The sequence below is a fragment of the Bacillus sp. 5RYD7K genome, assembly GCF_059831465.1.
In genome coordinates this window covers 2,197,873-2,428,558 of the sequence record NZ_CP191200.1, presented here as the reverse complement: position 1 = coordinate 2,428,558, position 230,686 = coordinate 2,197,873, and the positions used below count along the sequence as shown (strand labels likewise).

The 230,686-nt window shown below is 46.2% G+C and carries 231 protein-coding genes, 1 tRNA gene, 6 pseudogenes, 1 riboswitch and 1 other annotated feature (2 of these 240 running past the window's edge); of the genes and pseudogenes, 55 read left to right on the top strand and 183 right to left on the bottom strand.

What is annotated here, in order from left to right; genetic code table 11:
• The 8 genes in view from ACQE26_RS12235 to fabD are tightly spaced (at most 40 nt apart) and all read right to left on the bottom strand, a layout consistent with a single transcriptional unit that may run on beyond the window.
• Nucleotides 1–5,725, bottom strand: partial view of a type I polyketide synthase gene (locus ACQE26_RS12235; protein ID WP_500469558.1) — the 5' portion only. 5 nt of this gene lie to the left of the window's left edge; the window shows 5,725 of its 5,730 coding nt (coding positions 1–5,725); the start codon lies at nt 5,723–5,725; the stop codon falls past the left edge of the window.
• A gap of 39 nt (nt 5,726–5,764) precedes the next feature.
• Nucleotides 5,765–12,061 (bottom strand): type I polyketide synthase, encoded by a 6,297-nt coding sequence (locus ACQE26_RS12230; RefSeq protein ID WP_500469556.1) that lies wholly within the window; start codon nt 12,059–12,061, stop codon nt 5,765–5,767.
• Nucleotides 12,062–12,079: 18 nt separating this feature from the next.
• Nucleotides 12,080–24,673 (bottom strand): type I polyketide synthase, encoded by a 12,594-nt coding sequence (locus tag ACQE26_RS12225; protein ID WP_500469554.1) that lies wholly within the window; start codon nt 24,671–24,673, stop codon nt 12,080–12,082.
• Nucleotides 24,674–24,712: 39 nt separating this feature from the next.
• Nucleotides 24,713–25,450 (bottom strand): SDR family oxidoreductase, encoded by a 738-nt coding sequence (locus tag ACQE26_RS12220; protein ID WP_500469552.1) that lies wholly within the window; start codon nt 25,448–25,450, stop codon nt 24,713–24,715.
• 14 nt (nt 25,451–25,464) lie between these two features.
• Nucleotides 25,465–26,829, bottom strand: a complete 1,365-nt coding sequence (locus tag ACQE26_RS12215) for an ANL family adenylate-forming protein (RefSeq protein WP_500469551.1) — start codon at nt 26,827–26,829, stop codon at nt 25,465–25,467.
• Nucleotides 26,826–27,098, bottom strand: a complete 273-nt coding sequence (locus ACQE26_RS12210; protein ID WP_003153264.1) for an acyl carrier protein — start codon at nt 27,096–27,098, stop codon at nt 26,826–26,828. The genes ACQE26_RS12215 and ACQE26_RS12210 overlap by 4 nt, the downstream gene beginning before the upstream one ends.
• A 24-nt stretch (nt 27,099–27,122) precedes the next feature.
• Entirely contained in the window at nt 27,123–28,103 is a 981-nt protein-coding gene (locus ACQE26_RS12205; protein WP_060964823.1) for an LnmK family bifunctional acyltransferase/decarboxylase, read from the bottom strand.
• Nucleotides 28,104–28,143: 40 nt separating this feature from the next.
• The gene (fabD, locus tag ACQE26_RS12200) at nt 28,144–30,402 is read right to left on the bottom strand and encodes an ACP S-malonyltransferase (RefSeq protein ID WP_500469549.1); all 2,259 of its coding nucleotides are present in this window, start codon (nt 30,400–30,402) and stop codon (nt 28,144–28,146) included.
• Between the two features lie 712 nt (nt 30,403–31,114).
• Here fabD and loaP point away from each other — a divergent pair.
• The 3 genes from loaP to ACQE26_RS12185 all read left to right on the top strand — a co-directional run bounded on the left by loaP (nt 31,115) and on the right by ACQE26_RS12185 (nt 33,918).
• Nucleotides 31,115–31,645, top strand: a complete 531-nt coding sequence (loaP, locus tag ACQE26_RS12195) for an antiterminator LoaP (protein WP_003153257.1) — start codon at nt 31,115–31,117, stop codon at nt 31,643–31,645.
• 363 nt (nt 31,646–32,008) lie between these two features.
• Complete coding sequence (gene namA, locus ACQE26_RS12190; RefSeq protein ID WP_500469547.1) at nt 32,009–33,025, top strand: NADPH dehydrogenase NamA; 1,017 nt, start codon at nt 32,009–32,011, stop codon at nt 33,023–33,025.
• A gap of 116 nt (nt 33,026–33,141) precedes the next feature.
• A complete protein-coding gene (locus ACQE26_RS12185; RefSeq protein WP_500469545.1) occupies nt 33,142–33,918 on the top strand; it encodes an alpha/beta fold hydrolase in 777 nt (258 codons plus the stop codon).
• Nucleotides 33,919–33,963: 45 nt separating this feature from the next.
• Here ACQE26_RS12185 and rpmG (ACQE26_RS12180) read toward each other — a convergent pair whose 3' ends face one another.
• Together rpmG (ACQE26_RS12180) and rnz are read right to left on the bottom strand one after the other, a co-directional pair.
• Nucleotides 33,964–34,113, bottom strand: coding sequence for a 50S ribosomal protein L33 (gene rpmG, locus ACQE26_RS12180; RefSeq protein ID WP_003153246.1), 150 nt, complete (start codon nt 34,111–34,113; stop codon nt 33,964–33,966).
• Between the two features lie 78 nt (nt 34,114–34,191).
• Nucleotides 34,192–35,118, bottom strand: coding sequence for a ribonuclease Z (gene rnz, locus ACQE26_RS12175; protein WP_198697840.1), 927 nt, complete (start codon nt 35,116–35,118; stop codon nt 34,192–34,194).
• 208 nt (nt 35,119–35,326) lie between these two features.
• Between rnz and zwf the strand changes: the two genes are divergently transcribed.
• On the top strand, nt 35,327–36,796 hold the full coding sequence (zwf, locus tag ACQE26_RS12170; protein WP_500469542.1) for a glucose-6-phosphate dehydrogenase: 1,470 nt from the start codon (nt 35,327–35,329) through the stop codon (nt 36,794–36,796).
• 90 nt (nt 36,797–36,886) lie between these two features.
• Here the strand turns inward: zwf and gnd are convergent, their stop codons facing one another.
• Entirely contained in the window at nt 36,887–38,296 is a 1,410-nt protein-coding gene (gene gnd, locus ACQE26_RS12165) for an NADP-dependent phosphogluconate dehydrogenase (protein ID WP_007408395.1), read from the bottom strand.
• Between the two features lie 108 nt (nt 38,297–38,404).
• Nucleotides 38,405–39,649: a DNA polymerase IV gene (locus tag ACQE26_RS12160; protein WP_500469541.1), complete on the bottom strand. Its 1,245-nt coding sequence runs from the start codon at nt 39,647–39,649 to the stop codon at nt 38,405–38,407.
• A 75-nt stretch (nt 39,650–39,724) separates the two neighbouring features.
• Between ACQE26_RS12160 and ACQE26_RS12155 the strand changes: the two genes are divergently transcribed.
• Entirely contained in the window at nt 39,725–40,006 is a 282-nt protein-coding gene (locus tag ACQE26_RS12155) for a hypothetical protein (RefSeq protein ID WP_003153239.1), read from the top strand.
• 32 nt (nt 40,007–40,038) lie between these two features.
• Nucleotides 40,039–40,875 carry a membrane protein insertase YidC gene (locus ACQE26_RS12150; RefSeq protein WP_049626980.1) on the top strand — a complete coding sequence of 279 codons (837 nt, stop codon included), beginning with the start codon at nt 40,039–40,041 and terminating at the stop codon, nt 40,873–40,875.
• 85 nt (nt 40,876–40,960) lie between these two features.
• Here the strand turns inward: ACQE26_RS12150 and ACQE26_RS12145 are convergent, their stop codons facing one another.
• The 3 genes from ACQE26_RS12145 to mce are packed head-to-tail and all read right to left on the bottom strand — an operon-like array spanning nt 40,961 to nt 44,030.
• Entirely contained in the window at nt 40,961–42,076 is a 1,116-nt protein-coding gene (locus ACQE26_RS12145; RefSeq protein ID WP_060964816.1) for a M20/M25/M40 family metallo-hydrolase, read from the bottom strand.
• 15 nt (nt 42,077–42,091) lie between these two features.
• A complete protein-coding gene (locus tag ACQE26_RS12140) occupies nt 42,092–43,609 on the bottom strand; it encodes an acyl-CoA carboxylase subunit beta (protein ID WP_500471489.1) in 1,518 nt (505 codons plus the stop codon).
• Nucleotides 43,602–44,030, bottom strand: a complete 429-nt coding sequence (gene mce / locus ACQE26_RS12135; RefSeq protein WP_500469538.1) for a methylmalonyl-CoA epimerase — start codon at nt 44,028–44,030, stop codon at nt 43,602–43,604. Before mce ends, ACQE26_RS12140 begins: the two co-directional genes overlap by 8 nt.
• 93 nt (nt 44,031–44,123) lie before the next feature.
• Between mce and prli42 the strand changes: the two genes are divergently transcribed.
• On the top strand, nt 44,124–44,219 hold the full coding sequence (gene prli42 / locus ACQE26_RS12130) for a stressosome-associated protein Prli42 (RefSeq protein WP_016939040.1): 96 nt from the start codon (nt 44,124–44,126) through the stop codon (nt 44,217–44,219).
• 13 nt (nt 44,220–44,232) lie between these two features.
• On the opposite strand, the gene ACQE26_RS12125 is transcribed toward prli42, so the two are convergent.
• The 6 genes from ACQE26_RS12125 to brxB all read right to left on the bottom strand — a co-directional run bounded on the left by ACQE26_RS12125 (nt 44,233) and on the right by brxB (nt 48,751).
• On the bottom strand, nt 44,233–44,763 hold the full coding sequence (locus tag ACQE26_RS12125) for a L,D-transpeptidase (RefSeq protein ID WP_500469536.1): 531 nt from the start codon (nt 44,761–44,763) through the stop codon (nt 44,233–44,235).
• Between the two features lie 70 nt (nt 44,764–44,833).
• Nucleotides 44,834–45,787 (bottom strand): aromatic acid exporter family protein, encoded by a 954-nt coding sequence (locus ACQE26_RS12120; RefSeq protein ID WP_016939038.1) that lies wholly within the window; start codon nt 45,785–45,787, stop codon nt 44,834–44,836.
• 76 nt (nt 45,788–45,863) lie between these two features.
• Complete coding sequence (gene artM, locus ACQE26_RS12115) at nt 45,864–46,586, bottom strand: arginine ABC transporter ATP-binding protein ArtM (RefSeq protein ID WP_500469534.1); 723 nt, start codon at nt 46,584–46,586, stop codon at nt 45,864–45,866.
• Nucleotides 46,579–47,238: an arginine ABC transporter permease ArtQ gene (gene artQ, locus ACQE26_RS12110; RefSeq protein WP_438420190.1), complete on the bottom strand. Its 660-nt coding sequence runs from the start codon at nt 47,236–47,238 to the stop codon at nt 46,579–46,581. The genes artM and artQ overlap by 8 nt, the downstream gene beginning before the upstream one ends.
• Nucleotides 47,239–47,299: 61 nt before the next feature.
• A complete protein-coding gene (gene artP / locus ACQE26_RS12105; protein ID WP_016939035.1) occupies nt 47,300–48,067 on the bottom strand; it encodes an arginine ABC transporter substrate-binding protein ArtP in 768 nt (255 codons plus the stop codon).
• Between the two features lie 246 nt (nt 48,068–48,313).
• Entirely contained in the window at nt 48,314–48,751 is a 438-nt protein-coding gene (gene brxB / locus ACQE26_RS12100; RefSeq protein ID WP_003153223.1) for a bacilliredoxin BrxB, read from the bottom strand.
• Nucleotides 48,752–48,930: 179 nt separating this feature from the next.
• On the opposite strand from brxB, the gene ACQE26_RS12095 reads away from it, so the two are divergent.
• Complete coding sequence (locus tag ACQE26_RS12095) at nt 48,931–49,827, top strand: YegS/Rv2252/BmrU family lipid kinase (RefSeq protein ID WP_060964812.1); 897 nt, start codon at nt 48,931–48,933, stop codon at nt 49,825–49,827.
• 44 nt (nt 49,828–49,871) lie between these two features.
• Here ACQE26_RS12095 and ACQE26_RS12090 read toward each other — a convergent pair whose 3' ends face one another.
• The 8 genes from ACQE26_RS12090 to ACQE26_RS12055 form a co-directional block, all read right to left on the bottom strand.
• Nucleotides 49,872–51,134 (bottom strand): dihydrolipoamide acetyltransferase family protein, encoded by a 1,263-nt coding sequence (locus ACQE26_RS12090; protein ID WP_500469531.1) that lies wholly within the window; start codon nt 51,132–51,134, stop codon nt 49,872–49,874.
• 21 nt (nt 51,135–51,155) lie between these two features.
• Complete coding sequence (gene bfmBAB / locus ACQE26_RS12085; RefSeq protein ID WP_045927155.1) at nt 51,156–52,139, bottom strand: 3-methyl-2-oxobutanoate dehydrogenase subunit beta; 984 nt, start codon at nt 52,137–52,139, stop codon at nt 51,156–51,158.
• 12 nt (nt 52,140–52,151) lie between these two features.
• Complete coding sequence (locus tag ACQE26_RS12080) at nt 52,152–53,144, bottom strand: thiamine pyrophosphate-dependent dehydrogenase E1 component subunit alpha (protein ID WP_500469529.1); 993 nt, start codon at nt 53,142–53,144, stop codon at nt 52,152–52,154.
• Nucleotides 53,145–53,166: 22 nt separating this feature from the next.
• Nucleotides 53,167–54,588: a dihydrolipoyl dehydrogenase gene (lpdA, locus tag ACQE26_RS12075; protein WP_500469527.1), complete on the bottom strand. Its 1,422-nt coding sequence runs from the start codon at nt 54,586–54,588 to the stop codon at nt 53,167–53,169.
• The gene (gene buk / locus ACQE26_RS12070; protein ID WP_500469525.1) at nt 54,578–55,693 is read right to left on the bottom strand and encodes a butyrate kinase; all 1,116 of its coding nucleotides are present in this window, start codon (nt 55,691–55,693) and stop codon (nt 54,578–54,580) included. The genes lpdA and buk overlap by 11 nt, the downstream gene beginning before the upstream one ends.
• Nucleotides 55,694–55,710: 17 nt before the next feature.
• Nucleotides 55,711–56,805: a branched-chain amino acid dehydrogenase gene (bcd, locus tag ACQE26_RS12065; RefSeq protein ID WP_060964806.1), complete on the bottom strand. Its 1,095-nt coding sequence runs from the start codon at nt 56,803–56,805 to the stop codon at nt 55,711–55,713.
• 13 nt (nt 56,806–56,818) lie between these two features.
• Nucleotides 56,819–57,712 (bottom strand): phosphate butyryltransferase, encoded by an 894-nt coding sequence (yqiS, locus tag ACQE26_RS12060; RefSeq protein ID WP_060964805.1) that lies wholly within the window; start codon nt 57,710–57,712, stop codon nt 56,819–56,821.
• A gap of 122 nt (nt 57,713–57,834) precedes the next feature.
• Nucleotides 57,835–59,904: a sigma 54-interacting transcriptional regulator gene (locus ACQE26_RS12055; protein WP_500469522.1), complete on the bottom strand. Its 2,070-nt coding sequence runs from the start codon at nt 59,902–59,904 to the stop codon at nt 57,835–57,837.
• Between the two features lie 153 nt (nt 59,905–60,057).
• Between ACQE26_RS12055 and ACQE26_RS12050 the strand changes: the two genes are divergently transcribed.
• Entirely contained in the window at nt 60,058–60,300 is a 243-nt protein-coding gene (locus ACQE26_RS12050) for a DUF2627 domain-containing protein (RefSeq protein WP_016939026.1), read from the top strand.
• 27 nt (nt 60,301–60,327) lie between these two features.
• Here ACQE26_RS12050 and prpB read toward each other — a convergent pair whose 3' ends face one another.
• The 10 genes from prpB to ytaF all read right to left on the bottom strand — a co-directional run bounded on the left by prpB (nt 60,328) and on the right by ytaF (nt 69,907).
• Entirely contained in the window at nt 60,328–61,233 is a 906-nt protein-coding gene (gene prpB, locus ACQE26_RS12045) for a methylisocitrate lyase (protein ID WP_438420195.1), read from the bottom strand.
• Nucleotides 61,234–61,251: 18 nt separating this feature from the next.
• Nucleotides 61,252–62,679: a bifunctional 2-methylcitrate dehydratase/aconitate hydratase gene (locus tag ACQE26_RS12040; protein ID WP_500469520.1), complete on the bottom strand. Its 1,428-nt coding sequence runs from the start codon at nt 62,677–62,679 to the stop codon at nt 61,252–61,254.
• 25 nt (nt 62,680–62,704) lie between these two features.
• Nucleotides 62,705–63,802: a citrate synthase gene (gene mmgD / locus ACQE26_RS12035; protein ID WP_500469519.1), complete on the bottom strand. Its 1,098-nt coding sequence runs from the start codon at nt 63,800–63,802 to the stop codon at nt 62,705–62,707.
• Between the two features lie 24 nt (nt 63,803–63,826).
• Nucleotides 63,827–64,960, bottom strand: a complete 1,134-nt coding sequence (locus tag ACQE26_RS12030) for an acyl-CoA dehydrogenase (protein ID WP_500469517.1) — start codon at nt 64,958–64,960, stop codon at nt 63,827–63,829.
• Nucleotides 64,961–64,989: 29 nt separating this feature from the next.
• Nucleotides 64,990–65,841: a 3-hydroxybutyryl-CoA dehydrogenase gene (locus ACQE26_RS12025; RefSeq protein WP_500469515.1), complete on the bottom strand. Its 852-nt coding sequence runs from the start codon at nt 65,839–65,841 to the stop codon at nt 64,990–64,992.
• Nucleotides 65,842–65,861: 20 nt separating this feature from the next.
• The gene (locus ACQE26_RS12020; protein WP_500469513.1) at nt 65,862–67,043 is read right to left on the bottom strand and encodes an acetyl-CoA C-acetyltransferase; all 1,182 of its coding nucleotides are present in this window, start codon (nt 67,041–67,043) and stop codon (nt 65,862–65,864) included.
• Nucleotides 67,044–67,178: 135 nt separating this feature from the next.
• A complete protein-coding gene (locus ACQE26_RS12015; RefSeq protein WP_500469512.1) occupies nt 67,179–67,916 on the bottom strand; it encodes a glycerophosphodiester phosphodiesterase in 738 nt (245 codons plus the stop codon).
• 87 nt (nt 67,917–68,003) lie between these two features.
• On the bottom strand, nt 68,004–68,630 hold the full coding sequence (locus ACQE26_RS12010; protein WP_500469510.1) for an N-acetylmuramoyl-L-alanine amidase family protein: 627 nt from the start codon (nt 68,628–68,630) through the stop codon (nt 68,004–68,006).
• Nucleotides 68,631–68,649: 19 nt separating this feature from the next.
• A complete protein-coding gene (yqiH, locus tag ACQE26_RS12005; protein WP_500469508.1) occupies nt 68,650–68,943 on the bottom strand; it encodes a lipoprotein YqiH in 294 nt (97 codons plus the stop codon).
• Nucleotides 68,944–69,274: 331 nt separating this feature from the next.
• Nucleotides 69,275–69,907 carry a sporulation membrane protein YtaF gene (gene ytaF / locus ACQE26_RS12000; protein WP_438420203.1) on the bottom strand — a complete coding sequence of 211 codons (633 nt, stop codon included), beginning with the start codon at nt 69,905–69,907 and terminating at the stop codon, nt 69,275–69,277.
• 147 nt (nt 69,908–70,054) lie between these two features.
• On the opposite strand from ytaF, the gene ACQE26_RS11995 reads away from it, so the two are divergent.
• From ACQE26_RS11995 to alr, 6 genes are all read left to right on the top strand, one after another.
• Nucleotides 70,055–70,687, top strand: a complete 633-nt coding sequence (locus ACQE26_RS11995) for a helix-turn-helix domain-containing protein (protein WP_016939014.1) — start codon at nt 70,055–70,057, stop codon at nt 70,685–70,687.
• A gap of 292 nt (nt 70,688–70,979) precedes the next feature.
• On the top strand, nt 70,980–71,117 hold the full coding sequence (locus ACQE26_RS11990; protein WP_500469505.1) for a hypothetical protein: 138 nt from the start codon (nt 70,980–70,982) through the stop codon (nt 71,115–71,117).
• Nucleotides 71,118–71,211: 94 nt separating this feature from the next.
• On the top strand, nt 71,212–72,330 hold the full coding sequence (locus tag ACQE26_RS11985; RefSeq protein ID WP_500469504.1) for an NADH-dependent flavin oxidoreductase: 1,119 nt from the start codon (nt 71,212–71,214) through the stop codon (nt 72,328–72,330).
• A gap of 124 nt (nt 72,331–72,454) precedes the next feature.
• Nucleotides 72,455–72,667: a spore germination protein gene (locus ACQE26_RS11980; RefSeq protein ID WP_500469502.1), complete on the top strand. Its 213-nt coding sequence runs from the start codon at nt 72,455–72,457 to the stop codon at nt 72,665–72,667.
• A 125-nt stretch (nt 72,668–72,792) separates the two neighbouring features.
• The gene (locus ACQE26_RS11975) at nt 72,793–73,005 is read left to right on the top strand and encodes a spore germination protein (RefSeq protein WP_003153181.1); all 213 of its coding nucleotides are present in this window, start codon (nt 72,793–72,795) and stop codon (nt 73,003–73,005) included.
• A 185-nt stretch (nt 73,006–73,190) separates the two neighbouring features.
• Nucleotides 73,191–74,372, top strand: a complete 1,182-nt coding sequence (gene alr, locus ACQE26_RS11970; protein ID WP_500469500.1) for an alanine racemase — start codon at nt 73,191–73,193, stop codon at nt 74,370–74,372.
• A 142-nt stretch (nt 74,373–74,514) separates the two neighbouring features.
• Here alr and spo0A read toward each other — a convergent pair whose 3' ends face one another.
• The 26 genes from spo0A to ACQE26_RS11840 all read right to left on the bottom strand — a co-directional run bounded on the left by spo0A (nt 74,515) and on the right by ACQE26_RS11840 (nt 96,872).
• Nucleotides 74,515–75,315 carry a sporulation transcription factor Spo0A gene (gene spo0A / locus ACQE26_RS11965; RefSeq protein ID WP_003153177.1) on the bottom strand — a complete coding sequence of 267 codons (801 nt, stop codon included), beginning with the start codon at nt 75,313–75,315 and terminating at the stop codon, nt 74,515–74,517.
• Between the two features lie 279 nt (nt 75,316–75,594).
• Nucleotides 75,595–76,878: a SpoIVB peptidase gene (spoIVB, locus tag ACQE26_RS11960; RefSeq protein WP_500469498.1), complete on the bottom strand. Its 1,284-nt coding sequence runs from the start codon at nt 76,876–76,878 to the stop codon at nt 75,595–75,597.
• Between the two features lie 159 nt (nt 76,879–77,037).
• Complete coding sequence (gene recN, locus ACQE26_RS11955) at nt 77,038–78,768, bottom strand: DNA repair protein RecN (protein WP_045926698.1); 1,731 nt, start codon at nt 78,766–78,768, stop codon at nt 77,038–77,040.
• Between the two features lie 31 nt (nt 78,769–78,799).
• Complete coding sequence (gene ahrC / locus ACQE26_RS11950; RefSeq protein ID WP_003153173.1) at nt 78,800–79,249, bottom strand: transcriptional regulator AhrC/ArgR; 450 nt, start codon at nt 79,247–79,249, stop codon at nt 78,800–78,802.
• 96 nt (nt 79,250–79,345) lie between these two features.
• Nucleotides 79,346–80,191, bottom strand: a complete 846-nt coding sequence (locus ACQE26_RS11945; RefSeq protein WP_016939006.1) for a TlyA family RNA methyltransferase — start codon at nt 80,189–80,191, stop codon at nt 79,346–79,348.
• The gene (gene dxs, locus ACQE26_RS11940) at nt 80,188–82,089 is read right to left on the bottom strand and encodes a 1-deoxy-D-xylulose-5-phosphate synthase (protein ID WP_016939005.1); all 1,902 of its coding nucleotides are present in this window, start codon (nt 82,087–82,089) and stop codon (nt 80,188–80,190) included. The genes ACQE26_RS11945 and dxs overlap by 4 nt, the downstream gene beginning before the upstream one ends.
• Nucleotides 82,090–82,231: 142 nt before the next feature.
• A complete protein-coding gene (locus tag ACQE26_RS11935; protein ID WP_500469495.1) occupies nt 82,232–83,122 on the bottom strand; it encodes a polyprenyl synthetase family protein in 891 nt (296 codons plus the stop codon).
• Complete coding sequence (locus tag ACQE26_RS11930; RefSeq protein WP_007408352.1) at nt 83,112–83,366, bottom strand: exodeoxyribonuclease VII small subunit; 255 nt, start codon at nt 83,364–83,366, stop codon at nt 83,112–83,114. The genes ACQE26_RS11935 and ACQE26_RS11930 overlap by 11 nt, the downstream gene beginning before the upstream one ends.
• Nucleotides 83,366–84,709, bottom strand: a complete 1,344-nt coding sequence (gene xseA / locus ACQE26_RS11925) for an exodeoxyribonuclease VII large subunit (protein WP_049627001.1) — start codon at nt 84,707–84,709, stop codon at nt 83,366–83,368. Before xseA ends, ACQE26_RS11930 begins: the two co-directional genes overlap by 1 nt.
• A 123-nt stretch (nt 84,710–84,832) precedes the next feature.
• Nucleotides 84,833–85,684, bottom strand: a complete 852-nt coding sequence (gene folD, locus ACQE26_RS11920; protein ID WP_016939002.1) for a bifunctional methylenetetrahydrofolate dehydrogenase/methenyltetrahydrofolate cyclohydrolase FolD — start codon at nt 85,682–85,684, stop codon at nt 84,833–84,835.
• A gap of 11 nt (nt 85,685–85,695) precedes the next feature.
• Complete coding sequence (gene nusB / locus ACQE26_RS11915; protein ID WP_016939001.1) at nt 85,696–86,088, bottom strand: transcription antitermination factor NusB; 393 nt, start codon at nt 86,086–86,088, stop codon at nt 85,696–85,698.
• A 264-nt stretch (nt 86,089–86,352) separates the two neighbouring features.
• On the bottom strand, nt 86,353–86,760 hold the full coding sequence (locus ACQE26_RS11910; protein ID WP_016938999.1) for an Asp23/Gls24 family envelope stress response protein: 408 nt from the start codon (nt 86,758–86,760) through the stop codon (nt 86,353–86,355).
• Between the two features lie 21 nt (nt 86,761–86,781).
• A complete protein-coding gene (gene accC, locus ACQE26_RS11905; RefSeq protein ID WP_045926702.1) occupies nt 86,782–88,134 on the bottom strand; it encodes an acetyl-CoA carboxylase biotin carboxylase subunit in 1,353 nt (450 codons plus the stop codon).
• Between the two features lie 14 nt (nt 88,135–88,148).
• Nucleotides 88,149–88,628 carry an acetyl-CoA carboxylase biotin carboxyl carrier protein gene (gene accB, locus ACQE26_RS11900; RefSeq protein WP_016938997.1) on the bottom strand — a complete coding sequence of 160 codons (480 nt, stop codon included), beginning with the start codon at nt 88,626–88,628 and terminating at the stop codon, nt 88,149–88,151.
• A gap of 151 nt (nt 88,629–88,779) precedes the next feature.
• Complete coding sequence (locus tag ACQE26_RS11895; RefSeq protein WP_500469491.1) at nt 88,780–89,430, bottom strand: SpoIIIAH-like family protein; 651 nt, start codon at nt 89,428–89,430, stop codon at nt 88,780–88,782.
• Between the two features lie 3 nt (nt 89,431–89,433).
• Nucleotides 89,434–90,126 carry a stage III sporulation protein AG gene (gene spoIIIAG / locus ACQE26_RS11890; protein ID WP_045926703.1) on the bottom strand — a complete coding sequence of 231 codons (693 nt, stop codon included), beginning with the start codon at nt 90,124–90,126 and terminating at the stop codon, nt 89,434–89,436.
• Nucleotides 90,119–90,739 carry a stage III sporulation protein AF gene (gene spoIIIAF, locus ACQE26_RS11885; protein WP_500469489.1) on the bottom strand — a complete coding sequence of 207 codons (621 nt, stop codon included), beginning with the start codon at nt 90,737–90,739 and terminating at the stop codon, nt 90,119–90,121. The genes spoIIIAG and spoIIIAF overlap by 8 nt, the downstream gene beginning before the upstream one ends.
• A gap of 16 nt (nt 90,740–90,755) precedes the next feature.
• A complete protein-coding gene (gene spoIIIAE, locus ACQE26_RS11880) occupies nt 90,756–91,967 on the bottom strand; it encodes a stage III sporulation protein AE (protein ID WP_064777768.1) in 1,212 nt (403 codons plus the stop codon).
• Nucleotides 91,968–91,993: 26 nt separating this feature from the next.
• On the bottom strand, nt 91,994–92,383 hold the full coding sequence (gene spoIIIAD, locus ACQE26_RS11875; RefSeq protein ID WP_076982559.1) for a stage III sporulation protein AD: 390 nt from the start codon (nt 92,381–92,383) through the stop codon (nt 91,994–91,996).
• A gap of 12 nt (nt 92,384–92,395) precedes the next feature.
• Nucleotides 92,396–92,602, bottom strand: a complete 207-nt coding sequence (spoIIIAC, locus tag ACQE26_RS11870) for a stage III sporulation protein AC (RefSeq protein ID WP_003153142.1) — start codon at nt 92,600–92,602, stop codon at nt 92,396–92,398.
• Nucleotides 92,603–92,624: 22 nt separating this feature from the next.
• A complete protein-coding gene (gene spoIIIAB, locus ACQE26_RS11865; protein WP_016938992.1) occupies nt 92,625–93,140 on the bottom strand; it encodes a stage III sporulation protein SpoIIIAB in 516 nt (171 codons plus the stop codon).
• A complete protein-coding gene (gene spoIIIAA / locus ACQE26_RS11860) occupies nt 93,134–94,057 on the bottom strand; it encodes a stage III sporulation protein AA (RefSeq protein ID WP_060964782.1) in 924 nt (307 codons plus the stop codon). Before spoIIIAA ends, spoIIIAB begins: the two co-directional genes overlap by 7 nt.
• Before the next feature lie 76 nt (nt 94,058–94,133).
• Complete coding sequence (locus ACQE26_RS11855; protein WP_016938990.1) at nt 94,134–94,415, bottom strand: YqhV family protein; 282 nt, start codon at nt 94,413–94,415, stop codon at nt 94,134–94,136.
• 151 nt (nt 94,416–94,566) lie between these two features.
• Nucleotides 94,567–95,124, bottom strand: coding sequence for an elongation factor P (gene efp, locus ACQE26_RS11850; RefSeq protein ID WP_003153123.1), 558 nt, complete (start codon nt 95,122–95,124; stop codon nt 94,567–94,569).
• Between the two features lie 24 nt (nt 95,125–95,148).
• Nucleotides 95,149–96,210 carry a M24 family metallopeptidase gene (locus tag ACQE26_RS11845; protein WP_060964780.1) on the bottom strand — a complete coding sequence of 354 codons (1,062 nt, stop codon included), beginning with the start codon at nt 96,208–96,210 and terminating at the stop codon, nt 95,149–95,151.
• Between the two features lie 131 nt (nt 96,211–96,341).
• Nucleotides 96,342–96,872 (bottom strand): YqhR family membrane protein, encoded by a 531-nt coding sequence (locus ACQE26_RS11840; protein WP_060964779.1) that lies wholly within the window; start codon nt 96,870–96,872, stop codon nt 96,342–96,344.
• A 221-nt stretch (nt 96,873–97,093) separates the two neighbouring features.
• Between ACQE26_RS11840 and ACQE26_RS11835 the strand changes: the two genes are divergently transcribed.
• Nucleotides 97,094–98,050 (top strand): DUF1385 domain-containing protein, encoded by a 957-nt coding sequence (locus tag ACQE26_RS11835; protein ID WP_047475637.1) that lies wholly within the window; start codon nt 97,094–97,096, stop codon nt 98,048–98,050.
• Between the two features lie 36 nt (nt 98,051–98,086).
• On the top strand, nt 98,087–98,482 hold the full coding sequence (locus ACQE26_RS11830) for an SA1362 family protein (RefSeq protein WP_438420216.1): 396 nt from the start codon (nt 98,087–98,089) through the stop codon (nt 98,480–98,482).
• Here the strand turns inward: ACQE26_RS11830 and ACQE26_RS11825 are convergent.
• The 3 genes from ACQE26_RS11825 to ACQE26_RS11815 all read right to left on the bottom strand — a co-directional run bounded on the left by ACQE26_RS11825 (nt 98,479) and on the right by ACQE26_RS11815 (nt 100,832).
• On the bottom strand, nt 98,479–99,354 hold the full coding sequence (locus ACQE26_RS11825) for a patatin-like phospholipase family protein (protein WP_060964776.1): 876 nt from the start codon (nt 99,352–99,354) through the stop codon (nt 98,479–98,481). The genes ACQE26_RS11830 and ACQE26_RS11825 overlap by 4 nt on opposite strands.
• A 113-nt stretch (nt 99,355–99,467) precedes the next feature.
• On the bottom strand, nt 99,468–99,896 hold the full coding sequence (gene mntR, locus ACQE26_RS11820) for a transcriptional regulator MntR (RefSeq protein ID WP_013352852.1): 429 nt from the start codon (nt 99,894–99,896) through the stop codon (nt 99,468–99,470).
• A gap of 99 nt (nt 99,897–99,995) precedes the next feature.
• Nucleotides 99,996–100,832, bottom strand: a complete 837-nt coding sequence (locus ACQE26_RS11815; protein WP_500469484.1) for a lipoate--protein ligase family protein — start codon at nt 100,830–100,832, stop codon at nt 99,996–99,998.
• A gap of 192 nt (nt 100,833–101,024) precedes the next feature.
• On the opposite strand from ACQE26_RS11815, the gene ACQE26_RS11810 reads away from it, so the two are divergent.
• Complete coding sequence (locus ACQE26_RS11810; protein WP_013352854.1) at nt 101,025–101,408, top strand: rhodanese-like domain-containing protein; 384 nt, start codon at nt 101,025–101,027, stop codon at nt 101,406–101,408.
• A 48-nt stretch (nt 101,409–101,456) separates the two neighbouring features.
• On the opposite strand, the gene gcvPB is transcribed toward ACQE26_RS11810, so the two are convergent.
• From gcvPB to gcvT, 3 genes are read right to left on the bottom strand one after another with little or no spacing between them, the layout of a single operon-like run.
• A complete protein-coding gene (gcvPB, locus tag ACQE26_RS11805) occupies nt 101,457–102,932 on the bottom strand; it encodes an aminomethyl-transferring glycine dehydrogenase subunit GcvPB (RefSeq protein WP_269774821.1) in 1,476 nt (491 codons plus the stop codon).
• Nucleotides 102,925–104,271 carry an aminomethyl-transferring glycine dehydrogenase subunit GcvPA gene (gene gcvPA / locus ACQE26_RS11800; protein WP_500469482.1) on the bottom strand — a complete coding sequence of 449 codons (1,347 nt, stop codon included), beginning with the start codon at nt 104,269–104,271 and terminating at the stop codon, nt 102,925–102,927. The genes gcvPB and gcvPA overlap by 8 nt, the downstream gene beginning before the upstream one ends.
• Before the next feature lie 14 nt (nt 104,272–104,285).
• Nucleotides 104,286–105,386 (bottom strand): glycine cleavage system aminomethyltransferase GcvT, encoded by a 1,101-nt coding sequence (gcvT, locus tag ACQE26_RS11795; protein ID WP_500469481.1) that lies wholly within the window; start codon nt 105,384–105,386, stop codon nt 104,286–104,288.
• A gap of 178 nt (nt 105,387–105,564) precedes the next feature.
• Nucleotides 105,565–105,665, bottom strand: a riboswitch (glycine riboswitch).
• Nucleotides 105,666–105,810: 145 nt separating this feature from the next.
• On the opposite strand from gcvT, the gene ACQE26_RS11790 reads away from it, so the two are divergent.
• From ACQE26_RS11790 to sinR, 4 genes are all read left to right on the top strand, one after another.
• The gene (locus ACQE26_RS11790; RefSeq protein ID WP_060964772.1) at nt 105,811–107,481 is read left to right on the top strand and encodes a DEAD/DEAH box helicase; all 1,671 of its coding nucleotides are present in this window, start codon (nt 105,811–105,813) and stop codon (nt 107,479–107,481) included.
• Nucleotides 107,482–107,502: 21 nt separating this feature from the next.
• Nucleotides 107,503–108,297 carry a YqhG family protein gene (locus tag ACQE26_RS11785; RefSeq protein ID WP_438420222.1) on the top strand — a complete coding sequence of 265 codons (795 nt, stop codon included), beginning with the start codon at nt 107,503–107,505 and terminating at the stop codon, nt 108,295–108,297.
• Between the two features lie 176 nt (nt 108,298–108,473).
• Nucleotides 108,474–108,647, top strand: coding sequence for an anti-repressor SinI (gene sinI / locus ACQE26_RS11780; RefSeq protein WP_016938977.1), 174 nt, complete (start codon nt 108,474–108,476; stop codon nt 108,645–108,647).
• A 33-nt stretch (nt 108,648–108,680) separates the two neighbouring features.
• On the top strand, nt 108,681–109,016 hold the full coding sequence (sinR, locus tag ACQE26_RS11775) for a transcriptional regulator SinR (RefSeq protein ID WP_003226345.1): 336 nt from the start codon (nt 108,681–108,683) through the stop codon (nt 109,014–109,016).
• A 47-nt stretch (nt 109,017–109,063) separates the two neighbouring features.
• On the opposite strand, the gene tasA is transcribed toward sinR, so the two are convergent.
• From tasA to tapA, 3 genes are all read right to left on the bottom strand, one after another.
• Entirely contained in the window at nt 109,064–109,849 is a 786-nt protein-coding gene (tasA, locus tag ACQE26_RS11770; protein WP_500469479.1) for a biofilm matrix protein TasA, read from the bottom strand.
• Between the two features lie 63 nt (nt 109,850–109,912).
• Nucleotides 109,913–110,497: a signal peptidase I SipW gene (gene sipW / locus ACQE26_RS11765; RefSeq protein WP_049627012.1), complete on the bottom strand. Its 585-nt coding sequence runs from the start codon at nt 110,495–110,497 to the stop codon at nt 109,913–109,915.
• Nucleotides 110,469–111,140, bottom strand: coding sequence for an amyloid fiber anchoring/assembly protein TapA (gene tapA / locus ACQE26_RS11760; protein ID WP_500469477.1), 672 nt, complete (start codon nt 111,138–111,140; stop codon nt 110,469–110,471). Before tapA ends, sipW begins: the two co-directional genes overlap by 29 nt.
• A gap of 258 nt (nt 111,141–111,398) precedes the next feature.
• Here tapA and ACQE26_RS11755 point away from each other — a divergent pair, with 258 nt between their 5' ends.
• Nucleotides 111,399–111,728 carry a DUF3889 domain-containing protein gene (locus ACQE26_RS11755; protein WP_438420224.1) on the top strand — a complete coding sequence of 110 codons (330 nt, stop codon included), beginning with the start codon at nt 111,399–111,401 and terminating at the stop codon, nt 111,726–111,728.
• A 40-nt stretch (nt 111,729–111,768) separates the two neighbouring features.
• On the opposite strand, the gene ACQE26_RS11750 is transcribed toward ACQE26_RS11755, so the two are convergent.
• The 9 genes from ACQE26_RS11750 to ACQE26_RS11710 form a co-directional block, all read right to left on the bottom strand.
• The gene (locus ACQE26_RS11750) at nt 111,769–111,948 is read right to left on the bottom strand and encodes a YqzE family protein (RefSeq protein ID WP_022552966.1); all 180 of its coding nucleotides are present in this window, start codon (nt 111,946–111,948) and stop codon (nt 111,769–111,771) included.
• Between the two features lie 56 nt (nt 111,949–112,004).
• The gene (comGG, locus tag ACQE26_RS11745) at nt 112,005–112,382 is read right to left on the bottom strand and encodes a competence type IV pilus minor pilin ComGG (RefSeq protein WP_060964768.1); all 378 of its coding nucleotides are present in this window, start codon (nt 112,380–112,382) and stop codon (nt 112,005–112,007) included.
• Nucleotides 112,383–112,880 carry a competence type IV pilus minor pilin ComGF gene (gene comGF / locus ACQE26_RS11740; RefSeq protein WP_500469474.1) on the bottom strand — a complete coding sequence of 166 codons (498 nt, stop codon included), beginning with the start codon at nt 112,878–112,880 and terminating at the stop codon, nt 112,383–112,385.
• Nucleotides 112,792–113,106 carry a competence type IV pilus minor pilin ComGE gene (comGE, locus tag ACQE26_RS11735; RefSeq protein WP_500469472.1) on the bottom strand — a complete coding sequence of 105 codons (315 nt, stop codon included), beginning with the start codon at nt 113,104–113,106 and terminating at the stop codon, nt 112,792–112,794. The genes comGF and comGE overlap by 89 nt, the downstream gene beginning before the upstream one ends.
• Nucleotides 113,090–113,527: a competence type IV pilus minor pilin ComGD gene (gene comGD, locus ACQE26_RS11730; RefSeq protein ID WP_045926719.1), complete on the bottom strand. Its 438-nt coding sequence runs from the start codon at nt 113,525–113,527 to the stop codon at nt 113,090–113,092. The genes comGE and comGD overlap by 17 nt, the downstream gene beginning before the upstream one ends.
• Nucleotides 113,517–113,825: a competence type IV pilus major pilin ComGC gene (comGC, locus tag ACQE26_RS11725; RefSeq protein WP_016938966.1), complete on the bottom strand. Its 309-nt coding sequence runs from the start codon at nt 113,823–113,825 to the stop codon at nt 113,517–113,519. Before comGC ends, comGD begins: the two co-directional genes overlap by 11 nt.
• 4 nt (nt 113,826–113,829) lie before the next feature.
• Entirely contained in the window at nt 113,830–114,867 is a 1,038-nt protein-coding gene (gene comGB, locus ACQE26_RS11720) for a competence type IV pilus assembly protein ComGB (protein ID WP_500469471.1), read from the bottom strand.
• Nucleotides 114,854–115,924, bottom strand: coding sequence for a competence type IV pilus ATPase ComGA (comGA, locus tag ACQE26_RS11715; protein WP_045926720.1), 1,071 nt, complete (start codon nt 115,922–115,924; stop codon nt 114,854–114,856). The genes comGB and comGA overlap by 14 nt, the downstream gene beginning before the upstream one ends.
• Nucleotides 115,925–116,116: 192 nt before the next feature.
• The gene (locus ACQE26_RS11710; protein ID WP_500469469.1) at nt 116,117–117,067 is read right to left on the bottom strand and encodes a magnesium transporter CorA family protein; all 951 of its coding nucleotides are present in this window, start codon (nt 117,065–117,067) and stop codon (nt 116,117–116,119) included.
• A 146-nt stretch (nt 117,068–117,213) separates the two neighbouring features.
• Between ACQE26_RS11710 and ACQE26_RS11705 the strand changes: the two genes are divergently transcribed.
• Nucleotides 117,214–118,515 (top strand): hemolysin family protein, encoded by a 1,302-nt coding sequence (locus ACQE26_RS11705; RefSeq protein WP_500469467.1) that lies wholly within the window; start codon nt 117,214–117,216, stop codon nt 118,513–118,515.
• 37 nt (nt 118,516–118,552) lie between these two features.
• Here ACQE26_RS11705 and rsbRD read toward each other — a convergent pair whose 3' ends face one another.
• Nucleotides 118,553–119,383, bottom strand: coding sequence for an RsbT co-antagonist protein RsbRD (gene rsbRD, locus ACQE26_RS11700; protein ID WP_438420231.1), 831 nt, complete (start codon nt 119,381–119,383; stop codon nt 118,553–118,555).
• A 73-nt stretch (nt 119,384–119,456) separates the two neighbouring features.
• On the opposite strand from rsbRD, the gene ACQE26_RS11695 reads away from it, so the two are divergent.
• Nucleotides 119,457–119,527 (top strand) — tRNA-Gln (locus ACQE26_RS11695).
• 64 nt (nt 119,528–119,591) lie between these two features.
• Here ACQE26_RS11695 and mgsR read toward each other — a convergent pair.
• Nucleotides 119,592–119,972: a transcriptional regulator MgsR gene (gene mgsR / locus ACQE26_RS11690; RefSeq protein WP_060964760.1), complete on the bottom strand. Its 381-nt coding sequence runs from the start codon at nt 119,970–119,972 to the stop codon at nt 119,592–119,594.
• A 236-nt stretch (nt 119,973–120,208) separates the two neighbouring features.
• Between mgsR and ACQE26_RS11685 the strand changes: the two genes are divergently transcribed.
• Nucleotides 120,209–120,454: a DUF2626 domain-containing protein gene (locus ACQE26_RS11685; protein WP_003153078.1), complete on the top strand. Its 246-nt coding sequence runs from the start codon at nt 120,209–120,211 to the stop codon at nt 120,452–120,454.
• Between the two features lie 39 nt (nt 120,455–120,493).
• Here ACQE26_RS11685 and ACQE26_RS11680 read toward each other — a convergent pair whose 3' ends face one another.
• A complete protein-coding gene (locus ACQE26_RS11680) occupies nt 120,494–121,132 on the bottom strand; it encodes an MBL fold metallo-hydrolase (RefSeq protein WP_016938959.1) in 639 nt (212 codons plus the stop codon).
• Nucleotides 121,133–121,286: 154 nt separating this feature from the next.
• On the opposite strand from ACQE26_RS11680, the gene ACQE26_RS11675 reads away from it, so the two are divergent.
• The gene (locus ACQE26_RS11675) at nt 121,287–121,460 is read left to right on the top strand and encodes a DUF2759 domain-containing protein (protein ID WP_003153076.1); all 174 of its coding nucleotides are present in this window, start codon (nt 121,287–121,289) and stop codon (nt 121,458–121,460) included.
• A 33-nt stretch (nt 121,461–121,493) separates the two neighbouring features.
• Here the strand turns inward: ACQE26_RS11675 and ACQE26_RS11670 are convergent, their stop codons facing one another.
• The 5 genes from ACQE26_RS11670 to ACQE26_RS11650 all read right to left on the bottom strand — a co-directional run bounded on the left by ACQE26_RS11670 (nt 121,494) and on the right by ACQE26_RS11650 (nt 125,323).
• Nucleotides 121,494–121,808, bottom strand: coding sequence for an MTH1187 family thiamine-binding protein (locus ACQE26_RS11670; RefSeq protein ID WP_045926724.1), 315 nt, complete (start codon nt 121,806–121,808; stop codon nt 121,494–121,496).
• A 5-nt stretch (nt 121,809–121,813) separates the two neighbouring features.
• A complete protein-coding gene (locus ACQE26_RS11665; protein WP_489202151.1) occupies nt 121,814–122,851 on the bottom strand; it encodes a YqgU-like beta propeller domain-containing protein in 1,038 nt (345 codons plus the stop codon).
• 72 nt (nt 122,852–122,923) lie between these two features.
• On the bottom strand, nt 122,924–124,048 hold the full coding sequence (locus ACQE26_RS11660; RefSeq protein ID WP_500469463.1) for a M14 family metallopeptidase: 1,125 nt from the start codon (nt 124,046–124,048) through the stop codon (nt 122,924–122,926).
• 81 nt (nt 124,049–124,129) lie between these two features.
• Nucleotides 124,130–125,092, bottom strand: a complete 963-nt coding sequence (glcK, locus tag ACQE26_RS11655) for a glucose kinase GlcK (protein WP_016938955.1) — start codon at nt 125,090–125,092, stop codon at nt 124,130–124,132.
• An 18-nt stretch (nt 125,093–125,110) separates the two neighbouring features.
• Complete coding sequence (locus tag ACQE26_RS11650; RefSeq protein WP_235588381.1) at nt 125,111–125,323, bottom strand: YqgQ family protein; 213 nt, start codon at nt 125,321–125,323, stop codon at nt 125,111–125,113.
• A gap of 209 nt (nt 125,324–125,532) precedes the next feature.
• Here ACQE26_RS11650 and nhaC point away from each other — a divergent pair, with 209 nt between their 5' ends.
• Nucleotides 125,533–126,897 carry a Na+/H+ antiporter NhaC gene (gene nhaC, locus ACQE26_RS11645; RefSeq protein ID WP_188154563.1) on the top strand — a complete coding sequence of 455 codons (1,365 nt, stop codon included), beginning with the start codon at nt 125,533–125,535 and terminating at the stop codon, nt 126,895–126,897.
• Nucleotides 126,898–126,973: 76 nt separating this feature from the next.
• On the opposite strand, the gene yqgO is transcribed toward nhaC, so the two are convergent.
• From yqgO to rpmG (ACQE26_RS11630), 3 genes are all read right to left on the bottom strand, one after another.
• Nucleotides 126,974–127,147, bottom strand: a complete 174-nt coding sequence (yqgO, locus tag ACQE26_RS11640) for a protein YqgO (protein ID WP_101605444.1) — start codon at nt 127,145–127,147, stop codon at nt 126,974–126,976.
• A 62-nt stretch (nt 127,148–127,209) separates the two neighbouring features.
• A complete protein-coding gene (locus ACQE26_RS11635) occupies nt 127,210–127,764 on the bottom strand; it encodes a 5-formyltetrahydrofolate cyclo-ligase (RefSeq protein WP_438420235.1) in 555 nt (184 codons plus the stop codon).
• 78 nt (nt 127,765–127,842) lie between these two features.
• Entirely contained in the window at nt 127,843–127,992 is a 150-nt protein-coding gene (gene rpmG, locus ACQE26_RS11630; RefSeq protein ID WP_003153056.1) for a 50S ribosomal protein L33, read from the bottom strand.
• A gap of 347 nt (nt 127,993–128,339) precedes the next feature.
• Between rpmG (ACQE26_RS11630) and ACQE26_RS11625 the strand changes: the two genes are divergently transcribed.
• Nucleotides 128,340–128,693 (top strand): hypothetical protein, encoded by a 354-nt coding sequence (locus ACQE26_RS11625; RefSeq protein WP_016938950.1) that lies wholly within the window; start codon nt 128,340–128,342, stop codon nt 128,691–128,693.
• Nucleotides 128,690–129,154, top strand: coding sequence for an endolytic transglycosylase MltG (locus ACQE26_RS11620; protein ID WP_060964754.1), 465 nt, complete (start codon nt 128,690–128,692; stop codon nt 129,152–129,154). The genes ACQE26_RS11625 and ACQE26_RS11620 overlap by 4 nt, the downstream gene beginning before the upstream one ends.
• A gap of 96 nt (nt 129,155–129,250) precedes the next feature.
• Here the strand turns inward: ACQE26_RS11620 and pstB (ACQE26_RS11615) are convergent, their stop codons facing one another.
• The 9 genes from pstB (ACQE26_RS11615) to ACQE26_RS11575 form a co-directional block, all read right to left on the bottom strand.
• Nucleotides 129,251–130,033 (bottom strand): phosphate ABC transporter ATP-binding protein PstB, encoded by a 783-nt coding sequence (pstB, locus tag ACQE26_RS11615; protein ID WP_500469458.1) that lies wholly within the window; start codon nt 130,031–130,033, stop codon nt 129,251–129,253.
• Nucleotides 130,034–130,044: 11 nt separating this feature from the next.
• Nucleotides 130,045–130,851: a phosphate ABC transporter ATP-binding protein PstB gene (gene pstB, locus ACQE26_RS11610; RefSeq protein ID WP_500469457.1), complete on the bottom strand. Its 807-nt coding sequence runs from the start codon at nt 130,849–130,851 to the stop codon at nt 130,045–130,047.
• 18 nt (nt 130,852–130,869) lie between these two features.
• Complete coding sequence (gene pstA / locus ACQE26_RS11605; protein ID WP_016938946.1) at nt 130,870–131,754, bottom strand: phosphate ABC transporter permease PstA; 885 nt, start codon at nt 131,752–131,754, stop codon at nt 130,870–130,872.
• Complete coding sequence (pstC, locus tag ACQE26_RS11600; RefSeq protein ID WP_013352890.1) at nt 131,754–132,683, bottom strand: phosphate ABC transporter permease subunit PstC; 930 nt, start codon at nt 132,681–132,683, stop codon at nt 131,754–131,756. Before pstC ends, pstA begins: the two co-directional genes overlap by 1 nt.
• A 47-nt stretch (nt 132,684–132,730) precedes the next feature.
• Entirely contained in the window at nt 132,731–133,633 is a 903-nt protein-coding gene (locus tag ACQE26_RS11595) for a phosphate ABC transporter substrate-binding protein (protein WP_500469455.1), read from the bottom strand.
• A 156-nt stretch (nt 133,634–133,789) separates the two neighbouring features.
• Complete coding sequence (pbpA, locus tag ACQE26_RS11590; RefSeq protein ID WP_500469454.1) at nt 133,790–135,937, bottom strand: penicillin-binding protein 2A; 2,148 nt, start codon at nt 135,935–135,937, stop codon at nt 133,790–133,792.
• 101 nt (nt 135,938–136,038) lie between these two features.
• On the bottom strand, nt 136,039–137,328 hold the full coding sequence (locus ACQE26_RS11585; protein ID WP_047475615.1) for an MFS transporter: 1,290 nt from the start codon (nt 137,326–137,328) through the stop codon (nt 136,039–136,041).
• A 119-nt stretch (nt 137,329–137,447) separates the two neighbouring features.
• On the bottom strand, nt 137,448–138,053 hold the full coding sequence (gene sodA / locus ACQE26_RS11580; RefSeq protein WP_060964747.1) for a superoxide dismutase SodA: 606 nt from the start codon (nt 138,051–138,053) through the stop codon (nt 137,448–137,450).
• Nucleotides 138,054–138,218: 165 nt separating this feature from the next.
• The gene (locus tag ACQE26_RS11575) at nt 138,219–138,701 is read right to left on the bottom strand and encodes a DUF456 domain-containing protein (protein WP_060964746.1); all 483 of its coding nucleotides are present in this window, start codon (nt 138,699–138,701) and stop codon (nt 138,219–138,221) included.
• Between the two features lie 157 nt (nt 138,702–138,858).
• Here ACQE26_RS11575 and ACQE26_RS11570 point away from each other — a divergent pair, with 157 nt between their 5' ends.
• The 3 genes from ACQE26_RS11570 to ispG all read left to right on the top strand — a co-directional run bounded on the left by ACQE26_RS11570 (nt 138,859) and on the right by ispG (nt 141,269).
• A complete protein-coding gene (locus ACQE26_RS11570) occupies nt 138,859–139,623 on the top strand; it encodes a DUF1189 domain-containing protein (RefSeq protein WP_438420239.1) in 765 nt (254 codons plus the stop codon).
• Nucleotides 139,624–139,715: 92 nt separating this feature from the next.
• Nucleotides 139,716–140,018: a protein YqfZ gene (gene yqfZ / locus ACQE26_RS11565; protein WP_500469453.1), complete on the top strand. Its 303-nt coding sequence runs from the start codon at nt 139,716–139,718 to the stop codon at nt 140,016–140,018.
• A 132-nt stretch (nt 140,019–140,150) separates the two neighbouring features.
• Nucleotides 140,151–141,269, top strand: coding sequence for a flavodoxin-dependent (E)-4-hydroxy-3-methylbut-2-enyl-diphosphate synthase (gene ispG / locus ACQE26_RS11560; RefSeq protein WP_198698973.1), 1,119 nt, complete (start codon nt 140,151–140,153; stop codon nt 141,267–141,269).
• A 30-nt stretch (nt 141,270–141,299) separates the two neighbouring features.
• On the opposite strand, the gene ACQE26_RS11555 is transcribed toward ispG, so the two are convergent.
• Nucleotides 141,300–141,677, bottom strand: a complete 378-nt coding sequence (locus tag ACQE26_RS11555; protein WP_101605443.1) for a DUF308 domain-containing protein — start codon at nt 141,675–141,677, stop codon at nt 141,300–141,302.
• 133 nt (nt 141,678–141,810) lie between these two features.
• On the opposite strand from ACQE26_RS11555, the gene ACQE26_RS11550 reads away from it, so the two are divergent.
• A complete protein-coding gene (locus ACQE26_RS11550; protein WP_060964742.1) occupies nt 141,811–142,392 on the top strand; it encodes a 5' nucleotidase, NT5C type in 582 nt (193 codons plus the stop codon).
• A gap of 29 nt (nt 142,393–142,421) precedes the next feature.
• On the opposite strand, the gene zur is transcribed toward ACQE26_RS11550, so the two are convergent.
• Together zur and ACQE26_RS11540 are read right to left on the bottom strand one after the other, a co-directional pair.
• On the bottom strand, nt 142,422–142,832 hold the full coding sequence (zur, locus tag ACQE26_RS11545; RefSeq protein ID WP_438420241.1) for a zinc uptake transcriptional repressor Zur: 411 nt from the start codon (nt 142,830–142,832) through the stop codon (nt 142,422–142,424).
• A gap of 123 nt (nt 142,833–142,955) precedes the next feature.
• Nucleotides 142,956–143,837, bottom strand: coding sequence for a YitT family protein (locus ACQE26_RS11540; RefSeq protein ID WP_016938935.1), 882 nt, complete (start codon nt 143,835–143,837; stop codon nt 142,956–142,958).
• A gap of 118 nt (nt 143,838–143,955) precedes the next feature.
• Between ACQE26_RS11540 and ACQE26_RS11535 the strand changes: the two genes are divergently transcribed.
• The gene (locus tag ACQE26_RS11535; protein ID WP_047475611.1) at nt 143,956–144,210 is read left to right on the top strand and encodes a DUF2624 domain-containing protein; all 255 of its coding nucleotides are present in this window, start codon (nt 143,956–143,958) and stop codon (nt 144,208–144,210) included.
• 30 nt (nt 144,211–144,240) lie between these two features.
• Here ACQE26_RS11535 and ACQE26_RS11530 read toward each other — a convergent pair whose 3' ends face one another.
• Together ACQE26_RS11530 and ACQE26_RS11525 are read right to left on the bottom strand one after the other, a co-directional pair.
• The gene (locus ACQE26_RS11530; RefSeq protein WP_016938933.1) at nt 144,241–145,134 is read right to left on the bottom strand and encodes a deoxyribonuclease IV; all 894 of its coding nucleotides are present in this window, start codon (nt 145,132–145,134) and stop codon (nt 144,241–144,243) included.
• 12 nt (nt 145,135–145,146) lie between these two features.
• Nucleotides 145,147–146,463: a DEAD/DEAH box helicase gene (locus ACQE26_RS11525; RefSeq protein WP_438420242.1), complete on the bottom strand. Its 1,317-nt coding sequence runs from the start codon at nt 146,461–146,463 to the stop codon at nt 145,147–145,149.
• 165 nt (nt 146,464–146,628) lie between these two features.
• On the opposite strand from ACQE26_RS11525, the gene vrrA reads away from it, so the two are divergent.
• Together vrrA and ACQE26_RS11515 are read left to right on the top strand one after the other, a co-directional pair.
• Nucleotides 146,629–147,336 carry a VrrA/YqfQ family protein gene (vrrA, locus tag ACQE26_RS11520; RefSeq protein WP_049627032.1) on the top strand — a complete coding sequence of 236 codons (708 nt, stop codon included), beginning with the start codon at nt 146,629–146,631 and terminating at the stop codon, nt 147,334–147,336.
• Between the two features lie 122 nt (nt 147,337–147,458).
• Nucleotides 147,459–148,403 carry a 4-hydroxy-3-methylbut-2-enyl diphosphate reductase gene (locus ACQE26_RS11515; RefSeq protein WP_060964738.1) on the top strand — a complete coding sequence of 315 codons (945 nt, stop codon included), beginning with the start codon at nt 147,459–147,461 and terminating at the stop codon, nt 148,401–148,403.
• A 20-nt stretch (nt 148,404–148,423) separates the two neighbouring features.
• Here ACQE26_RS11515 and ACQE26_RS11510 read toward each other — a convergent pair whose 3' ends face one another.
• The 25 genes and pseudogenes from ACQE26_RS11510 to rpsU form a co-directional block, all read right to left on the bottom strand.
• Nucleotides 148,424–149,545, bottom strand: coding sequence for a Nif3-like dinuclear metal center hexameric protein (locus tag ACQE26_RS11510; protein ID WP_500469449.1), 1,122 nt, complete (start codon nt 149,543–149,545; stop codon nt 148,424–148,426).
• Nucleotides 149,538–150,185, bottom strand: a complete 648-nt coding sequence (locus ACQE26_RS11505) for a tRNA (adenine(22)-N(1))-methyltransferase (protein ID WP_500471488.1) — start codon at nt 150,183–150,185, stop codon at nt 149,538–149,540. Before ACQE26_RS11505 ends, ACQE26_RS11510 begins: the two co-directional genes overlap by 8 nt.
• Nucleotides 150,186–150,367: 182 nt before the next feature.
• Nucleotides 150,368–150,730: a cytochrome c550 gene (cccA, locus tag ACQE26_RS11500; protein WP_016938927.1), complete on the bottom strand. Its 363-nt coding sequence runs from the start codon at nt 150,728–150,730 to the stop codon at nt 150,368–150,370.
• A gap of 348 nt (nt 150,731–151,078) precedes the next feature.
• A complete protein-coding gene (gene rpoD / locus ACQE26_RS11495; RefSeq protein ID WP_016938926.1) occupies nt 151,079–152,200 on the bottom strand; it encodes an RNA polymerase sigma factor RpoD in 1,122 nt (373 codons plus the stop codon).
• 192 nt (nt 152,201–152,392) lie between these two features.
• On the bottom strand, nt 152,393–154,204 hold the full coding sequence (gene dnaG, locus ACQE26_RS11490; RefSeq protein ID WP_500469447.1) for a DNA primase: 1,812 nt from the start codon (nt 154,202–154,204) through the stop codon (nt 152,393–152,395).
• A gap of 21 nt (nt 154,205–154,225) precedes the next feature.
• The gene (locus tag ACQE26_RS11485) at nt 154,226–154,732 is read right to left on the bottom strand and encodes a YaiI/YqxD family protein (protein WP_045926739.1); all 507 of its coding nucleotides are present in this window, start codon (nt 154,730–154,732) and stop codon (nt 154,226–154,228) included.
• 256 nt (nt 154,733–154,988) lie between these two features.
• The gene (locus ACQE26_RS11480) at nt 154,989–155,801 is read right to left on the bottom strand and encodes a pyruvate, water dikinase regulatory protein (RefSeq protein ID WP_016938923.1); all 813 of its coding nucleotides are present in this window, start codon (nt 155,799–155,801) and stop codon (nt 154,989–154,991) included.
• A gap of 25 nt (nt 155,802–155,826) precedes the next feature.
• Nucleotides 155,827–156,465 (bottom strand): transcriptional regulator CcpN, encoded by a 639-nt coding sequence (gene ccpN / locus ACQE26_RS11475; protein ID WP_500469444.1) that lies wholly within the window; start codon nt 156,463–156,465, stop codon nt 155,827–155,829.
• A gap of 101 nt (nt 156,466–156,566) precedes the next feature.
• On the bottom strand, nt 156,567–158,606 hold the full coding sequence (gene glyS, locus ACQE26_RS11470; RefSeq protein ID WP_500469442.1) for a glycine--tRNA ligase subunit beta: 2,040 nt from the start codon (nt 158,604–158,606) through the stop codon (nt 156,567–156,569).
• Nucleotides 158,599–159,486 carry a glycine--tRNA ligase subunit alpha gene (glyQ, locus tag ACQE26_RS11465; protein WP_060964731.1) on the bottom strand — a complete coding sequence of 296 codons (888 nt, stop codon included), beginning with the start codon at nt 159,484–159,486 and terminating at the stop codon, nt 158,599–158,601. Before glyQ ends, glyS begins: the two co-directional genes overlap by 8 nt.
• A 301-nt stretch (nt 159,487–159,787) precedes the next feature.
• Nucleotides 159,788–160,555 carry a DNA repair protein RecO gene (gene recO, locus ACQE26_RS11460; protein WP_500469441.1) on the bottom strand — a complete coding sequence of 256 codons (768 nt, stop codon included), beginning with the start codon at nt 160,553–160,555 and terminating at the stop codon, nt 159,788–159,790.
• Between the two features lie 36 nt (nt 160,556–160,591).
• The gene (locus tag ACQE26_RS11455; protein ID WP_007408286.1) at nt 160,592–160,735 is read right to left on the bottom strand and encodes a YqzL family protein; all 144 of its coding nucleotides are present in this window, start codon (nt 160,733–160,735) and stop codon (nt 160,592–160,594) included.
• A 155-nt stretch (nt 160,736–160,890) separates the two neighbouring features.
• On the bottom strand, nt 160,891–161,796 hold the full coding sequence (gene era / locus ACQE26_RS11450) for a GTPase Era (RefSeq protein WP_016938919.1): 906 nt from the start codon (nt 161,794–161,796) through the stop codon (nt 160,891–160,893).
• Nucleotides 161,777–162,187, bottom strand: coding sequence for a cytidine deaminase (locus ACQE26_RS11445; RefSeq protein ID WP_016938918.1), 411 nt, complete (start codon nt 162,185–162,187; stop codon nt 161,777–161,779). Before ACQE26_RS11445 ends, era begins: the two co-directional genes overlap by 20 nt.
• Before the next feature lie 121 nt (nt 162,188–162,308).
• Nucleotides 162,309–162,683, bottom strand: coding sequence for a diacylglycerol kinase family protein (locus tag ACQE26_RS11440; RefSeq protein WP_060964729.1), 375 nt, complete (start codon nt 162,681–162,683; stop codon nt 162,309–162,311).
• Nucleotides 162,664–163,137 (bottom strand): rRNA maturation RNase YbeY, encoded by a 474-nt coding sequence (gene ybeY, locus ACQE26_RS11435; protein ID WP_003152973.1) that lies wholly within the window; start codon nt 163,135–163,137, stop codon nt 162,664–162,666. The genes ACQE26_RS11440 and ybeY overlap by 20 nt, the downstream gene beginning before the upstream one ends.
• Nucleotides 163,138–165,270, bottom strand: coding sequence for an HD family phosphohydrolase (locus tag ACQE26_RS11430; RefSeq protein WP_060964728.1), 2,133 nt, complete (start codon nt 165,268–165,270; stop codon nt 163,138–163,140).
• An 80-nt stretch (nt 165,271–165,350) separates the two neighbouring features.
• Complete coding sequence (locus tag ACQE26_RS11425; RefSeq protein WP_045926742.1) at nt 165,351–166,310, bottom strand: PhoH family protein; 960 nt, start codon at nt 166,308–166,310, stop codon at nt 165,351–165,353.
• Nucleotides 166,274–167,498, bottom strand: a pseudogene (gene yqfD / locus ACQE26_RS11420) (sporulation protein YqfD). The gene ACQE26_RS11425 and the pseudogene yqfD overlap by 37 nt, the downstream one beginning before the upstream one ends.
• Nucleotides 167,499–167,515: 17 nt before the next feature.
• A complete protein-coding gene (gene yqfC / locus ACQE26_RS11415; RefSeq protein ID WP_003152966.1) occupies nt 167,516–167,797 on the bottom strand; it encodes a sporulation protein YqfC in 282 nt (93 codons plus the stop codon).
• A 56-nt stretch (nt 167,798–167,853) separates the two neighbouring features.
• On the bottom strand, nt 167,854–168,288 hold the full coding sequence (locus ACQE26_RS11410) for a YqfB family membrane protein (RefSeq protein WP_500469436.1): 435 nt from the start codon (nt 168,286–168,288) through the stop codon (nt 167,854–167,856).
• 27 nt (nt 168,289–168,315) lie between these two features.
• Nucleotides 168,316–169,308, bottom strand: a complete 993-nt coding sequence (floA, locus tag ACQE26_RS11405; protein WP_016938912.1) for a flotillin-like protein FloA — start codon at nt 169,306–169,308, stop codon at nt 168,316–168,318.
• A 24-nt stretch (nt 169,309–169,332) separates the two neighbouring features.
• Nucleotides 169,333–170,649 carry an NfeD family protein gene (locus ACQE26_RS11400; protein ID WP_500469434.1) on the bottom strand — a complete coding sequence of 439 codons (1,317 nt, stop codon included), beginning with the start codon at nt 170,647–170,649 and terminating at the stop codon, nt 169,333–169,335.
• A 122-nt stretch (nt 170,650–170,771) separates the two neighbouring features.
• Nucleotides 170,772–171,218, bottom strand: a complete 447-nt coding sequence (locus tag ACQE26_RS11395) for a GatB/YqeY domain-containing protein (protein WP_007408278.1) — start codon at nt 171,216–171,218, stop codon at nt 170,772–170,774.
• A 14-nt stretch (nt 171,219–171,232) separates the two neighbouring features.
• Nucleotides 171,233–171,406, bottom strand: coding sequence for a 30S ribosomal protein S21 (gene rpsU / locus ACQE26_RS11390; protein WP_003152957.1), 174 nt, complete (start codon nt 171,404–171,406; stop codon nt 171,233–171,235).
• Between the two features lie 171 nt (nt 171,407–171,577).
• Between rpsU and ACQE26_RS11385 the strand changes: the two genes are divergently transcribed.
• Complete coding sequence (locus ACQE26_RS11385; protein WP_500469431.1) at nt 171,578–172,504, top strand: Na/Pi symporter; 927 nt, start codon at nt 171,578–171,580, stop codon at nt 172,502–172,504.
• Between the two features lie 35 nt (nt 172,505–172,539).
• Here ACQE26_RS11385 and mtaB read toward each other — a convergent pair whose 3' ends face one another.
• The 12 genes from mtaB to gpr form a co-directional block, all read right to left on the bottom strand.
• On the bottom strand, nt 172,540–173,895 hold the full coding sequence (gene mtaB / locus ACQE26_RS11380; protein ID WP_013352930.1) for a tRNA (N(6)-L-threonylcarbamoyladenosine(37)-C(2))-methylthiotransferase MtaB: 1,356 nt from the start codon (nt 173,893–173,895) through the stop codon (nt 172,540–172,542).
• Nucleotides 173,895–174,665 carry a 16S rRNA (uracil(1498)-N(3))-methyltransferase gene (locus ACQE26_RS11375; protein WP_500469429.1) on the bottom strand — a complete coding sequence of 257 codons (771 nt, stop codon included), beginning with the start codon at nt 174,663–174,665 and terminating at the stop codon, nt 173,895–173,897. Before ACQE26_RS11375 ends, mtaB begins: the two co-directional genes overlap by 1 nt.
• A gap of 22 nt (nt 174,666–174,687) precedes the next feature.
• Nucleotides 174,688–175,623, bottom strand: coding sequence for a 50S ribosomal protein L11 methyltransferase (gene prmA / locus ACQE26_RS11370; RefSeq protein ID WP_045926748.1), 936 nt, complete (start codon nt 175,621–175,623; stop codon nt 174,688–174,690).
• Nucleotides 175,624–175,646: 23 nt separating this feature from the next.
• The gene (dnaJ, locus tag ACQE26_RS11365) at nt 175,647–176,774 is read right to left on the bottom strand and encodes a molecular chaperone DnaJ (RefSeq protein WP_060964720.1); all 1,128 of its coding nucleotides are present in this window, start codon (nt 176,772–176,774) and stop codon (nt 175,647–175,649) included.
• A 179-nt stretch (nt 176,775–176,953) separates the two neighbouring features.
• Nucleotides 176,954–178,792 (bottom strand): molecular chaperone DnaK, encoded by a 1,839-nt coding sequence (gene dnaK / locus ACQE26_RS11360; protein WP_060964719.1) that lies wholly within the window; start codon nt 178,790–178,792, stop codon nt 176,954–176,956.
• 24 nt (nt 178,793–178,816) lie between these two features.
• Nucleotides 178,817–179,392, bottom strand: coding sequence for a nucleotide exchange factor GrpE (gene grpE / locus ACQE26_RS11355; protein ID WP_016938904.1), 576 nt, complete (start codon nt 179,390–179,392; stop codon nt 178,817–178,819).
• Between the two features lie 59 nt (nt 179,393–179,451).
• Nucleotides 179,452–180,483: a heat-inducible transcriptional repressor HrcA gene (gene hrcA / locus ACQE26_RS11350; protein ID WP_016938903.1), complete on the bottom strand. Its 1,032-nt coding sequence runs from the start codon at nt 180,481–180,483 to the stop codon at nt 179,452–179,454.
• An 80-nt stretch (nt 180,484–180,563) separates the two neighbouring features.
• Entirely contained in the window at nt 180,564–181,703 is a 1,140-nt protein-coding gene (hemW, locus tag ACQE26_RS11345) for a radical SAM family heme chaperone HemW (RefSeq protein ID WP_500469425.1), read from the bottom strand.
• A 58-nt stretch (nt 181,704–181,761) separates the two neighbouring features.
• Nucleotides 181,762–183,597 (bottom strand): translation elongation factor 4, encoded by a 1,836-nt coding sequence (lepA, locus tag ACQE26_RS11340; protein ID WP_438420256.1) that lies wholly within the window; start codon nt 183,595–183,597, stop codon nt 181,762–181,764.
• Nucleotides 183,598–183,728: 131 nt separating this feature from the next.
• Complete coding sequence (locus ACQE26_RS11335) at nt 183,729–184,067, bottom strand: YqxA family protein (RefSeq protein ID WP_016938900.1); 339 nt, start codon at nt 184,065–184,067, stop codon at nt 183,729–183,731.
• A gap of 16 nt (nt 184,068–184,083) precedes the next feature.
• Nucleotides 184,084–185,277 carry a stage II sporulation protein P gene (gene spoIIP / locus ACQE26_RS11330; protein WP_500469423.1) on the bottom strand — a complete coding sequence of 398 codons (1,194 nt, stop codon included), beginning with the start codon at nt 185,275–185,277 and terminating at the stop codon, nt 184,084–184,086.
• 67 nt (nt 185,278–185,344) lie between these two features.
• Nucleotides 185,345–186,451, bottom strand: a complete 1,107-nt coding sequence (gpr, locus tag ACQE26_RS11325) for a GPR endopeptidase (RefSeq protein ID WP_500469421.1) — start codon at nt 186,449–186,451, stop codon at nt 185,345–185,347.
• Between the two features lie 202 nt (nt 186,452–186,653).
• On the opposite strand from gpr, the gene rpsT reads away from it, so the two are divergent.
• Nucleotides 186,654–186,920: a 30S ribosomal protein S20 gene (gene rpsT, locus ACQE26_RS11320; protein WP_003152876.1), complete on the top strand. Its 267-nt coding sequence runs from the start codon at nt 186,654–186,656 to the stop codon at nt 186,918–186,920.
• Between the two features lie 17 nt (nt 186,921–186,937).
• Here the strand turns inward: rpsT and holA are convergent.
• Nucleotides 186,938–187,979 (bottom strand): annotated as a pseudogene (gene holA / locus ACQE26_RS11315) (DNA polymerase III subunit delta); the annotation flags it as partial.
• A gap of 39 nt (nt 187,980–188,018) precedes the next feature.
• A pseudogene (locus ACQE26_RS11310) lies at nt 188,019–188,173 on the bottom strand (hypothetical protein).
• 40 nt (nt 188,174–188,213) lie between these two features.
• On the opposite strand from ACQE26_RS11310, the gene ACQE26_RS11305 reads away from it, so the two are divergent.
• Complete coding sequence (locus ACQE26_RS11305; protein ID WP_003152870.1) at nt 188,214–188,348, top strand: YqzM family protein; 135 nt, start codon at nt 188,214–188,216, stop codon at nt 188,346–188,348.
• Nucleotides 188,349–188,366: 18 nt separating this feature from the next.
• Here ACQE26_RS11305 and ACQE26_RS11300 read toward each other — a convergent pair whose 3' ends face one another.
• The 3 genes from ACQE26_RS11300 to ACQE26_RS11290 form a co-directional block, all read right to left on the bottom strand.
• Nucleotides 188,367–190,718, bottom strand: a complete 2,352-nt coding sequence (locus ACQE26_RS11300; protein ID WP_500469419.1) for a DNA internalization-related competence protein ComEC/Rec2 — start codon at nt 190,716–190,718, stop codon at nt 188,367–188,369.
• Nucleotides 190,719–191,288 carry a ComE operon protein 2 gene (locus ACQE26_RS11295; protein WP_016938895.1) on the bottom strand — a complete coding sequence of 190 codons (570 nt, stop codon included), beginning with the start codon at nt 191,286–191,288 and terminating at the stop codon, nt 190,719–190,721.
• Between the two features lie 65 nt (nt 191,289–191,353).
• Nucleotides 191,354–191,968, bottom strand: coding sequence for a helix-hairpin-helix domain-containing protein (locus ACQE26_RS11290; protein ID WP_500469417.1), 615 nt, complete (start codon nt 191,966–191,968; stop codon nt 191,354–191,356).
• Nucleotides 191,969–192,026: 58 nt separating this feature from the next.
• Here ACQE26_RS11290 and comER point away from each other — a divergent pair, with 58 nt between their 5' ends.
• Nucleotides 192,027–192,848, top strand: a complete 822-nt coding sequence (gene comER, locus ACQE26_RS11285; RefSeq protein ID WP_500469415.1) for a late competence protein ComER — start codon at nt 192,027–192,029, stop codon at nt 192,846–192,848.
• A gap of 68 nt (nt 192,849–192,916) precedes the next feature.
• On the opposite strand, the gene ACQE26_RS11280 is transcribed toward comER, so the two are convergent.
• From ACQE26_RS11280 to ACQE26_RS11245, 8 genes are read right to left on the bottom strand one after another with little or no spacing between them, the layout of a single operon-like run.
• Nucleotides 192,917–193,654 (bottom strand): class I SAM-dependent DNA methyltransferase, encoded by a 738-nt coding sequence (locus ACQE26_RS11280; protein ID WP_438420262.1) that lies wholly within the window; start codon nt 193,652–193,654, stop codon nt 192,917–192,919.
• Nucleotides 193,651–194,007 (bottom strand): ribosome silencing factor, encoded by a 357-nt coding sequence (gene rsfS / locus ACQE26_RS11275; RefSeq protein WP_016938891.1) that lies wholly within the window; start codon nt 194,005–194,007, stop codon nt 193,651–193,653. Before rsfS ends, ACQE26_RS11280 begins: the two co-directional genes overlap by 4 nt.
• Before the next feature lie 16 nt (nt 194,008–194,023).
• Nucleotides 194,024–194,584 (bottom strand): bis(5'-nucleosyl)-tetraphosphatase (symmetrical) YqeK, encoded by a 561-nt coding sequence (gene yqeK / locus ACQE26_RS11270; protein WP_047475592.1) that lies wholly within the window; start codon nt 194,582–194,584, stop codon nt 194,024–194,026.
• Entirely contained in the window at nt 194,574–195,143 is a 570-nt protein-coding gene (locus ACQE26_RS11265; protein WP_500469413.1) for a nicotinate-nucleotide adenylyltransferase, read from the bottom strand. Before ACQE26_RS11265 ends, yqeK begins: the two co-directional genes overlap by 11 nt.
• A gap of 10 nt (nt 195,144–195,153) precedes the next feature.
• Entirely contained in the window at nt 195,154–195,444 is a 291-nt protein-coding gene (yhbY, locus tag ACQE26_RS11260) for a ribosome assembly RNA-binding protein YhbY (RefSeq protein ID WP_003152858.1), read from the bottom strand.
• Nucleotides 195,438–196,280, bottom strand: a complete 843-nt coding sequence (gene aroE / locus ACQE26_RS11255; protein WP_500469411.1) for a shikimate dehydrogenase — start codon at nt 196,278–196,280, stop codon at nt 195,438–195,440. The genes yhbY and aroE overlap by 7 nt, the downstream gene beginning before the upstream one ends.
• 19 nt (nt 196,281–196,299) lie before the next feature.
• Nucleotides 196,300–197,400 carry a ribosome biogenesis GTPase YqeH gene (gene yqeH / locus ACQE26_RS11250; protein ID WP_500469409.1) on the bottom strand — a complete coding sequence of 367 codons (1,101 nt, stop codon included), beginning with the start codon at nt 197,398–197,400 and terminating at the stop codon, nt 196,300–196,302.
• Between the two features lie 2 nt (nt 197,401–197,402).
• A complete protein-coding gene (locus ACQE26_RS11245; protein WP_014470710.1) occupies nt 197,403–197,921 on the bottom strand; it encodes a YqeG family HAD IIIA-type phosphatase in 519 nt (172 codons plus the stop codon).
• A gap of 361 nt (nt 197,922–198,282) precedes the next feature.
• Between ACQE26_RS11245 and ACQE26_RS11240 the strand changes: the two genes are divergently transcribed.
• On the top strand, nt 198,283–198,423 hold the full coding sequence (locus tag ACQE26_RS11240; protein ID WP_003152850.1) for a sporulation histidine kinase inhibitor Sda: 141 nt from the start codon (nt 198,283–198,285) through the stop codon (nt 198,421–198,423).
• A 339-nt stretch (nt 198,424–198,762) separates the two neighbouring features.
• Here the strand turns inward: ACQE26_RS11240 and ACQE26_RS11235 are convergent, their stop codons facing one another.
• The 5 genes and pseudogenes from ACQE26_RS11235 to ACQE26_RS11215 form a co-directional block, all read right to left on the bottom strand.
• A complete protein-coding gene (locus ACQE26_RS11235; RefSeq protein WP_438420265.1) occupies nt 198,763–199,494 on the bottom strand; it encodes an SGNH/GDSL hydrolase family protein in 732 nt (243 codons plus the stop codon).
• A 71-nt stretch (nt 199,495–199,565) separates the two neighbouring features.
• The gene (locus ACQE26_RS11230; RefSeq protein WP_438420266.1) at nt 199,566–200,300 is read right to left on the bottom strand and encodes a polysaccharide deacetylase family protein; all 735 of its coding nucleotides are present in this window, start codon (nt 200,298–200,300) and stop codon (nt 199,566–199,568) included.
• 113 nt (nt 200,301–200,413) lie between these two features.
• Nucleotides 200,414–200,584: pseudogene (locus tag ACQE26_RS11225) on the bottom strand (peptidoglycan-binding domain-containing protein); the annotation flags it as partial.
• A gap of 179 nt (nt 200,585–200,763) precedes the next feature.
• Entirely contained in the window at nt 200,764–200,910 is a 147-nt protein-coding gene (locus tag ACQE26_RS11220; RefSeq protein ID WP_500469408.1) for an N-acetylmuramoyl-L-alanine amidase, read from the bottom strand.
• Nucleotides 200,897–201,034, bottom strand: coding sequence for a hypothetical protein (locus ACQE26_RS11215; RefSeq protein ID WP_500469407.1), 138 nt, complete (start codon nt 201,032–201,034; stop codon nt 200,897–200,899). Before ACQE26_RS11215 ends, ACQE26_RS11220 begins: the two co-directional genes overlap by 14 nt.
• A gap of 108 nt (nt 201,035–201,142) precedes the next feature.
• On the opposite strand from ACQE26_RS11215, the gene ACQE26_RS11210 reads away from it, so the two are divergent.
• Nucleotides 201,143–201,769: a TVP38/TMEM64 family protein gene (locus tag ACQE26_RS11210; protein ID WP_060964705.1), complete on the top strand. Its 627-nt coding sequence runs from the start codon at nt 201,143–201,145 to the stop codon at nt 201,767–201,769.
• A gap of 15 nt (nt 201,770–201,784) precedes the next feature.
• Here ACQE26_RS11210 and ACQE26_RS11205 read toward each other — a convergent pair whose 3' ends face one another.
• Nucleotides 201,785–202,255, bottom strand: coding sequence for a GNAT family N-acetyltransferase (locus ACQE26_RS11205; RefSeq protein ID WP_500469405.1), 471 nt, complete (start codon nt 202,253–202,255; stop codon nt 201,785–201,787).
• Complete coding sequence (locus ACQE26_RS11200; RefSeq protein WP_500469403.1) at nt 202,221–203,477, bottom strand: MFS transporter; 1,257 nt, start codon at nt 203,475–203,477, stop codon at nt 202,221–202,223. The genes ACQE26_RS11205 and ACQE26_RS11200 overlap by 35 nt, the downstream gene beginning before the upstream one ends.
• A 47-nt stretch (nt 203,478–203,524) precedes the next feature.
• Nucleotides 203,525–203,754 (bottom strand) — a binding site (T-box leader).
• A 179-nt stretch (nt 203,755–203,933) separates the two neighbouring features.
• Between ACQE26_RS11200 and sigK the strand changes: the two genes are divergently transcribed.
• From sigK to gdh, 5 genes are all read left to right on the top strand, one after another.
• A complete protein-coding gene (sigK, locus tag ACQE26_RS11195) occupies nt 203,934–204,662 on the top strand; it encodes an RNA polymerase sporulation sigma factor SigK (RefSeq protein WP_438420269.1) in 729 nt (242 codons plus the stop codon).
• A gap of 518 nt (nt 204,663–205,180) precedes the next feature.
• Nucleotides 205,181–205,498 carry a winged helix-turn-helix transcriptional regulator gene (locus tag ACQE26_RS11190; RefSeq protein ID WP_016938879.1) on the top strand — a complete coding sequence of 106 codons (318 nt, stop codon included), beginning with the start codon at nt 205,181–205,183 and terminating at the stop codon, nt 205,496–205,498.
• Nucleotides 205,499–205,569: 71 nt separating this feature from the next.
• Complete coding sequence (locus ACQE26_RS11185) at nt 205,570–206,205, top strand: FMN-dependent NADH-azoreductase (protein ID WP_500469400.1); 636 nt, start codon at nt 205,570–205,572, stop codon at nt 206,203–206,205.
• 537 nt (nt 206,206–206,742) lie between these two features.
• Nucleotides 206,743–207,594 carry a RhaT/GlcU family sugar-proton symporter gene (locus ACQE26_RS11180; RefSeq protein WP_045926768.1) on the top strand — a complete coding sequence of 284 codons (852 nt, stop codon included), beginning with the start codon at nt 206,743–206,745 and terminating at the stop codon, nt 207,592–207,594.
• 67 nt (nt 207,595–207,661) lie between these two features.
• The gene (gene gdh / locus ACQE26_RS11175) at nt 207,662–208,447 is read left to right on the top strand and encodes a glucose 1-dehydrogenase (protein WP_060964700.1); all 786 of its coding nucleotides are present in this window, start codon (nt 207,662–207,664) and stop codon (nt 208,445–208,447) included.
• A 440-nt stretch (nt 208,448–208,887) separates the two neighbouring features.
• Here gdh and ACQE26_RS11170 read toward each other — a convergent pair whose 3' ends face one another.
• A complete protein-coding gene (locus ACQE26_RS11170; protein WP_500469398.1) occupies nt 208,888–209,739 on the bottom strand; it encodes an aldo/keto reductase in 852 nt (283 codons plus the stop codon).
• A gap of 169 nt (nt 209,740–209,908) precedes the next feature.
• On the opposite strand from ACQE26_RS11170, the gene ACQE26_RS11165 reads away from it, so the two are divergent.
• A complete protein-coding gene (locus tag ACQE26_RS11165; RefSeq protein ID WP_500469396.1) occupies nt 209,909–210,358 on the top strand; it encodes a MerR family transcriptional regulator in 450 nt (149 codons plus the stop codon).
• A gap of 191 nt (nt 210,359–210,549) precedes the next feature.
• On the opposite strand, the pseudogene ACQE26_RS11160 reads toward ACQE26_RS11165, so the two are convergent.
• A pseudogene (locus ACQE26_RS11160) lies at nt 210,550–210,798 on the bottom strand (phage major capsid protein); the annotation flags it as partial.
• Between the two features lie 58 nt (nt 210,799–210,856).
• Nucleotides 210,857–211,222 (bottom strand): annotated as a pseudogene (locus tag ACQE26_RS11155) (recombinase RecT); the annotation flags it as partial.
• 111 nt (nt 211,223–211,333) lie between these two features.
• Here ACQE26_RS11155 and ACQE26_RS11150 point away from each other — a divergent pair.
• The 3 genes from ACQE26_RS11150 to ACQE26_RS11140 all read left to right on the top strand — a co-directional run bounded on the left by ACQE26_RS11150 (nt 211,334) and on the right by ACQE26_RS11140 (nt 214,129).
• Entirely contained in the window at nt 211,334–212,176 is an 843-nt protein-coding gene (locus tag ACQE26_RS11150; protein WP_438420274.1) for a sialate O-acetylesterase, read from the top strand.
• Nucleotides 212,173–212,700 (top strand): PadR family transcriptional regulator, encoded by a 528-nt coding sequence (locus ACQE26_RS11145; RefSeq protein WP_500471486.1) that lies wholly within the window; start codon nt 212,173–212,175, stop codon nt 212,698–212,700. Before ACQE26_RS11150 ends, ACQE26_RS11145 begins: the two co-directional genes overlap by 4 nt.
• Before the next feature lie 556 nt (nt 212,701–213,256).
• Nucleotides 213,257–214,129 (top strand): AraC family transcriptional regulator, encoded by an 873-nt coding sequence (locus ACQE26_RS11140; RefSeq protein ID WP_500469395.1) that lies wholly within the window; start codon nt 213,257–213,259, stop codon nt 214,127–214,129.
• 303 nt (nt 214,130–214,432) lie between these two features.
• On the opposite strand, the gene ACQE26_RS11135 is transcribed toward ACQE26_RS11140, so the two are convergent.
• The 6 genes from ACQE26_RS11135 to ACQE26_RS11110 form a co-directional block, all read right to left on the bottom strand.
• On the bottom strand, nt 214,433–214,969 hold the full coding sequence (locus ACQE26_RS11135; RefSeq protein ID WP_060964691.1) for an ATP-binding protein: 537 nt from the start codon (nt 214,967–214,969) through the stop codon (nt 214,433–214,435).
• A gap of 163 nt (nt 214,970–215,132) precedes the next feature.
• Nucleotides 215,133–215,351, bottom strand: coding sequence for a hypothetical protein (locus tag ACQE26_RS11130; protein WP_500469393.1), 219 nt, complete (start codon nt 215,349–215,351; stop codon nt 215,133–215,135).
• Nucleotides 215,352–215,521: 170 nt separating this feature from the next.
• The gene (locus tag ACQE26_RS11125; RefSeq protein ID WP_500469391.1) at nt 215,522–216,025 is read right to left on the bottom strand and encodes a DinB family protein; all 504 of its coding nucleotides are present in this window, start codon (nt 216,023–216,025) and stop codon (nt 215,522–215,524) included.
• A 196-nt stretch (nt 216,026–216,221) separates the two neighbouring features.
• Nucleotides 216,222–216,473, bottom strand: coding sequence for a DUF2651 family protein (locus ACQE26_RS11120; protein WP_060965133.1), 252 nt, complete (start codon nt 216,471–216,473; stop codon nt 216,222–216,224).
• 300 nt (nt 216,474–216,773) lie between these two features.
• Nucleotides 216,774–217,598 (bottom strand): HAD-IIB family hydrolase, encoded by an 825-nt coding sequence (locus ACQE26_RS11115; protein ID WP_500469389.1) that lies wholly within the window; start codon nt 217,596–217,598, stop codon nt 216,774–216,776.
• Nucleotides 217,599–217,630: 32 nt separating this feature from the next.
• The gene (locus tag ACQE26_RS11110) at nt 217,631–218,443 is read right to left on the bottom strand and encodes a Cof-type HAD-IIB family hydrolase (protein ID WP_500469387.1); all 813 of its coding nucleotides are present in this window, start codon (nt 218,441–218,443) and stop codon (nt 217,631–217,633) included.
• Nucleotides 218,444–218,663: 220 nt separating this feature from the next.
• On the opposite strand from ACQE26_RS11110, the gene ACQE26_RS11105 reads away from it, so the two are divergent.
• Nucleotides 218,664–219,389 carry a MurR/RpiR family transcriptional regulator gene (locus ACQE26_RS11105; RefSeq protein ID WP_500469385.1) on the top strand — a complete coding sequence of 242 codons (726 nt, stop codon included), beginning with the start codon at nt 218,664–218,666 and terminating at the stop codon, nt 219,387–219,389.
• A gap of 136 nt (nt 219,390–219,525) precedes the next feature.
• Here the strand turns inward: ACQE26_RS11105 and ACQE26_RS11100 are convergent, their stop codons facing one another.
• Both ACQE26_RS11100 and ybaK read right to left on the bottom strand, forming a co-directional pair.
• Nucleotides 219,526–220,443, bottom strand: a complete 918-nt coding sequence (locus ACQE26_RS11100; RefSeq protein ID WP_500469383.1) for an MBL fold metallo-hydrolase — start codon at nt 220,441–220,443, stop codon at nt 219,526–219,528.
• Nucleotides 220,444–220,489: 46 nt separating this feature from the next.
• The gene (ybaK, locus tag ACQE26_RS11095) at nt 220,490–220,972 is read right to left on the bottom strand and encodes a Cys-tRNA(Pro) deacylase (RefSeq protein ID WP_438420284.1); all 483 of its coding nucleotides are present in this window, start codon (nt 220,970–220,972) and stop codon (nt 220,490–220,492) included.
• Nucleotides 220,973–221,187: 215 nt separating this feature from the next.
• Here ybaK and ACQE26_RS11090 point away from each other — a divergent pair, with 215 nt between their 5' ends.
• Nucleotides 221,188–222,396, top strand: a complete 1,209-nt coding sequence (locus ACQE26_RS11090) for an MFS transporter (protein ID WP_500469382.1) — start codon at nt 221,188–221,190, stop codon at nt 222,394–222,396.
• 149 nt (nt 222,397–222,545) lie between these two features.
• On the opposite strand, the gene ACQE26_RS11085 is transcribed toward ACQE26_RS11090, so the two are convergent.
• The 7 genes from ACQE26_RS11085 to ACQE26_RS11055 form a co-directional block, all read right to left on the bottom strand.
• On the bottom strand, nt 222,546–225,707 hold the full coding sequence (locus ACQE26_RS11085; RefSeq protein WP_500469380.1) for a bifunctional cytochrome P450/NADPH--P450 reductase: 3,162 nt from the start codon (nt 225,705–225,707) through the stop codon (nt 222,546–222,548).
• Between the two features lie 27 nt (nt 225,708–225,734).
• A complete protein-coding gene (locus ACQE26_RS11080; RefSeq protein WP_016938851.1) occupies nt 225,735–226,301 on the bottom strand; it encodes a TetR/AcrR family transcriptional regulator in 567 nt (188 codons plus the stop codon).
• A gap of 208 nt (nt 226,302–226,509) precedes the next feature.
• Nucleotides 226,510–227,049, bottom strand: a complete 540-nt coding sequence (locus tag ACQE26_RS11075; RefSeq protein WP_045926782.1) for a class I SAM-dependent methyltransferase — start codon at nt 227,047–227,049, stop codon at nt 226,510–226,512.
• A gap of 172 nt (nt 227,050–227,221) precedes the next feature.
• Nucleotides 227,222–227,377 carry a hypothetical protein gene (locus ACQE26_RS11070; RefSeq protein WP_201025252.1) on the bottom strand — a complete coding sequence of 52 codons (156 nt, stop codon included), beginning with the start codon at nt 227,375–227,377 and terminating at the stop codon, nt 227,222–227,224.
• A 173-nt stretch (nt 227,378–227,550) separates the two neighbouring features.
• The gene (locus tag ACQE26_RS11065) at nt 227,551–227,691 is read right to left on the bottom strand and encodes a YrzI family small protein (RefSeq protein ID WP_016938849.1); all 141 of its coding nucleotides are present in this window, start codon (nt 227,689–227,691) and stop codon (nt 227,551–227,553) included.
• Nucleotides 227,692–228,080: 389 nt separating this feature from the next.
• A complete protein-coding gene (locus tag ACQE26_RS11060; protein WP_500469377.1) occupies nt 228,081–228,881 on the bottom strand; it encodes a formate/nitrite transporter family protein in 801 nt (266 codons plus the stop codon).
• Nucleotides 228,882–229,146: 265 nt separating this feature from the next.
• Nucleotides 229,147–229,515 carry a Na-translocating system protein MpsC family protein gene (locus ACQE26_RS11055; RefSeq protein ID WP_016938847.1) on the bottom strand — a complete coding sequence of 123 codons (369 nt, stop codon included), beginning with the start codon at nt 229,513–229,515 and terminating at the stop codon, nt 229,147–229,149.
• A 304-nt stretch (nt 229,516–229,819) separates the two neighbouring features.
• Here ACQE26_RS11055 and fdhF point away from each other — a divergent pair, with 304 nt between their 5' ends.
• A protein-coding gene (fdhF, locus tag ACQE26_RS11050) for a formate dehydrogenase subunit alpha (protein ID WP_500469375.1) crosses the window boundary here: on the top strand, nt 229,820–230,686 show its 5' end (the start). 2,076 nt of this gene lie beyond the right edge of the window; 867 of the gene's 2,943 nt are visible here — the first part of the coding sequence; the start codon lies at nt 229,820–229,822; its stop codon lies off the right edge, out of view.

Below are 230,686 nucleotides of genomic sequence, written 5' to 3'. Positions count from 1 at the left end.
TAGTCACAAATTCATGAGGGTTCATTCCCTCGATCGGAATCGGCTTGGTCAGCTTCATCAGCCCCATACGGGAGATCGGCTGCGTCAGCAAAGTTTCCAGCGCCTGCATCCCTTCCGCCCGGCTGATCAGCCCTAGACCGATTTGGCTCAGTCTGTCAAACTCTTCAGAAATGTGATTGTCAGCCCGCTCCCAATAACCCCAGTTCATCACTTTGACCCGGCATGACAGCCGTCCGGAAAGCTCATGGGCAAATGCGTCTTTAAATGCGCACCCCGCCGCATAATGACTTTGATTCGGATTCTTAATATATGAAATAACCGAAGAGAAAAAGAGAATAAAGTCCAAAGACTCTTTCGCAAATACTTCGGCAATGTTGACGGAAATATCCACTTTCGCCTTAAGGCCGGCGTGAAACTGTGATTCTTCCATATCTTTTACGCTTTCATTCGCAAATACCATCGCTGAATGAACGACGCCGCTGATGGTGCCGTATTTGTTTTTAATCTGTTCATAGGCGCGCTGAAGCGATGGAAGATCAGAAGCATCTGCGGCTATATATTCGGGAGCCGGGCCTGATGGCCGGTACCGGTCTATTTTTTGGCGTATCCGGCTGTCCAGCGGCCGCCTCCCGATCCAGACGATTCGGGCTTTATACGTCGTCACCATATAATCTGTCCAAACCTCGCCGATGCCTCCCGCACCGCCGATGATGACATATACGCCTCCATAGCGGTAAGGAACACTTTCAGACGGCTCGCTTTGGACCGGAAGCAATTGAGGCCGGTACCATTCCTGATGTCTGCGCACCCATGCTTTACCCGTACGGTCGCGGGGCAGGCTGAATATGTCTTCTGCGGGGAAATCCCCCCCGTCTTCAAGATCGACCAGACGGATGTGCCAGCTCGGATGTTCTTTAGCGAGAGACCCGACAAAACCGTGCACACTGGAATGAGCGGGACGCGCCTCATCATATTGGGTGATAGGCTGTGCTTGGTGCGTAATCACCGTAATCCCGAGCTGCTCTTTTCCATACCCGAGACCGATAAGAGCTTTGGCCGCTCTGAAAATTTGCAGCACCCCGCTTTTTTGTTCATGGATGTAAGAATCAGCTGGCTGAGGGGCAAACCAGATCATATGCTGAATCTCACCGAGACGGCGGAGCCGATCAGATATCACTTCAACGGAAGCACTTTGGCTGCTGTCAAATCGCACAGCTTTAGGAAACAATCGTAAAACCGCGTCGGCCTGCCCGTCTGTACCGCCTATAATGAGAGCTTTTGCTTCAGAAATGGAGAAGCCGGTTTGGTTGTCTATCGGTTCCGCGTCCCATACCTGCATCAGTTTGACGGCTCCGGTAAGGTCACCCGGCAGATCGTATTGCTTATTATCGGTTACGGGCGGCGCACTTTCGGCCATCCGGGCAGAAAACCCTTTTATCCTTACACACACATTGCCGCGTTCATCACATATATCAATGTCCATTCTTCGCACGGCCGGTGTTTCATGCGTCACAAACACGGCCGCCCACATGTTTGGACTGCACGGATGAAAAACGGTCAGTTCATGCAATTCAAAAGGCATTAACGGCTGCTCCGGATAATCCGCTTGATCTTCATTCATAACGCCGATGGCCGCCTGAAAAGCGGAATCAATCAGACTAGGATGGAGCACAAACTGTTCGGCCTCATCAGAAACGGAAGCAGGGAGCACCAATTTAGCCAAGGCTGCTTTTTCCCCGCGATAAATGTGATCAATTCCTTGATGTGAAGGTCCGTATACAATTTCCGCCTTTGCAAACGCCGCATAGCAGTCTTCTTTTGACAGCACTTTTTTGCGGCATCGCGCTTTCAGCTGTTCAATATGCAAGACCGGCGCCTCAGACAGCGGCTCAATCACAGCACTGCCTTCACAATAAATGTCTGAATCGTTTTCATTGCTGTACACTTGAAATGAAACATTGCCGTTATCCTCCAAGGAAAGCCCTGTCGTCATTCGCAGCGGCTCTTTTTTATGAACGGCCTGGCGTATCCAGCTGATATACCGCAGCGAAATGCCGGTTTTAGCCGTGTATTCAGCAGCTAACGGCGCGGCAGCCAGTTCAGCCGCGGCTCTCGCCATTTCAAGATAAGCCGCCCCGGGAAGAACACGCTTGTTTCGGACGATATGATCGGCTAAGAAGAATTCATCTCCGTTCAGTACCGTGCTGAATTTTTGTTCTAACAAATCTGATGTATTGCGGTGAAGCAGCGGGTGAAGCCTGCTTTCTGTATTTACGGAAGTAACGGGATGATCGGGCTCCGGTATCCAATATTGTTCCTTTGCAAACGGATACGTCGGCAGACTCATCCTGCGCGGTTTCTCCTCCTGATACAGCCGTGTCCAGTCTATCTCAAATCCTTTTGACCACAGCTCTGCAAGTTTTTTGTAAGTGCCGCTGTCCATCCATTTTCGGATCAGCTCCTCCGTATCCTGATCATCATTCAGGAAACCCCTGATTTCCGTTCCGCTACCAGACCGCCCTTGAAAGCAGCCGTCAATCTGCCGTTTTCGTTCTGTAAATTCGGTTAATTTCCTGATCAGGTCCGCTTGATCGTTCACTAAAAAAACAAGCCGTTCTTCCATTGCCAGCCGTCCCGTTTGCAGCGTATACGCCAGTGACCGCAGGGAAAAAGAAGGTTCATCAGGCTGCTTATCTAAGCCGGACTGACCGAAAAGACCGGAAAGAATATTCTTATGTTTCTCATCTTTTGTAAGACATTCTGCTAAAGTCCGGACGGAAGTATGCTGTATGAGATCAGTCATGTCTATTTCCAGCCCGTATTGATCCGTCATCAGCTCAGAAAACTGAGTCAGCTGCATGACATCCAAGCCGAATTCCTTCCAATCGTGTTCACCATCTACCGAGCCGGCCGCTACATGCAGAACTTCCGCCAGAACACCCCGCAACGCATTTTCCAGCTGATTTTGCATTGTATCTATTTTGTTATGAAGCGGACCGCTTCCTTCAAGCGCTTTATCTTTGAGAAATATCAGCAGGCGGGCAGCGTATTCCTTCAGCCGCTCCGGATTTTTCGCTGATAGAGGCACGATATACGGTCTCTCTTGATTCTCCGTAATGCCGGGGTTTTTGGGCCTATACTCTTCTAAAATGAGATGAACGTTTGAACCCGTCGCCCCGAATGAACTGATGCCTGCGCGTCTCGGACAGGAATGTTCACTGCCGTTCTCTGTATACGCCGGCTTTTTCCATGACTCGGTTTTTTGCTGCACGTAAAATGGCGAGTCCTCTAAACGAAGATACGGATTAATCGTCTCTGAGTGCAAAGAAGGGACAAGCGTTTTGTGAAACAGCTGCAAAACCGTTTTATGAAGCCCGCTGATCCCGGCGGCTGATTCCGCATGTCCGATATTCGATTTTACGGAACCGATTGCACAAAATTGCCGATCCTCTGTAAACGTGCGGTAAGCTTTAACAAGACCTTGTATTTCAATCGGATCTCCTAAAGAAGTTCCGGTTCCATGCGCTTCCACATAAGAAATCGTCCGGGGATCGATCCCCGTTTTTTCAAAGCATTCAGCTATCATATCCCCCTGCGCCACGGGGCTCGGCACGGTAATCCCGCTGACGGTTCCCACGTGATTGACGGCGCTGCCTTTTATCACCGCATAAATATGATCCTTATCTTCTTCGGCTTTGTGAAGCGGCTTCAGCAGCACGGCCCCGATGCCGTCAGCTGAGACATAGCCTGTGCCGCCTTCGCCGAACGTGCGGCACAGCCCGTCACTCGAATGCATATCCATCAAGCCGTATGTGATATATTTTGTCGGGTGCAATGATAAATTGACGCCCCCGGCAAGAGCTGCTTCACATTCACCGCGTCTCAGACTTTCCGCCGCCATATGGACGGCCGTCAGAGATGACGAACACACTGTGTCAACCGCCACGCTCGGCCCGTGAAAATTGCAAAAATATGAAACCCGGTTTGCGATCGGCGCATAGTTCAAGGGATAAGGAAAGACCAGCCCTTTGGCTGCAGCTTCAGCGCCGACGAGAGAATAATCCAAATGCATCACCCCGGCAAACACACCGACGTTCATTCTCTTATTCGGCCCTTTCGGCTGAACGATTGTTTCCGGGGTGTAGCCCGCATCCTCAATCGTTTCCCAGCATGTTTCTAAAAACAATCGTTCTTGCGGATCTTTAGCTTCTGCCTCCCGCGGAGAAATCCGGAAAAATTTCGCATCAAAACAATCCGGATCGTCTATAAAACCGCCCCATTTGGAAATCGGCTTGCCGGACGGCGATCGCAAATGCTCATATTTCCTCGTATCCCAGCGGGAACGAGGCACTTCCGTTACGCTGTTTTCTCCATTTTTTAAATTTGCCCAGAATTCACGAAGATTTTTGGCGCCGGGGTACCGTCCCGCCATCCCGACGATGGCAATATCTCCATTCTGCGTTCCGGCTGACGCCGATTTTTTCACGCGGATTTGGGTCGTCCTCTTTTTTTCCCGGTGCAAAGGTTCAGCATTTGAATGTCCGCTTTGAGCATGGCCGAAACCGGCTCCGTAATGTTCGCACAAATACCCTGCCAATTCCGTGATTGTCGTGTATTCAAATAACAGCGTCGGCAGAAGCTGCGTTCCGATTTTCCGTTCAATTTCCTTTACCATGTCCAACAGCCCCGGAGAATCCAGCCCCATTTCATAGTAGCCGATAGCCGGGTCAATCTCTTTCACAGGTTTGTTCAATCGGGCGGCAAGCAATTCTTTTAAATAAACGATGCACTGTTCAGTAAGGCCGGCGGAAGCCTCCGCAGAGCGGGGCTCGGAAGGCGCCGGTTCCGCTTGCGGAGCCGGGACGGCATTCCGCCCGTCAGGTTCTTTCTTTTGCCGTTTCTGATTGATCAGTTCCGGGTCCCTCACCAGTTTATTGGCGAAGTTTTTCAGTTCGCCGACTTTTCTGCCTTCCTCATTGAAAAACTCCATTGTTACGTAAACGAGATCTTTCTTACGGGTGACGGATTCTTTTTTTATCTTGGTGATACATGTCGTCTGCAGCAATTCGGCGCAATAAAACGATTCATAAAACAGCGGCAGAAATAATTGCCCCTCCTCTCTCGTCAAAGGAGCGAGATATACATTGGAGCCGATGCTGCTCGCATCTATCAATGCGGGATGAAACATCGCCTCTTCTGCATGTTCCAGCTGATCCTTTTGCACCGACAGATCAATATAAATCTCTTTTTCAGTTTGGTAGACGCTTCCGCAGCCTTTCATCATTCCTGAATGAACCAGTTCTTGATCCCTGCATTCCGCGTAAATGTCCTCAAGCGGTATTTCTGCCGCCGTTTGTTTTACGGCATCCATCCGGACGCTCTCTTGGAAGCCGGCGGGCTTGACGGAATGCATGTGCGCCGCGGCATATACCTTTGTCCCTGCTGCTTCGTCACCTTGTTTTTGCCCTTTCACCTCCACCTTCCACTGCCCTTCGCCGCTCACTGTACAATCAACGGAAAGCAGGATTGATTCTCCCTGTTCAGGAGCTAAAGGGTGAAAAATCGATAAGTGCCTGAGTTCAAGGCCGGCATGAAATAAACCGTTTTCTCTGAAAGTCTGATAGATCAGGTCAATATAAGCCAGACCCGGCAGCAGTTCCTTTCCATAGGCTTTATGATGTTTCAGAACGGGATGCTGATTGTTAATAAGAAGCTGCTCTTGCATATGAACTTCCTCCATATCGACGTTCAATTTTCAGCGCAATCAGTAAGTCTTCATTTGTTTCCAAAACGTATTCGGGCGGGACTTATGTGCGTTTTCATGCAGGCTTTCGGCTTTGTCCGGACGAATGGGCCGGCGTTTTAATTCCTGTCTCGGCAAAGGCTTTCTAACCGGGGTATACGCCTTTTGTTCCCAAGCTTCCACTATGACATGGGCATTCGTCCCGCCGTCAGCGAAGCTGCTGACAGCGGCAATCCGCGGTGAATCCGTCCATTCACGCAGAGCGTGCGAAAAATAAAACGGCGAGGCGGACAAATCGTAATGCGTCATCGGCTCTTTGCCCGAAAGGAAAGGCACACGCATTCGGCGCGAGAGCATAAGCACTGTTTTAATGAATCCGGCAATCCCTTCAGCGCATAACGGGTGTCCGATATTCGGCTTCATCGACCCCAATTCGCAAGGCGCGCTGTTTTGCATACGGTACACCGCTTCAATCGCCCTCAGTTCCAAAAGGTCTGTTACTTCAGAGCCTGAACCGTTTGCTTCAATGTAGCTGATATCCTTTGCTTTTCTGCCGCTTTTGGCAAGCGCCTTGGCCATCACTTCTTTTTGCGCCTGTATATTCGGTGTGGCAGGCCCCGCGGTTCTGCCGTCATTGTTTACGGAAATGCCTTTAATGACCGCATGAATCCGGTCCCCGTCTTTTACAGCTTGGGCCGCTGTTTTTAAATACACCATTCCGACGCCTTCTCCCAATACGATGCCGCCGGTGCGGCGGTCAAAAATATGAAACGCAGGCTCTTCGCTTAACAGATTGCGAAGTTCGAACATCCGGTGGGTTTGACCGGATTCCAGCAGACTGACTCCCCCGACCACCGCTGAGTCGATTTCACCGCAAGAAAGCGCCTGTATCGCCATATTCATACCGACAAGCGCTGAAGAACAGGCCGTATCCAAAACGAGACTCGGCCCCTTCAAATCAAAGAATTGAGAAAGATTGGCCGCTAAGTAATTCGGGCCGGCGGCGACTATCGGATTTTTTGCATGCTTCAGACGGTTTTCGTCAGGCATACTGCCGCCGCGTCCTCCTAAATAGACACCGGCTGACCTGCCTTTCATTTCTTGTAAAGAGTAACCGCTGTCTCTGAACAGATGGAGCGCCTCTTCTAATATAAGAAAGGACTGGATATCCATTGCCTTGATGTCTTCTTCGGGAATAAGGAAAAACTCCGGGTCAAAATGCGTTACATTTTTTAAAAGACCCGCATAATCCGCCTTCTCCGTTTTCCAGCGTTCTTTCGGCACCCTTTGAATGGCCGACGTTCCTTCAGACAGCAGCTTCCAATAAGCTTCAATTGATTCAGCTCCCGGAAAACGGCAGGACATTCCGACAACAGCGATGTCTTGCGCCGCTGCAGCACCAGAAGGCTGAATGACAGCGGCTGCTGTTTGTTTGGGAACGTACGGGATTACAGGCTGCACCGGTTTTGAAACGGCAGCTTTGATTTCCGGATATGCTGTTTCAAGCCATCCCGCCAGCGCAGCAACCGTAGGGTATTCATACAGCACCGCCGGGTCAAGGTCAGCTTTGATCCTCTTTCCGATCGCTCTGGACACTTGGGCAAGCATGATGGAATCGGCTCCGTAATCTTGAAAAGGTGTATCAGATTCAAATCTTGACGGCTCCAGTCTTAATTCCCGGCAGCAAATGCCCGTCAGCCATTCCTCAACGCTTTCTGTATCGGCCTGTTCCTGCTGCTTTGTTTCGGTAAGGCCGGATGAAAGCAGCAGACGGTCAGGCTCCCATTTTTCCGGGTGAATGACGGCCGGCATAATAACAGATCCGCAATCGCCTGCCATAATGGCATCAAACAGGCTCAGTCCTTCTCTGTCAGTGATGCTCTTTAAACCGCTTTTCTGATAGACCCGGCTTTTTGATTCGCCCATACCCGTTTCTTTCCAGCTCGGCCATTGAATGCTTAGCACCGGAAAACCTTTTGCGGCCGCAAAATAATCCATATAGGCGTTAGCCATGGCATAATCGCTTTGTCCCGCTCCTAATTCCGGCATCACGCCGGACACTGAAGAAAACAGCGCAAAAAACCGGAGAGGCTCCTTGTGCAGCGCTTGATACAAAAGGTCCAGTCCGTCTGTTTTAGGTTCAAGCACGGGCATCATCTGCTCTTTTGTTTTGCGGATAAAGGCGGGATGATCGAGATCTACGGCTCCCGCTGCGTGTATCACGCCTCCTATCGGCCCCATCTTCTCTTTCACCCGGCTGACGGCCTGCTCATATTCAGGGCCGGAAGATACAGACAGCACTTCCGTTCGGACACCTTTTTGTTCGAGCTCTCTGATTCTCCTCACTTTATCGGAAAACGGGGAATTCCGTTTGGTATGGTCATCCCACTCCGCTTTCGGAGGCATTGTTTCTTTTCCGGTAAGCACGAGTTTCGTGACTCCGTAACGTTCGGCAAAATGCCGGGCGAATAAATATCCGAGTCCCCGGGTCCCTCCGGTGATCCAGAGCACATGGTCTTTCGGAAATGAAAATTCTTTTTCAGCTAAGCTGTTTGTTTCCTTTAACCGCGCATGATAGCGCACACCGTTTCGGTAACACACTTCGATGTCTTCAGAATCGCGAAAAAACTCCTCTGCGATCTGGTTTGCCAGCTCAGGAGCTTCAGCAGTCCGTTCTGCATCCATATGCCGCGAGCGGATATCCTTATACTCACTTTGGAGCATCCGGTACAATCCGGCCTTTTTTGCACCTGAGAGATTTATCGTTTCATTTGCAAAAGGTTCAAGCCCCTTTGTCACACAAAGCAGCTGAAGCTTTCGGCCGCGGTTTCTGTTGTCAATGAGAGACTGCAGACGATGAATCCAGCCGTCATCATGCTTGATTTCCATCCCGCATCCGGTCACATCAATCAGACCGCCAAACCGGGCCGCGTCCCCGGATATTTCCGATGATGCAGCGTCAATGATTTCAGAATCGTGGAAATAACGGGACAGCTCAACAGCCAAATTTCCTGTCTGGTGATCAGCAGCTATTCCGATGACGCCCCGCACTTCCTTAGCCGGAACACGGCTGCTTTCTGCCCAGCTTTTCTGTAAAAAGCGGATTTCACGAAATGTTTCAGCATGTGTTTCAGCATCACGAACATTGTCCGGCGCTGCATTGTCCGGCCAATAACGATCCTTTATAAATGGATAACCGGGAAGGCTGATGCGGTGCGGCAGGCTGCTGTTATAAAGCTCTGACCAATCAATCTTCAGCCCTTTTACCCAAAGTTCCAGAAGCTTCGCGAATTTTTTTCTTTTCATCCATTTACGGACGGCTTCCTGCATATCTTCATCCTTAAAAACGGCTAGAATGTCTTTATACTGTTTGCTTTTTCCCCTGAAGCAGCCGTCTGTCCCGCCGTCAATAAAACGCTGCAGTTTTTCCGCTAACTGCTCCGTCGACGTCACAATAAACGCTGCACGTTCTTCCATCGCTTCTCTTCCGGTTTGAAGGGTGTAAGCCGCATCCCGGAGGCTGCGGTCTGTGACGTCATTTTTTCTGATCGCTTGAAGAAGCTGCTGCGCCCGCCGCTTCAGGCTGGCCTCCTGTTTGGCGGATAATAAAATGACTGCGGGGTCTTCATCTGTGAATGGCTTAGAAATCTCCCTATCAGGTTCAATATATTCTTCTATCAATATGTGGGCATTTGCCCCGCCCGCGCCAAAAGAAGAGATTCCCGCGATTCTCGAAATTTCTTTCTGCGCTCCGTTTTCCTCAATGACCGGCCGTTTCCAGTCTGCCAATTCACGCTGCACCACAAACGGCGTCCGGTCGAATGCAATATTCGGATTCAATTTCCGGCAATGTAAAGAGGGGGCCAGCTTGCGTTTTTGAAACTGGAGCAGCAGTTTCGTTACACCGGCAATGCCTGCCGCAGCTTCCAAATGCCCGATATTGGATTTAACTGAACTGATGGCGCAAAAGCCTTTATCTGACGTTTTCGTTTGAAATGCGCGGGTCAAACCGTCAATTTCGATCGGATCTCCGAGTTCAGTGCCCGTGCCGTGGGCTTCGATACAGCTTATCATCCGCGGATGTATTCCTGATTTTTCAAGCGCGCCGGAAATCACGTCAGCCTGGGCGCTCGGACTCGGCACTGTATACCCGTTTGTTCTGCCGCCGTGATTGATATGAGTGCCGCGAATCACCCCGTAAATATGGTCCTTATCAGCCATCGCTTTTGACAGCGGCTTTAACAGCACAGCCCCGACGCCTTCACCGGGAACAAATCCGTCTCCGCCTTCACCGAAACTTTTGCACGTTCCGTCTTTTGAAAGCATTCGATAGGCGCTGAGCTCCGCATAAGCCGAAGGATGCGTATACACATTCACACCGCCGGCAATCGCCATGTCACATTCGCCGCGAAGGATGTTTTCACACGCTTCATGAATTGCAGTCAGCGAAGACGAGCACATCGTATCAACCGGCATGCTCGGCCCTTTCAGATTAAGAAAATAGGAAACTCTGTTGGCCGCTGAACTGAACGACGTTTTCGGCTGCAGGGTGCCGCCGTTTTTCCAGTACATTCCGTACCCGTTTTTCGTAATGCCAGCAAAAACGCCGACCCGGCCGTTATACAGATTTTCAAGCTGTTCCTTCGTATAACCGGCATCCTCCAGCACCTGCCAGCACATTTCAATAAAGAGACGCTCCTGCGGGTCCATATTCAAAGCATCACGGGGTGAAATTTGAAAAAACAGCGGATCAAAGAAAGCGGCATCTTTCAGAAACCCGCCCCGCTTACTGTAACTTTTCCCTGCTTTCACGGCCGCTTCGGGATCAGGGTTATAGTATTTGTCCTTTTCCCACCGCTCTTCGGGAATTTCCGTCACACAGTCTTTTCCGGCTGCTAAGTTATCCCAGTACTCTTCAAGTGTTTCAGCTTGCGGATAACATCCGCTGACTCCGATAATCGCAATCCCTTCTTTTGTCTGGTTCTCATTGGAAAAAGAAGGCCGTTTCTTTCGCTTGATAAACGACGGAAGCACCGGAAAATCTTCATTTGCCAAAACCTGTTCTGATATGCCTGAACGGTGCTCATCATCATTTGTCCATTTTCGGCATTCTTTTGGATAATCCGTGACAAAGTGAGCTGCCAGGGAGCCCAGTGTCTTATATTCGTAAAAAACCGTTTTGGAAAGGTCACCGAAAAGCAGAGACAATTCGCGGTTCAATTTCGTCACAGTGACTGAGTCGATTCCGTAGGTTTCCAGCGGCTCTTCAGTGTCTATGTTGGAAACAGCCATTTTTGTAGTCAGGGCAAAAAGCGTTTTGAGCTGAAGAAGCGTTTGTTCATACAAACGTTCACTGTGGTGTTCGGCATTGGTTTCTCCGGGAGCGCCCGCCTTGATGACAGGCTGCAGCTTCAACCCTGACAGGGAAGCCCATATTTTCCCTTCTTCGTCACATAAATCAATATAAAAGCTCCCCGCCTTCTCTTGTATCTCGGCCCATACCTTGTCAGGACAAGGTTCATAAAACAAAAGCTCGTCCAATGAAACCGGGGCGAGCGTTTTATATTCTTTGCCGCCAAGCAGCGCGCATGCCTCTGTCACACTTTGCATCACACAGGGAGGGAGGCCGAATCGGGCGGATTCTTTTTGGTTTGTCAATGGAATTGATATGTCTGCCAGCATCCGTCCTGCTGAGGCGTAAATACGCTCAATTCCTTTCATGTGCTCATTGTATTGAACGGTATCGTTCTGAGTGATGGCTTCAATTTGCTGCTGATCCATCAGGGAACCGCTGTTTTCCTTCAAGCGGCTGATATCCAGCATGCCAGGCGGAGCATCAACTGGCTGAATCGTCCCTTGGCTGTACACATCATGATGACTGGAATCGGCAGAAAATGGATTATAAATCTCAAACCTTTTGGCTTCACCCTCTGCGGGTATCAGCCTGATTTCGATATGGAACGGCTCAGCCTCAGTCAGAATGGGCTTTGACCACACAATATTCGTCAGCCGGACAGCCGCAGTCTCCTTTACTGTCAAAACAGCCGCAGCTCTCGCCATTTCCAAAAGAAGTTCTCCAGGCATAAGCTTTTTATGCTGTAAAGAAACATCAGCGAGAAAAAATTCCCGGCCGCTGAAAGCTGCCGAGAATCCCTGTCCCGTTTCATCGGAAATATGCTGCTGAGCAAGCGGATGAAGGGAAGCCGCTTGGCGAAGTCCCATCCGCATATCATAATCGCGCAAAATGCCGATCGCATCCTGTTTTGTCATTTTTTTATTTTTGACGTCAGAAAAAACCCGGTGCAGAAACTCTTTCATATGGTTTCCTCCATTACGCTAATCCCTGTAAAAACCGATCGTTCTTTTTACAGCGGCTTCTATGCTTATTTCGTTTTTCTCCAATTCATCAAGCAGGCGCTCATAAGTCTCAAGCGGGGACGTATCAGTCTCGTAAGTCTCCCGGTGCCTTATATGCTGCGCACTGTGCGGTATCCAGCAATGTGTTTTCGCAAAAGGATAGACGGGCAGGCTGACTTTTTTTGGCCTTTCGTCCGGATATAATTTATTCCAGTCGACATGTAAACCTTGCACCCATAATTTTGCAAGCATTGCATACTTTCCTGCTTCAATCCATTGATCTACGGTCCCGCTCATTTCTGCGTTGTCCGTCATCTCTGTAAACAGCTGTTTCATCGCTTTGTTCCGTCCTGTAAAGAAATTCTGCCCCGTCTCCTTGCCGCTGAGGAAATCATTCAGCGCGTTCGTAAGCTCTTCTTTTGTTTCAGCAATGACGGCAAGGCGCTCTTCCATTTCATCCCGGCCAAGCTGAAGCGTATAAGCGATACCCGCAAGAGCTCCGTCAGCTGAATGTGACTTTTCCAAATATCTGCGCAGCTGTTCCGCACGTTCCTTCAGCTGTTCCGCCGTCTTTGCCGAGAGAATGAATAAGGACGGCTGAAGTTCACCGGCCGTCCATTGTTTCTCTTCAACAGGAGAAACATATTCTTCGAGCACGACATGAGCGTTGACACCGCCAAATCCGAACGAGCTGACACCCGCTCTCCGCGGCAGTTCATTTCCGCTATCATCTGTCGCCGCTTTCCATGGCTGAGTGTCGCGGACGAAATAAAACGGGCTGCCGTCGAGGCTGATATACGGATTAACGGTTTCACAATGCAGACTTTTAACGAGCGTTTTGTGCTGCATCTGCAAAATAATTTTTAAAAGACCGGCCATGCCGGCGGCAAGCTCTGTGTGGCCGATATTCGTTTTGACGGAACCGAGGCCGCAATGGGGCTGATCGGGTGCCGTTACTCCGGCTTTCTGATAAAGCGCTGCAAAAGCCGCTTTGAGTCCGTTGATTTCTATTGGATCTCCGAGCGCCGTTCCCGTGCCGTGGGCTTCAATATAACTCACTGTACGGGGGTCGATGTTCGCTTGCTGATACGCTTTTATCATGACTTCTGTCTGTGCTTTCGGATTCGGCGATGTAAGGGAAGCCGCCCTTCCGCCATGATTTTCCGACGTTCCGCGAATAACGGCATAAATACGGTCGCCGTCACGTTCCGCATCGGATAATGTTTTCAAAACAATCATGCCGGCACCTTCAGCTCTGCCATACCCGTCCGCTTGATCGGAAAATGTTTTGCAGCGCCCGTCTTCACTGAGCATTCCCGCTTTATTAAAGCTGATATGCATATCCGGCGACACAATAGCATTGACGCCTCCTGCAATCGCGATGCTGCAGTCTCCGGCCTGAATTGCCCTGACCGCACGGTGAACAGCGACCAATGAGCTTGAACAGGCGGTTTCAATCGGTTCGCTCGGCCCATGTATATTCAGAAAATAGCTCATGCGGTTCGGGCCGATTGACGGAACCGTTCCGGCGGCGGAAGAACCCTCAATCTCTATATGGAACTTTGAAGCTTCCTGAGCGTAACCGCTGTTTGTCGTGCCTGCAAAAATGCCTGTATTTGTACCTGACAGGCTTTTGGCAGAGCAGCCGGCATCTTCAATCGCTTTCCATACATGCATCATTAAAAGTCTTTGCTGAGGATCCATCATTTCGGCTTCATGCGGAGAAATACCGAAAAATAAAGGATCAAATTGAGCGGTTTCATCAATGAAGCCGCCCCACTTTACATTGCTCGCATTTTTATCTTTCTGCGGATCTCCGTAATACTGTCTCCAGTCCCAGCGCTCCGGCGGTATTTCAGAAATGCAGTCCTTTTCTCCGGCTAAATTCTCCCAAAACATTTCCGGATTTTCAGCCATTGGAAATGCACAGCTGATTCCGATTATCGCCACGGGCTCTTCAGGTGCAGCTGCGGTTTTTGTTTTAGGAAGGCGGGACGGAATCGAGAATGGCTCCATCTTCATTTTTTTACGCACAACCGGTTTCTCCGTTTCTGTTTCTGCCTGTGAGCCGAATGCATCCGGATGTTCCGCCAGCAAGTATTGGGCAAAACGAAAGACTGTCGGGTATTCAAAAAACACGGCCGGTGTCAGTTCAAGCCCATACATTTTATTTAGTTCATTTGCAAACTGCGTGAATGAAACCGAATCAAAGCCATAATCTCTCATCTCTGATTCAGCATCTATTTCTTCTTCTTTCACCTTCAGAATGCCTGATATCATATGTTTGAGTTCTGCTTGTACTTTATTTGGCAGATGGACGTGCGTCTTCCTTGACACATGAATGCTGCGGGACGGTTCCGGCGCTTCAGGCATCAGGTTTTTTCGAATCCGTTTTTCGTCGCCCTCTGCCACTATGACCTGGTGTTCTCCGGAGGCAAAAGCGGCATAAAGCGCTTGGATGCCTGAAGCCGATCGCATGGCTTTCATTCCGGTCTGTTCATACATCAGCCGTTCGGTCTCTTTGTCCACGCGCATACCGCCCTCTTCCCAAAGCGGCCAGTTGACGGACAGGGTCTGCCCGCTCCGCTTGTTGTCCCGCACGAGACGGTTTCGGCGGGCTGCATAAACATCCATAAATGCGTTGGCTGCCGCATAACCGGCCTGCCCCGGATTTCCCATGCCTCCCGCCAAGGAAGAAAACAGAATGAAAAAGTCCAGCCGCACATCTTTCGCTGCTTCATCAAGATTGATAAGCCCTTTCACTTTCGGCGCCATGACGGTCTTCCGTTCGTTTTCTGTCTGGTTCAGAATGTAGTTGTCAGCAATCACGCCGGCGCCGTGAATGATCCCGTCGAGTGTTCCGTGCTCCTCCTGTATGCCGCGGACGAGGGCGATGACCGCCGCGCTGTCTGTCACGTCAACCGGTTGATACAATACGCGGGCACCCGACGCTTCCAAGCGCCGTAAGCGGGCGGAGCGGTCTTCATCAAGCGCTTCCGCCCTTCCCGTTAATACGAGGACGGCGTTTTTGACGCGGGAGGCTATTTCTTCAGCGAAAATCAGTCCGATGCCGCCCGCTCCCCCGGTGAGGAGGTAAACCCCTTCGTCTTTCCACGGAACGGCGCCGCTTTGAGAGGCCGGCAGATGACCCCAGTTTCTGACGAGACGTTTGCCGTCTTCATAACGGATTTCCGCTTGTTCAGGATGCGCCCGGTTTTCTTTCAGTTTGGCAAGAAGCGATGATGCTGACTCGTCCGGATCGGCTTGGATGACTTGGCCGTACAGCTTCGGATGTTCAAGGTGAGCCGTTTTCAGGAAAGCGGCCAGCCCCGCCAATACATTGTCTTCCCCCCTGTCGGGGACAAGAAGCTGGATCAGCGTTTTTTTCTTCTGTTTTTCTTTGATAAGACGCGTGACGATCGCTGACAGCTCCGCCGCGCAGGCGTCATAACGGTCCCCAAGCGGACCTTCGCCGTCAGCCGCACGTACGGCGCCGCTTATGTCTTCCGCATTCATTCCGCCATACAGCGTCACGTATCTGAAAGACTCTTCTTGTCCGCCTTCACCCGGCGGTGAGTCCTGCCACTTTGGCTGAAGCAAGAGCGGTTTTTCCTCCGTTTTCTCTTCCAGAAAACGGGCGGTGAGTCCCGTCAATCGGACACATACCGCGCCGTTTTCATCACACAGCTCAATATGATAGGCGCCGTCCGCTGAGGAAAGCACCGCCCACATCGTCTCCCGGCATGCAGAAAACACCTGCATATCCTGCAGGGCAAACGGCAGGAACGGCCGTCCGGACGCGGAACCGTCTGAGAGCACGAGACCGATAGAAGCCTGAAGGGCGGCGTCCAGCATGCTCGGATGCAGGATGAACGGCTCCTTTTCTTCACGGGCGGACGGCGGAAGAGTGAGCTTCGCGAGCACTTCTCCGCTCCCGGCATAGACGGCGTCAAGCGCCTGATGAGACGGTCCGTAGGTAATGCCGAGGCTGTCGAATGCTTCATAGCACTCAGCCTTTGACATGCGCCGGCCACAGCAGCGCGCCTGAACCGCTTCCACATCGAGTACAGGAGCACGCTCCGTCTCTTCGAGCACGGCCTTTCCCTGGAAAAAGACAAGCGGCTCTTCCCCTTCGGCATACGCTTCAAAAGCGATGTCTCCGTTTTCTTCCGGCTGAAGCTTTACATGAAGCGTCACTCCTTCAGAAAGCGCCGTCACCGGACGGAGCCAAACGATCTGTTTGAGCCGGACACCCGCTTTCCCGCCCGGCAAGTCTTCGGCGGCAAACGTAACGGCGGCCCGGGCCATTTCTAAAGCAGCCGCTCCCGGAAGCACCGGTTTTCCATTGACGATATGATCGGCAAAAAACGGTTCACGCCCTGAAAAAACAGAAGTAAAGCGCTGGGCGGTAAAGGTCGATGTATTCGCATGGAGCAGCGGGTGAAGTCTGGCTGCTTTCTCACTTTCCGCAGAGCCTGTTTTATCAAGTGACACATCAGCTTTTGTGACCCAATATCGGTCTTTGGCAAAAGGGTAGGCCGGGAGACTGATGCGGCCCGGGTTACGCTGATAAAGAGCTGACCAATCGACGTCAAGTCCTTTAACCCAAAGGTCAAGCAGCTTTGCGTATTTCCCTTTTTTCAGCCAGGCATTTATGGTAAGCGCCATATCTTCATCAGAAGTGAGCGAAGCCGCCAATGAATGATGTTTGGCTGTCCTGCCCCGCCAGATATGAGCATGTTCGATATTATGATCGTTTGAGAAACTCATAAGCTTCATTTTCAGTTCTTCTATCGACTCGGCCGTAAATGCAAGCCGCTCAGCCATCGGTTCTCTTCCCGCCTGAAGCGTGTAAGCGATCTTGGTCAAATCCCCGTCAGTACGTTTTTTTCTTATGACATCATCCAGAAGCTGGCGGGCGCGCTCTGTCAATTGCTGCTCATTTCGCGCTGATAAAATAATAACAGCCGGTTTTTGCGGAGAAACAGACGCGTTTTCCATTGGTTTCAGGCTGTCAGACGGCACATATTCCTGAATGATGACATGTGCGTTTGAACCTCCTGCTCCAAACGAGGAAATACCGGCAATTCGCGGATATTCCTTCATTTCACCCGTGATATTCAAGACAGGGCGTTTCCATTCCGTTTCTTTTTGCTGTACGAAAAACGGAGTGTGCTCAAACTCAATATTCGGATTCAATTCCGCCGCATGCAATGAAGGGGCAATCCTCTTATGTTTCAATTGCAAAAGCAGTTTGGTGATCCCCGCAATCCCGGCAGCGCTTTCTAAATGTCCGATATTTGATTTAATTGAACCGATGGAACAAAACTGCCTGTCTTCTGTTGTCAGGCGAAAAGCTTTCGTTAACCCGTCGATTTCAATCGGATCACCGAGCGCAGTGCCCGTTCCGTGGGCTTCCAAGTAACTGACCGTTCTCGGGTGAATGTCTGTCCGTTTTAACGTCTCTGCGATCAGATCAAACTGCGCTTTCGGATTCGGCACCATATAAGCGTTTGTCCTGCCTGCTGCGTTCAGCATGCTTCCTTTGATAACACCGTAAATATGATCGCCGTCTTTCTCCGCTTGAGCAAGCGGCTTTAACACAATCGCCCCTACTCCTTCACCGTCAACAAAACCGTCCGCACTGTCTCCGAAAGATTTGCATTTATCACCGGGAGACAGCATTGAAAAAGCAGACAGCCGCTCATAGTGGGCCGGATCAACGATAAGATTGACTCCGCCGGCAATCGCTGTTTCACTCATTCCGCTCCGCAGGCTTTCTGCGGCGAGATGGACAGCTGTTAAAGAAGAAGAGCATGCTGTATCCACAGCCATACTCGGCCCTTGAAAATTGAACAAAAACGATACTCTGTTTGCGATAGACCAGTCGCTGGGAACTGTCGGGTAATTGCTGTTCATCACACCGACAAAGACTCCGATTTTCCGGCTGTCACAAAGCGTGGCCGGGGTGTACCCCGCATCTTCAATGCTTGAATAAGCAGTCTGCAGAAACAACCTTTCCTGCGGATCCATCCTTTCAGCTTCCGCGGGAGATATACGGAAAAACAGCGGATCAAATTTATCAATGTCATCGAGAAAACCGCCCCATTTTGAATAAATGGACCCCCATTTTCCGCGTTCCTCGTTATAAAACGTTTTCCAGTCCCAGCGATCTTTCGGCACTTCAGTAATAGAATGCCTGCCGGCTTTTACATTTTCCCACAGCTCATCAACGTGATCGGCGCCCGGATACCGGCCTGACAGACCGATGACAGCGATATCCTGGATATAGGGATCTCCGTTTGTCCTGCTGCCTTCCTCGTTTTGAGGAATCTTGTTTTGTTTTACATTCAGGTTATCTGTGTGATCAGACAGCTGCTCCTCACGCACACCCATCGCTTTCATAAATGCTCCCCGCTGAGAAAGAAGCAGGTAATTCGCGATTTCTTCTATCGTCTGATATTCAAAAAAGAGGGTGCTGGTCATTTGGTCAAACACGTTACGAAAGGCATTTGTGAGCGTGACGACCAGAATAGAATCCAAACCGTATGCGGTTAAGGAAACCGACGGATCCATTCTCCCGCTCGGAATCTTCAGCGTTTTTCCTATTAATTCCGTCAGATATGTGATGCCCCGTTCTCTTACGTTTGGAATCGGCGCGGCGCTTTCCGCGGGAGCCTGCACCCGTCCGGCGTTTTCGGAATGAGCCCGTCCATTCCCTAATTGCCGCTCGAGCGCTTCTTTACGGGAAGACAGAAAGTAATCAGCAAGCTCATCAATGGTTTGATATTCAAAAAACAAAGTGCTGCTGACAGAACCGAAGACGTCTTTTAACACATTGGTCAGTCTGACGACCAGTATGGAATCCAATCCGTATGCGGTTAACGGTTCATGGGATAAAAGACGATGCGCCGGCACTTTAAGCGCTTCACCGATTAACTTCTTCATCAGTTCAACGCTTTTTTCTCTCAAGCTGAAATGCAAGGTATCATCCGAAAGACCATCTGCGTCATACGGACGGCGCTCCGGTTTTTCTTCTGACGCCTGCGGGAGGGCAAGCCTGACCATTCCGTCACTTTCAGCCGCTATAATCTGCTGGCCTAAGTCGTGTGCGGCTTCGGCCGGAAACAGAGGATGGACGAATCCTTCAAGCGAAAGCGCTTCCGTCCAGCCGGCCGGCTCAACCCCCGGACAGCCCGGAATCCGTAAATCATGATCTTCATACAGCCACCAGCCTTCAAGAAGGCCGAACGTCACATGGTTGAATATGGTACGGCTGTTGATCTCATTTATAAACAGCTGGCCGTTTTTCTGCAGCATTGCTTTCGCATGGCGCAGCGTAGAGCGTATATTTTTTGTCGCATGAAGCACATTAGTCGCGATCACTGCGTCATACGTGCCGATGTCCGGCGCTTCTGTTGATACCGGCTGCTCAGCGTTGAATATTTTATAAGTGACATAAGGATATTCCGGACCGAATATGTCTTCTGCATGTAAAAGAAATGCTTTAGAAATATCCGTGAAACAATATTCGGCAATATGCGCTTCATACGGTTTCAATTTTCTCATGACCGCGGCGCTCGTCCCGCCCGTTCCGGCCCCGATTTCTAAAATGCGGATTTTCGCCTGCGGGTCTTTTTCCAGACGTTCCCGCAAAACTGCAATCAATGTGTCAGCAAGCTTGTCATTGAAAAAATCAGAAATGATATTATCCCGGTAAATGCCTTCCACAAGACGGAAGGAGGAGTCAGGGAACATCACTTCCGTTGCCGGAAGCTTACCGGTTAAAATGTCTGGAAGCACACGCAATGTCTCTTCTGCCAATCTGACATGCGCCCTCATGTCTTTCTGGCGCAGCCAAGTCTCTTTTTTCCGCTCCCATTCCTCCCACATTTTCCCTAGATCCGTTTTTTCCGGAGCAATCGCTAATTCAGTCAGGAAGACAAAGCTCTCTTTCAGCCATCTGCTGTATTGTTCCGTTATGCCGGCAGCTGATTGAAATAACGGCAAAGTCTCATCAAGCCTTGCGCCCATCTCATAAAGGGTTGATACAAGCATTTTTTTAATGAGGGACTCCATCTCTCTCATGCAGCTCATTACACTTGATGCTTTTAACCGCTCAGCTTCGTTATTCTGCGTGATGTTAACCGCTAATTGTCCGAGTGCGGGAGGAATCTTTTCCGGATAAACCGTTACTTGTTCTTTCAGATCGTCTTTCATAAAAACCGGATCTGTCATTTTGATCAGCGCCAGCTGGTCATGAGGTCCGGAAAGCAGGGTTTCCAGCGTTTTCATCGCTTCGGGCGCCTCAATAGAAGCGATTCCGTCCCGCTCCATCCGTTTCCGGTATTGTTCTGAGGCCACGACGCCGACACTTCCCCAAAAGCCCCAATTGACAACTTTTACAGCATACGGCGCTTTCTGTGAGATCCGCTTAGCAAAAGCGTCTTTAAACGTGCACCCGGCGGCATAATTGCTCTGTCCCGGCGCTTTTTGAAACGACATCATCGAAGAGAAAAACAACAAGAAATCCAGCGGTTCCCCTTCAGCTACCCGGGCAATCTGCAAGCTGACATCAGTTTTTGCAGAAAGTGAAGCGCGGAACTGATCCTCTTCCATATTGGCAAAGCTTCTGTCTGATAACACGATGGCGGAATGAACGATTCCGAGAACCTGTCCATTTTCCTTCACAATGGTGTCATACGCCTGCTTGAGAGAATCATAATCCGCAGCATCCGCGCTGAAATATTGCGGTGCGGGACCTATTGCCGCAAGTCTTTTCAGCTTACTTTCAATCTGTGTATCTTTTTTCCGCCTCCCGATCCAGACAATTTTCGCCTGATAGGTCTGAATCATATATTCAGTCCATACTTCTCCTATTCCGCCTGCTCCGCCGATAATCACATAAACCCCGCCGTGCCGGTATAACGAAGGCTCATCTGCATGATGCTGACAGACGGCCAATTGCTGGCGGTGCCACTGACCTGCACGAAAGACCCACGGATTTCCCTCGGGGTCCGCCGGTAAAGAAAAGACATCAGGAAGATGCCGGTCTCCCCTTTGAGATTCCAAATCAAGAGGCCGGATGCTCCAATTGGTGTATTCTTTTGCGAGCGATCCCGCTAATCCGTGTATGCTTGCATGACTCGGATTGACCTCATCATGTTCATGAATCGGCTGTGCTTGAAACGTGCAGATTGTCAATGATAGTTGTTCCGTGTCAAAATTCAGAAGCAGAAGCGCTTTTACCAGCCGGAAAAGCTGCATGACCCCGTGCTCCTGTCCGCCGGCCGTATCCGCATCATAAACGGATGGAATGGGATGATCCGGTGCCGCCCATATCATGTGTTGAAAAGAGCCTTGCGCTTTCAGTGTTTCAGCCATTTGTTCCGCGCTGTCCAAAGAAGTGATGTCCGGAAAACGGACATCGGAATACATCTCTTTCAAAGCCTGCTGAAAATCCGGCCCGGCCCCGATGACGATTATTTTTTCTTCACGCATGAAAGACATGCCGGTTTCCGGAATGGTGACGGTGTTCCAAACCGGTGTCATAAGCAATTCCGTTTCACGGCTTTTCTTCGGCGTGACGCCGGCTTTTTGGTTAAACCCGGCGCTTTCCTGCACCTCTTTTATGATAAAATCTTTCACTGCCGCCAACAGCACGCCGCGCTCATCACAAATATGCAGATCAAATTGGTGAACGGAGGCCGCTTTTACTTCCGCATGCACAAATACGGTTTTCGCTAACGGTTCAAGCAGCTGTATTTCTCCGAAGGAAAACGGTACGATAAGCGCAGGCTCTTTTTGAAATTGCAGCACATGCGCCATTGCAGTTTGAACAGCGCCATCCATTAAGGACGGGTGTAGGATGTACTGTTTAAAATCGGCTTCCAAGTGTGACGGGAGCGTTAATTTGGCCAGTGCTTTCCTTTCTGTATAAGAGAATTCGCGGATGACCTGAAAACTGTCCTTTTGCACGATTCCCGCCTCAGAGAACGAGTGATAGATGTCTTTCGGCTCCGTTCTCTGCGTAAATGGCGCCGGGAGCTGAAATACCGGGGCCTCAAAAGGCGCTCCTTTTTCTTTACAAATCACTTCTCCTTGCGAAAAGAGGGTGCCGGCCGCTCCTTTTTCTTTAATGACATAGCTTATACGCTCTTTTTCTGCTTCAAACTCTACCATGACGGATGTTGGGTCTGTCCCTGTCACAATCGGCTCCATGTACCACACACTTTGAAGAGAGACGACCGGGCGTTCTCCCCACAATCCCGCGCCGTATGCCGCCATTTCCAGATGACAGACTCCGGGAAGCACATATTTTTCGTTCACTAAATGATCTTTAAAGAAATATTCATCCTTGGAAAATATCTTTTGAAACGTCCCTTTCCGGGCGGATGAAACATTCTCATCAAGCAGAGGATGCAGCGCTTCACGCCTTTTGGTCTTTTGGGGCTTTTTTGTATACCGCTTTTTTTGATCGGTCAGCCAGGACGTTTCCTTTAAAAACGGATACGTAGGAAGCGGAACTTTCTGATACGGCGTTTCCGGCTTTTTGCAATCTTGAAAGCCTTTCACCCACAGCGCGGCAAATTTCTCAGGATCTGAAACGGATTGGCCTGAAACGTCCGGCCGCCCAGGTGACGCTTTTCCGAAGTAAATATACCTTCCGTCTTTGTGACCGCTTACAAATCCGTTCAATCGCTGTTTCAGCTCAGAAAGGGATGATGCAATGACAGCAAGCCGGAAGGAGAAAGGCTCTCTGCCCGACAATAGGGTGGCAGAGATATTTTCCAGGCTGTATTCGCCGGCAGAAGGCGGGTTTTCCAATCGGGCAAGAAAAGAGCTTAATTTCCCGGCATATTCTTTCAGCTGCTGTTCGGAATGTGCGCTTAGTACGACCGCATGCGGTTTTTGCTCAGTATTCCCGTCCGCTTGCCGTTTTGGCTGATAAGCACCTACGATCAGATGAGCATTAGAGCCTCCTGCGCCGAATGAACTGATTGCGGCGATTCTCGGTTTATCTCCTTCAGCCGGCCACGGCCGGTTGTTTCGGACGACATAAAATGGCGAATCAGAAAAAGAAATCTTGCGGTTCAGTTCCTCGGAGTTCAGACTGGCGGGAAGCGTTTCATGTTTCATGCTTAAAAGCACCTTGATTAAACCGGCGATCCCTGCAGCCGCTTCCAAATGTCCGATATTGGATTTCACTGAGCCGATTCCGCAGTAATTTTTCTCATCGGTCTGTTTATCAAATGCCATAGACAGACCGCGTATCTCAATCGGATCGCCGAGTGCTGTGCCGGTTCCGTGAGCTTCAATGTAGCTGATATCCGCCGGACTTACCGCGGCTCTGTTTATAGCGGATAAAATCAGGTCCCGGTGCGCTTCCGGATTCGGCACCGTATACCCGGTCGTTTTACCGCCGTGATTAGTGGCGGACCCCTTAATGACACCGTAGATGTGGTCGTTGTCCGCAATCGCTTTTTTCAATGGTTTTAATAAAACGGCTCCCGCGCCTTCGCCGGGCACGTAACCGTCCCCGCCTTCACCGAAACTGCGGCATTTTCCTTCAGAAGACAGGAAATGCGATTGGCTTAAAAACATGTATTTTTGCGGATGTAAGCTGAGGTTGACGCCTCCGGCAAGCGCCATTTCACAGTCGCCCGACATAATGGCCTGACAAGCCTGATGGACTGCGACAAGCGATGAAGAACACGCCGTATCAACAGCGATGCTCGGCCCATGGAGATCAAGGAAATAAGAAACCCGGTTCGGAATGCCCCAATATAAGGAGCCGGGGCCTTTATACTGACCTTTGAGGAAACCTTCTTCGTGTGCAATTAATGAATATTCATTCCAAGTCACTCCGGCGAATACACCGATTTGATCCGTCGGCCTCGCCGCCGGGTTCCCGTAACCGGCATCCTCCATTGCTTCCCAGCAGCACGTGACATACAATTTTTGCTGAGGGTCCATTAAATCAGCTTCCCACGGGGAAACAGAAAAAAACAGCGGGTCAAATTGATCCGGATGATCAATAAAACCTCCCCATTTACTGTATGACGCGTATTCTGCTGTTTTCTCTTCCGAGTAATAAGAGCTGTCCCATCTGTCCTCAGGGATTTCGGAGACACAATCTTTATTTTCCATTAAATTGTTCCAAAAATCATGCTGGTTTTCCGCTTTCGGAAACATCCCGCTCATTCCGATAACCGCAATATCAGAGCTCCTGTCCGTTCCCGGTTCAGGCACCTTTTCAGCCGCCTGTACAGGAAGCAATTCTTCTTCCTGCCGGCTTCCCGTATCAGGCTCCGTTTCTTTGAATTCAAGAACGCTTTCGGGGTTTCGTTTCTGCGCACTTAAAAACTCACTCAATTTCTCAATGTTCGGATATTCAAACAGCAGCGTTTCAGAAAGGCCGGTAAATTCTTTATGCAATATGGTCATGATTTCTTCACTGATGAGAGACGTCACGCCAAGAGTAAAAAAAGCGGTTTTATCTTCTGCTTCGGTCACCTCGGCACCCAGCTTTTGCGCTATTACCGTTCTTAAAAATTCGTTAATACATTTCATGAGGATACCATCCCTTGTACAAAAGAATTTTTCTGTGCTTTAACAAGTTAATCCGCCGTCTATTGCTATTGTCTGTCCGGTCATAAAGGACGATTCAGGAGAAAGCAGGAAACGAACGAGTCCGGTCATATCGTCTGTTTCGCCTAAACGTCCCATCGGCGTCCTTCTGATAATCTGCGATTTTTGTTTTTCCGGCATATTTTTCGTCATATCGGTGTCCACAAAACCGGGCGCAAGTGAATTGACACGGATTCCTTTTGACCCGAGCTCTCTGGCCAGGCTTCGCGTCAAGCCGTCAAGAGCCGCTTTGGATGCGCTGTAGACAGAAGTGCCTTTAAATCCTCTTGAGCCGATAATGGAGCTTATGTTAACGATTGATCCGGAATTTTGTTTCAGCATGACCCGGGAAACATTTCGGGTCAGCTTGATGACTGAACCGATATTCAGATTGAGGATGCGGTCAATGTCTTCATCATTGGTCAGGGGCAGCAGCTGATCAAGGTTCAAACCGGCGTTATTGACCAAGCCGTCTATTCTGGAAAACTTGCGGTATACTTGAAGAACAAACTGTTTCATGGCGGCATCATCCGCCGCATCCGCCGCTTCCCAATAAAAGCGGCCGCGGTACTTTTCACTCTCTCTCAATGTGTTAATAAAATCAGATTCACTGCGGCTGAAAGTGGCTACTTTGTAATCCTCATCCAAAAGCGCCTGTACAATCGATTTTCCGAGTCCCCGGCTTCCTCCGCTGACTACCGCTACTTTTCCGTTATTCATATGTACCTCCTGTTTTACACGTTTCTTATTTTTTTAAATCGGTCATTAGACAGTTTCCGATCTGTAACAGAAATGATCTGCGGTATCTGATATGGCTGCAGCTTCTGTCTGCAATGAGCTACGGCCCGCTTTCTGAAAGATTTGATATCTTCCTCTTTTTCAAGTACGGCCTCTGCCGCGACAATCTCGCCTGTAATCGGATTTTTTCTGCCCGTAATGAGAACATCCCGGACATTCGGTATCTCCAGAAAAACGCTTTCCACCTCTGCCGGAAAAACTTTCTCTCCGCCCACATTAATGATTTCACTCTTTCTTCCGAGAATTCTTATATATTCTCCGTCTGTTTCCACCTGGTCACCGGTGTCGTACCAGCCGTCTTCATCGAAAGGTGACGGTGCATTTAAATAGCCGAGCATCGCCGACTCAGAACGGACCCAAAGCGTGCCTCCGGTAATTTTGGTCTCTGTTCCGGCACCGCCTACTTTCATCCAAGTGGATTGGCTGTCTTTTGATTTCGTTGAGAATATACCCAGTTCAGTTAATCCGTATGTTTGTTTCAGCCGTACACCCGGAAACAGCCGATGAATGCCGCGCAGCGTTGATAGGGGCATCGGTTCTGTGCCGTAAGTGATCAGCTGGAGTGAAGAGAGGTTATAGCCGGCATCCGCATTGGACATCAGCAGCATGTTTAAAAAGGTCGGGGTGGCGGGGAGTACTTGGACAGCATGTTTGTCGACCGCCTGATAAACGGACTTCGGCGTTCTGCTGTCTGATGTGACGATCGTTCCCCCGTTAAACAGAATCGCCAACAGCGTATTAATGCCGCCTATATGATCCAATTTCAGAAAAATGAGCGTACGCAGCGGTTTTCTCTTCGCCATTTTGTATTTTTCAAGCAGCCGGCCGGCGCTTAACACGGATGCTTTGCTTTTGCCGGAGGTTCCCGATGTGAAAATAATAATGCCTGACTCCCCTCTCTCTCGCAGGTCATCAAGCAGAGGGTGAGAGGCGCTTTTAGAACCTTCACGAAGCGTCCAGCTGTCATTTTCATTTATTTCAATGATTTGATTCACTTTCGCGTCTTCAAACATATCGAGATGCTTTTCCCTTGATTCATTGCTGAGAGGGACAACGATATTTCGGTTTAACAGAAGCGCCAGCAGCAAAAAAATGGCGTTCGGGGAATAATCCCCGATAAGCGCCACACATTCACCTTCACGTATTCCGTTTTGTTCAAGTTCTTTCTGAAAAAAGCTAATTCGTGCCAGCAAATCATCATACGTAAAAGTCTGCCCTTTAAAAATGAGAAACTCACTGTCTTGCGTTTCCCTAAGCTTATCAGTCACCCAGCTGATATCTCTCCCGCTTTCTGTTTTCATGATTGAGCACTGTCCATATATTTTTGATAAATATCACAAATGCTGCCGACGGTTGTAATGCTGGAAATTGTTTCTCCTTGTGAAAAAGGATCTACTCCGGTTTCCATCTCCATCTGTGCGACTAATTGAGCGATATCCAGTGATGAGAAGCCCAGATCCTCTATGACTCTCACATCATCTCCCGCTTCGACGGCCCGATATGACTGCTGTTCTTGAATATCCTGGATGATTTGAGCGATGATCTGCTTCATTTCCTTGGTTTGTTCCATTTGCTTTCAGCTCCATTCTTCATTTTATAAACTTCTGATGACCCGTTTATAATCCGGAATATGATCTTGTGAAGAGGTCGGCACCGCCAGCAGCTTATCCACCTTGGAAATGGCCAGCAATGTATGATTTCTTTTCATATAGACTTCAATCTGATAGCTGATTTTCGCCACTGAGATCATACCGAGGGACTCACCGTGAAAGTCGGGATCGCATTCTTCAATGTGTCCCGTCATATAAATATCAAGCTCTTCATCTGCAAAACAATTTCCGTAATAATACGTCTCTCTTTCAAGCAAAAATAAATGCCGCGCGATTGAAACCGGAAAACCCGGCTTCGACCGGCGCGTCATCCATTCAAATTCCGCCGCATCCATTATCTTGCTGAATTTCGCAAACACCATGGCATGCCCCGGCGCAGCATCCTGATCAACAGGAACCCGATATGAAACGGGGTCTGCTGTTTTGAGGTTGCCCGGCTTCATACCGAAAGCGTCCGTTCTGATTTTCTTTGACCGCATCAGCGCGTAAGGCGGCTTGGCTAACTTAGAAAGTTCCGCAATGCATTCAGCCTTAGGCGCTGAGACTTTGCGGGTCGAACCTTCTGTTTGTGTGACGTCGACGACAATTAAACTATTGGCTTTCATAGAAGGAAACCGCCCGGGGTCCCACTCGCTTTTATCAGAGCTGACCGCTCCTTTCGGCCCGAACAAATAATCAGATTCTAATATGGTTTCTCCAAACCGGGAGATATCGACTCCGACGGAAACCTCGTCCCATAATCGGTACTGATCAAGAGGCTTATCTGAAGGAACTTTGAGATGTGTCATAAAATAAGCCGGATACAAAATCAGCCCTTGGTGATCGGCCATCTGATCAGGCCGGAATCCCGTTCCGTCCGTTAAATGGTGACTGTGTGCGTTGCCGAATAACAGCAGCAGCGCGTACTCATTCAAATTTCCTAACCCGACATGGCTCATCGTTAATTCATGATTTTCAATCAGCATGGTCTGTCCTCCGCAGAAAAAATGTAATGTCCGGTCATACTCAGCCTGTAATCGATACCAGCCTTTGCGCAAGAAGGCCGGCTGTTTCTTCCATGAGCTGTTTGCCGATCAAATCGACATGCCTGTTTCTCCAATTTTCAAGCGGGGTTCCTTTCACCCATTGATTAAATGCGCCGAGTGCAGGGCCGCAATGAATTTGGTAATCTATTTTACTTTCGCTTTTTCCTTCCAGAGCGAGCCTCGTCGTATGGGAAAAATACCATTTAAATACCATCGCCATTTTGTGTTTCGGATTCTGTTCAGCTTTGGCGATCTGTTCAGGAGATTTATCATGTTTCAACTGCTCATACACTTCTTCAAAACTTCGCTGGAAATACTTATCTTCAATTAATGTTTTCGTTTTTTCATCTATTTCATCTAAAGAATTGTATTGTCTGTACAAGTCAAAGAGTTTATTGGCTCTGGCCGGGAAAAACAGGCCTTTTTTCAGCACCTGCACCCTTGCTCCCGCTTCAAACATATCTCCCGCGGGAGCGTATGACGTATCCTGCACGTTCGCTTCCTGAAGCAGATCTTTCACTGAATCACTTGTCCCGGCTTCGACCGTGCATTGATTAATAGAACCGGTTCCGATAAATTCGGCGCCGAGCAGAAACGCGGCAGCAGCCGCTTCCGGAGTGCCGATTCCGCCGGCTGCGCCGATTCTTACTTTTTTCGCATACCCGTGCTTCTCCATCATGCGGTCTCTGAGTCTGATCATGGCAGGCATTAATGTATACGGAATCCCTTGGTCGGTATGCCCTCCTGAATCCGCTTCAACGCAAATGTCATCAGCCATCGGAATTTCTTTTGCAAGCGCCGCTTCCCCGGCTGTCAGCCGATTGTCAGACACAAGTCTTTCCAGCATATGAGCCGGAGCCGGATTCAGAAAGGCCTCAGCGACTTCAGGCCGGGATACTTTCGCGATGATTCTGTTTTGAACTGACACCGATCCGTCATGATTCCTGCTTAATCCCTTTGCTCTGTATATAACGAGAGCGGGGGTTATGCCCATAAATGCCGATGCTTCAATAAGATGAATGCCGTTTTTCAAATATAAATCTATCATTCTGACTTCCTTGTCAGGTGACATCATATGATGAAGAAGGTTCATTCCGAATGTTTCCCCTTGCCGCAGTGCAGATCTGATGGTTCCGATGGCCTGTCCGATCCGTTCGATACTCAATCCGCCCGTTCCGTAAAAGCCCAGCATTCCCGCTTTTGCCGCTTTAATGACCATCTGTTCCGAAGCAATTCCCCTGTACATGGAGCCCGTCATGTAAGCATATTGGATGTTATAATCTTTTTTAAAATCTTCGTTCCCTAATCTCATTCCCGCCGTTTTTTGTAAATCAGCTGCCGATGCTTTGACATCAGCAGTATCAGACTCTTCTTTCGGCATAGGTAATGGGACGGCATCTTTTTTAATCTGCCGCGTCAGTTTTGTCAGCACTTCCCCGGGCCCGACTTCTGCAATTTCATTATTTTCAAGTCCCATCAGACGGCGTATCGTGTCCGTCCACTTTACCTGATTGGTCATTTGCAAAGTCAGATTTGTTTTGATTTCATCATTCTTATAAGGTGCGGCATGAAGATTTGAGATCACCGGAAAACGAAGAGGCAAAAACGCCGTTTCTTCTAAATAATCCGCAAACTCTTTTTCAGCATCTTTCATATAGCGGGAATGGAAGGCGCCGCTCACATTTAAAGGAAGGTACATTCTCACGCCGGCTTTTTCAAAGACGGGGCCCGCTTTTTCAATGTCTTGTTTCGTTCCGGCGATCACAATTTGCGAAGGTGAATTGTGGTTAGCGATATCAATGCCGGTCAGATGATAATCGGATAGAACCTCTTTTACTTGTTCAGCCGTAAACCCCAAAACCGCCGCCATGCCTCCGGGAGCTGCCTTGCTCATGAGCTCCCCTCTTTTTTTTACAAGCTGCAAACCGGTCTCAAAATCAAAGCAGCCGGCCGCAAATAACGCATTATATTCTCCTAAACTGTGCCCTGCGGCGTAATCAGGCTCTCTGCCGGACTCTTTCATTTTCTTTAAATAACTGAGTGCACTCACCGTATATAACGCCGGCTGGGTAAATTGCGTTTTCCCCAGCTGGTGATTCGGATCCTCCAGGCACAATTCTTCTATAGAGTAGCCTAATATGTCATCAGCCTGCCGTGTCAGATCTTGAAATTCATCAAACAGTCCGGCTCCCATTCCTTTAAATTGAGAACCCTGCCCCGGGAAAACAAACGTAAGCATCTTATCCTCATCCTTTCCGCATCGCCAATTTTGTACATCACATGTGGTTCTCCATACAAAAACGTCTCTTATATTCATATATTGACTGGTGTAAACACCGGCATAAAAATAAAAACACAAACGCGTTTGCGATTCAGCACAGGTTTAAAAATCGCAAACGCATTGTGTTTTCCTTTTCTGACATAATTTATATTAAAACATATTACTTGTTTACTGAATGTTTCTCATGACAAGCTGCAGTGCCAATATGCCCGAAAACAGCCATGACGGCACACTTCTCCCTTATCATGTATATGTAGATATATACACTGCAATCATTTTTATAATCCCTATTTCCTCTTCAACGTGCCGAAACAGCGATTGAAATTTAATAGGTGCTTTACATCAATTTAATAAATTTAACAAATAGTTGCTATTTAAAGAGAATAATATCAATTTATAGATAATAATGTCAAGACCTTTTTTCGTTATTTTCTGACATTTATTCCACAGTTTTATGTTCGGCGGATAAAATGTCAGACAATTCCCTGAACCCTTTTCATGTCAAAGAAAATTCATCGCTTCTCTGTCAATTGGGTCTATACTTATTTTTCATTTTCATATATTATGTAAAAAAAAGACGAATTAGAAAATTTTTTAATCACTTTAAATACTATCCATTAAATACTTTCTTTGTATAATAATTTCTTATTATTCTAAGGAGGACCCAGTCATGAAATGGTACGCACTTTTTGTAGAGTCCGGAAAAGAAGAAGCAGTGCAAAAATTTCTGCGTCTGCAGTTTGATGAGCAGGCTCTCTACTCAATCATACCCAAGAAAAAAGTCACAGAACGAAAAGCCGGAATCAAATACGAGGCACTCAAAAAAATGTTTCCGGGATATGTGCTGTTTAAAACAAAGATGACAGAGCGGACATTTCATAAAATCAAAGAACTCCCCATTTCATGCAGAATCGTGAATAACGGCGCATATTATTCCAAAGAGCGTAAAACCTATTTCACGACAATTAAGGATGAAGAAATCCTCCCTATTATCAGGCTGATCGGAGAAGGAGACACTGTAGATTATTCAAAAGTCTATATTGAAAATTCAAAAGTAACCGTTGCCTCAGGACCTCTTAAAGGAATGGAAGGCATTATTAAAAAGATCGATAAAAGAAAAAGACGCGCCAAAATCTGCCTGTCTTTTATGGGACTGGACAAAATGGTCAACGTCGGAATTGAAGTGCTCTCCAAACCCTAGCATTTCAAAAAAAAGCATCAACAGCATGTGCCGTTGATGCCCTTTTTATATAAACAGACGAAAGCCCGACATCAAAATAACCCCGCTCACCACCGTCACGGTCAGACTTTTTGTTTTCAAGGCAGTATTTTCATCCTGACAAACTGGTTCAAAGGACGCCGCGCAGTCATCGGTGCGTTTCTCATCTATATTTGCTATATGATCGGCTAAATGCCTGTTATGAAGATACGGCCCCGATGTGTATAAGAAAAATGCCCGTTCACAACAATAAGAACGATGTGTTCGGCTGTGAGCAGTTTATATGACTGAATGATCGTGAGTTGTTATAATTAATGTCTACAAACATTCCGGGAGGCGAAATAAATGGCCAGAAAATTATTTACACCATGGAGCGTTAAAGATGTAACGATCAAAAACCGTATTGTTATGGCACCGATGTGCATGTATTCCTCACATGAGAAGGACGGAAAGCTGCAGCCTTTTCATATGGCGCACTATATATCTCGCGCAATCGGTCAGGTCGGTCTGATTATCGTTGAAGCGACAGCCGTTAATCCGCAGGGACGAATTACCGATCAGGATTTGGGCATTTGGAGCGACGATCATATCGAAGGCTTTGCCAAACTGACAGAACAAGTGAAAGCGCAAGGGTCTAAAATCGGCATTCAGCTCGCGCACGCGGGACGTAAAGCAGAGCTTGACGGAGACATTTATGCTCCTTCAGCCATTCCTTTCGATGAGCAGTCCAAAACACCGGCTGAAATGACGATAGAACAAATTAAAGAAACCATTCAGGAATTCAAACAAGCCGCGGCGCGTGCGAAAAAAGCCGGCTTTGACATTATCGAGCTTCATGCGGCACACGGCTACTTAATGCACGAATTTTTGTCACCGCTGTCCAATCACCGTACAGATGAATACGGCGGCTCACACGAAAACCGCTACCGCTTCTTAGGCGAGACCATTGAAGCCGTCAAGGAAGTCTGGGACGGACCGCTATTTGTCCGTGTTTCCGCATCTGATTATACTGATAAGGGTCTGGACATTGCCGATCATATCGGCTTTGCGAAGTGGATGAAGGAGCAGGGAGTCGACTTGATTGATTGCAGCTCAGGTGCACTCGTTCAAGCTGATATTAACGTCTTCCCCGGCTATCAAGTGAGCTTTGCGGAGAAAATCCGTGAGCAGGCCGAAATCGCAACAGGCGCCGTCGGTTTGATAACGACAGGGACAATGGCCGAAGAAATTCTGCAAAACAATCGCGCTGACCTCATTTTTGTCGCGAGAGAACTTCTGCGCGATCCGCATTTTGCAAGAAGTGCAGCGAAGCAGCTGAATACAGAAATACCGTCGCCGGTGCAATACGACAGAGCATGGTGACAGAAGAGACAGCCGGAAATTTTTATCATCGGCTGTCTCTTTTTTTTATTTTTTGAGAAACGATCGCCGAAGCATCTCCGTCTTCCTTATAGAACCAATTAGAGGGGATGACTCCAATGAAAGCAGCATGGATGGAAAGGACATACCTGATTGACGGCTGTCCGTTATATACAAAACATCGTAAAGGTGCCGGCGAAGTGACGATCGTCTTTGAAGCCGGCTGCGGCACTTCTTCTGAAACATGGACACCATTACTCACTGACATAGATGAAGAATTTGGGGTTTTCACATATGACAGAGCCGGAATCGGCAAAAGCGGCCAAAGCAGAAACAAGCGAACGGCAGATCACATGGTACAGGAATTAAACGCCCTTCTGCTGAAGGCGGGCGTCAAGCCTCCTTACCTTGTCGTCTCGCATTCATACGGCACGATTATCAGCAGACTTTGGGCGAGCCGAAACCGACGGGATATTCTCGGAATGGTGCTCCTTGACCCGGTTTCTGAAGATCAGGAGACGAAAGTGCTTCCGCTTCTTCCCGCGGAAATGAAAGCGGCCTACCTGAAGCAGTTCAGATTAGAAGGATCACACGCGGAATTTTTGACGAGCCTTCGGCAGATCAAGCACCAGCAGATTCATTTCGGCGATATGCCGCTGTTGATTTTATCATCGGGAGAGCGTGATGAGCGCTTAAAGCACGCTCATGAAGAATGGATGAAACTGCACAGAAGCATGCTCGATGTCTCTTATCAAAGCGGATGGATTCAGGCCAAAAACAGTTCTCACGCCATTCATCACGATGAACCGCATATCGTCCACCTTGCCATTTATGATGTTTGGTGTGCGGCGCGCCAGCAAATGAATGCTCCGGCCTATCAGGCGGTAAACTCATAAAACAAAAGCCATTGTGCCGGAGCACAATGGCTTTTTTATCGTGATCTACTTCGTCTCACGATGTAAAGTATACTTTTTCAACCGGGGTGAATACTTCTTCATTTCTAATCGATCCGGATTCGTCCGTTTGTTCTTCGTCGTGATATAGTTTCTGTCCCCTGTCTCTGTGCAGGCCAATGTTACATTCACACGCATCATTTTCACCTCTCGATCAAATCGTAATAATTACGTTTTATTATATACCCTCAAATCAAAATGTCAAGCGTCCATTTTTTAAGAGCGTTCCACGGTGACTTCCATGAAGTCAAATGCGATCCTGCTGTTTTCAAATACCGCTTTCGCCTCATGTTCCAGACGCTCTATCGGTGATTCGCCTTGATACCTTGCGCTGATATGAGTTAAGATCAGCTGTTTGGCGCCTGCTTTTTTTGCCGTTTGTGCAGCTTGTTCTGTCGTCGCATGATAGTAATTATGCGCAAGCTTTGCATCTTCTTTGGCAAACGTCGCTTCATGAACAAGTACATCGGCATTGCGCGCAAGCTCCGTTACCCGCTCTGATGCCCGGGTATCCCCTGAAAAAGCGACGATCCTCCCCTTTTTCGGCGGCTCCAAAAAATCCTGTCCATCAATAATTCTTCCATCATCAAGCGTGACTGTTTCGCCTTTTTTGATCTTCTGATAGACGGGACCGGGCGGAATATTCATTTCCTTCAGTCTGCCGGCCTGCAATGCACCGGGAATATCTTTCTCCTGTACACGGTAGCCGAACGCTTCTACACCGTGAATGACGGATGCTGCGGTAACGATGAATTGCTCATCTTCAAAAACCGTTCCCTCTTCAATTTCATGTACGGTAAGAGGATACGTCAAATGAGTCGCCGTCACATTCAGGCTTGTTTCAATAAATGCTTTTATGCCTTTTGGCCCGTAAATCGTCAGCTCTTCTTCACCGCCCTGAAATGACCGGCTTCCCAACAGACCCGGAAGACCGTAAACATGGTCACCGTGAAGATGGGTGATGAAAATCTTTTCGATTTTCCTCGGTTTGATTGTTGTATGTAATATCTGATGCTGAGTGGCTTCTCCGCAATCAAACAGCCATACGGAACGCCTTTCTTCAAGAAGCTTCAGCGCGACGGACGTTACGTTTCTCGCCTTTGCCGGCATGCCGGCCCCCGTCCCTAAAAATAATAATTCCACAATGCTTCCTCCTAGATCTTTGTACTACTAAGGATACAGGATCAGGCTGAAAATGTGAATTCACCCGGGGCTTCTCCGGCCTGATTAATTTTTTTCTGCAAACCTCAAAAAACAGGCTGAAACATTTGCTTTCAACGAATTTTAGATTTAAAATGAAGGAAATATGCGGGGTTTTAAACCATGCTTCAGATAAAGTGAGGTACTCTAAGTGAAAACAAACGACAAACCAAAAGCAGTAATTGTAATATTTGGTGCCACAGGGGATTTGGCAAAACGAAAACTTTACCCATCCATTCACCGTTTATATAAAAATGGTCAGATTGGTGAAGAGTTTGCAGTTGTAGGTGTTGGAAGAAGACCTTGGTCAAACGAGGACCTCCGTGAAACCGTTAAAACGTCTGTTTCTTCGGCTGGGCAAAAAGACACAGATGATTTCACATCTCATTTTTATTACCATCCGTTTGATGTAACGAATCCGGGTTCCTATCAGGAGCTGAATGTCCTGCTTGATCAGCTTGAACATACATATGAAATCCCGAATAACCGAATGTTTTACTTGGCAATGGCCCCTGAGTTTTTCGGCACAATCGCAAAATCGCTTAAAAATGAAGGTGTCACAGCCACAAAAGGCTGGTCCCGTCTCGTAATTGAAAAACCGTTCGGCCATGACCTGCCGAGTGCGAAAGAGCTTAACAAAGAAATACGGGAAGCTTTCACAGAAGATCAAATTTATCGGATCGACCATTACTTAGGCAAGCAAATGGTTCAAAACATCGAAGTCATCCGTTTTGCTAATGCGCTGTTTGAACCGCTTTGGAATAACCGCTACATCTCAAACATCCAGATTACGTCAAGTGAAGATCTCGGCGTTGAGGATCGTGCGAGATATTATGAAAAATCAGGCGCACTCCGCGATATGGTTCAAAATCACATTTTACAAATGGTCGCTCTCTTAGCAATGGAACCGCCTATTAAACTGAACACAGAAGAAATCCGCAGCGAAAAAGTGAAGGTGCTGAGAGCTCTCCGCCCTGTCGCTCCAAATGAAGTGGGCGATTACTTCGTCCGCGGGCAATACCAAGCGGGAACGATCAACGGAAACTCTGTACCGAGCTATACGGATGAGCAAAACGTAGCACCGGATTCCAATACGGAAACATTCGTATCCGGAAAGCTGTTAATTGACAACTTCCGCTGGGCCGGCGTTCCGTTTTATATCCGAACAGGGAAACGGATGAAAGAAAAATCAACGAAAATCGTCGTTCAATTTAAAGACATTCCGATGAACCTATATTACGGCAATGAAACGAATGTAAATCCGAACCTGCTTGTCATCCACATTCAGCCGGATGAAGGCATCACTTTATATCTGAATGCTAAAAAATTAGGCGGAGCCGCACATGCTCAGCCGATTAAGCTGGATTACTGCAGCAACTGCAGTGACGAAATGAATACACCGGAAGCTTATGAAAAATTGATTCACGACTGTCTGCTCGGCGATGCAACGAACTTTGCCCATTGGGACGAAGTGGCGCTTTCTTGGAATTTCGTCGACGCGATTTCCGAAACATGGGCAGCCGACAAAACCCTTTCCCCGAATTATGCAGCCGGATCAATGGGACCTAAGGCTTCAGACGACCTCTTAGAAAAAGACGGCCTTCACTGGTGGAATATATAAGAAAAAATCAAAAAACCGCGGCGCTGTTCATAAGGCCCGCGGTTTTTACATATCAGAAAAGCCCCCGCAGTTATTGCGGGGGCTTCTTCATTACTTCATCCATTCAGTATGGAAAATGCCTTCTTTATCCGTGCGTTCGTACGTATGCGCGCCGAAGTAGTCACGCTGCGCTTGAATCAAGTTTGCAGGAAGCACTGCCGTACGGTAGCTGTCGTAATATGCAAGTGCGCTTGAGAACGAAGGTACCGGCACGCCTTGGGCTACGGCAAGTGAAATCACTTGGCGAAGGGCGCCTTGGTAGCTTTCTGCAATGTTTTTGAAATAGCTGTCTAACAGCAGGTTGTCAAGCTCCGGTTCACGGTCATACGCATCTTTGATCTTCTGCAGGAACGCCGCGCGGATGATACAGCCTCCGCGGAAGATCATCGCGATTTCACCGTATTTCAGATCCCAGTTATATTCTTCAGATGCAGCTTTCATTTGGGCGAAACCTTGTGCGTAAGAACAGATTTTACTCATGAAGAGCGCTTTTCTGACCGCTTCAATCAGCTCTTCTTTGTTTTCAGTGACCGGCTTAACGTCAGGTCCGGACAACAGGCTGCTTGCTTTCACACGCTCTTCTTTCATTGCGGAAATGAAACGCGCAAAAACAGATTCAGTGATAATCGGAAGCGGCACGCCTAAGTCAAGAGCGCTTTGGCTTGTCCATTTACCCGTTCCTTTTTGGCCTGCTTTATCAAGGATGACATCAACAAGCGGTTTGCCCGTTTCTTCATCTTTTTTAGTGAAAATGTCAGCCGTGATTTCGATCAGATAGCTGTCAAGCTCTCCTTTGTTCCACTCAGCGAATACTTCATGAAGCTCTTCGGCAGACAGTCCGAGCACCTGTTTCAGAATGAAGTATGACTCAGAGATCAGCTGCATGTCACCGTATTCGATACCGTTGTGCACCATTTTTACATAGTGCCCCGCTCCGTCCGGGCCGATGTATGTCGTACAAGCTTCTCCGTCCACTTTAGCAGAAATGGCTTCCAAAATCGGCTTCACGAGTTCGTGCGCTTCCTTTTGGCCGCCCGGCATAATAGAAGGCCCCTTAAGCGCTCCCTCTTCACCGCCTGATACACCCGTTCCGATAAAGTGAATGCCGCTTTCGGCAAGCTCTTTGTTCCGGCGCTGTGTATCTTTATAGTATGTATTTCCGCCGTCAATCAAAATATCGTCTTTTTCCAGATGAGGAAGAAGAGATTGAATCGTCGCATCCGTTGCAGTTCCCGCTTTAACCATTAATAAAATTTTGCGGGGTGTTTCAAGAGACTGGACAAACTCCTCAATGCTGTATGTACCGACAACATTTTTGCCTTTTGCCTCTTCTAAAAACTCTTCCGTTTTGCTGCTTGATCTGTTGTATACAGACACAGAAAATCCCCGGCTTTCAATGTTAAGAGCCAGATTTTTACCCATTACCGCAAGACCGATAACTCCGATTTGTTGTTTTGACATATTCTAACGTCCCTTCTTCAAACGTTTAACCATTTTAAAATTTAAATTAAAATAAAATGATATTTATACTAAAGAAATTATCATACATAACCCCTTTTTTCAAGTTATTCACCTTTTCTTTTCATCCTGAAAAAAGTCTCTGTTAAAGCTCGTTCCCCTTGTTTTGCTTTCTTCTTTTTTCATGACGGCGCCTTTTCGGATCATGTGTCGGCCGTATTTTTCATTCAGCTCGTTCATCATCTGAACAATTGGCTCGTCCTTTGCATCCTCCTTGAATGAAAACAGGTCAAGCTGTTTATACGCCTGCTGTTTTTCGACCAGTTCCGTTCCGGTGATGCCGAGAAGCCTCACCGGTTTTTGGTTCCAGTGCTTGTCAAACAGTTCCATCGCCGCATTCATGATGTCTTTTTTCTGATCAGCCGGATTGCTGAGGGTCATGCTTCTTGTGACCGTTTTCCAATCCGCATAGCGGATCATGATAAACAGCCGGCAGGCCATGACCTCCTTACGCTGAAGCCGTTCGCTTACAGACAGCGCGAGCCGGTCAAACACGCCGGTTAATTCATCCCAGTCAGCCGAATCATGCGAAAGGGTGGATGAGTTGCCGACGCTTTTAAATTCATAAATCCGTTCGGGATCGACTTCTGCGTGGTGGATGCCGTTCGCCTTATCCTTCAGCCTCGGCCCGTTTATGCCGAGCAGCATTTTCAGCGCCCGTTCATCTCCTTTTGCCAAATCACCGATCGTTTTGATGCCGAGCGTTTTTATTTTTTCCGCAGTTTTCGTTCCTATACCGTGCATCTCTTCGATCGGGAGAGGCCACAATATGTACGGCAGCTCTCTTTTTCTTAAAATGGTGATGCCGAGCGGTTTTTTCATATCAGACGCCATCTTGGCGAGAAATTTATTCGGAGCGATGCCGATGCTTGACGGAAGCAAAAGCTCTTTTTGCAGCCTTGCCTGAATGTCTGCGGCTGTCTCATACGCCCTGTGTCCGTGGGGCGTGTCCGTAATATCCATGTATCCTTCATCAATAGAAACCGGTTCGACTAAATCCGTATACTCCCTCAGAATGCTGAACATTTCTTTTGACGAACTCCGGTAGCGGTCAAAATTCGGAGGAACGACGATGAGTTCCGGACAGAGGCGCTTCGCCTGCCACACCGGCATGGTGGTCTTTACGCCCCGCGCTCTCGCTTCATAGCTGCAGGTAACGATGATTCCTCTCCGTTCCTTCACGTTTCCGGCAACGGCGAGAGGTTTTCCCTTTAAAGACGGATCATACGCCATTTCTACAGAGGCATAAAAACTGTTCATATCGATATGAAATATAATTCTCCCTTTTCCGGCCACTCCCGGCGCCTCCTTTCCTTTCATAGACAACCTTATATATATGTAGTAAAATAAGAGCTGAATGGATGTGATAAAATGATTCTTGAGTCAATGAATGACTTTTTATTTTTAGTCGATTTTTTCACAATTATTCTTCCCGCTCTGACCGCGATCGGCATCGCTTTTCTTTTGCGTGAGCGCCGCGCAGGCGAGCATTGGAGAACGAAACGAATAGATGAACATCAAGCAGTCGTTCAGCTGAACCGAACAGACTTTCTTATTATTATATATCATCGCATTACAACTTGGATACGTAAAGTCATCCGCATGAATTCACCGGCGAATGATGATGAAGATGTCAGCTTCCTCCTTTTATAACGGCAAGTGAAGATAAAAAGGAGGAGACATAATTGTCTAAAACATATCAAAAATGGATAGCATTCGGATTATTTTTTATCGTACTGTGCACAGGCCGCTCGGCTTTTGCAGCGACATCTCAGACTCAGACGGGGGGCCTCGGGAATATCGGGTTTTTCCACGATTACCTGATCGAGCCGTTTTCGGCACTTTTAAAAGGTGTGGCAGGCCTGTTCCACGGTGAGTACGGACTGTCGATTATTCTGGTGACGATTATCGTCCGGATCGTTGTATTGCCTTTGTTTGTGAACCAATTTAAGAAACAGCGGGTGTTCCAGGAAAAAATGGCTGTGATCAAACCGCAGATCGACAGCATTCAGGCTAAAATGAAACAAACGAAAGATGCGGAGAAACAAAAAGAACTGCAAATGGAAATGATGAAGCTTTACCGTGAGCACAATCTGAATCCGATGGCAATGGGATGCCTTCCGATGCTGGTGCAATTCCCGATTTTGATCGGTTTTTATTACGCCATCCGCTCAACGCCGGAAATCGCTTCACACTCATTTCTGTGGTTCAGCTTAGGGCATTCTGATATTCTTGTATCACTGTGCGCGGGCGCCATGTATTTCTTACAGGCTTATATTTCCCAAAAATTAAACGAGAAATATTCACCGGCCGCTCAAAATCCGGCCGCGATGCAGTCAGCAAAAATCATGGTCTTTATTTTCCCTGTCATGATGACCATTTTTTCACTTAACGTACCGGCTGCGCTTCCGCTTTACTGGTTTACAAGCGGACTGTTTTTAACAGTGCAGAACGTGCTTTTACAGCAGACGCATCATAAAAAGAAACAAGCTGCGGCTCAGGCAGAGCCCGCAAAATCATAATATTGAACCTGCCGTGTGAATTCCGGCAGGTTTTTTCATGTGGATCTTACGAAAAAAAGCACCCAATTCATTGGGTGCTTCGTTTTTAGTTGGCTGCTGTTTCGATAATGGCAACGACCATTTCCGCCGTTTTGACGAGCTCTTCAATCGGCATTTTTTCATTTTTCGTATGGATTTGTTCATAACCTACTGACAGGTTGACTGTCGGAATGCCGTGGCCGGCAATGATGTTCGCATCACTTCCGCCGCCGCTCGTCTGAAGTTCGCTCGGCCGGCCGATTTTTGCCGCCGCTTTTTTCGCGACTTCCACAACCTGATCGCCGTCCTGGTACTTGAAACCCGGATACATGACTGCGATGTCCACTTCTGCGCGGCCTCCCATCTCAGCTGCCGCAGATTCGAAAGCTTCCTTCATTTTCTGCACTTGCGCTTCCATTTTTTCAGGCACTAACGAACGCGCTTCTGCCAGAATATCAACTTGATCGCAGACGATATTGGTTTGCGTGCCTCCTTCAAAACGTCCGATATTAGCCGTTGTTTCTTCATCAATACGGCCGAGCGGCATTTTTGAGATTGCTTTTGATGCGATTGTAATCGCGGAGATGCCTTTTTCCGGTTCTACTCCCGCATGAGCCGTTTCTCCGAAAATGGTTGCTCTCACTTTCGCTTGTGTCGGCGCGGCTACAATAATGTTGCCGACTTTTCCGTCTGAATCAAGCGCAAAACCGTATTTCGCGGTAATATCGGAACGATCCATTGCTTTTGCTCCGACTAATCCTGATTCTTCTCCGGCCGTGATGATGAATTCAATCGTTCCGTGCTCGATGTTTTGTTCTTTCAGCACTTTAATGGCTTCAAACATTGCGGCAAGGCCCGTCTTATCATCAGCGCCTAGAATCGTCGTGCCGTCGGTTTTGACATAGCCGTCTTCCACAATCGGCTTAACGCCTTTTCCCGGAACAACAGTGTCCATATGCGATGTGAAATAAATCGTATCCGCATCTTTTGTGCCCTTTAACGTACAGATTAAGTTGCCGGCTCCATGCCCCGTCACTTCTTTTGTATCGTCTTCTTTTACGCTCAATCCTAAATCAGTGAATTTTTGTTTGAGTACCTTGCTGATTTCTGCTTCGTGTTTTGTTTCTGAATCAATTTGAACAAGTTCCAGAAATTCTTCAAGCAGGCGTTTTTCGTTTACCATTTTCAGTTCCTCCGTTTAAAGCGGTATATTACCGTGCTTTTTTTTCGGTCTTTCCTCTTCCTTATGCGCAAGCATGTCAAATGCCTGAATCAATTTTTTCCTCGAGTCTTCCGGCCGGATGATGTCATCCACCATACCGCAGGCAGCCGCTTTATACGGACCGGCGTTTTCCTTTTCATATATGGCTTTTTTTTCGCGCTTCATTTTTTCCGGATCGTCAGAAGCCTGTATGTCTCTGCGGTATAAAATCGATGCCGCGCCTTCTGCTCCCATCACGGCAATTTCCGCATTGGGCCAGGCAAATACAAGATCAGCTCCGAGCCCTTTCGAATTCATGGCGACATAAGCGCCTCCGTAAGCTTTTCTGATGATGAGCGTCACTTTCGGCACCGCCGCTTCGGCAAAAGCATACAGCAATTTTGCTCCGTGACGGATGATTCCCGCATGCTCCTGCTGAAGGCCCGGCAGAAATCCGGGAACATCAGCGATCGTTAACAGCGGAATATGAAATGCGTCGCAAAAACGGATGAATCTCGACGCTTTGTCAGCGGCATCAATCGTGAGGCTCCCCGCCAAATGTTTCGGCTGGTTTGCGACAAAACCGACCGTGCGACGTCCGAGCTTCAGAAAACCGACAGCAATGTTTTTGGCAAAATACGGCTGAATGTCAAAAAACGTTCCGTCATCCGCCAGTTCTTTTATCACCTGTAACACATCGTAAGGTTTCGAACTGTCCGCGGGAACGAGGGTGTTTAATAACGGTCTGGCGTCTTCCTTTTTAACGGGCAATGCCGTCTGACTGCCGTGCGGGAGATAAGAAAGCAGGGTTTTCACCGCGGAAAGAGCCTCTTTTTCCGTTCGTGCGGAATAGTGGGCATTTCCGCTTATCACATTATGTATTCCCGCACCGCCTAAACTTTCCGCGTCAATCTGTTCACCCGTCACCTGTTCAATGACTTTAGGACCTGTAATAAACATGTGCGACGTCTGTTCCGCCATAATCACAAAATCCGTCAGAGCGGGTGAATAAACAGCACCGCCGGCACATGGCCCGAGGATAACAGAAATTTGCGGAATCACTCCCGAGTAAAGGACGTTCCGCCTAAAAATATGACCGTAGCCATTTAATGATACCACACCCTCTTGAATTCTCGCACCACCTGAGTCGTTCAGTCCGATGATCGGGGTTTTATTTTTAGCCGCCAGATCCATCACCGCAGCGATTTTTTCGGCATGTGTCTCACCGAGCGTCCCGCCGAGAACGGTAAAGTCATGAGCAAATAAATACACGGGCCGTCCGTCAATTGTGCCGTATCCGGTAACGACGCCGTCTCCCGGAGCATGTTGGCATTCGGGCATGCGGCTTTTGGCAAACGGCTGAAGCTCTGAAAAACTGTCTTCATCCAATAAATAGGCAATTCTTTCTCTTGCCGTCAGCTTGCCTTTTTTGTGCTGTTTTTCATTTCTTTCCGCACCGCCGCCATTTGTAAAAAAGGAACGTCTTTCGTTTAAGTGTCTGATATGGTCACTCATGCTCATCTTGAGTTTCTCCTTTTTCAATTGTTTCACAAAGCTCAATCAAAACCCCGTTCGCCTCTTTCGGGGAGAGAAATGCGATCTTCTTCCCGCCTGCTCCGCTTTGCGGTTCATGATTGGTCAAAGTCATGCGGCTTGATTCAAGCTCCTTGATCGTTTCCTTAAGATCGGCGCACCGGAACGCCAAATGATGCAGCCCTTCGCCTCTTTTCTGTAAAAAGGAGCTGACGGGAGATGCTTCTGACAGCGGCTCAATCAGCTCAAGTTTTGTGCTTCCCGCTTCTAAAAAAGCAACTTTCACATTTTGGCCGTTTACCAATTCGTCTCCTATATACGTAAGCCCCAGCATCCGTTCATAAAATCCTCTTGCGGCATCAATAGAGCTGACGGCAATACCGATATGATCAAGTTTTTTCATTGCGCGGCCACCTGCTTTCTGTCATAGGATATGGCTTGTTCATACAAGCAAAACACGTTAAAATGATAGACAGTAATCTTAAGGAGTGAAACGATGTCTCAGAAATTCATGAAAAGCGCTGTCATCGTCATTTTAGGCGTATTTATACTGTCAACAGTCCTCTCAGGCATTATGATGTATTTGCGATAAAAAAGCGGGCGCCTCATTGCACGGGGATTTCCTGCTTTTTTATGAGGGCTTTCCGCTCTTTTGCAATGTCCTCAAATGAGCGGTTTTCTTTTGTAATCAATACTTTCGTTCCGGGAGGGATAATCCGAAAAATATGGATGACATCCCGGTTTTTCATGCGGATGCAGCCGTTTGATACAAACCCTCCGATCAGCTCTTCTCTGTTTGTCCCGTGAATGCCGTATGTCCTGCCGTCGGTTCCTTTCGCATCAAAACCGATCCAGCGGACGCCGAGCGGATTTTCCGGCGCGCCTCCCTCTACATTTTTCTTCCGGTAATACGGATTTACAGCCTTGACCGTTACCGTAAATTCTCCTTCAGGCGTCAGATCATCTGTTTTTCCCGTCGCCACCTGATAAATGCCTTCTATTCGATTATCCTTCACAACCGCAAGCGCATTTGTGGTTTTATTGACGATAATGTAAGGGTCACCCGGCAAAGGATTCGCGCCAAGCGGCCAAAGCGGAGACAGCAGCAGGATTGCTGACAATAAAAAAAATCGCATGGGCTCCCCCCTCCTTTTTTCATTAGAATGACCAATGAAAGGGGGACTCATGCGATGATCCATATGTTTTTTACAGCTTGATGCCTTTGAAATAACTTTTAATCACGAGATATTGTTCCATCTCACCGAGCAGGTGGAATAAAGCCGCCCGCGCTTCAAATTCCTCGCGTGTTGCCGGGAGCGGCATTTCTTCAAATTCCGTTCTCATTTCCGCCAGTCTTTTTAAAAATTTATGGGCGGTATTGCCGGGATGAATGGCTTCCCTTAATTCATGGATAAAATGGGCAATCATTTTTCCCTGCTCCACCGTTATTGAAACAGAGGTAATCTTCGGCAGCAGCCTTTCGATAATTTCAAATTGTTTCTGTCTCATTTTAAAATAATGATAGTAGAGATTTTCATGGCGCAAAATATGATTCTGCACGTCCCGGTACGCGAGGTTTTTCGCCTCTTGAATCATCTGATGCGTCTCCGGTATTTCTTTCCCCGTCCAATCTTGCTCACCTGTTAACAAATACCGTTCGATTTCGGCGAAGATGACGGCAAAGTTGTCCTCGATTTTTTTCCGGTACGCTGCAAGTTTTCTGTCGAGGCTCGGCATATACAGATTCATTAACAGCGCGACACCGATACCTACGGTGATCAGCTGGAACTCATTCCAGATAAACGCCGGCGTAATGCCGCCGGACATATATAAATGAAGAATGATAACTGAGCTGGTGACGATCCCCTCGTTTATTTTTAAAACGACTGTAGTCGGAATGAACAGCACGAGCAATATTCCGATCACAAACGGATAATAGCCGATCAGTCCGAAAAAGACATATGAAAAGACGATCGCCAATAAACAGGCGGCAAATCGGGCCCACGAGGCCTGAAGCGACCGCTTTTGCGTAATTTGGATGCACAATATGGTGATGATTCCTGCGGATGCGAAGTTTTGCAGATGCAACAGCTGGGCTAAATAAATGGCCAGCGCCGTTCCAAGTGCGGTCTTTAGTGTGCGGTAACCGATTTTAAACATTGCTTGCTCCATTCTGTTTGTTTCGTTCTCAAAAAAAAGAAGAAGAGCATTCTTCTTCTTTTCTTACAGTTATATTTTATAATATTTTTTCTAAAAAGTCCTGTGCTCTTTTTGACTTCGGAGAAAGAAAAAATTCTTCCGGCGGCCCGTCTTCCACTATTGTGCCTTCATCCATGAATAATACGCGGTCTGCGACTTCCTTGGCAAACCCCATTTCGTGCGTGACGATCACCATCGTCATGCCCGTCTGCGCGAGCTCTTTCATCACCTCAAGGACTTCTTTGACCATTTCCGGGTCAAGGGCTGAAGTCGGTTCATCAAACAGCATGATATCAGGATTCATGGCAAGCGCCCGTGCGATGGCGACACGCTGCTTCTGCCCGCCTGACAAACGGTTCGGATAGTCGTTCCGTTTTTCAAGCAGCCCGACTTTGTCGAGGAGCGCGCACGCCTTTTCTTCCGCCGCCTTTTTGGACTCTTTCTTCACGCTGACCGGCGCGTATGTGATATTATCAAGCACCGTTTTATGAGGAAACAGATGAAAATGCTGAAATACCATGCCGATATTTTCCCGCACTTTCAGTTTATTCGTTTTAGCGGCGGTGATTTCTTTTTCCTTAATGGCAATCGTTCCGCCGCTCGGGGTTTCCAGCAGATTTAAGCAGCGCAGAAACGTTGATTTGCCCGAGCCGGAAGGCCCGATGACGGCGACGACTTCACCTTCTTGGATCTGTGTTGAAATGTTTTTCAATACTTCGTGTTTCCCGAATGATTTTGAAAGGTTGTCGACCTTAATCATTGGCTTTCAGCTTCCTTTCTACGCCTTTTCCGATGAATGCTAAGATCAAAACGAGCACGTAATAGATTAAGCCCGCCACAATAAGAGGCTCTAAATAGTTGTATGTTGCGGCGCCGGACTGGTAGGCCCGTCTCATAATATCGCCGAGACCGATGACCGTGACGATCGCCGATTCTTTCGTCAAAGTGATTAATTCGTTAATAATGGCCGGAGAAATGTTTTTGAACGCCTGCGGCAGCAGCAGATCTTTCATCATTTTTCCGTACGGCACGCCGAGAGCGACGGCAGCCTCTTTTTGTCCTTTGTCAATCGCGTTGATTCCCGCTCTGATAATTTCAGAGACGTAAGCGGCAGAATTGAGCGATAAGGCGGTGACCGCCGCCCAAAATTGGTCGATCTGAAAGCCGAGAAGCTGCGGCATACCGAAATAAATGATCATCAGCTGCAGCACGAGCGGCGTGCCGCGGAAAATCGAAGTATAAAAATCCGCAATCCATTTCAGCGGACTGATTGTGCTGATTTTAAACAGACTGAGAATGACGCCTAATACAAGGCCGATGACCGCTGAAACGAGCACAATTTTTAATGTGACGGCAAGGCCTTCCAATATAAAAGGAATTTGGGGTATTGTCGCTGAGAAATCCAAATTCATACGTGTGATCTCCTTTACCTATATTCAAGATAAAAAGCTCAACGAAAAGTTGAGCTTTCTTTTATTTCTCGTTGGTGAACCATTTTTTCTTCAGTTTTTCGATTTCTCCGTTTTTCTCCATTTCTTTCAGCGCTTTGTTAAACTTCGCTGTCAGATCACTGTCTTTGCGGAACGCAATCGCGGAGCCCGATTCGTCTGATTTCGCATCTGCTGAGACAAAGCCCTGCAGATCATGATTTGAACTGAAATAGCCCTGTGCCACGATGTCTTCAATAATTGCGGCATCAAAGCGTCCGGATTTAATCTCTTCCGTTAAGTCTGAAATGCGGTTGCGGTCTTCGAGCTGAAAACCGTATTTTGAAGCAAGCTTCTTGCCTTTTTCTTCTTGAATGGAGCCGAGCTGAACACCGACGGTTTTGCCTTTCAGATCATTCAGAGATTTAATGCTGCTTCCCTTTTTCGTAACGATCATATTGTTAGCAGTATAATAAATATCTGAGAAATCTACTTGCTTTTTCCGTTCCGGAGTAGGTGTCATTCCTGATAAAATCATATCAACCTGCTTAGACTTCAGCGATGTAATCAGACTGTTGAAGTCCATGTCCTGCACCTCAACGTCATAGCCGGTCTTTTTGCCCAAAGCTTTTGCCAGATCAACGTCAAATCCGACGATCTGATCGCCGTCTTTATATTCAAACGGTTTATAATCAGCCGATGTACCCATAATCAGTTTGTTCTTTCCGCCTTCTGAGCCTGAATTGCCTGATCCGCAGGCGGACAGCGCAAAGGTGATACATGCGGCAGTCAATACCAACAGCCATTTCTTCATGATTATTTTCCCCCATATCTGCTTATCTCTTAAACTTGAATATTTATTCGTTAATCTGTATTTTAAACACTTTTTACTAGTTATGCAATACTATTTTCAAAAAATATAATTCCCTTTCTTTATTTATTATAGTCATTGTTTTTCGAATGAGTGACAGCTGATTGCCGTTGCATAAAAATTTATATTTATACAAACACCATATAAAAAAACCCCGCAAGCGCTCGGCTCCGGGGTTTTCCTTTTTACTTATACTTCTTCACAATATTCTTCAAAGGCTTCCTGCAGTTTTGTGACGACGGCCATAGGCTCATGCCCTTCAATTTCATGGCGTTCCACCATTTTCATGATTTTCCCGTCTTTTAAAATTGCAAAGGACGGAGAGGACGGCGGGTAGCCTTCAAAGTACTCTCTCGCTTTTGCTGTCGCTTCTTTGTCCTGTCCGGCAAAAACCGTCACAAGCTGATCCGGGCGTTTATCATAATGTACGGAATGGTACGCCGCAGGTCTTGCAATTCCGCCTGCGCATCCGCAGACAGAATTGACCATAACAAGTGTCGTTCCTTTTTTCGAAAGCGCTTCGTCCACTTCCTCAGCGGTTTTCAGCTCCGTATACCCGGCGGCTGTGATTTCCTGGCGGGCTTGACGCACGACATCATTCATAAATAAATTAAAATCCATATTCAACTGGGACCTCTCCTTTTTGATCATCTTCTCTTATGATAGCAAGGAACCTGCCCTATCGGCAAATGACACCGCTCATCTCCGATTGATTTTTGTCCCTTTTATGTTATCGATGTAAGTTTATGACCTTTTAAAAACGGGAAACTTGTTAAAGAGATTGTCTGAAATAAAGGAGCAGTCGTATGAGCCAACGGAAAGCAGTATTAATTTATAACGGAAACGCCGGTCAAAAACAGATTGATAAAACCCTCGGCACGGTCGTCCCCATTTTGGCCCAGTCAGCTGACGAGCTTTTGATTAAACCGACCAAACATCAGGATGATGCCAGTCAGTTTTGTGAAAATCTCGACAGCTCGGTTGACCATTTATACATTTTAGGCGGAGACGGCACGGTGCATCAATGTATCAACAGCATCAGCAAGCTTGATCACAGACCCGCCGTCGGCATTTTGCCGGGGGGAACGTGCAACGATTTTTCACGGGCGCTCGGCATCCCGCAAAATCTTCAAAAAGCCGCTGAAGCGCTCGCAGCCGGGCATAAACGAATGATAGACGTCTGTAAATCAGATGACGGCTATTTTTTGAACTTCTGGGGGATCGGGCTGATCACTGAAGCATCGAGCCATATTAATGAAAAAGAAAAAGCATTGCTCGGGAAAATCAGCTATTTCACGAGCGCCTTAAGGACGATGACAAGCGCGAACCCTTTTCCCGTCAGATTGACGATCGACGGTGAGGTGAAAGAAGACGAAGCCGTTATGGTGCTTGTCATGAACGGGCATTTTATCGGGACAAACAGAGTTCCCCTGCCTGATGCCAGCCTTCAGGACGGGTTAGCCGATGTGTTAATCTGCCGCAGCACAAGCCTTGCCGCTTTGCGGGAGCTGATGACGATGGAGCAGGGTTCATTTGATGATTTTAAAGGGGAGCTTTCGTATATTCAGGCTTCCAGGATTGAAATCGAAACCGGACGTGAGATGGACGCGGATACGGACGGCGAGGTATATGGAAAGGCGCCTTGCACGATCGAAGTGAAAAAACATCATCTCACTATGCTCGTTCCCGAAGATTCAGAATGAAACTGAAAAAACTCCCTTTGCCGCCAGGGCAAAAGGAGTTTTTTTTAATAGACTGAAGTATTTTCGTCAATGTTTTCTAAGATCTCTTTGACGCGTCCGAGGAAACGGCCGCATACGAGCCCGTCAAGCACTCTGTGATCTAAAGACAGGCAAAGATTAACCATATCACGCACGGCAATCATCCCGTTATTCATGACAACCGGACGTTTGACGATTGATTCTACCTGAAGAATGGCTGCCTGCGGATGATTGATAATGCCCATAGACTGAACCGAGCCGAAAGATCCCGTGTTATTGACGGTAAAGGTGCCGCCCTGCATATCATCAGCGGCAAGTCTTCCGTCTCTCACTTTTTTCGCAAGATCCGTTATTTCTCTGGCTATGCCTTTAATCGTTTTTTCATCAGCATGCTTAATAACCGGAACAAACAGCGAATCTTCTGTGGCAACGGCAATGGAGATGTTGATGTCTTTCTTTTGGACGATTTTGTCCCCCGCCCACATGCTGTTCATTTGCGGGAACTCTTTAAGAGCCTGCGCCGCCGCTTTAACAAAGAAAGCGAAGAATGTTAAATTGAAGCCTTCTTTTTGTTTAAACGAGTCTTTCATGCTGTTTCTGTACGCCGTCATGTTCGTGACGTCGACTTCCATCATCGTCCAGGCATGCGGAATTTCTGTTTTGCTTTTATGCATATTGGCTGCGATGGCTTTTCTGACGCCTGTAACCGGAATTTCAATATCACCGGCTGACAGAGCGGGTGCCGGCGCTTGTTTTTGCTGCTGTTTCGGTGCTTGTTGTGTTGTTTGGACGGCAGCCGGTGCCGGTGCTTCCGTCTTCTGCTGCATTCCCGAATCAATGATCTTTTGAATGTCTTTTCGCGTAATTCTTCCGCCTGCACCCGTTCCTTCAACTTCTTCAAGCTGAATGCCGTGTTCTCCCGCTAATCTGAGCACAGCCGGCGAATATCGCGCTTTATTTGACTGATCTTTACCTGCACGGTTTGAATCGGTGTCTGCAGGGGTATTTTGCACTTCTTCCCGCTTCGGCGCCTCTTCGGCTGCCGTTTCTTCTGTTTCAATTTTGCAGATGATCTCGCCTACTGCAAGAGTCTGCCCTTCTTCCCCTACTAGTTCTGTAATCGTACCGGTAAAAGAAGACGGCACCTCCGCATTCACTTTATCTGTCATGACCTCCGCGATGGGGTCATATTTATTCACTTGATCACCCGGGGATACCAGCCATTTGCTGATCGTCCCTTCCGTCACGCTCTCTCCGAGCTGAGGCATAGCCATTTGTTCAATCGCCATGTCAAAAACCTCCTTACGTCTTTAAAACTCCGCTAATTCTCTCATCGCGGCTTCTGCTTTGTCAGGATTCATCATGAAGTATTTTTCCATTGCCGGCGCATAAGGCATCGCCGGAACGTCAGGACCCGCAAGCCGCTTGATCGGTGCGTCTAAATCAAATAAGCAGTTCTCAGAAATAATGGCGGCGACTTCGCTCATAATGCCGCCTTCTTTCGTATCTTCTGTGATCAGCAATACTTTACCCGTTTTAGATGCGGCTTCAATGATGGCTTCTTTATCTAACGGATAGACCGTACGCAAATCTAATATGTGCGCGGAAATTCCGTCTTTTTCAAGACGCTCGGCAGCCTGAAGAGCGAAATGGACGCATAAACCGTACGTAATGACAGTAATGTCGCTGCCTTCGCGTTTTACATCCGCCTTTCCGATCGGAAGGACGTAATCGTCAGCAGGGACTTCGCCTTTAATCAGGCGGTACGCCCGCTTATGCTCGAAAAACAGTACGGGGTCTTCGTCACGGACAGCAGCTTTTAACAGCCCTTTTGCATCATAAGGAGTTGAAGGCATGACAATTTTAAGGCCCGGCTGGTTGGCAAAGATAGCCTCCACAGATTGGGAATGATACAACGCCCCGTGCACGCCGCCGCCATAAGGCGCTCTGATGACCATCGGACAGCTCCAATCATTGTTTGAACGGTAGCGGATTTTTGCCGCTTCTGAAATGATTTGGTTGACCGCAGGAAGAATGAAATCGGCAAACTGCATCTCTGCGATCGGACGCATGCCGTACATGGCGGCGCCGATGCCGACACCCGCAATCGCTGATTCCGCAAGCGGCGTATCCATCACCCGCTCTTCTCCGAACTGCTCATAGAGACCTGCCGTGGCTTTAAACACGCCGCCTTTTCTCCCGACGTCTTCCCCGAGAACAAAAACACGCGGATCTCTTTCCATTTCTTCTTTCATTGCTGCATTAATACTGTCAATATAAGACATTACAGACATAAGTATTCCTCCCTACTTCGCATAAACGTGATCAAGCGTTGATTCAGGAGATGCATATGGCGCTTTCTCCGCTTCGTCTGTCGCTTCGTTTACGATAGCCATGATGTCATCCAGCATGGTCTTTTCTTCTTTTTCACTAAGAAGCCCGGCTTCTTGCAGGTATGTTTTGTATATAAGAAGCGGATCTTGTTTCTTTGCTTCTTCTACTTCTTTACGTTCTCTGTAGCTGCTGTCGTCGTCGTCACTCGAATGCGGCGTCAAACGGTAGGAAACCGTTTCGATTAATGTAGGGCCTTCGCCTTTAGACGCACGTTCGCGCGCTTCTTTCACAACACGATAAACTTCCAACAGATCGTTTCCGTCAACAGTGACGCCCGGCATACCGTAGCCTACCGCCCGGTCGGAGATATTCTCGCAGGCCACCTGTTTGTCATACGGAACAGAAATGGCATACTTATTGTTTTCACACATGAAAATGACCGGCAATTTATGCACGGCGGCAAAGTTCGCCCCTTCGTGAAAATCTCCCTGGTTGGAAGAGCCTTCTCCAAAGGTCACGAAAGAAACGATATCCTTTTTATCCATGCGTCCCGCAAGCGCGATCCCGACTGCGTGAGGGACCTGCGTCGTAACAGGAGAGGAGCCCGTTACGATTCTGTTTTTCTTTTGACCGAAGTGTCCCGGCATCTGCCTTCCGCCTGAGTTCGGGTCAGCCGCTTTCGCAAAACCGGACATCATCAAATCCTTTGCAGTCATACCGAATGCAAGCACAACCCCCATATCTCTGTAGTAAGGAAGCACATAGTCGGTATAGCGGTTTAAAGCATAGGCCGCGCCTACTTGTGCCGCTTCCTGCCCCTGACATGAAATAACGAACGGAATTTTGCCCGAGCGGTTTAACAGCCACATTCTTTCGTCGATTTTTCTGGCTAACAGCATGGTTCTATACATTTCAACGGCTTCCGCGTCAGAAAGCCCTAATGCTTGATGGCGGTTTGTAGTCATTCAAACCCCTCCTTCTTTCCTTTTAAAAATGAATCGCGTTTCCGTCTGCGGCTAGTGCAGCTTCTCCAATCGCCTCTGAAAGCGACGGGTGCGGGTGTATGGACTGGCCGATTTCCCACGGCGTCGCATCGAGCACCTTGGCAAGCCCCGCTTCAGAGATCATATCGGTGACGTGCGGACCGATCATATGAACTCCGAGAATATCATCTGTGTTCCGGTCGGCGACGATTTTGACAAAGCCGTCGCTTTCCCCGTAAACAAGCGCTTTTCCGATCGCCATGAACGGAAACTTTCCGATCTTAAGTTCGTGTCCTTTGCGTTCAGCTTCTTCTTCTGTCAAACCGACACTCGCCGCTTCCGGATTTGAATAAATGCATTTTGGCACAAGAGCGGCAGCAAGAGGCGCCGGATTAAGACCCGCCATATGCTCAACGGCAATGATGCCTTCACGGGATGCCACATGTGCAAGCTGCAGTCCGCCGACAACATCACCGATCGCATAAATGTGCGATTCCTTCGTCTGTCCGGCTTCATTTACGACGACAGAACCGTTTTCCGTAACAATGTCCGTGTTTTCAAGGCCGATTCCTTCAATGTTCGGCTGGCGGCCGATGGAAACAAGCATTTTTTCTGCATAATACGTTTCGCTTTTTCCATTCTTTTCAGCGTCAATTGAAACACCGTCCGCTTTTTTCAATGTATCCGGAAGCACTTTCACACCCGTCACAATCTTAATCCCTTTTTTCGTTAACAGTTTTTCCATTTCGCTTGAAATATCACGGTCCTCAGTCGGCAAAATGCGGTCCGCATATTCGATCACAGTGATATCGACGCCGAAATCGTTCAGCATGGATGCCCATTCAATACCGATGACGCCGCCGCCGACGATCATCATGGATTGGGGCAGACGTTCAAGCTCAAGCGCTTCATCTGACGTCAGAATATATGTACCGTCAGCTTCTAAACCCGGCAGCATTTTCGGTCTCGAACCGGTTGCGATAATCAATTGTTTCGGTATCAGCATGTCGTTTTCTTCGCCATTTGCGTATTCAACGGAAACTGTACCTGGAAGAGGTGAGAAGATGGAAGGGCCGAGCATACGTCCGTACCCGTTGAATACATCAATCTTCCCCTTTTTCATCAGGTGGGCGACACCGCCGGCCAGCCGGTCAACGATTCCCTGCTTTCGTTTTTGCACACTGTCAAAACGGAGGGAGACACCTTCCGTTTCAATGCCAAACGATGCCGCTTGCTTTGCGGTCCGATACACTTCCGCGCTTCTTAACAGCGCTTTACTCGGAATACATCCTTTATGCAGACATGTTCCGCCGAGTTTTTCTTTTTCTACAACGGCCGTTTTCAAGCCGAGCTGGGCCGATCTGATGGCGGCGACATAACCGCCCGTTCCGCCGCCCAGAATGACCACATCATACTCAGTCGCCATCTGTTTTCACTCCTTCGCCGATCTGATATTGTTTTGCCTGCTCCTCACCGGCTAAAACCCGAAGCGCGCCTTGCGCGAGAGATTGCAGTTCATTTTCTCCCGGGTACACCAGTACATCCGAAATCCAATCTATGTACGATCTGATGGCGGATACGAAACGTTTCCCGTACGCTAAACCGCCCGTCAGGACGATAATGTCTACTTTTCCTTTTAAAACGGCGCTTGCCGCCCCGATTTCTTTTGCTACTTGATAAGCCATGGCATCATAAATGAGCCTTGCATGCTCATCTCCGTCCTGAATTCGTTTTTCCACTTTCAACGCGTCCGTTGTTCCCAGGTAGCCGGACAGTCCGCCGGTGCCGACAAGTTTTTTCATCATATCGGCTTTTGAATATTTGCCGGAAAAACACATTTCCACCAGATCTCCGGCCGGAACGGTTCCCGCACGTTCCGGACTTAAAGGTCCTTCACCGTGAAGCCCGTTGTTGACATCCGTCACCCTTCCGCAGTCATGAACGCCGACTGTGATGCCGCCGCCCATGTGGGTGACGATCATCTTCATCTGTTCATACCGTTTGCCGAGGGACGCCGCCGCCTGACGGGCAACGGCTTTTTGGTTTAAAGCATGAAAAATGCTTTTCCGCTTGATTTCAGGCATCCCTGATACTTTAGCGAGCGGAGTCATCTCATCCACCACGACCGGATCGACGATATATGCCGGGATATTTAGTCCGTCAGCAATTTCCCTGGCAATAATTCCGCCCAGATTGGAAGCATGCTGGCCGTTGTAGCCGTTTTTTAAATCAGTGATCATGGCGTCATTCACTTCATATGTGCCGCCCTCAATCGGTCTGAGCAGGCCGCCTCTGGCGCAAACGGCATCAAACTTTGAAATGTTGATGCCCTGTTCGTGCAGAGACTCAAGTATGCTTATTTTTCGAAATTCGTATTGGTCGATAATGCTGTTAAATGTTTCCAGCTCTTCTTCGGGGTGCCGCAGCGTCTTTTCAAATATACAGCGTTCATTGTGAAAGACGCCGATTTTCGTTGATGTTGAGCCTGGATTCAGAATGAGAATGCGTTTTTCCTGTTCGAACATTTTCATACCTCCAGATCAAATTCCTACCGTCTGCTTAATATGCTTTGGCCGTTTTGCAAAAACTGGCTTCTTGAACGGCGCATGCGCTCAATTCGTTCCTCAGCAAGACGGTCAGCCGCTAAGTATGTCGGAATGCCGTCACGCGCGGAAATATCGAGCACCCGTTCAATGTTTGCATAGATGCCTTCAACCTTTTTCAAAGCCCGCTCTGCATTGTAGCCGTAAAGTTCATCTGCTACATTGATGACGCCGCCGGCATTGATGACATAGTCCGGTGCGTATACGATTCCCATCTCATGAATGGTATCGCCGTGACGTGTTTCTTTCAGCTGGTTATTGGCCGCTCCCGCAATGACTTTCGCCTTCAGCTGTGTAATCGTGTCATCGTTAATGACGGCACCGAGAGCACACGGGGCATAAATATCGCACGCCTGTGAGTAAATGTCGTCCGGATCGACTGCACGGGCGCCAAAGTCCTCAACGGCACGTTTAACAGATTCTTTATTGATATCCGTCACGATTAGAGAAGCACCTTCTTCGTGAAGGTGGCGGCAAAGATTGTAAGCCACATTTCCCACGCCTTGCACGGCAATTGTTTTTCCTTCCAGTGAATCAGTGCCGAACGCCGCTTTAGCGGCAGCTTTCATCCCTTTGTATACGCCGTACGCCGTAACCGGAGACGGATTTCCTGAGGAACCGAATGCAGGAGAAATCCCTGTTACATAGTCTGTTTCATCATGAATAATATCCATATCTTCAACGGTGGTGCCGACGTCTTCCGCCGTAATATATCTTCCGTTTAAGCCTTGGATGTACCGGCCGAATGCGCGGAACATTTCTTCATTCTTATCCTTGCGCGGGTCCCCGATAATAACGGTTTTCCCGCCGCCCAGGTTTAGCCCGGCAGCCGCATTTTTATAAGTCATGCCTTTTGCGAGTCTTAATGCATCTTCAATCGCAGCTTCTTCACTGTCATATGTCCACATTCTTGTTCCGCCGAGTGCAGGACCGAGCGTGGTATCGTGAATCGCGATGATCGCTTTTAATCCAGATTGTTCATCTTGGCAGAATACCAATTGTTCGTAATCATAAGTCTCCATATATTTAAAAATTTCCATAGGTTCGTTCCTCCTACTGTTCTTGTGATGCGCAAATCGCAAGCGCAATTGAATACAGTTTATTTTCTGCGGTATCCGCTCTGCTCGTTAATGCAATCGGCGCCTTCGCACCGGCGATGACGGCAGCAACATTTGCTTTCGCAAAATAAATCATTGACTTATAAAGCATATTTCCAGCCTCAATTGAAGGAACCAAGAGAATATCCGCCTGGCCCGCAACGCTTCCGGAAATTCCTTTTTGGAGCGCGGCCGCTTGGGATACGGCATTATCCAAAGCGAGCGGTCCGTCCGCAATGCAGCCCGTAATCTGTCCTCTATTGCACATTTGGACGATTGCAGCGGCGTTCAGCGTCGCCTCCATTTTCGGGTTGACCGTTTCAATTGCGGCAAGGACTGCAGCTTTTGGCATAGGGTTCCCTACTGAATGCGCGACATGAACCGCATTTTGCAGAATATGCCGAAGCTCTTCAAGAGACGGGGCAATGTTCAGCGCCGAATCCGTTACATACATCAGCCGGTCATAGTCCGGCACCTCAAAAACGGCTACATGTGATAACACCTTCTTTGAACGCAGCCCTTCCTGTCGGTTTAACACTGATTTCAGAAGAGTTGAGCTCGGCAGATTCCCTTTCATTAAAATATCAGCCTCTTGTTCACGCACTGCTCGCACTGCTTTTGCAGCAGATTCTTCGGGTGAATCGGCGTGGACGATTTCAGCATTAAACTTCGGCTCGTTTGCCAGGAGTTCTTTCAGCTTTTCACTGTCACCCGTCAGTAAAAATCGTGCCGATAAATGTTCTGCCGCCATTTTGACAGCTTGGATCACTTCTTTATCTGCTGCGTGGGCCACTGCAATGGTTTTTGCGTTTTTTGCCGCGGCTTTTTCAACTAGGTCTCTCAGCTTCATTTTGTACCACCTTCCTTGTGTGAATCCGCTTTTATCAATGCAAGTTCCGTGCCAAATATGCGGGAGGGTTATTACGGCCTTTTTTTAAGAAAACATGCAGCTGGTTGCGCTGTTTCTGCAATTTATTGCATGCCGTCATTTGCAAGGCCGTACTTGTCCATTTTGTAGTACAGATTCCGAATGCTGACACCAAGCGCTTTTGCCGTTTTGGTTCGGTTGAATTTGTGCTTTTCAAGTGTTTTTTGAATGACATGCGCTTCAAATTTTTCAACGGCTTGAGAGAGTTTTTCTCCTTCCACATCCGGAAAATCACTCTGGGCGCCGTTTTTTTCATTCAGCTCTGTTTCAAAAACAGGCAGATGCTGCTGTTCGATCCGCTCCATGTTCGGCTCTAAAAAGATCATCGCCCGGCCGAGCACATTTTCGAGCTCTCGTACGTTTCCAGGCCAGCTGTAGGCTGATAAAGCACGCAGCGCGTTGGGCGAGAGTCCCTTTACGTTGCGTCCGTAATCCTGATTGATTTTTTCAATGAGCCTAATGCTCAGCGCTTCTATATCTTCTTTGCGCTGCCGAAGCGGCGGGATGGAGATCGGATAGCGGTTAATCCGGTAATACAGGTCTTCCCGGAACGTCCCTTCCGCCATGGCTTTTTCGATATTGACATTTGTCGCTGCGATAATTCTGACATTGACAGAAATCGCTTTAGCGCCGCCGACTCTGATAATTTCTTTTTCCTGCAGAACCCTGAGCAGCTTTGCCTGGGTGCTTTGGGTCAGCTCCCCGATTTCATCTAAGAAAATGCTGCCGTTATTCGCTTCTTCAAAAAGCCCTTTTTTGCCCCCGCGCCTCGCGCCCGTAAACGCGCCTTCCTCATAGCCGAAAAGCTCGGATTCAAGCAGTGATTCAGACAGGGCCGCACAATTGACCCTGATGAATTTATTGTATTTTCGGTCGCTTTCATTATGGATGGCGTGGGCGAAAAGTTCTTTCCCGGTGCCGGATTCTCCCCGCAGCAGAATCGTCGCCGGCGTTTTCGCCCCGAGCTTCGCCTGTTCAAGGGCGACCAGCATTTGTTCACTCGTGCCGATAATGTCATCAAACGTGTATTTCGCTTCAAGCGTGCGGATGATCTGGCGCGCCCGGTTCAATTCAGCCGTCAGCGTTTTAATTTCTGACACATCGTGAATGACGCCGACGCTGCCTTTTAAAATACCGTCGACAATAACGGGGGCAACATTCACAATGACATCCTTTTTATTAGGGCCGACTTTCATCCTTACCCCCCGTACGGGCCGCCTTGTCCCCAATACTTTCAGATGCATGCTTTCCCCTTCCGAAATATCGGTGGAGGCGGGTTTTCCGATGACTTCGCTTTCTGCCAGCCCGGTCATTTTTGTATACGCTTTGTTGATTAACATTCCGATGCCGTTTTCATCAACGACGGAAATGGCTTCGTCTGACGATTGAATAATCGCTTCAAGCATAGTGCGGATTTGTTTTAAGTTCGTGACCTCTTCTGCCAGCTCAACCGCGTCCGTGATGTCTTTAAACACACATAACGCCCCGAGAAGCTTCCCGCCTTCATCAATGATCGGCAGTCTTGTCGTGACAATCTGAAGGTGCTTTCCGAGGAGCTGCTTCTGGTTATACTCCGGCTCTCTCGTTTCCAAAATCCGCGGCAGTTTTGTGTTCGGCACTACGTCTTTAATTTGGCGGCCGATGACATCTTCCCGTTTTTGACCGACCATTTTTTCAGCCATCTGATTAAATAAAATGATCTTTTCATTGACGTCTATAAAAATCATGCCGTCGTGCGTTGAATTAAAAATCCGGTCATGCTTATACGTCTGGGACTTCAGCATTTGAATAAGCTCCTGTTTTTCCTCCATCAGCTGAAACATCATGTACGCCAATTTTCCCGGCATGACGATGGTTTGTTCTTTTTTCTGTTGGAGCAGCTCATCCATGACCGCTTTGTCGCCCGTTGTATGGATGATGATATCTATATCTTCGGTTATGTAAGATTTCCAATCTGATGAGGTTGCAATTCCATATTTCCGGGCTTCTTGCAGCCCTTGCGCCTCCGGATCTTGATCAACCACCGCAATAATTTGGATCAGCTTTGTTTTCATCAAAATCTGTAAGAGCGCCGTGCCTCCTTTACCAGCACCTATAATCAGCACCTTCTGCATCCCGATACCCCTTTATATGAAAAAATTTGCACACCTGTATTTTCCGTTGCAATAATTTGCACAACCCCTATGTTACCATGTTTTCATCTCTTGACAAAATATTTTTTCGATTGGACAATAAAGGAAATCACATCGTAAAGGGGTTTTCTGAATATGAGCCGGCTTGTTGCGCTTTTGATTCTCGTCCTCCCCGGCGCTGTCGCGGCGCTCGGCATTAAGCTGATGAGAGATGCATTATTCGGGCATGTGTTTGCCCCGTTTCCGTCCCTTTTTCTTCAGGGAGCTGCCGGACTGGCGTTTTTTTTATTCGGCCTTTATATTCTGGCCGGGTTTATTCTGTACAGAGATCGGAAACGCAACCAGGTCAGCCCGCGGTTCAGGAAAAAAAAGCTGTAAAAAAAGCCCTTGTAAAAAAGGGCTTTTTCAGTCGTCCGGCAGTATCGTTTTGGCAATGGATTGATCCAGTTCTTCATAGTCATCATAAGCGATCGTTTCATATAATTCTTTTCTCGTCTGCATATCGGAAAGCCCCGCTTTTTGCGAGCCTTCTTCTTTTATAAGGCGGAAAATACGCTCAAAAGCCTTGGCCGCCGTTCTGAGTGATGTGACCGGGTAAATGACCATGTGACAGCCCATATCGGAAAATTCTTCCGCACTGTAATACGGCGTTTTCCCGAACTCGGTCATATTTGCGAGAACCGGCACACTGGTTTGTTTGGAAAACGCTCTAAATTCGCTTTCTGATTGGAGCGCTTCCGGAAAAATAGCGTCAGCCCCCGCTTTTATATAAGCGTCCGCTCTTTTTATGGCGCCCTCCAGCCCTTCCTGCTGTCTGGCGTCTGTCCTTGCAACAACGAGAAGAGTCGGCGCGGCCTGCTTGATCGCTTTGATTTTCTGCGCCATTTCTTCAATCGGCACGAGCTGCTTTCCATTCAGATGCCCGCATTTTTTCGGCAGGCGCTGATCCTCCATCTGCACGGCGGCTGCGCGCGCTTCATACATTTCTTTCGCCGTCCGGGCAGCATTCAGGATACCACCGAAACCCGTATCAATGTCCACTAGGACGGGCAGATCAGACGAGCGGACCAAATCTTTAACCCGTTCAGCCATTTCCGCCGACGTGATGATGCCTAAATCGGGCAGCCCTCTGCTCGCCGTGTAAGCCGCGCCTGATAAATAAAGAGCCGAAAACCCCGTTTTCTTGGCGATAAGAGCAGCCATCGCATCATGAGCGCCGGGGATCTGCAATATATCCGGCGCTGTCATCAGCGTACGGAACCGCTCTGCAAGCTCCTCTTGAGACGACTGCCTGCTGACGATCCACGTCATGTTTGTCACCCTCCTATTTTATATGAGAAATAAGTCCATAAATTCAATAACGCTGAGCTGCTGCATCCGTCCGCTATGTCTGCAGGCTTCTTCTATTTTACGCTGCTGCTTCAATGAAAAATGAGTGCTGATGTTTGCTGAAAACTTGGCAAGAATATTCGGTACGGCTTCGTTTCTGCGGAACCGGTGCCCGAGCGGGTATTCACATTCGATCCGTTCCGTAGCTGTGCCGTCTGTAAAATGCACCTGTACGGCATTTGAGATGGATCGCTTATGCGGGTCTAAGTAATCCTTTGAGTACGCTTTGTGTTCCGTCACCTCCATTTTGCCCCGCAATGTATCAATTCGCGGGTCAGACGCCGTTTCCTCTTCATAATGATCTGCCTTTATATCTCCGAAAAGAAGCCCGATTGCCGTAATGTACTGCAGGCAATGATCCCGGTCTGCCGGATTGTGAAGCGGACCTTTTTTATCGATAATCCGGATTGCTGATTCATGCGTCATAATCGTGATCCTGTCAATTTCCCCGATGCGGTCTTTCACCTGCGGATGGAGCCGGACCGCGCATTCCGCCGCTGTCTGGGCGTGGAATTCAGCCGGGTAGGATACTTTAAACAATACATTCTCCATCACATAGGACCCAAGCGGGCGGGCAAGCTTTATTTCCTGCCGGTTAAATAATACGTCTTGAAATCCCCACACCGGTGCGGTCAGCGCCGTCGGGTACCCCATTTCACCTTTTTGCGCCATCAGGGCCAAATACACGCCTCTGCTCGTCGCGTCACCGGCTGCCCATGATTTGCGCGATCCGGTGTTCGGCGCATGCCGGTACGTTCTGAGGCTTGAATTATCAATCCAGGCGTGAGATACGGCGTTATTGATTTCCGCTTTTGAGCCTCCCAGCATGTGGGCGCAAACAGCCGCAGTCGCCACTTTCACAAACAGCACATGATCAAGCCCGACTCTGTTTAAACTGTTTTCTAAAGCGAGAATTCCTTGAATTTCGTGCGCTTTGATCATTGCGCGAAGCACATCGCGTACGGTAAGCGGTTCTTTCCCTTCAGACATTCTCACTCTGGAAATATAGTCCGCACAAGCCAATATGCCTCCGAGATTGTCAGACGGATGGCCCCATTCCGCCGCAAGCCACGTATCATTATAATCGAGCCACCTGTTGATGCATCCGATATTAAAGGCGGCCGTGACGGGGTCTAATACAAAAGGCGTGCCCGGGACCCTGCTGCCGTTCGGTACAGCGGTTCCCGGGACAATCGGGCCGAGCAGCTTTGTACATTCGGGATAGCTGAGCGCCAAAATTCCGCAGCCTATCGTATCAAGAAGCACATGTCCTGCCGTAGTGAAAGCTTCTGAACTGTCAATCTCCTGATGGAGCACGTAATCAGAAATCTCTTCGATCACGGCATCCATTCGGCGGGTTTCTGTCATGTTTTCATCTTCCTTTCTTGTCTGTTTACAGGCGCGCTCCGGTATAGCGGACACGCGGGCGGAAAAGCCGGTTTCTGCTGTGCTGTTCAATGACGTGCGCGCACAGGCCGACGGTTCGTGCGCTGAAGAATATAGGCGTGTACAGCGGTATCGGAATGCCGAGCATGTAATAGACCGGCGCTGCGTAGTAATCTAAATTCGGATAAAGGCCTTTTTTCTCCCGCATGACGGTTTCGCCGGCTTCACACATGTGATAGAGACGGAAATCCCCAGAGAGATCAGACAGCTTTCTCAGCGCTTCTTTCATCATGAGCGCCCTCGGGTCCATTTTTTTCATGTAGACACGGTGGCCGAAGCCCATGATTTTTTCTTTGTTTGCGAGTTTTTGAGTTAACAAGTGAATAAACCCGTCTGTATCCTTCGCTTCTTCAAGCATGTACATAACCGCTTCGTTCGCTCCGCCATGAAGGTTTCCCTTAAGCGAGGCGACGGCTCCGGTGAGAGCGCCGTAAATATCCGATTGCGTCGAAGCGATGACACGGGCCGTAAATGTTGAGTTCGGCAATTCATGCTCACTGTATAAAAGAAGCGACCTGTCGAATATTTCTTCTTCCAAGGAGGACGGTTTTTTTCCGGTAATCATATATAAAAAGTTTGCGCTGTACGATAAGGTTCCGACAGGCGCTAAAGGTTCCTGACCGTTTATGATACGATAGCTGTTGACGGTCAGATTGGGCATTTTGCCTATCAGCCCGCGGACACGGTGCCGATTTACAGAAGAGGTGCGGTCATCAATATCCTTGTCAAAGCCGCCAAGCGCGGACAAGCCTGTCCTCAGACCGTCCATCGGATGAGTATGTTCAGGCAGCAGACGGCATATATGCAAGATTTCCTCGGGAAGGTCTCCGCCGCGCCGGATGTCATCTTCAAGCGCCGCCTTCTCTTTCGCATCAGGAAGTCTGTCTTCCAATAAGAGATGGACAATGTCCATATAGCCGGCCGTTTTAGAAAGCTCGATCAGATCATGGCCTTTGATTAAAATCCTGCCCTGCTGTGTATCCAAAAAAGAAATTCCCGTTTCCACCGCAATGACGCCATCTAAACCGGGAGAATAAGATTCCATGGTTTCGCTCCTTTTCCGCGCTTTTTATTGAAGAAGATACTTAGAAATAATCAGCCTTTGAATCTCATTGGTGCCCTCATAGATTTGCGTGACCTTCGCATCCCGAAATAAACGCTCCGCGGGATACTCTTTCATATAGCCGTAGCCGCCGTGAATCTGCACAGCCTCCACTGCCGCTTTCATCGCCGCATCAGACGCGAATTGCTTTGCCATCGATGCTTCTTTTCCGCACGGAAGCCCGCGCTGATACAGATCAGCGGCATGATAGACTAATAGTTTGGCAGCTTCCGCATTCGTCGCCATGTCAGAAAGTTTAAAAGAAACGGCCTGATTCGAGGCAATGGGCCTGCCGAACTGGCTGCGGGTTTTAGCGTATTCCGCCGAGCAGCCGAGCGCCGCTTCGATAATTCCGAGCGCCTGAGCTGCTATGCCGATCCGTCCGACATCTAGGTTTTTCATGGCGATTGAAAAACCCTCGCCCTCTTCGCCGAGCCGGTTTTCAATTGGAATTTCCGCTTGGTCAAATTGCAATTCGACGGTATTGGAACCTAACAATCCGAGCTTTTTTTCTTTCTTTCCGACAGAAAAGCCGGGTGTGTTTTTTTCAACGATAAAAGCGGAAATCCCCTTTCTCCCTTTATCCGGGTCCGTTAAGGCAAATGTCAGATACAGATCTGCCGCTCCGCCGTTTGTAATAAAGATTTTTGAACCGTTCAGAATATATGAACCGCCTTTTCGCACAGCCGTTGTTTTCAGGCTTCCCGCATCAGATCCGGATTGAGGCTCAGTAAGCGCAAAAGCCCCGACGTATTCGCCCGCTGCCAGCTTTGGAATATACCTTTGTTTTTGGTCTTCTGTCCCGAAATGGAGAATCGGGTTTGTCCCTACCGATGTGTGGACGGATAAAATGACGCCGACAGCCGCGCTGACTTTTGATATTTCATGAATCGCTAAAATGTAAGATGTTGTATCAGCCCCCGCTCCGCCGTATGCTTCCGGGACGGGGATGCCCATTAACCCCGCTTCTCCCATTTTTTTAATCAGCCGGTCCGGAAATTCATCGGTTGTTTCCATGATCTCAACCATCGGTGCGATTTCCTTGCGTGCAAAATCGCGCACCATTTTTCTCATCATGATGTGCTCTTCTGTAAAATGCACGGCTGCAGGCCTCCCCCATGATTTTTATGTCATCTGTTGTACTCATAAAAACCGCGCCCGCTTTTTTTGCCGAGCCAGCCGGCGCTGACATATTTTCTGAGCAGCGGGCATGGGCGGTATTTCGAATCTCCGAACCCCGCATAGAGAACCTCCATGATGGAAAGGCATGTATCCAATCCGATGAAGTCGGCTAATGTTAAAGGCCCCATCGGATGACGCATGCCGAGCTTCATCACTTCATCAATCGCTTCCTTTGAAGCCGCCCCTTCGTAAAGGCAATAAACGGCCTCGTTAATCATCGGCATTAATATACGGTTAGATATAAAGCCGGGAAAATCATTGACTTCAACAGGCGTTTTTTTCATCCGGACGGCAAGCTTCTTTACTGTTTCCGCCGTTTCTTCCGACGTAGCAAGCCCTCTGATGACCTCGACAAGCTCCATGACAGGAACCGGATTCATAAAATGCATGCCGATTACTTTGTCAGGTCTTTTTGTGACAGCAGCAAGCTCTGTAATAGGAAGAGAAGACGTATTGCTTGCCAATACGGTATGAGGGAGACACATTTTATCAAGTGTGCCGAGTAATTCAGTCTTTGCTGTTTTGTTTTCGGCAATGGCTTCTATTACAAAATCAGCATCTCCCGCTTCTGTGAGCGCTGCCGGGGAGATGCGGCTGAAAACGGATTCTGTTTCATGCCGTGTCTTGCGTCCTTTCGCCTGATCTTTCTCCAGATTTGTCTTTATGCGGTAAAGGCCTTTTGTCACTGATTCCGGCTCCACATCGTATAACATGACGGAAAACCCAGCTTCTGCAGCCGTCTGCGCGATACCTGCTCCCATCTGACCCGCACCTGCGACCATGATTGTTTTCATTTTCATCTGACGCTCCCCTCGTTATATCAGTACACCTCGAGCAGGACGGCGTCTCCTTGGGCCGCTCCGCTGCATATAGCCGCTATGCCTAAACCTCCCCCGCGCCGCTTTAATTCGTATATCAAACTCATGATGATTCTGGCGCCGCTTGCGCCGATCGGATGGCCGAACGCGATCGCTCCTCCGTTTACATTCACTTTCTCCCGGCTGAATCCGGCAATCTTTTCGCTGACGAGCACGACGGACGCAAATGCTTCGTTTACTTCAAACAAATCAATATCGTCAACGGACAGACCGGTTTTTTTCAAAAGCCGGCTGATCGCCTCTCCCGGTGCGCTGGCAAGCTCAGACGCTTCCAGTCCGACAGACGCAAAGCCAAGTATCGCAGCAAGCGGTCTGACATGCTGCTTCGCGGCCTTTTCCTCTGACATCAGCACAAATGCTCCGGCGCCGTCATTTACACCGGGAGCGTTTCCCGCTGTTACCGTTCCGCCGGCTGTAAAAATAGGCTTAAGCTTTGCGAGCTGCTCAAGACTTGTATCAGGGCGCAGCCCCTCATCCTGCGTAACAGTATGCTGTTTGCCCTTTTTGCCGGTCCAAGTAACCGGAACGATTTCTTCTTGCAATTTGCCCGTCTCAGCCGCCTCAGCTGCGCGTTTCTGGCTTAAAAGAGCGTAATGATCCTGTTCATCTCGGGAAATGCCGTACTTTTCGGCCGCAGCGCTTCCGTGGACAGCCATATGCACCTGATCGAACGCACAGGTCAGCCCGTCATGAACCATTAAATCCTGAAAAACCCCGTCTCCCATTCTTATACCCCAGCGGCCGGCCGGAATGGCGTATGGGATGTTGCTCATGCTTTCCATTCCGCCTGCAATCAGCACGGCCGCATCATTTGCCCGGATGATTTGATCACAGAAGGTAACGGCTCTGAGCCCCGATGCACAAACCTTATTAATGGTTTCAGCCGGGACGGACCATGGAAGCCCGGCATACCTTGCAGCCTGCCGTGCCGGAATCTGCCCCGCACCCGCTTGGACGACCATTCCCATCACCGCTCCTTCTGCTTCGCTTTCACCGATGCCGGCGCGCTTGATTGCTTCTTTTATGGCAATGCCGCCAAGCTCGGCTGCTTTTACCTCTTTTAATGCACCGCCGAATTTTCCGAACGGTGTTCTTGCCGCACTGACGATAACCGTTTTCCCCACACTTTTGCCTCACTTTCAATAAAATAAGATAACGCTTACATAAAAGGCCCTGTTACACTATATGAACCTCCTGATCACGTTATGATCGCCCCTCCGGTTTCTGCCCATAAAAAAAAGACTGTCTGAACAGTCTTCTTAATGGCGGCATTCTTCTTTTATAGAAACAGCCAGCTTTGGATAATCGGTAAAAAATGCGTCTGCTCCCGCTTTCATCAGCTGCTTCATATCTTCCGGACGATTAACGGTGAACGGACGGAGCTTCACTTGGTGTTTTACAAGATGCTTGACCGCTTCAGCGCTGACCGCCGGCGTACCAAGCTTAGGATGATAACCTGAAGCGGGAATTGAAGCGAGATACTGTTCAGGCCGGTACAGCACATCCATCGTCAGCACCGCCCGTTCAATCTCAGGCGCCAAGGCATGGCAAAGCGCAAGGCTCTCATGATTAAATGAAGAAAAAATAACGCGCTTTTCCAATCCGTAATACCTGACTTTTTTGATCACTTCTTTTTCCATTCCCTCGTAGCGGAATACACTGTTTTTCAGCTCAATATTGATCAGAAAATCGGCGCGCTCCGCAAAACGCAGCACGTCTGACAAAAGCGGAATTCTGACTCCTTTAAAAGAATCTTTCCATTTTCCGGCGGCATCGGCGGTTCTGATTTTGTCATACGCCGTATCTTTCACAAATCCTTGTAAAGACGTCGTTCGGTCAAGGGTTTCATCGTGGATGACCACGATACGGCCGTCTTTTGTCATCTGTACGTCAAGTTCGATTCCGTCCGCCCCGTCCTCAATCGCTTTTGTGAACGCGGGCATCGTATTTTCGGGATAGTCGCCCGACGCCCCCCGGTGGGCAAAAATAGTCGTCATATGTGTCACCTCAGGTGTTTGTCATCGGTTTTCTCTATTATAATCGTTATGCACGTAAGGCGGGCGCTATTTACACATATTTTACGATTATCGGCCGCTGTAATAGGTTTCGATTCCATTTACAATAGCATCGGCGGCGTGTTCTTGCCCGTTAGCGTTTTTCAGCTTGTCCGCATCTTGAGGATTTGTGATAAAGCCTAATTCAGCCAGCACACTAGGCATTTTTGAATATGTAATGACATAAAAAGGGGCTTCTTTTACACCTCTGTCCCTCATCTCTAGAGACGAAACAAGCTGCTGTTGGATATCAGAAGCAAGCCTTTCGCTGTCTGCTCCTTCATATGTTGAATTAAAATACGTTTCTGTACCTGATGCTGTCGATACGGCTGAGTTCGTATGAAGGCTGACGAATAAATCGGATTGGCTGGCGCTTGCTTTCGCCACCCGCTCGTCCAAACTTAAAAAAGTATCGTCAGTCCTTGACGCAACAGATGTTGCACCTTCTGCTTCCAATTTGGCGGCTACCTTGTTTGACACCGCTAAATTGATGTTTTTCTCCAACAGTCCATTTCCCCCGGCCCCGCTGTCTTCTCCGCCATGGCCGGCATCAATATAGATGGTCTTCCCTTGCAAAGGTTCGGCTGCATAAGCGGACGGCGCAAGCAGAAGCAGGGCGGCACCGAAGGCAGCAGCGCTTTTTGTCAGTAAGCCCACGTTTTTTCCTCCCCGTTTTTCACATATCTGTTTCTTTTTTCAGTTCTTCAAGCCGTAATTGTCCGTTGCTCTCTTTTTTATAGGTGATTTGCACCGCCGTATGTTCAGGCAGAAACTGACATTCAAAACGCTTAGCAAAAGGCACCTTCACCTCGTGCCGCTCTCCGTCAATTTCCAGTGCGATCGTATCGTTTCCGGCCGCTTTTATAAATGTTCCTTCCTGTGTAAATGACGGCGCCGAATCCGCCTCAGCGGTATACTCGCAGCCTGATAGCAGCCATGCAGTGAAGATCAGAAGTATGACAGACTTCACACAGATCACCTCACGTTTTCTCATTCGGCTTTATCTTTGTACAGAATGGCGGATTTGTAAAGGGCGCCTTCGTCCCTCCAGCGATTTTCCATATTTGGAATAAAGGCTTTCTGACCCGCCGATTACCTGAACTTAGAAAGAAAGCGAGCTGATCCGTCTATGAAAAAGGTTCTGTCTGATGGCCGGATATGCAAAATTTAACGGAAACGGACGACTTTCTATTCATTTTGAAAAAATGACAGATCGGCAAAAAAAGAGAGCCCGTCATGCGCTCTCCCGAATAGAATGATTCATATTTATTTTGAGCTTTTCATAAAATGAACGGGACAACTTAAAAGAGCAGCGTATTGACGGCAATGATGAGAATAATCACTCCGCTCAGCACCGTGCTGAACTGTCCGACATGGAAAGAACCGATGCGAAGTGACGCAGCTTTTTTCCCGAGCAGGCAGCCGATCCATATGGTCAGAAAGCTTCCGATCGCCGCAGTGATGGAAATGGCAGCGGGAGAAAGCCCGATCAGGCCCGCGCTTAATCCGTTGGTCAGCGCATTTGCGGATACGGCCACCCCGAGAACCATGGATTCCAGTATACCGATTTCTCCCGAACCGTCAGCATCCGCTGTCTCCGGATTTTGCAGCAGACCGGCGAAACGGCCTTTTTTTCCAGACGTGTCAGCAGGCGCTGTATTTCCTTTTTTTCTCGGCACAGCCAGCAGGATGATGCGGATACCGATTACAGATAAAATAAAAGCCGCCAGCAAAACGGGAAAAAAGCCCGGTAAAACAGCTGAAATCCATTTGCCGAAATAAATTCCGATATAACTGAATAAAAAACAGATAAAAGCGATCATTGTATTTGATGCGTGCGATATTTTGATCTTTCTGATGCCGTATGACATCCCCACTCCTAAATTATCAATGCTCGAGGACACTGCCAAACCTAAAATCAATAACCAAGCCATGTTATGTTCTCCCCATTCTTTGATGTCTTTTCAACATGTTGTGCTGTTCCAATCTACACTATCCTATTCATCAGCACAGAAAAGGTACCTTTTCTGCAAAAATTATTGACTGATTATCATCATTCCGGCGGAAACGAGGTGACACCCTTGGCAGAAAATGAACATAAGACATTGGGCCCCCTTTTAAAATCACTGCTTGATAAGCACTCTCTCTCCATGAGAAAACTCGGCGCATTAGCCAACATTGATACGGCCACCATCTCCCGGATTATAAACGGCAAGCAAAAGGCCAATTTAAAGCATCTTCAGGAATTTTCAAAGCACCTCCGCACCCCGCTGGAGGAATTGCTTGAAGCGTCAGGAATAGACATCGGCCATGAAAAAGAGACTGCGCCGCAAGATCCGATGCACGCGATTCAGGATATGCTGAACATGGCGGAGATGTTTGATCAGCCTTTTTCCCGTGAACAAATAGAACGCGAGCTGACCAGATATGAACAATATGCCAAAACCCAGCAGGGCCATCGCCTGATTTGTGATGAGTTTCAAAAGAAAATGAATAATGAAGAAAGCGTCGGCCCTTTTATTGATCACTTGAAAAACATGCATCATCAATATATGGATGAATCAACACCGGCTGAAGACCGCCCGATTCTCGGGAGTGCGCTCCTGTATTATATTTTAGCGACAGACGTGATTCCGGATTACATGTTTCCGATCGGCTATCTGGATGACGCCATCGCCGTTCAAATCGCTTTGCATCGGCTGAAAAAAAAGTAAAGGCGCCTAAAAAGCGCCCTTTTTTGTTGAAAAATATGAAACACCGCATTACAGTTTTGTCAAAACAGAGACAGCTGTCATATGATACATTAACCTAACAAAAAGGAGGGTGTCTTCTATGGACAGCAACACAGTTGTGGCAGTGTGCGCTCTGTTAAGTGTTGTGATTCAGATCGGAACGATATTCGCCGCAGGAAAGTGGAAAAAAGAATAAAAAACAAATTTGACGGTTTTTTCACACAAGCGTATGCTTATAAATAACCTTGTAAAAGATAAGAAAGAAGATATGCATATGAAAAAAATCATTCTCCTCTTCGCCGCCGCTGTCATATTCAGCTCGATCGGCCATCAAATTTCAGGCGGGTATAAAGATCCTGAAAAGGAACGGAGAAAACCGTTCCATTCGTTTAAATGGTTCGGCCGGTCATAATCCTCAGGAAGAAGAACAAGCAAAATAATTGCACACAATTAAAACATAAGCTAGAATACGGACGAGTTAAACTTTTAAGGAAGAAGGCGAAATAATGAAGCAAACATATAAACCGCTGTTTGAACCTTTTACGTTCGAAAGCGGCGTTACCATACCAAACCGTATTTCCGTTGCGCCGATGACCCACTATTCATCAAACGATGACGGAACGATTTCCGAACGTGAATTGAGCTACATTACTCCCCGTTCAAAAGAAATGGGCATGGTCATTACGGCATGTGCAAACGTAACACCTGACGGCAAAGCGTTTCCCGGCCAGCCTGGCATCTATGATGATTCTCACATTCCGGGCTTGAAAAAACTCGCTCAAGCGATCCAGTCTCAAGGAGCGAAAGCCGTTGTGCAGATTCACCATGGCGGATTGGAATGCCCTCCTGAACTCGTGCCGAATAACGACGTCGTCAGCCCAAGCGGTTCAGAAGAAGACGGCAGACAAACTTCCCGGGCTCTCACTGAACAAGAGATTGAGCACATTGTAAAAGCATTCGGCGAAGCGACACGCAGAGCAATTGAAGCCGGCTTTGACGGTGTTGAAATTCACGGGGCAAACGGATACTTGATTCAACAATTTTATTCTCCGAAAACAAATCAGCGCACAGACCGCTGGGGCGGAAGCGATGAAAAGCGCCTTGCGTTCCCGCTTGCAGTCGTCGACGCTGTCAAACAGGCGATTGATGCACACGCTGAACATCCATTTGTTCTCGGCTACCGCCTGTCACCGGAAGAGCCGGAAACGCCGGGGCTTACAATGAAAGAAACATTCATGCTCGCTGATGCACTTGCGGAAGAAAACTTAGATTATCTGCATATTTCACTGATGGATGTCAATTCCAAAGCCCGTCGCGGCGCAGATACTTCACGGACACGGATGGATTTATTAAACGAACGCGTCGGCCACAAAGTGCCGCTGATGGCGGTCGGTTCCATCTATACCGCGGACGAAGCGCTCGCCGTATTAGAAAGCGGGATTCCGCTGGTGGCTCTGGGACGTGTCATTTTAATTAACCCTGAATGGGCGGTGCAGGTCAAAGAAGGCCGCGAACAGGAAATTGAAAAAGCCATTAAAGCATCTGAAATTGAGAAATACCGACTTCCTGAACCGTTATGGGAAATAATCCAGAATACAGGCGGCTGGGTGCCGTTTGAAAAGTAATCAAAAAACTGCCGGATGTCCGGCAGTTTTTTTGTTTCATAACTTTTTACCGCTTTGTTTACTCCTATTTCTGATACGCAGCGTACATATAGTAAATAGATTAATAGAAAGGAGACCGTATATGATGGCTGGTTTTCCTATTACGATTAACAGTCTTTCCGGGAACGGGGTTCTCAATGTCGGCGGTGCGTTTTCGATAAGCCCTTTAACCGTATCAAAAACCGTCTACGGCTCAGGAGGAGGAAATACAGGGATTGTTCTGCAAATGAATCAATCCAGCACGGCTCAATCTTTAAACTCGCAATTCTCTGATCAAAATGTAACGAAAACACTATGATATCTGTATTTCCCTCCCTTTCCGGCTCACAGCAGCCGGCTTTTTTTTGCCGTTTTGTTTAATCTTATTTCATATTACAGCGTACATATAGATAGTAGATTGTGAGAGAAAGGAGAAAAAATAGAATGAGCGGTTGCCCGATTACGATAAACAACGTATCAGGAAACGGAGTTGTCAATGTTGGCGGCGCCATATCCATCAGTCCGCTGACTGCATCAAAAACCGTTTTCGGTGCCGGAGGGGGAAATATCGGCATTGTCATTCAAAACAATGCTGTAAGCCAGTCCAAAATGTTTGAACACCAATTTTCAGATCAGAATATTGTGAAGTCAATTTAAGGGCTGCCATGCAGCCCTTACTGCATAAATAAAGCAGGCATACTGATTTCCCGAAAACTTGATTTTAAACATCAGCGGTCACCTTCTCATGTTTTGAATGATTTCAGATCAGTGTGAATAAAATGCAGATTGAAAGCATGAAAACACGTCAGTACTGAATTTCATTAAGGAAAGAAGGAATCGCGATGAAAAAACTTTGCCGGGAAGTTTGGATTGAAGTTGACCTTGATGCGATAAAAAAGAATGTACGGGCGATCCGCCGCCATATTCCGAAGAAGTCGAAGATTATGGCCGTCGTAAAAGCAAATGCCTATGGCCACGGCTCTGTGGAAGTAGCGCGGCAGGCACTGGAAAGCGGCGCGAGCGAGCTCGCAGTTGCCAGCGTCGAAGAGGGAATTGTGTTACGGAGAGCGGGAATTAAAGCACCTATCCTTGTGCTCGGCTTTACAGCTCTCAGCTGTGTGAAAAAATCTGCTGTTTGGAATATAACATTATCAGCGTTTCAAGTCAGCTGGGTCAAAAAAGCAAATCAGATATTGGAAAAAGAAGCTGATTCGAAACAGCTGTCCATTCATATCAATGTGGATACCGGAATGGGCCGGCTGGGTGTACGCACAGAAGAAGACCTTTTAGCAGTTGTAAAAGCGCTCAAGTCGAGTACATACCTTTCATGGGACGGGATCTTTACCCATTTTTCAACAGCGGATGAACCTGATACTGAATTGACAATGCTGCAGCATGAAAAGTTTATCAGCTTTCTCCGCTTTTTAAAAAATCAAGACATCCCGCTGCCTACTGTCCATATGTGCAACACAGCCGCCGCTATCGCTTTTCCTGAATTCAGCGCCGATATGATCCGTTTAGGCATTGGTTTATATGGGTTATACCCGTCTGCTTATATAAAGGAGCTCAACCTCGTAGATCTCACGCCCGCACTCAGCTTAAAGGCGCGTATCGCTTATGTGAAAGCCATGGTGACAGAGCCCCGGACCGTCAGTTATGGCGCCACATATATCGCCGAACCGGGTGAAATCATCGCGACAATTCCGATCGGCTATGCTGACGGCTACTCGCGCGCCCTTTCCAACCGCGGGTTTATTCTTCACCGCGGCAGAAGAGTGCCGGTGGCGGGGAGAGTGACGATGGATATGATTATGGTCAGTTTGGGTGATAGTGAGGGCAAACAAGGAGAAGAAGTCGTCATTTACGGCAAACAAAAAGGAGCCGAGATTTCCGTTGATGAAATCGCCGAAATGCTCGGTACGATTAACTACGAAGTTGTATCTGTTTTAAGCCGCCGCGTCCCCCGCTTTTATATCAGAGACGGCGAAATCATCAAAGTATCAGCTCCCGTGTTATATGTGTAGATGCCGTAAATCCCGCTTTTATGCGGCATCAAGGTTCCTCGGGCCGGAGGGATCTTCGTCATCACAAACTCAAAACGCCTTCTCTTCCGCATTCATGCACGGAAAAGAAGGCGTAAAACGTCATCTTGCCATAAAGCTTGCGTTACGAAGCTTTATGCTCCAATCTCAGCTTATCAGCAACCATCGCAATGAATTCTGAGTTGGTTGGTTTTGCTTTTGTCATGCTTACGGTATACCCGAACAGCGAAGAAATGGAATCAATATTTCCCCTGCTCCAAGCGACTTCAATCGCGTGGCGGATGGCCCGTTCTACACGGCTTGCGGTCGTGTTGAATTTTTTGGCGATGTCGGGATAAAGGACTTTTGTGATGCTGCCGAGGAGTTCAATATCGTTGTACACCATGGAAATGGCTTCCCGCAAATAAAGATAGCCTTTAATATGGGCAGGCACACCGATCTCATGGATAATGCTTGTAATGCTGGCATCGAGATTTTTCCGTTTCGGCTCCGGCTGGCTGCGGATGATGCTGCTTTGTGCAGACGGCGCACGGTGTGTGACGCTGCTGACATTTCCGCTTACCTGGCGGATATGGCCGACAAGGTTTTCCATATCAAACGGCTTCAGGATGAAATAGGACGCGCCTAAATCGACGGCTTTTTTCGTAACGTCTTCCTGACCGAATGCCGTCAGCATGATAACGTTCGGCTGTTTCTCAAGCTCTGATTCACGGAGCCGCTCCAAAACCGCAAGTCCGTCCAGATGCGGCATAATAATATCTAAAACGAGCACATCGGGATTTTTATCTTTAAACAAAGAAAGACATTCCTGTCCGTTATAAGCAACGCCGATTACTTCCATATCATCCTGTCCCTCTATATATTCACTCAACAGGCTTACAAGCTCTCGATTATCATCAGCAACACAAACTTTAATTTTCTCCACGTTTCTTCCTCCCCCAATGTATTAACAGGACACAACCTATTTGACTGCTACATGTTACATTCGACAAAACCACTACTTCCCCTTTTAAAAAATCCATATTTACCAATAATAGTGGAATATCTTTGTTTTTCTAGCATTTTCTAGGTTTTTCGACTAAAAATTAAGTTTGACAAATCAGGAAACGTGAATTTGTCGAAAAATCTTCATGTCTTATTTTACATGAATCCTGGAAAGAAGTGAAGAACGCGCACATAAAAAAACTGCCGGATGATCCGGCAGTCAGCTTGCTTTGTCTTTTCCATAAACATCAACACCCGCTTCAGAAAGCATCCATTCGATATGAACGCCGTAGCCGCTTGTCGGATCATTGACAAACACGTGGGTTACGGCTCCGACGACCTTCCCGTTTTGGATGATCGGGCTTCCGCTCATTCCCTGAACGATTCCGCCGGTTTTTTTCAGCAGTTTCGGATCGGTCACTTTTAACACCATTCCCTTAGTCGCCGGGAATTTTTGCGGAGTGGTGCTGACGATTTCAATATCAAATGTCTCTACTTTATCGTTTTCAATAACCGTCAGCATTTGCGCCGGACCTTTTTTCACTTCATTTGACAAAGCAATCGGAAGCGCTTTGTCTGAGATGTTATTTTTAATCGGCTGATGCAGTTTCCCGAAAATGCCGAACGGACTGTTGCGGTTAATATCGCCGATCGTTTTCCGTTCTGACGAAAACCTTGCCAGTTTTTCGCCGGGATTGCCGCCTTTTCCTTTTTCAATTGATGTTACAGTTGAACGGACGATTTCGCCGTCTTCCACAACAATCGGTTTTTTCGTATCCATATCAGAAATGACGTGGCCCAATGCGCCGTATTTTTTTGTTTTCGGTTCAAAAAATGTCATCGTGCCGATGCCGGCTGCCGAATCACGGATATAAAGGCCGATTCGATATTTTCCCTCAGCTTCGTCCTTTGTCGGAATCAGCTTTGTCTTGATTTTTTGCTTATCGCGTTTCACCAATAAATCCAAAGATTCCCCGGTCTTACCCGCTTTTTGAATAAACGGGGCGATGTCGCTCATTTTTTCAATTTTATGTCCGTTCATTTTAATAATGATGTCGCCAGATTCAATTCCCGCTTGTTCTCCCGGAGACTTTTTCCCATCCTTTGTCATCACCTGGTGAAAGCCGACGACCAAAACACCGACTGAATGCAGTTTTACACCGATGGACTGTCCGCCCGGAATGACCTTCAATTCAGGAAGGACACGCACTTTCGTTTTTTTAATGGGAAACCCGGCAAGATCATATACTACTTCTGACCGGCCTTGTTTTTGCCCTGTTATGTTTGCATGACCGTGCTCTTCTTTCAGCGTAAAGGCTTCTGATAATTCGCCCTTTTCAGCGCTTATTGATGCATTGACCGGAACGGCTTGTGTCTGTTTTTCAAAGACGCTCATTTCTGACGGTATCAGTAAATATTCTTTAAACGGCTTAAAAAAGCCTACACTTAGTAAAGAAACAAGGAGAATTACACCTATTGCTTTCCTCATGTTATGTGCATTCATTCCTTCACTCTCCTCGCTCCTATCCCACACCACTTTCTTTTTCTGCTACATCTATACTTTTGCCTTCCTGCGCTTGATTTATAACCGGCATACGAAGAAAAACATTGGATACACTGTTAGAGAAATGGAACAAAAAAATAAGCTGCCTGTATCAGCAGCTTATCCTGTCGTTTTTACCTGTCCGGCCTGTTTTAAAAGCTCTTGCGCATGCCGTTTTGTCAGATCGGTCACTTCAACACCCGCAATCATGCGGCCGATTTCCGCTACCTTATCCTGCTTGGAAAGCGGCGTGACATGCGTTGTCGTCCGTCCGTCTTTGAATTCTTTTGCGATCAAAAGGTGCGTATCCGCCATAGCGGCAACCTGCGGCAGGTGTGTAATGCAGAGCACCTGTGAACCGGTCGATACTTTATGGATTTTTTCCGCGATGGCTTGGGCAACCCGCCCGCTTACGCCGGTGTCCACTTCATCAAAGATGATGGAAGTGACATCCTGCTGGGAAGAAAAAATACTCTTCAGCGCCAGCATCACCCTTGAAAGTTCGCCGCCGGATGCGACCTTTGACAGCGGTTTTAAGGGCTCACCGGTGTTCGTTGAAATTAAAAATTTCACAAGGTCAATCCCCTTTTGGGTAAGCTGCACAGGCTGTCCGTTGACCACCGGCGCTTCACTGGCAGACGGATCGGTTTTCACGAGGAATTCCGTATCAAACGTTGATTTGCCCATATACAGGCTTTTTAATTCCTGATGAATTGCTTCCGCCAGTTTTTTGGCCCAGGCTTTTCTGATTTTTGATAAATTGGCGGCTTCTACGGCCACATCTTTGCCGACGGACTCCAGCTCCTTCTTCAGCGCTTCAAGGTGGCTGTCGCGGTTTTCGATTTGATCGATTTCCTCTTCTATTTTGGAGCCGTATTCCAAAATGTCTTCGACCGTCGCTCCGTATTTACGCTTCAGCTGTTTTATCTCGTTTAAACGGGTTTCAATAAAATTCAGCCGTTCCGGGTCATACTCCAGATCATCTAGCAGATTGCGCATTTGAAAGGTTGCATCCTCCAACAGATAATAGGAACTTGACACACTTTCTGACAGCTTTTGCAGCGGTTCATTGATATCCGAAATGTCTTCAAGCTGGGCAGAGGCCATTCCGACCCAGTCAAGCCCCCCCTGTTCGCTGCGGAGCGCATTATAGGCGTTTTGCAATGATTCATAAATTTTTTCAAAGTTGGATATCTGCTTCCGCTCTTCTTGAAGAAGCTCGTCTTCATTCAATTCAAGCTTCGCTGATTCGATTTCTTCAAGCTGAAATTGGATCAGATCTAACCGATGCGCCATTTCCTGTTCGCTTTCCGACAGCTTCTTCACTTTTTTGAGCAGCTTCATATAACGGTCGTAGCCTTCTTGGTATGCCTGAAGCGCTGATTCGGCCTCAGCGCCCGCAAATTTATCCAAAAGCTCTAAATGCTTGTCATCTTCCATTAACAGCTGGTTGTCATGCTGCCCGTGAATATCTAATAAAAGTCTGCCGATCTCCCTCAAAGCCGCAATCGTTACTAATTTTCCGTTGACACGGCAGACGCTTTTTCCCCCGGCATTAATGTCTCTTCTCATGACAATCATGTCGTCAGATGCGTCTATTCCCTGCTCACGGCACACCTCAAAAACGGGATGGCCGCTGTCCAAAAGAAACAGTCCTTCAAGCTCGGCCTTTGTTTCACCGTAACGGACAAATTCAGACGACCCGCGGCCGCCGACTAACAGGGAAACGGCATCTATAATAATTGACTTGCCGGCCCCTGTTTCTCCCGTCAGGACGGTGAGCCCCCGTTCAAACGAAATCGTCAGTTCCTCTATAATGGCAAAGTTTTTTATTGATAGTTCAGCTAACAAACAGCATTCCACCTTTTATCTGATAATTACGCTACAGCAGCTCCAAAAGACGGCTTTGAACGCCCTCCGTATCTTCAGGCGTCCTGCAGATGATTAAAATGGTGTCATCTCCGCAGATCGTGCCCATGATTTCTTCCCATTCGAGATTATCCATCAAAGCGCCGATTGCCTGCGCATTCCCCGGCATCGTTTTTAGTACGATCATATGGCTTGCTGAGTCAATTTTTACGAACGCATCCATTAATGAACGCTTCAGTTTTGACAGCGGGTTGAACCGCTGATCCGCCGGCAGGCTGTATTTGTAGGAACCATTATTGGTCGGCACCTTTACGAGATGCAGTTCTTTAATGTCCCTGGAAACAGTCGCCTGGGTTACCTTATACCCTTCTTCTCTCAGCATGTCAACTAAGTCATCCTGCGTTTCAATCTCATGGCTTGTAATAAGCTCTCTGATTTTTATATGCCTTTGGCCTTTTGTCATGTAAGCACCTCTGTTTTCAAGCTGTTCTTGTCATTATGTTAACCGCTTCTTGATAAAAAGTACATGATGGCAGAAAAAAGGAATAATAGCCCCCTATTATTCCGGTACATCTGTCTTTTTGGCTTTTAATGTTTCATGTGCTTCACGGACGGTACGGAGAATATCTTCTTCCGGCAGTTCAGCGCCGTTTCCATCTTCTCCCTCCCACTTCAAATGAAGCAGAAACTCGATATTGCCGTCTCCCCCTGTAATCGGTGAGAAGGACAATCCTTTCACTGTATATCCTTCAGAAGCGGCAAACTGATTCATACGGCGGAGAACGTCAGCATGAACGCCGGGATCTCTGACAATGCCTTTTTTTCCGACTGATTCACGTCCGGCTTCAAATTGCGGCTTCACCAGGGCGATACAATCGCTTCCCGGCACAAGCAGCGTTTTTAAAACCGGCAGAATAAGACGGAGTGAGATGAAAGAAACATCAATCGTCGCGAATTCCGGCAGACCCTCAGTGAAATCGGAAGGCTCGGAATAGCGGAAATTCGTCCGTTCCATGACGACGACCCTCTCGTCCTGTCTCAGCTTCCAAGCGAGCTGATTATAGCCGACATCTACTGCATAGGAACGTTCGGCGCCGTTTTGAAGGGCGCAATCTGTAAACCCTCCAGTAGACGAGCCGATATCAATCATTGTTTTGCCTTTTACTGAGACGGGAAACACCTCAAGAGCTTTCTCAAGCTTTAATCCGCCTCTGCTGACGTATTTAAGAGGGTTTCCTTTTACCGTTAACGGAAGATCCCGGGCGATTTTTTCACCTGGTTTGTCCAATCGGTTTTCATTTGAGTATACGATGCCCGCCATAATGGCGCGTTTCGCTTTTTCCCGCGTTTCCGCAAGGCCTTTTTCTACAAGAAGTACATCTAATCGTTCTTTTTTTGCTGTCATGATCCAATTCCTTTATGTGTCTTCGGCGGCATCAGCAGTTTAATCCGGTTCATAACCTCAGCCTTTGTGAGACCGATTTCTTCAAGCAGCGCGGTTACGCTTCCGTGCTCAATGAACCGGTCAGGAATGCCCATTCTGTCAATCGGCGTATGATACATGCCGAGGTCATGAGCGAATTCAAGAATCGTGCTTCCGAATCCGCCTTCAAGCACGGCTTCTTCAATCGTTAAAATCGGCAGACCTTCATTAAGAATCGCCTTCATCATTTGTTTATCAATCGGTTTTATGAACCGCGCATTGACGACACGCACGGACAGGCCTTCTTTTTGCAGTTCTTCAGCCGCCTCCAGCGCCATTTCAATGGTCGTTCCGAACGTTAAAATCACCGCGTCTTTTCCGGGACGGAGCACTTCCCATGTTCCGATCGGAATGGTTTTCAGCTCTTTATCCATCTTTACGCCGAGCCCGTTTCCGCGCGGGAAGCGCATCGCGATCGGACCCTCCTCATAAGCAAGAGCTGTATTGACCATATGGCGGCCTTCATTTTCATCCTTCGGCATCATTAAAACGAGGTTCGGTATATGACGCAAAAAGGCAATGTCAAAGACGCCTTGATGCGTCTCCCCGTCAGCGCCGACCAAACCCGCGCGGTCAATGCCGATAAATACATTCGCGTTTTGACGGCAGATGTCATGGACGACCTGATCATACGCCCGCTGCAAAAAGGTCGAATAGATCGCGAGAAACGGCTTCATGCCTTGAAGCGCCATTCCCGCGGCCATCGTCGCCGCATGCTGTTCTGCGATTCCGACATCAAACATGCGCTCCGGAAATTCTTTCGCAAACCCTTCCAGCTTAGAACCGACCGGCATGGCCGGTGTAATCGCGACAATTCTGTCATCCTCGCGCGCCAGCTCCTGGACGGTGCCGCTGACGAGTCCGCTCCATGAAGGAGCCGCGGCTTTTGGCTTGACGAAATCACCCGTATTGATTTTGTACGGGCCGGTCCCGTGCCATGTCCCGATTGTGTCGGTCTCTGCCGGTTTATAGCCTTTGCCCTTTTTCGTGATGACATGTAAAAGGACTGGGCCTTTTGTTTTTTTGGCGTATTGCAGGTTTTCAAACAGCTCGTGGTAGGAATGACCGTCTACCGGGCCTAAATACGTAAACCCAAGCTCTTCAAAAAACATGCCTGACACAAGCATATATTTTAAGCTGTCTTTTATCCGCTCAGCCGTGGCGGCCAATTTTCCGCCGACGGCCGGGATGCGCTTAAATAAATATTCCAGCTCGTCTTTTACCCATTGATATTTGCCGGCCGTGCGAAGCCGGCCGAGCATAGAATGAATCGCCCCGACATTCGGCGCAATGCTCATCTCATTATCATTCAGGATGACAATCATATCTTTTTTCTCATCGCCGATATGGTTCAGTGCTTCAAGCGCCATTCCTCCGGTTAAAGCGCCATCCCCGATAATCGGAATGATATATTCTTTCGTCCCTTTAATATCGCGGGCGGCAGCCATTCCCATCGCGCCTGAGAGCGATGTTGAGCTGTGGCCTGTTTCCCATACGTCATGTTCGCTTTCGCTGCGTTTCGGGAAACCGCAAAGCCCTTTATATTGGCGCAAGGTTTCAAACTCCTTGCCGCGTCCGGTTAACAGTTTATGAACATAGGACTGATGTCCGACATCCCATAAAAATTTATCTTTCGGACTGTCAAATTCTTTGTGAAGCGCAATCGTCAGCTCGACAACCCCGAGGTTCGGCCCGATATGGCCGCCTGAGGCAGACAGCGATGTGATGAGAAAATTGCGGATTTCCTCACCCAGCTCTTCCAGCTGTTCAATTGACATCTTTTTAAGAAATGACGGGTCCTGTATTGATAAAAGATCCAAAGCGGATCAACTCACTTTCAGCATGAATTTCTGCAAATTAAACAGTGTCTTTTTGAAAAAAGAAAAAGACTCTCTTTTTATTTTCATCGAAACTGCTTACATTTTACCATAGGAGCGGCAGCCCCTTCAAATCAGGATCGTTTTAATGATCTCTCGCCGCTATTAAATCGCAGAGGTCATGCAGCAGTTCTTTCTGAAGAGATAGGCCGCTGATGATCCGTTTCGCCTCGCTGATATGGTATGAAAGCTTCTCTTTCGCACCTTCAAGCGTTAAAAGCGACGGATACGTTGACTTTTCATTCGTCGTGTCTGAACCGACCGGTTTGCCGATCTTCTCCTCATGTCCTTCAATATCAAGGATGTCGTCTCTGATTTGAAATCCGATGCCGATATGGCTGCTGAACAGACGCAGCTTTTCGATTTCATTCTCCGGCGCATCTGCCAAAATAGCGCCTGCCGTCACGGAAAAGCCGAGGAGCTTGGCCGTTTTCCGCTCATGGATGGATTCCAGCTCCTCAAGCGTTACCTGCTTTTGTTCCGCTTCCATGTCGGCAGCCTGCCCGCCGACCATTCCTTCCGTTCCTGCCGCTTTGATCAGCTCCTCGACAAGGCGGAGCCGTTTTTCCGCTGAAACCGCGTCAGACACATGAGATGTGATTAATTTAAAGCTTTCTGTCAGAAGCCCGTCTCCGGCCAATACGGCTGCCGCTTCTCCGAAGACTTTATGGTTTGTCGGCTTTCCCCGGCGCAAATCATCATCGTCCATGCAAGGCAGATCATCATGGATTAAGGAATACGTATGAATCATTTCAACAGCGCATCCGACCGGAATCCCGTCTTTTTCATCTTTTCCGTAAGCATTCAAAACGGCTAAGACAACGAGGGGGCGCAGCCTCTTTCCGCCCGCTTCCAAAGAATACAGCATAGATTTTTTGAGGATTTCCGGCATGGCGAGCCGTTCTGTATACAAGGAAAGATTCCGTTCAATCAGTTGTTTGCGCGATGCTAAAAATGCGTCCAGTTTATTTGTCACCTTCGTCTTCCTCCTGAACGCTGAAAGGCGCAAGTTCTCCGTTATCTTTTAAAATAAAGTCCATTTGTTTTTCGACATGCTGAAGCTTTTCATGGCACATTTTTGAAAGGGCCATTCCTTCCTGAAAATAATTAATCGCCTGCTCCAGCGGCACGTCCCCTTCTTCAAGCTTTGCGACAATGCCTTCAAGGCCTTTCATCGCCTCTTCAAATGTCAGCTCTTCACTTTTTTTGGTTTCTGTCATTATCGTTCGCCTCTCTTTTGCAATACTTCACACGTCAAAACGCCGTCTGTCATCTTTACTTCAAGCGTATCATGTTGTTCCACTTGATCAACACTTTTGATCAGCTCTTTGTCTTTATAGGCCAGACTGTATCCTCTCTCCATAACTTGAAGGGGACTTAATGCATTCAGTTTACCAAGAACCGTCTGAAACTGCGAATGAAGCTGCTTCAGCTGGACATTCATGCTCCGCGTCAGCTGATTTGAGCGCTCTTCGTACCGTTTTTTCGCCTGTTTCAGCTGGGTTTCAGGGTGAAGCGCCGTTAATCTGTACGTATTCCGCTCCAGCTGCCTTTCTTTCCGCTCCGTAAGCCCTGTGAGCTGTGCTTGGAATTGCTGATACAAAAGGTCAAACTGCTGTTCTTTTTGGGTATACAATCGTTTCGGAAAACGGAATGCGTAAGATGACTGGAGCGATTGAACCCGTTCTTTTTTCTTGCCGATATGCTGCTGCATCGCTCTTGTCAGGCGGACTTCCGCCGTTTTTGTCCGTTCCATTAAGTCCGTCGTGTGAGGAACGGCGATTTCTGCCGCTCCCGTCGGCGTTGCAGCCCGGATATCAGCGACGAAATCACTGATTGTAAAGTCTGTTTCATGTCCGACGGCCGATATAACCGGAATGGCGGAAGCAAAAATCGCCCGGGCGACGATTTCTTCGTTAAACGCCCACAATTCTTCGATCGAGCCCCCTCCCCTTCCGACGATCAGAACGTCACACATCTTTTGCGAATTGGCTTCTTCAATGCGCTTCACAATCGATCTGCTGGCGTTTTCACCCTGAACGAGGGCGGGAAGCACAATGACTTTCACCAGAGGGTATCTTCTTTTGAGTGTGGTAATGACGTCTCTGACGGCCGCTCCCGTCGGTGACGTAACAACCCCGATCGTGGCTGGAAAAGCGGGGATGGCCTGCTTATGCCGGTCATCAAACAACCCTTCGCCGGCGAGTTTTTTCTTTAATTCTTCATAGGCTAAGTAAAGCGCCCCAACACCGTCCGGCTGCATTTCTTTCGCGTACAGCTGATAGCTTCCGCTCGGTTCATAGACGGAGATGCCGCCTCTTACGATGACCTTCATTCCGTCCTCAGGCTTAAACGCAAGCCTTGAACTTTGCCTTTGAAACATGACGGCCTGCATGCGGGCATGTTCATCTTTTAAAGTAAAATAGATGTGGCCTCTTGTATGGATTTTAACGTTGGACAGCTCACCTTTAATCCAAATGTCTTCAAGATGAGGGTCTACATCGAATTTTCGTTTAATATATTTGGTCAGTGCGGAAACCGTGACATATGCCGCTTCACTCACATCCTGCACTCCTTTCATAAAGGCTTTTTGCCCTAAACTAAGAAAACCCGCTCTGGCTGAAAGGAGCCTTAAGAAGCGGGTATCGTGCTCATTGTCACACTTTTTGTGACTGCCTCCGGTTATCTATGATAACGTACGTCTGGCAGATTTAACAGTATTATGCGCAAGCATCGTGATGGTCATCGGACCTACTCCGCCCGGGACCGGCGTAATGAAAGATGCTTTTTCTTTCGCTTCATCAAACTGAACGTCTCCGCAGAGTTTTCCGCTTTCGAGACGGTTGACGCCGACATCAATGACAATGGCGCCCTCTTTGATTTGATCAGCTGTGATGAAGTTCGCTTTACCGACCGCAACCACAAGAATATCTGCTTTTTTCGTATGCTCAGACATATTTTTTGTACGGGAATGGCAATATGTGACGGTCGCATTTTCGTTCAGCAGCAGCTGGCCGACCGGTTTACCGACAATATTGCTTCGTCCGACTACAACAACTTCTTTGCCGGAAAGATCTACGTTCGTCTTTTTCAATAACTCGACAATTCCGTGCGGTGTGCAAGGCAGAAATGTATCTTCTCCAAGCAGCATTTTCCCGACGTTGAGAGGGTGGAAACCATCAACATCCTTATCAGGGGAGATCCGCTCGATGACGGCTTTTTCAGAAATATGATCCGGGAGCGGCAGCTGGACGAGAATGCCGTGAAATTCCGGATTTTGATTGTACTCATCAATCACTGTTAAAAGCTCCGCTTCGGTTAAGCTTGAGTCAAAGCGGTCAAGCTTAAACTTCATCCCCATTGTTTCAGCGGCTTTTTTCTTGCCTGTCACATATGAAACAGAGGCGGGATCGTCGCCGATTAAAATGACCGCCAAGCCCGGCACTACGCCTTGTGCTTTCAGCTCTTCTACTTCTTTTGCCAATTGTTCGCGTTTTTCTTTAGCCGTTTCTTTTCCGTCGATGATTGTTGCAGTCATTTTCTTTCCTCCTATGATTCAATATCAGTTTTGATGTTAGAAAGAACCCCGTTTACGAATTTTGCAGCTTTATCGTCGCCGAACCGTTTTGCCAGCTCGATGGCTTCGTTTAATGACACGTTAGCAGGAATGTCGTCAGTATAAACCATTTCATACACCGCCAGACGGAGGATCGCGCGGTCTACGTTTGCAATCCGGTCAAGCTTCCAATTGACGAGGTGTCCGGAAATCATTTCATCAAGCTGCACCTGATGTTCAAGCACTCCGTACACCAGCTGTTCAAAGAAGTCATCTGTTTTTCCGCCATCAAGCGCGTGCTCGATGGCCTCGTTCGGTGCAATATCGCTGACATCAATCTGAAAAAGTGCCTGCAAAGCTTTTTCTCTAGCTGTTCTTCTTTTCATTTTCTTTCTCCTTCAGATCCGCTTTATCCGCTTGTCGTTAAGCCTAAAGAGATCATAACATATTTTTTTCCCAATCGCATGTCGAAATTTAGGTTTTTTCACCCTAATACCGAATGTTTTCACAAACCCTTTGAATTTCATTCGGATTTCACAGCATGAAGAAACTCGGCTGCCGTTTGTAAGCCGGCTTTCTTCATGCCTGAAAAGAAGGGAAACGTATAAAAAACCAAAGGGCTGCCCATCCCCTTGGTTTTTATACGCTCATTACATTTCTTCGTCGATTTCGACTTCTTGGGCTTTCGTGTCAAATTGAATGCCGACGATATGAATATTGATTTCATTGATGGTCAGAGACGTCATATTTAATAAGGTTTGGCGGATATTCTCCTGAACGCTTGCCGCCACTTTCGGGATCGAAATCCCGAATTGAACGACGCAATAGACGTCAATGGTAATCCCGTCATCGGCTAAATCGACCTTTACGCCTTTGCCGTGATTGATTTTGCCGAAGCGTTCTACGACGCCCGTGGCGAAATTGCCGCGCATTTCAGCTATTCCTTCAACCTCGGAAGCGGCGATGCCGGCAATGACTTCAATGACTTCAGGAGCAATTTCAACTTTGCCTAAATGACCCTCATCATGATCCATTTTAAGCACACTGTTGTCTTCCATTCAATTCACCTCCCGCAAAAATTATGAGCCCATTACATCATATGTTTCTAAAAACTTTGTATTAAACTCTCCGCTGACAAATGTTTCATGTTCAAGCAGTTTCAGATGGAACGGAATCGTTGTTTCAATACCTTCAATCACAAATTCGCTCAGCGCGCGTTTCATCCGTGCGACTGCCTCATCACGCGTTGTTCCGTATGTGATGACTTTGGCAATCATGCTGTCATAGTACGGCGGGATCGAATAGCCCGGATATGCGGCTGAATCCACGCGCACGCCGAGTCCGCCCGGCGGCAGGTACATGTTAATCTTACCAGGTGAAGGCATGAAGTTTTTCGCAGGATTTTCAGCATTGATGCGGCATTCAATCGCCCAGCCGTTAAATTCAACGTCTTCCTGTCTGAGCGAGAGTTCCTGTCCGGATGCCACTTTGATCTGTTCTTTGATCAGATCCGTTCCCGTCACCATTTCTGTGACAGGATGCTCTACTTGAATACGCGTGTTCATTTCCATGAAGTAATAGCGCTGTTCTCTGTAGTCATAAATGAACTCTACTGTACCGGCTCCCGTGTAACCGACGGCCTTCGCTGCTTTTACCGCTGCTTCACCCATCTGCTCCCTGATTTCAGAGTCAAGCGCAGGTGACGGCGACTCTTCAAGAAGTTTTTGCAGACGTCTTTGGATAGAACAGTCACGCTCTCCAAGATGGATCGTGTTTCCGTAATTATCGGCAAGCACCTGAATTTCAACATGGCGGAAATCTTCTATGTACTTCTCGATGTACACACCCGGATTTCCGAATGCCGTAGCGGCCTCCTGCTGGGTGATTTCGATGCCTTTAATCATCTCTTCTTCTGTGCGTGCGACCCGGATGCCTTTTCCGCCTCCGCCCGCAGTGGCTTTTATAATCACAGGATACCCAATTTCACCCGCAAGCGAAACCGCTTCTTCGGTATTTTTTATGATTCCTTTTGAACCGGGCACAATCGGCACGCCCGCCTGCTGCATCGTGTCACGTGCGATATCTTTTGTCCCCATCTTCGAAATGGCGTCAGCCGAAGGGCCGACAAACGTCACGTTTAATTCCTCGCACAGCTCGGCAAAATCGGCGTTTTCAGCTAAGAATCCGTATCCCGGATGAATCGCATCCGTACCGGTCAGCTTTGCGACGCTGACGATGTTCGTTACATTTAAATAGCTCTCTTTTGATGTTTTCGGCCCGATACAAAAAGCCTCATCGGCCATTTGGACATGCAGGGCCTCTTTATCTGCCTCAGAATAAACGGCTACAGTTTCAATGCCAAGCTCTTTGCAGGCCCGGATGATTCTGACGGCAATTTCTCCTCGGTTGGCGATCAATAGCTTTTTAATCATAATAGCAGGTCTCCTTACTCAGCTTTTACAAGAAATAGAGGTTGTCCGTATTCGACCAGCTGGCCGTTTTCAACTAACACTTCAACGATTTCTCCTTTTACTTCCGCTTCAATCTCGTTAAAGAGTTTCATTGCTTCTACGATACAAACCACTGTATTTTCGTTCACTTTTGAACCTTGGTTTACGTAAGGGCCGGCTTCCGGCGATGAAGAAGCATAAAACGTTCCGACCATCGGAGACGTAATTTTGTGCAGGTTTTCATCTTGTTTCGGCGCTTCCTGAACAGGATCGGCTTCGCGCGCTTCCGGTTTTGCAGCCTGCGGAGCAGGTGCGTAAGCGGCGGGAACAGCTGGAGCTTGTCCCGTTATATTCACTGCCGGCGCTTCATTTTTTTTCAGCTTCAGACTTACGCCTTCCATCTCGTAAACAAATTCGTCAATGGAAGATTCATCAATTCTTTTTATCAGTTCATGAATTTCGTTGATTTTTAACATCAGTTCCACTCCTATGTATAAAAAATAGAAATTTATGGGTTGCTACTAAAAGTACATACTATGTTTATCTTACAGGAGCGGTTGTGTAAATTCAACACTGATCTAAAATGACAGCAAAAAAGCCCGCAGCGGGTGCGGGCGGTTCAGGCTCTTATTTTGTCGGTTCAAACGTAACGGCGACGTCTTTCATATTCTTGATTTCTTTTTTCACCAGGTCAATGATGGCTGAAGCTTTTGCATTTGAATGTTTGTCAGACATGACCGTAATGTTGATTTTGTCACCTTCGGCATCCACGAGCGCATCTTTGTAGCCTTGCGTTTTAATGAGCGTTTCCAGCTGTTTTTCTGTCCCTTCCGCTTTGCCGAGCGCCGTCATTTTATCGTAGGCTTCGCTTTTTTCTTTTGCTGTCGCATCATCGCTTGAAACGATGCTGTTTAACTGTTCTCTTTCTTTGCTTCTCGCGTCTTCAAGTTCCATGCGGTATGCGGTAAATAAATTTTCATCAGCTGTTTCTGTGGCGACCGATCCGTCTTTTTCCGATGCTTCGGCTGACGTTTCTTTATCCTCTTTTGTGCCTTTAGAATCTTTCGTTCCTTTTGTTCCGTCTTCTTTTTCTGTGCCGCTTTCGCTCTTTTCTTCCGTTTTAGGAGCCGGCGTTTTTTCTGTGGCGATTTCCCCGCTGCTTTTTTCGGTTTTCATCTGCACGGCATTTTTGCTTTCCGGAGACATAATATAATAAACACTTAATACCACGACGAGACTGAGCATTGTTAAAAGCCAAACCGTTTGTTTTTTCAGCATGATTTATGAATCCTCCTTGATTTTTTTAGGGGCAACCGCTACACGGTAGCTCGGAACATCAAGCACCCTTGTGACGGCATCAATGATGGTTTTTTTTATTTGAACGTTGTCCACTCCTTGAGCGACAACGAGTACACCGCGGATATCGGGTTTTTTCGTCTGGACGACGACCGGGGTTTCCTGATCCCCGTTTCGAATCATGACAATTTGTTCTTCAGAGGTTTGATCGGTTACGCTTCTTTTGCCGCCTTCTTTATCGGTTTCTTCAGTGGTGGTGTCTTTTTTCGTTTTATTTTTCTCAAACACTTTTAAAGATGTGGCGTCTACGTTTACGACTATTGATACATCCTCCACGCCGATAATCGTTTCAAGGATCTCTTTCAGCTGGTTTTCATAGTCTCTCTCGTAATCATCAATCGTGTTTTTGGCGCTGCTGTCTTTTGATGCTTTAAAAACGGGTGCGCTTTTTTGCCCGCTCTTGTCGTCCGTGCGGCCGGACATGACGGTCTGCGCCGTTTCGCCCTTCCCGGTTTTTTCCGGTGAAGAGAACATCTGGCTGACCAGCATAAAAGATACGCCGAGCACAAACACGAACAGAAAGTAATGATATTTTGTCAGTTTTGGTTTTTCTCCGTCTTTCGCCTGTCCGATCATCAGCTGTTTTTTGAGTATGGTCCATAGTCCGTTTTTATTCATGGCCGTTTTTCTCCCCGCCTTCCATATAAACCGTAATTTTCTCACTGCCGATTTCCCATATATCCGCAAGTTTTTCCTTGATGACTGCGGCCTCCTTTTTGCCGGCTGCGTCTTCGGGTTCGTATTTGCGGTCTGTGCGGATGTCGATCGGTGCGACGGTTTGCACGGTTTTTTCAGAAGATGGGGCCATATACACGCTGATCGTTTTTACATCTTCTTCTGAACGAACCTGTTCTTCCGCTGTAAGGCGGATGTCGTCTATTTTGTATTCGTCATGACTGAACATCTCCTCCGCTTTCTTTTTTAGTTGGACAGCCATTTCTTCTAAAACATATGCGCGGTTTGATGCTTGTATTTCTTTTTTTTCTGATTTGATTTGATTTTTTATGTCAGCGGATTGAGATTGCTCTTGTTTTGTCAAATAATCGAAGATGATCTCCGGGTCTGTTTTGAAAAGTTTGAATATCGGGTTGAGCATGACAATGATTAACAGCAGGCTGACAACCATCTTTGCGTATTTTTGCATACTGGAGCTGGGCAGCAGCATGTCGATGACGATGGCAAATAAGATAAACAAAATAATGCTTGTCAGCCATTCTGTTAAAAAGCTCATATCCAATGGGCCTCCTTTATTTCATCATCATGGTGAGATTGCCTGCTGTAATAATGACTGTGATGCTGAGGAAAAACATGAGAGAGACAATGGCGAGCGCCGCAAAAATATAGAGCACGCTTCTGCTGATGACGCCGAGACACGTAATCACGGGCCCGCCTCCGAGCGGCTGCAGAATGGCGGCCGCGAGCTTATAAATAAAAGCGAGAGAAAGCACTTTGATTGCCGGAAATGCGGAGATGCAGATCAAAATTCCGACACCGAGGATTCCCACAGTGTTTTTTAATAAGAGTGAGGCGCTGATGACCGTATCGGTCGCATCCGTAAACATCCGGCCGAGCACGGGAATAAAATTGCCCGTTATAAATTTTGCAGTCCTGAGGGTGATCCCGTCTGTCACGGCAGCCGAAGCCCCCTGAACGGAGATGACGCCGAGAAACACGGTGAGGAATACGGCAAGCGCGCCGATCGCGATATTTCTGAGGAGATTGGCAAGCTGTGTGACTTTATATTGATCTGTCATCGTGCTGACGATGCTTAAAATCGCTGACAGGAAAATAAGCGGCATGACGATGTTTTGAATGAGCAGGCCGCTCGTATTCATCAGAAATAAAATAACGGGGTGAAAAAAGGCAGCGGAAACGGCTCCACCGGAAGATGCCAAAAGCGCGAGCAAAAGCGGGATCAGCGCGAGAATGAAGCTTGTCATCGTCTGAATCGCTTCACTGGCATAATTGACGGCAACATGAAAGCTGTTTAAAGCGAGAATAATCAGTACCATATAAACAATCGCATAAGCCACTTTGCTGACGGTGCTCTGCTGGAACGCATTTTGCAGCAGCTGAAGAATGACGCAAAAAATGGTGAGAAGGATCAAAGTTCCCAGAAGTTTTCCGTTTGCGAGCACTTCATGAAACAGATAGGAAAATAAGGCCTTCAGCCACGCCTCAGGCGAGAACGTTTTTTCTCCGTTAATAAAATCGATGATGCTTCCCTTTTGGCTTTCCGGCAGAAGGCCGCCGTATTCTGTCATAATGTCGTCCCAAAATTTTCCGATGCCTTCTGTTTTCAGCGCTTCGGCCTGCTTTTTCGCCACTTCATCAGCCGTTTCTTGGTGAACTGCGGTTTCCTGCGCTGCACCGTCTGTTCCGGCAGCTTGTACACATTCAGTCTGAAAAATTAAGAGGAGGATGAACAAAAAAGCCCCCGCCCACCGAAAGCGCTTCATTTTTTGCGCCCCCTTTCTCTTTATGATTAAGAAGGAATAAGTCCGAGAATCGTTTCAATAATAACGGTCAGTATCGGCACGGCCATCACGAGGATCAAAATCTTCCCGGCCAGCTCTATTTTCGAAGCAATCGCTCCCTGGCCCGCATCTTTTGTCAGCTGCGCTCCGAATTCAGCGATGTAGGCGATGCCGATAATTTTTAAAATGGTTTCTACATAGACCATATTGACATTTGCATTGACGGCTATTTTTTCTATCATTCTGATAATGTCGTAAATCTGGTCGACGAGATAAAGAAAGATCACGCAGCCGCTGAAGACGACAATCATAAACGCGAAAGTCGGTTTCTGTTCTTTTACGATCAGGGAGAGAAACGTGGCGATCAGGCCTAAACCTACAATTTGAACAATCTCAATCTGTAAGCCCCCCTATCCTTGGAATAGAAACACAGCTTTGATCTTTTTGAACAGGTCATCGACAATCGTCGCCACCATAAATAAAATATAGATAAAGCCAAGCAGCGTCACCCATTGGGCGTATTCTTTTTTCCCCATTTGGTCCAGTATGGTATGCAGAAACGCAACCACGATACCGACTCCGGCGATTTGAAAAATGACATTTACGTCGACTCCCATTTTATGTTTGCTCCCCTCATGTTTACATCAATAGAAGAATGAGTAACAGTCCGGCTAAAAACCCTAAACTTTTCACCATTTTTTCATTTTTCGCCTGCGCCCGTCCGGCATCCGCTTCCGCCGCTTCCAAATGTGTAAGCGCAAGCTTGATATGTTTCTGCTGAGAAACGCGGTCATGGAGCCCGAGCGTCTCTCCGAATTGCTTCAGCACATCGTATTCGCTTTTTTTCATCGCCATGGAGGGCCAGTTATGTTTCAAGCTCTGTTCCCAGGCTGTTTTAGCGGAATCGCTTCCCTGCTCAAGCCTCCTGCTGAAAGCTTGGAACAATGACGATACAGGCTTGGAAAGCTGTGCGGCGATTTGTCCCGAAGCTATGTGCAGCGGCGTATGCCCGAACATAATTTCTGCTTCAAGCGATTGCAGCGCCGCGCGCAGCTGACGGATCTGTCTCGGCCTTTCAATATAGATTTTGGCGATCTCAAATCCCGTCCATGTCGTCGCCGTCAGAATGAACACGGCACCCAAAAGCTTCAGCATGTCATCACGCTTTCAGCATGCGGAACCGGTTCCCCGTCCTTTCCATACATCCTGCTGATCGTTCCCGGACCGCGGCGTCTTGACAGCTCAACATACCGGTCAAACACTTTTTCCTCCCAAAGCATTTTAAGCGACGGCCTTTTGACCAAGTCTTTCATATTCCATCCGTGCGCGGATACGATAACGGTTACGCCGGCATGGAGCGCCTCCATCAGCGCTTTTGAGTCTTCCATTCTCCCGATCTCATCCGCGATCATGACATCTGGACTCATAGAGCGGATCATCATCATCAGCCCTTCCGCCTTCGGACAGGCGTCAAGGACATCCACTCTGCGGCCGAAACTGTGCTGGGGAATGCCCCGCAGGCAGCCGGCAATTTCTGAGCGTTCATCTACGATAGCGGTCTTTTTCGCCGGAATGCGTTTCGATCCGGTGCTTGAAAGCCGGGCCAAATCACGAAGCAAAGTCGTTTTCCCCGTTTGCGGAGGGCCGATGATCAGCGTATTCAGCCAGTTTTCTTTCCATAAGAAAGGGATGAGCGGTTCTGCAATGCCAAGCTTCTCCCGGGCGATTCGAATATTAAAGGAAGTAATATCCCGGAGTCCTTTGACGGCTCCGTTTTCGACGATGACTCTTCCGGCGAGCCCCACACGGTGGCCTCCTCTGATTGTGATATATCCTTTTTTCAGCTCTTCTTCCAGCGTGTACATACTGTAATTGCTGAGCCGGCTGAGGATCAGCTGTGCGTCGCCGGCTGTACAGATATATGACAAAAACAAAGGTTGTCCTTTTCGGATCAGTTCAACCGGCCTGCCGACGCGGATTCTGATTTCCTCTGTATCCCGGCGCGTTTCTTCAGACATGGCGGAGATGGCATCTCTCAATAATTCAGGGAGAACCTCTGTAATTTCATTCAATAGAGTCTCCTCCTTTTTTACCGATTGGCTTCTTTAAAATGTATGATCAGGGACAGACTTTATGACACCCGGGCCTCTATTTATGGACACCTGCTAAAATCAGCACCACCCCCGCAAAAATCAAAATCAATTTTGCATATGAAAGCTGACCGGCAATCTGATAAATGCCGATCGTCATCGTGATGATAAAGATCAGCGGGCCGACGATTGCCAAAATACTATTCACCACAACCGCTTTTCTGATGTCATTTGTAACAAGCATGATAATGGCGGCCGATAATTCAATGAGAGAGGACAAAACTCGTAAACCGGCCATCGTTAAAACAGTAGAATTGATTGAACCAAACAAAAATTTCATTGCAATAATCCCCCAACTTCAAGCATTTTGTTACACTATATGCTCTAGCTGACGGAAGTAGTCTCACTATTTTCATATAGAAGAAAGATTCTGTTTCAGAACGCAAAAAAAGCCTGCCCCTTAAAAAGGAGCAGACTTCGTATGTCTTTGACTACGCTCTTGACACGTAAGAGCCGTCTGATGTATTTACAACAAGCGTATCGCCTTCGTTCACGAAGAACGGTACGTTTACGACAAGACCTGTTTCCGTTTTGGCAGGTTTTGTGCCGCCTGACGCCGTGTCGCCTTTAATTCCCGGTTCTGTTTCAACAACTTTCAGTTCAACTGTGTTCGGCAGTTCAATACCGAGCGTTTCAGATTGATACATCATGATATGCACAGACATATTTTCCAAAAGATATTTTAATTCTTCTTCGATTTGGTTTTCGTTCAATTCAAGCTGTTCATATGAGCTTGTATCCATGAACACGTGCTGATCTCCGTTGGCATAAAGATACTGCATCGTTTTTGTTTCGATTTGCGCTTTCGCCACTTTTTCACCTGCACGGAATGTTTTCTCCTGAATAGCGCCCGTGCGCAGATTGCGCAATTTAGAACGAACAAATGCCGCGCCTTTTCCCGGCTTTACGTGCTGGAAGTCAACGACGCGCCAAATGCCGCCGTCTACTTCAATCGTTAATCCTGTACGAAAATCGTTAACTGAAATCATGTTTGATGTCCTCCTATATTCCAATCACAAAATAATTAATTCTTTAGGGGAATGCGTAATTGTCCGGTTGCCGTCCTCTGTGATGATGATATCATCTTCGATTCTTGCGCCCCCAACTTCCGGTATGTATATGCCCGGCTCAACCGTTACAGCCATGCCCGGCTCAAGAACGGCCGATGACCTGAAAGACAGCCCCGGTGATTCATGGACCTCCATTCCGAATCCGTGTCCTGTTGAATGGCCGAAATACTGTCCGTAGCCTTTTGCGGTGATGTGATCCCTCGTCAGGGCATCCGCTTCTTTTCCCGTCATGCCGGGTTTAATATGCAAAACGCCAAGCGCCTGGGCATCGTATACGACCTGATAAATTTCTTTCAGTTTATCACTTGGCTCTCCGACCGCGATGGTGCGTGTGATATCAGAACAATAGCCTTTATAATACGCGCCGAAATCGAGCGTGACCAAGTCTCCCTTTTCAATCAATTTGCCGCTTGCCACTCCGTGCGGAAGGCTGGATCTCACTCCCGAGGCGACGATCATATCAAAGGAAGAACCGTCTGCTCCCTGACGTCTCATATAAAATTCAAGCTCATTTGCAACTGAAATCTCTGAGATGCCCGGTTTGATAAACGTCAGAATATGTTCAAACGCATCATCCGCAATCTTCGCAGCTTCCTCTAATATCTTAATCTCTTCACTTGACTTAATCAAGCGCAACTTTTCAACGGAATCCGCGACGGGAACCATCTCCGCTTCCTGCAGCACCGCTTGGCAGGATGCATATGTTCCGTACGTCATGCTGTTTTGCTCAAAGCCGAGTTTTTTAATGCCGTACTCAAGAATCGTATCCGCAGCCGTTTGGATTAAGCTTCCGCCGTGCTCGATAATATCAAAGCCCTTTACTTGCGCCTTCGCCTGCTCGGTGTAACGGAAATCCGTGATAAATGCTGCGCGTTCTTTCGATATGACCGCAAGGCCTGACGAACCCGTAAATCCCGTCATGTACTGCAGATTGGCGGAGCTTGTCACCAACATTCCGTCTATATCCAGCTGACCGAACAGATTTCGCAATTTCTCAAGTTTCATTCCCTTTCTCCTCCTCGCCGATTCTTGACTGCCGCCTGACACCGCGGGAGCATCCCCATCCGGTTTTCAGCATAAAAAATGTTCACTTCTCGTGAACATTTTACCATACCGGACAGGGATTATACACTTATTCACTTGTTGCCGAGCGCCCTGGCAAGCTTGTCTGATGTAAGTTCATTGTAGTTGAAAGAAATTGAGTAGCCGACAAACAAACCATACAGAATGTAAAGGCAAATCGTCGTCACGATTGTATCTGATTTCAATTCAGTGACAGATTTCACGTCTTCGAAAATCGGATTGAATAAGAAAAAAACCGCACACCATAAAATGACGCCGTATACCATCCCCGGCCACATCGTTTTAAAACGCTTCAGACAGACGAAATATATAAATGCCCCGGCAATCGAAATGAATCCGATGACAACGATGCTGACCATCGTGCCGAGCCATTGTTTTTTCCATTCTCCGATCATAAACGGCTGAAGAATCATGTTAGGACTGATCTCTGAAAAATGAAAGATATATCCGAGATAGCCGATCAAACTCCAAAATACACCGCCGGCAAATCCGATACCGCAAATTCTGCCGGTAAATGAAACAGGCTGCTGATCATCATCCTGCTTCTTTTTTTCTTCCTGTTCTGAATGTTTTTCGCTGGTCATCATGGCACCTCCAGTCATAGAATGCCCCAAAATTGAAAAGTCATAAAAAGTTCCGCCACATTTTCATTTAATGAGTAAATTCTAAGGAAACCGGGTATACTGCTTGTAGAAAAAGCATTGATTTTCCGGCTGTCAAACTAGAGGTTTACCGCTGTTTCCTGTACAATAGAGTGAAAGGAAATGGTTAGTAAATCCTAAGAAAACAGGCAGGTTGATAAACAATGTCCAAACACAAAACGCCGCCCGCATACGGCGGTCAGGCTGTCGTTGAAGGGGTTATGTTCGGCGGCAGAAAAAATTATGTTACCGCCATCCGCAGGAATGACGGAAGCATTGATTTTTTCAAGCTTCCGAGAGTGCCGAACCCCAAGCTTTCGGTTTTAAAAAAGATTCCTTTTTTGCGGGGAATCGTCGCAATTATCGAGGCAAGCGCCAACGGCACAAAGCATTTAAACTTCTCCAGTGAACGTTACGGGCTTGACCCCCAAGATGACGCCAAGCTGGAACAGGAAGATAAGAAGGGTTCGGGATTATCGATGTTTTTCAGCCTGGCGGTGATCGGCGTTCTATCGTTTTTGTTCAGCAAATTCGTTTTTACGCTCGTCCCGGTCTTTTTAGCTGAGCTTGTAAGACCCGTTTTTTCCTCAGACGCCGCGCAGATCGGCATCGAAAGCCTGTTTAAGCTAATCCTGCTTCTCGGCTACATTTATTTTTTATCAATGACGCCGTTAATTAAAAGAGTGTTTCAATATCATGGAGCCGAACATAAGGTCATAAACTGTTATGAACAGAATTTACCAATTACGATAGAAAATGTTCAGAAACAGTCGCGGCTTCATTACCGATGCGGTTCAAGCTTTATCTTATTTACGATCATTGTCGGCATGTTTGTCTATTTACTCGTTCCGACAGATCCGCTTTGGGTGCGGATTTTAGACAGGATTGCGCTTATACCGGCCGTCCTCGGCATCTCCTTTGAAGTGCTCCAGCTGACGAACAGGGTTCGGAATATCCCCGTTTTGAAGGTGCTCGGTTATCCCGGCCTGTGGCTGCAGCTTTTAACGACAAAGGAACCGGAAGATGACCAGGTCGAGGTTGCCATAGAAAGCTTTAACGAGCTTCTCAGACTGGAAGACATTTCAGAACAGAGCGAAAAGCCGTCTCACAACGCAATCTGAACCGTTACCTGTTATTATTTTCGGAGGTGGGCAGTTATGAATCATCGTGTACAACCTTTTTTTGCTGTATTAATAGCGCTTGGCGCATTCGGTTTCATTTATGCGGCGGTCACAAACCCCGGGCAGATGATCTCAAGAGCGATCACCGTCATTATCGCAGGCATCATTATTTATTTTATCGTGAGATCGGTCCTGAACCGCCGCACCGGACGTGACGGAACCGCTTTCAGAAAAGCGGCCAAACAATCGCGGCTCCGAATGAAGGAGCACAAAGCGAAGCACCGCGCCGGCCACAGGGGGCGGGTCAGCCATTTGCGGAGCGTGCCGAGCAGCAGCAGACCGAAGCCGATGATTCTGAAGAAAAAAAGCCAGACCCAGCTTACCGTCATAGAAGGTAAAAAGAATAAAAAGAAAAACAGAGCGCTTTTTTAATAGCTCCATTGCTTCAAAAATTGCTCTGTTTTGCTTTTTCCTAGCTCAATGAGAGCTAGTTTTTTTTGCGGTGTGAGGTGAAACTCCGTCGCCATCACATGTTCCACGGGAATAAAAATAATATTCTGTTCGTACTTTGTCGCGATATGTCTGGCATCATGAGCGTCTTTCATCGTTTCAAACAAAGCGCCGAACAGCTCAAAAGCGTTCCGGATTGATTTCTTCGGACGCTCTTTTTCATTAGGGGAAAGCGAAATTCCGATGACCGGCCGCTTGCGCTCTTTTGAAAACAGCCAAATCGGAAAATTGCTTAACACGCCGCCGTCAACAACTGTTGAAATGCCTTTTTCGGTCTTCAGTTTAATCGGTTCAAAAAAATAAGGGATGCTGCAGCTCATTCTGACAGCTCTGGCAACCGGGAACACCTCCGGATTTAATCCGTAGCGGGGAAGGTCGTCGGGAAGCACGATCATCGTTCCGTTCGTCAGATCTGAAGCGATCAGACGGAGCGATCCTTTTTTCATATCGCCGAACGCGATGATGCCCTTCGCTTTTAATTTATCCGCAATCCACTTTTCCAGCACATCGCCTCTGTACAATCCGAGGCGCCAATATATCGACACCCACTGCAGGATTTTCAGCGGGAGGAATGAGTATCTCTGATCAAGCAATTGCCTTCCGTCCACATCATCGATGATCGCATGAACCTCTCTGCTCGTGTAGCCCGCAGCGATCAATGCGGCAATAATCGCGCCGGCGCTTGTTCCGGCGAGCCTTTCAAAGCGAAAGCCCTTTTCTTCCAGCGCTTCATAAGCGCCGGCAAGCGCCACCCCTTTTATTCCCCCGCCCGAAAATACGCCGTCAATCTGCATAGCGCGCCCTCTCCCTTCCATCCAAGGTGTATTATTATTTTAAGAAACGGCTTGGGGAAATAGACCAAAGAATGAAGACATTAAAAAAAGGGCGCCCTATTTGGGCCGCCCTTTTATTCACCGGGATTTTCGGTTTTTTTCTGTACGGATTTCAATTCTTTTTTCCGGCTGTCGTCATCTTCAAAATACTGGACGAGATCGCCAATGCGGTCAATGCTGTTCCAGCTCAGATGATGTTCGATTCCTTCTACATCATTGTAAATCTTCTCTTCATCAACACCAATGATTCGTAAAAACTGCTCAAGCAATTCGTGTCTGTATACGAGCCGTTTGCCGATCTTTTTACCTTTTGACGTCAATACGAGCCCGCGATATTTTTCATAAATCAAATACTCGTCTTTATCTAGTTTTTGAACCATTTTCGTTACAGAGGAGGGATGGACTGCCAAAGCTTCCGCGATATCAGAAACCCGCGCATATCCTTTTTCTTCTATCAGCATATAAATCTGTTCAATATAATCTTCCATACTTGGTGTTGTCATCGTACCCCTCCCAAAAAGCACCTTAACTTAATAAACCATTACAAGTTTACACTAACGGTTATGAAAAAACAAGGATGCTTCCGGTCTGTCAAGCCTTAATCAGCGCTTATAATTCCATTCGTCAGACGCGTATTTCGTCTCAGCCAGCTCATTGACAAACGCAAGCTCTTCAGGAGTGAGCGTGTAAGGTTCAAGATGAATGTTGAGGCCTTCCTCAAAACCGGCTTTAAAAGCGGTTCTGGCCTCATCCATCGTAACCGGTTTTTGGGCTAAGGCGTTGATGGCTACCGCTTTGCTTTTGAAATTCCGCTGCATGCGCTCACGGACTCTGTCGCTCGGATATAAAAACAGATCAAACAGCTTGTCCTCATCAATGTCAAGCAGGATGGAGCCGTGCTGAAGAATAACGCCTTTTTGGCGTGTCTGGGCGCTTCCCGCAACTTTCCGTCCTTCGACGACCAGCTCATACCACGAAGGCGCATCAAAGCAAACGGACGAGCGCGGATTTTTCAGGCTTTCTTTTTCTTTCTCCGTGCGCGGAATCGCAAAGTAGGCATCAAGCCCAAGATTTCTGAATCCCTGCAGGATGCCTTCTGAAATGACCCGGTACGCCTCTGTCACCGTGGCCGGCATTTCCGGGTGATCCTCTGAAACGATGACGCTGTATGTCAATTCTTTATCATGCAGAACACCCCGTCCGCCTGTCGGTCTTCTGACAAACCCGAGACCGTGTTTATGTACTGCGTCAAAGTTAATTTCCTTCTTAATATTTTGAAAATATCCGACAGACAATGTTGCCGGATTCCACCCGTAAAAACGGATCACCGGGGGAATTTTCTTTTGGCTGTGCCAATATAAAAGCGCTTCATCCAGCGCCATGTTAAATGCCGGGCTTTCGTTCCCTGAGTCAATAAACCGCCATGTTTCTTTTTCCATAAACTGAACCCTTCTTTATCGTTTTAATAAAATCAGTTTATCAAACTGCCGTGAAAATGAAAAATATTTCGTTTCATTAAGGATGACAATCGCTCCATGCTTTACTATAATAGTATTTGTCCCAAAACGTCCGGTAAGCCTTGTTTTCAGAAGCAGGGTTTTGATTTTATAAGCTAAAGGAGTAGAATCGCATTGTCTAATATGATTGCTTTAATTATTGTTGCGGCGTTTATCGTTTATATGATCGTGTCGTATTTTTACCAACAGCGTTTAATGAAAACACTTACGGAAGAGGAATTCCGCGCTGGCTACAGAAAAGCGCAGCTGATTGACGTCCGTGAACCGAATGAATTTGAAGGCGGCCATATTCTCGGCGCGCGCAACATTCCGCTGTCACAGCTGAAACAGCGCAAAAGCGAAATCCGTCCTGATAAACCCGTTTATCTGTACTGCCAAAACAATGTCCGCAGCGGACGCGCAGCACAGACGCTCCGCAAACACGGCTGCAAGGATATTTACAACCTGAAAGGCGGCTTTAAAAAATGGGGCGGAAAAATTAAAGCAAAGAACCAATAATGAAAAAGAGCTTTCCGTTTATACGGAAGCTCTTTTTTTTACACCCCGTCAGCGGCTGCCGTCAGATGTATGTTCGTATTTTAAAACCGGCTTTCTTGCGGCCTTGGTTTCATCCATTCTTTTAACAACCGTAGTATGCGGCGCCTCCTGAACGATTTCAGGCGATTCCTCCGCCTCCCGCGCAATTTGAATCATCGCATCTATAAACGCATCAAGCGTTTCCTTGGATTCCGTTTCCGTCGGTTCGATCATGATGCTTTCCTCAACATTCAGCGGGAAATACACAGTCGGCGGGTGATAACCGAAATCTAAAAGCCGTTTGGCAATATCAAGCGTTCTTACGCCGAGCTTTTTCTGCCTTCTTCCCGATAACACAAATTCATGCTTGCAATGACGGTCATACGGGAGATCATAATAAGGCGCGAGTCTTCTCATCATATAATTTGCATTTAAAACCGCGTTTTCGGTCACAGCTTTTAAGCCGTCAGGCCCCATGGAACGGATATACGTGTAGGCTCTGACATTAATGCCGAAGTTGCCGTAATAAGGCTTTACGCGTCCGATCGATTGCGGGCGGTCATCGTCAAAAGTCAAACGGCCCTCTTTTTTCGTGAGAACGGGTTTCGGCAGATATGGAATGAATTCTTTTTTTACTCCGACCGGCCCCGAACCCGGTCCTCCCCCGCCGTGCGGCCCGGTAAATGTTTTATGCAGATTAAGGTGAACAACATCAAATCCCATATCTCCCGGTCTTGCTTTACTTAAAACGGCATTTAAATTCGCTCCGTCATAGTAAAGTTTTCCGCCGGCCTGATGGACGATTTCAGCCATTTCCGTAATGTTTTCCTCAAATAATCCGAGGGTGTTCGGATTCGTCAGCATCAGTGCCGCTGTTTCTTCATTTACCGCTCTTTTCAGATCCTCAATGTCAACCAGTCCGTGTTCATTCGACTTGACGGTAATTGTTTCAAAACCGGCGACCGTAGCGGATGCCGGATTCGTGCCGTGGGCTGAATCAGGGACAATGACCTTCGTCCGTCCGAAGTCCCCGCGCGCTTCATGATAGGCGCGGATCATCATCAGGCCGGTCCATTCGCCGTGAGCCCCCGCGGCAGGCTGCAGCGTCACCTCGTCCATGCCCGTAATTTCCTCCAAATGTCCGCTTAAATCGTATAAAAGCTCAAGCGCTCCCTGGACCGTGTCCTCGTCCTGAAGCGGATGAATGGCGGAAAAGCCTGGGAACCGGGCAATTTTTTCATTTAATTTCGGATTGTATTTCATCGTACAGGAGCCGAGCGGATAAAAACCTGAATCAACTCCGTGGTTTCTTCTGGAAAGAGCGGTATAATGCCGCATAATATCAAGCTCTGATACTTCCGGCAGCTTTGCGTCTTCATCGCGGATGTAGTCACCGGGAAGAAGGCTTTCAAGCTCTGTTTCCGGCACATCAAGCTCCGGAAGGCTGTAACCGATACGCCCTTCGCGGGACATTTCAAAAATAAGCGCCTGATCTTGATTATTCATGTTGATCCCCCAATCCCGCAATAAGCGAATCGATCTCTTCTTTTGTTCTCAGCTCTGTGACGGCAATGAGCATATGCTGATTCAATTCCGGATACGCAAGGCCTAAGTCATATCCGCCGATGATGCCGTCTTGCAGGAGCCGCCGGTTTGCTTCTTTGACGGGGAGGTTCAGCCTGACGGCAAATTCATTAAACATCGGGCCGTCGAATGCTACGTGCAAGCCGGCTTTTTCCGCTTGGCGTCTCGCGTAATCGGCTTTCAGTATATTTTGGCGGGCCATGTCTTTGACGCCGTTTTTTCCGAGCGCCGTCATCGCGACTGAAGCTGCTAACGCATTCAGCGCCTGGTTTGAGCAGATGTTAGAGGTGGCTTTGTCTCTTCTGATATGCTGCTCGCGTGCCTGAAGGGTGAGAACAAAACCTCTCCGCCCGTTTTCATCCTCCGTTTGGCCGACAAGCCGGCCCGGCACCTTTCTCATCAGTTTTTTCGTTACTGCAAAATAGCCGCAGTGCGGGCCGCCGAACGCCGCAGGTATGCCGAAAGGCTGCGCGTCCCCGATGACGATATCAGCTCCGTATGCTCCGGGCGGAGTCAAAATACCGAGGGCGAGCGGGTTAGAAGAAACAATCAGCTGGCTGTTCCCTTTATGTGCGAGCGGCTCAATGTCCTTTAACGGCTCAATTTGTCCGAAGAAGTTCGGATACTGGACGATCACTGCGGCCGTTTCATCACAGACGGCATGTTCTAATGCGTCAAGGTCTGTGACGCCGTTTTTTGCAGGCACCTCTACAACTTCAATATATTGGCCTTTTGCGTATGTTTTCAGGACATCCCGTGATTCCGGATGCACGGCGGCGGAAATGACGATTTTTTTCTTTTTCGTATGTCCTGACGCAAGCATCGCCGCTTCTGCCAGCGCCGTTCCCCCGTCGTACATGGAGGAGTTTGCAATATCCATACCTGTTAATTCGCAAATCATCGTTTGAAATTCAAAAATCGCCTGCAGCTCTCCTTGTGAAATTTCAGGCTGGTAAGGCGTATATGCCGTGTAGAACTCTGACCGGGAAATCACATGATCGACGATAACCGGCTGATAGTGATCGTACACTCCTGCCCCCAGAAAAGATGCATATGTAACAGCGTCCTTATTTTTCGCCGCAAGCTTTGTCAGCTCTCTCGTCAGCTCTGTTTCTGATTTTGCTTTTTTAATTTGGTAGTCTTTTTGAAACCTCACATCTTCCGGAATATCGGCAAACAGTTCATCAATTGAATCTGCGCCGATGGCTTTCAGCATTTCTTTTTTATCCTGTTCTGTCGCGGGCAAATATCGATGCTTCATATGACTCTCCTTTTTCAGCTCTGTTTTGGGCGTTTATAAAACGGCGTGCGGACAATCTTTGCTTTTACCGTTTTTTTGCGGATTTCCACTTCGACTTCCGTTCCGATTTCACTGAATTCCGTTTTGATTAAGGCAAGGCCGATATTTTTCTTTAAAGTCGGAGATTGTGTGCCTGTCGTGACTTCCCCGATCAGAGCACCGTCTTTTTTCACGGCATAACCGTGTCTCGGAATCCCCTTTTCAATCATCTCAAGCCCGACCAGCTTACGCGGAGCTCCTTTTTCTTTCTGTTCACTCAATACAGACTTCCCGAAAAAGTCGGAATCTTTCTTATGTTTTACGGCAAATCCGATTCCGGCTTCAATCGGCGTAATGTCTTTCGTCAATTCCTGACCGTATAAAGCGAGCTTCGCTTCAAATCTCAGCGTATCACGCGCACCGAGACCGCACGGAACGATTCCTTCATTCTCTCCCGCTGTAAGAATCTCCTTAAACAGATGCACCGCGTCTTCATTGCGGCAATATAACTCAAACCCGTCTTCACCGGTATAGCCTGTTCTTGAAAGCAGAACTTGGCGGCCGGCAACGTCAGCTCCATCAATAAACGTAAACGGTTTTAAGGAAGACACATCACATTCAGTCAGCTTCGCAAGAACCGCCTGAGCATTCGGCCCCTGAACGGCTAGCAGTGAAATCCCGTCAGACTGATTCGTCAGCGTGACATCCCCTTTCGCGTGTTCTGTCAGCCAAGCGATGTCTTTTTCAATATTGGACGCGTTAATCACAAGCAGATAGCAGCTCTCGCTTTTCTGATAGATCAGCAAATCATCGACCGTACCGCCGTCAGGATAACACATGGCGGTATAGAGGGCGCTTCCCGGATTTAAATCGGCAACGTCATTTGTCATCATTTTTTGCAGAAAAGACAGGGCGTCTTTACCGGAGACTTCGACTTCTCCCATATGAGATACATCAAACAGACCCGCCTTTGTGCGGACGGCTTCATGCTCCTCTTTAATAGAAGAAAATTGAACCGGCAGCTCCCATCCTCCAAAATCAATCGTTTTTCCGCCGTATTCTTTATACACGTCATAAAGCGGTGTTCGTTTCAGCATCATCTTCCCCCTTCAGTCATTGGCGCATTGTAAAGACATATAAAAAAGGACAGAGAAACACCTCATAAAAATGAAGGTTTCTCTGTCCCGGCACCTGAAAGTTTACTTTATGAAAACATCATAAAGACGTCCCCTTTGGTGGTCTGCTGCTTCAAATCGCAGACACTCTCCAGAGTTGCGTCGAGCAAGAGTTCTTTTGCCTGAGAGATTCACTCCGCAGTTTGCTCCTTCGGCGCCCGGATGCACATTTTTCGTCCGAGTCTCTCCCCTTGCTGTCATTCGCTCATATTTACCAATTGTTATGGACATACTAAAGCAATATCTTTTAGTGAAATGATTACTTATATCCTACCACCCTCACATACGTCCGGCAACAAAAATGATGATAAATCAGTTTTTTAAAAGAAAGGCGGTTTTGTTACATATGACAGCAGAGATCATATTTGATGCAAACTGGCCGGGAGAGTTTTCTGAGCGGCTGAAAACCGACGGTCCCTGGTCAAATTGGGAGATGTACAAACTGTCGGCTGAAGTCCAGCAGACCCTTGCCATTCCTGAATTCGAAGGGTTAAGGGCTCCTTTATACCTGCCCGATTTCACTCCGCTTCCCCATCAGCTTGAAGTCGCGCAGAAAGTCGTTGAAAAAATGAACGGCAAAGCGATTTTGGCTGATGAAGTGGGGCTCGGAAAAACAGTCGAAGCGGGACTGATTTTAAAAGAATACATGATTCGCGGGCTGGCCAAAAAAATCCTGATTCTTGTGCCGGCATCACTCGTTTCCCAGTGGGTGAAAGAGCTTCAGGAGAAGTTTTTAATACCCGCTGTTGAACAGAAGAAAAGCTATGTATGGGAACAGTGCGACATCGTCGTTTCTTCTATTGATACGGCAAAACGCTCGCCACACAAGGACATTGTGCTTTCGATTCCGTATGATCTCGTCATTATTGACGAAGCGCATAAGCTCAAAAACAGCAAAACGAAAAATTATGAATTTGCGAGAAGTCTTGTGAAGAAATATTGCCTGCTTCTGACGGCGACCCCGATTCAAAACCGGATCGAAGAAATTTTCAATTTAGTGTCACTGTTAAAACCCGGCCACTTAGGAAATGAAAGCGGATTTCAAGAAACGTTCAATCAAAAGGACGGGATTGACGCTCATGAGCATTTGAAAGAGCTCGTCAATAAAGTGATGATCCGCAACACACGGAGCGACACGGGGCTTACATGGACGAAACGCCACGTGGAAACAGTGCCGATCACCTTTTCACCGACGGAACAGGCGCTCTACGATGACATTAACGCACTGAAAAACGGCACGGAAAAGCCCGCAAGCGCATTTTCCATTATGACGCTGCAACGGGAGTGCTGTTCAAGCAGGGAAGCCGTGTATATGACGCTTAAAAAAATGCTTGATCAAAAAGACAAACAAGCGCCCGCTTTCGATGAACAGACGATTGCCAATTTAATGGACCGCATCAATCAAGTCACGCAAAACTCAAAAGCGATTCAAGTTGTTGACTTGATTAAAAAGATTAATGACAAGGTCATTATTTTTACTGAGTATCGGGCGACACAGATTTATCTGCAATGGTTCCTCCAGCAGAACGGCATAAGCTCCGTTCCGTTCAGAGGCGGATTTAAGCGCGGGAAAAAAGACTGGATGAAGGATCTCTTCCGCGGCAAAGTGCAGGTCCTGATCGCTACAGAAGCCGGAGGGGAAGGAATCAACCTGCAATTTTGCAACCATATTATCAACTATGACCTTCCGTGGAACCCGATGCGGCTTGAACAAAGAATCGGTAGGATTCACAGACTCGGTCAGGAAAGAGATGTCCACATCTACAATATGGCGACAAAACATACGGTGGAAGAGCATATCTTAAAACTCTTGTATGACAAAATTCATTTATTTGAAAATGTCGTCGGAGAACTAGATGACATTTTAACAAAAATCAAAGTGAGCAATTTTGAAGATCATTTACATGATATTTTATGCCACTCGCTGACAGAGGAAGAAATGCGGATCAAAATGGACAACCTTACCTCTTTCTTATCGTACGGTACGGAAAAACCCGCCAGAAAAAAAGGCTCTTAATCTAAAAGGAGGAAGCGCGACATGAGACAGCAGGAGGTTCACCAATTTTTACTGCGCTTTTTTGAAGCGAACCACTGCCCGATTACTGAACACGGGCCGGGTTTTATGACGGTTCAGTTGACGGTCGAGATGGACAAACAAATTATGAACCGCCCGTTTTATTGGCATTGGCGTGAAAAAACGGGCGGCGAACCAAACCCGATGAAGATCACGTTCATCACTGATAAAGAAACGGCTCCGGAGGATATGGACGGCGAGTTTATTTACTTTGGAGCCCCGCGCCTCTTTCAAATCTTTCAAGCAGTTAAACAAAATGGGAGATTTACAAGAATATATGAGAAAATTGTATCAGCCGGAGCCAGAGTGCCGCTTCAGCCCTGGCTTGGATTAAATGTAGTGATTTCATACCAATCCGACATGAAAAAAGACAGACTTTTGTCTTTAGGCCTGCATCTTGTTTCTGGAACAATCGTTGAAGGATTTCAGCAGAAGCTTGCACCGCTGCCGATGACATCACAAATATCAGACTATTGCTTTACCATATCGCCGATGATTAAGCCGGAAAGCGGGATTAAAAGGATGGAGCATTACTTAAAAAACGCCGCCGCCAAAGAACCGTCAGACTGGGCCGACAGCGCGGTCGCCAGATGGAAGAAGGATCTCAGGCTGCTCGATCAGTTTTACGAGCAGACAGAGGAAAAACCTGAGGAATACCACTTGGAAAAACAAGCGCTGAAAGCCTTATATCAGCCGAAAATCCACATTCAGATCGAAAATGGTGGTTTATTTTTCCTGCAAAGTAATTTTTCTGGATAAGCGTTATCCATTCGACACCTTTCCCGTTTTTTCTAGAAATTCTATATTATAATAAAAGTATACAGAAAAAATTTCTGGCGTTTCGCATGCGATGAATCACTTCCAGACATGTAAAGATAAGGTCATGGGCGGATTGGCTGAAATACATAAACAAGTATTTTAGGAGGAGAAAATGCATGAAAAATGCAAAAATGGAATTTTCGCAATTAGATAAGGAATGGGTTGAGCTGATATTAGAAGCTCAAAAAGCAAATATCAGCCTGGAAGAAATACGCAAATACCTGCATTCGCATAAAAAGTCTTCTCAACATATCCAGGCCGCCAGAAGTCATACCGTAAATCCTTTCTGAATGTGCTATAATATCACAAGGAAGGTGATGACATTGATTGGCCAGCGTATTAAACAATACCGAAAAGAAAAAGGCTACTCACTATCAGAACTAGCTGAAAAAGCTGGGGTAGCGAAGTCTTATTTAAGCTCAATAGAACGAAATTTACAGACGAACCCCTCCATTCAATTTCTAGAAAAAGTCTCCGCTGTTCTGGACGTCTCGGTTCATACTTTACTTGATGAAAAACATGAAACCGAATACGATGGTCAATTAGATAGTGAATGGGAGAAATTAGTTCGTGATGCGATGACATCCGGGGTATCAAAAAAACAATTTCGTGAATTTTTAGATTATCAAAAATGGAGAAAATCGCAAAAAGAGGAGTAGTGCCGCCATATGTGCACAACTCCTCTTTTATCTGCCCGACGTTCGGATTAGTTTTTATCCTCACTGTGAGCCTTTTCGTTTTCCTTCACGTAACCGTCTTTATCCGTATGATCTTTTGTAATGGTCAAGCCGTTCCATTGCGTCGCTTCAAAAGAGAATTGAAGAGAAATCGCATTGCCTTGGAATTTGTTTTGGACACTCAGTCCGTCCGCACCTTTTGCAGTATCATTTTTAAATTGGATTTCCATCCGCACCTGATCATAATCAACAGGCGTTTTCGGAACTCCGTCATACTCAGGCGCCGTCTTGCCGTTAATGGTTGCCACATTGACTTTTCCGCTTGCACTCAAGAATTTCGGATCAATGTGTTTGCTGATCGCTTCGGCAGCTGCTTTATCCTGTTTTGTTGACATTAAGTATAAGTCTTTCAGGCTGGCTGCCTTCAAAATGATATTTTTAGGATAGCCGTTGCCGCCTTCTTTGCCGACTGTCAGAACCGTAATTTCAAACTGGCTGAGGAAATCTTCCGCAGATTCGTTTCCTTTTTTCGCTCCTTTGAAGTCAGTAAAATTCAAAGCCATCAGCACTTCTTTAATGGCAAGTGAGCCATTATTCCTGAATTCAAAATCTTTCGTCAATTTATCACCTGGTTTTAAGTTTGACAAATTGACATTGGCTGATTGTTCTTTAGCCAATAAATCAAGCGTTCCTGACGCAAATGTGGCGTCCGTCGACTTCACATCATTAAATGCGGCCCATGTGCCTCCTCCCACTAATGCTAAACCGAGTGCGGCTGAGGCAACGCCCAAGCTTAATTTCTTTTTCATACCCATGTTTGTATTCCCCCTACTTTTTCTTTTTTGTTATCAAATCCTGTCGCCAGGTTGCAACCGTATTCATGTGGACATCGTCCCGTTTTTCGCATGTTCTTCCAGCGCTTTCGTCTTCCGCTCAATATCGCGGAGAGCGCTGACAATAACTGTTATTGAGTAAATCAACAGCATGACGCCGGGAACGATTAGCAGAATCGCCGTTCCGATCGGCTGGCTTGCCAAATGTATGACATATCCCGCATACGGAAGCTGATATCCCGTATACTGAGCCACCACGTTTTCAGCTTGAACAGGAGCGGCATCCGGAGCGGCATTATGGTCTCCTTTTGTCTCAAACATCAGGTGCCCGCCCTTTTTTGTGATCCCGATAATTCTGTGTGTTACGGCTGATCCGTCATTTTGTGTAAAAGTGATGACATCGCCTTTTTTTAAATCATTCACGTCAGAAATTTTCTTTACCGCTATGAGCGAACCCGTCTTAAATTCCGGGTCCATTGAACCCGACAGCACGGATTTAAGCGTATAGCCGAAGATTGCCGGCTCACCGCCGGAAGCCCGGGTCGAGATCACCGTTAAGGTCAGCACAATAATCAAACTGAAAATGACGGCATACAAAATATTACTGATCAGTTTCAGCGTTCTTTTCATGTTCTTCCCCGCTTTCTTTTATCGGCTCAGCCGGTTGTTTTTCTGTTTTCATCTGATCGGAAGCCGTCGCCTTTTCCTGGCATTTGACAAGCTTCATCGGTTTTGACCACTCATACTTTTCATCATCCGCAGGATATCCTTCAGGCTTGTAAACCTTGAATGCGTATATGCCTGGCTGCAAGGCCCGCTTTGACTCAATTTTATAAATCGTTTTGCTTTTTTTATCAGTAATAAGCCCTTTATCCATAACATTTCCGTTTTGCAGAGGCTGTTGCTGAGAGACGATTTTATGAAGTTCCCATTTCCAGTCAGAAACAGTCCGCTCTTTTCCCCTATTCTCCAGCTCGGCATAGAGTTGAAGCGGCGCACACACGGCGCCCGACGTATCAGTTTGATTTGTTATATGTAAATCACTTTGATCCCAGCGTTCGTCATAACGGCAATTGTCATCGGTATATCGAAAATCTCCGCACGTTTGAACCGGAAGACTGAAGCTTTTCACATCATTAAAGGAGGAACTCGTGTCACCCGTAAACTGAGCACATATCGTCACGGACAGACAGAAAATGAATGAAAGCCGCAAAAACAGCATGATCCTCCATCTCCCCTTACCCCTTTTCTCCATTCGCAACAATCGGAACATGCCTTACCCCCTGTAAAACTGTTAATAAATATAACAATCGTTCTTTTTAAAGAACTGCACAAACAAAGTATAATCAAGGTTTATCATCTTGAAAAATGTCAAAAACGGTCAAATTGTTCGTTTTTAAGAATATAATCTTTTAAAAACATCGTTTTGCTCCAAATTACACACCTTTTTGGAATTTTTTCTAATAAAATGTGAGAAAATAATGAAGTGTTCAAAACAAATTGGGAATAATATACAGCGAAAGGACGAAGAATGATGATCAAACAAAGTCTGATTTGCCTTTCTCTTCTTGTTTTCGGGGTTTCAGGAATGGATCAGGCGGAAGCGGCGCCTTATTATGCTGTTCACCATAAATCAAAATGGGAAAAAATCGCGGAAAAAGAAGCTAAAAAAAGATATCCGCTTTCGCAAACGTTATTTATTCAAAAGGTGTGGGACCGTAAAAGAACAGATGAAGCGGTAAAACAATACCACCTGACATTGCGGGAAGGCGCTAAAGAATTTGGTGTGTTTGTTACGATTTCTTTTAATCCCTACAGCCAAAAAGTAAATAAAATTGCCGTCATTGAGGAATACCAATAAAGGCCCTCCTGTATCAGGAGGACCTTTCGTGTGCTACACTTTATTTTTTCCGCTGCATCCACAGCTTAAAACTATACGGCAATATTCCGAACCAGTGCTGGGAAGCCGGCACTTTCTTTTCTTTCCGCACTTCTTTTCGCTCTTTCCGTTCCTGTTTCGGCGTATCGAAATATTTAACGAATTGCTCAGTCATATATTTTACATAATCGTTTGTTTTCACGGCTCTCACCTCATATTGCTGTCTTTACTATGAAGTGTTGTCCCGCCGCCTCTTTTTTATACTTCTGTCCATTGAATCAGCTGTTTCTTCTTCTGATTGAACAAAAGGTGAACCTCCCGTCTCGTCCCTGACGCTGTTTCCGCCTGAATTGTAACCTGAACCGTTTCCCGCTTACCGCTTTCGGTGATCTGAAAGGAAACGGTTCCGTACGGAAAACGATGTGTACCGGTTCGGCCCTTTTGTCCCTGTATCACATGACGGCTTGACAGCAGCGCGCCGTTTTGAAGCAGGTTCTCACCGATCCAGTACTCCCCGGCCTCTTTTGCAAAGGTTTTTCGGGTGATGAAATCAGATGAAGTATAGCTGATGACAAGTAAAACCGCGGCAGAAACAAACAGAACCGCGGGATATATAAACCCGTCAGATTTGTACATTTAACCACCTTTTAAAGAGCTGTAAATCGGAATGGCCGCCTGATTCTTTTTACCTGTATCGCTTGAGATCTCTAATAAAAGCAGGCCGTTTTTCACACCAGCCGTTAAAGATGCCGCATGATGCAGGATCGGCACGTGGCCTTTTCCGTTCACTCTCTTCCTTATCATCGTATGGTAGATTTCAAAACGCACTTCTTCGCCTCCTGCTTTCCGGCAGCTTAATGCCTGTCCGCCGTCCGCCGGCTTTACAGTCTCGGCCTGTTTACATTCATTCATAATCTGCTGAACGGCAATATGATACTCCCGGCTGTCTATTCCGCCGTTATCGCTTTGGCCGGATAAAAACAAATGTAAAATCGGGCTCAGGGTGCTTGATAAGAAGAGACAGACTGCCAAGGAAAACAAAACATTAAGAAGCGTAAAGCCAGTCTGTTTTGAGAATGCTGAGACACATTTCTTTTTCGCCGCGGACAGCCGCACAGACTTTGTAATAATCACCTTCCTCCTTCCACGTCACATCGGGAGACGGCTGCTTTTTTCCGGACATCATATAAGCGCTGATGCGTTCCTGGAGAAGCTGGCGCGCTTTTTGGCGTTCCTCTGTTTTCAGATTATCGGTCAGCATGTCCGTCCAGACCGGAACGATAGAAATCATAAGAAACAGCCAAATGGCCATTGCTGATAGTGTTTCAATAGTAGAGAACCCTTTACTTCCGTTCTGCATGGACATTTCCGCTCCCTAGGTAAACTGTTATTTCATAAGTGACCCCTGCGTGCTTCAATTGAATCTTTCCGCCGGAATTCGGATGGCCTTTTTCATTAAATTCAAGGCTCTCCGGCAAGGTCATAAGTGTAATATGAAGCGAATCAAATGAACGCTCGACAGCCTTTCCGGCTGACTGGAACTTGTATTTATGCTCTTTGGGGAGAAAAATGATTTTTGTTCTTTTATGCTCTGCGACAGCCGTTTCCTGAACGAGCTGAATATCTTTTTGGAGCTGTTCTGTTTTTTGCCGAACGGCCAGATGGGTATAAACCGGAGGAAGCGCCGTGAACAAGACCGTCAGCAGAACGGACGCCAGGCTTAACACAATCAGGCTTTCAAGAAGGGTGAATCCGCTTTCTGTCAGCCTGTTATTGTTCAACTGTAACTTCCCCGCCGCTAATTAAGATCTGTTTTCCATTCGGACAGGCAGTATTCTTTTTGATATATCCCTCTGATTGTAAGTCTTTCATATCCGGCATTTTTCCTTCATGGTCGATTTCGTACGCCGTCACTTGGGCTTTCACCATATTCTGCAGTCCTTCACAGCCTTTATGCTGTATGCTTTGATTATGTTTTGTAACGTTAGGAATCGTTATTAAAAGCAGAATTGAAACGATAAATAACACAATCAGCATTTCAATTAAAGTAAATCCATCTTGATTTTTCAGACGAAGCACTCCCTTACATTTGGTTCATCATCTGGTACATCGGCATCAGCATTGACATATAGACAATCAGAATCATACCGGCCACAACGCCGTAAATGACAGGCTGGAGAATGCCTGTATACTTCTCCGCGTTTTGTTCAAGGCGCTCCATCATAAACTGACTGTACGTATAAAGCTCGCGATGAAGCCTGCCGTTTGCCTGTCCATGGCTGACTGCAGCCGCTAGATCTTTTTCATAACACGGATGCCCGGAAAGAGCGGATTCTATTGTCTCACCTGCTTTCAAACGTGTAATGAGCATATCCGCTTCTTCACGATAAAAAGGCAGAAAAGATTGTTCCTTAAAAGCCGTTAAGCTGTCATAGATAGAAAGACCGGATTTCAGAAGGCTGCTGAGCTGTAAAGAGAAAAAGTAGCTGTTAAAAAGAACGGCTGCTTTTCCTATTAAGGGGATTTTCACAACAATAAGCATTTTGTCTTGCGGGGATTTTTTCTTACATAAAAACCAAACGAACAAACACAAGCTGAGAGCGGCTGACAGCACCAGTGCGCAAGCTTCGTGAAAATGCTGAAAAAACGCAAAGATGAAAGCAGTCGCACCGGAAGTATTCATATTCATTGATTGATAAATCCCAGAAAACTGCGGAATAATTAAACTTTGCAGGATATAAAACATGACACAGACGGAGCAGATTAAAAACATCGGATACCGGAGCATTTTTTTGACTTGATTCGTCTGCATGAGCTTCCTCTGTAACAATTCGCCGCTTTGTTTCATCGCCCTGGGCAATTCTCCGTGTTTTTCCGCAAAATAGCAGATAGAGACGGCTTCTTTATGAAAAGACAATGCCTCAAGCACTTCGTAAAACGCATCGCCCTCCCTCAGCCGGCGGATTCCGTCCGTCAGCTCTGCAAGCTGGCGTTTATGAAGCTGGAGTTTCAGCAGTCTGAGCCCTTCGATCAGACTGTACCCTTTTTCGGCCATTTCACCGAGCCTTTTCAAAAAAGCCGCTTGATCCTTCAACGGCCAGGTTCTTTTAATCCGCTTCATGATACACCCACCGATCGTAGTTGTCAGTCGTGACATAGCCGAGCGCGATTCCTTTTCGGATCAGCCTGCGGAGCGTCTGATATTGAAAATTGGCGTGCTCTCCTTTTGCTTCCTGAAAGCATTGGGTGAGGTTTTTCCCGTAAAGCAGTTCATAGATTCCCGCACGGCGCGTCTGCCTGTAAAGCCGGCAGTACACGGAGCAGTTTTCCGCTTTGCAAAACGGACAAGTTAAATCAACCAGACGCTGAGCGGCAATGGCAATAACGGTTTGTTCAATTTCCGTCATGTTCACCCCAAACTCCAGCAGCCTGTATATAGCGCCTTTAGCATCTCTTGTATGCAGGCTTGAAAGAACGAGGTGCCCCGTCATAGCCGCGCGGACTGCAATTTCAGCCGTCTCGGCATCCCTGATTTCCCCTAAGATGATCATATCGGGGTCATGTCTTAAAATCGCTTTCAAACCGGCGGAATATGTGACTCCGGCTTTTTCATTCACCTGAACTTGTAAAACATCTTCATCTCTCGTTTCTACGGGATCTTCAAGTGTGACAATCCGCCGGTTGAAATGACGTTTTGCATAATTGACAAGCGAGTAGAGAGTGGTCGTTTTTCCAGATCCGGTCGGACCGGTAAAAAGAATCAGGCCGTGGGAATGCTTCAGAAAGGACAATAGTGCGGCGCCTGCCCCCGGAAATAAGGACAGTTTATCCAGAGGGGGAATCTGCCGCTTAGGCAAAAGCCTGATGACAAGACTTTCATCATTCATTGTCGGTAAGGTTGACATCCTTAAATGAACGGTTTCGGATGGAAGCGGCAGAGACAATGATCCGTTTTGCGGCTTTCGTCTTTCTCCTATATCCATCGCCGATAAAAACTTAAAATGAGAAATAAGCCTTACGCATTCCTCTTTTTTTAAGACTCTTTTTTTCACAAGAGCATGACCAATGCGAAAATGAATGAAAGCATCCCTTTCACGCGGCACAATGTGTATATCTGAAGCTCTTGCCGTATAGGCCTCGTTTATAATGTTCCTGCTGTATGTTTCAATATTCTCCATAAGTTTTCCCTCCTTCCGACACGTATTGTAAATCAAATAGACAAGAGCCGGCAAAAGAGAAATGATGCTTTTTACACAGTGTAAAACGTAAAAAAATCAAAAATCAGCTGCATGATATTGATTTACTGAATGAAATCGGGAACCATTCAGTCATTTTCGGCCGCCAAAAAAGCAGGCGTGTGCCTGCTCTTCTTAGCGTTTCTTTTCTTTCCGCAAATATTTCTTTTGATTCTCCCGCAGAATATCCCCTGTCCAGCCCTTCTGCCGCAGATAAATGTAAATCAGCAGGGTTGATACGATAATAATCACGATGGAACAAATATACGAATATTTCCAATGAAGCTCCGGCATATTATCAAAGTTCATCCCCCAGAGAGCGCCAAGCGCCGTCATCGGTGTAAAGAGAGTTGTAAAGATCGTCAATGCTTTTACAATTTCATTTCCTCTTTGAGAGGTAATGACTTCCTCGGCATGCAGCAGATTGCTCAGCTCCTGATCGAACTCATTGATATATGTAATCCCTCTTTCCATCTTTTGATGAGCCCTGAGATAATCTTTCTGCCTGTCATTTTTCGGAAGAAACGCTTCTTTTAAAGCCATTTCCACTTTTTTAGCCCCCAATATCAGGCCTTTCCAAATGAACAGCTCATGGCGCAGCTTATGCACGTTTTCCAAGATGCCTTTGCTGTTGTCATCATGAATCTGCCATTTGAGCGTCCGCTGCTTGACTTCAAATTCATCCAGTCCGATCAGATAGGAATTCATCAGCTCTCCCAGCAGAACAAAAAAGCCTTCAATCGGATTTTCACAGGTTTGAATCTGCTTTGTGGCATGCTTTTCTTTTACACCGCGCAGCAGCGAAAAATCAAAATTAATCGTAAAAAAGAAGTCTCTCGTAATATAAAAGTGAAATACGGTATGGTTTTTTTCATTATCTAATCCTTGATGATAGATTAAAGAGCCGAAAACCGCTTCATTATTCTGATCATTTGTATCTGCGCGCAAAAAGTTTATATGATTTTCATGTTCAAACCACTTTTCGCATTGCGGCCAGTGATTGTGGTGGATCATTTTTTTTGCTTCTGCTTTTTCATGCGGACCGAGCTGGTACCAAAACCAGTCCGTCCCCGAATGTACCTTCATCTCTTGTCAGCCTCCAGTTTCGCTTTCTTGTTTTAATTACCGTAAATGAAGCAGGCTAAACCAGGTTTGATGTTTGAGCAGCTTTCCAGAGTGGTATTATTCCGAAAAAAGGGAGGTGCAAGCCTTCCTTCGCGGAAGGCGTTACATTGTATATCATCAAACTGACTGCCATCGTACTATTTATTTTATTAACGGCGTGTTTTGTCGCCATCGAGTTTTCAATCGTTAAAGCAAGGCGCTCCCGCGTCAATCAGCTCATTCAGGAAGGTGTGAAAGGGGCAAAAGCAGCCAAGCATGTTATTACACACCTTGATGAATATTTATCGGCGTGCCAATTGGGCATCACTGTAACCGCCTTGGGACTCGGCTGGCTTGGTGAACCGACAGTCAAAGCAATGCTTCAGCCGTTATTTTTAAAAACCGGGCTTCATGAAGCGGTTTCCCATATACTGTCACTGATTATCGCATTTCTGCTTGTTACATATGTGAATGTTGTCATCGGTGAACTCGCGCCGAAAAGTTTTGCCATTCAAAAAGCCGAGCGGATTACGCTTTTGTTTGCCAGACCGATCATTTTGTTTTATAAGTTAATGTTTCCGTTCATCTGGCTGCTTAATCATTCCGCCCGCCTGATTACAGCCCTGTTCGGCTTGAAGCCGGCTTCAGAACATGAAATGGCTTATACGGAAGAAGAATTGCGGGTGCTGCTTGCTGAAAGCTATCGAAGCGGCATGATTAAAAAAAGCGAGCTGCATTACGTAAATAACATTTTCACATTTGATAAGCGCACAGCGAAAGAAATCATGGTGCCGCGGAATGAAATGGTGAGCCTGCCGTTAGACAGCGGATTAGGACATATGCTCCGCGACATTATCAAAACAAATAAATATACCCGGTATCCTGTCGTAAAGGGAGATAAAGATCATGTTGTCGGCATCATCAATATAAAAGAAGTTTTATTCAGATTCCTGTCTGAAGGGGCATCGTTTACAAAACACGAGCTCAGCCCTTACATTCAGCCGGCCATCCACGTGATTGAGACGATCCCGATTTATCAATTGTTCGTTAAAATGCAGCGGGAACACGCCCATATGGCCATTCTCATTGATGAGTACGGCGGAACCGCGGGATTAGTAACCGTGGAAGACATCATTGAAGAGATCGTCGGCGAGATCCGGGACGAATTTGATACGGATGAGACACCTTCCGTTCAAAAGCTTGGAGACAGCCGTTATCTTCTGAACGCCAAATTGCTGATCAGTGACGTCAATGACGTACTCGGAACTGAGATTACGGCTGATCAAGTCGATACACTCGGGGGCTGGTTCCTTACTCAGCATATTGATGCAAAACCCGGAAGCACCATTGATTTTGAAGGGTACACATTTACGGTAAAAGAAATCGACAGCCATCATATCATTACGATTGAAGCTGACAAAGCTGAATAGCTGAGGGGGGAATCCCCCTCAGCCATTCAGCTTTATATCATCTTAATGATTCTTTTACGACAAAACCGTTTTTTGCCAGCGCCTTCGCCAGACTCTGCTCCGTTTTCACATGAGAAAAGTCGATGCCAAGCTTCACGACGGTTTGGGCGATTTCCGGCCGGATGCCTGAGATTGTCGTTTCTATGCCAAGAAGTTTTGTGCTGTCAATCACTTTAAAAATTTGATAAGCGACCATCGTATCCACAATCGGCACACCTGATATATCTAGAAATAAATAAGAAAGCCGGAGCGAAGAACATTGGTCAAGCACCGATTCCAAAATCATTTTTGCCCGGTAAGTGTCAATTTCGCCGACAAGCGGCAAAATTCCAATACCGTCGGCAATCGGCATAATCGGCGCGCTTAGTTCGTTAATCATTTCTTTTTGGGCGTTTAATTGCGTTATTGTCACTTTATGATATTCCTCTGTAAATACTTCAATCATATGGTCAATTGCTTTGTTCAGCTTCTCTCCCCATGTAAATACCGCATTTGTATCAGGCTTCTCAGACATCGTTTCACTGCATGTCTGTATGCGGTTCCAGACCAATCTCCGGAATTCTTTAAAGCTTGCGACGCTTTCATAGACATGGATTTCATGCACGGCCCGGTCTCTTGCAAACTGCAGCGCCCACTTTGTCAGCTCCTCTTCTCCGCCGTCTTTCCCTGATAAAATGCCAGCAACGATTTCAATTAACAGGCGCTGCTGCGTTTCCGCTTTCTGATCCTCTGAAGGCCGCCCCGGTTCGGGGATGAGCAGCCATTGACGTATGATTTCGCCTGATTCTTCAATTAATACTTGAGATAATACTTCATTTAAATGTTTCACGGGTTTCCTCCATTCAAATCTGACTTGTATGTATAAACCGGCGCCGGATGCACATACTGTAATTAGCATTCGATGGGCTATAGCCAAGCGGTAAGGCAATGGACTTTGACTCCGTGATCGTTGGTTCGAATCCAGCTAGCCCAGTCCTGGAACCGCAAAAAACGAAGATTAGCTGATGATATTTGATCAGCGGATCTTCGTTTTTTTCTTATGATACAGATTGATGCACCGTTTTTTTCTTCGTCAGCTTCATCAATTCTCCTGGATTATATCCGATAACGAGCTTTTTGCGATCGATCAGGATCGGACGCCGCAGCAGCTTCGGATTTTCAGTCAAAAGCTTCAGCACTTCATTTACAGTCATTTCTTCAATGTTCAGGTTGAGGTTTTTAAATGTTTGGCTCCTCGTCGCTAATATTTCATCAATTCCTTCGGTTGTTAAGGATAAGATTTGCTTCAATTCATCAATTGACGGTGTCTCCCTGAATAGGTGGCGCTCTTGAAAGTCAATATTGTGGGCTTTTAACCAATGTTTCGTTTTTCGGCAAGATGTGCAGCTCGGGTATGAATAAAAAATAAGTTCTTTCATTTTTAAAAATTCCTCCCTCGGATAATCCGTCTCTTTGTTAACATAAGTACCCTGAACTTTTTTTCGCTAAACGTATTTCAAAAAGATTTTTCGGATCTTTTTTAGAGAACGGCATAAGATATAAAACACAGGGAAAGACATAAATTCCACAATAAATATAATCATGAAAATGTTTACATTTTAACTGCCGATCTATTATAATAAACTTCAGATAGACTCTCGGGAGGGGATAAGGAATGAATCGCATGTTCCGGGTGTTAGGATTTTGGACGGGGATTTTTGCAGTCATGTTTTTTTTAGGCGGCATGAAAGACGCATCTCTTTTGTTTTTTGGACAGACGATCTTTTTCGTATTTCTTTCTTATTTGAATCTGACTGAGCGGATGTATATTTATATTTTCGGAGCGTACTTAACCGTATTTTTCGCCGGATTTACATATTACTCTATTTTTATTATGACACCGGGCGGCGGAACCCACTGACTGAAAAAGACAGACCGATTACGGTCTGTCTTTTTTCGTTTACAATGAAAATCCATTAATAAACGGATTTCGCTCCTGCTCTGTCTGGATGTCCGTTTCCGCGCCGTGACCGCTTAACACAAGTGTATGCCCGGGAAGCGTGAGCAGTTTTTGATGAATGGAATCAAGCAATACGTCTTGATTTCCTCCATGTAAATCCGTCCGGCCGATGCCTCCCTGAAAGAGCACATCGCCTGAAATCACCAAATCAGCGTCCTTCACATAATAAGAAACGCTTCCAGGTGAATGACCCGGCGTAAACAGCGTCTCCAAATGGAAAGGACCGATGTCCAATATGCCGTCGCCTTCAATCAGCCGATCGGCGGGCCGTGCCGTGACAGCGATGCCGCGCAATATGCCTGATCCGTTTAAGGAAGAGTCCTCCAGCCACTTTTCTTCATTTTTGTGAAGATATACGGGAACATCCCATCTGTCTCTTACCTCGTCAAGCGCGCCGATATGGTCAAAATGGGCGTGCGTCAGCAAGATCGCAAGCGGCTTCAAATTGTTTTCTTTTATGTAATTGTTGAGTTTGTCCGCTTCCCCGCCCGGATCGAAAATCAGACAGGACTGATCCTCACTGACGAGAAAATAGGCGTTTGCCTGAATCGGACCGGCCGGCATTCGTCTCCATTTCACTTTCATCACCTCTTTATGTATATGCCCTTATTATGAAGGTTTTCTGCCGAAGATTCAATGAATGCGGCTGGGAAAACACTATCGACAAACAAAATGAAAACGGTTAAAATAAAATGGAAAGATTTTCAGGTTCCAATGACAAAGGGGGAGCATGATGTTACTTGTTGTAATCTTCGGCCTTGTCGCATTATTAGCTGTGTTAGGAGTCCTGCGGGCTGTCAGACAGAGAAATATCCTGGGATTTTTGTTAGCCGCCGCCACACTGGGCGTGTTCGGCTGGTTTACCGTAATGACCGTTGTTACAAGCGGCTATCCGACTGCACATTAAAAGCCTGTATCCATTAGGATACAGGCTTATTTTTTATTGCTGCAAATGTTTGCTGACACTTTTGATTTTGCTCTCCAGCGTCGTTTCTTTATCACGCCTGTCATCAATGCGGATATTGGTCGCCACTCTGTGCAGCCCTTTTTGGAACGGGGCTTCGTGAATCTCCTGAATGACCGCGAACAAGTCGCTCAGCTCTCCTTCAATCAAAGTGTTCATCGGTGTGAGCTGAAATTTGATTTTGCCGGCTGCTTTGTAGCCTTCCAAAATCTTTTGCACATCCGCTACATACTCACTGACGCTCGGTGTTTTTGTTCCGATCGGAATGATTGTCACATCTGCAATTGCCATTTGATTCAAACTCCTTTTTCATTTGTTATGATTGGTTCTGTCAGTCCTGTTTTCAGAGATATCAGCCGGTCATACGTAAAGCCATATAAAGCGTATTCCCCGTTCGGAGAGATCTGAATCGGTTCCATTTCCGTATTGTTAAGCACCGTCCGCTCCCGTTTGTCCCCCAAGTCAAAGCTGATCAGCCTGTATAACCGGCCCTCCGGCTTAAACGTGTAAAACCGCTTGTGGGTCTGATCGTAATCATATTCCATCGGCGCAAAGCTCTCATACTTTTTTTGAAGAGGAAAACGGTGTGTCACGGATGCCGGCTTTTGGAAAAGGAACTCGCCGTCGCCGTCCGGTTTATCCGCTTGTCTGACGGCAAGCGTCATACCCGGGCGGGAATCTGCCCAGATGACATGCTGAAGCACTCTTTTTTCTTTTGCCGTCTCCAGATCATAGGAATATAAAGGGCCCTCTTCCTCCGTTTTTCCTTGCTTAATATATTGAAATTCATCGGAGGACATCCAATGGACAAAAGGGGCCTGAACAGGACTTATTTTTAAAATGCCGTGTTTCATATCGGCTGTATAGGTTGTGAAGTCCCATGTTTCAGAAAAAACGGTAATCATCATTTTGTACGGGTCATATGGATTCCAAGCCGTCTCCAGCTCATAAGAATTAAAGGCTTTGTGATAAAGTCTTTTCCCCTGCTTGTTCATGAGCACAAGCTCAGTCTGTCCGCTGTTTGTCACCTGAACGAGAATCAGCTTTTTTTTCAGGCTGATCTTTACATTGACAATATGGCCCTTTGTTTCGTAGAGCCGTTCGGATTTTCCGCTGAAAAGGTCATATTTCATCAGCTGATCATGTGCTGTATACAGAATGGTCCTGTTATCCAGCCATCCTTCCGTTTTCTCGGCTTCATTTTTACTGAGCGGAACGATTTTCTGTTCTGCTGCTTTTGCTGAGACGTCTGTGTCAGGCTGCTGATGAGATGGTTCACAGGCCGCTAAACACAGAACGAACGCGGACAGCAGAACACAACACAAGTATCTCACCAGCCTTCCCTCCATTCTTTTCTATTGTCCCATATTTGTTAATATAAACAAATGAGAAATTTCACAGATGTCTCAAAAAATAAGCGCCCTCCACAATATTCCTTCCGTCGCTTGATAAATATCCGAAAACTGATGAAAAGGCAAAGGATTTTTTCCCTTCCCGAGTTCAACGGTATAGCCCTCTTTTCCGTATTGCTGTATAAACCAATCCCTGAAACCGGCATGGCTGTCAATGGTTTTTACACCTTGATAGCGGTTTCCGCTTATCGCTTCAAACTCCCGGATGACCTCAGATGATTGCTCCGGTTCACATCCTTCGTACCCCCAATAAATCTCTTCTCCCTGTGTATGAAGCGCGATCAGCCTGTCAGGCGGCTGCTCCGTTATCAGCCGGTGCATCGCCTGCGCCTCCGGTTCAGTGAGCGGCGCCGTGCCCGGAAAATCACGGTACGAGGGAGCCTTCGGTTTGCGCCTCTGTTCAATCTCCCAATTCGATGGGAAATGTTTATTTAAATCAACGCCGTTTATATTCGCCTTCCATTCGCGGAAATCCGGGCGGTGCTCATTTAATCCGTTGAGAAATTCATTTTTTTCTGATAAATCTGCACATCCGTAAAGTACGAGATCCACACCGTCGGGATTTACGAGCGGAACGAATGATAAGGATGTCCGGCTGAATATATCAATGGCGGAATGTCCGAAAACGGTTTTATTTTCGCATAATGCCGCGCAATATTCTTTGCACCATTTAATCGCAACCGACGTGGTAATCCATTCATTGGCATGAAAAGAGGCGTTTACATGCACGTTTCTCTCGGCCGTATCCGCGCCTATTCTCAGCTCATAGAGCGGTTTTCCCAAAACGGAACTGCCGATTTTACGGCACGTGACAAATGGAAAGACATCGATTATTTTCTCAATTTCTTCATAGAGCAACTGAGCGCCGTACACCTTTTCTTCCTTCACCCATTGATCAGCGGAAAGAACGCTTTCACAGTGCCGGATGTATTGCGAAAGCCCGCTAAGCGTTTCTATCGGACATTCTGGCTGACCGCTCACGAGGAAGCCGGGACAAAATAATTCATCGCTTTCTGCCGTTTTATTGGCGTCTTCCAACAGTTTTTCATCAATTGAAAGCACCTGTGCAACATCTTTCATATGCCGTTTTATTTCAGGTTTGACACGAATTCCCGCCATGTTCATCCCCCTTTTTTAAAACTATATGACAGGGGAGATAAAAAAAGAAAGCCGCCCGCTATATGGGCAGGCAGACTTTCTCTAGCAGTTTTGATATTTAAGCCATTCATTTTTGGCAATCCACGCTCCGCCAATGACTCCGGCGTCATTTCCCAGTGCCGCAATCGAAATATCGGCCGCTTCCGCAGAACGCGGGAACGCGGTGATTTTGAAGGTCTCTTCCACTTTTGACCGCAGTATTTCGCCTGCTTTAGACACGCCTCCGCCGAGCACGATTTTCGTCGGATTCATAGCGCTTGCCAGATTTCCGAGCACGAGGCCTAAATGTTTTGCGACATAATCAACGACTTCAAGCGCTGTCTTATCCTGCTGTTTTGCCGCATCGAACACGTCACGTGCTGTCAGATCACGCACCTGCAAGAGCGAAGAGTCGGAAACCGACGCAAGTTTTTCTTTTGCGATGCGGACGATGCCGGTTGCGGACGCAATCGTTTCGATACACCCGGATTTTCCGCAGTTGCACGGAGCTCCGCCTTCCGGAATGCTGCAAATATGACCGATTTCTCCGCCGGCCCCGTTTTTACCGTGAACGATTTCGCCGTTGACGATGATGCCTCCGCCGACACCGGTTCCGAGCGTCACTAAAATGACATCTTTGGCTCCGTCACCTGCGCCTTTCCACATTTCTCCGAGCGCCGCGATATTGGCATCGTTTTCAATGACGGCCGGAATACCCGTTTCCGCCTCAAGATGGTCTTTCAAAGGATAGTTTTTCCATCCCATATTAGTCGTCTCATAAACCATCCCCGTCGCTATTTCCACGGGTCCGGGCGCTCCCATGCCGATCCATTTCAAGATTCGTTTCGGCTTGTTCAATTCTTCCAGCTTCTGGTCAAGCGCTTTTGCAATCGTGACCGTTATAGTGTTTCCTGTCTTATCGGTCGGAACCTCCCATTTATGCTGGATTTCACCGTACATATTGATAAAGGCCAGCTTGATAGTTGTTCCGCCAAGATCAATCCCCGCAAACCATGTCTCTTCCATAATGATCTCCTTTTCTTATTAAATCCTGCTGTTGTCTCTTCCTTTGATCCTCTCTGATTCCTGCTGTAGAACTCCGGAGGCCTTCAGCCATAAGTCTCTTTCAATCACGTTTGACAAGTACATTTCCTTTAATTCATCTTTCATAAAGTCAATTTCAGCTTGTCTGTCACCGAAATACACGATATGTCCGAATGACTTAAACAGCTGCTGTACGTCATAAAATGAATTCATCTTTTTCACCATTTCTTTTCTTCTCAGTATAAGCGTATTTCATCTCTAAAGCAGGCGTCAAGCAAAAAACAATTGGATAAAATATCCTTGTGTCATTTTGGTAAAATCTATATTCATAATTGTAAAAAAACACTCATTTATGCGTTTTTCTGTTACAATACTTTCGTGCCCAAAAGCACAAAAGGATTAAAGTTTGATGGGGTGTTGTTTTGAAACAAGAAAAAAGGCTGACATTCATTTCAGCCATCGGTTTATTTGTTTTAATGTTAGCAGTCATTATTTCCTGCCTGTTTTTCTTTCATACGGAGCCGCATATGCCGCTGTTTTTTTGTGTCATTATTCTGTCTCTGGCAGGTTTGCGGCTCGGTTTCTCGTGGGGCAGTCTTGAAAAAGGAATTGTCAGCGGATTGAAAAACGGTGTACAGCCGATTATCGTGCTGGCTTTGATCGGTGTGCTGATCGGCGCTTGGATGTACAGCGGGGCCATTCCCGCCGTCACTGTTTACGCTTTATCGATTATACAGCCGAGTCAGCTGCTATTGACCGCATTATTTTCATGCATGATTATCAGCACGCTTGTCGGCTCAAGTCTGACAACTGTCAGTACAATCGGCGTCGCGCTGTTAGGGGTGGCAAGCGCGGCGGGAGTTCCGCTCGAATGGACGGCGGGAGCAGTCATTTGCGGGGCCTGTTTCGGTGATAAAATGTCACCGATGTCCGACACGACGAATTTTGCCGCCGGTATCGGCGAAATTCCGATTTTTAAGCATATCCGCCATATGATGGGCACGACCGTTCCGGCCCTTTTGATCACAATCGTTCTTTTTTATATTCTCGGTTCATCCGTTTCAATAAATGCCGCTTCAACGCAAAATATTGAGGCGGTCATTTCCGGAATTAAAGAGGCCGTGCACGTTACGCCTTGGTCGCTTCTTTCACCTCTTTTGGTGATCATTTTGGCGGTCAGACGGGTTTCTGTTATTCCGGTGCTTACCGCTGGTATTATTTCCGCAGGGCTTCTGACTGCCGTTTTTATTCCTGACAGCAGTATTCAAGGATTTATATCCGCCCTGCAAAGCGGCACGGCTTTTAAAACCGGAGACCAGGCTGTAGCCAGCATTATCAACAGAGGCGGACTCCAATCCATGATGGGGTCAGTCTCTCTGATCATGATCGCCTTTGCGCTCGGCGGCCTGATGGAAAAAACAGGCCTGATCGCAGCGCTGCTTCAAGGATTGATAAAAGGCGTGCATACGAAAGGACGTCTTGTCATGGCGACCGTCTTCTCAAGCATTGGCGTAAACCTTGCGACCGGCGAGCAATACTTGTCGATCTTAATTCCGGGTCAGTCTTATAAACCTTTATATGACAAGCTCAGCATTAAGCGGCTTCACCTTGCACGATCGATTGAGGACGGCGGAACATTAATCAATCCGCTGATTCCTTGGGGAGTAAGCGGCGCTTTCATGGCAAGCGCGTTAGGGGTTTCTGTCATCGACTACCTGCCGTTTACCTTTTTCCTGTACATTTCACCGATCATTTCAATCCTTCTCGGTTTCCTGAAAAAAAACTGATATTACGAGAAAAACCTGCCGTCATTACAGGCAGGTTTTTTCATGCAAAAAATCCCGCTGAAAAAACGGGATTTGTTTAAAAGGCCTGCTGAATGAACTTATTTCTGATAAACGGTATTTTTAAAAAGAAATGAATAAATGGCCGTCTGATCCCTGGCTGGCTGAGCACGGTGTTCATCAGACGGTAGCGGTTTTGGTAAACGGCTAAAACAGATACGGCGCATAATGAGTAGATCAACAATTTTTTCATTTTATCCCTCCTGCCCCTATCGTTTGTCAAACAGCGAGAATTATTCGGGTGCAAGAAGTTTTTTATGCGATGGTTTCAGATTCAGTCACGATCATATCGACCGGGATATCGTGGGGCATGCGGGGAATGCGGTCTGTCAGCTGGCAGTCGAAGAGAAGCGACACGGTACGGCCTTCATAATCTGTCAGAAACCGATCATAATATCCGCCGCCGTATCCGATTCTGAAGCCTTCCCGGTCAAAAGCCACACCGGGCACAATAACAAGATCAATGTCTTTTTGAGCCGCTTTTTCAGTCAGGCTTTCGATCGGTTCACTGAGACCGGCATATACGGTTTCCAGCTGATCATCAGCAGAAAATGTACGGAATTCCATCGCTCCCGTCTGGGGGAAACATTTCGGGATACAGACTTGTTTTCCCTCTTTCCAAGCCTGTTCAATAATAGGCCGTGTCGGAATTTCCAAGCGTTTCGAGATGGTGACGGCAATCATGCGGGCTTGTTTCCATTCTTTTAAAGAAAACAGCGTTTTGTGCATGCTGCGGCTTTTTGCCTCCCATTCACTTTCTGTTATGCCGGAAAGCTTTGCTTTTATATCGGTTCTGATTTGTGCTTTCACGTTTCTCAAACCTCCCTGAAAGACAAAAAAGCCAGAACTTTATTGAAAGCTCCAGCTTTTTCCGCCGTTTGAAACAGCTTATTTTGTTTCACGGTGTAACGTAGATTTTTTATCACGTGGGCAATATTTTTTAAATTCAACGCGGTCCGGATTGTTGCGTTTGTTCTTTTTAGAAATATAGTTACGCTCACCACATTCAGTGCAAGCCAAAGTAATATTAACGCGCATTATTTTCCCTCCAAACTAAATATCATTTACTTATTCAGACTTATACATAATACCACTATAATGCACGGAATGCTAGAGCTGATTTACATGAAATGTTGTTTAAATGCAGAAAACATCAGTTTATGTTTCTGATCCTCTGAATGGCCTTGCGCAAGACGCATACAAAAAATGACGAAACAGGACAAAAAAGGGCTTTCATATGCGAAATCTATAGAGAAATATCCGTTTGCCCCCCGAATAAAAAAGATTTTCCGACAAAATTCTGTTTTTTTCTCTATTTCCTTTAGAATGGCGGCGTTTTATGGTATAAAAAAGAAGGGCAAATTAATAATAGAAGGTGATGAAACGTGGAAATTGCTATTATTGCGTTGTTTATCGTCAGTATAGCGCTTATTGCATTCTCATATTCTCAAAGAGATCCGATGAAAGACGTGGAACAGGAGCTTGAAACGCTTCAGCTTTCCGCCATGCAGGAAATTTACAAGTTAAAAAAGAAAATGACGGTGCTTGAAGAAGAATTGCTGGAAACCAACCTCGTCATCCGCAAAACCAAAAGCAGCGGCATTAACCAAAAAATCGCCAAACAAATCATTTCAAAATATAACAACGGGATGTCTGCCGAAGCCATCGCAAAAGCGGAACACGTGTCTGTCGAGGACGTCAATACCATTATTAAAGATAATGAGAAGGTGCTCGTATGACAAAACGGGGCATTCAGGCTTTTGCAGCAGGTATGATTTTAGCGACGGCCGTCCTCGCCGCTGTCTTCTATTTGACTGACCATGACCGGGCAGCTGCCGTTAAAACTGAAAAAACAGCATTGACAGAAAAAGAAGTAAACAGCTACCTCGACTCTCAGCAAAAAGTCTCCGTCAAACGGGATGACTATCAAAAACTGCTTGACGCTAAAGAAAAATCATTAAACAACGATCAAAACACGGACGCCAAAAAGAAAAAGGTCACATACAAACTGACGATCAAAGACGGAATGAGCACGGCTGATGTGTCATCCATCCTTGAAAAAGAAGGAATTATTCCTTCAGCGAAGGACTTTAATGATTACGTAATCGACGCAGGCTACCACAAAGAAATCCGCGCCGGCCATTTCAAAGTCGACTCAGATATGAGCTTCAAAAAAATCGTCAAAACATTGACCCGCTAAAAAAGCTTGCAGGCATCGTCCATTCATGGATACGGCCGGCAGGCTTTTTTAATAGACAATATAAAACGGACCCGGTCAATGGCCGGGCCCGTTTTTTCATCCGAATTTTCCGGTGATATAATCATGTGTTTTTTGATGATCCGGCTGAGAAAAGATTTTGCCCGTATCGCCCCGCTCTACAAGTTCGCCCATATAGAAAAACGCGGTTTGATCAGAAACTCTCGCAGCCTGCTGCATGTTGTGCGTCATAATGACAATGGTATACTTCTCTTTTAAGGTCAGAATCAGCTCTTCTATTTTCCGGGTGGACACGGGATCAAGAGCAGACGTCGGTTCATCCATCAATAGGACATCCGGTTTTGTGGCGAGCGCCCTTGCGATGCACAGCCGCTGCTGCTGTCCGCCTGACAGGGAAAGCGCCTGCTGATGGAGACGATCCTTCACTTCATCCCAGAGCGCTGCTGCCTTTAATGATTCTTCGGCGATTTCAAGCAGTTTCTTTTTATTTTTTTCGCCGTGTATTCTCGGTCCGTACACGACATTCTCAAATATGGACTGCGGAAACGGATTGCCTTTTTGAAACACCATACCGATCTGCTTTCTTAATTCTGCCGCATCCGTCTTTTCCTTCAGCAGATTGCGCCCGTTATAAATCATATCGCCTGTCACTTTGACATTCGGGGCCATTTGCAGCATTAAGTTTAATGTTTTAATAAACGTGGATTTCCCGCAGCCGGACGGACCGATGATGGCAGTGACCTTCCGCTCCTCAAATCCGATCGTAATATTTTTCAAGGCCTGATGAGCTCCGTACCATACGTTCATGCCTTGAATATCAAATAGATTCTGCGTGTGCACCGCTTCTTTTACAACGCTCACGGTTCTTCCCCCTATCCGAACTTTCCGTTAATATAGTCATCCGTCTTTTGCTCTTTAGGACTTGTAAAAATCTGTTCTGTCTGTCCGTACTCCACCACTTCTCCGTTTAAAAAGAAAGCCGTGCGGTCAGACACCCTCAGCGCCTGCTGCATGTTATGCGTAACGATAACAATCGAATAATCTTTTTTCAGTTCTGTCAAAAGCGTCTCGATTCTGGCGTTTGAGATGGGATCCAGAGCTGAGGCCGGTTCATCTAAAAGAAGCACGGCAGGTTTCATCGCAAGCGTCCGGGCGATGCAAAGGCGCTGCTGCTGGCCGCCTGATAATGAAAGAGCCGATGAATGAAGACGGTCTTTGACTTCATCCCAAAGCGCAGCTTTCCTTAAGCTTTCCTCTACCGCTTCGTCCAAAACGGCTTTTCTTCGTTCACCCGCATACTTCAGCGCATGTGTGATGTTATTGTAAATGGATTTGGGGAACGGATTCGGTTTTTGAAACACCATACCGATCTCCCGTCTGAGAGACACGACATTAATCTCTTCCCCCAAAATATTCAGTCCTTCATAAAGGATTTTCCCCTCGCTTCTTGCAGAAGGGATGGCATCGTTCATTCTGTTAATCTGCCTCAGAAATGTTGATTTTCCGCAGCCGGACGGGCCGATCAGAGCCGTCACCGCATGTTTTTCAATATCCATATTCACACGCTTAACCGCTTGTTTGTCTCCGTAGTAAATGGACAAATGATTCACTTCCAAAATCGACGGCCCCGGCGAACGCTCTGTCTGTTCCGCTTGTTCCCTGACGATGTGATCAATCATGTTTTCGCCTCTTTCCGATTAATTTGCCGTAAGCTTTTTATAAATGGCAGATCCGAGCCATCTTGCACAAAGGTTAAACAAGAGCACTGAAATCACCAGCACTGCCGAGCCGCCGTTTGCTATTGCTTCTGCATCGGGAATGATCCCCTGGGTATTGACACTCCATATATGAACCGCCAGCGTCTCAGCCGGCCTGAAAATATTTAAAGGAGATGCTTCAGAAAACGGGTTTAAATCGGTGAAATTCAGCCGCGGCGTTGTCAGTCCTGCTGTAAATAGCAATGCCGCCGCTTCTCCGAACACTCTTCCTGATGCCAAAATGGCTCCGGTTAAAATCGAAGGAATCGCGCTCGGAATCAGCACCGTTTTGACGGTATGCCATCTCGATACGCCTAAAGCGAGAGAAGCTTCTTTCAGTTCTTTAGGTACTGCAGTGAGCGCGCCTTCTGTCACCCGGACCATTACGGGAAGGTTAAAGACTGTTAAGGCGAGCGCGCCCCCGATAATCGTGTATCCCCACCCCGTCAGGTTCACAAACATCAGCATGCCGAACATCCCGATGACAATCGACGGAAGCGACGACAGAACTTCAATACATGTTCTGATAAAATCAGTAATTTTATTTTGCGGCGCATATTCAGCCATAAAGACGCCGCCCCCCACACCAAGCGGTATCGTGATCAGCATGGTGATGAACAGAATGTAAAAGGAGTTAAAAAGCTGATCCCGTATCCCGCCGCCTGACGCGATAGCGCTTGATTTTGACGTAAGAAAATGCAATGTGATTTCTGAGACGCCGTGAATCAGAATATACAAAAACAATCCTGCCAAAATCGCCGCAATCACAGCGGCGCATAAACCGAATACACCGGTGGCCAATTTATCCGTTATTTTCCGGTTCATTATACTTTCCTCCTAGATGACAAGTAGCGTATGAGCAGTATAAACAGAAACGACATGATAAGAAGAACAAGCCCCATCGACCACAGCGTGTTATTTTCGATACTTCCGTATGTGGTATGGCCCATGTTTAACGTGATAATCGTCGTTAATGTCCCCGCCGTATCAAGCAGGCTTTCCGGGAGAAGCTTTGTATTTCCGATAACCATCTGTACGGCGAGAGCTTCTCCGAACGCTCTTGCCATTCCAAGCACGACAGCGGTCAGCAATGTCGGAAACGCCGCCGGGATAAGCACCTTCCTGATTGTCTGCCATCTCGTCGCACCGAGCGCATATGAACCGTCACGAAGGTGTTTCGGTAATGACGCAAGTGCATCAGCGGAAATCGACGTAATGGTCGGCAGAATCATCACCGAAAGTACGATCGTTCCCGCCAGAAGACTGTGACCCGTTCCGCTTGATTTAAAAGATCCGATAAACGGAACCAATACTGTAAGACCTATGAATCCATAAACGACGGACGGAATGCCGACAAGCAGCTCGATTACCGGCTGCAGCACCTTTTTTCCCCAAGTCGGCGCAATTTCCGTCATAAACACGGCACCCGCAATCCCGAGGGGCGCCGCGATCAGAGCGGAAAGCACCGTGACCGCGAATGATCCGAAAATAAAAGGCAGCGCGCCGAACTCAGGTTTTGCCTGGGTTGGATTCCAATTCAGACTTGTTAAGAACTCAATCGGGCTTACACCATTTACAAAAAAAGATTGCAGCCCCTTTATGCCGAGAAAGATGGTGATTGCCGCTGATGCCGCAATGATAATCGCCGCACATACAGACACAATCACTCTTCCGCGGACTTCATCCAATTGCCTGTTTTGTTTTGAGCTTATTAAGCGTTCGCTTACAGACTCTTTTTCTCTGTGATTTATCATTTGTTTACACTCCTATAAAGAAGAAGGACGGGGAGCCCGCCCTCCCCTCAGCTTTGCTTGCCTTTTGCGTCACGTGTGACTTTCATATCAGAGATCGGAATGTAGCCCTGATCTTTCACGATACTTTTCTGCACTTCATCGCTGTTCAAATAGTCAAGAAATGTTTTGGTCAGACCAGATGCTTCGCCTTTCGTATAAGAGTGCTCGTAAGCCCAAATCGGATATTCGCCTGTGACGACATTTTTCTCTTCGGGTTTGATGCCGCCGATTGATAAAGGCGTTACTTTGTCATCGTTTATATAAGAGAAAGCCAGATAACCGATTGCTCCCGGTGTTTCCGCAATGATTTTTTTGACTGTATTGGAGGACTCCTCTGTGATGCCCTCTGCCGGCTCCGCTCCGTCAAGCGCGTATTTGACGAACGTAGCGCGTGTGCCTGATGAATCAGGACGGTTGACGAGTGTAATCTTTTGATCTTTGCCGCCAAGCTCTTTCCAGTTTTTGATTTTGCCTGTAAAGACGTCTGCCAGCTGTTTTTTGGTTATATCCTTTACGCCCGCACCCGGGTTGACCGCAGCCGCCATCGCAACTACCGCTACACGGTGATCATTCAGGGCTTTCGCATCAATACCTTCTTTTTCTTCAGCAAAGACGTCTGAGTTGCCGATTTGCACTGAGCCTTCAGACACTTGCGAAAGACCTGTTCCTGAACCTCCCGCTTGCACCTGCACATCAGCATCCGGATGTTTTTCCATAAACTTTTCCGCCGCTGCCAGTACTAACGGCTGCATGGCTGATGAACCAGAAATGGTTAAAGAACCTGATGCTTTTTTATCCTCACTTGCAGATTGGCCGTCCGTCTTGCCGCTTTCCTTTGCATTTCCGCATGCTGCAGCGACGATCATAACAGCAGCCATCAGAAGCATAAGCATCCATTTGTTTTTTTTCATTTCCTGAATTCCCCCTGCGTTTAATGTGTAATTTGTCCTACACGTATAGAGTAAAGGGTTCGTGTAAAATGCGTATAAATCGAATGTTAAGGTTTTGTAAATCCGGATGTTTTTTTGTATAAAAAAAACGCCCACAGACTGTGAGCGTTTCATCTATCAGTTATTTGTATTGCCGTTAGCAGCGTCTTCCTGAATTTTATCTTCGTTTTTCTGCTTTGTATTATTATCTTCTTGTTTCTTTTTCAGCTCGAAGTATTTGTCCAGAGCTGCTCTTCCTATATCATTCGTAATCGAATATCGATCGCTGTAATCAATATAGGCCCAAGGAACGACTACAGAAATAGCCACTTCCGGATTATCAGCAGGTGCATAAGCGACAAGAGTCGTATTATACGTTCCTTCACCCGTCTCTGATTTGTCCGGACCGTCATAGAAAGATTGCGCCGTACCCGTTTTACCGGCAGGGCTGTATTTCGCCGTTGCAAAATCAGTTGCGGCTGTCCCTTTTGTCATGACACGTCGGAAACCTGCCTGCACTTCTTTAATGTCAGCATTATTCATATCAATCTTGTTCAGTACTTGAGGCTGAACAGACTCTACAACGGCTCCGATTCCTCTTTTCGAATCAGGCTGTCTGACCTCTTTTACAAGCTGAGGTTTTAAACGATAGCCTCCATTGGCGATTGTTGATACATACTGTGCCATTTGCAGCGGTGTGAACGTATCATACTGTCCGATGGCAAAGTCTAACAGAAGACCGGAAATCCGCTGTGTCCCTTGATACCCGGTCGCTTCATTCGGGAGATCAATTCCCGTCTTCACTCCTAGACCGAACTGACTGAAGTAGTATCTGAAAGTATCAAATGCCTTCATATCAAGCGGCAGAGACTGGCCTTTTTTATATTCCCCTTTACCGACGGCGATCGCCGTTTTAAACATGAACACGTTTGATGATTCCTGAAGCGCTTTTTGGATATCAACAGGACCTAAATTCGTCCATGATTTTTTCGGGTTTTTACTACCTTTGAAATACAAAGGCTCATCCTGAAAAACGGTGTTCAAATTAATCGCGCCCGTCTGGAGTCCCGTCAATACCGTTGCTCCTTTGACCGCCGATCCCATTGCATAGGAGGACGTCATTGCGCCAAGGGCGTAATCATTAATTTTGTACTTTCCATGGTCATTCGTAATCTGTTTGCCGGCCATCGTCAGCACTTCGCCGTTTTTCGGGTTCATCATGACGACAAAGGCCCGATCAAGAAGCTTCGTGCTCGGTCTCGCTTTGGCCGATCTTAAATTTTTCTCAATGATTTTTTCAACGGACTTCTGCAGGTCCATATCAATGGATAACACAAGGTCTTTGCCGGCCTGTCCTTTAGAAATCACTTTGCTGCCCGTGACATTTCCGGATGAGTCGGTTAAGTTCTGCACTTTCTCTTTTTGCCCCTGCAGCAGGCTTTCATATTGATATTCTAAATAGCTTTTTCCGACCCTGTCATTCCGGCTGTATCCGAGTGACAGATAGTGATCCAGCAGGTTGGACGGAAGACCTTCGTTCGAACTGGATACACTGCCGAGCAATGTCCGGATCAGACTTTTGTAAGGATAAGACCGTTCCCAGTCAGACGTCACGTCAACCCCCGGCAGCTCATCTAAATGTTCGCTGACGACGGCCATTTCTTTTGCTGACACCCCTTCATTTTTGATGTATTGAGGCGTCAGTGAGTAGCCTGAATCCATCTGCCTTTTGATCGCAAGGATCTGCATATCTTTTGAAGTGAGTTCATTCAGCTGTTTGTCCGTAATGCGTTTCAGCTGGAGCTGGTATAACTCATCATCAGACAATTTTTTGTCTTCAGCTTTTTGCTTTTCTTTGGCCGTAATCAGTTTTTTCGCTTCATCAGGCCTTGTTAACATCCAATAGTCTTTTTTATCCCGCTCAGTCACCTTTTTGGTGCTTACCTTAATCATACCCGACAGTTTTTTTGCGATTTTTAAACGCTGTGCCTGGGTGGTTGAGGCTGAACGTGTATATGTAATCGCATTTAATGCTTTATTCGTTACGATGGGATTAAGGTTCCGGTCGTATATTTTCCCTCTCGGAACAGCCGTGCTGACATCAGACTCTTCTTGCTTATTGGCGGCGTTTTTATAGTCATCACCCTGAACGATCTGCTTGATGCCAAGCTCGACGATAATCCACGTGAAAATAAGAAACGCGGCCAAAAACAAAAAATTAAGCCGGATCGGCAATGATTTTTTCTTTTCTTTGCTTACTGCTATTTTCTTTTTATTTCTCCTCATGACATCACCTTTTCTTATTTACAGAAAGAAATGACACCTTTTGTTCAGGTGCCATTTTTCATTCTAAAGGTTTTTTCGATAATTTTCTACAGATAACCCTTTTATCTTTCTCCTTTTATAAAATTCGGTTCACCCGCCTGTTTTTGTCGGTCCTCTTCCACTGTTTCATCAGAAGTTTCCGTATCCAGTTTAACGTCTTTAATAAAGTAATAAATCAGCGGATGGCCGGCTCCGAGCAGCACGAGCGCCGCCGGTATTCCCACTTTTTCCTTCAGCAATGTAACGATCAAAAGAAAGCACAGGATGGAAACGATCCGGCCTGCATTTAAAAACAATTCCCTGAGCACGATGTACTCAATTCTGGCCTTCCTGGCAAGCCGCGCCCGGCCTATTACATCATATGTAAGCGAGACATACGGCACGAGCAGAACAGGATAGCCGATCGCAATAAACACTCCGTATATAAGAAGCGTCGTAAAGCTCATATGAAAAATAATAAGAAACAGGGCGCCATACACAATCAATCCGCCGATAAGAATCGCCTTTTTACGCGATCTTTTTTTGATGAGCCTTGATGCAAAATAGTAAGCAAAAAAAGAAACAGCGGAATTGACGAGACCGAATGTCCCGAGCGCCAGCTCACTGTTTGTCGCAATGAACACAAATACGCTGATTAAAAAAACAAAAATCCCTTCTCTCAAGCCTTGAAAAAAGTGCGCGTTTGTAATCCGGCGCCAATTCAGATTCGTGTGACGCTCATCATAAACTTTTTTCAGCATAAACCGGCCTTTCGACTCTCTCCGCTTCAGAAAAAAGCTCATGACCACGGCAAGGGCAAATAAGCCGAGCGACAGGCTGAAAATGACTGTATAACCCGTATTGTTTTGAAGTCTTGAGATGACAAACCCCGCCACAATCGGGCCGATCATCCCTGCCGACGAAGATAAAATGCCTAAAAATCCGTTGAAAAAATCTCTCGTTTCAGGTTCCGTAATTTCGAAAGTCAGCACGTTAAAGGCCAGCCAGTAAAAACCATATCCCACTCCGAGCACGGCACCGATCAAAATGAGGCGGGAAGCCGCATTTTCCCCGGCAAGGAGCACACTTAAATAAAAAGCCGCCAAAAAGATAACACCGAACCTGAGAATAAACACCCTGTCAATTTTTTTAGCCAGCCGCCCCGCCAGAAGAAAGGTAATCGGCTGCATCGTCACGACCGATAAATTGTATATGGCCAAATCAATGAATTTTCCTGACTGTTTCCATAAGTACACATTGACAAAAGTATTTGACAGCGCGATGCCTAATGAGTAAAGGCCGCCAATCGTCAATAACAGCAGCAGACCTTTATTTACTTCGATGTCGCCGATAATTTTTTTTATTTTGCTCATCATTGACTCCCCTTTACTACACATTAGTCTGTCTCACTCAAACTGAGATATGTAAAAAGGAATCAAAGTCAATAAAAAAACAAGGCCTCCCTCGGGAGACCTTGTTTGATCAGAACGATTTATTTTGCTTCGCTGTAAAGGCGGGCAACTTCATCCCAATTTACAACATTCCAGAAAGCTGAAATGTAATCAGGACGGCGGTTTTGGTAGTTCAGGTAGTAAGCATGCTCCCAAACATCAAGACCGAGGACAGGCGTTTTACCTTCTGAAAGCGGTGAATCTTGGTTTGGCGTGCTTGTAATTTCAAGTTTGCCGTTGTTTACAACAAGCCAAGCCCAGCCGGAACCGAAACGGCCGGCAGCCGCTGCAGCGAATTTTTCTTTAAATTGATCGAAGCTTCCGAACGTGCTTTTGATCTCTTCAGCAAGCTCACCAGTCGGTTCGCCTCCGCCGTTTGGAGATAAAAGAGTCCAGAATAAAGAGTGGTTTGCATGTCCGCCGCCATTGTTGCGGACAGCTGTGCGGATATCCTCCGGCACTGCGTTTAAATCAGCGACAAGCTCTTCTACAGATTTCTCTGCAAGAGCTGATCCTTCGATCGCTTTGTTCAGGTTTGTAACGTATGTGTTATGGTGCTTCGTGTGGTGAATCGTCATCGTTTCCTTATCGATATGCGGTTCTAAAGCATCATAAGCGTAAGGCAATTCTGGAAGTTTGTAAGCCATAATTTTTTTCCTCCTTTAAATATATGTACTGAAATGCCGCTTTAAGCGAACTTTTCTAATCTCAATGTAACAAAAGAAAGCATGGTAATCAATGAAAAAGCTCACAATCCGGCGATTCCAGCAGACATATTACACTTTATCCGTTCACGGCCGAAATTAAACCTTCTAAAGCACCGTCCATAAGAAGTATCCAATCATAAAGAGCTGAATGACTCCTTTGGCCGCGACGCTTGTTAAAAAGCCGATTAACGACCCCAGTCCCACTTTTGCCGCAGACTTGATATCCTTTTGATGAACAAATACCTCAGCGCAGACAGCACCGATAAACGGACCTAATATAATGCCTGCCACGGGAATAACAAAGGGCCCGATCAATAATCCGATCGTGCTCCCCCAGATCGCCGCCCTGCTCCCTCCGTACCTTTTGATGCCAAGTAAGTTTGACACATAGTCAGCTGCGAATAAAACGGCCGCAAATACCGCCTCAATGAGCCAGAAGAGGTAAGAATAAGGACTGAAGGAAAACAGAAATCCGTAGAGGAGAAAACCGGCCACGATAAATATAACGCTTGGGATCACCGGATAGACAAGACCGATGAAAGCAATGACGAAGACCGCAATAATAATCAGCCAATACAAAACACTCATAACTTAAACAACCTCCTTTGTTTTACGGAGCATTACCGCTTCCGCTTTTTCTTAATATGTATGATTCCTTACCGCCGCTTTAAATACTCTCACTTGTGTTCATCTCCGGTGAACGATACAATAAGCAACATATACCAGTTTAGGCTAGGAAGTGAAGATGTTGAACATATTTACGGCTTTATTGAAAAGTACATACTCTCCGGCAGATATTGCAAAAACACGGTTTCAGGGGATAGGAAAAGCGATCCTTTATGTATTTTTGCTGTCTGTCCTTTTTACGCTGCCGAGCGCTTATTACCTTTGCTCAGGCACCGTAAACTCAATGAACGGTTTCAAAACCGTGTTAGAAAAAGATTTCCCTGATTTCAAAATTTCAAACGGTGAATTGCAGACGAAAGCTTCCGCCTCTAAGGAAACGGAAGCGAACGGGTTTGTCATCGTGTTTGATCCCACTGATGCGTACGGCGCTAAACAAATAGCGGCGAAACAAAACGCAATCGGCATTTTGAAGAATAAAATGGTGCTTGCAGTAGACGGACAAGCGACAGAAATGAATTATTCATTAATGCCTGCTGATATCACTAAAAGTGAAATCATATCAGCTTTAAACCAAAATAAAACGATGATCGTCGCCGTCCTTTCCGTTTTGCTGTTCATTATGACGGCGGCCGGCAAATTCATTGAAGTCTCATTTCTCGCCGTCATCGGCCTGATTATAAAAAATGCGCAAAGAAAGACATTGAATTATCAGCAGCTCTGGAAGCTTTCGGCTTATTCCATTACGCTCTCCACCATATTCTTTACGATTATGCGTGCGCTTGTCATTACGGTGCCGAGCGAATTTTTAGTGAATTGGTTTGTAAACTTTATCATCCTTTTCCTCGTCTTAAAAGAGATACCGCCAAGAAAGACTGCTGTGTAACAAAGACCGCCCCCCGCGGTCTTCTTTTTTTGTCATGAACAAAATGGGACAAGCATACAATGAAGTAAACATGTATGCGGGAGGCGGTTGGAATGAAGCGGCTTACTTTTGTATTCGGCAGTTTATTTGTGATATTTATTATCTTTTATGATCTTAAAATCGGCACGATCCCTTCTCAAGGCCTTCCTGCATACGCTGCGGCGGCTCAGCCTGCAAATCAGGAAACATCATACAGAATGGTCACGGTCAAAAAAGGTGATACGGTGATGTCGATCGTCGGCGCACATAAAGCGCCAGATGATATTGTACAAGATTTTGAAGCGCTGAATCCGAATGTGAAAGCAAACGCCATTCAGGCGGGCACCGCTTATAAATTCCCTGTCTACCGTAATTAAACGTTAATTTCTTGTCAGTTCGGCAAATACACTGTTACAATATAATATGTAAATAGAAGTTGCCTGACATGTAAAAGGCTCAGCCTGCAGAAGCGGTAACTACAATTAAGGAGCGATTGACAAGTGAGTGAAATCACACATCGTACAAAAACGCGTCCCGTCAAAGTGGGACCTTTAACAATAGGCGGAAATAATGAAGTCGTCATCCAAAGTATGACGACGACCAAAACACACGACGTAGAAGCAACAGTGGCGGAAATCAACCGTTTAGCTGAAGCCGGCTGCCAAATTGTCCGGGTGGCATGCCCTGACGAACGCGCGGCGAACGCAATTGCCGACATCAAAAAACGAATTTCCATCCCTCTCGTTGTCGATATTCATTTTGATTACAAGCTCGCATTAAAAGCAATTGAGGGCGGCGCCGACAAAATCAGAATCAACCCCGGTAATATCGGCCGCCGTGAAAAAGTGGAAGCGGTCGTAAAAGCGGCTAAAGAAAAAGGAATTCCGATCCGAATCGGCGTAAACGCAGGATCATTGGAAAAAAGAATTCTCGAAAAGTACGGCTATCCGACTGCTGACGGCATGGTTGAGAGTGCGCTTCATCATATAAAAATCCTGGAAGACCTTGATTTTCACGACATCATCGTCAGCATGAAAGCGTCTGACGTCAATCTCGCCATAGAAGCATACGAAAAAGCGTCAAAAGCATTTGATTATCCGCTCCACCTTGGGATTACAGAATCAGGCACGCTGTTTGCAGGAACGGTAAAAAGCGCGGCCGGACTCGGAGCGATATTAAGCAAAGGAATCGGAAACACACTCCGGATCTCCCTGAGCGCCGACCCTGTTGAAGAAGTAAAAGTAGCCAGAGAGCTGCTGAAATCATTCGGTCTCGCTTCAAATGCGGCTACGCTTATTTCATGCCCGACATGCGGACGGATCGAAATTGATCTCATCAGCATCGCAAATGAAGTCGAAGAATACATTTCTAAAGTCAAAGCGCCGATTAAAGTAGCCGTTCTCGGGTGCGCCGTTAACGGACCGGGCGAAGCAAGAGAAGCCGATATCGGTATTGCCGGCGCCCGCGGCGAAGGACTTCTTTTCCGCAAAGGCCAAATCGTCCGCAAAGTCCCTGAAGAAACAATGGTCGAAGAGCTGAAAAAAGAAATCGACAAACTGGCAGAAGAACACTACGCAAAGCTTGAAGCAGAAAAAGCAAAAGCAGAACAAGACACACAAAAAGCTTGACGGATAATCCGCCAAGCTTTTTTTTGTGTGTTAGAAAAACGGTGTAATGAAGATGCCCAGCACAAGGGAAACAATACCGATTCCCATCGCCCAGCCGCCTAGAGCGCCCGCTCCTCTTCTTCTGGCGATATAGCCGACGATAATGCCGCATGCCCCTAATAAAACTGGGAGCACGAACAGGGAGATGATAGAAATAGCCAATGCTGCATACCCTATACCCCGGCCTTCGCTTACTCCGTCCCGGTTATCATCGCGGTCTGCTGCTCGGTCAGAAGCACGATATGGCTCTGAAATTTCGGCCGCTGTCTCTTCTGAATAAACATCACGCGTGATATCCGTTCCTTCCGATCCATGATCCACATAGTAGTCGTTGTCTTTTCGATTTTCGTAATCGTATGCCACCTTCAATTCCCCCTTTTTCTTTTATGAAAGGAGCTTTTTTAGTTTCCGCGTTTTTTACGGAATCATGTTTGCTAAACTTTGCTGGTATTGTCAATTGTTTATGTTACACTTGAAGGGATGAAAATATAGGAGTGTGGACATGTTACGGTTAGGTATAGATATTGACGGCACGGTTACGGCACAGGATACATTTGTCCCTTATTTAAACCGCTCATTTCATCTTTCCATTACCTTGGATGATATGACTGATTATGATCTGACCAAGCTTTTGAACATTACAGCTGAGGAGTTTTGGGAATGGATGAATGTTCATGAAGCAGCCATATATAAAGAAGCAAAGCTCGCGGAATTTGCGAAGCAGGCGCTGGACGGACTGAAAGAAGAGCATCGCCTCATCTACATTACGGCAAGACGCAGCCACTTAGAAGATGTCACGCTGGACTGGTTTGCAAACCGGGACGTTCATTACGATCACATTGAGCTTGTCGGGAGTCATCACAAAGTGGAGGCCGTCAAAAAACACGGCATTGACCTGTTTTTCGAAGATCACCACGGCAACGCGACAATGATCGCAAAAGAAGCAGGCATTCCGGTTATCCTTTTTGATTCCCCTTATAACCAGCTCCCCACCGATTCCAATATTATCAGGGTGCAGAATTGGCTTGAAGCCGTCGCCTGGATCAATAAAAACAAACACAGCCTTCAGCATGTCAGAAGCTGAAAAAACCTCCTGCTTATACAGGAGGTTTTTTATCGGCACGCCGGACAGGTGCCGTAAATTTCAAATTTATGACCGGTGATTTCATACCCTTCCAAATCATCGTAAAGCTTATCCATCGGACAGGACTCAATTTCCTTCGTTTTCCCGCAGGTTAAACAGATAAAATGGTGATGGTGATGGGTATAAGAGCATGTAAATCGGAACAGTTTTTCCCCGGACAGCTCCGTCGTTTCTAAAATACCGAGTTCTTCATATAACGAAAGATTTCTGTATATGGTATCAAAGCTCAGACCCGGATAGTCGTCGTTTAATGCGGCAAGCACGTTTTTGGCCGTCAGATATTTATCAGAATCAGCAAAAAGCTGCAGCATGTCTTCTCGCTTACTCGTATATTTATACCCTTTTTCTTTCAGCAGGTTCAACGCTTCTTGTACGTTCATGAGGACCTCCCCTTTACAACACGGTATCGCTCCAAAAAGAAAATGGCAGCTGAATGAACAGCAGGCCATTTTCTTATGCTGTATAAAATTATACCTATAAAATGACGAAAAGTAAACGAAAGCCTAGTGAATCGCGGTTTTGAACTTACCGCCCCTCGTTTCATGGGTATTCATGATCGTAATAAATGCGTTTTTATCAATTTCAAACACAATGGATTTCAACTTTGTCACTTCAAGCCTTGTCACGACCGCGTAAATGACTTCTTTGGTTTCATCCGTATATCCGCCTTTTCCCTGAAGCTTGGTGGTTCCCCTTCCAAGCCGGTGCAAGATCGCGTCTGAAATTTCCGCATACTGGTCTGCCACAATAATGACCGCTTTTGTTTCATCGAGCCCCTGAATGACGGCGTCAATCGTTTTCATGGCAATATAATAAGTCATGAAAGAATACATCGCCTGCTCCGGACCGAACACAAAACCGGCCCATATAAAAATAAACACATTGATGAGCATAACGAATTCTCCGACTGAAAAGGGCAGCTTTTTTGTGAGAAGGATACCGAGTATTTCAGTACCGTCCATCGAGCCTCCGTTTCGGATGACAAGGCCTACCCCGAAACCGAGCAAAAGCCCGCCGAATACCGTCGCCAAAATAGGCTGGGTCGTAAAGGCCTCCACATGGTGCAAGGAGGATTCAATCAGCGCTAAACCGACGATTCCGATAACCGTAGAGATGAGAAATGTTTTTCCGATATATTTATATCCGAAAATCATAAATGGAATGTTGAGTAACACAACGAATAAGGCGAAATTGAGGAGGGGATTGGACATAAAGAGGTGGTCTAAAATTAATGAAACACCGATAATGCCTCCGTCGATAAAATTATTAGGGACCAGAAACAATTCAATACTTACGGCGGCTGAACCCGCCCCGATCAGAATCATGATGACCCTGAAGATAAAGTGTAAAAATGATTCTTTTTTGTGCTGTTTATTTGGGGTCATAAAATCTCCTTTCCTGTAATAACTATTTTAAACAGTAAGCAACTTCATTTTACCATTAAAAGCTGTAACATTTTAATAATTTGCTCAATACATTATGTCTAAAGAGGTGAAAGTATCGATGATTTTAATACAAAGAATCATTTTGCAGCGGCTCAATCAAGCCACTGCGGACGACCTGCTGAAATATTCAAAGCAATACGGAATCAGCATTACGAGAAGTCAAGCGGCTGAGGTAGCGGCTCTGATGCACGGAAAAAACATCAATATTTTTGATGAACAGGAGCGGCTTCGCCTGCTGAAAAAAGTGGAAACGATTACCTCAAAAGAGACGGCTCGGAAAGTTGACGAACTTTTCAATCAATTTTCAGGGTAAAAAAGGAGGGGCAATTCCCCCCCCTCCTTTTTATTGAGCTGATATTTTTTCAAGAAGCTCCTTGTCAAACTGCTTTTCTTTCAGCATTTCGATTTCAAAACGGTACGGCGGCTTCTTATTTTTCTTGTCTTCGCCTACATACGGTGTTTCGAGGATTTTCGGAATATCGGCAAGCTGCTCATGATGAACAATGTACTGCAGAGCGTCAAAACCGATCTCTCCGAACCCGATGTTTTCATGACGGTCTTTACGGGCTCCCCTGATATTTTTGCTGTCATTCACATGAAGGACTTTTATCCGGTCGATGCCGACGATTTTATCAAACTCATTAAGAACGCCGTCAAAATCATTGGCAACATCATATCCTGCATCATGGGTGTGACAAGTGTCAAAGCAGACGGAAAGATGTTCATTATGTGTGACGCCCGCAATGATCTCGGCAAGCTCTTCAAAACTTCTTCCGCATTCTGACCCTTTGCCCGCCATTGTCTCCAGCGCAATCTGGACGCTTTGGCCCGGATCAATCACTTCGTTTAATCCTTCAATGATCTTTTTGATGCCCGTTTCAGCACCGGCTCCGACATGCGCTCCTGGATGAAGCACGATCTGTTTCGCTCCGATCGCTGCCGTCCTTTCAATTTCAGAACGCAGAAAATCAACGCCCAGCTCAAACGTTGCCGGGTTTGTCGTATTTCCGATGTTAATGATGTACGGCGCATGCACGACAATGTCACCGATGCCGTTTTCCTTCATATGGGCGCGGCCCGCTTCAATATTCAAGTCTTCAATTTTTTTGCGGCGCGTATTTTGGGGAGCGCCCGTATAGATCATAAATGTGTTCGCCCCGTATGAAACGGCTTCCTTGCTTGCGGCAAGGAGCATATGTTTTCCGCTCATTGATACGTGTGAGCCTATTTTCAGCAACCCGATTCCCCCCTACTTTCCTCTGTTAGATTGGTTTCTCCTCTGCTTCTTTCTAATTTTCTCCATTTCGTAGCTCATTTTCTTTTTATAGCCCGGCTTTACTTTTTTCGGCTTTTTCACAAGGCGTTTCGCCATTTGGTCAGCCTCATTTGCCGTCTTTTTGCGATTTTTACGGCGGTGGCGGTCATCGCCTTTCTTCCATTCCCCGTTTACAAGCTCCGCATAGTCAAACACAATGCCCATCTTTTCGAGTCTTGCGAGCGCATCTTCGTCAGAAAGCTCGTATATAGTCAGTGCTTGGCCTGATGAACCGGCGCGTGCGGTTCTTCCGACGCGGTGAACATAAAAATCCAGATCGTCCGGAAGCTCGTAGTTGATGACATGGCTTACGCCTTTAATGTCAATTCCTCTTGCCGCAAGGTCTGTCGCAATGACATAAGTGAATTCCAGATCATTAATCTGCTTCATTACCTTTTTACGTTCACGCGGCGTTAATCCCCCGTGCAGAAGGCCGATTCTCATGCCTTTTTCGGTCAGGTATTTTGCAATATGGTCAGCCGTATTTTTCGTATTGGCAAACACGATGCCCAGATAAGGATTCAGGTTCGACATCATATCAAAAAGCAGTTTGTCTTTATCACGCTGTTTAGAAGGAACCAAAACATGTTCGATCTTTTCGGCTGTGATCCTTTTCGGCTCAACATGAGCGTATTTCGGATTTTCCATATACTTTTTCAAAAACGGCTTCAGCTTTTCCGGAATCGTAGCTGAGAAAACAAGCATCTGCAGTTGTTCCGGCATACGGGATCCGATGTAATCAACGTCTTCTAAAAAGCCCATATCAAGCATCAGATCAGCTTCGTCAATGACGAGAGACTGCGCTTTATAGACGTTCAATGCCTGCGCTTTAATCAGATCCGCAATCCGGCCCGGCGTTCCGACGACGAGATGAGGCTGTGTTTTCAGCTTATCAATTGATTTTTGCTTGTCCGTTCCGCCGATAAAGCATTTTGTCCGGATCGGCCCGTCTTCGGCACCCTGTGTGATTTTGAGCGCTTCCTGATAAATCTGATTGGCAAGCTCTCTCGTCGGCGCCGTGATAACCGCCTGCACCGTATCAGAATCCGGATCAATCCGATTCAGAATAGGCAATAAATAGGCGTGGGTTTTTCCCGTCCCCGTCTGGGACTGCCCGATCACGCTTTCGTTTTTCAATACAGCGGGTATCAGCCGCTTTTGAATATCTGTCGGTTCATAAAAACCAAGGCGGTGAACTGCATCTATAATAAACGGTTTTAAGTTGTATCCATCAAATTTAGTTTCTTTCATTTTTCCCAGCTCCTTAAAGCGGCACATTCTGTGTCCATCATCACATTATAACCGATTTTACTTAAAAACACCATGTCTTGGGGGAATCCTGTTTTCCGGACAGAAAAGCAAATGCCCCCTCCGATGCATATTGTAATAGCAGAGAGACAGAAAGGAGGTACAAGTATGTTTCCACAGCAGCCGATGAGAAATATGGCGCAGCAGGGCCGGCCGTTGATGAACCCGCGGATGATGATGAGAGGCAGACCGTCATTGCCGGGCCGGCAGATGATGCAGCAGGGCCGGCAGTTTTTCCCTCAGCAGCAGATGGCCGGAGCAGGTTTGAGAAACGCAGGCACAGGCGGAGGAGGCTTAAAAGGAATGCTTTCCCGTTTTTTACCCGGATCAGGGGGAAGCGCTGCCGGGTCCGCACCGGCAGCGGCCAGCGGAGGAGCAGGCGCAGGCCTGCAGGGATTGCAGGGAATTCAGAGTCTGGCAAGTCCGGCATCCCTGTCGAGCATGCTCGGCAATGTTCAGAAGGTGCTCGGCGTGGCGCAGCAGGTTACGCCGATGATCCAGCAGTACGGCCCTTTAGTGCGGAATCTACCCGCCATGATGAAGCTTTACAGTCAATTAAGCAGCAGCGATGATGAGAATGAAGATAGCGAATCCGGCGAGACAAAAGAAACAGCCGAACAGGACAAAAAGGATGAAGATGAAAAAACGGACGAAACTGAAGGTGAAAACAAATCAGACGCCTCATCTAAAACATCAAAGAAGACGTCTGAAAAAGCATCCGCTTCACAAGAAAAAGACGAAACTGAAGCAACATCAGCGGAACAGCCGCGTCCAAAAAGAACATCGGGCAGATCAAAGCCGAAATTATATATTTAACATTCTTTGATATCTCACGAAAGATTAGCTATAATGAGATCAGAAGAATGCAAGATTTGAGCCGTTTAACTACGGCTTTTTATATTGCCTCTACACTCACTTTTGATAGGAGGACATCTACATTGGACGTTATCAAAATCTCGCCGCGCGGCTATTGTTACGGCGTTGTTGATGCCATGGTCATAGCCAAAAACGCGGCACTCGATAAAAGTTTGCCAAGACCTATATATATACTCGGAATGATCGTTCATAATAAGCATGTCACAGATGCGTTTGAAGAAGACGGAATTTACACGCTTGACGGCACTAACCGTCTGGAGATTTTAAAGCAGGTGGAAAAAGGAACCGTTATTTTCACCGCACACGGAGTATCTCCGGAAGTAAGAAAAGCCGCTGAGGAAAAAGGGCTTGTTGCGATTGACGCCACATGCCCGGACGTCACGAAAACACATGACTTAATCCGAAAAGTAAAAGCAGAAGGCTACCACGTCATTTATATCGGCAAAAAAGGCCACCCCGAGCCAGAAGGAGCCGTCGGCGTCGCCCCTGAAATCGTTCATCTCGTTGAAACAGAGGAAGACGTGAGAAACCTCGATATTCAGGCTGAGAAATTAATCGTTACAAACCAAACGACCATGTCCCAGTGGGACGTCCATGATATTATGGAATCAGTCCAAGAAAAGTACCCGCACGTGGAATATCACCAGGAAATCTGCCTGGCTACACAGGTTCGTCAAGAAGCTGTCTCAGAGCAGGCAAAGAAAGCGGACTTAACCATTGTTGTCGGCGATCCGAAAAGCAATAACTCCAACAGGCTGGCTCAAGTGTCAGAAGAAATCGCCGGAACAAAAGCCTACCGCATCGGAGACATCAGTGAATTGAAGCTCGAATGGCTCAAAGACGTCAATACCGTCGCCGTTACCGCGGGCGCTTCAACACCGACACCGATTACAAAGGAAGTCATCCGGTTTTTAGAGCAGTTTGACCATAACGATGAATCGACATGGCAGCTTGAGCACAATGTGCCGCTCAAAAAAATCCTTCCGAAAGTAAAAATAAAAAACTGAGGCCCCGGGCCTCAGTTTTTTTATAGGAAGGTAAATGGATTTGTGTCTGTTTCGGAAGCGAAAATACGCACGTCGTAATTTTTCTCCCCGGCCATTGCCGTAAGCTTCTCAGCAGTGCCTTTTCTCATGATCTTTTCAGCATAATGCCCCGGGTCTACGACGTTTAACCCCATCATCATCGCGTCATGCGCTACATGGAAATAAAGGTCGCCCGTCACGTAAACATCTGCACCCTTCCGCTTAGCCTGGTAAATATATTTATTTCCGTCACCGCCAAGCACTGCGACTTTATTCACCTTGCTGTTTCGCTTTCCGACCATCCGGACTCCGTTGACGTCAAATTTCTCTTTCACAAACAGCGCAAACTCTTCAAGCGTCATGTCTTGCTGAAGTTTTCCGATGCGGCCGAGTCCTTTTTCAAGCGGGGACTGCTCCACCGGATAAATATCATACGCCACCTCTTCATACGGATGGCTTTTTTTCAGCGCTTTTACGATGTTTTTCTCCATACTTGCCGGAAAAACGGTCTCAAGTCTCACTTCATGGACGAGTTCCAGCTCTCCTGTCTGTCCGATAAATGGGTCTGCCCCGTCCAGCGGTTTAAAGCTGCCGATTCCCTCAGAAGAGAATGCACAATGGCTGTAATTGCCGATATGTCCCGCTCCGGCATTGCCGAGCGCGGTTCTTACAGCTTCTTCATAGTCTTTCGGCACATACACGGCAAGCTTTTTCAGCGGGTCCGAATATGTCGGAACGAGCACTTCTGTGTCTGTCAGGCCGAGAGCTTCCGCAAGCAGATCGTTAACACCGCCGTCCGCCACATCGAGATTCGTATGAGCCGCATATACGGCAATATCATGCTTTATACATTTCTCAATCAATCTTCCGCCAGGCTGATCAGTGGTGATCTGTTTAAGCGGCCGAAAAATCGGCGGATGGTGAGCAATAATTAAGTCAACCTTTTTTTCAATGGCTTCATCCACCGTCTGTTCCAGAACATCCAGCGTGACCATGACATTTTTCACCGGCTTATTCAATGTGCCGATCTGCAGACCGATTTTGTCTCCTTCCACCGCAAAAGCCTTCGGTGAAAATTGTTCAAACAGCTGGATGATTTCCTGTCCGTTCACATGTTTAGGCATGTCCGATTACCTCCTTCAACAGTAAGATCCGCTCTTTCAGTTCAGCTAATTTTTCATGGTTTTCATTCTTTGCGCTGCGGCTGATCTGTTCATAAATATGTTCAGTATGCTTAAGTTCCTGGGTCCATTTCCGAAGAAACACTTCACTCTTTTCTTTTAACAAAAACGGACCGGCAAGCATTCCGGCAGCCATCGTGGTGTCCCGGTACGGCGCATCACGGTCGCCGGTTTCCGCGACGAGTATTTCATAACACTTACCGTCTTCTTCGAGAATGACTTCATCAATCAGTTCATAGCCTTCCTGATAAAGCCACTCTCTTATATGAACGGCATGAATATTCGGCTGCAGAATCAGCCGTTCACGCCCCGACAGTTTTGTTTTTCCAGACTCCAAAATATGAGCGATCAGCGCTCCGCCCATGCCCGCGATTGTGATGGCGTCCGCTTCTCCCTTTTCAAGGACGCTCAGCCCGTCACCTTTCCTTACGGAGATAAGAGCGCTTAAGTCCAGCTTTTCCACCTGCTGTTTGGCGGATAGAAACGGCCCGTCTGTAATTTCACCGGCGATTGCGCGGCTTGCCAGATGATTCAAAACGGCATAGCAGGGAAGATACGCATGGTCTGACCCGATATCAGCCACCAGGGCACCTGGAGGGATATATTCCGCTACAGACTGCAATCTTTTAGATAACTTCATTTCATTCACAATATCACAACTTTTCTCAGGTTCTTTTTCCTTTACTATCATATAAAAAAACCGCCCGGAATCCAAGCGGCGGATAGAGTTTTTCATATGTCTTTTATATAGGGACAGGTAAAGCTTTATTTAATCTCAGAAACCCATTTTGCCATGTCATCCAGCTTTTCGGCCGGGACAAGGCCGGCTGGCATCCCGTTGCCGCCTTTTTCAATTCTCGTTTTAATCGCAGCGACATCTTTTCTTTTGCCGACGCCTTTTAAGCTCGGCCCTGAGACACCTTCATAGTTTTCCCCATGACAGGTGATGCAGTTCGCTTTATAAATCTCTTCAGGTGAAGCGTTTGCAGTTTCCTTTTCGGCATTTTTGCTTTCACCGCCGCTTGCGATCTGATGCGCATCTCCATTCCCTTTTACTGACAGAAAGAAAGTCAGCCCTATTCCCAGAACTGCGATGAGCAAAAAAGGAATCAGCGGATTCCACTTCATATCTCCATCCCCCTTTTTCATTCTCCCCCTATGTAAACACTTCTAATTCTAACTTATTTTTACAAAATGTAAATGGTCTCATTAAGCAAATTCATTGATTTCACAATTTATACATAAACAAAAATAACTGTTTTGTTTACCCAAAATTGTCTTTATTCTATTGTATAATGAATTGTATACGCTTACAATAAGGAATATAAATTAACTTATCTCGCTTTCCCTCTATTCAGGACATGCCGCATTTTTTCCGAACCCATTTGCAAAACACATGCTTATCCAGTAAAATAAAGGTATATTATCCATATATCTTATACGTAAAAAAGAACGGATCAACAGACCCGTTCCATTCTATTCGAGAAAATCCTTCAGACGTTTGCTTCTGCTCGGATGTCTCAATTTACGAAGCGCTTTTGCTTCAATTTGGCGAATACGCTCTCTCGTTACTCCAAACACTTTGCCGACTTCTTCAAGCGTTCTTGTGCGTCCGTCATCCAGACCGAAACGGAGACGCAGCACGTTTTCTTCACGATCCGTCAACGTATCCAGCACATCTTCCAGCTGTTCTTTCAAAAGCTCATATGCCGCATGGTCTGACGGAGACGTCGCTTCCTGGTCTTCAATGAAATCACCGAGATGTGAATCGTCTTCTTCACCGATCGGCGTTTCTAAAGAAACAGGCTCTTGGGCAATTTTTAATATTTCACGAACTTTTTCAGGCGTAAGATCCATGTCTTCAGCAATCTCTTCCGGTGACGGCTCTCTGCCCAGATCCTGAAGAAGCTGACGCTGCACACGGATTAATTTGTTGATCGTTTCCACCATGTGAACCGGGATACGGATCGTTCTCGCTTGGTCAGCGATGGCGCGTGTAATCGCCTGTCTGATCCACCAAGTGGCATACGTACTGAATTTATATCCTTTACGGTAGTCAAACTTTTCGACGGCTTTCATGAGACCCATGTTTCCTTCTTGAATCAAGTCTAAGAAAAGCATGCCGCGGCCGACATACCGTTTAGCAATGCTGACAACTAAACGAAGGTTTGCTTCAGCCAATCTGCGTTTAGATTCTTCGTCACCTTCTTCAATTTTTTGAGCATAGGTGATTTCTTCTTTAGCAGAAAGAAGATTTACCCGTCCGATTTCCTTAAGGTACATGCGGACTGGATCATTGATCTTTACGCCAGGCGGTACGCTGAGGTCATTAAGGTCAAATTCTTCTTCGGCTTTGGCAAGCTGTTGAATATTAGGATCTTCCGTTTCTTCATTTTCACTAATTAATTCAACACCTTGTTCTCCTAAAAATTCATAATACTCATCCATTTGGTCTGATTCAATTTCAAAGCTGGACATGCGTTCAGCAATTTCTTCATATGTTAAAACGCCACGTTTTTTTCCGGTTTCAGTAAGCTGGTCTTTTACCTGATCCAGTGTAAGTTCTGTTTCTGTCTCGTGGGTTTGTTTATCAGCCATTATGGATCCCTCCTTCCAAAGCTTGCAACGAATTCTAAAAGCGGTATGTTTCTTATCCGTCCCGGGAGCCTTCTCTCTTTTTCAGCATGCAGGGCAGCGGATAATAAGTGACAATTCATGATGAGGTCAAGCGATCTATTTGCTCCTCCGCAAGGAATCATTGCCAAGAGAACGCAAGCCTCTTTTTTGATGTTATTTTAATGATCGGTTCAATGCGACAATTTCTTGAGCCAGAGACGCAGCTTTCACAAAGTCTTTCTGCCTCTCTGCATCCGCTCGTTCTGCTTCTTTTTCCTTTATCATTGACCATTTTCGGTGATCCAACACTTTTTTTACATAATCGGATAACTCGGCCTCTGAGAGCTCCTCGTTTATTTGGAGCATCCCTATATCTGAAAGCAGCTGGCTGATTTCATCATCCTGCATTCTCGCCATAAGATGCTGCGGCGTCATTTCAGCGCCCTCTTCATAAACAGCGTACAGATACGCTGCCAGCGCACGATGTCCGTCAATGTTAAATTCAAAGCCGACACGCTCAATCACTTTCTTTATGACGTTTCGGTCTCTCAGCATATGAGCGAGAAGTAGTCTTTCCGCATTCTCATAGGCGGGACGGAGACGGCGCCGTTTCGCTTTTGTCGTCACCCGGGCCCGCCTTGGCTGCGGTTCGGCGTTTTTGCCGCCGGGGGCGCTTTGGGCGGCATAGATGGAAAGCTGTTCAGTCAAAGATTCTACCGAAAGAGAAAATTCGGAGGCGAGCTGCTTCACATACATTTCCTGCTCAAGCGACCCCGAAAGAGCGCTGATTTCTTTCAGCACTTCTTTCATGTAAGCAAGCCGGTCTCCTTCGTCAGATAAGTTTTTCCCTTTGCGGTAATATTGCATTTTAAAAGCCATGACCGTAACGCTTGCATCAATGATATCTGTCCTGAATTTTTCTCCGCCCTGAGTTCTGACATAGTCATCAGGATCAAGACCGTCAGGCATCATGCTTACTCTTACCTTACAATCAGCTTTCTGAAGCAGGTCGGCCGCTTTCAGCGTAGCTTCGTACCCGGCTTTATCCGAATCGTAGCAGAGAATGACCTCCTGAACATTTCTTCTCAGGATTTTCACATGCTCTTCGGTGAGCGACGTCCCCATTGTGGCGATACTTTCTTTTACGCCTGAGCTGACGGCGGAAATGACATCCGCAAAGCCTTCAAACAGAACGGCTCTCTCCTCTTTCCTGATCGGCAGGCGGGCCTTATGGAAGTTGTACAGCAGCTTAGATTTATGAAACAGCGGCGTTTCCGGACTGTTCATATATTTCGGCTGCTGGCTTCCGAGCGCCCTTCCTGAAAAAGCCGCCACGGCTCCGTGATGATCATGAATGGGAAACATGATTCTGTTTCTGAAACGGTCAAAATATCCGCTGCCGTCTTCCCTTCTGATCAGCAGACCCGCTTTCTCCATCAGTTCTTCCTCAAAACCGCGCTTTTTCAAGAATTTCGTCATGAAATCCCAGGAATCCAGCGCGTAGCCGATTTCAAACTCATCTATGAGCTCTTTCGTAAAACCCCTTGATAAAAGGTAATCTAACGCTTCCTGGCCTTCCTTTGTATTCATTAACAAATGATGGTAAAATTTCTTCAGAAGCTCGTGAGCTTCCGCCATCTTCTGGTCTCCGGAAGATTCAGGCCTGGATGCAGAGTGAATCGTTATATCATCAGGGAAATCAATCTGATATTTATCAGCAAGGTGAGAAACAGCTTCCGTAAATGAATAGCCTTCCATCTGCCGTAAGAAAGAGAAAACGTTCCCGCCCGCTCCGCATCCGAAGCAATGAAAGATCTGCTTATCACTGGAGACGGAAAACGAGGGCGTGTTTTCACCGTGAAACGGACAGAGCCCAAAGTAGTTGCGGCCTTGCTTTTTCAATTGGACATAATCACCTATGACTTCAACAATGTCTGCTGACTGCTGCACCTGATTAACTACTTCATCTGGTATGCGGTTTCCCATCTTATAACACTCCGTCGTACATTATTCGATGTTTTGATTTGAAATCCCTTCATCATTCGACAGGATTTTTTTAAGCAGGGTAACAAATCGATTCCGATCTTCTTTATTTAATTTTTTAGGTCCTTTGGAATAGATGCCGCTTCTTCTCATTTTGCCTGACATATGACGGCTCATCAGAGCGAAGTCAATCGTGTCTTCAGTGTAAGAACGGCCCCTTTCCGATAAGACGGCGATATTTCTGTTCAGCAGAAGAGATGCTAAACCGATATCCTGCGTGACTACGACGTCTCCCGATCTCACATGGTTTGCGATGTATAAATCCGCCGCTTCTTTATGAGGATCAACGTATATCCAGTTCTCGTCTTTGCTTCTGGAAAGCTGGTAGTGTTCAAATGATGCGACGAAAATAACACGAACGCTGAATTGCGATGCAATGAGCAAGATTTCCTCTTTTACGGGGCATGCGTCTGCATCGACAAAAATCGTCTTTTCTTTTTCATTTAGAAGACTAATTCTCCATCCCTCCATCAATCTCCTGCATAAAAACAAGCGAAATCGCATATGCTCCATGACTGCGGATCTATTTTGAGTCTTTGTCGAAAAATTTCCGGGAGTTAATCTTGACATCTTACCCGTAATAGTTTATTCGTATCACACTAAGCTTAAACCTAAAAATAAACATTTTATCACAATTTTTTATTATAATACAAACTTCGCGAAGATGCCATCCTTTTTGTTTATTCCCTATTTGCATACCCAAAAACCCAGGATAAAGCGTCCTGAGTTATCGGCCCTTTGTTTTCAGATGATGAATGATGTTCGCTGTTTCCTCGACCGCTTTGTTCGAAACGTCAACGACTTGGCAGCCGATCCGATCCACGATTTTCTCAAAATACTCCAGCTCTTCTTTAATTCTGTTGATGTTGGCGTAAATGGCTTTGTCATTTAAGCCGAGAGATTTTAACCGTTCTTTTCGAATATGGTTCAGTTTATCAGGGCTGATTTTTAACCCGATGCATTTTTTCGGATCAACGCTGAACAGTTCTTCCGGCGGATCGACTTCAGGTACGATCGGCACGTTGGCCACTTTCAGGCGCTTATGGGCAAGATATTGAGATAATGGGGTTTTAGACGTTCTTGATACGCCGAGCAGGATGATATCGGCTTTTAAAATGCCTCTTGGGTCCCTGCCGTCGTCATATTTAACGGCAAACTCGATCGCCTCGACCTTTTTGAAATAATCTTCATCAAGCTGGCGGACGCGGCCCGGTTCATATTTCGCCGTCAGACCGTAGGCTGTTTCCATTTTGTCGATGAGCGGACCGATAATATCGTAGTACATCACATTCGCTTTTTCCGCTTGTTCAACTAAGTATTTGCGCATTTCAGGAACAACGAGCGTAAAACAGATAATGCCGCCGTCCGCTTTGGCGAGAGACACGACTTCATTAATGGTGCCGATATCTTCCACATAAGGTATTCTTCTGATATGCGTATCATCGGCTGAGCCGTTAAACTGGCTGAGCGAGGCTTTTACAACGAGTTCGGCGGTTTCTCCGACTGAGTCTGATACTACATAAATGATGCGATTGTCCATGTTATCCCCCCGTTAGTTTTCAAGCTTATATGATTTCATTCTCTGCTAAACTGACAAGTATCTTGGTCATATTCGTTTTGGTAAAGCGGCCGATGACCTCAAAGCCTTTATCCGTATCTTTAATAACGGGCAGGGCATCGATCTGTTTCTCAATCAAATATTTGGCGATGTCCATCACATAATCGTCACGCCGGCAGACGGCGATATTCGGCATTCTGGTCATAATAATATGAACCGGTATTGAGGCAAGTTCCTGCTGGCCGATGCTCGCCCGCAGCAAATCTTTGCGTGACAGCACACCGACTAAGACAGCATCACGATCTACGACAAATAACGTGCCGACATCTTCTAAAAACATGGTGCAGATGGCATCGTATACCGAGACGTTTTCATTGATGACGACAGGGATCGATTGAAAATCTTTCACTTGCAGCTTTTTCAGTTTATCCGCAAGCAGCTGATTTCCCGTTTTTCCGGTATAAAAATAACCGACCCGCGGACGGGCCTCTAAGAAGCCTGACATGGTGAGTATGGCCAAGTCCGGCCGCAGCGTGGCTCTTGTTAAATTGAGCTGTTCTGCAATATGCTCTCCGGTAATCGGGCCGTTTTCCTTTACAATTTGTAAAATTTGTTCTTGCCGTTTATTTAATTCGATCGTACTCACCACCTTTATGGAAGGGTTTCTTTATCTATGTTTTTCATTCTGTGATGTTTATGTAAAAGGGGAAAAGACGATTGCCGATCACACAGCAACCGTCTTTTTCTTTATTTTACAATAAGATGATTCATATTAGCAAAAGACTTGATCACATCTGCAAGTGCAGTCATTTGCGCTAAACGGTTGGTTTTTAATGCTTCATCGTCCGCATTGACCATCGTGTGATTAAAGTAATCTTCGATCGGCTCCTTTAATCCGCTGAGCGCGGCCAGCGCCTGTTCATAGTTTTTAGAGGCAAAGCTTTCAGCGACGCTGTCTTTTGTTTTTTGATAAGCGTCAAACAGGTTTTTCTCCTGTTCATTTTCAAACAGATCCGGCTTGATATCACGGCTCTCGCCTTTCTTACTGATGGAGATGACCCGCCCCAGTGATTCAGCCGTTTCTTTAAATCCAGGTGTGCCGAGGTGTTTCTCAAGCACTTTTGCTTTAGAAACAGCTGCATACGGCTCAAGCTCCGTGCTGTCCAGAACGGCTTCAATCACGTCATGACGGATGTCTTCAGCGTTTAAGACGTATTTCAGACGCTGTGTAAAGAAATCAAGAAGCTCATTTTCTTTTTCCGTTTCTGTCAATGACAGCAGTTCTTTAAAAGAGATGCCCCAGTTGCGGTCGATCAGAATGGAAACGATGCCGCTTGCCTGACGGCGCAATCCGTACGGATCCTGAGAACCTGTCGGGATCACGTCAATGCTGAAAAAGGAAGCAATCGTGTCCAGTTTATCGGCTAATGCCACGACCGCACCGGTAAAGGTTGAAGGCACCTCTCCCCCGGCCGCTCTCGGCATGTAGTGCTCATTTACCGCGGCAGCGACGGCTTCATCTTCACCGAGCATGCGCGCGTATTTTTCTCCCATGACGCCTTGAAGCTCAGGGAACTCATAAATCATATGTGTAACAAGGTCAAATTTAGAAATCTCTGCGGCGCGCTTCACATGTTTTTGCGTCTGTTCATCAGCCTTCAGGCGGACCGCAAGTTTACCCGCAATGGTGACCACTCTTCTTACTTTATCCCCGAGGGAACCGAGCTCTTCATGGAAAACGATATTTTCCAGTTTCTTCACATTTTCATCGATGTTCAGCTTTTGGTCTTCCTTGTAGAAGAACGCAGCATCTGAAAGTCTTGCTCTCAGCACTTTCTCGTTTCCGCGGGCAACATTTTCAAGGGCATGGCTGTTCCCGTTTCTTACCGTAATAAAATGAGGCAGCAGATTCCCGTTTTCATCTTTTACCGGGAAGTAGCGCTGATGCTCTTTCATAGTTGTCACAAGCACTTCTTCAGGTAAAGAAAGAAACTCGGGTTCAAAAGAGCCGTAAAGCGCTGTCGGATATTCCACCAGATGATTGACTTCGTTCAGCAGATCTTCATCTATCGGAATATTCCATTTCTTTTCGTTTGCAAGCGCGTCCAGCTGCCCCTGAATCATTTGTTTGCGCACTTTCGGGTCGGCAATGACGTGCTGTTCTTTCAGCAGCTCTTCGTATGATGACGGTGCATCAACAGATACTTCTTGACCGAGAAAACGGTGTCCCTGTGTGTTCCGGCCCGTCTCTACATTCGTGATTTCAAACGGAATGACGTCTTTTCCGAAGAGAGCGGCAATCCATTTGATCGGACGGATATAACGCAGATCCTGTGTGCCCCAGCGCATGTTTTTCGGGAAATGCATTCCGGTAATCAAGTTTTCCAGCTGCGGTAAAAGTGTTTTCGTCTCTTGTCCCGCCTGGAATTTTTGGACGAAAACATATTCCGTGCCGTTTACGTCTTTTATATACAGGTCATCCACTCCGGCGCCTTGGCCTTTGGAAAATCCGATAGCGGCTTTTGTCCAGTTTCCGTCAGCATCCAAAGCGATTTTTTTCGCCGGTCCTTTTGCTTCTTCCTGAATATCAGCCTGTTTTTCTGCTACGTCTTTTATATATACTGCCAGACGTCTCGGTGTATTAAAAAGTTTCACTTCACCGTGGGCAATATTTTTTTCAGTCAGCCAGCCGGTCAGTTTGTCACCGAGCTGCACCATGCTGTCATGTAAAAAACGCGCCGGCATTTCCTCGAGTCCGATCTCTAAAAGCAAATCTTGTTTACTCATGGGAAGAGCCCTCCTCTTTAAGCATTGGGAACCCTAATTTTTCCCGTTCTTCATAATACGTTTTGGCTACTTTTCTCGCTAAGTTGCGGACCCGTCCGATATAACCCGTCCGCTCTGTCACTGAGATTGCGCCTTTTGCGTCCAGCAGGTTAAATGTGTGAGAGCACTTCAGCACATAATCATAGGCCGGATGCACAAGGCCGTTATCCATTTGTCTGATCGCTTCTTTTTCGTAAGTGCTGAACAAATGGAAAAGCATATCCACATCTGATGTTTCAAATGTGTAAACGGAATGTTCATATTCAGCCATCATAAACAAATCTTTCACTGTGAATCCTGATGTCCATTCAAGATCAAAGACGTTTTCTTTATCCTGAATATAAGACGCAAGACGCTCAATGCCGTACGTAATCTCAACAGACACCGGTTTACATTCAATTCCGCCCACCTGCTGGAAGTACGTAAACTGGGTGATTTCCATACCGTCAAGCCATACTTCCCAGCCAAGGCCCGCACAGCCTAAAGACGGGTTTTCCCAGTTGTCTTCTACGAAACGAATGTCATGCTCGAGCGGATCAATACCGAGGGCGCGCAATGAATCCAGGTAAAGCTCCTGGATGTTATCAGGCGACGGCTTGATAATGACTTGGAATTGGTGATGCTGATAAAGTCTGTTCGGGTTTTCTCCGTACCGTCCGTCCGCAGGCCGTCTGGAAGGCTCAACGTAAGCCACTTTCCACGGCTCAGGTCCGATGCTTCGTAAAAATGTATACGGGCTCATTGTGCCTGCGCCTTTCTCCACATCATACGCCTGCATGAGCACACAGCCTTCATTAGACCAGTGTTTCTGCAAGGTTAAAATCATATCTTGAATGTTCATTTCAAGCACCTCCACTTTCTCCATTCTTTTACAAGTGCGGCGGCAATCAAAAAACTCCCGTCTCTATGCTTGCCAGCCGCAAACATAGGGACGAGAGTTCTCCCGCGGTTCCACCCTAGTTGCTGAGGATGTGAATCGCTCAGCCTCTTTTTAAAGAGTTGCTCAAGAATGCCTTTCGTTGCGCGCTCATCCCTAGCTTACACTGTCCTAAGGTCGCTTATATGAGTTGGACGCAAGTACTTCTTTCTGTCACTGCAACATATTTTATAATAAATGATCATATAAAAAGATGGGCAGAATGTCAACTTTTGTTTTCATCCAAAAGGTTCTTCATGCTTTCCATCTGATCTAAAAACCGCTTTGACTTTAAATAAAGCCCTGAATATTCCTCGTAATACAGATCAATGACCCGTTTTATTTCACTTTTGGTTTCGTGCTTTAACGAGACGCTGCCGAGCCTTCCGATATCAAAGTAATAAAAAAGCCTTAGCAGCCTTGCCGTTTGCGGCGAAATCGGAACTTTGTACGGATCCTTTTCAAAGCAGCGGTGGCAGATAAAACCGTTATCTCTTATCGAAAAATGAAACGTCCCGTCCCGGCTTTTACAGTGGACACAATGATTCAGCTCCGGATACAGCCCCATGACGCCAAGCATTTTCATCTGAACGATGAAGGTGATCACGTCCGGGTCAGTCCCCTCATTCAGCCTCTTAAAGGATTCGAGAATTAATTCGAATAAATAGGGGTTCGGTTTCTTCTCTTCCGTTCCTTTGTCAGTGAGTTCAGCGATAAAAGCGGCATATGCCGTCAAAAACAAGTCTTCTCTGATCGTTCTCATGCTGAGAATCATTTCACCCTGCTGGAGCGTGCCGAGTCCGGATGTTCTTTGCATTAAAAATGACCCGTACAAAAAAGGCTGGCTGACTGCTGACAGCCGGCTGGCTGACTTCCTGGCACCCCTTGCCATGACGCCGATTTTGCCGTGTTCCCTCGTCAGCAATGTCACGATTTTATTCGTCTCTCCGTAGTCATTCGTACGGAGCACGATTCCTTCACATTTTGTCAGCATTTCCGCACCTTCCAACAACGGGAGGGGCCAAGAGGTTTACAAAATTGGAAAATCAATACGGGCTAGCTCATCTTCCGGTTCTTCGGGTCTTTCTAGGTTCTCTTTTTCCAGTTCTTTAAAAAGAAGGTACGTATCAACACTTCCTGTTTGAGAAAATACGTTCCAGGTAAAATTCAACACAAAAAACCCACCTTTCATCATTAAACTAGCTTGCCAATCCAAATTCTTACCCTTATCTTGACCTGATGTCCTCCTTTTCATGTTAAACAAATTTTGCTAACGAATCCCTGTTTCTGTGAGGTAATCCCACACATCAGGCATGCGCCTCAGATGACTTAATATTCATCCTCTTTGAAGCCGAAATCACGCAGCTGAGACATTTTATTCCGCCAGTCCTTCTGCACTTTCACCCATAGTTCCAGGTAAACGCGTGAGCCCAGCAGCGCTTCAATATCAGCCCGCGCTCTTTTGCCGACTTCTTTCAGAAGAGCTCCTTTTTTCCCGATGACGATTCCTTTTTGAGAATCCCGCTCGACCACGATGGTGGCGGCGACATGGACGGAGCCGTTCTCCTGCCCTTTAATGGACTCGATAGCGACAGCGATGCTGTGCGGCACTTCTTCCCTTGTAAGATGGAGCACCTTTTCCCTGATCAGTTCAGAAATAATAAACCGCTCAGGATGGTCAGTCACCTGATCGCTCGGATAGAACTGAGGCCCTTCCGGTAAATACGCTTCAATCTGCGTGAGCAGGGTCTCGACGTTGTTACCTTCCAAAGCTGAGATCGGCACGATTTCCTTAAACGGATAGCGCGAACGGTACTCATCAATTAAAAGAAGGAGCTGATCAGGGTGGATCTTATCAATTTTGTTTACGATCAAAAAGACCGGCGTGGACGTCTGTCCAAGCTTTTCAATGATAAACTCGTCGCCCTTTCCGTACCCTTCCTCGGCGTTAATCATAAATAACACCAAGTCAACTTCTTTCAGCGTGTTCTGCGCCACTTTCATCATAAAATCGCCAAGCTTGTGCTTCGGTTTGTGAATGCCCGGTGTATCAATAAAAATGGTCTGCGATGTGCCTGTTGTCAGCACCCCTTGGACTTTATTTCTTGTCGTCTGGGGTTTGTCGCTCATGATGGCGATCTTTTGACCGATGACCCTGTTTAAAAAGGTCGACTTTCCAACATTCGGTCTTCCGATGATTGATACAAATCCTGATTTAAAGCTTTCGTTCGTCATGTAAATCCTCCGATGAAAATGCGCCCGGCAATAATTCTTCCGCAGTCATTTCTTTTATTTGTCCTTGTAAGTTGGTCAGAATAACAAGCATATCCTTTGAGCACAGCTCGGAAATTACTTGTCTGCAGGCTCCGCACGGTGAAACCGGTCCCGGAGTGTCCGCAGCCACGGCGAGCATCGCAAATTCCGTATCCCCCTCGGAAACAGCTTTGAATATCGCCGTGCGTTCAGCACAGTTGCACATGCTGTATGCCGCATTCTCGATGTTGCAGCCTCTGTACACTTTTCCGTCTTTGGTAAGAAGAGCGGCTCCCACTCTGAAGTTTGAATACGGCACATACGCTGTGTCCCGTGCTGTTAATGCTTCTTGAATCAATTCTTGTCTGTTCATGTGTACTTTTCCTCTCTTACCTTAATCCTGAATGATACCGCTGTCACTTTTATTTTACATAATTATGATTGGTTTTTCACGCCCATTTTTGGCAATGTAAAATAATTGTAAGAATCTTCTGCTAACATATCTTCGGCAAGAAGATGAGTAAACCAATAATACACGAAATCACGGCAAAGACGCAAACGGCTCCGGCTGCCGCATCCTTTGCCGCTTTTGCGAGCGGGTGATACTGATCGGTAACTAAATCAACAACATGCTCTATCGCCGTATTTACAAGCTCAAGAGTAAGCATTCCGCCGATCAGGATCAAAATAACGGCCCATTCGGCCGTATTGAGCCCGGTGAGAAAACCGCAAAGGATAACGGCGCAGGCCGCGATGATGTGAAATTGAAAATTCCGCTCTGACCGCGCCGTTTTCCAGATTCCCCTCCATGCATGGACAAAGCTTTTCAGGAATCTGCTCCACTCGTTTTTATGATCTCGTGAGTCCATACTCATCCAGCAAATCCTTTTGCTTTGAAAACATTTCTTCCTCTTCTTCTTTTGTCATGTGATCATAGCCTAGCAGATGCAAAAAGCCATGGACTGCCAGAAAGCCAAGCTCTCTCATAAACGAATGGCCGTACTCTTCAGCCTGCTCCTTCGTTCTGTCGGCACTGATGATAATATCTCCTAAAACAGGCGGCATGTCAGCGCCCACGATTTCAACCTCGTCTTCGCCTTCTTCCTCAAGTGCAAACGAAATGACGTCAGTCGGGGTGTCTTTTCCCCGGTAGTCTCTGTTGATTTCTCTGATTTCCTCATTTGTCACAATCGTAACGGATACCTCAGCCTGATCCTGAACGCCTTCTTTTTCCGCCGCAAATTGAAGCAGCTTTTCTACTTCTTGGAGCGCATCGGCTGAGACGCTGTTTGTTTCATCAACAATATCTATGAGTAAACCCATTTATTTCACCTTCTTCGTAGCCTCCGGATATTCAATCCGGGAGTGGAAAATTCCTTTTAAAGTCGCACATAGTGTTTTAGCGATCGTATCCAGCTCTCGGAACGTGAGATCACATTCTGAGAACTGCCCGTCCTGAAGCTTGTCGGATATAATTCCGCGCACCAGTTTTTCAATCCGTTCGGGATTGGGATTATGCATGGAACGGACGGCAGCTTCAACGCTGTCGGCCACTGAAATGATTGCAGCTTCTTTTGATTGCGGCTTCGGCCCCGGGTAGCGGAACTCTTGCTCTGTAATCTGGTCGCCCTTTTCCTTCGCTTTATAATAAAAGAATTTCAAAAGAGACGTTCCGTGATGCTGCTCTGCGATATCCACGAGCTCTTTCGGAAACTTATAGCTTCTGAGCATATTCGCACCGTCTGTCGTATGCGCGATGATAATATTTTTGCTGAGCTGAGGAGACAGCTTGTCATGCGGATTATCCATATTCATCTGATTTTCAATAAAATATTGCGGGCGTTTCGTTTTGCCGAGATCGTGATAATACGCTCCGACCCTTGCCAAAAGACCGTTTGCCCCTACAGCTTCACAGGCCGCTTCCGACAAATTCGCCACCATGACGCTGTGATGATATGTACCGGGTGTTTCCGTTAAAATCTTCCGAAGCAGGGGATGGTTCGGATTAGACAGTTCAATCAGCCTCATCGTAGAAAGAATGCCGAATCCCGTCTCAAAAAACGGCATCAGACCGATAATCAAAACGGATGAAGCCAGTCCCGAGACGACCCCCATCAGCATCAGCGTTCCGATTTCAACGGGCGACAGCGCCGTGTTTTGTATTAATAAAAGCGACAGCACGATAATCATATTAATAAATGAGACGAACAATCCCGCCTGCAATATTTTTGATCTCACGTTATGTTTCCCCAAAAACAGAATGCCTGAAATGCTGCTGATTAAATAGTAGATACCGATCACATAATTAAATGTGCCCGTCACACCCTGATTAAACATCATACTGCCGCAAATCGCCAGAATGATGCTCCCTAAAATGGCAAGCCTTTCATTGAGCAGCAGCCTGAACAAAATCGCGCCGGCGGCGATCGGAACAAGATAGCCGATGTTGGTGTATTCAATCTTCTGAAAGAGACTGACGACTTCCATTATGACGAGAATAAGCGTTGTAATGATAGAAAACAGCAATAGGGATTTATTTTTCAGCTTAAGCTCCTGCTGCTGTTTCTCGAAATAGTAGACAAGCGTGGCAATAAACAGCCCGATCATCAGAAGAAGACCGCTGATCGGCTTTAACAGGTTGGAATTATTCAAAAGCCCTGTCAGTTCGAGCTTTCTGTATACTTCCCGGTCGATCAGGTCATTCTCTTCCACGAGAACCTGTCCTTGTTTGATCTGCACCGGCTGAACGCTGTCTGACGCTTCCTGACGTTTTTCATCGGTCGCTTTCGGATCAAATACGTAATTCGGGATCACCGCATATTTTCCGATTTCAGTCGCAGCCGCTAAATATTTTGACGGCACGGAGGCGCTTTTCAGCTCTTTGGCGACCTTATCCTTCGCTTCGGCAAGCTTTTCAGAAGGAATTTCACTGCTCATCACCGTGTTCACCGCGGTTATGACAGAATCCCTCACAAATGAAAAATCTTCATTGTTCGCATGGAGAAGCGATTTAATGGCATCTTCCGAGATGGATTCATTGACATCCTGTGTCAGCTTGCTTTTCACCGATTTGACCAGCGATTTTTCCGAAGGTGACTTTTTGTCTTTATCCGCATCTGTTTTCACTTCTCCGATGCTGTCAAATATGGAGGTGATCAGGTCAAGCCGGTTGTCAGTATAGCCTTTTTTCAGAGTGTATTGATCTTCTACTGCATCTTCGGCCGCCTGTTTTTTCGCTTCCGTCGCCTGCTGATCTTCCACTGTGGCGGGCGCGTAAATCGTCTTATCACTGACTGAGAACAAATCCAAATTAAGTGATTCAGGTTTTACATGAATAAAGAGCAAACCAAACATGATCGCTGAAAGCAGCAGATACAGCAGCACATGGGCTGAGCGGGCATGTCTGAAAGTGCGGAACCGTTCCCGGGCGCTTTTACCCTTTCCCTTCTTTTTCAAAACAAGAACCTCCTCCCTGAAACATCAGGAACACATCATATAAAAATGACCCGATAACGGGAGATCGGGTCATTTTTGCATTACTTTTGCTTATCATAAGCTTCAATAATCTTTGCAACAAGCGGATGTCTGACCACATCTGTCTGGTCAAGTTCAATCACGGAAATGCCGTTTATGTCATTCAGCATATCCCTCGCTACTGCAAGTCCCGATGTGACGCCTTTCGGCAGGTCAATTTGGCTTACGTCGCCCGTAATGATCATTTTAGAGCCAAAACCCAATCTCGTCAAAAACATTTTCATTTGAGCGGGAGTGGTATTCTGGGCTTCATCAAGAATCACATATGCGTCGTCAAGCGTCCGCCCTCTCATATAGGCAAGCGGGGCGATTTCGATAACCCCTCTTTCCATCAGACGCTCCGTATGGTCGCTTCCGAGCACATCGTGGAGCGCGTCATACAGCGGGCGCAGATAAGGATCTACTTTTTCCTTTAAGTCTCCGGGCAGAAAACCGAGGCTTTCGCCGGCTTCCACAGCGGGTCTTGTTAAAATGATTTTTTTAATGTGGCCGTTTTTTAAAGCATGCACCGCTTTTACGACCGCCAAATATGTTTTGCCGGTTCCCGCCGGCCCGATACCGAACACCATGTCGTTTTTCTTCATCGCCGCAACATATTCTCTCTGGCCGATGGTTTTGACACGGATCGGTTTGCCTTTTGCCGTTTTCGTTATTTCCTCTTCATACATGCTTTCAAAATAGTCCAGTTCATCTTTCTTTGCCATTTTCACGGCATACAGCACATCACGTTCCGAAATCTCGATCCCCTTGCGAATTAAAGTAAGGAGCGAGCCCAATAATCTGTCAGCAATCTCAAAAGACTCATCATTGCCGGAAACGTAAATGGTTTCACCGCGTGTGATGATGCTTACGCCCAGATCCTTCTCCATTAAATGTAAAAAGGCATCTTGGCTGCCGAACAAAGAAAGTGCTTCATCCGGGCTTTTCAGTTTGTGATTAATCGCAAGTAAATGTTCTGCCATTCTTTAGTCTCCCTGAACAATAGGTGTGGTTTGCACGATATCTTCTATAACTTGGTAGAGAATAATCAACTTTACTTTACCATTCTCAACGGATTGGTGCAAAACTTTTTCACTTTCCACCTCTCCGCTGCCGCTTAATCGCTTCTCTACGTCTTGTCTGCCCATTTTGATGCCGGCCTGAACCGCTTCGTCCTTCGTATAAGTCCGCACGGAGGTTTCGCTTTCTCTTGTCTGTTCTTTGACGTAAGATACCGGAAGTTTCAGCCCCAGAAATTGAAACGGATGCTTTTCTTCCTCTGTTTTCGGATGTTTCAGCGGCTCCTCATTAAACCCGAAGCCCCAAAAAGGCACGCCCCATGATCCGAAAGACAGCTTGTGCTTCGTCCTTACTTTACCCGTATATAGCGTAAATGATGTTTCAAGAGGCACAGTTACTTCTGACTTGTACCATGTTTCTCCGTAAATTTCCGCTTTTGAGGCGACTTTCCGGTCTTCATTTCCGATCAGTCCTGAGACGAGGAGCTGTCCTTTGTCAACATGATCGTTCACAAAAGCCATCGGCTGCCCCTTTTGCACGAACATCCTTTTGATGACCGCCTTCTTTTTGGCAACGATATGGCGGGGGCTCACGTACTTTTCTTTTGTCGGTTCATTTTTTTCAACCACTTTCATATGAAGGGCTGTCCCGTTCAATTCCACACCCACCCACGTAATATTATCGATGCCGTTTGTTAATGATTTTTGAATTTTCTCCGGCGTCATCATCAAAAATTGCAAACGGCCTTTTTTTACACCGATTTCTTCCAGATGCTTCATCATCTGATGCTCGGTTTCGGGCTTTGCCCCTTTAATATCAATGTCCCAAATCATGTTGGACAAAAGAAACAATATAACGAAAAATATCACAAATCCCGCAGTGAAGCCCAGGTTTAATTTTGATTTGAGAAGCAGAAAGGGCAGGCCCTTTCTTTTTGTAAAGCTTGCTTTGCATTCATGTTTTCTGATGACTCTTCTGAAAGCATGTACATCTTGAAGCTGAATCATCAGCAGAACACAGTCTTGCTTTTTTTTCACCGCAAAGATGGGGATTCCGTTTCTCGTGCATTCATTCAGCAGCCGTTCAATCCCTTTTCCTTTGACTTCCATTTGGACTTTACCCGAAAAAAATGACAGCCATTTGTTTTTCACATTATTTCCCCCCGGCTTTATGAATCGACATATCTTACGTGATCTATCGTGCCTTCCAAAAGAATTTCCTCAGGAAGGATTGCCTTAATGACCAAGTTTTTTCCTGATATGATACATTGCCCCTGCTTGAGCATCAGCCTGACTTCTTCTTCGCTGAACAGCAAGAGGCCTCTGTGATTTTCTATGTAGATATGAAGTCTGCCGACCATCGTAATGCGAGGCAGATCCATCATAACGTCCGGGGGAATTTCCAATGCTCTAGTCAGCCACGCCTTTACACGATTCTTTCTTTGCCCCATAAAAAAAGAACCCCCTTTCATCTCATATGTATGATTTGAAAAGGGGTTCTAACACTTTAATTTTTACCGATGCTCCGCATGGTCCGGTGCGGTTTTTTTGCACGGGGCGGACCTAAAATCTCACTGAATATGATGCCCTGCACCGCAGTTTCTTTCTTCATTTTGAGGGCTGATTTCTTCAGAGACGCATTTCGTGCGCGTTGAGATGTCAGCTTATGATCAAGCCCATTGAACATCTGCTCTGTCTCCGCAAGGCGCTTTTCAGCTTCCCTTCTTTTTTGCTCAAAAGGGTTCTCTTTTGAAACGGCAGGCATTTCTTCCGCTTCCGGCTTTTGCTCTATCGGCGGCTGTGTGTGATCCTGCTTTTTTTTCTGATCTGCGGGACGTCTATTCGGCGGGCGTTTTTCATCTTTGTTTTTTTTGCCGAATATTGCCGATATAATGCCGATGACGGCGGCAATGACGAGCGGATTTGTCAGAATCTCGTGCATATAGCGGCTCCCTCCTTAATAGAGAGGTTATTGTTGGTCTTCATCTTGCTGGTCATTCGTCAGCTTGCCGATAGAATCCCTCATGTCCGTGTCAGCGTCGATATTTTTTATGTTCATATAATCCATGACACCGATGTTTCCTTCACGTAAGGCTTCAGCCATCGCAAGCGGCACTTCCGCTTCAGCTTCCACGACTTTCGCACGCATTTCTTCTACGCGCGCGCGCATTTCCTGCTCTTGGGCGACGGCCATGGCGCGGCGCTCTTCAGCTTTGGCCTGCGCAATGTTTTTGTCTGCTTCCGCCTGATCCGTCTGCAGGATTGCTCCGATGTTTTTGCCGATATCCACGTCGGCGATGTCAATCGAGAGAATTTCAAATGCCGTGCCTGAATCCAGCCCTTTGCCAAGTACGGTCTGCGAAATCATATCAGGGTTTTCAAGCACTTTTTTATGATTATGCGAAGAACCGATTGTCGAGACAATCCCTTCTCCGACACGGGCGACAACCGTCTCTTCTCCCGCTCCTCCGACAAGGCGCTCGATATTGGCTCTTACCGTGATTCTGGCTTTTGCTTTTACTTCAATTCCGTCCATGGCGACACCCGCGATAAACGGTGTTTCAATGACCTTCGGATTGACGCTCATCTGTACGGCTTCCAACACGTCACGCCCGGCCAGGTCAATGGCTGCGCAGCGTTCAAATGTCAGCTCAATATTGGCGCGCTGTGCCGCAATCAGGGCATTGACCACCCTGTCGACATTACCTCCGGCCAGGTAATGGCTTTCGAGCTGATTTGTTGTTGCGGACAGGCCGGCTTTGTGCGCTTTAATTAACGGGTTGACAACGCGGCTTGGAATGACGCGGCGCAGCCTCATCCCGACCAAAGTGAAAATGCTGATTCTGACTCCTGCTGCAAGTGCCGAAATCCATAGCATCACCGGTACAAAGGTGAAGAATATGGCTAACACAATTATGGCAGCTGCAACTATTGCTAAAATCGCCAAACTTGACAGTTCCATCTAATTCCTCCTCAAGATTATCATCTATATTTCTCTCACGACAATGCGTGAGCCTTCCGCTTTCACCACTTTCACCTGTCTGTCTTTTTCAGTAAATGATCCTTCTGAAACGACATCAAGGCGTTCATCATCAATAATAACGGTGCCTGACGGTCTGAGGGCTGTAGCGGTAACACCGACTTTCCCCACCAGCTCCGTCCGGTTCTGATTTGAAACATAACCGTTCTCCGTGCTTGTTGAATCAGTTAATATCAATTTCTTAAAGAATTTCATTCGTTTCCCCAACACCCTTGTTAATATGATAAAGGCAGCAATAGACACACTAAAGGCGATCAAGAGAGAAACCGCCATTACAGTAAAGCTGCCCGCAGCGAGAAAGAGGCTCGCGATGACGCCTGCAACACCGATAAGACCGATTATGCCTCCGGGCAGAAATATCTCTAAAAGGATAAAAACCAAACCGGCGCAAAATAAGAATACACTGTCATAGCCGGCGAATCCGGCAGCGATATGCCCGGTGAAAAACAGCAGCATGGCCGTCAGTCCGACGGCGCCCGGTATGCCGAGGCCTGGCGAGAACAATTCAATGGTCAAACCAAGCAAAGCGAGCGTTAATAAGATGGGGACAACAAACGGATTTGTCAGCCATCTTCCCAATTTTCCGACAAAACCCTCTTTTGCATGGTGAACATCGGCTTTATCAAAACCGAGCTTTGTATATAAAGCATCGAGGTTTGAAACCGTTCCCTCCGAATATCCGACTTCCTTGGCTTTTTCAGCTGTCAGTGTCAGCAGTTTTCCCTTCGGAGCGCCCGCTTCTTTTGCATTGATGGCGGGGTCTGCCATGGCCAGGGCGTATTTCGGGTTTCGGTTGTTTTTAGCCGCTGCGTCCTCCATTTCTGCATGCCACAGTGATTGGGCCTTTTTGTCTGCCGCGTTTCCTTTGCCGTCGATGATGGCTGCGGCACCCATTTTTCCGCCCGGCGCCATATAAATGTCATCTGCCTGAAGCGCTATATATGCCCCGGCAGAAAGCGCCCGTTTATTCACGTAAGCGGTAACAGGCACATCCGCGCCGCCGATGACATCTGCAATATCCAAAGCTGATTGAACGGCGCCTCCCGGTGTATTGATGTCAAGAATAATGTGTGACGCGCCGGATTCCTTCGCTTCTTTGAAAGAACGCGATAAAAAAGCGGCAAGCCCCTGTTCGACATTTTTCTCAACCGGGATAACATAAACCGATGGACGATCAGCTTTTGCGTTCAATTGAACTCCTAATAAAGATAATACAAATAAGCCCAATAGAGCAACAGCAATTCCGGTTTTTTTTCGGAACAAGGCAGATATACCCTCCTTCCCGTTTCATTCTTCTTTATATACGTAACAAATGTACTTTAGTTTCATTTTTTTATGTATAAAAAAAGACATCTCTCGAGGAAAGATGTCTTTTTCTTCGTCAATTAAGATAATTGACTGCTGACAAGCCTGTTAATCACGCTGCCGTCAGCTTTACCTTTTACTTTAGGCATAATAGCACTCATCACTTTGCCCATGTCCGCTTTCGAGCTCGCACCGACTTCAGCGATGGTTTCATTTACGATTGTCTGCAGCTCTTCTTCAGAAAGCTGCTTCGGTAAATAAACTTCTAAAATGTCCAGCTCTTTTTGAACTTTATCTACTAAATCTAAACGATTAGCGTTTGAAAATTCATGGAGGGAGTCTTTACGTTGCTTAAGTTCACGAGATAGGACAGTAAGTTCCTCATCCTCGGTCAAACTGTCTTTCTTAAGCTTAATTGCTTCGTTTTGAAGTGAAGCTTTCACCATTCGAACGACAGTCAGTTTGTCTTTCTCACGGCTTTTCATATACAGCTTCATATCTTGGTTAAGTCGCTCAAGAAGACTCATAAATCCACCCTCTTTTAGAATTTGCGTTTTCTAGCAGCTTCTGACTTTTTCTTGCGCTTTACGCTAGGTTTTTCATAAAATTCGCGCTTTCTTGCTTCTTGCAAAGTACCTGTCTTTGATACACTGCGTTTGAAGCGACGAAGAGCATCTTCAAGCGATTCGTTTTTTCTAACGACCGTTTTTGACATTCTCTTTCCCTCCCTCCGAATACACCAATCGACTACCTTTAAAAAGATACACATATAAACATGTACTTTGACATTATAATATAAGCCATGAGTCAGGTCAACTAAGTGAGTTCACTTTTCCGTCATGAATAACGCGGCTTGTCTATATAATGATGGAAAGGGGTGTTTCGTTTGCTGATACTGATTCTCTTTACCGCACTTATCCTTGTTTTTTTACTCGGAATGAGCCTGCTCAGACAGGGGCTGATCGCTTTAACGTATTCAAAAATTGAGAAGAGCCTCCTCTTGTTTACCGACCACCCTTTGAAAGCTTTTCTCATCAGCATTGTATTCACGGGTTTTCTTCAGAGCAGCTCAGCTTTTATGGTTATTGTGATTGGCTTTGTCAGTGCAGGCGCCTTGCCTTTTAAACGGACCATACCGATGATTCTCGGCACGAATGTCGGCTCCACATTTACGACGGAGTTTTTGGCCATAAAGATGGATGTGCTCATTTGGGTGCTTTTGATCGGCGGCCTTGTGTTTATTCTTATCCGGAAATATCCGTTCAGGCAGATCGGCGTAAGCTTTCTCGGTCTCGGCATCATCTTTTTTTGCATCACGTGCTTCAGCCGTCTTGCCGTTCCGCTGACAGAAATGAAGGCGGGGGCGGAGGTTTTGCGCCATGTAAATGATTCAAGCTGGTCCGCTCTTTTGATCGGCATGATATTGACGGCCATCATTCATTCAAGCTCCGTCTGCATCGGCATTTTAATGAGTTTTATGAACGAAGGGATGATCGGCATTGAACAGGCGGTCAGCGTCGTTCTCGGATCTAATATCGGGACATGCGTCACGGCCGTCATGGCTGCTGTTTCAGGGGGTTATGCCGCCAGACAGACCGCCGGCGCTCACGTTGTCTTTAATATTCTCGGCGTACTTCTTGTCTTTCCCTTCCTGTCCGCAGCAGCAGGATTTACAGAGCGGCTGTCTGACGATCCCGCGCAAATGATCGCGCATTTCAGCCTTTTGTTTAATGTTGTCACCGCATTATTATTTCTGCCGTTCACGCATTTATTTTATCTGCTGATTGACAGGCTGATCCCTCCGAAACCGTAAAAAACCGATGCGTGAAAGCATCGGTTTTTTATCTGTTACGAAGACATGCGCATATTCTGAGTCATTTCTTCTTCAACAACGCGGACGAATTGTCCTTCATTGTACGGATAGCCCGCTTTTTGAATTTTGACTTTGACAAGTTTGCCGATTAAATCTTCCGTGCCTTTGAAGACGACTTTCATGTAATTGTCTGTATAGCCGACGAACATGCCGTCTTCATCAGACTCTTTAAACGTCTCTTCCGGAATGATTTCCAGAACCTCTCCTTCATAATCGGAGGCGTATTCTTTGGCCAGCTGGTCAGACAGAGCAATCAGCTTGTGCACCCGTTCATTTTTCACATTCTCGTCAACCTGATCTTCCATTCTGGCCGCAGGCGTTCCGGTGCGTTTGCTGTAAGGGAACACATGAAGCTCAGAAAATTTATGTTCTTTAATGAACCGGTATGTTTCCATAAATTCTTCTTCCGTTTCACCCGGGAAACCGACGATAACATCAGAAGTGACAGCAAGACCCGGCAGCGCTTCTTTCAGCTTATTTAACCGGTCCGCGAAAAATTCCATCGTATATTTGCGTCTCATCCGTTTCAGAACGGTGTTTGATCCTGACTGAATCGGGATGTGAAGGTGGCGGACAATTTTATCAGACGCATCCAGCACTTCAATCACTTCATCAGTGATTTGGCTTGCTTCAATAGATGAAATTCTGATCCTTTTCAGTCCCTCTACACGTGTATCCAATTCACGAAGAAGCTTGGCGAAATTGTAATCTTTCATATCTTCGCCGTAGCCGCCCGTATGAATCCCCGTCAGAACGATTTCTTTATAACCGGCATCCACCAGCTGCTGCGCCTGTTTAATGACTTCTTCAGGATCGCGGGAACGAAGCAGGCCGCGCGCCCAAGGGATGATGCAGAACGTACAGAAGTTGTTGCAGCCTTCTTGGATTTTCAATGACGCTCTTGTCCGGTCAGTAAAAGCGGGAACATCCAGCTCTTCAAACACGCGTGCTTTCATAATGTTGCCGACGCCGTTGATCGGCTGGCGCTCTTCTCTGTACTGCTCAATGTAACCGAGCATTTTTTCGCGATCCTGCGTGCCGACGACGATGTCAACGCCCGGGATGGCCATAATTTCTGCCGGAGATGTTTGCGCATAGCACCCCGTTACGCAGATGACGCCGTCAGGATTTTGGCGGATCGCCCGTCTGATGACTTGACGGCTTTTTTTATCTCCCGTGTTTGTTACCGTACATGTATTAATGACATATACATCTGCTGTCTGCTCGAATTCTTTTCGTTCATAACCCGCATCTTTAAACAGCTGCCAGATTGCTTCTGTTTCATAATGATTGACCTTGCAGCCAAGGGTATGAAAAGCAACAGTTGCCATTACTGATCACCTCTTAATAACTCTGTATGATAGGAAACTGCGCTTAACGCGTAAAGCGGCGCAGTTTCAGTCCGTAAAATTCTTGGTCCGAGACCGCATAAGACGGCGCCTTTTTCTGAAAGCTGCTGAACTTCAGACTCAGTCAGACCGCCTTCAGGGCCGAATACGATGAGAAGAGACGAACCTTTCGGAAGGCTTTTGAGCTCCGCAGCGAAAGCGCCCGTTTCTCCCTGTTTTGATGACTCCTCGTATGCAACGACACATTTATCGACATTCTCCGCCATTTCAAGCAGCTGCCGGAACGAATGAACGGTTTTCACTTCGGGAATTTCATTGCGGTACGATTGCTCCGCCGCCTCCTTCGCGATTTTCGCCCATCTTTCCCGCTTCTTCTTTGCCTTTTTGTCGTCAAGCTTAACGACGGATCTGGCGCCTTGAAAGGGGATGAACATACTTGCCCCGAGCTCGGTCCCTTTTTGAATAATCCATTCAAGCTTATCGCCTTTCGGAAGGCCGCTGGCGATCCTGATTTTTAACGGCAGCTCACGGTTTTCTCCCGTCCATTCAGCAATGCTGCATGATATATGATCTCTAGAAACCTCTTTGAGCAGGCATAACGCTTCATGGCCGTCTTTCGAACAGCAGATTATCCGGTCTCCTGCACTCATTCTCATGACGTTTGCAATGTGGTGGACGTCTTCTCCCGTAATTTGAAAATCGGGAGTTTCGTCCATCTCCTGCTTCGTGAGCTCGATAAAATATCGTTGCATACGCTGTGACACCTACTAACTGTTATTTTTTCGCGATGATGCTGACCCAATCTTCCATAGACAGAATTTCTGTAATGGTAAAACCGGCTTTTTCCAACGCTTCTTTTACTTCCTGTTTTTTCTGGCCGATAATGCCTGAAGTAATAAAGTGGCCCCCGTCTTTTAGCAGGTCATACGCCTGCGATGTAAAGCGGAGAATCACTTCCGCCAAAATATTCGCGACAATGACATCGTGTTCGCCTGTGATGCCGTCTAACAAATTGTTCTGTTTCACTTCGGCCGTATCGCTTACTTTGTTCAATTTCACATTCAGACGCGCGCTTTCGACAGCGACCGGGTCAAGATCATACGCATGAACCGATTCAGCCTCAAGCATGGCGGCTGCAATGCTCAAAATTCCTGAACCGGTGCCGACATCAATGACACGGTCGCCTTTTTGAACGATACGCTCAAGCGCCTGAATGCACAGAACGGTTGTCGGATGCGTTCCCGTACCGAATGCCATGCCCGGGTCCATTTCGATAATCAGTTCATCGGTATTCACGGGTGTGTACGTTTCCCATGTGGGTACGATCGTGAATTTTTCAGAAATTTTTACCGGATGATAATACTTTTTCCAAGCTGTCGCCCATTCCTCTTCATTAACTTCAGAAATGGTGATTGTGTTTCTGCCTAAATCAATGTCGTACAAAAGCAGATTATTAATCGTCTCTTTAATGCCGTCGACCGTTTCGCCAAGGAAACTGTTGATCGGCAGATACGCTTTGACAATGACACCCTCATCGGGGTAATCATTGGGGTCGAGCTGGTAGATTTCCCCGTAAACATTCTCACGCTCTTTCATTAAATCAAGCGGATCTTCGATGACAACCCCGCTCGCACCAGCTTCATGCAAAATATTTGAGATGGGTTCGACCGCTTCATGTGTTGTGTGAATGCTGATTTCGGACCATTTCAAAACTACCAACTCCTATCCAATCATTACTCGCCTTTAAATGCGCGTTTTACTTTGTCAAAGAAACTCATTTCTTGTTCATCCGGCAGGTTGCCGCTGACTTCAGCGAACTCGCGGATGATGTCTTTTTGTTTATCTGTCAGATTCGTCGGCGTAACGACGCGGACGACAATGTGCTGGTCGCCTTGTCCGTAGCCGCGGACATTCTGCACGCCTTTGCCTCTTAATCTGAATTTTGTGCCGGTTTGTGTGCCGGCAGGAATTTTTAATTTCACTTTTCCGTGAAGCGTGGGCACTTCAACTTCGTCTCCGAGTGCCGCTTGGGCAAACGTTAACGGCATTTCACAGTAAATATCATCTCCGTCACGCTCAAAGAACTCGTGGGCGCGCACATGGAATACGACAAACAGATCTCCCGGAGGACCTCCGTTTACACCCGGTTCACCTTGACCCGGAACGCGGAGCTGCTGTCCGTCGTCCACACCGGCAGGGATCGTAACGTTGATTTTTTTCCGTTTTTTCACTTTGCCCGTGCCGCCGCAGTCAGAGCACTTGTTTTTAATGATTTTTCCTGTTCCTTCACAGTGGTGGCAGACTCTTCGGTTAACCACTTTGCCAAACGGCGTGTTCTGTTCGACATTCAGCTGGCCTGAACCGCCGCAATGCGAGCACGTTTCCGGATTTGTCCCCGGCTTCGCGCCTGAGCCTTTGCATGTTTCACAATTCTCTTCGCGAGGAATTTCAATGATCGTCTCTTTTCCGAAAGCCGCATCTTCAAATGACAGTGTCATTGTATACTGCAGATCCGCGCCCTGCCTCGGCGCGTTCGGATCACGGCGTCTCGTGCCGCCGCCGAAGATGCTTGAAAAGATGTCATCGAAACCGAAGCCGCCGAAGTCTCCTCCGCCGCCGAAACCGCCGCCGAAGCCCTGATTAGGGTCAGTATGGCCGAATTGATCATATTGAGCCCGTTTTTGGTCATCTGAGAGCGCTTCGTATGCTTCTTTTACCTCTTTGAATTTTTCATCTGCTCCGGATTCTTTATTGATATCAGGATGATATTTTTTTGAAAGCTTCCGATAGGCTTTTTTGATTTCATCCTTTGAAGCGCTCTTACTTACTCCAAGCACTTCATAGTAATCACGCTTACTCATCTCGCTTCACTCTCCCGAATTTCTCACATAAATTAGATTGTATCATTTTGAATTATGTTTTTTCAATTCCTTTTATCCCGGGCAAGAAAAAAAGTCAAAGCCAAGAGATGCCTGACTTTGACTTTCTGTCTGTTGAATCAGAATATGCTGTGTGTTCTTTTGCGTTCTGCGGAAAGAACTTATTTTTTCGTTTCGTCGTCTTTTACTTCTTCGTATTCCGCATCGACAACGTTATCGTCCGCTTTTTTGCCTTCAGCGTTTGCTGCGCCTTCAGCCTGCTGCGCTTTTGCCGCTTCTTCATAAAGCTTCATGGAAAGCTCTTGAACGATTGTTTGAAGCTCATCTTTTTTCGCTTTGATCTCTTCAATTTCGTTTTTCTCGATAGCTGCTTTCAGCGCGTCTTTCGCGTCGTTTGCTTTTTTCACTTGCTCTTCGTCCACTTTGCCTTCCAGGTCTTTTAATGTTTTTTCCGTTTGGAACACAAGCTGGTCAGCTTCGTTGCGGACTTCGATTTCTTCTTTTTTCTTCGCATCAGCGTCAGCGTTTTCTTCCGCTTCTTTCACCATGCGTTCGATTTCGTCATCAGAAAGACCTGAAGAAGATTTGATTGTAATGTTTTGTTCTTTTCCTGTGCCTAAGTCTTTCGCTCTTACGTTTACGATACCGTTTTTGTCAATATCGAAAGAAACTTCGATTTGCGGTACGCCGCGCGGTGCTGGCGGGATATCAGTAAGCTGGAAGCGGCCGAGTGTTTTGTTGTCGGCAGACATCGGGCGCTCACCTTGCAGCACGTGAATGTCAACGGCTGTTTGGTTATCAGCAGCAGTTGAGAATACTTGTGATTTGCTTGTCGGAATTGTCGTATTGCGGTCGATCAGTTTCGTGAATACGCCGCCCATTGTTTCAATACCGAGTGACAGCGGTGTAACGTCAAGAAGGACAACGTCTTTTACGTCTCCTGTGATGACGCCGCCTTGAATTGCAGCACCAAGCGCTACAACTTCATCCGGGTTTACGCCTTTATGCGCTTCTTTGCCTGTTTCTTTTTTGATTGCTTCCTGTACGGCAGGAATACGTGTAGATCCGCCGACAAGGATAACTTTGTCGATTTCGCTTGCAGAAAGATCCGCATCTTGAAGAGCCTGACGGACAGGAGCCATTGTGCGCTCAACGAGATGAGCGGAAAGCTCTTCGAATTTAGCGCGGGTCAATGTCAGCTCAAGGTGAAGAGGACCTGCGTCTCCCGCTGTGATAAACGGTAAAGAAATTTGCGTAGATGATACGCCGGAAAGATCTTTTTTCGCTTTCTCAGCCGCATCTTTCAAACGCTGAAGCGCCATTTTGTCTTTTGACAGATCAATGCCGTTTTCTTTTTTGAATTCTGCTACGAGATGGTCGATGATGACTTGGTCAAAGTCGTCCCCGCCAAGACGGTTGTCACCGGCAGTTGAACGGACTTCAAACACGCCGTCGCCAAGTTCAAGCACAGATACGTCAAACGTACCGCCGCCAAGGTCGTAAACAAGAATCGTTTGGTCTTCGTCCGTTTTATCAAGTCCGTATGCAAGCGCTGCTGCAGTCGGCTCGTTGATAATACGCTCTACTTCAAGACCGGCAATTTTACCGGCATCTTTTGTCGCTTGGCGTTCTGCATCGTTGAAGTATGCAGGAACCGTGATAACAGCTTTAGAAACTGTTTCGCCAAGGTAGCTTTCAGCGTATGCTTTCAGATGCTGAAGGATAATGGCTGACACTTCTTGAGGCGTGTAGTCTTTTCCTTCGATTTCTACTTTATAGTCAGTACCCATATGGCGTTTGACAGACATGATTGTGTTAGGGTTTGTGATAGATTGGCGTTTTGCCACTTCCCCTACTTGGCGCTCGCCGTTTTTAAATGCAACGACTGACGGAGTAGTACGGTTGCCCTCAGCGTTAGCGATAACTGTCGGCTCGCCGCCTTCAAGCACTGCCACACATGAGTTTGTCGTACCCAAGTCAATTCCGATTACTTTACTCACTTTGAATTACCTCCTGCTATGTAGTTATTGATTCACTTTAACCATTGAAGGACGGATGACGCGGTCCTTCAGTTTGTAGCCTTTTTGCAGTTCTTCGATAACAATATTGCTGCCGAAGTTTTCATCTTCCACCTGCATGACGGCTTGGTGAAGGTTCGGATCAAATTCCTGACCGACAGCTTCGATGGCTTCAACGCCTTCTCTTTCAAGAGCGTCCATCAGCTGGCGGCGGACCATTTCCATACCTTGCAGCAAGCTTTTTGTCTGCTCGCTTTCAGCTTCTACCTGTAAGGCCCGTTCAAAGTTGTCGAGAGCCGGAAGGATTTCCGTTACGACGTTTTGAGAACGGTATTTCTGAGCAGCTTCCATTTCAAGGCGGCTGCGTCGTTTATAGTTTTCAAAGTCTGCTTGAACACGCAAAAGCTTATTTTCTTTTTCATCAAGCAAACCCTGCAATTCATCAATTTGGTGCTGAAGGGCTTCTTCCTGACCTGCCGTTTCTTCATGCTGTTCTTGTGAAGCGGCTTGTTCTGCCTGTTCTGTCGTTTCTTCTTGTTCTGCTGCTTCAACCTGTTCTGCGGTTTGTTTTTCTTCTGACATTGTGTTCACCTCCCTCAAATGCTGTAAAAAGATGACTGAAAATGATTGCCAAAATTCCCTTATTCATCATACAAACTTGTGAATGCTTTTGACAAGTCCGAAGTCACGTGCTGCAGCAGGCTGACGACTCTTGAATAATTCATGCGTGTCGGCCCGATAATAGCGATTGATCCGATCTGCTTCGTGTCAACCGTATAGGTGGCCGTGATTAAGCTGCAGTTTTCCATTTCTTCGTAGTCGTTTTCTTTTCCGATTTTGATTGAAATCCCGGCTTTTGACGACTGAAACAGCTTCAGGACATCCTGCTCTTTTTCAATTAAGGATAAGAGCGAGCGGACCCGTTCAATATCATGGAACTCCGGCTGATTCAGCATATTGATTTTTCCGCCGAAAAATAATTTCTCAACATGGCCCGCCGGATGGAATGTGGAGCGGAGCGATTCGAGAATGCTGTCATAGTTGGCGATATGCTGCCTTAAATATGTGACAACCTCTTTAAAAATACGCTCATTCAGTTCGTCCATCGGAACGCCCGCTAATCGGTCGTTCAATATATTGACCAGTTTTTCAATATCGGCCAAATCCACTTTAGCCGGGAAATTGATCGTGCGGTTTTCGACATGCCCCGTATTCGTAACGAGGATGGCGACCGCCTTATCCGGCTGGATCGGAACGATTTGAATCTGCTTAAGATAATTCTCGCTCAGCGTCGGCCCGAGAACAATCGATGTGTAGTTTGTCAGTTCGGACAGGATCTGCGCTGATTTTTGGACTGTTTTTTCAAGCTCGAAGATTTTTTCTTTAAATATCGAGTGAATTAAATCCAGATCGGTTTTAGTCAGCTTGACGGGTGACAGCAAATGATCGACATAATACCTGTACCCTTTTTCCGACGGAATCCGTCCTGAGGATGAATGGGTTTTTTCAATAAAGCCCAATTCCTCCAAGTCAGCCATCTCGTTTCTGATCGTTGCAGAGCTGAATGTAATCTCGTCTTTTTTTGAAAGAGTTCTTGATCCTACAGGCTGCGCTGATTGTATAAAATCATTAATAATCACTTGCAGGATCAACAGCTGACGATTTGTTAACATCATCATCACCCCTGTTAGCACTCAAGGTCAGCGAGTGCTAATTCTATATCAAAAGTAACAAACGAAAAGAAAAATGTCAATTATAACTCACCCAAAAAAGCGCCAAAAACCTCATTTCCTAATAATTTGCCTTCATGCGTTAATGCTACCGATTTTTTCGAGTCACAGATCAGGCCTTTTTCAGTTAAATCTTTGAGAATATCAGGAAACAGTTCATCGACTGAACGTCCGAATTTATCCAGGAAAGCTTTTTTTTGCACGCCTGACATTTTTCTGAGACCGAGGAACATTTCTTCCTCAATCTGCTCTTCACGTGTCACCTCGTGCGTGTCCCGGTAAGGCAGCCCTTTTTCTTCGATGAGCTGAATATAATGTTTCACGGGACCGGCGTTGACGGTGCGGGTGCCGCTGATATATCCGTGAGCCCCTGCGCCAAAACCGAAATACTCTTCATTGCTCCAATAGGTCAGATTATGCTGCGACTCGTAGCCGGGCTTTGCAAAGTTGCTGATTTCGTATTGGCGGATGCCCGCTTCACTCATCTGCCTCATGACCGTTTCATACATCTCAGCCTCTTGTTCTTGCGCAGGGAGATGCAGGCGGCCTTTTTGCATTAAATTATAAAACACCGTTTTCGGCTCGACGATCAGCGAGTAAACGGAATAGTGCTCCGCATCCAGCGACAAAGCCGTTTTAACAGAATTGTCAAGGTCAGCCAGCGTCTGTCCCGGCAGGCCGAACATTAAATCGAGACTGATGTTGTCAAAACCGAGCGCCCTCGCCCGTTCAAAGGAGCTGAACACGTCCTTTTGTTTATGCACCCTGCCGATTTTCTGCAAAAGCGCGTCTTCGAAAGTTTGAACACCGAAGCTCAGCCGATTGACACCGGCATTTTTCAGGATTTTTAATTTTTCCGAGGACAAGTCATCCGGATTCGCTTCCGCGGCAAATTCAATGAGTCCGTCAGAAGGCTCCAGCACGCGGTGAATGGAATCCATCAGTTTTTCAAGCTGGGCGGGTGAGAGCGATGTCGGCGTGCCTCCCCCGATAAAAATCGTGCGAAGATCAGGGCGGCCCGTACGTTCTATCGTATTTATCATTTCCTTTTCGAGTGAGTTTAAGTACTCATCGACAGGCTGGCTCTGAATAAAATATTTATTGAAATCGCAATAGTGGCAGATATGCTCACAAAACGGAATATGAATATAAGCTGATTTCATTTGAAACACCTTCTTCTTTACAGAAAGAAGCCGCAGTGCGGGACTGCGGCGGCTTCCGTTATTTTTTCGGGCTGTCATCCATTTTAAGGACGGCCATAAACGCTTCCTGCGGCACTTCGACTGAGCCGACCTGCTTCATCCGGCGTTTTCCTTCTTTTTGTTTTTCAAGAAGCTTCCGTTTCCGCGAGATGTCTCCGCCGTAACATTTTGCAAGAACGTTTTTCCGCATGGCCTTAATGGTTGAGCGGGCCACGATTTTCTGTCCGATCGCCGCTTGAATCGGTACTTCAAAGTGCTGGCGCGGAATAAGCTCTTTCAGTTTTTCCACAATTACTTTTCCGCGTTCGTACGCGTAATCGCGATGCACGATAAATGAAAGGGCGTCGATTTTTTCTCCGTTCAGCATAATGTCCATTTTGACAAGTTTAGACGGCTTGTAGCCGATCAGCTCGTAATCGAAAGAGGCGTACCCTTTCGTACTGGACTTCAGCTGATCAAAAAATTCGTAAACAATTTCCGCAAGAGGCATCTCGTATACAATGCTGACCCGGTTGGCGTCTAAGTACTGCATATCGATAAAGTTGCCCCGTTTCCCCTGACAAAGCTCCATAACCGCTCCGACATAATCGTTCGGAACCATCATCGTCGCTTTGACATAAGGTTCTTCCACCCGTTCTATTTTTTGCGGGTCAGGCATGTTTGACGGGTTATCGACGACGATCTTTTCACCGTCCGTCATATATACGTCATAAATAACGCTCGGCGCGGTCGTGATGAGATCAATTTTAAATTCCCGTTCAATCCGTTCTTGAATGATCTCCATGTGAAGCATTCCTAAAAAGCCGCAGCGGAAGCCGAAGCCCAGGGCTTGTGACGTCTCCGCCTCGTATTGAAGGGAGGAGTCATTCAATTCAAGTTTTTCCAGAGCCTCGCGCAAGTCATTATATTTGGCTGTGTCAATCGGATAAAGTCCGCAATAGACCATCGGATTGAGTTTGCGGTAGCCCGGAAGCGCTTCTTCCGCAGGCTTAACCGCGCTTGTAATCGTATCACCGACACGGGTGTCGCCGACGTTTTTAATAGCTGCTGTCAAATAGCCTACATCACCGACTGTCAATTCGTCAGCCGGCTGCGCTTTCGGCGTGAAGACACCGACTTCGATGACTTCAAACTCTTTTCCGGTCGCCATCATTTTAATTTTCTGGCCAGGTTTTACCGTTCCTTCTACGACTCTGATATACGCGACGACTCCGCGGTACGCGTCATAAAGGGAGTCAAAGATGAGCGCTTTCAGCGGAGCTTCCGGATCTCCCGCAGGAGCAGGCACTTTTTCTACGATCTGCTCTAAAATGTCTTCGATGCCGATACCCGCTTTCGCTGAAGCGAGGACGGCGTCTGAAGCGTCAAGACCGATCACGTCCTCAACTTCTTGACGCACACGTTCTGGCTCTGCGCTCGGGAGATCGATTTTATTAATGACAGGAAGAATCTCAAGGTCATTATCAAGCGCCAGATAGACGTTCGCCAATGTCTGCGCTTCAATTCCCTGGGCCGCATCAACAACGAGAATCGCGCCTTCACAAGCAGCCAGGCTTCGTGATACTTCATATGTAAAGTCGACGTGTCCGGGCGTGTCGATGAGATGGAATATATATTCTTCTCCGTCTTTTGCTTTGTATTTCAGCTGAACGGAATTTAATTTGATGGTAATTCCCCGTTCGCGTTCAAGGTCCATTGAATCAAGCAATTGTTCTTTCATTTCCCGCTGGGTGATCGCCGATGTTTTTTCTAAAATCCGATCCGCCAAGGTCGATTTGCCGTGGTCTATATGGGCGATGATCGAGAAATTCCGGATTCTTGACTGCCTCTCTAAACGCTTTTCTTTATCTGTCACAATCTATCACTCCTACTATTAAACGCAAAATACACTAGCTTAGATTATATCAATAGGATTGTAAACATTCAATTAAAACAAGAAAGAGAAAAGCTTCCTATTTGGAATCGTCCGCTTTTCTCCTTAAAATGCTATCGGTTCAGTTTCGAAACCCACTCGTACATCGCCTGGGCCGAGTCCGTCACGGTATTTGAAAGGGTTTCCCCGGCTTTTGAAAACAGGTTGAAGGTTTCCGCCTGTTCCAGCTGTTTTTGTTTTTCTTCCAGATCTTTCGCCGTAACGGTTTGGCCCAAAATGGATGCCTCTTTTTCCTGACCCTCTCCGCCGCTAAGCGTGAATGCACCTTTTAAGGAGGGGTCTTTGTATCCTTTCATATCAAGCATTCCGCTGTTTGCCTGCTGCATGCCGAACAAAACGCCGACAAACATGACAATGGCGATCAGCAGGCATTTGCCGGTAAATCGGATCATTTGCATCACCTGATTTCTATTGTTTTTTCTTCTCTCCTGATTGCGAGCTGACTTTTTCAGCATCCCAGTACAGTTCGCTGAATACATCGGCTACGGCATCGGATGCGCGTCTCAGTTCTTCAAGGTTGTTATCCACGCCTCCGAATTCCAGCAGAAGCGACCGGTCGTTTAAATCCTGGTTGTATACTCCATTATCTCCCGGAGAGCCTTTTGATAAAACACCGACGCTTAAGCCGGGATATTTTTTCTCCATGAGCTTATGAAGTTCACTTGCGAGCTTATAGTTTTCTTCAAAATTGGCGCTTTTTTTGCCGACAACGATGGCGACTCTGGCATAGCTTTTTCCTTTAATATCGGCTGTCGTATTTTTCTTGCGGCGGGAATCCCGGTGAATATCTATGGTATATTGCAGATTTTTATTTTCGGCGAGCGCGCTTTTTACAACCGGTCTTGATTCGTCATAGCTTCGCGCATAATTTAAACCGTCTTTGTTCAGGCGGCCCTGAACGTCGGTTTTATCTACGTCCGCTCCTACGCCTTGCGCTTCCAGCGCTTTTCCGAACATATCTCCGACAAGCGTGACATTAGCCTTCGAATGGCGGGCGTTATCCGGATTTGTTTCCCCTTTTAACAGAGGGAGATAGGATTCGGTATTGTGAGTGTGATAAATAAAGACGACTTTTTTGCTGCCGGTCGAATGCTTCGGCGGCGCCGTTTCTTCTTTTTTCGTTTTGTTTTCAATTTCTGCAAGGTTCACTTCTTTTTCTTTTTCCATCACCTTTGACGGCGGCGGAGATTCAGCCGGCATATTCGTATAATCCGTCCCCTGCCCCGCCAACAGGATCTCCGTATCGTATTGGGCAAATCCCGGCAGCTCGCGTCCCAAGAAGCTCCGCGGGTCTTCCAGATTAATGCTTGTCGCCAGTTTTAAGGAAAGCCGTGACAGCTGAAATGAGTCTTTTTCAGGAAGCTCTGATGCGAAATAATGATTTTCCATGCCAAGGAGGTGTGCAAACGCGTCACCCGGAAGCTCTCCGGCAATTCCGTGAAGAGAATCGGAAGAAAGCCTCAGTTCAGGGCGAAGCGATGTGAGCACACCGGATAATACGAAAATAACGATAAGGCTTGTCATAAACAAAAACATGCCCTTGAGCGCATTTCCACCGTTTACTGCAACGACAATTTGACGGTTTCTGCGTTTTTTTCTCATGATTTGAATCCCTCCAGCGCTTGTCTAGTAATTACTCTATGAACAAGCTAGAGGAGGTAGAACCATTTTAATGATTATAAGAACCTTTGTTATCTTGTGAGACTTTTTCATGAAGGGCGGTGTTTAACCCGTTTGCAAGCACGTTCGCCATATCATCAATAAAGGTGTCAATCTCCTTCGGCGTGACCATCAGATTATGTCCGAGCGGAGAAAGCACTTCATGAATCAGCTGGCGTTTTTCGTTTTCGTCCAGCGTGCCGATAATGCCTAAAAAGGATTGGCGCTCTTTTTCTCCGGGAAGATCTTCATCTGTAAGCACCTTCTTTTTGCCGAAGTTCATTCCGGCGGGCACCAAAGACCTCGACGGGCTGTCATCTTTCATTTCTCTGCCGAAATGCTTTAATATGTAGTCCACTGTATCACTTGCGATCGTAACCGCATCAACGACAGTCGGGACACCGATTGCGATGACTGGGATGCCTAGCGTCTCTTTGCTTAATTCTTTTCTCTTATTGCCGACGCCTGATCCCGGGTGAATGCCCGTATCAGAAAATTGGATGGTCGTGTTCACCCTTTCAACGGCTCTTGCCGCAAGAGCGTCTACAGCAATCACAAAATCCGGCTTCGATTCTTTGATCACGCCTTGAATAATATCGCTCGTTTCAATTCCCGTTAATCCCATCACACCGGGAGCAAGCGCGCTGACCGGCCTGTACCCTTCCTGCACATTTTCCGGCTGAAGCCTGAACAAATGCCGCGTCACAAGCAGATTTTCGGTCACGAGAGGGCCGAGTGCATCCGGCGTCACATTCCAGTTGCCGAGACCGACGATCAAACAGCTTGCATCCTTTGGAATTTTTAATGCCGACAGATAGGCGGAAAATTCCTCGGCAAACACTTCCGTTACTTTTTCCTGCATTTCAGAGTCGTGCTCCCTCACACCCTGCGCTTCGATCGTGACATAGCGCCCCTGCTTTTTGCCCGATAGCTCGGCGCCTTCTTTTGTAATATCCACAGTTCTGACTTTAATGCCGCCCTTGTCGCGTTCTTTTTCAATAAACCCGTTTATTTCTTTTTTCTGACCGGCTTGTCCGTCTTTTACCGCCTGTTTCGTTTCTACCGCTAAATCTGTCCGTATCAGAAATTGATTGACATCCAGTTCGTTATTTTTCACGGGGAAGACCTCCTTCAATCATCGTGGTACATAGTGTGGCCATTTGTAAAACGAATCATGCGAATTTACCCATCAACGAAAAATACTTTACATTTATATTGCAATCTAAAGTTCTGTTTGATAGAATACAATTTGTTCTATTGTGAAGAAGATTTAACCTTAAGACACTGTGCTACAGGTTGTATCTTAGGAGGTGAAACACATGCCAAACATTAAATCAGCGATTAAACGTACAAAAACAAACAACGAACGCCGCGCTCATAACGCGACAATCAAATCTGCTATGCGTACTGCAATCAAACAAGTAGAAGCTTCTGTTGCCAACAACGAAGCGGATAAAGCGAAAACTGCTCTTTCTGAAGCAGCGAAACGCATTGATAAAGCAGTGAAAACAGGTCTTGTACACAAAAATGCCGCAGCTCGATACAAATCTAGACTTGCGAAACAAGTGAACGGACTTTCTGCATAATACAAAAACGATCCCTGGTAACGGGGATCGTTTTTTTCATTCGGTCCGGAGAAGTTCAAGAAGAAAGAGCTCCAGCAAGAGCTGCTTGTCCTTTTTCCCGGTTTTCATTTCGTAATCCATCACTGCGAGTTTCTCTATAATACGCCTGAGCTCTTCTTCAGAAAAAAGCCTCGCCTGGTCCATCGCCAGCTTTACCCGGAAAGGGTGAACCTTTAAATTGGATGCGATTTGCTTTTGACCGTATCCTTGTCCGGCAAAATACTTCGTCTGCATAATGAGACGGAACTGGTTGGCGATCAGCGCCATGATTTTGATCGGTTCTTCGTTTTGTTTTAAAAGATCATAAAATATTTGAAGGCTTTCCGTCCGTTTTCGGTTCACGATTTTGTTGATCAGCTCAAAAATATTCTGCTCCAAACTTCTCGCGACAAGCTCCCGGACATCTTCAAGCGTAATCTCATGTCTGTCTCCGGTGTAGGCGGAGAGTTTTTGTATTTCCTGGTATATGGAGGACAGGTGGCCGTTTGCAAGCAGAACCAAATGCTCAGCAGCTTCTGCGTCGATCGTTTTATTTTCTGATTTTGCCAGATTAATCGTAAAGTCAGTCGTTTCCTTTGCATTCAGCTCCTTAGCTTCAATCATCAGAGCTTGCTGCTTCAGCGCCTTCGTCAGTTTTTTCCGCTCATCCAGCTTCTCATACGGAGCCACAATCACAAAAACCGTATAAGGCGCAGGCTCCTTCAGATAAGTCTCAAGAGCGCCTGTATTGTGCTCTATTTTTTCTTTCTTTTTTTCCCCTGTTAAAAAAGACGGGTTTTTTACAATGACCAGCCGCTTCTCCCCCATAAACGGAAACGTTTCCGCATCGGTTATCGCCTGGTCAAGCGGATCCTCTTCAAGATCAAAAACAGACAGGTTAAAATCTTTTGTCCCCTCATCAACGACAGCTTGTCTGATCCGGCTGACAGTCTCTTGGAGAAGATACGTTTCTTTTCCGTATAAACAATAAACGGAGCGGACATCCCCTTTTTTCAGGGCTTTCCAAACATCAAATACCATGATCGTATGACTTCCTCTCTTTCTTGATCCCCTTCTATCCTAAATTGAGTTAGGCAAATAGTAAAGAGGAAGCTTTAAAAAGGACAGCTTCCTCATTTATAATAAACGCCTGATTCACAAGCTCCCGGGGCTGCTTGTAAAAAGGCGATAATCACAAGAACAGAAAACGTTACCATCACTTCTAGATTTTTCAAAACAATTCCAGTATACTTAGGGAAGTCAGGAGGGATGAAATTGAATGATTTTGAAAAAAACGTTCAAAGCAAACGAAATGATGCTGTTGACTCAGCTGTCGGTTTTGTCGTGTCCTTCGGATTTTTCGCCTTTTTGTTCGTGATGGCAACAGCCATCCATCTTATCGGCTCTTAGCCGCATTCCGGGCTGCTGTCAATCGGCAGTCTTTTTTACTTCCTGCGCCCTGGTTTCTTCTATATCATATGGAGGAAAGACAGAAAACGTTCCGGCGCCTTTTTTAAATCTGTATTGAATCGTTCCGCTGAGATCGGTGCGAAGCACATTGACAGAGTACGCTTTCAAACGATCCAGCACCTCTTCATGCGGATGATGGTAACGATTATCTTCACCTGCTGAAATCAGTGCCGCTTCCGGCTGAAGCTGTTTCAAAAAGGCTTCACTCGTAGAGCTTTTGCTGCCGTGATGACCGGCCTTCAATATATCAGCCTTCAGATTCGGATACGCTTTCAGCACTTCCGTTTCGCCGTCCGATTCTAAATCTCCCGTCAAAAGCCAGCTCACTCCGCCTAAAACCGTCCAAAGCACCAGTGACGAATCATTTTTACTCTTTACATCAGATGACTCCGGGGACAGCACCTGAAACTGAAGATTACCGGCTGTAATGATGTCGCCCCGCTTTGCTTCAGCAACGGGAATGTTATTTTCTTTCGCCATCTTCAATATGTCCTGATCCTTCGGTTCCTTCACGAATCCCATGGGAACAATCAGCCGTTTGACTCTATGTTTTTTGATTAATACTCCGGCTTCCCCGATATGATCCTGATCCGCATGGGTTAAAATCAGCGCATCCAGCTTTTTCACCCCTTTTCCGTTCAAAAACGGAATCAAAACCTTCTCACCGATAGAATACGGGTGGCGTTTTTCTTTCCATGATTCTCCTGGATAAGCCACCACTCCCCCTGTATCAACCATTACGGTTCCTTTGCGGTGCGGCGCACTTATAAACAGCGAGTCTCCCTGCCCGATATCAAGCATATCCGCTTCTCCCCAGGGACTGAAATAAGGACGGAACATTAAATAAACCAAAACCGCGCAGAAAAAAAGAGGCGATTTCCTGAGTTTCAAAAAACCGCCCTTTTCCAAAGCTGCAAAAAGCGTAAACACGGAAACCGCAAGCAGAAGAAGGGAAAGAAAGTCAGGCTTTGACACAATCATTGTAAATAAATCAACGGATGCCGCATATGTCATGAAATCATGCACAGGCTTCATCACAAGGTCAAACATATAAAACAAACATTCCCCGACCTGCCTTGAAAGTAAGAGAAGAAGGAAACCGATGACCGAAAACGGAATGACAAATAACGTATAAAAAGGCACCATCACCATATTCATCGGAAAACTGACAAGCGAAATCTGCTGGAAATGATAGAGCAGAAACGGAAGCGAACTGAGCTCCGCAATGAATGAGGCCATCGCAAGCCCGGCAAGTCTTCTTTTCCCTGCTTTCTTTAAAATGGAGGATGATAGAATTAAAGCGGCGCTTACCGCAAAAGAAAGCTGGAAGCCCGCCTGCCAAAGGAGGTAAGGATTAAACATGAGAAGCAGCAGATAAGACACAGACAATGCAGTCGAGGAATGAATTCTGCGTTTAAAAAGAGTTCCGGCGATATAAAATCCCAGCATGAGAGATGCGCGCAATACGGACGGGGCCGCACCGCTTAACAGCGTATACACCGGTAAAAAAAACAGCAGCAAAACCCCCGCCTTTTCTCTTGTCAGCCCGATTCTGATCAGAACATAAAATATTCCCGCGGTAATCAGACCGACATGCATTCCGGAAATGGCCATTAAATGAACGACTCCCAGATTTTGATAAGCGTTCAGTATATCGTCCTCTATAGAAAATCTTTCTCCTAAGTTCAGCGCTTCTACAATTCCGGCAGAGGATTCAGGCACGTGATTTTGAATGATCGAAATCAAATTCTTTCTGATGTTGAGCAGTTTATACAGCGGCATGCCGGATTTTTCACACTGCTGAATGGAAGTCACGGAAAATAACCAGTGAATATGCTGAGAATTAAGATATTCCTTATAATCAAAACCTCCGGGAATCGTCGCATGTCCGGGCTGTTCCAAAGAGCCGGTAAACACGCAGCGCATCCCCGGTTCCAGCTGTTCAATGAGACTTTTTTCTTCAAGAGACCGGATTTTGTATGAAGCGGCCCATTTTTCTTTGTCATGCGTTCGGATAACGGCTGACATTTTCGCCCCGTCAACCTTCGGAATATTTGTGATGACGGCCTGTTCAGTATAGCTCCCGGCCTGATACCGGGATACATTCGCAGCGTCATAAACCGTATACAGAAAGAAATAAAGACAAAAAGAAACGAGGCTGACGATAAACGGTGTGTACTGCTTTGTTTTTACAAAAATAAAGAGAAGATACAGAAGGAAAAAGAATAGAACCCAGAAGAAATTTGCGGCGGCAATTCCCGCGGTTGCAGAAACCGCCGCCAGAGGCAGAAGAAGGTATTTATATTTCATTTATACGTAACTGGTAAACAGCTCATTAGCCTGTTCATGAATTTTTTTCAGTTCATCCGCCTTAACTCCCGCATCAGATAATTGCTGAATCAAACCCGCTACAAAAGACAATTTTTCGCGGTTTTTCAGATCAATGATCATTTCATCAAGTTCAACCTGTTCCACCTTGACTCCTGCTTGGGTGAACAGCTCTTTTGCGTATGGCTGTGTTTTGTAATCTTCGGCATAATAGACCGTTTTGATGCCCGCCTGAATAATTGATTTACAGCATTGAATACAAGGATAATGCGTCACATAAATTTCGGCGCCCTCGGTCGGCACACCGAACTTAGAACATTGCAGAATTGCATTCATCTCTGCATGTATGGTCCGCTGGCAGTGATTATCTATTAAAAGACATCCTTCATCAGCACAATGGACGCCGCCGGCAATTGAACCGTTGTACCCGCCGGCAATCATCCGCTTGTCTCTGACAACGGTTGCCCCGACTGACAGTCTCGGACATGTGCTTCTCAGCGCCAGCAAATGGCTTTGCGCCATAAAATATTGATTCCATGAGATTCGTTCCACAAGTGTTCCCTCCAAAAGTCTTGTTGCTTTTCTAAGTTTACATAGTTTTGAGCAAAACCGTCAATTCACTTTACCGTAATGGAAGTTTTTATCCGCTCAAATGACTTTTCTCCAAAACCTGATACCTTCATCAAATCTTCAGCAGTCTGAAACCGTCCGTTTTCTTCCCGGTAGGCGATAATCGCTTCCGCTTTTTTCTGCCCCACACCGGAAATCGCCTGAAGTTCGTCCAGAGTTGCCGTATTGATATTGACAGGCGCATCCTCCTTCTCACCTGCTGCGGTTTTCGGGCGATTCTCCTCTTCGCCTTCGCTCGGAATATAAACGACCGTCCCGTCTTGCAGCTGCTCTGCTAAATTAACATTCAGTTCATCCGCCTTTTCCTTCAGGCCGCCGGCTTTTTCAATGGCTTGTGTCACTCTGTCTCCCGCCTTCATTTCATACACGCCTGGATTTCGGACCGCTCCCTTAATATCAATCATAATCTTATCGTCTGCGGTGTCTGTTTTGTCCGTGCCGGATGGTGAGGCTGTTTGGCCGAGCACGGACTGCTGTTTGACCGGTTCTTCTTTTTCAGGACGAAACAGCCAAATGCAGATAAAAACCGCTCCTGCCACAAGACAAACACCCAGAATTTTCAGGTTCCGCCGCATCTGCTCCGTCATCATCGCTTTCGTCATATTGCATTGCCTCCCCGCATAAGGTTTAGAGGATTAAGGGAAAAAGGAGGGGAATTCATTGAAAATAGGCTTTATCGGCACCGGAAACATGGGAACGATCCTGATTGAATCGTTAATTGAATCAAACGCTGCCGATCCCTCACATATCACCATCACAAACAGAACAATCGAAAAAGCATTAAAACTAAAAGAGCGTTTCAGCGGCATCCATGTCACCGAGGATCAGGAAAAGCTCGTACAGGAAAATGAAATGATATTCATTTGTGTAAAACCGCTGGATATATATCCTTTGCTGAAGAAGCTCACACCTCATTTACGGAAAGATCACATTTTAATCTCCATTACCAGCCCCGTTCAAACGGAACAGATTGAACATACGGTTCCGTGCCAGACGGCCCGTGTCATTCCGAGCATTACAAACCGCGCCTTTGCCGGTGTCTCGCTTGTTACGTTCGGCAATAGCTGCAGTGAGGCTGCAAAAGCGGATATCCAAACCCTGATCACTCATATTTCAAAGCCTGTAGAAATCAATAGTGGCATAACAAGGGCGGCGTCAGACATTGTCAGCTGCGGCCCTGCTTTTATGAGTTATCTCGTTCAACGCTTTATTGACGCGGCAGTGGAAGAAACGGACATTACCAAAGAAGAAGCCGTCATTATGTCGACGGAAATGCTTGTCGGTCTCGGAAAGCTTCTGGAAACAGGGCATTACACCCTTTCCGCCTTGCAGGAAAAAGTATGCGTTAAAGGCGGCGTCACCGGAGAAGGACTGAAGGCGCTTGAAAGCGGTGTACAGGATATGTTCAACCGTGTCTTTCAGCGTACACATGACAAATACGATGAAGATATATCTTTAGTGAAGAAGCAATTTCACGTGTAAATGAGTATGCCATAAAACGCTAAAACGTGCCAATCGGCAAAAATGCATTTTAAAAACCATCGTTTTGTTTAAACGATGGTTTTTGGTTTGCCTGCCGTAAAGAAAAGACGCTCGGACTCTCTTGAAGGAGGCCGGTCTGTAAAATCAGCCGTCACTTTCTTCAGTTCAAATCCTGTCTCTGCAAGCATTTGTTCATATTCTTCAATGTAAAATGTTTTTTGCTCATGCGTCTCGTCATAGCGGTCATAAGTTTGTCCGTTCCACACGAAAAAGGACATATCATGGATGACAGAAAGCTCTTCATCGCCGGCAAAACTTTGCCAAATATAGCTGATCTGCTCATCCTGGTCCGCATGGGTGCTGTCCGGAAAAAGCTCCGTCATTTTATATGGAGAATGGACGTCAAACAGAAGCAGGCCGCCCTCCTTCAAAACTTGAAAAACACTTTTGAAGGTGCTCAAGACATCATTTTTCGTTTTTAAGTAATTGAGGGAATCACAGCAGATGACTACGGCATCAAACTGTTCATCAAAACCGGAAAGCTCTCTCATATCCTGCTGGAGAAAAAGAATCGGCTTTCCCGTTTTTTTCTGCTGGGCACAGCTCAGCATGTCTTCACTCAAATCAATCCCCGTGACTTCGCAGCCTTTTTCGGCAAGCCTGATGGATATTTCTCCGGTTCCGCAGGCAAGATCAAGCACCTTTCCCTTTTCCGGAAGAGACGCTTCGATCCAGCCCGCCCATTCATCATACGGCGCATGGGACATTAACTCGTCATATACGCCGGCGAAGCCTTGGTAAATCATGAGTTCAAGCCGAGTTCAAGCTCTGCGAGCGGCGCGTCGCCCCATAGCTTTTCAAGATTGTAGTAGCTTCTTTCATCTTTATGGAAAACGTGGACAATGACGTCGCCGAGATCAACTAAAATCCAGCGGGCCTCATCAAACCCTTCCATCTTTTTGACATCAATGCCGTTTTCTTCTGCCTGATCTTTAATTTCACGCGCAATTGCCTGAACCTGTTTATCAGAATTCCCGTGGCAGATTAAAAAGTAATCCGCTACAAGTGAGATTCCTTCCATGTCGAGCGCTAAAATATCCTCTGCACGTTTATCGTCGCATGCTTTTGCCGCGATTTTTAATACGGAAGCTTGATCCATTTCCATATTCCTCCTGTCAATTTTGAGACACCAGCCAGTTATAGGTTGCAAACGTCTCCGGGAAGACCGGCTGGTTTTTTTTCATCAGAAATATCATTGTATTTTTCAGCGCTTGTATAAGCGCTTCGTTCAGATCCGTTTCTGCCAGGCGGCGCACATCTTCCACTCCGGGGAAATGGCGGCCGGGTTCAATGTAATCCGCCACGTAAATGACTTTGTCTAAAAGGGTCATTCCGGGACGCCCTGACGTGTGATAGCGGATCGCGTCTAAGATCTCCGGGTCAGTGATCCCCGCTTCTTTCTCAGCCAGATACGCCCCCGCAGGAGCATGCCACAGCTCGGCATTGTAATCCAAGAGCTCAGCCGGCATTTTTTCCCGCACGATGATCTGCTTCATTTCTTCTTTCGGCCGGAATTTCGCATAATCATGAAAAATAGCCGCCATTTCCGCTTTTTTCGGGTCTGCTCCGAACCGGCCTGCGAGAATAACCGCCGTATCTGTCACGCCGATTGTGTGGATGTAGCGATGCTCGGTCAGCTGTTCTTTGACGCAGGCAAGTGCTTCCTCACGATTCATATAAATCATTCTCCTCTATATACTGCCTCACTTTATCCGGCATTAAGTATTGCGTCGTTTTTTTTGCTTTGAGACGTTCTCTCAGCATCGTTGACGATACGTCAAATTCCGGAACGTCGGCAAAAAGCAGCGGATACGGGGTCTCAATATGATACCCCGGGCGCCGCACTCCGATAAATTGAATGAGTGTAAGCAGTTCGTCCAGTTTGTACCATTTCGGCAGATATTCAATCATATCCGCCCCGATAATAAAGAAAAGCTTGTCGTTCGGGTGCCGCTCCTTCAGTAAACGGACGGTATCATAGGTATAAGAAGGACCTTTCCGCTCCATTTCCGCAAGCTCAAGCTTAAAACCGGGATTTGAGCTGATGGCAAGCTTCAGCATCTTAACCCGGTGCCGGCTGTCGGTAAAGTCTTCATTCTGCTTATGCGGGGGAATTTTATTCGGCATAAACCAAATCTCATCGAGCTCCGCCTGATGAAGGACTTCATTAGCCATCAGAAGATGACCGTTATGCGGAGGGTCAAATGTGCCCCCGAATATTCCGATTTTCTTCATGTCAACCACCTTACGGAAGCTCGATTTGTTTATTTTCCTTTGATTCCTTATACAATACGATCGTATTTCCGATCGTCTGTACCAATTGAGAACGGCTGCCTTTCACAAGGGCTTCTGCGACATCGTTTTTATCGTCTTCGCAGTTTTGAAGCACGCTGACTTTAATCAGCTCTCTTGCCTCTAAAGCCTCGGCAATCTGTTTCACCATGTTTTCGTTGACTCCGCCCTTTCCCACTTGAAAAATAGGCGTTAAATGATGCGCTTTTGAACGCAAAAACCGTTTTTGTTTTCCTGTTAACATTGTGTTCCTCCTAGTTTTCCTTCAACAATTGCTCTCATCAGGCCGCTGTCAGGCTCCTGTTCCGTCCACAGCTGGAAGGACAGTGCGGCCTGTTCTACAAACATGCCGACGCCGTCAAGGGTAGTCAAACCTCTTTTTTCGGCTTCTTTTAATAACGCCGTTTGAATCGGGTTGTATACGATATCACAAACGATGGCGCCCGCTTTGGCCCGTTCCAATGAGAGCGGCACGGCATCCGTGTTTGGATACATGCCGACAGATGTTGTATGAATAATGACGTCATATTGCTCAAGCTGATTTTCAGCTTCTTCTAATGTAAGAGCGCGTTTCTGCTGAAAAGAGGGAGCCGCCGCAATCAGACTTTCTGCTTTTTCCGGCGTGCGGTTGCAAACGTCAAACTGTTTCGGCTCTTTGCGGACGATCGTCGTAAAAATTGCTCTTGCCGCCCCTCCCGCTCCTATCATTAGAATGGAGAGCTCTGATATCGGTTTGTCCAAAACTTTGACTAAGGATTTATAAAATCCATCTCCGTCAGTATTATACCCGATGAGCCTGTCTCCCTCTCTTTTGACGGTATTTACGGCCCCGAGTACTTTTGCGCTTTCATGTATTTCATCCAGATGCTCCATGATCGCGACTTTATGCGGGACTGTTACATTAATTCCGCAGATGCCCAGTGCTTTAATTCCGTTAACGGCGTCCTTGAGGTTGTGAGGTTCCACCTGAAACGCAAAATACTGCCCGTTGATGTTCTTATCTTTCAAAGCCGCGTTATGAATATCGGGTGACATTGAATGCCCGATCGGATTTCCGATTACTCCGTACAATTGTTTCATGCTCCCTCTCCCCTTCTCTCTATATTAATGAACGGCGGACAAATACGTGTACGCCTTTCGGAGCGTAAGCCGTTATTTTTTTATCTGCATGCTGCACCGTGACCCATCCGAGACCGGAAAAAACGATATCCGTCTTTCCTTCTTTAATCGTAAACGTGTGAGCCGTAAGCTCCGGAAATTCATCCAAATGATCTTTCCCGGGCGGGGTGAGCAGTTCACCCGCATGCTTTTCGTATAAGGCGTCAGCATTTTCAAGCTTTGTTCTGTGAATCATCAATTCATTCGGCATATAGCAGACAAACGCCGCTTTATCGCCTGAAACATAATCAAACCGGGCAAGCCCGCCGAAGTAAAGCGTTTGTTTCTCATTCAGCTGGAAAGTGCGCGGCTTCAGTTCTTTTTTCGGTGTCAGCACCTTTAAGTCACGCTTGTCCACGTAATGCGCCATCTGGTGATGGTTAATGATTCCCGGGGTATCATAAAGCGCGGACCCGTCATCAAGCGGGATTTCAATTGCATCAAGAGTCGTGCCCGGAAATTGAGAGGTGGTAATGATATTCTCTTCCCCTGAGACCTCTTTAATAATCCGGTTGATAAACGTTGATTTGCCGACATTCGTACAGCCCACCACATACACATCACGGCCTTCGCGATAATGTTCTATGGCGTCAATGACTTCTTTCATCCCTTGTCCGCGTGAAGCGCTGATTAAAAAGACATCAAGAGGTTTTAAGCCGTATTCTTTCGCTTCGCGTTTCATCCATTGAACGAGCCGTTCCCGTTTTACGGATTTCGGAAGGATATCAGCCTTATTGCCGACAAGGATGATCGGATTTCCGCCGACAAAGCGGTTCAGTCCGTTTATCCAGCTTCCGTTAAAATCAAAAATATCAACGACTTTGACAATAAGAGAGTCAGTATCGCCGATTGTGTGCAAGATATTTAAAAAGTCATCGTCCGTTAATGAAACATCTTGAATTTCATTGTAGTTTTTCAGTCTGAAGCAGCGCTGGCAGATGACATTCTCTTTTGTGAGCGATGCCTTCGGCGCATACCCGAGACCTTGTTTATCCTCGGTCTGGATCGCTACTCCGCAGCCGATGCAAACAACCTTTTCCATTTCTAATCCTCCCACTGAATATGGCCTTTACGTTTCAAAGAACTCAATATTCTCCGTTCAATCCGGCGGTTAAAGCGCGTCATGACCCCGTCAGAGGAAGCGACCGGCACGACAAGGATCGTATGATACCCGTGTCTGTTTCCGCCGAGAACATCAGTAAGCAGCTGATCGCCGATGACCACACAGTCTTCTTTTTTCAGATCCATGCTGCTGACGGCTCTTTTAAAGGCGCGTCCCATCGGTTTTCTTGCCTTATAAATAAACGGTATGCCAAGCGGCTCCGAGAATAATTTCACTCTTCGTTCATTATTATTGGAGACGATCGTGACTTTAATGCCGTGCTCCTTCATTTCTTCAAACCACTCGATTAATCGAGGTGTCGCACTCGGTCTGTCCCACTCTACAAGCGTATTGTCAAGGTCTGTAATAATCCCTTTCACATTGCGCTCCTTGAGCTTTTCCGGTGTGATATGAAATATATTTTTCACAAATTCGTCAGGTAAAAAAAACTTTTTTAACAAAACCCGCACCCTTCCCTTTTTTCTTTCTATCATCTATATGTCGAAACCTGTCGGATTTAAAAACAAAGTCGGACTCAGCAAAAAAATTTCGACAAAAATTGGGTTTCTTCACCAGTTGTGGATAAAATTACACACATTATCCACTCTTATTACATCCGGATTTATCCAGATTATAAACAAGATACTAACAAGTTATCCACTTATGAGTGTGGATAACAGAACGATTGTTCTTATTTGTATTTCATGGTAGATTAAAGATAACCTCACCATGATTGAAACGCAACCTTCCATCATATGCTCGCGTCTGATGATTGATTACAACTGTTAAGGAGGTGCCACTCCCATTAATTGGGTCCCCGGCATGAGAAAGCTTTCTGATGAATTACTAATAGAATCTTATTTCAAAGCCAATGAAATGAATTTGAGCCGTGAATTTATCGAGTTAATTGAAAACGAAATCAAAAGAAGATCGCTCGGACACATTATTTCCGTTTCTTCTTAAACAGAAAAATTTTCCGGGCGAATTTCCTTTTTTTACTCAGATGACTGATATTATATCACTTCGGTTATACGCTTTACTACCACTTTCAACAAAAAACACCCCTTACAGAGGTGTTTAAGAGGACTGCTGTTAAATTTTGAACCAATACAGGCCGCCCAGAACGAGAAAAACGACGAGCAGCACAACAAAAAATGCGTACCAGTACCCCGCATTCACCCGAGGAGGCGGGCATACAGGATATGGAGGAGGGAAACCGCGGTTCATAGCAAATCGCCTCCAAAAAGATGTTTTTCTACAGCCTATGATGCACGAGCAAAACGGCTTAGGCAGCTGACGGCGTCAGCGTTCCAAAATCCGCCCATTTTTTATGCCTTCAATTAAGATTCTGGCCCCTTTTGGTGTCATGTGATTTCCGGAAGGATCTATCAGTCCGGATTGGATGAGCGCCCGGTCTGTATCTTTGCCGCCGTCCGCGCGTATAAAGTGTTTCCAATTATCCACCAGAGGCACTTTTAACTCTTTTGCAACCTGCCTTGTAATGCCGTTATAGGAATTATGCCATTTTCTCGCTCCGCCTTTTTCTTTAAAGGCTGAAGCTTTATATCTTGAATAGTAATAGAGATGATGCGTTCCGTTTCCTTCTATAACTGGAATGCACGTCATTAAAATCGGCTTTATGCGGTGCTTTCGGCTTTCGTTTACAAAATAAGTCAGGTTTTCTTTAAACCGTTTCTTTGATACTCGCGGCTGTTGTCCCGTCAAAATGCCCGCATCATTTGTTCCGAACATGATAAATAAATATTGGGGCTTGCGGTCAAGCACGTCGCTTTGAAATCGCAGGCGCGCATCCTCAGTCGTCTGACCGCCTATCCCTGCATTTATAACCGTAAGACGGCCGCGTTCCGTTGTTTTTAACATGTTTACCCACTGCTGCGCCTTTGGATAATCACGATAATCCCAATTGGAACCGCGCGTATTGCTGTCACCGAAAGCGACAGCGCTTTTCTCTTTGCCCGCGGCGCATCCTGATAACAGACAGGCTATCGCAATAAAAAGAACAGCAAACTTCATTTTTTCTCCCCCCAAACCTTACATCCTATATGGTACACGTCTCTTTTGCGGCTTTCAACGCGGCGCTCTCTTTACTGGATATGAAAAGGGCCGGCATCCTCTCCGATCAAATCCGAAACTTTAACAAACGTGTAGCCCTGCTTTTTCAGCTGGGGAATGATTTCTTTCAAAGCCTCAACCGTCTGGCGCCGGTTGCCTCCGCCGTCATGCAGAAGAATAATATCTCCACCTCTGGCATGTGAAACAACGTGTCTGACGATTTTTCCTTTTCCGGGCCTTCTCCAGTCCCTCGGATCTTGGTTCCAAGACCACATGATGATATGATAGCCCTCTTTTAAGATGCTTTTGAAAGCCGTACGGTTCAGCGATCCTCCCGGCGGGCGGAATAACTTGTCCCCTTCCGGCTGAAGCGATGTAATATGGCGGGCTGAGCTGTGAAGCTCTTTTAAAATGTCTTTGCGTTTCAGACGGTGAAAATAAACATGGTTCATCGTATGGTTGCCGATTTCATGTCCTTCTTCAATAATGCGCTTTGCCGTTATAGGGTAATTGTCTATACGGCTTCCGATACAAAAAAAAGTCGCTTTAACATTGTACTGTTTCAGCACGTCTAACACAGCCTCTGTATAGACAGGGTGGGGGCCGTCATCGAAGGTTAAAGACAGTTTCTTTTTTTCAGACCTTATGTCCCAGTACACGTTTCCCGTCTTCTCCATGTCACTTCTTTTTAATGATTTCGCATCGGCGGACACGGCAGTGAGACTCGTGAGGACGCATATCATAATGATCAGATGAAAGCATTTCAACGTTTACACCTCCAGTAAACACTACTGTTAACGTGTCCCCTTTTTTAAAAATCATTCTGCGCGCAACTAATGTACATCACCCGCTTTTTCTGTAAGAAACAGGTAATTCCGAATTATGACAGCACTACTTCCGGCTTGTCTTTCGTTTTCGGACCGTAAATCCCGTCAGCCTGTAAGCCGTTCGTGATTTGGAACCGCTTTACGGCATTGGCGGTTTTGGGTCCGTATATTCCGTCAACTCCATGATCTTTCGCATTTTTATCAGAATAAAAATCAGCGGCGGCAAAGGGGTCGTCAGTTTAATGATTTATTTACAGAGTCGTCAGAGCCGTTTATGCCTTTTTCAAAAGGCTTCCCAGCTGTTCAGCAGCCTGCCGGGGCAATTCTTTATGGGGAACAGCGCGTTCAAGAGGTATATTTTTGCACAGCCTTATCAAAATTACCGTCGGCGTTTTCACAAATTTCAATTCCCATTCCCTGTCCCATTTGTTCCGTCTCCGGCGTGCCAGCCGTTCTCATCGAGCGGCAAATGCTGATAAACCACTGAGTCATCCACTGTAAAGTGCCAGCTGATAGCTGTGTCCGGCTGTTTCACGTCATTTGCGCGCATCTTTCGCGTCTGCGCCCTCGTCCGTGTTGGATGTATGATGGGCGGTAATATAATCCGGGTCCATTGCATATCCCGGCCGGTTGCCGTTTGATTTCGGTATCAGGTCTTTTTTTATGGATGCCATTTTACCTCTCCTATTAACCAATGCAAAAGCACGCTTATCGGACACCCTATTTTAATAGAAGGAGATAGATTTGTACTGTATACTATTTGAAAAGAGGTGAACGTACAGATGATAAAAAAAGGATTCAGTCTTGCCGTCATCATTGCTGTTGTGATGATCGGTTTTATGCAAAAAGACGTCTGGCTCGGCATGATTCGGGCGGGCGGAATGTACGCCGTGCTTATGAGTATCCTGCTGGTCGCAGCTGACGTATTTTTTCCGATTGTTCCATTCGCCATTATCGCGGCCTTAAACGGAGCGGTCTTCGGGATTGTAAACGGGGTGTGGATTACATTGTCAGGCGCGATGCTCGGGACAATGGCCTTGTTTTTTCTCGTCCGGTACGGATTCAGAGACTGGGCCAGAAAAAAGCTGCGGTCTTACCCGGCCGCGGCCCAATATGAAGATTCATTCCATCAGCACGCGTTTACGGCGGTGCTTTTCGGGCGGCTGATTCCGATTATACCGTCGCTTGCCATGAATACTGTATGCGGGCTGAGCAACATACGATGGCCGATCTTTTTTTCCGCATCGGCGCTCGGCAAAATTCCGAACATTGTGATCGTGACAGTCGCAGGCGCTTCATTTACAAGCAACAAACTGCTGTCTTTCGGAATTTACGGAATGTATATGCTCGTGTTAATGGCGGTCATTTATAAAAAGTTTCCCGGCCTTTTAAAAACGACGAAAAAATGAAGCATGTACCGCCCCCTATACCGGCGGTACGGCTCCTCTCATTCTGAGAACCTTTCCGTTTAATTCTGAACCGAGCACTTTCAGGTTTTGCTTTTTGTAAAATGACAGGGCCGCTTTATTGTCCGGAGAAACTCTAAGATGATATTCCGAAACACCGTTCGTTCTGAAAAACTGATTCGCGTATTGATGGAGCTTCGTCCCGTCCCCCATTCCCTTCTGCCGCTCAGTAATATAGTAAAGGTGCACATAACCGATTTGTTGATCGCGATAAGGTTTAATGGAGGCTTCAAGCTGTCCGATCGGCTGCCCGTTATGAAAAAGCAGCACAAAACCGTCGGGAAAGCTCTTGATTTGAGATGACAGCCATCTGAGATACTCATCCTTATTAAAATGATCCGCCGTGCCAAAGCTGACGAGAAACGAATCTTTGCGAAATGAAACGGCCGTCTCTTTATGTTTGTTTAAATTGATTCGCTTGAAATCCATCAAGTGTCCTCCTTTTTGCGGCCGCAAGTAAGAATGAGCATAAAACGGCTGCCAACATCAGCATAACGGCTGCGCCTGTGATGACGATATGGCGGACGGAAGAACTGACTGCCGCCGCTCCGAAAACCGCCGTTATCAATATAATAAAGACAGCTTCAACTAATGAATAACAGCTGCCCACCCTCCCCATAATGTCCACCGGAACATTTTTTTGATAAAACGTCTGAAATCCCGTATTGGCAAATGCCAAGAAAAAAGCCAGACAGAAAAACCCGCAAGCAGCAGTCCAAAAAACGTGAGAAAACGCATAAATCATATATCCCGCCGCTGTGAAAAAAGAGCCCATTCCCATCAATAAAGAAGCCGGCATTTTTTTATTAAAGAACACATTGACAAGCGCCCCCGCTATAACCCCTGCCCCTGACACACTGACGAGAAAACCGTAATCAGCATCAGTCAGCTGAAGAACCTCTTTTGAAAAAGCGACTTCAAGCGAATCAAGTGCAGACAACATCACGGTCATGACCAGACTGAATAAAAAATAAATGATCATGACGTTTCGCGCCGTTCGGCTGAAGCGATGTACGAGCTTCCAATCTTCTTTGCATACTGCCAAAGAAAGCTTCTGCCTGGGAGAATGTACGTGAGGCTCACTTTCAAGATTCGGCAGCATCATCGTGATGAAACCGGACAGCATTAAAGCAGCCGCATTCACCCAAATCGCAAAAATCGGCGTGCCGACGATAAAAAGCAGCCCGGTCGCAGCCGGGCCGAGGAGAAAAGCCCCTGATTCCGGCAAAGCCCTTAGTGAATTGAATCGTTTTCTCTTTTCAGCCGGGATAAGCATCGTCACATACGCCATGGAACACGGACGAAACATCGCATTAGCCATATGAATCAAAAACACGATACAATAAACGGAATATAGAGACCATGCAGTAAACATCAGCGGCAGAACGGCAATGAATCCAGCCCGGATGAAATCAAGCGACATCATCATACTCCGTTTGTTACACCTGTCGATGATGCTGCCCGCCCACCCATTTGTCATCAAAACAGCCGCAGGCCTGATTAAATAAAGAATGGAAACTGCAAAAGCAGACCCTGTTTCTTTTAAGACAATAAGATTAAGAGACAAAAAATAAATCCATTCACCAATATTCGCCACCCCGATTCCGGTTAACAAAAGCACCGGGTGCCGCCAAGACTTCCAGTTTTTCATCTTATCCCTCCCTCAGAAAATAAAAAACGCCCTCAAGACAATGAAGTCTTGAGGACGGGAAACAGCCCGCTATGCCACCTCAATTCGGTTTGGCGCCGGCCTTGCCGGTACAAAGCTTACTCGGTAACAGGAGTATCCGCCGCATCATCCTCGTTTTACATGATTCCGATGCGAAGCTAAGAGGTTTGTTTCAACACATCCATTCATACTCCTTCCCAGCTCCCGGAGCTCTCTGTCATGAATGATATCTGTCTACTCTTCTCTTCAGCGCTTTTCACTTTATATTCTTTTCGATTTTACTTTTTTTAACAATATACAGGCTCAATCAGAAAAAATCAAGAGGCTGTAAGAAATAAAACTTGCCTTTGATTAATTTCCCTGTACAGACACAAACAGCCTGACTGCCACATACAGTTACATATAGGCTTTTGCCTACATAACTTTGTGGAGGTGAGGATGGTGACAGGTGTTTTTGCAGCGCTCGGGTTTATTGTGAAAGAACTCGTGTTTTTAGTATCATACGTGAAAAATAATGCCTTTCCACAACCGCTCTCAAATCATGAGGAGAAAAAATACTTAGACCTTATGGCCGAAGGAGATGAACACGCCCGCAATATGCTGATCGAACATAATCTCCGTTTAGTCGCCCATATTGTAAAAAAATTCGAAAACACGGGGGAAGACGCAGAAGATCTGATCTCCATCGGTACAATCGGGCTGATTAAAGGCATCGAAAGCTATTCAGCCGGAAAAGGCACGAAGCTTGCGACATATGCCGCGCGATGTATTGAGAACGAGATTTTAATGCATCTGCGCGCCTTGAAAAAAACAAAAAAAGACGTTTCCCTTCATGATCCGATCGGCCAGGATAAAGAAGGGAATGAAATAAGCCTGATCGATGTGCTCAAGTCGGAAAGCGAAGATGTGATTGACACCATTCAGCTCAACATGGAGCTTGAAAAGGTCAAAAAATATATCGACATTTTAGACGACCGCGAAAAAGAAGTGATTGTCGGCCGCTTCGGCCTTGATTTAAAAAAAGAAAAGACGCAGCGCGAAATCGCGAAAGAGCTCGGCATTTCAAGAAGCTATGTGTCGCGGATTGAAAAACGCGCGCTGATGAAGATGTTTCATGAGTTTTACCGGGCGGAAAAAGAGAAGCGTAAGAAATCGAAGGGAAAATAAGCGAAAAGCCGGATCTGACATTCCGGCTTTTTCTGTTTTACGAAGACTTTTTGAAAAAGAGATGTGACAGTTCCTTACATATACTCTATCAACCTAGATAAAAAGCTGAATATCCCCCTGTTTATTCACCTCCACATGTAGCTTGATATCTCATCATTTATATGTTCAATCATGTATAACGAACGCGGCATGATCAATACAACATAAGAGGCATTTCATTTCCCTCTTATCGTTAATTTATTTAACCGTCACAATTACTCATTTATACTTAAGTTATTGAATTATTTCCCTTTAATATCCGCACATTGTTATCAATAAAATATATTCATTTTATAATCATAATTTGACTATTTTAGAAAATTATTCGATACTAAAAGGAACCAAGGGGATAAAAAGTAACTAAAAAAAGAGATATCAACCTTTTTAATTCAAAGTACCCAAATACATTTCCATTATTTTTGTTACAATAAATGCATAAGTTATTTTTCATCCATATTTATTGAAGGAGGACATATAATATGGGCGAGTCAAAAGATTTACAACCTAAAGTAGAAAAAAGCTTCGAAATAATTGGGAAAAAGTGGACAGGTTTAATTATTTATGTGCTAATGAGTGGTCCTAAGCGCTTTAGTGAGTTAAGTGAGAGCATGCCTTCCTTAAGCAGAAGGATATTAACTGAACGGATTAAAGAATTAGAAGAACAGGGAATTGTTGTTCGAAATGTAATCCCCGATCGTCCGATACGTTCTGAGTACTCTTTAACTCAAAAAGGAACAGAATTAGGAAAAATATTAGGACCGATTAGTCAATGGGCGGAAAGCTGGGTCAAGGATTGACCATTCTTTTAGTATCTATGCCAATAAACAAAGCGCTATTTTTAATTATCTAATAAGGAAGGAAGATCTCCATGTCTAATGTTCTCTATATCACAGCACATCCTCTGCCTGAAGATGAATCACTCAGCATGACCGTAGGAAAAGAATTCATTGAAAGCTATAAGCAAACACATCCTGAAGATGATGTTGTCCATTTAGATTTATATAAAGCTGATATTCCGTATCTAGACGCAGATGTATTTAATGGTTGGAAAAAACTTCGCTCTCAAGCTTCACTTCAAGATTTATCAGCGGATGAACGGTTAAAAGTCGCCCGTTTAGCTGAATTAGGCGGACAGTTTTTGTTAGCTGATAAATATATTTTTGTAACACCTATGTGGAATTTATCTGTTCCAGCCATCATGAAGACCTATATTGATGCAATCGCGGTGTCAGGCAAAACCTTCACGTATACAAAAGAAGGCTCAAAAGGCTTACTAGAAGGAAAAAAAGCTCTCCATATACAATCGCGGGGAGACATCTACTCACATGGTCCTGAAATGGAAAGAGAGATGGGAAACCGATACTTAGAAGTGATCATGGATTTTTTTGGTATCAAATCATTTGAAAGTATTATTATTGAAGGGCAAATGAAGTTTCCAGAACAAACTTCTCAAATTAAAGATCAAGCAATTCGGCAAGCCAAAGAGATGGCTAAACAATTTTAATCCAACACATCATAAGGCCTTGAACCTTATCAAGGCCCTTCAAGTTTCTACAAGCTTTTTTGTTTTATACATCTTCCTATACTGATTCCTCTTTTTCTTTAAAACATAAATAGCTGCCGCACACCTCCAACCTGCATGATTTATACGACTGTGCCCTCAATAAACACTTTCCCAGCAGATATTAATGTTTCTGCCATTTTTGAGTTTCACCTTTCTTTTTTATATGTTAGTTACAACCCACTCATAACCTATACGGTAAACTAACCTAAGTAACCAATAGTAACTTAGGTTAGTTTTTTTTCGTTACGACTGATTTTTTCTATTGATATCAGATTTCATATAAATGAACCATTTTTATTATTCCAGACCCGAAACATCAAGAAAGGTCTAATTGAAGAACTAATCAGAAAAAAAGAAATGCAAGATGAAACCATTGACTATTTTAGTTACCTAGGTTACTATTAGTAACGTAAAGTGACGAAACAAAACTAGCCACTTTCAATACATCAAGGGTTTGGGAAAGAAGGTTTGCATCAAATGGATATTTTCTTAGCCATTCTTCCTGCAATATTTTGGGGAAGTATCGTCCTCTTCAATGTCAAGTTAGGCGGAGGACCTTATAGTCAAACACTTGGAACAACGATTGGAGCACTGATCTTTTCAGCTGTTATCTATCTCGTTATCCATCCTGTATTGACGCCTTTTATCTTTATTGTAGGAATCGTTTCAGGGTTGTTTTGGGCTGTTGGACAAAGTAATCAGTTAAAAACCATTGAATATATTGGTGTTTCTAAAACGATGCCGATTTCAACAGGTATGCAGCTCGTATCAACAGCTTTGTTTGGGGTGATTGTTTTTCATGAGTGGTCAACAGTCACTACAGTTCTATTGGGAATACTAGCCCTCATTTTTATCGTGATTGGGATTGTGTTAACCTCACTTGAAAGCAAAAAAAATAAAGAGCAATCTGGGCAATTTAAAAAGGGCATTATCACACTCATCATATCTACGATTGGATATTTAGTATATGTTGTCGTTGCACGTTTGTTTAACGTTGATGGCTGGGTGGCTTTATTCCCTCAAGCAATCGGTATGTTTATCGGCGGACTCATCCTCACTTATAAACATAAGCCTTTTAATAAATACACAATTCGTAACATTATTCCCGGTCTTATATGGGCTGCAGGTAATATGTTCTTATTTATTTCCCAACCTAAGGTAGGGGTAGCGACAAGTTTTTCACTATCACAAATGGGAATCGTCGTGTCAACGCTTGGAGGTATCTTCTTACTAGGCGAAAAGAAAACAAAGCGTCAGCTTATTTCGATTTCAATTGGCATTGTGCTCATTATTTTGGGCGGAGTGCTGCTAGGGATAGCAAAAAGTTAAAATACATTAAACTAAACAGTAAGAATATCTATTAAAAAATAATCGTTAGAACCAGGAGGAACTTATCATGTATAAAGATTTAAAAGATAAAGTAGTCGTAATTACAGGCGGATCTACAGGCCTTGGACGTGCAATGGCTGTTCGCTTCGGTCAAGAAGAGGCAAAAGTTGTTATTAACTATTACAACCATGAAGAAGAAGCTTTAGATGCGAAAAAAGAAGTAGAAGAAGCAGGCGGACAAGCAATCATCGTTCAAGGTGACGTAACAAAAGAAGAAGACGTTGTAAATCTTGTTCAAACAGCTATTAAAGAATTCGGTACTCTAGACGTAATGATTAACAACGCTGGTGTTGAAAACCCAGTTCCTTCTCATGAGCTATCTCTAGATAACTGGAACAAAGTTATTGATACAAACTTAACAGGTGCATTCTTAGGAAGCCGTGAAGCAATCAAATATTTCGTTGAAAACGACATTAAAGGAAACGTAATTAACATGTCCAGCGTACATGAAATGATTCCTTGGCCATTATTTGTTCACTATGCAGCAAGTAAAGGCGGAATGAAACTTATGACGGAAACATTGGCTCTTGAATATGCGCCAAAAGGTATCCGCGTAAATAACATTGGACCAGGTGCGATGAACACACCAATCAACGCTGAAAAATTCGCAGATCCAGAACAACGTGCAGATGTTGAAAGCATGATTCCAATGGGTTACATCGGTAAACCAGAAGAAGTAGCAGCAGTAGCAGCATTCTTAGCATCTTCTGAAGCAAGTTATGTAACGGGTATTACACTCTTTGCAGATGGCGGTATGACGAAATACCCTTCTTTCCAAGCTGGAAGAGGTTAATAAAAATAAGGCCTTAAGGCTTTAGAGAAATTAAAAATAGAAGTCTGCGGACACTGAACTTATAGCACTAGTGCTGTTGGTTTGGTGTCTTTTTTTATATACTTTCAAAGCAGCTGATTGTATTGAACAAATAGGTTCATTTTATCCACTTGTGCGTTTTTTATTAGTCATGCGCTTTGCGGTATTTTGTCTGCATATCATTTTATATTCAATTTGGCCAGAAAAAGGGCACTGTTTTCAGTCCGTCCAAGGAAAAAAGGAAGGGTTCTTCCCTTCCTCTAGCCCTGACTTAATCTCCTGCAATTTTGAAACCGACATTTGAAGCTGGATCGCGCTTTATTGGCGGAAATTTCACAATACACTTAGTATATCAGCTTTCTAATGTCAATAATTGAAATTTCCATTCACCCTCTGTACGCAATTTACGGTTCAATCAAAAGTTACAGATCGAATTTCATGGCGCCTATCGATTTTACAATTTTCGGATCTTGGTGTGATCCGAAAAGACTTTCTCCTTTATCAAGGGTAGAAATTTTTTCGATATCCTCTAAGCTCAACTCAAAATCGAAAATGTCAAAGTTTTCGACAATCCGTTCTTTGCGCACCGATTTTGGAATTGTAACGACTTCACGCTGAACAAGCCAACGCAGCACGACCTGGGCGACGGATTTATTGTGTTTTTCCGCAATGGAAGTCAATACTTCGTTGCTGAACATGTTATTGCGTCCTTCAGCGAACGGTGCCCACGACTCGTGTTGTACTCCCTGCTCTTTCATAAAAGCAGCACTTTCTTTTTGCTGATAGAATGGATGTGTTTCGACTTGATTGACGGCTGGCACGATTTCATTATGCATGATGAGATCCATTAGACGGTCGGGATAGAAGTTGCTGACTCCGATTGCCCTGATTTTTCCTTCGCGGTACATGTCCTCCATCGCACGCCAAGCGCCGTAGTAATCGCCGTATGGTTGGTGAATAAGGTATAAATCAAGATAATCCAGCTGCAGCTTACTCAATGATTTGGAAAATGCGATCTTGGCGCTTTCATAGCCGGCATCCTGAATCCAGAGCTTGGTCGTAATGAATAGCTCCTCACGCGGTACGCCGCTCCGCTTGATTGCACGTCCGACTGCTTCCTCGTTTAGGTAACCGGAAGCGGTGTCAATCAGGCGGTAACCGGCCATCAGTGCTTCATATACTGCGTTTTCACATTCTTGAGCATCGGGGACTTGGTACACACCGAAGCCGATAATTGGCATTTTCACTCCATTGTTTAATGTTACGGTTTGCATGGTAATTCCTCCTATTGTTCAAATGTAGAACGACAAACGGCACGCATCCCGAAAATCGGGCACTGCAGAATGAATTCCGCTGCGGCTGGTTTGCGTTATAATAAGCTTATTATCTTCGTGTAACACGAAGGCAAGCCCTTTTTTTAAAATGTTTAAAGGAGGATTACACATGCATACAGTCAAAGAAGCAGCGATAATAACCGGACTCACCGAGCATGCGGTGCGCTTCTACACGGATAAAGGCCTGGTGCCGAGCGTACGACGCAATAAAAACAATATTCGTTTGTTCGACGAAGAATCAATCAACTGGCTGTTTGGCGTCAAATGCCTCAGGCAATCCGGAATGCCGATTGAAGTCATTAAAACGTACGTGAATCTCTGTCTTGAAGGAGATTCGACCATTCCACAACGGTACACACTCATGATGGAGCATAAAGAAGATGCGCTCGCCCAGCTCGAAGAAGCCAAACAGCACATTGCCCATTTGGAACAAAAAACCGCCCTATATCAGGCCATCATGGAGCACCGCTCTTTTGATACAACCAATCCCGCCAACTGGGAAAAAATACAGCATATGCATAGTGACGTATTTTACTCACCAGATGCACGGAAGGTGTGAGAGATCTTGGTGAGCACACCAATGGCTCTTAAACTCCTAAATTAGAATCCATATTGAATATGCTAAGTTTGATGACATATTATGAGGGATTAAATTTGTTTGTACGGCTATAGGGCTGCAAGTCCTTAAATTTTTTCTTAAGGTTACTTTTCGTTAATTGGAAATTGATAGAAGTCGCATCTGTATGCGACTTCTTGTTCGATTTTGTTTTCAAGTGTGTCATAGGTAATGTTAAACTTCAGCAATTACTTCTTTTGTGCTTAAGTTAACTGTACTAGTTGATGGAACAGACTTTTGATCCTTAGTCAGCGGTCTCCCTGTTGTGCTGCTCTTAAAATATGCTGATCAAAACCGATCTACTCGATTTTCTGTGTGTCATGATCCATTTGGATAACTCGCGCATCTCTTAAAATCGTTGGCGTGTCTGGAACCATTCGGATAACTCATTAATAACTGCTTTTTAGAAAGAATCCCCCACTTGCTCAAAACTGCTTTTCATACAGTCTTAAGAGCCATCGCATGCCAGTCATTTTTCCACCCAAACTCAGACAGACTTACTGAATTTCTTTTTGTGCTTTTCTGCTTGTGACTTTGTCCAGTACACTGTTTTTCGGAAGCCATTTATCAACTCAAAATAAGCTGCATGGCCAATTACTGCATCTGATTCTCGTTTTTCAAAGTCAATCTCTCGTCAGCGGATTCCACTTCTGCAAATCGCCTTCATGAATCGGTATGCAAATGATGGATTTATATTGGCCTGTTCGCAAAGCAAGCTGTATGTACCCTTTATATACAAGCTGGAATTGAACCTATCCAGGCATACCCTAAGTTTTTATCTATAGGCAGGTTGAGTGTAGCTGCCACTGGAACGTTTCTCATACATACTAATAAAACCTTGTTAAAACTTTACAAGACAAACTGAATTGACTATAGTCTAATTAGACCAAATATTGATGTAAAGAAGTGAAAAATTAGATGATAAAGTCTTTTTTAATGTTGGGGCAGTCAAATATGGCAGGCCGTGGATTTTTGAATGAAGTAGACCCTATCTATAATGAAAAAATAAAAATGCTGCGCAATGGACAGTGGCAGATGATGACAGAGCCGATTAATTACGACCGTCCGGTTTCCGGCGTTGGTCTGGCGGCATCTTTTGCAGATGCATGGTCGAAAGCTCATCCCGATGAAGAAATTGGCTTGATCCCTTGTGCGGAAGGTGGCAGTTCATTGAATGACTGGCATCCGGAAGGCATCCTTTTTCAGCATGCTTTGTCCGAAGCCCGCTTCGCCCTCCGATCCAGTCAAATTTGCGGAATCCTTTGGCACCAAGGTGAGAGTGACAGTTATCGTTCGCTGCATGAAACTTATTACGAGAAATTAACCCTTATCATCGAGACGCTAAGAAACGAGTTGGAACTTGATGAGGTACCGTTGATGATTGGAGGGCTTGGTGACTTTCTTGGGAAGACTGGTTTTGGACAGCACGCGATTGAATTTCGACAGGTTAATGAACAATTGCTGCGATTCGCTAATGAACAACCGAATTGTTATTTTGTTACTGCAGCAGGTTTGACTGCGAATCCTGATGGCATTCATTTAGACGCAGCTTCACAACGCAAATTCGGTTACCGCTATTTCGAGGCTTTTTCGAAAAAGTGCCATATCCTGAAACCTATTTCGGGAGAGGAGCAATCACTGAAAGTGAAGGGTGGCTATTCTAAAACAGAACAGATTTACCTTCATAGTATGGATTTGGCTTCGGGCAAAATCACGTACGCGGAATTTGAGGCGCGGATGGCGAAGGTGATGAAACCATAATTCCCTTACTTATCCTTGGCCTGCTCATCCAAAATCCCGGCGCACATGGCTATGAACTTCTGGCCTTAATGGAAAAACGTCATTACAAATACATTGTTAACTTCACGAAAGGTTCATTTTATTACAATCTGCAGCAACTTGAAGAAAAGTGCTTTATTGAACAGATTCAGCAGAAACCCTCAACCAGCGGGCGTGAAATCCGTAACTTTAACGTCACAGAATCGGGAAGGGCAGAATTCGAGAAATTAATGATCAAATACGGCACCAAATCGGAATATGTGAACCTGCAATTTTATGGGGCGTTACTCTTTGCCGATGAATTCGACAAAAATAAATTACTGGATCTGATCCAATCACAAATCGATCAGACTAAAACTCGAATCGAGCTCCTTGATGAATACCTGTCTGTCACTCAAGAAATTCCCGGCACAATCCATTACTTTCGTCGTATGAACGAAAATTCCCGTTCACATCACTTGGTTAATTTAGAGTGGTTCGAAAAATTGAAAGCAGAAATAGAATGAACTATTTCATAATAAAAAAATGCAATGTTAAATATATAAGAAGATGAGTTACCTACATATAAAACCTGTGTCGCAGATATCTCGTAACATCATTGACACAGGTTTTATACTCCTTCTTTAATTAATCAGTAATAGTGTTGTCAACACTTGCCCCCCAACAAGAGCAAGTGAATCTGCTGCATGTTCTTCTTTTTCAATCCTTCGTCTTAATAACCACTTTTTACACCTATTTAGTATTCAAGGAAGTCAACTGTTTCTTCTCCTTCTTCCGCTAAACTGCTGCTTTAGTCGAATAAGCAAAAGTGATCTCCCTTAAGGAGGAATCACTTGCGAAAAGTCGGATCTGACATCCTCTTATTTTCTTTTTAATATAAAACAATGATAACTTTCTTTCATCTTATGAAACCCAATCAGTTATGAGGTGTTTTCATTAGCTGTACAAATACAGGGGAATAACTTAATTTATTACATATAAGTTATCCTGCAAAACTGTGCACGGAATGTCGGGTAGATACATTTCGCTCCTGTTATTCTTTTGTTAAAGGAGGTCAAATAAATGGATTCGCTTAAAAGGATGAATAGCGCATTAACGTATATTGAAGAAAACCTCACGAACGATATTGATTTCAAAGAAGCAGCAAGGCTTGCTTTCTGCTCTGAATATCATTTTAAAAGGATGTTTTCCTTCCTTGCAGGTATTTCATTATCGGAATATATTCGTCGCAGACGTCTTACTCTTGCAGCTTTTGAACTTAAAGACAGCAGCGTAAAGGTGATTGATCTTGCAATAAAATACGGTTATCACTCACCAGACTCTTTCGCAAGAGCATTTAAACATTTGCATGGCATAAGACCATCAGAAGCTAAACATAATGGCCATTCACTTAAAGCTTATCCGCGAATGACTTTCCAGTTATCAATCAAAGGAGGAAATGAAATGAACTATCGCATTGAAGAAAAAGAGGCATTTCGCATCGTCGGCATAAAAAAAAGAGTCCCTATTTTGTTCAAAGGAGTGAATCCTGACATTGCATCGATGTGGGAAAGTTTAGATGAAGCAGCAATCAATCAACTAAAAGAGCTTTCTAATGTAGCGCCTGTAGGACTCATTAGTGCATCCACGAACTTTTCTGAAGGCCGGACAGAGGAAAACGGAGAGCTTGATCACTATATTGGCGCAGCCACAACGAAACATTGCCCAAATCATCTATCACAGCTTGAAGTCCCTGCTTCAACGTGGGCTGTATTCGAAGCAGTCGGATCATTTCCGAATGCACTGCAGGAAGTATGGGGGCGGATTTATTCCGAATGGTTTCCATCGTCAAATTATGAACAAATTGAAGGCCCAGAAATACTGTGGAATGAGCATAAAGATGTAACATCACCATCTTTTAAAAGTGAAATTTGGATACCCATTTCAAAAAAGTAATATATCTTACAGGAAGGGGGCTCATCCCTTCCTCACTAACCCGATCTGCAGCAATATTGATGCCGCTAAATCTACGAATTGAGTTTTTTAATGAGCAGAGCCGTTCTTACAGAAAATCTAAATTGAAGTGTCCTATTGCGTTTTGATGCTCTGCATCGCGCCTCTTATTTTCCGCTTTAACGTCCGATCCTTTCTGCAATTGCTTCTGCAAAGTCTGACGTTGATGATTGACCGCCAAGATCTCCCGTTTTGATTCCTGCCTTCACGGTTTCCCGAAGTGAGTTTTTCTATGCTTCCGTTAGTTTAATTAGAATTCAAATAATCCAAGACACGATCAACTCTTTCATTGACTGAGTAATCTCCTTCAATTTTTAACACTGGACAAGATAAATCTGCCATCCAATGTTCGTGTAAAGCTTTACTTCTAACTTCCATACCAGCATTATCATATAAAGAAGCCCACTCTAAAAATGTTTTTGATTCTTCATATTTACTGCCGCCGGCTAACACTTCGTTTCCATAACGTTGAAATTCCCTATGCCTTAATCTTTCAAGCCGGATATCTTGCGGAATCCATAAGAAGATGACAAGGTCAAATTCACTTTTTAGATCATCGCCCCAGCGGCACACTGCGCCAGAAAGAATCCATTTCTCATTTATTGTTAAGTCTTTTTCAAGCAGCTTTCTTCTTTCAGGAATTTCTCTTTTTTTAGTGAATTTATCTGTCCAATAGTAATCATCAGTATCAAGATGCGTATGAGGCAAATGCTTTGATAATGCAGCACCCAATGTTGAAGTGCCGACTCCAGAGGCTCCCAGTATGTGAATCTTATTTTTCATAGTTCCCCCTCCTTATGAAGCAACGAAACTCCCTGTCCGCTGCACAAGGTTCTGACTATTATTTTAACATAAATCCCCAAAATCTTTGCTTTTCTAGGGGAATCCAGATGCGTGTTAAAACCATACTGCTTACGAACTTCATGGTCATTTTCAAACAGAATGATTAACTTTCTCTGCGGCCTATTTTAATATCCTCATACACTTTCTCAAAAGTCTCAATTGGCAGCAAAAACTTAGTTGTTTTCTCGTTACGCTCATTGACCACGATCTCAATTTGATTATTTTTTTGTTCAAACTCAATAAGTGCATTCTCCCATTTATCTCTGATTGAAATAATACAATTTCCATTTTTCTTTTCCTTTTTCTTATAAATGTAATTCACCTTAACTCTCCTTTCATTGATCGACAAAAGGTTCCGGAATAAGGAAGCTCCTCAAAAAAAAGATCACACTCTTTATCAAGTTTGATCCTTTACCCTTTACAGTCATCCCACCGGCCAGGTCATTTGTTCATTCGAGTATTTTTAATAGGTTTACTTCTTTAAAAGTTTGGTTACATTTCCGGAGCTTCCAACCCAAACTTTGTCCATTCCTCTTTTGCCGGGCCATAAATACCCGGAACAGGTAAACCCGCCTGTCTCATAAGGACAGTCATTTGTCCCCGATGATGACTTTGATGTTGAATTAAAAACAGTAAAAGTGAACCATTTGGCAACTGCTGACCCATAAAGCTGATACGTTCTTCAAGTGTATCGTCAGTCCATTGCGTTTTTAACGCCTGCACGAACGCATTGCTTGCTTGATGATAGCCGTCAGCTATCAACTGGGCCGAAGCGGGAACAGGATAATCTTCAGCTGGGGCGTGAAACGTTAAATCTGTGTTTGATGTAATGATGCGAATAGCAGCAACAGTATGCCAAGCAATACGGCCTAAAGTCCAGTTCTGTGAAGTGATTTCTTGTTTTAGTGATTTATCAGTCAGAGTATTTAATAGTTTCTGTGTCGCATCGGCTTCGAACTCCCAAGATTTCAAAAAATGGTCTAAGGTTTGAAACATAAAAATCCTCCTTTTTTCCATGCGCCTCGCGTTCAATAATAGTGCTCCGTTAAGTTAAAACTTTAAACAGACCTGTCTAATGACATTCTTAATAGAATGCCCGATCTGACAATAACATCCAAAACAAGAATCCGACAGATCACTCTATACTTCTTTTTCTTCAATCGATAAAAAGAAGTATAGCTGTTCAAACAGGCTAATAGTTTCGCTTTGCAAAAGTCGATATCGTCTTAGTGATTGAACCGGAGATAAAACAGCTTCCCGTCATCATAGCCACCCAAATCAAAAATGTCGGCTCGGCACCTATTACAATAAACATAAATATCAAGGACAAAATGAAAACAATAACAACCATCATCCATACTTTTTTGAAGATAAAATATCCTAAAATCCCCAACAGAAAAGAAGCTGCCGGAAGAATGATGAGAATGATATACGCAGGACTCAACAGCGGACTCATACAAACACCTCCTCATGATTTCAAAACGGGGAATTTCCTGTTTTGTTCAGCGCTTTGTCTAATATATCAAGTGATATGAAGTAATTTTCTCCATCTCATCATTACGTTCTATTTCATTTATTACATATTACACCAATATATTCAATCATATATAGATATTTATTCATTTTTGAAATATCGGGAGTGTATTAAAGAGGAAGTAATTGCAGAAAAAAAAGCAGCCTTCGGATAGTCTGCTTTTTTTCGTCCCCTAGTAAGTCCTGCCGCACCGACTTCAGCACACGCGATTTACCCATGGGATGTCTTCATGTTCTGTTTCTGCAGCGCTAATATTCTCATAATCGTGTGCATGACGCCGCTTTCCTCATTTGATTTAATGACAAAATGTGCCGCATCTTTTATTTCGTCAATGGCGTTTTTGACCGCAAAGCTGTAGGATGCCGCTTCCATCAATTCTTTGTCATTGCGTCCGTCTCCGAACGCCATTGTTTCATCAGGTGAAACCCCTAACAATCGCTGCAGTTCTTGTACGGTTGTTCCTTTGTGTATTCCGATATTTGAAATGTCCATCCAGGTGTCTTCTGATGCTACAATATATAATTGATGAAAAAATGCATGCAGCTTTTCTCTCGTTTCCTGGCAGTTGGCGTCGGGGTCATGAACCGTAATCTTGATAAAGTCGTCTTTTATCTCAGTGAAATCAGCTATTTTCGTTACATGAGCATAAGAGGCATTCACGAATTTCATTTCACTTTCAGACAGGTTCGCTTTCACCATCGCGCCTTTTTTGGTGCACGCAATAATGCTGTGCCCGCAGCTGATTTTTTCCAAAACCTTTATAATTGACAGTCCCGCTGCATTGCTGATCAAAGATTCATATACGAATTTGCCGTTCTTTTTCATACGCGTGGCACTGTCTCCTAAAATCCAAAAATCTTTCGCATCTTCTCCGAATAAAGCCTCCACCCTTTCACACTGCTTTCCGGTACAGAGGGCGAAAGCGACATGCTGTTCCGCCATTACTCTTTTAGTCTCTTCAAATAATGTTCGGTCAAAATCGCCTTGATTATTTAAAAATGTGCCGTCTAAATCCGTAATCACTAACTTAATCATCGTTCAGCACCTCCGCAGCTAAAACGTCTTTTTCAGACAAACGGTTTTTCATCTTTGAGAATGGCATCAATCGCGTTTAAGACCCCTTCTTCATTGTTTGATTGTGTGATATGCGCGGCAGCCTGTTTAATGCTTTCATGCGCATTGTCCATGGCGACTCCGTATTTCACGGCGGACACCATCTCCAAATCATTCCCGCTGTCTCCGAAGGCCGCACATTCTTCATCATTTATCCCCCATTGTTTCTGGAGAAGCTTCATCCCGCTTGCTTTATGAAGCCCCGGCATGATGAGATCTATGTCACCGTGCCCGCTTGATACAGGCGTGACGAAAGATCCGATGGCGTTTTTCAAATGGCTCAGAAGTGCGGAACAATGTTCGGCGGGAAAGCTGATGGAAAATTTAAAAATGTCATCATCGATGTTTTCAAAATGCGGCACCCTTTTTAACACATGATAATACTTACCGGCATGCAGATATTCATCTTCACCGGCATTTTCATGAATATACGCGCTTTTTTTTCCGCAAACAATGATGTTTTTCACATCATACCGCTTTAAAGCATCGAATACCGCTTGTATTGTATCTTCAGACATTTTACCCGCGAATAATTCTTCTCCGGCATTCACGACGAAAGCGCCATTCTCAGCAACGAAAGCAATTTCACTTTCGATTTCCGGAAAGAAAGATTTCAGCTGGGCATATTGGTTGCCGCTTGCTACGGCAAATTTAATTCCCCGCGCTTTTAATTCACGATACTGGTTCATAAAACGCTCTTTGTTATATGCCATTTCATCATTCAGAAACGTCCCGTCCATATCAACGGCTATCAGCTTAACACCCATATTGTCCTCCTTTTTTCAGACCCTTGAAGAAATGATTTGAATAGCGTATGAACGAATTATATCCGCAGTTTATTCGTCCCGTAAATCATTGGGTGACGTCTTGTTCTGAATGACACAATAAGTGATTTGTCACGGATATATAACGCTATGTTTCTTTTAAAATGATATGTTACGATTAGATGTACATTCACCATTCTCATGAAAAGGAGAATCCCCCTGCATGTTCACACACGAGATGATTGCTTCATTTAACGAGCTTGAAACTTCTTTATACAACTATATTTCTCAAAACAGCGAGAAAGTCGTCTATATGCGGATCCGTGAGCTGGCAGATGAAACCCATGTATCTACGGCTTCTATTTTACGTTTCTGCAAAAAAATAAACTGTGAAGGGTTTTCAGAATTTAAGGTCAAGCTGAAAATGTATGCGGAGGCAAATAAAAAAACAAATGTAAAAAGTCCCCATCATTCCGTTGCCGAATTTTTTGAGAGAACAATGAGCAGGGGCATGGAAGAAAAGCTGAAGAAAGCCGCAGCCCTTGCGGCGGATGCAGAAAGCGTCATTTTTATCGGAGTGGGAAGTTCGGGAATTCTTGCCGAATACGGAGCCAGATATTTTTCATGCTTAGGGAAACTCTCCATGTACATTAAAGATCCTTACTTTCCGGTCCATTCCCATTTCCGCCAAAACAGCATAACAATCGCTCTGTCGGTTTCAGGTGAAGGCCACTCTACGGTCACTCATCTGAATCAGCTGAAACAAGAAGGCAGCCGGGTCATCAGTATTACAAACCATAAACACTCGACCATCGCCAAAATGTCCGATGTAAATCTTTCATATTACGTGACGGAAGAATGGGTTGAAAATGCGAATATCACCACCCAAATCCCCGCCATGTACATACTTGAATCCATGGCACGCGAAGTATACAAGCTGAGAAAATAAACATTCATGCAAAATACCCCCAGCAAGAGAACTGGGGGGCAGGAAAATCGATATGTCAAACAGCTTAGGCTGAACCAGAAACTTTAAACAGCCGAACAGCGGTTTTTCGTCCCGGAATTGGCTTCTTCTCTATTCGTTACAGCCAAAATGTTTCTCCGAGCGCTAATGCTTTCAGTTTTTCCGGAGGTAATGCAAGTCGGTCCCATTCGCTGTGCAGTCTGCTTGATGCTTCCGGGCCTGTATCATCAGCAAGCCGGAATGCCCCGTAATGCATGGGAATGAAGCTGTCAGCCTTCAGCTCCAAAAACGCTTTCACGGCATCTTCCGGATTGATATGTGACACTTTCATAAACCATTCCGGTTCGTACGCGCCTATCGGCATCAGAGCCGCCTTAATATGAAACCTTTCTTCGATTTCTTTGAAGCCTTCAAAATAGCCTGTATCTCCTGCAAAATAGATGGATTCACCGTTTTCGCTTTCTATGACCCAGCCTCCCCAGTGAGAGGTATCGGTATCCCAAAGCGTTCTCCGTGTCCAGTGCTGGGCAGGCACAAATGATATGTTCACTCCCCGCATCTCGAAACGATCCCACCAATTCATTTCAAACACCTGTTTGCAGCCTTTTTTGATGAACAGCTTTTTCAGTCCTGCAGGCACGTAAAAATCCGGATTTCCTCTCAGTTTTTTTATACTCGGAAAATCAAGATGGTCATAATGCCCGTGTGAAATGAGCACGGCATCAATCTCAGGCAGTTCGCTCAATTCGTATCCGGGATCTGTCAGCCGTTTTTGAAAGCCCATCCGCCGCGCCCATACAGGGTCGGTGATCATGTTAAGCCCTTGTATTTGGATCAGAAATGAAGAATGGCCGATCCATGTAATAGCCGTTTTTGTCCGATTGACGGCAACATCATGAACATCCCTGCCGGCCGCTTTCGGAATGTTCTCGCTTAAGTCTTTACTTTTCTCTCGTCGTTCCTTCATCCATTTCCACATGTCCCTGAATCTATGTTCATTCTTCACGCCATTCAAGTTTTCGTATCTTTTTCTCATGATCATTCTCCCTTGAAACGTGTATTTCGTTCGATTCATCGGACATTTATACAATGTCTGTAAAGGATGCCCGGCTTGCTGCGGCTAAATCTTGAGGCGCTAATTTCACCTGCAATCCGATTTTCCCCGCACTGACAATCATAAACTCCAGTGTTTCGGCGGAATTATCAATAAAAGTCGGAAACCATTTTTTCATGCCGATCGGAGAACAGCCTCCGCGCATATAGCCGGTGATTCTCAAAAGGTCCTTCATGGCAATCATTTCTATTTTCTTCTCACCTGCTGCCTTTGCAGCCTTTTTCAGATTCAGTTCCTTTGCAACGGGAACAACAAAAACGTAATAACGCTCTGTTCCTGCCGATGTTACTAGCGTTTTATAGACATTTTCGGCAGGATATCCGATTTTCTCCGAAACGGAAAGGCCGTCTGCAGGCTGTCCCCCATCTGTTTTGTAACTTAATAGCTCATAGGAAATGTTTTGCTGTTCAATGATACGGACGGCATTTGTTTTAACTGTTTTTTTCGCCATGGCGCTCCTCCGTTACCTGTAGTTCTTTCTGTTTTATATGATCTTTTTTAGCCGCTGCAATGAAACTGTCAATTTGATGATGAAGGTTCATTTTCGGCTTCTCTCCTTCCTTCATAACCTATACGCATTAATTCCATAGTTATTATAAATTAGACACATTGAAATGAAAAGCGTACGATACACATATAAGCAACAGTGAGAAAAGAGGGACATTCATGACGTTTATTCAGCCTCATACAAAGGCGTACAGAAAGGCCAGCTTGGCTCTGTTTATCAGCGGATTTGTGACATTTGCCACGCTTTACACAACACAGCCGCTTTTGCCTTTGTTTTCGGAAGAGTTTCATATTTCCGCTGCGGCCGCCAGCTTAACTTTATCCATCTCAACAGCCGTTTTGGCATTTTCATTATTGGCAGCCGCTTCGTTATCTGACGGATTCGGCAGAAAAAAATTGATGGTGCTGTCGTTAACCGCCACTTCTGTTTTAGGTCTATTAACAGCGTTCAGTCCGGCTTTTCCGGCGCTTTTGGCGATGAGAGGTCTGCTCGGTATTTTTCTGGCAGGCGTTCCGGCTGTGGCTATGACATATGTAGGCGAGGAGTTTGATCCGAAGGGCCTTGGGAAAATGATGGGCCTGTATATCAGCGGCACAAGCATCGGGGGAATGAGCGGGAGGCTGTTAACAGGGCTTCTGACCGATTTATTCGGCTGGCGGCCGGCGCTTGCCATCATCGGCATTCTTTCTATAATATTAAGCTATTTGTTTTGGCGTTTTCTTCCGGCTCCGCGCCACTCATCTCAGCGGCATGCGGGCGTAAAAGCGGCATTTAAAGAATATGGAGCGGTCATACACCGCAAGCGTCTGCTTTTATTAATATCTCTGGGATTTATATTAATGGGGAGTTTTGTCACTTTATATAACTATATCGGTTTTCATCTAATGGCTGCTCCTTATCATTTGTCGCAGACTGTGATCGGCTTTATTTTTATCGTCTATCTCGCGGGAACGTTCAGCTCTGTCTATATGGGGAAAAAAGCGGACCTTTTCGGAAGCTCAAAAATGATTAAGATTGCGATTTTGATTATGCTGGCCGGTGCAGCGGTGACACTTTTGCCCCAGCTTGCCCTTAAAATTGCGGGCATTGCCGTGTTTACCTTCGGCTTCTTCGGCGCACATTCAATTGCAAGCGCCTGGGTCGGCCGGGCAGCCGGTGATCATCGCGCGCAAGCTTCTTCATTATATCTGCTTGCATATTATATCGGTTCAAGTGCGGCTGGGTCTTGCGGCGGTTTCTTTTGGACGCATTTTCATTGGATCGGCATCATTTCTTTTATTTCGGCTTTGCTGGTATTGTCTTATCCGGTTTTATTTATGGCGGAATTCAAAAAAAGAAAACATAGCCGCCTGCATATAAATCAATAAAAACATTAAAGGTTTGTGTCTTTTGTCCGATAATAAAAATAAGGCCGGCACGATACTCCCTATAACTATTCCTTTTGATTCAGTAGATTTCAAATATCGTGCCGGCTTTCTTCAATTAAATAACATTCTTCATTTGCCTCACACTTCTGTTACACACCTGCCCAAACATCTTTCGCATATCTGCCTTCCGCTTGCAGCTGTTCAAGCCAATTCAAGGAAACTTTTGAATCAGTGTTATGCACCTTTTCATACGCCTGAAGCAGTACGTTTTCCACAGCCGGAGCCATTTTGCTTCCGTCACCGCATATATAGAGATGGCCGCCTTGGTCAAGAAGCGCAATAATCTGTGCAGCCTCGCGAAGCAGGACATCCTGTACATATACTTTACAATCCTGATCTAACCTGGAATACGCCCGATGCACGGTAACAAGGCCGTTTTTCTCCGCCTGGTCGAATTCATCTTTGTACAGATCGTCTTCTTCAGGATGCCTGCAGCCGAAGTATAAATGAGCTTCGCCCAGGCTGTGACCGGACATTTTTTCGGCAGCCCGCGCCTGGATAAACCCTCTGAACGGCGCAATTCCGGTGCCCGCCCCGACCATAATGAGAGGTGTTTTCGTATTTTCAGGCAGTGAAAAACCGGACTGCGGTGAGCGGATGAAACATACGGCATGATCGCCATTCTGTAATCCGGCTAAATAGTTCGAAGCCACGCCCCGGTATTCTCCCCGGCCGCTCCACGCCGGAGCTGTCACAACGCCGACTGTGATACTGAGCTCTCCGCTTTTTGCCTTCGGTGAGCTTGAGATTGAATAATAGCGCGCCTTCAATGACGGCAGAAGTTCTAAAAAGCGTGCAAACGGCAGTTCACAAGCCGGATATTCTTCCAGCAGATCCAGCATGGTCATTCGTTTTTTCAGCACGTTTTCTTTATATGCCGCGTCATCAGAATAAAGATGCTCCAATTCTTTTTGGTGCGGCGGGCATACAGTATGAGCCGCAAGTTCGCGAAGCTGGGCTCTCGTTGCCGGTTCCTGCAGCTCTACATATGACGCCAAAATCTCCGGCGCATTAACTGCCCGGTCCATTGGCAGATGAGGCAACTGACGCCCCTTGATCTTAAAGGGCTGATTCGGATCAAGACCGAACCGGCGAATAACACGGCTGATCAGCTTCCCGCTGTTTTGCGGAAGCACCCCAAGATGGTCTCCTTCCTGATAAGTTTCTGTTTTCGGAAGACGCAGTTCAATATGCCGGACTGAGCGCTTGCTGCTTTCGGTATGAAGCTCTTTGTTTGTAATCACTTGCGCCTCAAATGCTTTATACGTTTTGGCAATCGGCGTTTCAGCTGCTTCACTTACGTATTCTATTGATAACTGTGATTTATTCTGCTGTTTTGGAGCGGCTTCTATATGAAAAGCCTTGATGATGTCCTGCCAGAATGAGCCTTCCCAAGCTTCCTGACTGTACTCAAAATCATCGGCATTGTCGCCCTCTCCGAGAGAGGTCAGCCGTGTTGCGCCTTTTTCTTCAAGCACTTTGTCTATAAGGCGTGGGATTCTCTGGTAAGTGGCGGCCCAGTTGCGGTCTCCGCAGCCGAAGACGGCGTAAGAAACACCCTTTAATTCCTGGTCTTCAAGGGTTTCCATCCATTTCACAAAACCCGCCGCATTATCAGGCGGCGCTCCGTTGTAAGAAGCCGTAACAATAACGACAGCGCCTTTTACAGGCAATTTCCCGGCATAATCATCGAGCGGGCCGGTTTCAGTTGAAAAACCTTTGCTTCTGCCGATGTCAGCCAGCTCTTCCGCGATCCCTTCCGCAGTTCCTAAATTTGATCCGTAAAGAATGAGAAGCGGAGTTCCGTGGGACGGTATTTCTTCCGTTTCTTCTTTGTGACCGCTGTTTTCAGCTTTATGGTTCTGTGCGGGCTGCTGATTGGACACGTCCTTGTTTTTCACACGAATTTTAAAATCACCAGGCTTAATGGTTAAAGCTTCTTTAATCGTAAGCTCATAATCCGTGTGATCAATCAGTTCAAAGTGTTTAAGGACAAGCCCGAGCACCATTGTCGCTTCCTGAAGGGCAAACTGCATCCCGATGCATGCGCGCTGTCCGTTTCCGAACGGCTTATACGCATCGGCCGGAATTGCCGCGGGATCACTGAACCTTTCCGGGCGGAATAACTCGGCATCTTCTCCCCACGCGCTTTTATCCCGGTGCAGCTGCGGAGTCAGAATCGTCACCGGCTGTCCTTTCTCAATCGGATATTTTCCGCCGAGAACCGTATCTTCCTTTGCGTACAGGGAAAATGCCGGGGCAGTCGGATAAAGCCGCAATGTTTCGTTTAACACCATGCGGATATATGTCAGCTGCTGAATCTGCTTATATTCAGGTGTCTCTCCCGTCAGCACCCGTTCGGCTTCCTCAACGGCTTTTTCCAATTTATCTTTATTTTTCAGCAGGCAGTAAATCGCGAATGAAAGCAGTCCGCTTGTGGTTTCATGCCCGGCGATCAAAAAAGTAATGATTTGATAGCGGATATTTTCATCATCCAGCCTTTCACCCGTTACAGGATCTTTCGCTTCAAGCATCAATGATAAAAGGTCAGACAGATTCTCATCCGGATTTTCCCTCCGCTCAGCAATAATCCGGTCTACGAGTTCATTCATCACTTCAATATCCTGCTGGAACTGATGTCTCGTTTTAATCATCAGCTTGTCCTGCAGGCTGTGTCTTTGTGATTGGCGCATTGCCTCCTGCAGCGCACGAAGCATGCTCGTGATAAAAGGATGCTGTGTATCGCGGTAAAAGCTGTTAAAGCGGTAATGAAATCCGCACAGACCGATTGTATCCAGCGTCAGGCGTGTCATATCTTCAGCGACGTCAATTTCTTCATTCGGATTTAATCTGCTCCACTTCTGCACGAGCTGCATGGCAATATCAAGCATCATTGAGTGATAGCCTTTCATTGCTTTCTGACTGAAGCTCGGCAGTAAAATCCGATGCGCTTTCTGCCAATTCTTTTCGTTTGTCCAGCTCGTAAATAATCCGTCACCGCCAAATTCACGGACTTTGAGCAAGGCTTTGCTGAGGTTTTTGTCAAATCGCTTTTCATCACAGACTTCTGCCGCAAGTTCACGGCCTGATACGAAAACCCCGACAGAGCTCGGAAATTCAAAACGAAAGATCGGGCCGTATTCTTCGGCAATTTTCCAAAGCGATTGTGAAAGTTTTTCTTTTTCCAAGTGAGGGAGATTTTTCAGTGGTCCGTATGTTTTCGGCTGCGGTATAGCGTTTAGCTGTTTCATATCGATCTTCCTTCCTTCGGCGAATAATTAATGAGTTCGGATTGCGTCCCAAGAGCATTGCTCCAATTCTTTCAGAAACGGTTTTGTGATTTCAACGCTTCCCGTCCGGACAAGCTGATAGAGTTTGAGATATGCCCCTAGCAAAATCGCCATCAGCACATCGGACGGCAGATTCCGGAGCACGCCTTCAGACTTGCCGCGCTGAAAAAAGACGTCAAGCATTTGTGTGATTTCATCAAGAAGCTTACGGCTCGTTTCATTCAGAAAGTAGGCGTCCTTATTCGTTTCAAGAAAAAACAATGCATACTCGCTTTCCTTCGTAAAATCAATCAGGCAATAAAAAAGGTGATGGAACCCTTCTCTTACAGATATTTTCGAAAAATCAGTTTTGACTTTTTTCATAAAACGCTGCGCACTTTCCTGATACAGCACATTAACAAGCGTTTCTTTACTGTCAAAGTAACGGTAAATTGTGCCGGTTCCGACATCCGCCTGAGCGGCAATCATCGGAATCGTCGTTGCGTCAAATCCTCTCTCTGTAAACAAAGTAAGCGACGCTTTCATAATGAGTTCAACTTTGTTTGAAGCTGTCATCTAATCCCCCTTTTAAAATGTGCGGAATGAATATTCATTCCGTTTGTTCAAAATTTTTAATGTACGGTCATCTGATCATTATTGTATAAGAAAAAAACTTTTTTTAATATAAAACATGTGTGAAATAGCCAAAAATAAGGAAATATGCCCAATTTATAAAAAAGAGCTGCCGTGACTTAAGCAGCTCTTTTATTTCCCAAGAAATATTCTATTTAATGGCAGTGATAAAATGGAATGAATCTCTGCTGACAACTGAAATGTCTCTGAAATGCTGATCACGCAGCACCTGAATTACATCATTTTCGCTCATTCGTGAAGGCTTCAAAACCATATAAAAGGACCCGTCAATTTGAAGCACGCGGTACACTTCTTTACATGCTGTCCGGTAATCACTGACCGTTTCAGCAGTATGTAACGAGAAGACTTTATGAAAGCTGCGGTCGTCGAACGGAATGCTTTCAGGCCGCCCATGCTGAATGTTTCCGAGTCCGGCCTTTATGGCCGAACGGTTTGCGCGCTGTGTTTTCCGTATTTTACGTTTTGATGTTTCTATACTTTTAAGACTGCCCTTTTCAAGCTGTCCGATGATTTGTTTAAACATTGAGCCGTTTCCGGTTCCGATTTCCAGAATGCGGTCGTATTCCTGTATATCCATCATAATTTGCCGAATGACTGGTTGTGCCGGTTCTGATGTAGCAAAGTATTTCGCGCGCATTCGTTTTAATGCTGAAGATGTATGTTGCAACATTGTATAACACCCGCTTTTCTATTTCTGTGATTTATTATTCAGAAATAATATTACCTCCTATTAGTACGAGGTGCTAATTAGACGCACTTCTCTTCATAAATGTTTCGATTTAATTGAAATTTATATCAGTTTTCATAAAAAAAAGACGGAAAACGTAGGTTTTCCGTCTGCTCTAGTACCAATAATACGGTGTTATATATCTTGTCTGCCGGGAAAGCGCCGCCATTCTCTGACGGCGATACGGGTTGCCGTAGCCGTGTTTAAATGAATGGGGCATTGACGCATACCCGTGTCCGATAGATGGAATTCTGTTCTGTCCGTCCTGCATGCTATCACCCGCTTACCGATTTATCTTTCTTTACCATGGTATGCAGGCCGTCTGCGCGGTGACAGCAAAATTCCAGCTAAACCTGGTCCTTCTCCATTGTGTAATGATTCAGCAGTTCAATTCTGAACATGATGATCTCCTCCTTCTTCTCCATTTTGGCTCTTTTTGTTCACTCAGTTCATATAAAAATGTTTCATCTGGCGTTCTTTCGCTTCATTGTAAAACTCTTCGACCTGCTGTTCTCGTTCATATTCTTCAGCACTTTTAAAACGCTTTGAAATGGTCAGTGTCAAAAAGAAGAGATTAATGGTCATTATCGCTCACCCCCTTTCAATATCCGCACAGGCGAAAATAACCCGCAGCAAACTTCATATGTGCTGCGGGCAGACTAAATCCGCAGACAAAAGAAGCAGGTGCTTCTTTCCCTGCGGGGAGCTGCGAATGTCCTAAACTCCGAAATTAACGTGCTTAACAGGCAGAGGTTAAGGAAGGACACGAACTCTTCCACAGGCTGAATCGGTTCAATTTTCGGTTTTGCTTGCCGTTTAACGTTGTCATGTGACTCAACCTCCCTTTGCTTTTTTTCTTACTTTGTAAGTATATCCACGGTCTTCCAATTTGTAAACATTATTTTCAAGATTTGGACGGAAAATGTGTTGGAATTCCGCTTCAATTGTCCGTGTTTTCCGGCATCTTTCTTACCTCAGGAAACTCTTTTCATCCCTTGTTTATTCTGATCCTTTTTTGAATATGCAATAAAATAAATAAGGCCGACAAACACTGCGCCGCCGATCACATTCCCGATAAAAGCCGGAATGAGATTAAGAATCAGATCCCCCCATGAAAAAGAGCCTGCAAAAATTGCAGCCGGGATGATAAACATATTGGCGACAACGTGCTGAAAACCGATTGCGACAAACGCCATAATCGGAAACCATATACCCGCGATTTTACCGGCTCCGTCTTCTGCCCCGAAAGAAAGCCAGACGGCTAAACAGACAAGCCAGTTGCAGCCGATCGCCGACACAATGACTTTTCCAAACGGCATATCCAATTTGCCTTGTGCGACCGTAATCGTTTTTTCCAAATACGGCCCCGTTTCAGTTAACCCGACAACATGTCCGAAAAAGTAAGCGACAAACAGCGCGCCGACAAGATTCATTAACGTCACAATCATCCAATTTTTCACTAAAGAACCGGCGGATATTCTTCTGGAAAACAGCGCCATGGATACTGACATCATATTTCCCGTAATCAGCTCCGCGCCGGCAAGAACGACAAGCACCAGTCCGACGGGAAACACAGCCGCGCCGATTAAACTTGACAGGCTGCCCCATTCTTTCGGAAGATCTCCGATGACACGGATATCAAGCAAATAACCGAGTGCGATAAACGCTCCTCCTAAAAATCCTAATACGATCAGCGCTGAAAGCGGTGATTGCACCTTTTTTACCCCTGATTCGACCGCAAGCTCCGCTATTTCGTCCGGTTTACGAAAAGCCATCATTAAACCCCTCCATTATCAATTCATCCGGCAGTTTTCAAAAGGAACTTAATAAAAAAGGCAGCATTCAAACAGCCCGTCTGAAACGGGTTTGAATGCTGCCTAACTTGTATGCATACCCATACAACAATATCAAGCAGAATGAAAATGTTAGCTATAGAACATGTACAGCTCATGCACACATTCCATAAAAAATCGTCCTTAAGCCACTGCTGGCAGTTCATATCATATCAAATGTGACAATTTCGTGTCAATTGAATTTTTTTCAGCTTTTGATTTCTTCTCGGCGCTCTTCAATTGTTCGGTCAAATACGAATACAGACACCGCAATATTCTCTTCGATCTTGATGTCTGAAAACAGATGCACGAGCTTTGCCCCGATGAGCTCTTCCATTCCTTCAGGCGTTTGTTTTGAATATAGCTCCTGAATTAAGCTGGTCCGCGCCGCGTGAACCATTTCTCTTCCTTCAGGGGTGCGTGCGATAAACTGCTCACTTGCGCTTAAATTGCCGTAAAGCGTAGATACCGCCATGTTATCCACAAAAACGGTGTGAATTCGTTCCGGCCCTTTTCCAAATAATTCTTTGCGCAATTTCCGGATAATATCGTTAAATTCATGAATTTTTTTAGACATATTGTCCCCTCCGATTTTAGCCTATGAAAGACATTCCCGGTTCCCCTTTGTACATTTCACTTGGTTAAAGTTTTCCTTTCGTATTGTATTATAATAAATATCACCTTATAATAAAAGCAGTGAAGATGGATTCGTAATAGGAAACGTGTTATGTGTCTATCGTTTTATACAGATAGGATTGGTCTGTTAGTAAGACTTGCTAGTGAACTATTCCGCCATGCGTATTTATACCGATCTCCGGACAGGAGGCCGGTATCTATGTGCATGGCTTTTTTCGATTTTAAAAGATGGAGGGGAATTGGAAGTGACAGACGTTCAGTCTATCCGTGTCACAGTTGACGGCACGGAGTATGAAGCACCAGAGGGGACTAAAATTTTAGATATTTTAAATCAAAACGGAATTGAGATTCCGCAAATATGCCATGTACCGGAAGTGGATCCGATTCAAACATGCGACACCTGTATTGTTGAAGTAAACGGAAAATTGCAGCGCTCTTGTTCCACCGCAGCAGAAAACGGAATGTCAATCTCGCTTACGTCAGGAAGGGTAAAAGAGGCACAGACAGAGGCCATGGACCGCCTGCTCGAGAATCATCTGCTTTACTGTACAGTCTGCGATAACAACAACGGAAACTGCACGCTGCATAATACAGCGGAAATGATGGGAATTGAGCACCAGAAATATCCGTATACGCCGAAAGACGATTCAAAGTGCGCGGTGGATATGTCTCACCCGTTTTACCGCTATGATCCGAATCAATGTATTGCCTGCGGCCAATGTGTGGAAGTGTGCCAAAACCTTCAGGTGAATGAGACCCTTTCCATTGATTGGGAGCGCGACCGCCCGCGGGTCATTTGGGACGAAGGCGTCGCCATTAATGAATCTTCCTGTGTCAGCTGCGGCCAGTGTGTCACTGTCTGCCCTTGTAACGCACTGATGGAAAAATCAATGCTCGGCCAGGCCGGATTTATGACCGGCATCAAAGAAGACGTCATGGAGCCGATGATTGATTTAGTCAAAAATGTGGAACCCGACTATACAAGCATCTTCGCCGTGTCAGAAGTGGAAGCGGCTATGCGCGATAAACGGACGAAAAAAACAAAAACAGTCTGCACGTTCTGCGGTGTCGGATGCTCTTTTGAAGTATGGACAAAAGGACGTGACATCCTG

Coding starts and splice junctions, on each gene's coding strand:
- spoIIP (WP_500469423.1), bottom strand. CDS start 185,277: ATGAGAAAAAAACGCAGAAACCGTCAAATTGTCGTTGCAGTAAACGGT.
- ACQE26_RS12080 (WP_500469529.1), bottom strand. CDS start 53,144: ATGACTACAAACCGCCATCAAGCATTAGGGCTTTCTGACGCGGAAGCC.
- ACQE26_RS11575 (WP_060964746.1), bottom strand. CDS start 138,701: ATGAGTGTTTTGTATTGGCTGATTATTATTGCGGTCTTCGTCATTGCT.
- ACQE26_RS11105 (WP_500469385.1), top strand. CDS start 218,664: ATGTTCACACACGAGATGATTGCTTCATTTAACGAGCTTGAAACTTCT.
- artP (WP_016939035.1), bottom strand. CDS start 48,067: ATGAAGAAATGGCTGTTGGTATTGACTGCCGCATGTATCACCTTTGCG.
- tapA (WP_500469477.1), bottom strand. CDS start 111,140: ATGTTCCGATTGTTGCGAATGGAGAAAAGGGGTAAGGGGAGATGGAGG.
- pstA (WP_016938946.1), bottom strand. CDS start 131,754: ATGAACCGGAAAATAACGGATAAATTGGCCACCGGTGTATTCGGTTTA.
- ACQE26_RS12050 (WP_016939026.1), top strand. CDS start 60,058: ATGAGCCGGCTTGTTGCGCTTTTGATTCTCGTCCTCCCCGGCGCTGTC.
- spoIIIAF (WP_500469489.1), bottom strand. CDS start 90,739: ATGAGCTTTTTAACAGAATGGCTGACAAGCATTATTTTGTTTATCTTA.
- ACQE26_RS12025 (WP_500469515.1), bottom strand. CDS start 65,841: ATGAAAATGAAAACAATCATGGTCGCAGGTGCGGGTCAGATGGGAGCA.
- grpE (WP_016938904.1), bottom strand. CDS start 179,392: ATGTCAGAAGAAAAACAAACCGCAGAACAGGTTGAAGCAGCAGAACAA.
- ACQE26_RS11830 (WP_438420216.1), top strand. CDS start 98,087: ATGAATCATCGTGTACAACCTTTTTTTGCTGTATTAATAGCGCTTGGC.
- ACQE26_RS12095 (WP_060964812.1), top strand. CDS start 48,931: ATGAGCCAACGGAAAGCAGTATTAATTTATAACGGAAACGCCGGTCAA.
- ACQE26_RS12155 (WP_003153239.1), top strand. CDS start 39,725: ATGATTCTTGAGTCAATGAATGACTTTTTATTTTTAGTCGATTTTTTC.
- ACQE26_RS11190 (WP_016938879.1), top strand. CDS start 205,181: ATGGGCGAGTCAAAAGATTTACAACCTAAAGTAGAAAAAAGCTTCGAA.
- bcd (WP_060964806.1), bottom strand. CDS start 56,805: ATGGAAATTTTTAAATATATGGAGACTTATGATTACGAACAATTGGTA.
- folD (WP_016939002.1), bottom strand. CDS start 85,684: ATGACTGCAACAATCATCGACGGAAAAGAAACGGCTAAAGAAAAACGC.
- comGG (WP_060964768.1), bottom strand. CDS start 112,382: ATGTACAAATCTGACGGGTTTATATATCCCGCGGTTCTGTTTGTTTCT.
- ACQE26_RS11185 (WP_500469400.1), top strand. CDS start 205,570: ATGTCTAATGTTCTCTATATCACAGCACATCCTCTGCCTGAAGATGAA.
- rpsU (WP_003152957.1), bottom strand. CDS start 171,406: ATGTCAAAAACGGTCGTTAGAAAAAACGAATCGCTTGAAGATGCTCTT.
- ACQE26_RS11660 (WP_500469463.1), bottom strand. CDS start 124,048: ATGGCGGGAATTCGTGTCAAACCTGAAATAAAACGGCATATGAAAGAT.
- ACQE26_RS11480 (WP_016938923.1), bottom strand. CDS start 155,801: ATGGACAATCGCATCATTTATGTAGTATCAGACTCAGTCGGAGAAACC.
- mgsR (WP_060964760.1), bottom strand. CDS start 119,972: ATGAAAGAACTTATTTTTTATTCATACCCGAGCTGCACATCTTGCCGA.
- ACQE26_RS11055 (WP_016938847.1), bottom strand. CDS start 229,515: ATGTCTAAAAAAATTCATGAATTTAACGATATTATCCGGAAATTGCGC.
- rpmG (WP_003153246.1), bottom strand. CDS start 34,113: ATGCGTGTGAATGTAACATTGGCCTGCACAGAGACAGGGGACAGAAAC.
- ACQE26_RS12055 (WP_500469522.1), bottom strand. CDS start 59,904: ATGCAGAAGGTGCTGATTATAGGTGCTGGTAAAGGAGGCACGGCGCTC.
- ACQE26_RS11075 (WP_045926782.1), bottom strand. CDS start 227,049: ATGTTGCAACATACATCTTCAGCATTAAAACGAATGCGCGCGAAATAC.
- ACQE26_RS12220 (WP_500469552.1), bottom strand. CDS start 25,450: ATGAATAACGGAAAAGTAGCGGTAGTCAGCGGAGGAAGCCGGGGACTC.
- ACQE26_RS11440 (WP_060964729.1), bottom strand. CDS start 162,683: ATGGACTCACGAGATCATAAAAACGAGTGGAGCAGATTCCTGAAAAGC.
- mmgD (WP_500469519.1), bottom strand. CDS start 63,802: ATGGAATCTTATTCTCCCGGTTTAGATGGCGTCATTGCGGTGGAAACG.
- glyQ (WP_060964731.1), bottom strand. CDS start 159,486: ATGAACATTCAAGATATGATTTTAACCTTGCAGAAACACTGGTCTAAT.
- nusB (WP_016939001.1), bottom strand. CDS start 86,088: ATGAAAAGAAGAACAGCTAGAGAAAAAGCTTTGCAGGCACTTTTTCAG.
- prpB (WP_438420195.1), bottom strand. CDS start 61,233: ATGACGTGGATCGTCAGCAGGCAGTCGTCTCAAGAGGAGCTTGCAGAG.
- artQ (WP_438420190.1), bottom strand. CDS start 47,238: ATGAATTTGGATTTCTCAGCGACAATACCCCAAATTCCTTTTATATTG.
- ACQE26_RS12015 (WP_500469512.1), bottom strand. CDS start 67,916: ATGACGACTATTTTTGCCCACCGGGGGGCGTCGGGCGACTATCCCGAA.
- ACQE26_RS12120 (WP_016939038.1), bottom strand. CDS start 45,787: ATGTTTAAAATCGGTTACCGCACACTAAAGACCGCACTTGGAACGGCG.
- ACQE26_RS11205 (WP_500469405.1), bottom strand. CDS start 202,255: ATGGATTTCAAGCGAATCAATTTAAACAAACATAAAGAGACGGCCGTT.
- ACQE26_RS11135 (WP_060964691.1), bottom strand. CDS start 214,969: ATGAAAAATAAGATTCACATACTGGGAGCCTCTGGAGTCGGCACTTCA.
- ACQE26_RS11790 (WP_060964772.1), top strand. CDS start 105,811: ATGACAGCAGAGATCATATTTGATGCAAACTGGCCGGGAGAGTTTTCT.
- yqiS (WP_060964805.1), bottom strand. CDS start 57,712: ATGAAGCTGAGAGACCTAGTTGAAAAAGCCGCGGCAAAAAACGCAAAA.
- ACQE26_RS11290 (WP_500469417.1), bottom strand. CDS start 191,968: ATGACGAAAGCGATGATGACGGAGCAGATGCGGCGGAACCTGAAAATT.
- accB (WP_016938997.1), bottom strand. CDS start 88,628: ATGTTAAAAATCAACGAAATTCATGAACTGATAAAAAGAATTGATGAA.
- ACQE26_RS11535 (WP_047475611.1), top strand. CDS start 143,956: ATGATTTTAATACAAAGAATCATTTTGCAGCGGCTCAATCAAGCCACT.
- ACQE26_RS11845 (WP_060964780.1), bottom strand. CDS start 96,210: ATGAAACTTGAGAAATTGCGAAATCTGTTCGGTCAGCTGGATATAGAC.
- spoIVB (WP_500469498.1), bottom strand. CDS start 76,878: ATGAATGCACATAACATGAGGAAAGCAATAGGTGTAATTCTCCTTGTT.
- sinI (WP_016938977.1), top strand. CDS start 108,474: ATGAAAAATGCAAAAATGGAATTTTCGCAATTAGATAAGGAATGGGTT.
- ACQE26_RS11485 (WP_045926739.1), bottom strand. CDS start 154,732: ATGGAGGGATGGAGAATTAGTCTTCTAAATGAAAAAGAAAAGACGATT.
- glyS (WP_500469442.1), bottom strand. CDS start 158,606: ATGAGTAAACAAGATTTGCTTTTAGAGATCGGACTCGAGGAAATGCCG.
- ACQE26_RS11785 (WP_438420222.1), top strand. CDS start 107,503: ATGAGACAGCAGGAGGTTCACCAATTTTTACTGCGCTTTTTTGAAGCG.
- ACQE26_RS11445 (WP_016938918.1), bottom strand. CDS start 162,187: ATGAACAGACAAGAATTGATTCAAGAAGCATTAACAGCACGGGACACA.
- sigK (WP_438420269.1), top strand. CDS start 203,934: ATGGTGACAGGTGTTTTTGCAGCGCTCGGGTTTATTGTGAAAGAACTC.
- ACQE26_RS12040 (WP_500469520.1), bottom strand. CDS start 62,679: ATGACAGAAACCCGCCGAATGGATGCCGTGATCGAAGAGATTTCTGAT.
- ACQE26_RS11215 (WP_500469407.1), bottom strand. CDS start 201,034: ATGGCATCCATAAAAAAAGACCTGATACCGAAATCAAACGGCAACCGG.
- ACQE26_RS11910 (WP_016938999.1), bottom strand. CDS start 86,760: ATGGAAGACAACAGTGTGCTTAAAATGGATCATGATGAGGGTCATTTA.
- ACQE26_RS11525 (WP_438420242.1), bottom strand. CDS start 146,463: ATGAAAGAAACTAAATTTGATGGATACAACTTAAAACCGTTTATTATA.
- ACQE26_RS11990 (WP_500469505.1), top strand. CDS start 70,980: ATGAAAAAAATCATTCTCCTCTTCGCCGCCGCTGTCATATTCAGCTCG.
- namA (WP_500469547.1), top strand. CDS start 32,009: ATGGCCAGAAAATTATTTACACCATGGAGCGTTAAAGATGTAACGATC.
- prli42 (WP_016939040.1), top strand. CDS start 44,124: ATGTCTCAGAAATTCATGAAAAGCGCTGTCATCGTCATTTTAGGCGTA.
- ACQE26_RS11090 (WP_500469382.1), top strand. CDS start 221,188: ATGACGTTTATTCAGCCTCATACAAAGGCGTACAGAAAGGCCAGCTTG.
- ACQE26_RS11425 (WP_045926742.1), bottom strand. CDS start 166,310: ATGGCAGAACATTTACTTGCGATTAATCACAAACTGAAAAGCCCGGAT.
- dnaG (WP_500469447.1), bottom strand. CDS start 154,204: ATGGGAAACCGCATACCAGATGAAGTAGTTAATCAGGTGCAGCAGTCA.
- ACQE26_RS11150 (WP_438420274.1), top strand. CDS start 211,334: ATGATAAAGTCTTTTTTAATGTTGGGGCAGTCAAATATGGCAGGCCGT.
- ACQE26_RS12215 (WP_500469551.1), bottom strand. CDS start 26,829: ATGAAAACAGAAAGCGGGAGAGATATCAGCTGGGTGACTGATAAGCTT.
- ACQE26_RS11510 (WP_500469449.1), bottom strand. CDS start 149,545: ATGCCTAAACATGTGAACGGACAGGAAATCATCCAGCTGTTTGAACAA.
- ACQE26_RS11945 (WP_016939006.1), bottom strand. CDS start 80,191: ATGACAGCAAAAAAAGAACGATTAGATGTACTTCTTGTAGAAAAAGGC.
- loaP (WP_003153257.1), top strand. CDS start 31,115: ATGAAATGGTACGCACTTTTTGTAGAGTCCGGAAAAGAAGAAGCAGTG.
- ACQE26_RS11620 (WP_060964754.1), top strand. CDS start 128,690: ATGACAAAACGGGGCATTCAGGCTTTTGCAGCAGGTATGATTTTAGCG.
- ACQE26_RS11975 (WP_003153181.1), top strand. CDS start 72,793: ATGAGCGGTTGCCCGATTACGATAAACAACGTATCAGGAAACGGAGTT.
- vrrA (WP_049627032.1), top strand. CDS start 146,629: ATGTTTCCACAGCAGCCGATGAGAAATATGGCGCAGCAGGGCCGGCCG.
- aroE (WP_500469411.1), bottom strand. CDS start 196,280: ATGAAACAATTGTACGGAGTAATCGGAAATCCGATCGGGCATTCAATG.
- ACQE26_RS11550 (WP_060964742.1), top strand. CDS start 141,811: ATGTTACGGTTAGGTATAGATATTGACGGCACGGTTACGGCACAGGAT.
- ACQE26_RS12225 (WP_500469554.1), bottom strand. CDS start 24,673: ATGAAATGTATTAACGAATTTTTAAGAACGGTAATAGCGCAAAAGCTG.
- ACQE26_RS12125 (WP_500469536.1), bottom strand. CDS start 44,763: ATGCGATTTTTTTTATTGTCAGCAATCCTGCTGCTGTCTCCGCTTTGG.
- gcvPB (WP_269774821.1), bottom strand. CDS start 102,932: ATGAATAATCAAGATCAGGCGCTTATTTTTGAAATGTCCCGCGAAGGG.
- ACQE26_RS11280 (WP_438420262.1), bottom strand. CDS start 193,654: ATGATTTACCAAGGCTTCGCCGGCGTATATGACGAGTTAATGTCCCAT.
- spoIIIAB (WP_016938992.1), bottom strand. CDS start 93,140: ATGCTGAAGCTTTTGGGTGCCGTGTTCATTCTGACGGCGACGACATGG.
- yqgO (WP_101605444.1), bottom strand. CDS start 127,147: ATGAAAAAATTGTTGATCTACTCATTATGCGCCGTATCTGTTTTAGCC.
- ACQE26_RS11595 (WP_500469455.1), bottom strand. CDS start 133,633: ATGAAAAAAAACAAATGGATGCTTATGCTTCTGATGGCTGCTGTTATG.
- efp (WP_003153123.1), bottom strand. CDS start 95,124: ATGATTTCAGTTAACGATTTTCGTACAGGATTAACGATTGAAGTAGAC.
- ACQE26_RS11710 (WP_500469469.1), bottom strand. CDS start 117,067: ATGAAGGTACATTCGGGGACGGACTGGTTTTGGTACCAGCTCGGTCCG.
- ACQE26_RS11840 (WP_060964779.1), bottom strand. CDS start 96,872: ATGACCAGCGAAAAACATTCAGAACAGGAAGAAAAAAAGAAGCAGGAT.
- ACQE26_RS11835 (WP_047475637.1), top strand. CDS start 97,094: ATGTCCAAACACAAAACGCCGCCCGCATACGGCGGTCAGGCTGTCGTT.
- ACQE26_RS11585 (WP_047475615.1), bottom strand. CDS start 137,328: ATGAGCAAAATAAAAAAAATTATCGGCGACATCGAAGTAAATAAAGGT.
- ACQE26_RS11265 (WP_500469413.1), bottom strand. CDS start 195,143: ATGAAGAAAATCGGAATATTCGGGGGCACATTTGACCCTCCGCATAAC.
- ACQE26_RS12090 (WP_500469531.1), bottom strand. CDS start 51,134: ATGGCGATTGAACAAATGGCTATGCCTCAGCTCGGAGAGAGCGTGACG.
- mce (WP_500469538.1), bottom strand. CDS start 44,030: ATGAAAAAACTTGATCATATCGGTATTGCCGTCAGCTCTATTGATGCC.
- hemW (WP_500469425.1), bottom strand. CDS start 181,703: ATGAAATCAGCTTATATTCATATTCCGTTTTGTGAGCATATCTGCCAC.
- sipW (WP_049627012.1), bottom strand. CDS start 110,497: ATGAAAAGAACGCTGAAACTGATCAGTAATATTTTGTATGCCGTCATT.
- rpmG (WP_003153056.1), bottom strand. CDS start 127,992: ATGCGCGTTAATATTACTTTGGCTTGCACTGAATGTGGTGAGCGTAAC.
- yqeH (WP_500469409.1), bottom strand. CDS start 197,400: ATGGAAAAGGTTGTTTGCATCGGCTGCGGAGTAGCGATCCAGACCGAG.
- ybeY (WP_003152973.1), bottom strand. CDS start 163,137: ATGGGTTTACTCATAGATATTGTTGATGAAACAAACAGCGTCTCAGCC.
- ACQE26_RS11650 (WP_235588381.1), bottom strand. CDS start 125,323: ATGAATTCATTTTATGACGTACAGCAGCTGTTTAAGTCATTCGGACAT.
- alr (WP_500469500.1), top strand. CDS start 73,191: ATGAAAAAACTTTGCCGGGAAGTTTGGATTGAAGTTGACCTTGATGCG.
- yhbY (WP_003152858.1), bottom strand. CDS start 195,444: ATGTTAACAGGAAAACAAAAACGGTTTTTGCGTTCAAAAGCGCATCAT.
- pstB (WP_500469457.1), bottom strand. CDS start 130,851: ATGATTGATCACATCGTCAGGGAACAAGCGGAACAGACAGAGCGTTCG.
- ACQE26_RS11065 (WP_016938849.1), bottom strand. CDS start 227,691: ATGACCATTAATCTCTTCTTTTTGACACTGACCATTTCAAAGCGTTTT.
- ACQE26_RS11985 (WP_500469504.1), top strand. CDS start 71,212: ATGAAGCAAACATATAAACCGCTGTTTGAACCTTTTACGTTCGAAAGC.
- ACQE26_RS11125 (WP_500469391.1), bottom strand. CDS start 216,025: ATGTTTCAAACCTTAGACCATTTTTTGAAATCTTGGGAGTTCGAAGCC.
- ACQE26_RS11240 (WP_003152850.1), top strand. CDS start 198,283: ATGAGAAAGCTTTCTGATGAATTACTAATAGAATCTTATTTCAAAGCC.
- ACQE26_RS11395 (WP_007408278.1), bottom strand. CDS start 171,218: ATGAGTCTTCTTGAGCGACTTAACCAAGATATGAAGCTGTATATGAAA.
- ACQE26_RS12210 (WP_003153264.1), bottom strand. CDS start 27,098: ATGGAACAAACCAAGGAAATGAAGCAGATCATCGCTCAAATCATCCAG.
- rpoD (WP_016938926.1), bottom strand. CDS start 152,200: ATGGCTGATAAACAAACCCACGAGACAGAAACAGAACTTACACTGGAT.
- ACQE26_RS11825 (WP_060964776.1), bottom strand. CDS start 99,354: ATGCAGATTGACGGCGTATTTTCGGGCGGGGGAATAAAAGGGGTGGCG.
- rpsT (WP_003152876.1), top strand. CDS start 186,654: ATGCCAAACATTAAATCAGCGATTAAACGTACAAAAACAAACAACGAA.
- ybaK (WP_438420284.1), bottom strand. CDS start 220,972: ATGGCGAAAAAAACAGTTAAAACAAATGCCGTCCGTATCATTGAACAG.
- ACQE26_RS11170 (WP_500469398.1), bottom strand. CDS start 209,739: ATGCAAACCGTAACATTAAACAATGGAGTGAAAATGCCAATTATCGGC.
- ACQE26_RS11570 (WP_438420239.1), top strand. CDS start 138,859: ATGTTGAACATATTTACGGCTTTATTGAAAAGTACATACTCTCCGGCA.
- yqeK (WP_047475592.1), bottom strand. CDS start 194,584: ATGAATCGTGAGGAAGCACTTGCCTGCGTCAAAGAACAGCTGACCGAG.
- rsfS (WP_016938891.1), bottom strand. CDS start 194,007: ATGGATCAAGCTTCCGTATTAAAAATCGCGGCAAAAGCATGCGACGAT.
- ACQE26_RS11670 (WP_045926724.1), bottom strand. CDS start 121,808: ATGGCAATTGCAGATGTGACAATCATTCCGATCGGAACAAAAACACCG.
- recO (WP_500469441.1), bottom strand. CDS start 160,555: ATGCTGACAAAATGTGAAGGAATCGTGCTCCGTACGAATGACTACGGA.
- fabD (WP_500469549.1), bottom strand. CDS start 30,402: ATGCTTACGTTTGTTTTCCCGGGGCAGGGTTCTCAATTTAAAGGAATG.
- lpdA (WP_500469527.1), bottom strand. CDS start 54,588: ATGGCGACTGAGTATGATGTGGTCATTCTGGGCGGCGGAACGGGCGGT.
- era (WP_016938919.1), bottom strand. CDS start 161,796: ATGACGAACGAAAGCTTTAAATCAGGATTTGTATCAATCATCGGAAGA.
- cccA (WP_016938927.1), bottom strand. CDS start 150,730: ATGAAGTGGAATCCGCTGATTCCTTTTTTGCTCATCGCAGTTCTGGGA.
- ACQE26_RS11115 (WP_500469389.1), bottom strand. CDS start 217,598: ATGATTAAGTTAGTGATTACGGATTTAGACGGCACATTTTTAAATAAT.
- ACQE26_RS11080 (WP_016938851.1), bottom strand. CDS start 226,301: ATGACAGCTTCAAACAAAGTTGAACTCATTATGAAAGCGTCGCTTACT.
- yqfC (WP_003152966.1), bottom strand. CDS start 167,797: ATGGGGCAAAGAAAGAATCGTGTAAAGGCGTGGCTGACTAGAGCATTG.
- ACQE26_RS11110 (WP_500469387.1), bottom strand. CDS start 218,443: ATGGGTGTTAAGCTGATAGCCGTTGATATGGACGGGACGTTTCTGAAT.
- hrcA (WP_016938903.1), bottom strand. CDS start 180,483: ATGTTAACAAATCGTCAGCTGTTGATCCTGCAAGTGATTATTAATGAT.
- ACQE26_RS11060 (WP_500469377.1), bottom strand. CDS start 228,881: ATGGCTTTTCGTAAACCGGACGAAATAGCGGAGCTTGCGGTCGAATCA.
- ACQE26_RS11375 (WP_500469429.1), bottom strand. CDS start 174,665: ATGCAACGATATTTTATCGAGCTCACGAAGCAGGAGATGGACGAAACT.
- ytaF (WP_438420203.1), bottom strand. CDS start 69,907: ATGGCTTGGTTATTGATTTTAGGTTTGGCAGTGTCCTCGAGCATTGAT.
- accC (WP_045926702.1), bottom strand. CDS start 88,134: ATGATTAAAAAGCTATTGATCGCCAACCGAGGAGAAATTGCCGTCAGA.
- ACQE26_RS11235 (WP_438420265.1), bottom strand. CDS start 199,494: ATGAAGTTTGCTGTTCTTTTTATTGCGATAGCCTGTCTGTTATCAGGA.
- ACQE26_RS11200 (WP_500469403.1), bottom strand. CDS start 203,477: ATGAAAAACTGGAAGTCTTGGCGGCACCCGGTGCTTTTGTTAACCGGA.
- ACQE26_RS12185 (WP_500469545.1), top strand. CDS start 33,142: ATGAAAGCAGCATGGATGGAAAGGACATACCTGATTGACGGCTGTCCG.
- ACQE26_RS12140 (WP_500471489.1), bottom strand. CDS start 43,609: ATGAGTGACCATATCAGACACTTAAACGAAAGACGTTCCTTTTTTACA.
- ACQE26_RS11085 (WP_500469380.1), bottom strand. CDS start 225,707: ATGAAACAGCTAAACGCTATACCGCAGCCGAAAACATACGGACCACTG.
- ACQE26_RS12145 (WP_060964816.1), bottom strand. CDS start 42,076: ATGGTAAACGAAAAACGCCTGCTTGAAGAATTTCTGGAACTTGTTCAA.
- ACQE26_RS11180 (WP_045926768.1), top strand. CDS start 206,743: ATGGATATTTTCTTAGCCATTCTTCCTGCAATATTTTGGGGAAGTATC.
- ACQE26_RS11895 (WP_500469491.1), bottom strand. CDS start 89,430: ATGCTGAAAAAACAAACGGTTTGGCTTTTAACAATGCTCAGTCTCGTC.
- ACQE26_RS11675 (WP_003153076.1), top strand. CDS start 121,287: ATGTTACTTGTTGTAATCTTCGGCCTTGTCGCATTATTAGCTGTGTTA.
- mntR (WP_013352852.1), bottom strand. CDS start 99,896: ATGACAACACCAAGTATGGAAGATTATATTGAACAGATTTATATGCTG.
- mtaB (WP_013352930.1), bottom strand. CDS start 173,895: ATGGCAACTGTTGCTTTTCATACCCTTGGCTGCAAGGTCAATCATTAT.
- tasA (WP_500469479.1), bottom strand. CDS start 109,849: ATGGGTATGAAAAAGAAATTAAGCTTGGGCGTTGCCTCAGCCGCACTC.
- ACQE26_RS12205 (WP_060964823.1), bottom strand. CDS start 28,103: ATGCTGATTGAAAATCATGAATTAACGATGAGCCATGTCGGGTTAGGA.
- ACQE26_RS12230 (WP_500469556.1), bottom strand. CDS start 12,061: ATGAAAGAGTTTCTGCACCGGGTTTTTTCTGACGTCAAAAATAAAAAA.
- ACQE26_RS11165 (WP_500469396.1), top strand. CDS start 209,909: ATGCATACAGTCAAAGAAGCAGCGATAATAACCGGACTCACCGAGCAT.
- gcvPA (WP_500469482.1), bottom strand. CDS start 104,271: ATGAAGCATCGATATTTGCCCGCGACAGAACAGGATAAAAAAGAAATG.
- dnaJ (WP_060964720.1), bottom strand. CDS start 176,774: ATGAGTAAGCGTGATTACTATGAAGTGCTTGGAGTAAGTAAGAGCGCT.
- spoIIIAG (WP_045926703.1), bottom strand. CDS start 90,126: ATGAATAAAAACGGACTATGGACCATACTCAAAAAACAGCTGATGATC.
- ACQE26_RS11685 (WP_003153078.1), top strand. CDS start 120,209: ATGAATCGCATGTTCCGGGTGTTAGGATTTTGGACGGGGATTTTTGCA.
- ACQE26_RS11100 (WP_500469383.1), bottom strand. CDS start 220,443: ATGAGAAAAAGATACGAAAACTTGAATGGCGTGAAGAATGAACATAGA.
- zur (WP_438420241.1), bottom strand. CDS start 142,832: ATGAACGTACAAGAAGCGTTGAACCTGCTGAAAGAAAAAGGGTATAAA.
- bfmBAB (WP_045927155.1), bottom strand. CDS start 52,139: ATGTCTGTAATGTCTTATATTGACAGTATTAATGCAGCAATGAAAGAA.
- ACQE26_RS11300 (WP_500469419.1), bottom strand. CDS start 190,718: ATGAAATATAAATACCTTCTTCTGCCTCTGGCGGCGGTTTCTGCAACC.
- yqfZ (WP_500469453.1), top strand. CDS start 139,716: ATGAAGCGGCTTACTTTTGTATTCGGCAGTTTATTTGTGATATTTATT.
- buk (WP_500469525.1), bottom strand. CDS start 55,693: ATGAAAATGTTCGAACAGGAAAAACGCATTCTCATTCTGAATCCAGGC.
- ACQE26_RS11210 (WP_060964705.1), top strand. CDS start 201,143: ATGATAAAAAAAGGATTCAGTCTTGCCGTCATCATTGCTGTTGTGATG.
- ACQE26_RS11335 (WP_016938900.1), bottom strand. CDS start 184,067: ATGATCCGATTTACCGGCAAATGCCTGCTGATCGCCATTGTCATGTTT.
- sodA (WP_060964747.1), bottom strand. CDS start 138,053: ATGGCTTACAAACTTCCAGAATTGCCTTACGCTTATGATGCTTTAGAA.
- ACQE26_RS11540 (WP_016938935.1), bottom strand. CDS start 143,837: ATGACCCCAAATAAACAGCACAAAAAAGAATCATTTTTACACTTTATC.
- glcK (WP_016938955.1), bottom strand. CDS start 125,092: ATGGAAGAGACATGGTTTGCGGGGATTGATCTTGGCGGAACAACTATC.
- ACQE26_RS11855 (WP_016938990.1), bottom strand. CDS start 94,415: ATGAAATTTTTGTTTGGTTCAATCAATTCTACTGTTTTAACGATGGCC.
- spoIIIAC (WP_003153142.1), bottom strand. CDS start 92,602: ATGGGAGTCGACGTAAATGTCATTTTTCAAATCGCCGGAGTCGGTATC.
- gnd (WP_007408395.1), bottom strand. CDS start 38,296: ATGTCAAAACAACAAATCGGAGTTATCGGTCTTGCGGTAATGGGTAAA.
- ACQE26_RS11980 (WP_500469502.1), top strand. CDS start 72,455: ATGGCTGGTTTTCCTATTACGATTAACAGTCTTTCCGGGAACGGGGTT.
- pbpA (WP_500469454.1), bottom strand. CDS start 135,937: ATGAGGAGAAATAAAAAGAAAATAGCAGTAAGCAAAGAAAAGAAAAAA.
- gcvT (WP_500469481.1), bottom strand. CDS start 105,386: ATGCTGAAACGAACACCGCTTTATGACGTGTATAAAGAATACGGCGGA.
- ACQE26_RS11755 (WP_438420224.1), top strand. CDS start 111,399: ATGATGATCAAACAAAGTCTGATTTGCCTTTCTCTTCTTGTTTTCGGG.
- comGB (WP_500469471.1), bottom strand. CDS start 114,867: ATGAAGCGGATTAAAAGAACCTGGCCGTTGAAGGATCAAGCGGCTTTT.
- ACQE26_RS11410 (WP_500469436.1), bottom strand. CDS start 168,288: ATGCACGAGATTCTGACAAATCCGCTCGTCATTGCCGCCGTCATCGGC.
- ACQE26_RS11930 (WP_007408352.1), bottom strand. CDS start 83,366: ATGACAGAAACCAAAAAAAGTGAAGAGCTGACATTTGAAGAGGCGATG.
- floA (WP_016938912.1), bottom strand. CDS start 169,308: ATGGAACTGTCAAGTTTGGCGATTTTAGCAATAGTTGCAGCTGCCATA.
- ACQE26_RS11070 (WP_201025252.1), bottom strand. CDS start 227,377: ATGCAGGACGGACAGAACAGAATTCCATCTATCGGACACGGGTATGCG.
- comGA (WP_045926720.1), bottom strand. CDS start 115,924: ATGGAGAATATTGAAACATACAGCAGGAACATTATAAACGAGGCCTAT.
- ACQE26_RS11815 (WP_500469484.1), bottom strand. CDS start 100,832: ATGGAAAAAGAAACATGGCGGTTTATTGACTCAGGGAACGAAAGCCCG.
- spoIIIAE (WP_064777768.1), bottom strand. CDS start 91,967: ATGAAGCGCTTTCGGTGGGCGGGGGCTTTTTTGTTCATCCTCCTCTTA.
- ahrC (WP_003153173.1), bottom strand. CDS start 79,249: ATGACAAAAGGCCAAAGGCATATAAAAATCAGAGAGCTTATTACAAGC.
- ACQE26_RS11220 (WP_500469408.1), bottom strand. CDS start 200,910: ATGCGCGCAAATGACGTGAAACAGCCGGACACAGCTATCAGCTGGCAC.
- ACQE26_RS11140 (WP_500469395.1), top strand. CDS start 213,257: ATGGATTCGCTTAAAAGGATGAATAGCGCATTAACGTATATTGAAGAA.
- artM (WP_500469534.1), bottom strand. CDS start 46,586: ATGATTAAGGTCGACAACCTTTCAAAATCATTCGGGAAACACGAAGTA.
- pstC (WP_013352890.1), bottom strand. CDS start 132,683: ATGATAAATCACAGAGAAAAAGAGTCTGTAAGCGAACGCTTAATAAGC.
- gdh (WP_060964700.1), top strand. CDS start 207,662: ATGTATAAAGATTTAAAAGATAAAGTAGTCGTAATTACAGGCGGATCT.
- comGE (WP_500469472.1), bottom strand. CDS start 113,106: ATGCAGAACGGAAGTAAAGGGTTCTCTACTATTGAAACACTATCAGCA.